General features: G+C 72.9%; 198 protein-coding genes, 2 tRNA genes, 1 pseudogene and 1 riboswitch (2 of these 202 only partly in view). Of the genes and pseudogenes, 115 read left to right on the top strand and 86 right to left on the bottom strand.

The window, feature by feature from the left end; all coding sequences use genetic code 11:
• The 3 genes from aspT to ACFY0I_RS13665 form a co-directional block, all read left to right on the top strand.
• Window positions 1-1359 carry the 3' portion of an aspartate-alanine antiporter gene (gene aspT, locus ACFY0I_RS13675; RefSeq protein WP_388894069.1) on the top strand. Its footprint begins 345 nt before the window's first position, so 1359 of the gene's 1704 nt are visible here — the last part of the coding sequence; the start codon falls outside the window, past its left edge; it ends in the stop codon at window positions 1357-1359.
• Between the two features lie 44 nt (window positions 1360-1403).
• Window positions 1404-3059 (top strand): bifunctional aspartate transaminase/aspartate 4-decarboxylase, encoded by a 1656-nt coding sequence (locus tag ACFY0I_RS13670; protein WP_388894066.1) that lies wholly within the window; start codon window positions 1404-1406, stop codon window positions 3057-3059.
• 158 nt (window positions 3060-3217) lie between these two features.
• Window positions 3218-3844, top strand: a complete 627-nt coding sequence (locus tag ACFY0I_RS13665; protein ID WP_388894063.1) for a hypothetical protein — start codon at window positions 3218-3220, stop codon at window positions 3842-3844.
• Between the two features lie 80 nt (window positions 3845-3924).
• Here ACFY0I_RS13665 and sph read toward each other — a convergent pair whose 3' ends face one another.
• On the bottom strand, window positions 3925-4914 hold the full coding sequence (sph, locus tag ACFY0I_RS13660) for a sphingomyelin phosphodiesterase (RefSeq protein WP_388894060.1): 990 nt from the start codon (window positions 4912-4914) through the stop codon (window positions 3925-3927).
• Window positions 4915-5054: 140 nt separating this feature from the next.
• On the opposite strand from sph, the gene ACFY0I_RS13655 reads away from it, so the two are divergent.
• The gene (locus ACFY0I_RS13655; RefSeq protein ID WP_388894057.1) at window positions 5055-5951 is read left to right on the top strand and encodes an oxygenase MpaB family protein; all 897 of its coding nucleotides are present in this window, start codon (window positions 5055-5057) and stop codon (window positions 5949-5951) included.
• A gap of 37 nt (window positions 5952-5988) precedes the next feature.
• Here the strand turns inward: ACFY0I_RS13655 and ACFY0I_RS13650 are convergent, their stop codons facing one another.
• Window positions 5989-7521 (bottom strand): M1 family metallopeptidase, encoded by a 1533-nt coding sequence (locus ACFY0I_RS13650; RefSeq protein ID WP_388894054.1) that lies wholly within the window; start codon window positions 7519-7521, stop codon window positions 5989-5991.
• A gap of 405 nt (window positions 7522-7926) precedes the next feature.
• Here ACFY0I_RS13650 and ACFY0I_RS13645 point away from each other — a divergent pair, with 405 nt between their 5' ends.
• The 5 genes from ACFY0I_RS13645 (at window position 7927) to ACFY0I_RS13625 (ending at window position 14128) form a co-directional block, all read left to right on the top strand.
• Window positions 7927-8790, top strand: a complete 864-nt coding sequence (locus ACFY0I_RS13645) for a hypothetical protein (protein WP_388894051.1) — start codon at window positions 7927-7929, stop codon at window positions 8788-8790.
• Window positions 8791-8868: 78 nt separating this feature from the next.
• A complete protein-coding gene (locus ACFY0I_RS13640; protein ID WP_388894049.1) occupies window positions 8869-11382 on the top strand; it encodes a Tex family protein in 2514 nt (837 codons plus the stop codon).
• A 295-nt stretch (window positions 11383-11677) separates the two neighbouring features.
• A complete protein-coding gene (locus tag ACFY0I_RS13635; protein WP_388894046.1) occupies window positions 11678-12130 on the top strand; it encodes a hypothetical protein in 453 nt (150 codons plus the stop codon).
• Window positions 12120-13334 carry an MAB_1171c family putative transporter gene (locus ACFY0I_RS13630; protein WP_388894043.1) on the top strand — a complete coding sequence of 405 codons (1215 nt, stop codon included), beginning with the start codon at window positions 12120-12122 and terminating at the stop codon, window positions 13332-13334. Before ACFY0I_RS13635 ends, ACFY0I_RS13630 begins: the two co-directional genes overlap by 11 nt.
• A gap of 14 nt (window positions 13335-13348) precedes the next feature.
• Window positions 13349-14128, top strand: a complete 780-nt coding sequence (locus tag ACFY0I_RS13625) for an SDR family NAD(P)-dependent oxidoreductase (RefSeq protein ID WP_388894041.1) — start codon at window positions 13349-13351, stop codon at window positions 14126-14128.
• A gap of 17 nt (window positions 14129-14145) precedes the next feature.
• Here the strand turns inward: ACFY0I_RS13625 and ACFY0I_RS13620 are convergent, their stop codons facing one another.
• Both ACFY0I_RS13620 and ACFY0I_RS13615 read right to left on the bottom strand, forming a co-directional pair.
• Window positions 14146-15783 (bottom strand): ABC-F family ATP-binding cassette domain-containing protein, encoded by a 1638-nt coding sequence (locus ACFY0I_RS13620; protein ID WP_388894038.1) that lies wholly within the window; start codon window positions 15781-15783, stop codon window positions 14146-14148.
• A gap of 33 nt (window positions 15784-15816) precedes the next feature.
• Window positions 15817-17079, bottom strand: coding sequence for an SLC13 family permease (locus ACFY0I_RS13615; protein WP_388894435.1), 1263 nt, complete (start codon window positions 17077-17079; stop codon window positions 15817-15819).
• Between the two features lie 144 nt (window positions 17080-17223).
• Between ACFY0I_RS13615 and ACFY0I_RS13610 the strand changes: the two genes are divergently transcribed.
• Both ACFY0I_RS13610 and ACFY0I_RS13605 read left to right on the top strand, forming a co-directional pair.
• Window positions 17224-18201 (top strand): GlxA family transcriptional regulator, encoded by a 978-nt coding sequence (locus ACFY0I_RS13610; protein ID WP_388894035.1) that lies wholly within the window; start codon window positions 17224-17226, stop codon window positions 18199-18201.
• Between the two features lie 149 nt (window positions 18202-18350).
• Window positions 18351-18986 (top strand): DJ-1/PfpI family protein, encoded by a 636-nt coding sequence (locus ACFY0I_RS13605; RefSeq protein ID WP_388894033.1) that lies wholly within the window; start codon window positions 18351-18353, stop codon window positions 18984-18986.
• On the opposite strand, the gene ACFY0I_RS13600 is transcribed toward ACFY0I_RS13605, so the two are convergent.
• Window positions 18983-19741 (bottom strand): enoyl-CoA hydratase/isomerase family protein, encoded by a 759-nt coding sequence (locus ACFY0I_RS13600; protein WP_388894031.1) that lies wholly within the window; start codon window positions 19739-19741, stop codon window positions 18983-18985. The genes ACFY0I_RS13605 and ACFY0I_RS13600 overlap by 4 nt on opposite strands.
• A 292-nt stretch (window positions 19742-20033) precedes the next feature.
• Here ACFY0I_RS13600 and ACFY0I_RS13595 point away from each other — a divergent pair, with 292 nt between their 5' ends.
• Window positions 20034-20531 (top strand): ATP-binding protein, encoded by a 498-nt coding sequence (locus tag ACFY0I_RS13595; RefSeq protein WP_388894028.1) that lies wholly within the window; start codon window positions 20034-20036, stop codon window positions 20529-20531.
• A 15-nt stretch (window positions 20532-20546) separates the two neighbouring features.
• Here the strand turns inward: ACFY0I_RS13595 and idi are convergent, their stop codons facing one another.
• Together idi and ACFY0I_RS13585 are read right to left on the bottom strand one after the other, a co-directional pair.
• Entirely contained in the window at window positions 20547-21146 is a 600-nt protein-coding gene (idi, locus tag ACFY0I_RS13590) for an isopentenyl-diphosphate Delta-isomerase (protein WP_388894025.1), read from the bottom strand.
• 140 nt (window positions 21147-21286) lie between these two features.
• Window positions 21287-22525, bottom strand: coding sequence for a GNAT family N-acetyltransferase (locus ACFY0I_RS13585; protein ID WP_388894432.1), 1239 nt, complete (start codon window positions 22523-22525; stop codon window positions 21287-21289).
• Between the two features lie 399 nt (window positions 22526-22924).
• On the opposite strand from ACFY0I_RS13585, the gene ACFY0I_RS13580 reads away from it, so the two are divergent.
• The 15 genes from ACFY0I_RS13580 (at window position 22925) to ACFY0I_RS13510 (ending at window position 40283) form a co-directional block, all read left to right on the top strand.
• On the top strand, window positions 22925-24703 hold the full coding sequence (locus tag ACFY0I_RS13580; protein WP_388894429.1) for a DUF5941 domain-containing protein: 1779 nt from the start codon (window positions 22925-22927) through the stop codon (window positions 24701-24703).
• Window positions 24700-25452: a sugar phosphate nucleotidyltransferase gene (locus ACFY0I_RS13575; RefSeq protein WP_388894023.1), complete on the top strand. Its 753-nt coding sequence runs from the start codon at window positions 24700-24702 to the stop codon at window positions 25450-25452. Before ACFY0I_RS13580 ends, ACFY0I_RS13575 begins: the two co-directional genes overlap by 4 nt.
• Window positions 25440-26501: an iron-containing alcohol dehydrogenase family protein gene (locus ACFY0I_RS13570; protein ID WP_362875699.1), complete on the top strand. Its 1062-nt coding sequence runs from the start codon at window positions 25440-25442 to the stop codon at window positions 26499-26501. Before ACFY0I_RS13575 ends, ACFY0I_RS13570 begins: the two co-directional genes overlap by 13 nt.
• Window positions 26479-27258: a CDP-alcohol phosphatidyltransferase family protein gene (locus tag ACFY0I_RS13565; RefSeq protein WP_388894019.1), complete on the top strand. Its 780-nt coding sequence runs from the start codon at window positions 26479-26481 to the stop codon at window positions 27256-27258. The genes ACFY0I_RS13570 and ACFY0I_RS13565 overlap by 23 nt, the downstream gene beginning before the upstream one ends.
• Before the next feature lie 35 nt (window positions 27259-27293).
• The gene (locus ACFY0I_RS13560; RefSeq protein ID WP_388894426.1) at window positions 27294-28148 is read left to right on the top strand and encodes a glycosyltransferase family 2 protein; all 855 of its coding nucleotides are present in this window, start codon (window positions 27294-27296) and stop codon (window positions 28146-28148) included.
• 96 nt (window positions 28149-28244) lie between these two features.
• Window positions 28245-29174: an ABC transporter permease gene (locus ACFY0I_RS13555; protein ID WP_388894016.1), complete on the top strand. Its 930-nt coding sequence runs from the start codon at window positions 28245-28247 to the stop codon at window positions 29172-29174.
• Window positions 29167-29949, top strand: coding sequence for an ABC transporter ATP-binding protein (locus ACFY0I_RS13550; protein ID WP_388894013.1), 783 nt, complete (start codon window positions 29167-29169; stop codon window positions 29947-29949). Before ACFY0I_RS13555 ends, ACFY0I_RS13550 begins: the two co-directional genes overlap by 8 nt.
• Window positions 29950-30328: 379 nt before the next feature.
• Window positions 30329-31279 (top strand): squalene synthase HpnC, encoded by a 951-nt coding sequence (gene hpnC, locus ACFY0I_RS13545; protein WP_388894011.1) that lies wholly within the window; start codon window positions 30329-30331, stop codon window positions 31277-31279.
• Window positions 31276-32238, top strand: coding sequence for a presqualene diphosphate synthase HpnD (gene hpnD, locus ACFY0I_RS13540; protein WP_388894008.1), 963 nt, complete (start codon window positions 31276-31278; stop codon window positions 32236-32238). The genes hpnC and hpnD overlap by 4 nt, the downstream gene beginning before the upstream one ends.
• 139 nt (window positions 32239-32377) lie before the next feature.
• Complete coding sequence (hpnE, locus tag ACFY0I_RS13535) at window positions 32378-33823, top strand: hydroxysqualene dehydroxylase HpnE (protein WP_388894005.1); 1446 nt, start codon at window positions 32378-32380, stop codon at window positions 33821-33823.
• Between the two features lie 62 nt (window positions 33824-33885).
• Complete coding sequence (locus ACFY0I_RS13530; RefSeq protein ID WP_388894002.1) at window positions 33886-34986, top strand: polyprenyl synthetase family protein; 1101 nt, start codon at window positions 33886-33888, stop codon at window positions 34984-34986.
• 122 nt (window positions 34987-35108) lie between these two features.
• On the top strand, window positions 35109-37181 hold the full coding sequence (shc, locus tag ACFY0I_RS13525; protein ID WP_388893999.1) for a squalene--hopene cyclase: 2073 nt from the start codon (window positions 35109-35111) through the stop codon (window positions 37179-37181).
• The gene (locus ACFY0I_RS13520; RefSeq protein ID WP_388893996.1) at window positions 37181-37846 is read left to right on the top strand and encodes a 1-hydroxy-2-methyl-2-butenyl 4-diphosphate reductase; all 666 of its coding nucleotides are present in this window, start codon (window positions 37181-37183) and stop codon (window positions 37844-37846) included. Before shc ends, ACFY0I_RS13520 begins: the two co-directional genes overlap by 1 nt.
• A 5-nt stretch (window positions 37847-37851) precedes the next feature.
• On the top strand, window positions 37852-38883 hold the full coding sequence (gene hpnH, locus ACFY0I_RS13515) for an adenosyl-hopene transferase HpnH (protein ID WP_388893993.1): 1032 nt from the start codon (window positions 37852-37854) through the stop codon (window positions 38881-38883).
• Window positions 38880-40283, top strand: coding sequence for an aspartate aminotransferase family protein (locus ACFY0I_RS13510; protein WP_388893990.1), 1404 nt, complete (start codon window positions 38880-38882; stop codon window positions 40281-40283). The genes hpnH and ACFY0I_RS13510 overlap by 4 nt, the downstream gene beginning before the upstream one ends.
• Before the next feature lie 25 nt (window positions 40284-40308).
• Here the strand turns inward: ACFY0I_RS13510 and ACFY0I_RS13505 are convergent, their stop codons facing one another.
• The gene (locus ACFY0I_RS13505) at window positions 40309-41118 is read right to left on the bottom strand and encodes a tyrosine-protein phosphatase (protein WP_388894423.1); all 810 of its coding nucleotides are present in this window, start codon (window positions 41116-41118) and stop codon (window positions 40309-40311) included.
• A gap of 330 nt (window positions 41119-41448) precedes the next feature.
• A riboswitch (cyclic di-AMP (ydaO/yuaA leader) is annotated at window positions 41449-41615 on the top strand.
• A 4-nt stretch (window positions 41616-41619) separates the two neighbouring features.
• Here ACFY0I_RS13505 and ACFY0I_RS13500 point away from each other — a divergent pair.
• The 10 genes from ACFY0I_RS13500 to ACFY0I_RS13455 all read left to right on the top strand — a co-directional run bounded on the left by ACFY0I_RS13500 (window position 41620) and on the right by ACFY0I_RS13455 (window position 50405).
• Window positions 41620-42669, top strand: a complete 1050-nt coding sequence (locus tag ACFY0I_RS13500) for a LysM peptidoglycan-binding domain-containing M23 family metallopeptidase (protein WP_388893987.1) — start codon at window positions 41620-41622, stop codon at window positions 42667-42669.
• A gap of 162 nt (window positions 42670-42831) precedes the next feature.
• On the top strand, window positions 42832-43617 hold the full coding sequence (locus tag ACFY0I_RS13495) for an SGNH/GDSL hydrolase family protein (protein ID WP_388893985.1): 786 nt from the start codon (window positions 42832-42834) through the stop codon (window positions 43615-43617).
• A gap of 138 nt (window positions 43618-43755) precedes the next feature.
• Window positions 43756-45009: an MBL fold metallo-hydrolase gene (locus ACFY0I_RS13490; protein WP_388893983.1), complete on the top strand. Its 1254-nt coding sequence runs from the start codon at window positions 43756-43758 to the stop codon at window positions 45007-45009.
• Window positions 45010-45216: 207 nt separating this feature from the next.
• Complete coding sequence (locus ACFY0I_RS13485; RefSeq protein WP_388893981.1) at window positions 45217-45882, top strand: HAD family hydrolase; 666 nt, start codon at window positions 45217-45219, stop codon at window positions 45880-45882.
• A gap of 227 nt (window positions 45883-46109) precedes the next feature.
• The gene (locus ACFY0I_RS13480; RefSeq protein ID WP_388893979.1) at window positions 46110-47834 is read left to right on the top strand and encodes an ATP-binding protein; all 1725 of its coding nucleotides are present in this window, start codon (window positions 46110-46112) and stop codon (window positions 47832-47834) included.
• A gap of 47 nt (window positions 47835-47881) precedes the next feature.
• Entirely contained in the window at window positions 47882-48313 is a 432-nt protein-coding gene (locus ACFY0I_RS13475) for a roadblock/LC7 domain-containing protein (RefSeq protein ID WP_388894420.1), read from the top strand.
• Complete coding sequence (locus ACFY0I_RS13470; protein ID WP_388893977.1) at window positions 48310-48732, top strand: DUF742 domain-containing protein; 423 nt, start codon at window positions 48310-48312, stop codon at window positions 48730-48732. Before ACFY0I_RS13475 ends, ACFY0I_RS13470 begins: the two co-directional genes overlap by 4 nt.
• Window positions 48710-49339 carry an ATP/GTP-binding protein gene (locus tag ACFY0I_RS13465; RefSeq protein WP_388893975.1) on the top strand — a complete coding sequence of 210 codons (630 nt, stop codon included), beginning with the start codon at window positions 48710-48712 and terminating at the stop codon, window positions 49337-49339. Before ACFY0I_RS13470 ends, ACFY0I_RS13465 begins: the two co-directional genes overlap by 23 nt.
• A 20-nt stretch (window positions 49340-49359) precedes the next feature.
• Window positions 49360-49902 (top strand): GAF domain-containing protein, encoded by a 543-nt coding sequence (locus tag ACFY0I_RS13460; RefSeq protein WP_388893974.1) that lies wholly within the window; start codon window positions 49360-49362, stop codon window positions 49900-49902.
• Between the two features lie 146 nt (window positions 49903-50048).
• Window positions 50049-50405, top strand: a complete 357-nt coding sequence (locus ACFY0I_RS13455) for an MmcQ/YjbR family DNA-binding protein (protein ID WP_388893972.1) — start codon at window positions 50049-50051, stop codon at window positions 50403-50405.
• 47 nt (window positions 50406-50452) lie between these two features.
• Here ACFY0I_RS13455 and ACFY0I_RS13450 read toward each other — a convergent pair whose 3' ends face one another.
• Both ACFY0I_RS13450 and ACFY0I_RS13445 read right to left on the bottom strand, forming a co-directional pair.
• Window positions 50453-51349 carry a transketolase family protein gene (locus tag ACFY0I_RS13450; protein WP_388893970.1) on the bottom strand — a complete coding sequence of 299 codons (897 nt, stop codon included), beginning with the start codon at window positions 51347-51349 and terminating at the stop codon, window positions 50453-50455.
• An 11-nt stretch (window positions 51350-51360) separates the two neighbouring features.
• Window positions 51361-52062 (bottom strand): transketolase, encoded by a 702-nt coding sequence (locus ACFY0I_RS13445; protein WP_388893968.1) that lies wholly within the window; start codon window positions 52060-52062, stop codon window positions 51361-51363.
• Window positions 52063-52221: 159 nt separating this feature from the next.
• On the opposite strand from ACFY0I_RS13445, the gene ACFY0I_RS13440 reads away from it, so the two are divergent.
• Window positions 52222-52295 (top strand) — tRNA-Pro (locus tag ACFY0I_RS13440).
• Between the two features lie 193 nt (window positions 52296-52488).
• Window positions 52489-53754, top strand: a complete 1266-nt coding sequence (locus ACFY0I_RS13435) for a DNA cytosine methyltransferase (protein WP_388893966.1) — start codon at window positions 52489-52491, stop codon at window positions 53752-53754.
• A 1-nt stretch (window position 53755) separates the two neighbouring features.
• Here ACFY0I_RS13435 and ACFY0I_RS13430 read toward each other — a convergent pair whose 3' ends face one another.
• The 3 genes from ACFY0I_RS13430 to ACFY0I_RS13420 are packed head-to-tail and all read right to left on the bottom strand — an operon-like array spanning window position 53756 to window position 57782.
• Window positions 53756-54640, bottom strand: a complete 885-nt coding sequence (locus ACFY0I_RS13430; RefSeq protein ID WP_388893964.1) for a DUF6339 family protein — start codon at window positions 54638-54640, stop codon at window positions 53756-53758.
• The gene (locus ACFY0I_RS13425; RefSeq protein ID WP_388893963.1) at window positions 54637-55641 is read right to left on the bottom strand and encodes a hypothetical protein; all 1005 of its coding nucleotides are present in this window, start codon (window positions 55639-55641) and stop codon (window positions 54637-54639) included. The genes ACFY0I_RS13430 and ACFY0I_RS13425 overlap by 4 nt, the downstream gene beginning before the upstream one ends.
• Entirely contained in the window at window positions 55638-57782 is a 2145-nt protein-coding gene (locus tag ACFY0I_RS13420) for a helix-turn-helix domain-containing protein (RefSeq protein WP_388893961.1), read from the bottom strand. The genes ACFY0I_RS13425 and ACFY0I_RS13420 overlap by 4 nt, the downstream gene beginning before the upstream one ends.
• A 473-nt stretch (window positions 57783-58255) precedes the next feature.
• Here ACFY0I_RS13420 and ACFY0I_RS13415 point away from each other — a divergent pair, with 473 nt between their 5' ends.
• The 4 genes from ACFY0I_RS13415 to drmB are packed head-to-tail and all read left to right on the top strand — an operon-like array spanning window position 58256 to window position 70132.
• On the top strand, window positions 58256-63022 hold the full coding sequence (locus tag ACFY0I_RS13415; protein WP_388893959.1) for a DEAD/DEAH box helicase: 4767 nt from the start codon (window positions 58256-58258) through the stop codon (window positions 63020-63022).
• Window positions 63019-64938 carry a UvrD-helicase domain-containing protein gene (locus ACFY0I_RS13410; protein WP_388893957.1) on the top strand — a complete coding sequence of 640 codons (1920 nt, stop codon included), beginning with the start codon at window positions 63019-63021 and terminating at the stop codon, window positions 64936-64938. The genes ACFY0I_RS13415 and ACFY0I_RS13410 overlap by 4 nt, the downstream gene beginning before the upstream one ends.
• Window positions 64935-68270, top strand: a complete 3336-nt coding sequence (locus tag ACFY0I_RS13405) for a helicase-related protein (protein WP_388893955.1) — start codon at window positions 64935-64937, stop codon at window positions 68268-68270. The genes ACFY0I_RS13410 and ACFY0I_RS13405 overlap by 4 nt, the downstream gene beginning before the upstream one ends.
• Complete coding sequence (gene drmB, locus ACFY0I_RS13400; RefSeq protein WP_388893953.1) at window positions 68267-70132, top strand: DrmB family protein; 1866 nt, start codon at window positions 68267-68269, stop codon at window positions 70130-70132. The genes ACFY0I_RS13405 and drmB overlap by 4 nt, the downstream gene beginning before the upstream one ends.
• Window positions 70133-70240: 108 nt before the next feature.
• Here drmB and ACFY0I_RS13395 read toward each other — a convergent pair whose 3' ends face one another.
• The 4 genes from ACFY0I_RS13395 to ACFY0I_RS13380 form a co-directional block, all read right to left on the bottom strand.
• Window positions 70241-70891, bottom strand: a complete 651-nt coding sequence (locus ACFY0I_RS13395) for a DUF305 domain-containing protein (RefSeq protein WP_388893951.1) — start codon at window positions 70889-70891, stop codon at window positions 70241-70243.
• Window positions 70892-71058: 167 nt separating this feature from the next.
• On the bottom strand, window positions 71059-71493 hold the full coding sequence (locus ACFY0I_RS13390) for a DUF6153 family protein (RefSeq protein ID WP_388893949.1): 435 nt from the start codon (window positions 71491-71493) through the stop codon (window positions 71059-71061).
• Window positions 71494-71554: 61 nt separating this feature from the next.
• On the bottom strand, window positions 71555-72637 hold the full coding sequence (locus ACFY0I_RS13385; RefSeq protein WP_388893947.1) for an NUDIX domain-containing protein: 1083 nt from the start codon (window positions 72635-72637) through the stop codon (window positions 71555-71557).
• Window positions 72638-72862: 225 nt separating this feature from the next.
• Window positions 72863-73489 (bottom strand): LysE/ArgO family amino acid transporter, encoded by a 627-nt coding sequence (locus tag ACFY0I_RS13380; protein ID WP_388893945.1) that lies wholly within the window; start codon window positions 73487-73489, stop codon window positions 72863-72865.
• A gap of 69 nt (window positions 73490-73558) precedes the next feature.
• Between ACFY0I_RS13380 and ACFY0I_RS13375 the strand changes: the two genes are divergently transcribed.
• From ACFY0I_RS13375 to corA, 3 genes are all read left to right on the top strand, one after another.
• A complete protein-coding gene (locus ACFY0I_RS13375) occupies window positions 73559-74527 on the top strand; it encodes a LysR family transcriptional regulator ArgP (RefSeq protein WP_388894417.1) in 969 nt (322 codons plus the stop codon).
• 99 nt (window positions 74528-74626) lie between these two features.
• Window positions 74627-75019: a molybdopterin-binding protein gene (locus ACFY0I_RS13370; protein WP_388893943.1), complete on the top strand. Its 393-nt coding sequence runs from the start codon at window positions 74627-74629 to the stop codon at window positions 75017-75019.
• Between the two features lie 162 nt (window positions 75020-75181).
• A complete protein-coding gene (gene corA / locus ACFY0I_RS13365; RefSeq protein WP_388893941.1) occupies window positions 75182-76264 on the top strand; it encodes a magnesium/cobalt transporter CorA in 1083 nt (360 codons plus the stop codon).
• Between the two features lie 234 nt (window positions 76265-76498).
• Here corA and ACFY0I_RS13360 read toward each other — a convergent pair whose 3' ends face one another.
• Window positions 76499-77218, bottom strand: coding sequence for an anti-sigma factor domain-containing protein (locus ACFY0I_RS13360; RefSeq protein ID WP_388893939.1), 720 nt, complete (start codon window positions 77216-77218; stop codon window positions 76499-76501).
• Window positions 77215-77802 carry a sigma-70 family RNA polymerase sigma factor gene (locus ACFY0I_RS13355; protein ID WP_388893937.1) on the bottom strand — a complete coding sequence of 196 codons (588 nt, stop codon included), beginning with the start codon at window positions 77800-77802 and terminating at the stop codon, window positions 77215-77217. The genes ACFY0I_RS13360 and ACFY0I_RS13355 overlap by 4 nt, the downstream gene beginning before the upstream one ends.
• A gap of 246 nt (window positions 77803-78048) precedes the next feature.
• Here ACFY0I_RS13355 and ACFY0I_RS13350 point away from each other — a divergent pair, with 246 nt between their 5' ends.
• The 4 genes from ACFY0I_RS13350 (at window position 78049) to ACFY0I_RS13335 (ending at window position 82535) form a co-directional block, all read left to right on the top strand.
• Window positions 78049-78870 carry a chitosanase gene (locus ACFY0I_RS13350; RefSeq protein ID WP_388894414.1) on the top strand — a complete coding sequence of 274 codons (822 nt, stop codon included), beginning with the start codon at window positions 78049-78051 and terminating at the stop codon, window positions 78868-78870.
• Between the two features lie 189 nt (window positions 78871-79059).
• The gene (locus tag ACFY0I_RS13345; protein ID WP_319190552.1) at window positions 79060-79413 is read left to right on the top strand and encodes a DUF805 domain-containing protein; all 354 of its coding nucleotides are present in this window, start codon (window positions 79060-79062) and stop codon (window positions 79411-79413) included.
• A gap of 216 nt (window positions 79414-79629) precedes the next feature.
• Window positions 79630-81849, top strand: coding sequence for an NADP-dependent isocitrate dehydrogenase (locus tag ACFY0I_RS13340; protein WP_388893935.1), 2220 nt, complete (start codon window positions 79630-79632; stop codon window positions 81847-81849).
• Window positions 81850-81989: 140 nt separating this feature from the next.
• Window positions 81990-82535 carry a GNAT family N-acetyltransferase gene (locus ACFY0I_RS13335; protein WP_388893933.1) on the top strand — a complete coding sequence of 182 codons (546 nt, stop codon included), beginning with the start codon at window positions 81990-81992 and terminating at the stop codon, window positions 82533-82535.
• Between the two features lie 116 nt (window positions 82536-82651).
• Here the strand turns inward: ACFY0I_RS13335 and ACFY0I_RS13330 are convergent, their stop codons facing one another.
• The 4 genes from ACFY0I_RS13330 to ACFY0I_RS13315 form a co-directional block, all read right to left on the bottom strand.
• Window positions 82652-83356 (bottom strand): DUF4937 domain-containing protein, encoded by a 705-nt coding sequence (locus ACFY0I_RS13330; RefSeq protein ID WP_388893931.1) that lies wholly within the window; start codon window positions 83354-83356, stop codon window positions 82652-82654.
• A gap of 104 nt (window positions 83357-83460) precedes the next feature.
• Window positions 83461-84381 carry a formylglycine-generating enzyme family protein gene (locus ACFY0I_RS13325; protein ID WP_388893929.1) on the bottom strand — a complete coding sequence of 307 codons (921 nt, stop codon included), beginning with the start codon at window positions 84379-84381 and terminating at the stop codon, window positions 83461-83463.
• Window positions 84382-84516: 135 nt separating this feature from the next.
• Complete coding sequence (locus ACFY0I_RS13320) at window positions 84517-85980, bottom strand: sulfatase (RefSeq protein WP_388893927.1); 1464 nt, start codon at window positions 85978-85980, stop codon at window positions 84517-84519.
• 298 nt (window positions 85981-86278) lie between these two features.
• Complete coding sequence (locus tag ACFY0I_RS13315; protein ID WP_388893925.1) at window positions 86279-86812, bottom strand: hypothetical protein; 534 nt, start codon at window positions 86810-86812, stop codon at window positions 86279-86281.
• Between the two features lie 544 nt (window positions 86813-87356).
• Between ACFY0I_RS13315 and ACFY0I_RS13310 the strand changes: the two genes are divergently transcribed.
• Both ACFY0I_RS13310 and ACFY0I_RS13305 read left to right on the top strand, forming a co-directional pair.
• Window positions 87357-89087, top strand: coding sequence for an endo-1,3-alpha-glucanase family glycosylhydrolase (locus ACFY0I_RS13310; protein WP_388893923.1), 1731 nt, complete (start codon window positions 87357-87359; stop codon window positions 89085-89087).
• 181 nt (window positions 89088-89268) lie between these two features.
• Entirely contained in the window at window positions 89269-90417 is a 1149-nt protein-coding gene (locus ACFY0I_RS13305; RefSeq protein WP_388893921.1) for an aminotransferase class V-fold PLP-dependent enzyme, read from the top strand.
• On the opposite strand, the gene cobF is transcribed toward ACFY0I_RS13305, so the two are convergent.
• Complete coding sequence (gene cobF, locus ACFY0I_RS13300) at window positions 90404-91156, bottom strand: precorrin-6A synthase (deacetylating) (protein ID WP_388893919.1); 753 nt, start codon at window positions 91154-91156, stop codon at window positions 90404-90406. The genes ACFY0I_RS13305 and cobF overlap by 14 nt on opposite strands.
• A gap of 18 nt (window positions 91157-91174) precedes the next feature.
• Here cobF and ACFY0I_RS13295 point away from each other — a divergent pair, with 18 nt between their 5' ends.
• From ACFY0I_RS13295 to ACFY0I_RS13280, 4 genes are read left to right on the top strand one after another with little or no spacing between them, the layout of a single operon-like run.
• Window positions 91175-91930 carry a (Fe-S)-binding protein gene (locus tag ACFY0I_RS13295; RefSeq protein WP_388893917.1) on the top strand — a complete coding sequence of 252 codons (756 nt, stop codon included), beginning with the start codon at window positions 91175-91177 and terminating at the stop codon, window positions 91928-91930.
• Entirely contained in the window at window positions 91927-93444 is a 1518-nt protein-coding gene (locus ACFY0I_RS13290; RefSeq protein ID WP_388893915.1) for a lactate utilization protein B, read from the top strand. The genes ACFY0I_RS13295 and ACFY0I_RS13290 overlap by 4 nt, the downstream gene beginning before the upstream one ends.
• Window positions 93441-94061, top strand: coding sequence for a lactate utilization protein C (locus ACFY0I_RS13285; protein ID WP_388893913.1), 621 nt, complete (start codon window positions 93441-93443; stop codon window positions 94059-94061). Before ACFY0I_RS13290 ends, ACFY0I_RS13285 begins: the two co-directional genes overlap by 4 nt.
• Window positions 94062-94066: 5 nt before the next feature.
• Entirely contained in the window at window positions 94067-94462 is a 396-nt protein-coding gene (locus tag ACFY0I_RS13280; RefSeq protein ID WP_281209101.1) for a VOC family protein, read from the top strand.
• On the opposite strand, the gene ACFY0I_RS13275 is transcribed toward ACFY0I_RS13280, so the two are convergent.
• Window positions 94439-94918 (bottom strand): DUF309 domain-containing protein, encoded by a 480-nt coding sequence (locus tag ACFY0I_RS13275; protein WP_388893911.1) that lies wholly within the window; start codon window positions 94916-94918, stop codon window positions 94439-94441. The genes ACFY0I_RS13280 and ACFY0I_RS13275 overlap by 24 nt on opposite strands.
• A 137-nt stretch (window positions 94919-95055) precedes the next feature.
• Here ACFY0I_RS13275 and ACFY0I_RS13270 point away from each other — a divergent pair.
• Together ACFY0I_RS13270 and ACFY0I_RS13265 are read left to right on the top strand one after the other, a co-directional pair.
• Window positions 95056-95129, top strand: a tRNA-Pro gene (locus ACFY0I_RS13270).
• A gap of 177 nt (window positions 95130-95306) precedes the next feature.
• A complete protein-coding gene (locus tag ACFY0I_RS13265; protein WP_388893909.1) occupies window positions 95307-96740 on the top strand; it encodes a phosphatase PAP2 family protein in 1434 nt (477 codons plus the stop codon).
• A gap of 1 nt (window position 96741) precedes the next feature.
• Here ACFY0I_RS13265 and ACFY0I_RS13260 read toward each other — a convergent pair whose 3' ends face one another.
• The 3 genes from ACFY0I_RS13260 to ACFY0I_RS13250 form a co-directional block, all read right to left on the bottom strand.
• On the bottom strand, window positions 96742-97647 hold the full coding sequence (locus ACFY0I_RS13260; RefSeq protein ID WP_388893907.1) for a DUF4436 domain-containing protein: 906 nt from the start codon (window positions 97645-97647) through the stop codon (window positions 96742-96744).
• 126 nt (window positions 97648-97773) lie between these two features.
• Window positions 97774-98943, bottom strand: coding sequence for an agmatine deiminase family protein (locus ACFY0I_RS13255; RefSeq protein ID WP_388893906.1), 1170 nt, complete (start codon window positions 98941-98943; stop codon window positions 97774-97776).
• A gap of 179 nt (window positions 98944-99122) precedes the next feature.
• Entirely contained in the window at window positions 99123-99737 is a 615-nt protein-coding gene (locus ACFY0I_RS13250) for a TetR/AcrR family transcriptional regulator (protein ID WP_388893905.1), read from the bottom strand.
• 114 nt (window positions 99738-99851) lie between these two features.
• Here ACFY0I_RS13250 and ACFY0I_RS13245 point away from each other — a divergent pair, with 114 nt between their 5' ends.
• The 9 genes from ACFY0I_RS13245 to ACFY0I_RS13205 all read left to right on the top strand — a co-directional run bounded on the left by ACFY0I_RS13245 (window position 99852) and on the right by ACFY0I_RS13205 (window position 110396).
• Window positions 99852-101534: a protein kinase gene (locus ACFY0I_RS13245; RefSeq protein WP_388893903.1), complete on the top strand. Its 1683-nt coding sequence runs from the start codon at window positions 99852-99854 to the stop codon at window positions 101532-101534.
• A gap of 125 nt (window positions 101535-101659) precedes the next feature.
• The gene (locus ACFY0I_RS13240) at window positions 101660-102832 is read left to right on the top strand and encodes an agmatine deiminase family protein (protein ID WP_388893901.1); all 1173 of its coding nucleotides are present in this window, start codon (window positions 101660-101662) and stop codon (window positions 102830-102832) included.
• A gap of 125 nt (window positions 102833-102957) precedes the next feature.
• On the top strand, window positions 102958-103539 hold the full coding sequence (locus ACFY0I_RS13235) for a TetR/AcrR family transcriptional regulator (protein ID WP_388893897.1): 582 nt from the start codon (window positions 102958-102960) through the stop codon (window positions 103537-103539).
• 488 nt (window positions 103540-104027) lie between these two features.
• A complete protein-coding gene (locus ACFY0I_RS13230) occupies window positions 104028-105041 on the top strand; it encodes an agmatine/peptidylarginine deiminase (RefSeq protein ID WP_388893891.1) in 1014 nt (337 codons plus the stop codon).
• An 86-nt stretch (window positions 105042-105127) separates the two neighbouring features.
• A complete protein-coding gene (locus tag ACFY0I_RS13225) occupies window positions 105128-106795 on the top strand; it encodes an ABC transporter substrate-binding protein (RefSeq protein WP_388893889.1) in 1668 nt (555 codons plus the stop codon).
• Window positions 106792-107748 carry an ABC transporter permease gene (locus tag ACFY0I_RS13220; RefSeq protein ID WP_388893887.1) on the top strand — a complete coding sequence of 319 codons (957 nt, stop codon included), beginning with the start codon at window positions 106792-106794 and terminating at the stop codon, window positions 107746-107748. The genes ACFY0I_RS13225 and ACFY0I_RS13220 overlap by 4 nt, the downstream gene beginning before the upstream one ends.
• Window positions 107745-108599 carry an ABC transporter permease gene (locus tag ACFY0I_RS13215; protein ID WP_388893885.1) on the top strand — a complete coding sequence of 285 codons (855 nt, stop codon included), beginning with the start codon at window positions 107745-107747 and terminating at the stop codon, window positions 108597-108599. The genes ACFY0I_RS13220 and ACFY0I_RS13215 overlap by 4 nt, the downstream gene beginning before the upstream one ends.
• A complete protein-coding gene (locus ACFY0I_RS13210; protein ID WP_388893883.1) occupies window positions 108596-109603 on the top strand; it encodes an ABC transporter ATP-binding protein in 1008 nt (335 codons plus the stop codon). Before ACFY0I_RS13215 ends, ACFY0I_RS13210 begins: the two co-directional genes overlap by 4 nt.
• Complete coding sequence (locus tag ACFY0I_RS13205; RefSeq protein ID WP_388893881.1) at window positions 109593-110396, top strand: ABC transporter ATP-binding protein; 804 nt, start codon at window positions 109593-109595, stop codon at window positions 110394-110396. Before ACFY0I_RS13210 ends, ACFY0I_RS13205 begins: the two co-directional genes overlap by 11 nt.
• A 42-nt stretch (window positions 110397-110438) precedes the next feature.
• On the opposite strand, the gene ACFY0I_RS13200 is transcribed toward ACFY0I_RS13205, so the two are convergent.
• Window positions 110439-111074, bottom strand: a complete 636-nt coding sequence (locus ACFY0I_RS13200; RefSeq protein ID WP_388893879.1) for a TetR/AcrR family transcriptional regulator — start codon at window positions 111072-111074, stop codon at window positions 110439-110441.
• A gap of 156 nt (window positions 111075-111230) precedes the next feature.
• Between ACFY0I_RS13200 and ACFY0I_RS13195 the strand changes: the two genes are divergently transcribed.
• The 5 genes from ACFY0I_RS13195 (at window position 111231) to ACFY0I_RS13175 (ending at window position 116820) form a co-directional block, all read left to right on the top strand.
• Window positions 111231-112388, top strand: coding sequence for an agmatine/peptidylarginine deiminase (locus ACFY0I_RS13195; RefSeq protein WP_388893877.1), 1158 nt, complete (start codon window positions 111231-111233; stop codon window positions 112386-112388).
• Window positions 112389-112604: 216 nt separating this feature from the next.
• Entirely contained in the window at window positions 112605-113801 is a 1197-nt protein-coding gene (locus ACFY0I_RS13190) for an MAB_1171c family putative transporter (protein ID WP_388893875.1), read from the top strand.
• Window positions 113802-114468: 667 nt separating this feature from the next.
• The gene (locus ACFY0I_RS13185) at window positions 114469-114831 is read left to right on the top strand and encodes an STAS domain-containing protein (RefSeq protein WP_388893873.1); all 363 of its coding nucleotides are present in this window, start codon (window positions 114469-114471) and stop codon (window positions 114829-114831) included.
• A gap of 77 nt (window positions 114832-114908) precedes the next feature.
• Complete coding sequence (locus ACFY0I_RS13180) at window positions 114909-115373, top strand: ATP-binding protein (protein WP_388893871.1); 465 nt, start codon at window positions 114909-114911, stop codon at window positions 115371-115373.
• A 364-nt stretch (window positions 115374-115737) separates the two neighbouring features.
• Complete coding sequence (locus ACFY0I_RS13175; protein ID WP_388893869.1) at window positions 115738-116820, top strand: enoyl-CoA hydratase/isomerase family protein; 1083 nt, start codon at window positions 115738-115740, stop codon at window positions 116818-116820.
• On the opposite strand, the gene ACFY0I_RS13170 is transcribed toward ACFY0I_RS13175, so the two are convergent.
• The gene (locus ACFY0I_RS13170; protein ID WP_388893867.1) at window positions 116807-117550 is read right to left on the bottom strand and encodes a TetR/AcrR family transcriptional regulator; all 744 of its coding nucleotides are present in this window, start codon (window positions 117548-117550) and stop codon (window positions 116807-116809) included. The two genes, ACFY0I_RS13175 and ACFY0I_RS13170, sit on opposite strands and share 14 nt — an antisense overlap.
• A 144-nt stretch (window positions 117551-117694) precedes the next feature.
• Window positions 117695-119962, bottom strand: coding sequence for an ATP-binding cassette domain-containing protein (locus tag ACFY0I_RS13165; RefSeq protein ID WP_388893865.1), 2268 nt, complete (start codon window positions 119960-119962; stop codon window positions 117695-117697).
• 96 nt (window positions 119963-120058) lie between these two features.
• On the opposite strand from ACFY0I_RS13165, the gene ACFY0I_RS13160 reads away from it, so the two are divergent.
• Entirely contained in the window at window positions 120059-120817 is a 759-nt protein-coding gene (locus ACFY0I_RS13160) for a TetR/AcrR family transcriptional regulator (RefSeq protein WP_388893863.1), read from the top strand.
• Window positions 120818-120859: 42 nt separating this feature from the next.
• On the opposite strand, the gene ACFY0I_RS13155 is transcribed toward ACFY0I_RS13160, so the two are convergent.
• On the bottom strand, window positions 120860-121783 hold the full coding sequence (locus ACFY0I_RS13155) for an SDR family oxidoreductase (RefSeq protein ID WP_388893861.1): 924 nt from the start codon (window positions 121781-121783) through the stop codon (window positions 120860-120862).
• Between the two features lie 140 nt (window positions 121784-121923).
• On the opposite strand from ACFY0I_RS13155, the gene ACFY0I_RS13150 reads away from it, so the two are divergent.
• Complete coding sequence (locus ACFY0I_RS13150) at window positions 121924-123168, top strand: cytochrome P450 (RefSeq protein WP_388894411.1); 1245 nt, start codon at window positions 121924-121926, stop codon at window positions 123166-123168.
• A gap of 40 nt (window positions 123169-123208) precedes the next feature.
• On the opposite strand, the gene ACFY0I_RS13145 is transcribed toward ACFY0I_RS13150, so the two are convergent.
• The 4 genes from ACFY0I_RS13145 to ACFY0I_RS13130 all read right to left on the bottom strand — a co-directional run bounded on the left by ACFY0I_RS13145 (window position 123209) and on the right by ACFY0I_RS13130 (window position 126771).
• On the bottom strand, window positions 123209-123979 hold the full coding sequence (locus ACFY0I_RS13145) for an anti-sigma factor domain-containing protein (protein WP_388893859.1): 771 nt from the start codon (window positions 123977-123979) through the stop codon (window positions 123209-123211).
• Entirely contained in the window at window positions 123979-124548 is a 570-nt protein-coding gene (gene sigK / locus ACFY0I_RS13140) for an ECF RNA polymerase sigma factor SigK (RefSeq protein WP_362875799.1), read from the bottom strand. The genes ACFY0I_RS13145 and sigK overlap by 1 nt, the downstream gene beginning before the upstream one ends.
• Window positions 124541-124789 (bottom strand): hypothetical protein, encoded by a 249-nt coding sequence (locus ACFY0I_RS13135; RefSeq protein WP_388893857.1) that lies wholly within the window; start codon window positions 124787-124789, stop codon window positions 124541-124543. Before ACFY0I_RS13135 ends, sigK begins: the two co-directional genes overlap by 8 nt.
• Window positions 124790-125064: 275 nt before the next feature.
• Window positions 125065-126771 (bottom strand): ricin-type beta-trefoil lectin domain protein, encoded by a 1707-nt coding sequence (locus ACFY0I_RS13130; protein WP_388893855.1) that lies wholly within the window; start codon window positions 126769-126771, stop codon window positions 125065-125067.
• A 181-nt stretch (window positions 126772-126952) separates the two neighbouring features.
• On the opposite strand from ACFY0I_RS13130, the gene ACFY0I_RS13125 reads away from it, so the two are divergent.
• Entirely contained in the window at window positions 126953-127684 is a 732-nt protein-coding gene (locus ACFY0I_RS13125; protein ID WP_388893853.1) for a TetR/AcrR family transcriptional regulator, read from the top strand.
• 50 nt (window positions 127685-127734) lie between these two features.
• Complete coding sequence (locus ACFY0I_RS13120; RefSeq protein ID WP_388893851.1) at window positions 127735-128679, top strand: serine/threonine dehydratase; 945 nt, start codon at window positions 127735-127737, stop codon at window positions 128677-128679.
• Between the two features lie 15 nt (window positions 128680-128694).
• Here the strand turns inward: ACFY0I_RS13120 and ACFY0I_RS13115 are convergent, their stop codons facing one another.
• The gene (locus ACFY0I_RS13115) at window positions 128695-129138 is read right to left on the bottom strand and encodes a universal stress protein (protein ID WP_388893849.1); all 444 of its coding nucleotides are present in this window, start codon (window positions 129136-129138) and stop codon (window positions 128695-128697) included.
• A gap of 201 nt (window positions 129139-129339) precedes the next feature.
• On the opposite strand from ACFY0I_RS13115, the gene ACFY0I_RS13110 reads away from it, so the two are divergent.
• A complete protein-coding gene (locus tag ACFY0I_RS13110; protein ID WP_388893847.1) occupies window positions 129340-129699 on the top strand; it encodes a hypothetical protein in 360 nt (119 codons plus the stop codon).
• A 57-nt stretch (window positions 129700-129756) separates the two neighbouring features.
• On the opposite strand, the gene ACFY0I_RS13105 is transcribed toward ACFY0I_RS13110, so the two are convergent.
• The 6 genes from ACFY0I_RS13105 to mdlC all read right to left on the bottom strand — a co-directional run bounded on the left by ACFY0I_RS13105 (window position 129757) and on the right by mdlC (window position 137823).
• Window positions 129757-130008, bottom strand: a complete 252-nt coding sequence (locus ACFY0I_RS13105) for a hypothetical protein (protein ID WP_388893845.1) — start codon at window positions 130006-130008, stop codon at window positions 129757-129759.
• Window positions 130005-131954 (bottom strand): peroxidase family protein, encoded by a 1950-nt coding sequence (locus ACFY0I_RS13100; RefSeq protein WP_388893843.1) that lies wholly within the window; start codon window positions 131952-131954, stop codon window positions 130005-130007. Before ACFY0I_RS13100 ends, ACFY0I_RS13105 begins: the two co-directional genes overlap by 4 nt.
• 9 nt (window positions 131955-131963) lie before the next feature.
• Window positions 131964-133313 (bottom strand): hypothetical protein, encoded by a 1350-nt coding sequence (locus ACFY0I_RS13095; protein ID WP_388893841.1) that lies wholly within the window; start codon window positions 133311-133313, stop codon window positions 131964-131966.
• A gap of 76 nt (window positions 133314-133389) precedes the next feature.
• The gene (locus ACFY0I_RS13090) at window positions 133390-134748 is read right to left on the bottom strand and encodes a cytochrome P450 (protein ID WP_388893839.1); all 1359 of its coding nucleotides are present in this window, start codon (window positions 134746-134748) and stop codon (window positions 133390-133392) included.
• The gene (locus ACFY0I_RS13085) at window positions 134745-136157 is read right to left on the bottom strand and encodes an FAD-binding oxidoreductase (protein ID WP_388893837.1); all 1413 of its coding nucleotides are present in this window, start codon (window positions 136155-136157) and stop codon (window positions 134745-134747) included. The genes ACFY0I_RS13090 and ACFY0I_RS13085 overlap by 4 nt, the downstream gene beginning before the upstream one ends.
• Before the next feature lie 55 nt (window positions 136158-136212).
• The gene (gene mdlC / locus ACFY0I_RS13080) at window positions 136213-137823 is read right to left on the bottom strand and encodes a benzoylformate decarboxylase (RefSeq protein ID WP_388893835.1); all 1611 of its coding nucleotides are present in this window, start codon (window positions 137821-137823) and stop codon (window positions 136213-136215) included.
• A gap of 568 nt (window positions 137824-138391) precedes the next feature.
• Between mdlC and ACFY0I_RS13075 the strand changes: the two genes are divergently transcribed.
• The 6 genes from ACFY0I_RS13075 (at window position 138392) to ACFY0I_RS13050 (ending at window position 147443) form a co-directional block, all read left to right on the top strand.
• The gene (locus tag ACFY0I_RS13075) at window positions 138392-139729 is read left to right on the top strand and encodes an ABC transporter substrate-binding protein (RefSeq protein WP_388893833.1); all 1338 of its coding nucleotides are present in this window, start codon (window positions 138392-138394) and stop codon (window positions 139727-139729) included.
• A 47-nt stretch (window positions 139730-139776) separates the two neighbouring features.
• Window positions 139777-140652, top strand: a complete 876-nt coding sequence (locus ACFY0I_RS13070; RefSeq protein WP_388894408.1) for a carbohydrate ABC transporter permease — start codon at window positions 139777-139779, stop codon at window positions 140650-140652.
• The gene (locus ACFY0I_RS13065) at window positions 140649-141560 is read left to right on the top strand and encodes a carbohydrate ABC transporter permease (protein WP_388893831.1); all 912 of its coding nucleotides are present in this window, start codon (window positions 140649-140651) and stop codon (window positions 141558-141560) included. Before ACFY0I_RS13070 ends, ACFY0I_RS13065 begins: the two co-directional genes overlap by 4 nt.
• A 67-nt stretch (window positions 141561-141627) precedes the next feature.
• Window positions 141628-144651 (top strand): alpha-mannosidase, encoded by a 3024-nt coding sequence (locus tag ACFY0I_RS13060; protein ID WP_388893829.1) that lies wholly within the window; start codon window positions 141628-141630, stop codon window positions 144649-144651.
• A 291-nt stretch (window positions 144652-144942) separates the two neighbouring features.
• The gene (locus tag ACFY0I_RS13055; protein ID WP_388893827.1) at window positions 144943-146967 is read left to right on the top strand and encodes an FAD-dependent oxidoreductase; all 2025 of its coding nucleotides are present in this window, start codon (window positions 144943-144945) and stop codon (window positions 146965-146967) included.
• A gap of 62 nt (window positions 146968-147029) precedes the next feature.
• On the top strand, window positions 147030-147443 hold the full coding sequence (locus ACFY0I_RS13050; protein ID WP_388893825.1) for a PaaI family thioesterase: 414 nt from the start codon (window positions 147030-147032) through the stop codon (window positions 147441-147443).
• Between the two features lie 42 nt (window positions 147444-147485).
• Here the strand turns inward: ACFY0I_RS13050 and ACFY0I_RS13045 are convergent, their stop codons facing one another.
• On the bottom strand, window positions 147486-148418 hold the full coding sequence (locus ACFY0I_RS13045) for an SDR family oxidoreductase (protein ID WP_388893823.1): 933 nt from the start codon (window positions 148416-148418) through the stop codon (window positions 147486-147488).
• Window positions 148419-148528: 110 nt separating this feature from the next.
• On the opposite strand from ACFY0I_RS13045, the gene ACFY0I_RS13040 reads away from it, so the two are divergent.
• Window positions 148529-149221, top strand: coding sequence for a TetR/AcrR family transcriptional regulator (locus ACFY0I_RS13040; RefSeq protein ID WP_388894406.1), 693 nt, complete (start codon window positions 148529-148531; stop codon window positions 149219-149221).
• Between the two features lie 74 nt (window positions 149222-149295).
• Window positions 149296-149751, top strand: a complete 456-nt coding sequence (locus ACFY0I_RS13035) for an SRPBCC family protein (protein WP_388893821.1) — start codon at window positions 149296-149298, stop codon at window positions 149749-149751.
• A 134-nt stretch (window positions 149752-149885) separates the two neighbouring features.
• Here ACFY0I_RS13035 and ACFY0I_RS13030 read toward each other — a convergent pair whose 3' ends face one another.
• From ACFY0I_RS13030 to ACFY0I_RS12935, 20 genes are all read right to left on the bottom strand, one after another.
• Window positions 149886-151517, bottom strand: a complete 1632-nt coding sequence (locus tag ACFY0I_RS13030) for an alpha/beta fold hydrolase (RefSeq protein ID WP_388893819.1) — start codon at window positions 151515-151517, stop codon at window positions 149886-149888.
• 238 nt (window positions 151518-151755) lie between these two features.
• The gene (locus ACFY0I_RS13025) at window positions 151756-152382 is read right to left on the bottom strand and encodes a GAP family protein (protein ID WP_388893817.1); all 627 of its coding nucleotides are present in this window, start codon (window positions 152380-152382) and stop codon (window positions 151756-151758) included.
• A 100-nt stretch (window positions 152383-152482) separates the two neighbouring features.
• Complete coding sequence (locus ACFY0I_RS13020) at window positions 152483-153547, bottom strand: Gfo/Idh/MocA family oxidoreductase (protein ID WP_388893815.1); 1065 nt, start codon at window positions 153545-153547, stop codon at window positions 152483-152485.
• Between the two features lie 68 nt (window positions 153548-153615).
• Window positions 153616-154731 (bottom strand): Gfo/Idh/MocA family oxidoreductase, encoded by a 1116-nt coding sequence (locus ACFY0I_RS13015; RefSeq protein WP_388893813.1) that lies wholly within the window; start codon window positions 154729-154731, stop codon window positions 153616-153618.
• A gap of 172 nt (window positions 154732-154903) precedes the next feature.
• Complete coding sequence (hypE, locus tag ACFY0I_RS13010; protein WP_388893811.1) at window positions 154904-156025, bottom strand: hydrogenase expression/formation protein HypE; 1122 nt, start codon at window positions 156023-156025, stop codon at window positions 154904-154906.
• Entirely contained in the window at window positions 156018-157160 is a 1143-nt protein-coding gene (gene hypD, locus ACFY0I_RS13005; RefSeq protein WP_388893809.1) for a hydrogenase formation protein HypD, read from the bottom strand. The genes hypE and hypD overlap by 8 nt, the downstream gene beginning before the upstream one ends.
• A complete protein-coding gene (locus ACFY0I_RS13000; RefSeq protein WP_388893807.1) occupies window positions 157157-157510 on the bottom strand; it encodes a HypC/HybG/HupF family hydrogenase formation chaperone in 354 nt (117 codons plus the stop codon). Before ACFY0I_RS13000 ends, hypD begins: the two co-directional genes overlap by 4 nt.
• Window positions 157479-159857: a carbamoyltransferase HypF gene (hypF, locus tag ACFY0I_RS12995; RefSeq protein ID WP_388893805.1), complete on the bottom strand. Its 2379-nt coding sequence runs from the start codon at window positions 159855-159857 to the stop codon at window positions 157479-157481. Before hypF ends, ACFY0I_RS13000 begins: the two co-directional genes overlap by 32 nt.
• Window positions 159857-160696, bottom strand: coding sequence for a hydrogenase nickel incorporation protein HypB (gene hypB / locus ACFY0I_RS12990; RefSeq protein WP_388893803.1), 840 nt, complete (start codon window positions 160694-160696; stop codon window positions 159857-159859). Before hypB ends, hypF begins: the two co-directional genes overlap by 1 nt.
• A gap of 3 nt (window positions 160697-160699) precedes the next feature.
• Window positions 160700-161101: a hydrogenase maturation nickel metallochaperone HypA gene (locus tag ACFY0I_RS12985; protein WP_388893801.1), complete on the bottom strand. Its 402-nt coding sequence runs from the start codon at window positions 161099-161101 to the stop codon at window positions 160700-160702.
• Window positions 161102-161230: 129 nt separating this feature from the next.
• Window positions 161231-161335, bottom strand: a complete 105-nt coding sequence (locus ACFY0I_RS12980) for a DUF6893 family small protein (RefSeq protein ID WP_388893799.1) — start codon at window positions 161333-161335, stop codon at window positions 161231-161233.
• Complete coding sequence (locus tag ACFY0I_RS12975) at window positions 161332-161886, bottom strand: hydrogenase maturation protease (RefSeq protein ID WP_388893797.1); 555 nt, start codon at window positions 161884-161886, stop codon at window positions 161332-161334. The genes ACFY0I_RS12980 and ACFY0I_RS12975 overlap by 4 nt, the downstream gene beginning before the upstream one ends.
• Window positions 161883-163328, bottom strand: coding sequence for a hypothetical protein (locus ACFY0I_RS12970; protein ID WP_388893795.1), 1446 nt, complete (start codon window positions 163326-163328; stop codon window positions 161883-161885). The genes ACFY0I_RS12975 and ACFY0I_RS12970 overlap by 4 nt, the downstream gene beginning before the upstream one ends.
• Window positions 163325-164047: a DUF6084 family protein gene (locus ACFY0I_RS12965; RefSeq protein ID WP_388893793.1), complete on the bottom strand. Its 723-nt coding sequence runs from the start codon at window positions 164045-164047 to the stop codon at window positions 163325-163327. The genes ACFY0I_RS12970 and ACFY0I_RS12965 overlap by 4 nt, the downstream gene beginning before the upstream one ends.
• Window positions 164044-164718 (bottom strand): DUF5947 family protein, encoded by a 675-nt coding sequence (locus ACFY0I_RS12960; RefSeq protein WP_388893791.1) that lies wholly within the window; start codon window positions 164716-164718, stop codon window positions 164044-164046. Before ACFY0I_RS12960 ends, ACFY0I_RS12965 begins: the two co-directional genes overlap by 4 nt.
• Complete coding sequence (locus ACFY0I_RS12955; RefSeq protein ID WP_388893789.1) at window positions 164715-165275, bottom strand: hypothetical protein; 561 nt, start codon at window positions 165273-165275, stop codon at window positions 164715-164717. Before ACFY0I_RS12955 ends, ACFY0I_RS12960 begins: the two co-directional genes overlap by 4 nt.
• A complete protein-coding gene (locus tag ACFY0I_RS12950) occupies window positions 165272-167056 on the bottom strand; it encodes a nickel-dependent hydrogenase large subunit (RefSeq protein WP_388893787.1) in 1785 nt (594 codons plus the stop codon). The genes ACFY0I_RS12955 and ACFY0I_RS12950 overlap by 4 nt, the downstream gene beginning before the upstream one ends.
• Window positions 167057-167119: 63 nt before the next feature.
• Window positions 167120-168175, bottom strand: coding sequence for a hydrogenase expression protein HypE (locus ACFY0I_RS12945; protein ID WP_388893785.1), 1056 nt, complete (start codon window positions 168173-168175; stop codon window positions 167120-167122).
• Window positions 168176-168259: 84 nt separating this feature from the next.
• Complete coding sequence (locus ACFY0I_RS12940; RefSeq protein WP_388893783.1) at window positions 168260-170071, bottom strand: hydrogenase maturation protein; 1812 nt, start codon at window positions 170069-170071, stop codon at window positions 168260-168262.
• A gap of 286 nt (window positions 170072-170357) precedes the next feature.
• On the bottom strand, window positions 170358-170729 hold the full coding sequence (locus ACFY0I_RS12935) for a hypothetical protein (protein WP_388893781.1): 372 nt from the start codon (window positions 170727-170729) through the stop codon (window positions 170358-170360).
• A gap of 100 nt (window positions 170730-170829) precedes the next feature.
• Here ACFY0I_RS12935 and ACFY0I_RS12930 point away from each other — a divergent pair, with 100 nt between their 5' ends.
• Complete coding sequence (locus ACFY0I_RS12930; RefSeq protein WP_388893779.1) at window positions 170830-171339, top strand: hypothetical protein; 510 nt, start codon at window positions 170830-170832, stop codon at window positions 171337-171339.
• Between the two features lie 111 nt (window positions 171340-171450).
• Here the strand turns inward: ACFY0I_RS12930 and ACFY0I_RS12925 are convergent, their stop codons facing one another.
• Window positions 171451-173205 carry a CATRA conflict system CASPASE/TPR repeat-associated protein gene (locus tag ACFY0I_RS12925; protein ID WP_388893777.1) on the bottom strand — a complete coding sequence of 585 codons (1755 nt, stop codon included), beginning with the start codon at window positions 173203-173205 and terminating at the stop codon, window positions 171451-171453.
• A complete protein-coding gene (locus tag ACFY0I_RS12920; RefSeq protein WP_388893775.1) occupies window positions 173198-174943 on the bottom strand; it encodes a CATRA system-associated protein in 1746 nt (581 codons plus the stop codon). Before ACFY0I_RS12920 ends, ACFY0I_RS12925 begins: the two co-directional genes overlap by 8 nt.
• Before the next feature lie 459 nt (window positions 174944-175402).
• On the opposite strand from ACFY0I_RS12920, the gene ACFY0I_RS12915 reads away from it, so the two are divergent.
• The 7 genes from ACFY0I_RS12915 (at window position 175403) to ACFY0I_RS12885 (ending at window position 182500) form a co-directional block, all read left to right on the top strand.
• Window positions 175403-176254: a hypothetical protein gene (locus ACFY0I_RS12915; RefSeq protein ID WP_388893773.1), complete on the top strand. Its 852-nt coding sequence runs from the start codon at window positions 175403-175405 to the stop codon at window positions 176252-176254.
• Window positions 176251-177393: a cyclophane-forming radical SAM/SPASM peptide maturase GrrM/OscB gene (gene grrM / locus ACFY0I_RS12910; RefSeq protein WP_388893771.1), complete on the top strand. Its 1143-nt coding sequence runs from the start codon at window positions 176251-176253 to the stop codon at window positions 177391-177393. The genes ACFY0I_RS12915 and grrM overlap by 4 nt, the downstream gene beginning before the upstream one ends.
• On the top strand, window positions 177390-178994 hold the full coding sequence (locus ACFY0I_RS12905; protein ID WP_388893769.1) for an asparagine synthase-related protein: 1605 nt from the start codon (window positions 177390-177392) through the stop codon (window positions 178992-178994). The genes grrM and ACFY0I_RS12905 overlap by 4 nt, the downstream gene beginning before the upstream one ends.
• Window positions 178995-179149: 155 nt before the next feature.
• On the top strand, window positions 179150-179569 hold the full coding sequence (panD, locus tag ACFY0I_RS12900; RefSeq protein WP_388893767.1) for an aspartate 1-decarboxylase: 420 nt from the start codon (window positions 179150-179152) through the stop codon (window positions 179567-179569).
• Window positions 179570-179583: 14 nt separating this feature from the next.
• The gene (locus ACFY0I_RS12895) at window positions 179584-179925 is read left to right on the top strand and encodes a GNAT family N-acetyltransferase (protein ID WP_388893765.1); all 342 of its coding nucleotides are present in this window, start codon (window positions 179584-179586) and stop codon (window positions 179923-179925) included.
• Window positions 179919-180536, top strand: a complete 618-nt coding sequence (locus ACFY0I_RS12890) for an aspartate/glutamate racemase family protein (RefSeq protein ID WP_388893763.1) — start codon at window positions 179919-179921, stop codon at window positions 180534-180536. The genes ACFY0I_RS12895 and ACFY0I_RS12890 overlap by 7 nt, the downstream gene beginning before the upstream one ends.
• 539 nt (window positions 180537-181075) lie before the next feature.
• Window positions 181076-182500 (top strand): transglycosylase family protein, encoded by a 1425-nt coding sequence (locus tag ACFY0I_RS12885; RefSeq protein ID WP_388893761.1) that lies wholly within the window; start codon window positions 181076-181078, stop codon window positions 182498-182500.
• A 102-nt stretch (window positions 182501-182602) separates the two neighbouring features.
• Here ACFY0I_RS12885 and ACFY0I_RS12880 read toward each other — a convergent pair.
• Both ACFY0I_RS12880 and ACFY0I_RS12875 read right to left on the bottom strand, forming a co-directional pair.
• Window positions 182603-183337, bottom strand: a pseudogene (locus ACFY0I_RS12880) (DMT family transporter); the annotation flags it as partial.
• A gap of 337 nt (window positions 183338-183674) precedes the next feature.
• Window positions 183675-183800 (bottom strand): hypothetical protein, encoded by a 126-nt coding sequence (locus ACFY0I_RS12875; protein ID WP_388893759.1) that lies wholly within the window; start codon window positions 183798-183800, stop codon window positions 183675-183677.
• A 146-nt stretch (window positions 183801-183946) separates the two neighbouring features.
• Between ACFY0I_RS12875 and ACFY0I_RS12870 the strand changes: the two genes are divergently transcribed.
• A complete protein-coding gene (locus ACFY0I_RS12870; RefSeq protein ID WP_388893757.1) occupies window positions 183947-185410 on the top strand; it encodes an SDR family NAD(P)-dependent oxidoreductase in 1464 nt (487 codons plus the stop codon).
• A gap of 63 nt (window positions 185411-185473) precedes the next feature.
• Here the strand turns inward: ACFY0I_RS12870 and ACFY0I_RS12865 are convergent, their stop codons facing one another.
• Entirely contained in the window at window positions 185474-185779 is a 306-nt protein-coding gene (locus tag ACFY0I_RS12865) for a hypothetical protein (protein WP_388894403.1), read from the bottom strand.
• A gap of 325 nt (window positions 185780-186104) precedes the next feature.
• On the opposite strand from ACFY0I_RS12865, the gene ACFY0I_RS12860 reads away from it, so the two are divergent.
• Together ACFY0I_RS12860 and ACFY0I_RS12855 are read left to right on the top strand one after the other, a co-directional pair.
• Window positions 186105-186275, top strand: a complete 171-nt coding sequence (locus ACFY0I_RS12860) for a hypothetical protein (RefSeq protein WP_362877147.1) — start codon at window positions 186105-186107, stop codon at window positions 186273-186275.
• A gap of 155 nt (window positions 186276-186430) precedes the next feature.
• On the top strand, window positions 186431-187414 hold the full coding sequence (locus tag ACFY0I_RS12855; protein WP_388893755.1) for an NAD-dependent epimerase/dehydratase family protein: 984 nt from the start codon (window positions 186431-186433) through the stop codon (window positions 187412-187414).
• On the opposite strand, the gene ACFY0I_RS12850 is transcribed toward ACFY0I_RS12855, so the two are convergent.
• Genes ACFY0I_RS12850 through ACFY0I_RS12840 form a run of 3 tightly spaced genes read right to left on the bottom strand, consistent with a single transcriptional unit; the run spans window position 187400 to window position 190315 of the window.
• Window positions 187400-188839 carry a lipase maturation factor family protein gene (locus ACFY0I_RS12850; protein WP_388893753.1) on the bottom strand — a complete coding sequence of 480 codons (1440 nt, stop codon included), beginning with the start codon at window positions 188837-188839 and terminating at the stop codon, window positions 187400-187402. The genes ACFY0I_RS12855 and ACFY0I_RS12850 overlap by 15 nt on opposite strands.
• 11 nt (window positions 188840-188850) lie before the next feature.
• The gene (locus ACFY0I_RS12845; RefSeq protein WP_388893751.1) at window positions 188851-189381 is read right to left on the bottom strand and encodes a DUF1990 family protein; all 531 of its coding nucleotides are present in this window, start codon (window positions 189379-189381) and stop codon (window positions 188851-188853) included.
• Window positions 189382-189409: 28 nt separating this feature from the next.
• Window positions 189410-190315, bottom strand: a complete 906-nt coding sequence (locus ACFY0I_RS12840; protein ID WP_388893749.1) for a YndJ family protein — start codon at window positions 190313-190315, stop codon at window positions 189410-189412.
• Between the two features lie 175 nt (window positions 190316-190490).
• On the opposite strand from ACFY0I_RS12840, the gene ACFY0I_RS12835 reads away from it, so the two are divergent.
• From ACFY0I_RS12835 to ACFY0I_RS12820, 4 genes are all read left to right on the top strand, one after another.
• Window positions 190491-192362, top strand: a complete 1872-nt coding sequence (locus ACFY0I_RS12835; RefSeq protein ID WP_388893747.1) for a DUF6777 domain-containing protein — start codon at window positions 190491-190493, stop codon at window positions 192360-192362.
• A complete protein-coding gene (locus ACFY0I_RS12830; protein ID WP_388893745.1) occupies window positions 192334-194433 on the top strand; it encodes a SpoIIE family protein phosphatase in 2100 nt (699 codons plus the stop codon). Before ACFY0I_RS12835 ends, ACFY0I_RS12830 begins: the two co-directional genes overlap by 29 nt.
• Window positions 194434-194569: 136 nt before the next feature.
• Window positions 194570-195430, top strand: coding sequence for an Fpg/Nei family DNA glycosylase (locus ACFY0I_RS12825; RefSeq protein WP_388893743.1), 861 nt, complete (start codon window positions 194570-194572; stop codon window positions 195428-195430).
• Between the two features lie 42 nt (window positions 195431-195472).
• The gene (locus ACFY0I_RS12820; protein ID WP_388893741.1) at window positions 195473-195853 is read left to right on the top strand and encodes a hypothetical protein; all 381 of its coding nucleotides are present in this window, start codon (window positions 195473-195475) and stop codon (window positions 195851-195853) included.
• A 58-nt stretch (window positions 195854-195911) separates the two neighbouring features.
• On the opposite strand, the gene ACFY0I_RS12815 is transcribed toward ACFY0I_RS12820, so the two are convergent.
• Together ACFY0I_RS12815 and ACFY0I_RS12810 are read right to left on the bottom strand one after the other, a co-directional pair.
• Window positions 195912-196376, bottom strand: coding sequence for a hypothetical protein (locus ACFY0I_RS12815; protein WP_388894400.1), 465 nt, complete (start codon window positions 196374-196376; stop codon window positions 195912-195914).
• 256 nt (window positions 196377-196632) lie between these two features.
• Window positions 196633-197166 (bottom strand): sigma-70 family RNA polymerase sigma factor, encoded by a 534-nt coding sequence (locus ACFY0I_RS12810; RefSeq protein WP_388893739.1) that lies wholly within the window; start codon window positions 197164-197166, stop codon window positions 196633-196635.
• Window positions 197167-197467: 301 nt separating this feature from the next.
• Between ACFY0I_RS12810 and ACFY0I_RS12805 the strand changes: the two genes are divergently transcribed.
• Entirely contained in the window at window positions 197468-198676 is a 1209-nt protein-coding gene (locus ACFY0I_RS12805) for a CapA family protein (protein WP_388893737.1), read from the top strand.
• Window positions 198677-198728: 52 nt separating this feature from the next.
• On the opposite strand, the gene ACFY0I_RS12800 is transcribed toward ACFY0I_RS12805, so the two are convergent.
• Entirely contained in the window at window positions 198729-199190 is a 462-nt protein-coding gene (locus ACFY0I_RS12800; RefSeq protein WP_388893735.1) for a universal stress protein, read from the bottom strand.
• Between the two features lie 61 nt (window positions 199191-199251).
• Here ACFY0I_RS12800 and lysX point away from each other — a divergent pair, with 61 nt between their 5' ends.
• Window positions 199252-202572 (top strand): bifunctional lysylphosphatidylglycerol synthetase/lysine--tRNA ligase LysX, encoded by a 3321-nt coding sequence (gene lysX / locus ACFY0I_RS12795; protein ID WP_388893733.1) that lies wholly within the window; start codon window positions 199252-199254, stop codon window positions 202570-202572.
• Between the two features lie 70 nt (window positions 202573-202642).
• Window positions 202643-203527 carry a polysaccharide deacetylase family protein gene (locus tag ACFY0I_RS12790; RefSeq protein WP_388893731.1) on the top strand — a complete coding sequence of 295 codons (885 nt, stop codon included), beginning with the start codon at window positions 202643-202645 and terminating at the stop codon, window positions 203525-203527.
• A gap of 90 nt (window positions 203528-203617) precedes the next feature.
• Here ACFY0I_RS12790 and ACFY0I_RS12785 read toward each other — a convergent pair whose 3' ends face one another.
• Window positions 203618-204283 (bottom strand): class F sortase, encoded by a 666-nt coding sequence (locus tag ACFY0I_RS12785; RefSeq protein ID WP_388893729.1) that lies wholly within the window; start codon window positions 204281-204283, stop codon window positions 203618-203620.
• 353 nt (window positions 204284-204636) lie between these two features.
• On the opposite strand from ACFY0I_RS12785, the gene ACFY0I_RS12780 reads away from it, so the two are divergent.
• Window positions 204637-205137, top strand: a complete 501-nt coding sequence (locus ACFY0I_RS12780) for a hypothetical protein (protein ID WP_388893727.1) — start codon at window positions 204637-204639, stop codon at window positions 205135-205137.
• A gap of 242 nt (window positions 205138-205379) precedes the next feature.
• Here ACFY0I_RS12780 and ACFY0I_RS12775 read toward each other — a convergent pair whose 3' ends face one another.
• Together ACFY0I_RS12775 and ACFY0I_RS12770 are read right to left on the bottom strand one after the other, a co-directional pair.
• Window positions 205380-206135: a hypothetical protein gene (locus ACFY0I_RS12775; RefSeq protein WP_388893725.1), complete on the bottom strand. Its 756-nt coding sequence runs from the start codon at window positions 206133-206135 to the stop codon at window positions 205380-205382.
• Between the two features lie 255 nt (window positions 206136-206390).
• Window positions 206391-207161 carry a hypothetical protein gene (locus ACFY0I_RS12770; protein ID WP_388893723.1) on the bottom strand — a complete coding sequence of 257 codons (771 nt, stop codon included), beginning with the start codon at window positions 207159-207161 and terminating at the stop codon, window positions 206391-206393.
• A gap of 1181 nt (window positions 207162-208342) precedes the next feature.
• Here ACFY0I_RS12770 and ACFY0I_RS12765 point away from each other — a divergent pair.
• Window positions 208343-209173 (top strand): SAM-dependent methyltransferase, encoded by an 831-nt coding sequence (locus tag ACFY0I_RS12765; protein WP_388893721.1) that lies wholly within the window; start codon window positions 208343-208345, stop codon window positions 209171-209173.
• A gap of 131 nt (window positions 209174-209304) precedes the next feature.
• Window positions 209305-211464, top strand: coding sequence for a putative bifunctional diguanylate cyclase/phosphodiesterase (locus ACFY0I_RS12760; RefSeq protein WP_388894397.1), 2160 nt, complete (start codon window positions 209305-209307; stop codon window positions 211462-211464).
• 197 nt (window positions 211465-211661) lie between these two features.
• Here ACFY0I_RS12760 and ACFY0I_RS12755 read toward each other — a convergent pair whose 3' ends face one another.
• Complete coding sequence (locus tag ACFY0I_RS12755; RefSeq protein ID WP_388893719.1) at window positions 211662-212738, bottom strand: FAD-dependent monooxygenase; 1077 nt, start codon at window positions 212736-212738, stop codon at window positions 211662-211664.
• Between the two features lie 106 nt (window positions 212739-212844).
• Between ACFY0I_RS12755 and ACFY0I_RS12750 the strand changes: the two genes are divergently transcribed.
• The gene (locus tag ACFY0I_RS12750; protein WP_388893717.1) at window positions 212845-213489 is read left to right on the top strand and encodes a TetR/AcrR family transcriptional regulator; all 645 of its coding nucleotides are present in this window, start codon (window positions 212845-212847) and stop codon (window positions 213487-213489) included.
• A gap of 84 nt (window positions 213490-213573) precedes the next feature.
• Here ACFY0I_RS12750 and ACFY0I_RS12745 read toward each other — a convergent pair whose 3' ends face one another.
• The gene (locus tag ACFY0I_RS12745) at window positions 213574-214452 is read right to left on the bottom strand and encodes a LysR family transcriptional regulator (protein ID WP_388893715.1); all 879 of its coding nucleotides are present in this window, start codon (window positions 214450-214452) and stop codon (window positions 213574-213576) included.
• Window positions 214453-214547: 95 nt separating this feature from the next.
• Between ACFY0I_RS12745 and ACFY0I_RS12740 the strand changes: the two genes are divergently transcribed.
• From ACFY0I_RS12740 to ACFY0I_RS12725, 4 genes are all read left to right on the top strand, one after another.
• Complete coding sequence (locus tag ACFY0I_RS12740) at window positions 214548-215252, top strand: succinate dehydrogenase (protein WP_388893713.1); 705 nt, start codon at window positions 214548-214550, stop codon at window positions 215250-215252.
• Between the two features lie 2 nt (window positions 215253-215254).
• On the top strand, window positions 215255-217285 hold the full coding sequence (locus ACFY0I_RS12735) for a fumarate reductase/succinate dehydrogenase flavoprotein subunit (RefSeq protein WP_388893711.1): 2031 nt from the start codon (window positions 215255-215257) through the stop codon (window positions 217283-217285).
• Window positions 217282-218022 (top strand): succinate dehydrogenase/fumarate reductase iron-sulfur subunit, encoded by a 741-nt coding sequence (locus ACFY0I_RS12730; protein WP_388893709.1) that lies wholly within the window; start codon window positions 217282-217284, stop codon window positions 218020-218022. The genes ACFY0I_RS12735 and ACFY0I_RS12730 overlap by 4 nt, the downstream gene beginning before the upstream one ends.
• Before the next feature lie 234 nt (window positions 218023-218256).
• Entirely contained in the window at window positions 218257-218907 is a 651-nt protein-coding gene (locus ACFY0I_RS12725; protein WP_388893707.1) for a hypothetical protein, read from the top strand.
• 35 nt (window positions 218908-218942) lie between these two features.
• Here ACFY0I_RS12725 and ACFY0I_RS12720 read toward each other — a convergent pair whose 3' ends face one another.
• Complete coding sequence (locus tag ACFY0I_RS12720) at window positions 218943-221348, bottom strand: ABC transporter (protein ID WP_388893705.1); 2406 nt, start codon at window positions 221346-221348, stop codon at window positions 218943-218945.
• Between the two features lie 10 nt (window positions 221349-221358).
• Window positions 221359-222348, bottom strand: coding sequence for an LLM class flavin-dependent oxidoreductase (locus ACFY0I_RS12715; protein WP_388893703.1), 990 nt, complete (start codon window positions 222346-222348; stop codon window positions 221359-221361).
• A gap of 137 nt (window positions 222349-222485) precedes the next feature.
• On the opposite strand from ACFY0I_RS12715, the gene ACFY0I_RS12710 reads away from it, so the two are divergent.
• Window positions 222486-222980, top strand: a complete 495-nt coding sequence (locus tag ACFY0I_RS12710) for a hypothetical protein (protein ID WP_388893701.1) — start codon at window positions 222486-222488, stop codon at window positions 222978-222980.
• Window positions 222981-223172: 192 nt separating this feature from the next.
• Here the strand turns inward: ACFY0I_RS12710 and ACFY0I_RS12705 are convergent, their stop codons facing one another.
• Entirely contained in the window at window positions 223173-223391 is a 219-nt protein-coding gene (locus ACFY0I_RS12705) for a dodecin (protein WP_388893699.1), read from the bottom strand.
• Between the two features lie 160 nt (window positions 223392-223551).
• On the opposite strand from ACFY0I_RS12705, the gene ACFY0I_RS12700 reads away from it, so the two are divergent.
• The 3 genes from ACFY0I_RS12700 to ACFY0I_RS12690 all read left to right on the top strand — a co-directional run bounded on the left by ACFY0I_RS12700 (window position 223552) and on the right by ACFY0I_RS12690 (window position 226842).
• Complete coding sequence (locus ACFY0I_RS12700; protein WP_388893697.1) at window positions 223552-224814, top strand: extracellular solute-binding protein; 1263 nt, start codon at window positions 223552-223554, stop codon at window positions 224812-224814.
• A gap of 145 nt (window positions 224815-224959) precedes the next feature.
• Window positions 224960-225736 (top strand): GNAT family N-acetyltransferase, encoded by a 777-nt coding sequence (locus ACFY0I_RS12695; protein ID WP_388893695.1) that lies wholly within the window; start codon window positions 224960-224962, stop codon window positions 225734-225736.
• Window positions 225733-226842 carry a 1-acyl-sn-glycerol-3-phosphate acyltransferase gene (locus ACFY0I_RS12690; RefSeq protein ID WP_388893693.1) on the top strand — a complete coding sequence of 370 codons (1110 nt, stop codon included), beginning with the start codon at window positions 225733-225735 and terminating at the stop codon, window positions 226840-226842. Before ACFY0I_RS12695 ends, ACFY0I_RS12690 begins: the two co-directional genes overlap by 4 nt.
• Here ACFY0I_RS12690 and egtD read toward each other — a convergent pair.
• The 3 genes in view from egtD to egtB are tightly spaced (each overlapping or abutting the next) and all read right to left on the bottom strand, a layout consistent with a single transcriptional unit that may run on beyond the window.
• Window positions 226725-227699, bottom strand: a complete 975-nt coding sequence (gene egtD, locus ACFY0I_RS12685) for an L-histidine N(alpha)-methyltransferase (RefSeq protein ID WP_388893691.1) — start codon at window positions 227697-227699, stop codon at window positions 226725-226727. The genes ACFY0I_RS12690 and egtD overlap by 118 nt on opposite strands.
• Window positions 227696-228454, bottom strand: coding sequence for an ergothioneine biosynthesis protein EgtC (gene egtC, locus ACFY0I_RS12680; protein ID WP_388893689.1), 759 nt, complete (start codon window positions 228452-228454; stop codon window positions 227696-227698). The genes egtD and egtC overlap by 4 nt, the downstream gene beginning before the upstream one ends.
• Window positions 228454-229420, bottom strand: the 3' portion of a protein-coding gene (gene egtB, locus ACFY0I_RS12675; protein ID WP_388893688.1) for an ergothioneine biosynthesis protein EgtB. Its footprint extends 401 nt past the window's final position; only the last 967 of its 1368 coding nucleotides appear in the window; the start codon falls outside the window, past its right edge — the gene reads right to left on this strand; its stop codon occupies window positions 228454-228456. Before egtB ends, egtC begins: the two co-directional genes overlap by 1 nt.

The following is a 229420-nucleotide window of genomic DNA, read 5'->3' as shown; positions in this document are numbered from 1 at the left end:
CTCGGCTACGGCCCCGGCCTCAGCGCGGGCCTGCTGGGCGGGGCGCTGACGCAGTCCGCCGTCATCGGTGTCGCCCAGGACGCCATCGGCAACCTGCCGGGCCTGTCCGCCGACCAGATCAAGGAGCAGGAGAACCTCGTCGCGGTCGGCTACGCGGTCACCTACCCGCTCGGCACCATCCTCTGCGCGCTCCTGCTGGCCTCGATCCTGCCCCGGATCTACCGCCGGGACCTGGCCGCCGAAAGCGCCCGGCTCGCCATCGAGATGGACGCGCCGGCCGACGACCCGGACCTGCACGCGGGGTACTACGAGGTCGTCCTGCGGGCGTACACCATCGTCCATCCGGACCTGGTGGGCCGCACCATCGAGGACTTCGAGCAGCAGCAGAAGGCGCTCGGCCGCCGCATCTACCTCACCCGGATCCGCCGCGACGGCGCGATCGTCGACCACACCCAACAGACCGCCCTGCGCGAGGGCGACGTGGTGGCCGTTTCCGCCCTGCGCGACTCCCTGGTGGCGTTCGACGCGCGCACCCACATCGGCCCCGAGGCCGACGACGTCGAACTGCTCGGGTACCAGACCGAAACCCTGCACGTGGTGATCTCGGAGAAGGCCCAACTGGGCAAGAGCATCGCGGAACTGCGCGCCGAACCGTTCATGGTCGGCGTGTACATCGACAAGCTGTACCGGGCGGGCGCCGAGTTCCCCTACCGGCTCAGCACCCCCGTCGAGCGCGGGGACACGGTGATCCTGTCGGGGCCCAAGCGGCTCGTCGACCCGGCCGGCGCGGCGCTCGGCAAGCCGGTGCCGACGAGCTTCGCCACCGACATGGTCTGGGTGGGCCTCGGCATCTTCCTCGGCGGCTGCCTGGGCATCCCCGCCCTCACCGCCGGTGGGGTGCCGATCTCGCTGTCCACCTCGGGCGGCGCGCTGATCATGGGCCTGGTCTTCGGCTGGATCCGGGGCAAGTACCCGACGTTCGGAAACGTGCCGCCCGGTGCCCAGTGGTTCATGGACACCCTGGGGCTCTGCCTCTTCGTCGCGGTCGTCGGCATCAACGCCGGGCCGAGCTTCACCAGCGGGCTGGCCTCGGCCGGTTGGGGCCTGCTGGTGTTCGGAGCCGTCGCCACGCTGATCCCGCTGCTCGTTGGCTTCCTCGTCGGCCACCACATCCAGAAGATCCGCTTCCCGATCCTGATGGGCGTCCTCGCCGGCGGTCAGACCACCACCGCCGCGATCGGCGCCGTGGTCGAACAGTCCAAGTCCCAGGTGCCGGTGCTCGGCTACACGATCCCGTACGCCATCAGCAACGTGCTGCTCACCATCTGGGGAGCCGTCATCGTCCTCCTCAACCACTGACCCGCGCCCCGCGCCGCCCCGCACCCTCTACGTAAGGAACCACCGTGCCGGAGACCAGCTTCAGCCGCGAGGAGATCCAGTCCTTCGCCCAGCTCAGCCCCTTCGAGCTCAAGGACAAGTTCATCCAGCTCGCCACGGCGGCGCAGGAGGACAAGCCCGGCCAGAAGGAGACCACTGCCCGCGCCATGCTCAACGCGGGTCGCGGCAACCCCAACTGGATCGCCACCGGGCCGCGCGAGGCGTTCTACGCACTCGGCTACTTCGCCCTCGACGAGTCCCGTCGCGTCTGGACCGCCGACAACCTCGGCGGGATGCCGGAGAAGAAGGGCATCGGCGGCCGGTTCGAGTCCTGGGTGCGCCGCCACCCCGAGCTCCCGGGCGTCGAGATGCTCTCCGCCTGCGTCCAGTACGCCCTGAAGCGCTGGCCGTTCGACCAGGACGCCTTCATCCACGAGCTGACCGACGCGATTACCGGCGACAACTACCCCGTCCCGGACCGGATGCTGACCCACGCGGAGCACATCGTGCGCGGCTACGTCTCCGACGAGATGTTCGACGAGCGGCCCCCGCACGACACCCTCTCGCTCTTCGCCACCGAGGGCGGCACGGCCGCCATGTGCTACATCTTCGACTCCCTGATGAAGAACGGGGTCCTCCACAAGGGCGACAAGATCGCCCTGCTGACTCCGGTGTTCACCCCGTACATCGAGATCCCCGAACTCGACACCTTCGAGTTCGAGGTGGTCAACGTGTCCGCGAGCCTGTTCGCCGAGACCGGGGTGCGCCAGTGGCGCTACCCGGAGGAGGAGGTGGCCAAGCTCGCCGACCCGGCCGTCAAGCTCGTCTGCCTGGTGAACCCCAGCAACCCGCCGTCGCTGGCGCTCAGCGACCGGGTCGCCGACCAGATCAAGGAGATCGTGGCGGGCCCCAACCCCAACCTGCTGATCGTCACCGACGACGTCTACGGCACCTTCGTCCCCGGCTTCCGCTCGCTCGCCGCCGAACTCCCGCGCAACACCCTGCTCGTGTACTCGTACTCCAAGCACTACGGCTGCACGGGCTGGCGCCTCGGCGTCATCGGCCTGCACGACGACAACGTCATCGACGAGATGATCGCCGCGTTCCCCCAGGACCAGAAGGACCGCCTCGCCAAGCGGTACGGGACCCTGACGCTCGATCCCGGCTCCATCCGGTTCATCGACCGGTTGGTCGCCGACTCCCGCTCCGTCGCCCTCAACCACACCGCCGGCCTGTCGCTGCCGCAGCAGACGATGATGGTGCTCTTCTCCCTCTTCGACATGCTCGACGAGGGCCAGGCCTACAAGGCCCGCATCCGACAGATCGTCCACCGGCGCCTGGACCTGCTGCTGGAGGGCGCCCAGATGAAGATCAGCGAGGACGACAAGCGGGCCGGCTACTACATCGAGCTGGACCTGCTCGCCGAGGCCGAGCGGGTCCACGGCAAGGACTTCGCCGACTTCCTGGAGAAGAACTACGAGCCGGTCGACCCGCTGTTCCGACTGGCCGAACAGACCTCCGTCGTCCTCCTCAACGGAGGAGGGTTCGACGGACCCGAGTGGTCGGTCCGGGTCTCCCTGGCCAACCTCGACGACCTCGACTACCTGAAGATCGGCCACCACCTGCGGGCGATCTTCAACGACTACGCCGACGAATGGCAGCGCTCCAAGGCCGCCGGCTGACTCCCACGGGTGCCCGCTCCCGGGCGGGCACCCGTACGGCGGAGGTGACGGACCCGGCCGCGCTCGGCGCCGTCCGCGCGCGGGGAGCTCCGGACCCGTGCCCCGGCCGCCCACGATCCGTCCGCACGGCCGGTTCGGTCCGCCGCTAGCCTGTCCCGATGGGACTGGACATCACCGTGCTCATGGTCGACTGGGAGCACCTGGCGCGGATACCGGCGGACGACAGGGTGGACGTGCTGCGTGACACCGCCCACCCCGACTTCTGCTGCGCGGCGTGCGAAGACGCCGACTACGCCGTGACGGGCGGTTGGGCGTGGCAGCGGCAGGTGTCCTGGTGCGCCGAGTACCGGTTCTACGGCACCACCGGTTCCTACGGCTGGCACTTCCGGTTGGCCAACGCCTGGGAGCACGCGCGGACCTCGGTCGCCCCCGAACTGCGGGACTCCCTGGACCACTTCCTGCGCGGCCTGTTCTGGGACGACCCCGACGACCACGCGTGGCGGGACCCCACGGCCGCCGCGCAGGACGAGCGGCCCGCCGCGCGAGGCTTCCCCGACGACCCCGCTCCGTGGCGCCCCCGGGTCCTCCTGCTCAGCGCCCCGGACGAGGTGCCGGAGCTGGTCCGCGCCTGGCAACCGGCCGCACCCCGACTGGAGGAACTCCGCGGGCCCTTCGCGGACTGGACCACCGACTTCGACGCCACCGCGGCACTGTTGCGCGAGTGGGGCGACCTGGCCACGGAAGCCGGAGCCCGCGGCTGGGGCCTGATCGGCCTCCCCTTCTAGGCGTCCCGTCCGGTGGTCGGGCCCCGCGCCTCGCGGCCGGTCACGTCCGGGCCGCGAGGCGGTTCTCGGGAAGGGACGGCTCAGCGGCCGATCACCGGGTAGTGGTCCGAGAGGTTGTCGTACGTGTAGGAAGTGCCCCAGCTGGAGACCGTCCACGGCGCCGACTGCTCCTTGACGACGTTGTTCTCCCAGCCCGCCGGGCGGGCGTTGCCCTTGCGGTACAGGACGTAGTCCAGGTCCTCGCGCGGGTCCGTCGGGTAGCGGTACTTCGCGATCGAGTTGAGCGCGGTGTCGAAGGAGTACGTGTGCCCCGTGCGGGTGTCCGCGCCGGCCAGGTCGGCGTCGGCCAGCATGGTGGCGTACTCGGGGGTCCGCGAGTCGACGTTCATGTCGCCCGCGACGATGACCTGCTCGGCCGCCGGGATGTTCTTCGCGTCCAGGAAGGCGTCGATCGCCTTGAACTGCCGGCTGCGCATCTGCGCCGCCTCGCCCGCGCCGCAACCCGGGTCGGTGGACTGGGCGTGCGTGCCGACGACGTGCACCTTCGCGCCGTTCACGTTCAGCACGGCGTACGCGAAGCCCTTGTTGGACCACCAGTCGGCGCCGCAGGCGTCCTTGTAGACCACCTGCTCCTTGCGGACGATCGGCCACTTGCTCAGGATCGTGACGCCGCCGTCCTCCGGCGTCGTCGCCGAGTAGGCGCCGCCCGTGGCGTCCCAGCCGCTCTTGCTGCGGCCCACGACCGGGGTCTGGTACGGGTACTTCGTCGCCGAGTTGGCCTTGAGCGCGTCCGACGCCGAGTTGTCGAAGGCCTCCTGGAGCACCACCACGTCGTGGCCCTGGTAGAAGGACGCCTTGGGGATCTCCGCGGCCCGGTGGTCCTGACCCCAGTTCGGGTACAGGTTCTTGCTCATCAGGAACACGTTGTACGACAGGACGCTGAGCCGCGGGGCCGCGGCGCCCTCCGCGGCGCCGGCGGTCGGCGCGGTGGTGACGGCCAGGGCGCCGGCGGCGACCGCCGCGACGGCCGTGGCGGCGGCGCGGCGCGAGCGGGGCGAGGTGTGCAGCATGAGGGTCTCCATCATTCCTGCGGGGGAAGTGCGGGGAAGATCGACGCCGTCATACAAGCAGCACCAGTTACCTCTGGGTAACACCCGTGCATCGACTTTCTGTCCGGAGCGCGACCGTTCGGGGCTCGCATACTTGTGTCATGGAGAAGCCGCACCACGCACCCCCCGCCGCACGTCCGGCCGGGCGCCGCCCCGACCCCGAGCCCCCCGCCCCCGGCGGGGTGCTGTGGACCATCGCCGGGGACGTCCGCGCCCTACTGATGCTGCCCGCCGCCTTCACCATGCAGGTCGCCCACCCCGCCATCGGGGCCGGCGTCGATGCCCACTCCGTGTTTCGCACCGACCCCTGGGGGCGCGGCGAGCGCTCGCTGCGCTCCGTCCAGCTGTGGGTGTACGGGGGCGCCGACGCGGCCGAGGAGGGCCGCCGGGTACGCCGCCTGCACAAGGAGATCCAGGGCACCGACACCCGGGGCCGTCGCTACCACTCGCTCGACCCCGCCTGCTACTCCTGGGTGCACGCCACCGGCTTCCCCGTCTACCTGTACGCGGGGCGCTACCTGCTGCGGCCCTTCACCCCGGCCCAGGAGCGGCAGCTCTACCGGGAATGGCTCCAGGTCGGCCGGATCCTCGGCATCCACGACCGGGACATGCCGCAGACCATCGAGGAGTACTGGCCCTACTACCGCCGGATGCTGGCGGAGGAGATCGAGCCGACCGCGGTGGCGCGGGAGCTGGTCGCCACCGACGTGGCCCTGCCCAGGCCCGAGACGGGTTCCGCGCCGGTCCGGCTGGTGCTGCGGCTCACCTGGCCGCTGCTGCGCAAGGCGTTCCTGCACCTGCGGGCCTTCGTCAGCGTCGGCTACATGCCGCCCGAGGCCCGGGAGGCCATCGGGCTCCGGTGGAGCCCGGCCCAGGAGCGCAGGCTGCGGCGGTTCAGCGCGGCCGTACGGATCCTCGTACCGCTGCTGCCGGAGCGCCTGCGCTACCTGCCGATCGCCCGCGCCGCCCGGGCGCGCCGGCGCGCCGGCGCCCACTGAGGGACGCCGGCGCGCACGGGGGAGCGGCGGGGTGGGATCAGTGGCCGTGCTTGCGGCCCTGCTCCTGGCCGTGGTCGTGGACCGTGTTCGTCGCGGCGATCTTCTTCCAGGACTTCGGCTCCGCGGCCGGCTTGGCAGGGGCCTGGAGGGAGCGGGCCCCGGCCTTGGCGGCCGGCGGGGCGAAGGCCGGCTTGCCCGGGGTGTAGAGCCAGGTCTCGAACAGCTGCGCCAGCGGCTTGTTGGAGACCTTCTCCGCGTAGCGGACGAAGTCGCCGACCTTGGCGTTTCCGTGGGCCCGCTCGGTCGGCCAGCCCTTGAGGATCTGGAAGAACCTCTCGTCGCCGATCTCGTTCCGCAGCGCCTGGAGCGCGATGGCGCCCCGGTCGTAGACCGCACCGTGGAACTGGTTCTCCGCACCCGGGTCACCGGGCTTGACCTGCCAGAACGGGTCCTCGGCGGGACGGGAGGCGTACGTCCAGTCGGCGAGCTCCTGCGCGGTGCCCTCGCCCTCCTTCTCCGACCACAGCCACTGGCTGTAGCGGGCGAAGCCCTCGTTGACCCAGATGTCCTTCCAGTTGTCGACGGAGACGCTGTCGCCGTACCACTGGTGGGCGATCTCGTGGACGACCACCGAGACGTTCGCGCCGTTCTGGAACTGGCGGGGACCGTAGAACGGCCGGGTCTGCGTCTCCAGCGCGTAGCCCGCGTTCACGTTGGGGACGTAGCCGCCCAGCGCGTTGAACGGGTACGGGCCGAAGACGCCCTCCAGCCACTCCGCTACCTCACCGGTCCGCTCCACGCTCGCGCGCGCCGCGCCCGCGTTGTCGCCGAGGTCCTTGCTGTAGGCGTTGAGGATCGGCAGGCCGCTCGCCGTCTTGTCGGTCGTGATGTCGAACTTGCCGATGGCCAGGGTGGCCAGGTAGGTGGCCTGCGGCTTGTTGGAGCGCCAGTTGAAGCGGGTCCAGCCCAGCTTCGAGCTCTGCGACTGGAGCACGCCGTTGCTGATCGCCTGGGTGCCGTCCGGGACGTTGACGGATACGTCGAAGGTGGCCTTGTCCAGCGGGTGGTCGTTGCTCGGGAACCACCAGATCGCCGAGTCCGGCTCCTGCGCCGCCACGCCGCCGTCCGGGGTCCGCTGCCAGGCCGTCCAGCCGTCGACCTTGAACTCGGAGGGCTTGCCCGCGTACTTGACGACCACCGAGGACTGCTTGCCCTTCAGGAGCGGCTGGGCGGGGGTCACCTCCAGTTCCTGGGTGCCGGTCGCGGCGAACTTCGCCTTGACCCCGTTGACCCGGACCTCGCTCACCTTGAGCCCGAAGTCGAGGTTGAAGCGGGACAGGTCCTGCTTGGCCGTCGTCAGCAGGGTGGCGGTGCCCTCCAGCAGGTCCGTCTTCGGCTGGTACTGCAGGCGCAGGTCGTAGTGGGAGACGTCGTAACCGCCGTTCCCGCTGGCCGGGTAGTAGGGATCGCCGATACCCGGTGCGCCCGGACCGGCACTGGCCGCCGACGCCGGGATCACCAGCAGGAGGGAGGCGGCCAGAACGCTCGGGGCGATGACTTTGCGGTGCACGAAGAGCTCCAAGTGGTAGGGGAGACAGATCGGTTCAAGGTCTCGTCCGTCGACCGTATTCACCCGTGCCGTGCCGCGTCATGTCCATGGCCCCTGCTGTCACACGATCGCCATTCGGCCGTCACACCCCGCTGAGCGGACACGTCGGTCGGTGAGCGCGGCCGGACGACCGCAGCCGCGGGCACCGCCACGGGCCGGGCAGGGCACGGCGCACCCGGGGCGCGGCGCCACGGGCGGGCGGCCCGCGCCCGTGCGGGCACCGGCCGCGCCGGTCTCCTCCGGCGCCAGGAGAAAGGCCGGAAAGGGTGGGCGCGGCGCGGGCGGCACGGCTGCCGGGAACCGCTGCCCGGGCCACCGGCACCCCCACCCCACCCGGCATACTGAGCAGTCGGTAACCTGCGGCGCATGACGCTTCCTCCGCACGCCGCCCGACGCTGCTGGCACACGGCCGTCAACCCGCTGCACTCCACGATCTACTTCTCGCCCGACCTCACCACCGAACTCGCCGCCCTCGGCGTCACCCATCGCGTCGCCGTCAACCTCGCGACCCGATCCGCCGCCATGGGCGCCGTCGGCCCCGGCGCGGTGACCGCCACCTTCTACAACTACCGCCACGACCTGGTCGCCGCGCACCTTCCCGCCGTCTGGGACGTCGCCACGCCCGAGCAGGTCCTCGCCGCCCGGCTGCGCGCCGCCGACACCACCCTGCGCCGCCTCCTGGGGCCCGCCGTCATCGACTCGGCCGAACTGTCCGAGGCCGCGGACCTGGCCATGCGCGCCACCGAGGGCTGCACCCGGCACGCCCGCACCCTCTACGCCGCCCACGCCGACCTGCCCGTACCGCAGGAGCCGCACCTGCGCCTGTGGCACGCCACCACCCTGCTGCGCGAGCACCGCGGCGACGGACACCTCGCAGCCCTCCTCCTCACCGGCCTCGACCCGCTGGAGGCCCTGGTCAGCCACACCGCCACCGGCCGCGGCATGACCCCGAAGTGGGTCAAGAGCATCCGCGGCTGGCAGCAGGACGACCTCGACGCCGCCGCCGCCCGACTGCGCGCCCGCGGCATCCTGGAGCCCGACGGCGAGCTCACCGACGAGGGCCGGGCCGTCCGCGAACGCCTGGAGACCGAGACCGACCGGCTCGACGCGGCCCCGTACGAACACCTCGGCGCGCAGGGCCTCGCCCGACTCGCCGAACTGGGCGGTGGATTCGTCCAGCGGGCCATCGCGGCCGGGGCCTTCCCCCGCGACCTCTTCGGCAAGGCCTGAGGGGTTCCCGCCGTCCGCCGCGGTCACCTGCCACAATTGGCAGCCTTCCACGCAAACGAAGGCAGGCGGGACCGCACAGTGACGATGTCCATCGAAGGCAGGATCGCCGAGGAGCTCGGCGTACGGGAACGGCAGGTCAAGTCCGCCGTCGAGCTGCTCGACGGCGGTTCCACCGTCCCGTTCATCGCGCGCTACCGCAAGGAAGCGACCGAGGAGCTCGACGACGCCCAGTTGCGCACCCTGGAGGAGCGGCTGCGGTACCTGCGCGAGCTGGAGGACCGGCGCGCGGCCATCCTCGAATCCGTACGGGAACAGGGCAAGCTCGACGACGCCCTGGAGGCCCGGATCAACGCGGCCGACACCAAGGCCCGGCTGGAGGACATCTACCTCCCGTTCAAGCCCAAGCGCCGCACCAAGGCCCAGATCGCCCGTGAGGCCGGCCTGGAACCCTTGGCCGAGGGCCTGCTGGCCGACCCCTCGGTCGAACCGGCCGTCGTCGCGGCCGCGTTCGTCGACGCGGACAAGGGCGTCGCCGATCCGGCCGCCGCGCTGGAGGGCGCCCGCGCCATCCTCACCGAGAAGTTCGCCGAGGACGCCGACCTGATCGGTGAGCTGCGCGAGCGCATGTGGGGCCGCGGCCGGCTCGCCGCCAAGGTCCGCGAGGGCAAGGAGGAGGCGGGCGCCAAGTTCGCCGACTACTTCGACTTCGCCGAGCCCTTCACGGACCTCCCCTCGCACCGCGTGCTCGCCATGCTGCGCGGCGAGAAGGAGGACGTCCTCGTCCTGGACCTGGAGCCGGAGGAGCCGTCCGAGGTTCCCGGGCCGTCCACCTACGAGGGCATGATCGCCCGGCGCTTCGGCATCGCGGCCCCCTCGGAGCACGCCCGTCCCGGCGACAAGTGGCTGACCGACACGGTCCGCTGGGCCTGGCGCACCAAGGTCCAGGTGCACCTCGGCATCGACCTGCGGTCCCGGCTGCGCGCCGCCGCCGAGGACGAGGCCGTACGCGTCTTCGCGGCGAACCTGCGCGACCTGCTGCTCGCCGCCCCCGCCGGCACCCGCTCCACGCTCGGCCTGGACCCTGGCTTCCGTACGGGCGTCAAGGTGGCCGTCGTGGACGCGACCGGCAAGGTCGTCGCCACGGACGTGATCCACCCGCACGTGCCCGCCAACCGGTGGGACGAGTCCCTCGCCAAGCTGGCCCGCCTCGCGAAGGAACACGCGGTCGAGCTCGTCGCCATCGGCAACGGCACGGCCTCCCGCGAGACGGACAAGCTCGCCGCGGACCTCATCACCCGCCACCCCGAACTGGGCCTGACGAAGGTGATGGTCTCGGAGGCGGGTGCCTCCGTGTACTCCGCGTCGGCCTTCGCCTCGCAGGAACTCCCGGGCATGGACGTGTCGTTGCGCGGCGCCGTCTCGATCGCCCGCAGGCTCCAGGACCCGCTGGCCGAGCTCGTCAAGATCGACCCGAAGTCGATCGGCGTCGGCCAGTACCAGCACGACCTGTCCGAGGTGAAGCTCTCCCGCTCCCTCGACGCGGTCGTCGAGGACTGCGTGAACGGCGTCGGCGTGGACGTCAACACCGCCTCCACGCCGCTGCTCTCGCGGGTGTCGGGCATCAGCGGCACCCTCGCCGAGAACATCGTCGCCCACCGCGACGCCAACGGCCCCTTCCGCAGCCGCAAGGGCCTCAAGGACGTGGCCCGCCTCGGCCCGAAGGCGTACGAGCAGTGCGCCGGCTTCCTGCGGATCCGCGACGGGGACGACCCGCTGGACGCCTCCGCCGTGCACCCCGAGACGTACCCGGTGGTCCGGGCGATGGGGAAGACCGCGGGCGGTGACGTCGCGGCGCTGATCGGCAACACGTCCGTCCTGCGCTCCCTGCGACCGGAGGAGTTCGTCACCGAGGCCTTCGGCCTGCCGACGGTCGGCGACATCCTGCGCGAGCTGGAGAAGCCGGGCCGCGACCCCCGCCCCGCCTTCAAGACGGCCACCTTCAAGGAGGGCGTGGAGAAGATCGGCGACCTGACCCCCGGCATGATCCTGGAGGGCGTCGTCACCAACGTGGCCGCCTTCGGCGCCTTCATCGACATCGGCGTCCACCAGGACGGCCTGGCGCACGTCTCGGCCCTGTCGAAGACCTTCGTCAAGGACCCGCGGGACGTGGTCAAGCCGGGCGACATCGTCCGCGTCAAGGTCATGGACGTGGACATCCCGCGCAAGCGGATCTCGCTGACCCTGCGGCTGGAGGACGAGGCCGGGGCCGAGCGCGGCGCCGGCGCGCCGAGGCAGCGCGAGGAGCGCCGGGGCGGCGGCCGACCCCCGCAGCAGCGCGGCGCGGCGAACCAGGGCGGCGGCCAGGGCGATGGCGCCCGACGCGGCGGCGGCCAGGGCGGCGCGGGTCAGGACCGCCGGGGCGGCCAGGGCGGCCAAGGGCAGCGCGGCGGATCGGGCGCGGGGCAACGGCAGGGGGGCGGCTCCGACGCGGGCAGGCGGGGCGGCGCCCCGGCACCCGCCAACAGTGCCATGGCCGACGCCCTGCGCAAGGCGGGTCTGACCGGTCCCGACGAGCGTCGCAAGCGGACCTGAGACCGGTCCGCCCCGGCTGTCGGGAATGGCCGGATAGGTACCCCGCCCCGGTGGGGGCCTTGCCAAGCCCCGAGCGGAATCGGTAGGCATGGTGGAACACCCGTTCGTCCCGTGCGGACGGGTGTTCCGTCGTACCCCTCCGGGACCGCCTTCCCGAGGCCGCCTCAAGGCACAGGACCTGATGTCGATGCCCCCGCACGCCTACCGACGCTGCCCGAGAAAGGGTTCGAAGAGGGACCACATGCCCCATGGGGATCTCAGCCTCCGCAAACGGTGCGAGTTCATTCTCGGCCATATGGATCTGCCCCATCCGTTCTCGCTCGACGGACTGTGCGCACGCGTCGCCGAACAGCGAGGCCGCCCCATCCGGTTGCACCCCCTGCCGCCCGAGGCCGCCGAATCCGGGGTCTGCGGCCTGTGGGTGGGTACCGCGAGCGTCGACCACGTCTTCTACGAAGCCCGCACCACCCCGCTGCACCGGGAGCACATCGTGCTCCACGAGCTCGGCCACATCCTCTTCGGCCACCACTCCCTCGACGGCGAGGAGGCCGACGGCCGGGCACCGGTGGTCCTGGGCCGCACCAACTACACCAGCCTCCAGGAACGGGAGGCGGAACTGCTCGCGAGCATGATCCGCACCCGTACCACCGGTCCCCGCCGCCCGCGGCCGGCCGGCGCGCCCCGGGGCGCCCTCGCCCGGCTGGAATCCGCGATGGGCTACGAGCGGGGTCCGCGCGATGGCGGCTGACCTCGCGGCCCTCGGGGACTGGCTCGCCGTGCCGAGCGTGGTGTGCCTGTGGGTGGCCGTGCTGCTGCGCGCCCCCGGCGCCCTGCGCTCGCCGCAGCAGCGCGGACTGTGGCTCGCCGTAGCCACCGCCGCCGCCGCGATGACCCTCAACCTGCCCGCGGTCGTCGCCCACGCCATGAGCCGCGACCCCGGCTACGCGCACACCGTCGGCCTCGTCCGCAACCTCATCGGCGTGCTGTCCGCCGGCGCCGTGCTCTACTTCGTCGCCGCCGCCACCGGCGGGCGCGCCCTCCAGCGCGCCGCCTGGGTCGGCACGCTGCTGTGGTCGGCCGCCCTGCTCACCCTGGACGCCACCGCGCCCGACCACGGCACCCACACCATCCCGCCCACCGGCGACCCGGCACCCTCCCTCGCCTACTGGCTCGTCCTGATCTCCGCCCACCTGATCGCCAACACCATCTGCGTCCGGGTCTGCCGGCGCTACAGCCGGCGTACGGAGAGCCGCGCCCTGGCCGCCGGGCTGCGACTGTTCGGCCTCGGCACCGCCCTCGCCGGGCTGTTCTGGTTCGCGTACCTCCTCAAGGCCCTGTTCGGCAGCACCTGGGCGATGCCCGCCCTCCCCCTGCTGATGAACCTGCACGGCCTGCTGCGGGCCGCCGCGATCCTGGTGCCGACCCTGTTCACGCTGCGCCGCACCACTTCCGACGTCACCACCGCCTGGCGGCTGTGGCCGCTGTGGCGGGACCTCGTCGAGGCCGTCCCGCACGTGGCGCTGACGCCGCCCCGGGCCGGCCGGGTGCTGGAGCTGTTGTGGCCGCCGCTGCCGCGCGGCCTGCTGGTCTACCGCAAGGTCATCGAGACCCGCGACGCGATCATGGTGCTCGGCGAGTACGTGGACCGGGGCGTGCCCGAGCTCGCCCGCAGCCACGTCGCCGGAAGCGGGATCCCCGAGCAGCGGCGGACGGCCGCCGCCCTGGCCTGCGTACTGAAACAGGCCCGACAGGCGAAGCTCGCCGGAGAGCCCGGCCGGCCCGGAACCGGAGCCCTGGAACTGCCCGCCGAGATCCGGACGTCCGCCGAGGGCGGGGACCTGGAGGGCGAGGCGGGGTTCCTGGTCGACGTGGCCCACGCCTGGGCCGCGCCCGACACCGCCGCCTTCACCGCGCCCCGGGCCGCCCGCTCGTCCGACAGCCCCAACCCGTAGGAAGTGCAACCGCCTTGACCACCGTTTTGATCACCGGCGCCGGCGCCGGCATCGGCGCGGCCTTCGCGCGCGGCTTCGCCGCCAAGGGCTGCGACCTGATCCTCGTCGCCCGCGACAAGGCCCGGCTGGAGTCCGTGGCCGCCGAACTCGGCCGCGAGTTCGGCGCCGACTGCGAGGTGCTGCCCGCCGACCTGCTGGACGCGCGGCAGTGCGCGGCCGTCGCCGAACGGCTCGCCGACCCGGCCCGGCCCGTCGACGTCCTCGTCAACAACGCCGGGTTCGGACTGCCCGCGCCCTTCCCGTACAACCCCGTCGAGGACGAGGAGCGGATGCTCGATCTCCTCGTGAAGGTCCCGCTGCGCCTCACGCACGCCCTGCTGCCCGGCCTGCGCGCCCGCCGCCGCGGCGCCGTGCTCAACGTGGCCTCGGTCGCCGGGCTGCTGCCGACCGGGACCTACGGGGCCGCCAAGGCCTGGGTGACCGCCTTCAGCGAATCGCTGCGGGTGGACATGGAACCGTACGGGGTCCGGGTGCTGGCCGTGGTGCCGGGCTTCACCCGCACCGAGTTCCAGGAGCGGGCCGGCATGGACGTCAGCGCGCTGCGCGACGCGGTCTGGCTGGAGCCCGAGGCCGTGGTGGCCAAGGCCCTGCGCGACCTGGCCCGGCGCCGACCGATCAGCATCACGGGCCGCCGCTACCAGGCGTACGCCCTCGCCGCCCGCCACCTGCCGCGCGACTTCGTCGCCCGCAGGATGGCCCGCACGCGCCGCCCGCCGACCGGATCCGAGGCGTGAGCGCGAGGCCGCCGCCGCTACAGCTCGGTGACCTTGCCGTCGACGACCTCCAGGCGCCGGGTCACGTGGACGGCGTCCAACATGCGGCGGTCGTGCGTGACCAGCAGCAGGGTGCCCTCGTAGGCGTCCAGGGCGGCCTCCAACTGCTCGATCGCCGGCAGGTCGAGGTGGTTCGTCGGCTCGTCGAGCACGAGGAGGTTCACCCCGCGCCCCTGGAGCAGCGCCAGCGCCGCCCGGGTGCGTTCGCCGGGGGAGAGGGTCGCCGCGGTCCGCAGGACGTGCGCCGCCTTCAGACCGAACTTGGCCAGCAGGGTGCGCACCTCGGCCGGTTCGGTGTCCGGAACCGCCGCGCAGAACGCCTCCAGCAGCGGCTCGTCCCCGAGGAACAGCCCGCGGGCCTGGTCCACCTCACCGACCAGGACGCCGGAGCCGAGGGTCGCCGCGCCGGAGTCCGGCGCGAGCCGGCCCAGTAGGACCGCGAGCAGAGTGGACTTGCCGGCCCCGTTGGCCCCGGTGATCGCCACCCGGTCCGCCCAGTCGATCTGCAGGCTCGCGGGACCGAAGCCGAAGTCCCCGCGCCGCACCGCCGCTTCGCGCAGGGTGGCCACCACCGAGCCGGAGCGCGGGGCCGCCGCGATCTCCATGCGCAGCTCCCACTCCTTGCGGGGCTCCTCGACGACGTCCAGCCGCTCGATCGCGCGCTGCGTCTGACGGGCCTTCGCGGCCTGCTTCTCGCTGGACTCGCCGCGCAGGTTCTTGCCGATCTTGTCGTTGTCGGAGGACTTGCGCCGGGCGTTGCGCACGCCCTTGTCCATCCAGTTGCGCTGCATCTGGGCCCGACCTTCGAGAGCGGCCTTCTTGCCCGCGTACTCGTCGAACTCCTCACGGGCATGGCCCCGGGCCCGCTCGCGCTCCTCCAGGTAGGAGTCGTAGCCGCCGCCGTAGAGGTTGATCTGCTGCTGCGCCAGGTCGAGTTCGAGGACCTTGGTGACGGTCCGCGTCAGGAACTCGCGGTCGTGGCTGATCACGACGGTGCCCGCGCGCAGCCCCTTGACGAACTGCTCCAACCGCTCCAGACCGGCCAGGTCCAGGTCGTTGGTCGGCTCGTCCAGCAGGAACACGTCGTACCGGGACAGCAGCAGCGAGGCCAGGCCGGCGCGGGCGGCCTGGCCACCGGACAGCGCGGTCATCGCCAGGTCCAGGCCGACGCCGAGGCCGAGCTCGCCGGCGACCTCCTCGGCCCGCTCGTCGAGGTCGGCGCCGCCGAGGTTCAGCCACCGGTCGAGGGCGTCCGCGTACGCGTCGTCCGCGCCCGGGGTGCCGTCCACGAGTCCCTGGGTGGCCGCGTCCAGCTCGGCCTGCGCGGCGGCGACACCGGTACGCCGGGCGAGGAAGTCCCGGACCGATTCGCCGGGGCGCCGCTCGGGCTCCTGCGGCAGGTGACCGACGGCCGCACCGGGCGGGGAGAGCCTCAGCTCACCGGTCTCCGGGGCGTCGATCCCGGCCAGGAGCCGCAGCAGGGTCGACTTCCCGGCGCCGTTGACGCCGACCAGTCCGATGACGTCGCCGGGCGCGACGACGAGGTCGAGATCGGCGAAGAGCGTGCGCTCACCGTGCGCTGCGGTGAGGTTCTTGGCGACGAGGGTTGCAGTCATGATGCCCCGATCCTATCCGCGCCCGCGGGAGCCTCAGGCGCCGATCAGCCGTAGCCCCGCCCACAGGGCCGCCACCGCCGCCACCAGGCCCGCTGGGGTGGTGAGCAGCCCCAGCCGGGTGAACTCCCCGAGCCCGACGCGTTCGCCGTGGCCGTGCAGGATCCGCCGCCACAGCAGCGTGGCCAGCGACCCCGCGTACGTGAGGTTCGGGCCGATGTTCACCCCGATCAGCACGGCCAGCACCGGCCCCGCCCCACCCGGCGCGGCCAGCGGCAGCAGCGCGAGCACGGCGGGCAGGTTGTTGATCAGGTTGGCGAGGACGGCGGCCACGCCGGCCACGGCGAGCAGCGCGGGCAGCGAGTCCCCGGCCGGCAGCACCCGCTCCAGCCCGTCGCCGAGGCCGTGGTCCACCACGGCCCGTACGACGACGCCCAGCGCGAGCACGAACACGCAGAAGGCGGGCGCGGCCGACGCCACCAGCCGGACCGGCGTGGTCTCGCGGCGCCGCAGGGCCCGTACGGCCAGCACCACCGCCCCGGCCAGCGCGGCCCAGGCGGGACTCGCCCCCGCGAAGGAGGCGACGGCGAAGCCGGCCAGGGTCAGGACCAGCACCGCGAGCGCGAAGCGCGGCATCGCCACCCGCTCCACGGTGTCCGGGGCGTGCTCGGGCGGGGCCGACAGATCGGCGCGGAAGAAGCGGCGGAACACCACGTACTCCACGCCGATCGCCACCACCCAGGGCAGCGCCATCAGCGCGGCGAACCGGGTGAAGGACAGCCCGCTCGCCGCGAAGGCGAGCAGGTTGGTCAGGTTCGACACGGGCAGCAGCAGCGAGGCCGAGTTCGCCAGGTGCGCGGTGGCGAAGACGTACGGTCGCGGTCGCGCTCCGAGGTGGGCGGCCGTCGCCAGGACCACCGGCGTCAGCAGCACCACGGTGGCGTCCAGGCTCAGCGCGGCGGTGACCAGCGAGGCCACCACGAACACCGGGCCCAGCAGCGTCCCCGGCTCCCGCCCCGCCGACCGCCGGGCCACGGCCGCCCCGACCGCGCGGAACAAGCCCTCGTCGGCGCACAACTGCGCGAGGACCAGGATCACCGCCAGGAACCCGACCACGGGCAGCAGCTCCCGCAGCTGCCCCCAGGCGTCGGCGGGGGAGACCACGCCGAGGGCGACGAGCAGGGCTGCGGCCGGAACCGCGGCCGCCGCCTCCGGCAGCCCCCGCGGGCGCAGCACGGCGAAGGCCAGCACCCCGAGGAGGGCGGCGACCGACAGGGACTCGGCGAGGACGGTGTTCAGGGAGGTCTCCGGGGCGGGGCGGCCGGGATCCGGGAGGGGACCTGCGGCGGGGGCGTTCCGGAAGGATCGCACGGTCGGGGGCATGGCCGGATAGGTGGGATGCCCGTCATTGCGGCCATCGGGGCGAGGTCACACCATGGAGGCATGACGCTGCGAAACGTGCTCGTCGTCCTCTACGACGGGGTCCAGAGCCTGGACGTGACCGGCCCGGTCGAGGTGTTCAGCGGCGTCGCCCGATGCCCCGGCGAGGGCGGCTACGCGATCACCACGGTGTCCCCGGGCGGCGCCCCGGTACGGACGAACAGCGGACTGACCCTGGTCCCGGACGGGGACCTGGAAAGCGCCCGCCCCGGCCCGGGAACCACCCTGCTGGTGCCCGGCGGGCAGTACTCGGCCCGGTGCGAACCCCGGGTCACCGACTGGCTCCGCGCGCACGGGGGACGCGCCGAACGGCTGGTGTCCGTGTGCACCGGCAGCCTGCTGCTCGCCGAGGCCGGGCTCCTCGACGGCCGGCGGGCCACCTCGCACTGGGACGTGTGCGCGCGGATGGCCCGGGACTACCCGGCGGTGACGGTGGACCCGGACCCCATCCACGTCCGCGACGGCTCCGTGGCCACCTCGGCGGGGGTGACCGCCGGGATCGACCTCGCGCTCGCCCTGGTGGAGGAGGACTTCGGGCGGGACGTGGCCCTGCTCATCGCCCGGCACCTCGTGGTGTTCCTGCGCCGACCCGGCAACCAGGCGCAGTTCAGCGCCCAGCTGGCCGCCCAGACGGCCCGCCGGGATCCGCTGCGGGACGTCCAGCAGTGGATCACCGAGCATCCGGGGGGCGACCTCGGCGTGGAGGCCCTCGCCGCCCGCGCCGCGCTCTCGCCGCGGCACTTCGCCCGGGCCTTCCGGGCGGAGACCGGGGTGACGCCGGGCCGGTACGTGGAGCGGGTCCGGGTGGAGCACGCCCGGCGGCTCCTGGAGGACGGCCGGGACGGGATAGCGCGCATATCCCGCGAGTGCGGCTACGGCACCCCCGAAGCGCTCCGCCGGGCGTTCGTCAGGGCGTTCGGGCAGTCCCCGGCCGAGTACCGCCGCCGCTTCGGCCCCCGACCCGTCGCGCCCGGGCCCTGACCGCGACGGAACACGGCGAACCGACGGATACGACGCAACACGCAGCGACCGACATCCGCACCCGACATCCCCACCCGCACCCGACGCCCGCACCCGACTACCGGACCAGGAACCGGTCCGGTCCGCCCGACCACAGCTCCGGAGGAGCCATGCAGATCGCCGTACTGCTCTACGACCGCTTCACCGCCCTCGACGCCATCGGCCCCTTCGACACCCTCGGCCGGCTCGACGGCGCGGAGACCGTCTTCGTGTCCGAGCGCCCCGGGCCGGTGCGGACCGACAACGGTTCGCTCGCCCTCGTCGCGGACCGGGCGCTGGGCGAGGTGACCCGCCCCGACATCGTCGTCGTGCCCGGCGGCCCGCACCCCGAGTTGGAGATGAAGAACCCCGTGGTCCTCGACTGGCTGCGCGGGGTCGACGCCACCACCACCTGGACCACCTCGGTCTGCACCGGTTCCCTGCTGCTGGCCGCCGCCGGGCTGCTCGACGGTCGCCGGGCCGCGAGCCACTGGCTCTACCTGGAGCAGCTGGTCCCCTTCGGCGCCGAGCCCACCGGCGAGCGGGTGGTGTACGACGGCAAGTACGTCACCGCCGCCGGGGTGTCGTCCGGCATCGACATGGGCCTCGGTCTGCTGGGTCGGATCGCCGGGGACACGTACGCGCAGACCGTGCAGCTGATGTGCGAGTACGATCCCCAGCCGCCGTACGACGCCGGTTCCCCGGACAAGGCCCCGGCCGACATCGTCGCCAGGCTGCGCGGCGCCGGGCCGAAGGCGACGGCCTAATCCGCGGTCGGCGGACCGAAGACCGGAGCCCGGCGCTCCAGGAACGCGGCGACGCCCTCCACGGCGTCGCCGCTCGCCGCGGCCCGCTGCGCCCAGTGGGCGTCACGGTCGGTGCGTCCTTCCACGAACTCCTTGGCCGCCGCCTGGGTCAGCCAGGAACGGGTGGTCAGGACGCGGGTGAACTCGGCCACCCGCTTGTCGAGTTCACCGGCGGGCAGCAGCTCGTTCAGGAACCCGGCCCGCAGGGCCTGCTCCGCGTCGATCAACTCGGCGGAGAACAGCAGGTACTTGGCCCAGGCCGGGCCGACGACCGAGGTCAGTCGCCGGGTGGAGGAGGCCGGATAGACGATGCCCAGCCTCGCCGGAGTCACCCCGAAGGTGGCCCCCTGCTCGGCGAAACGCAGGTCGCAGGCCGCCGCGAGCTGGCTCCCGCCGCCCACGCAGTGCCCGCGGATGGCGGCCAGGGTGGGCTTGGGGAACGCGGCGAGGGCCTCCTCCGCCGCCACGGACAGCGCCCGGGGGTCGTCGTCCCCGGTGAGCGAGGAGATGTCGGCGCCCGCGCAGAAGGTGCCACCGGCCCCGGTCAGCACCAGCACCCGTACGGCGGGATCGGCCGCGAGCCCCGGCAGCAGCGCGGGCAGCGCACGCCACATCGCGGCGGTCATGGCGCCCCGCTTGGCGGGGTGCGAGATGACGACGGTGGCCACCCCGTCGGCGACGGTGTGGGAGAGGGTTGCGTCCCGGGCTGCGTCCATGCGCCGGATGCTATCCGGGCCCGCCGATCCCATGACCAAGGGGGAGTCCCACCCCGGGGGGTCAGGGAGGACGAGGGAGCGGGCGGGCCGGACGCGGCGGACGGGGCGCGGGAGACCGTCCGCGAAGCACCCGGACCGGATCAGGAACCGTCCAACAACTGACTCTGTCATACGCCAGTGGTCAGAAAGTGTCCGATTGACGCTGACTTCTGGTCAGGGGTCCGGTCCGGACCAGGCTGTTCCCCACTCTTGACGCGTGGAGACGATCGAGCGCGAAGACGGGGGCCGGAAAATGACAGACAGCGGGAACGTCCCGCCAGCCGGGGGAGGTGAGGCGCCTGCTCCGGCGGACCCCCTCGCGTACGAGGGAGTGTGGCGCTTCACGGCGCCGGCGGTAGAAGAATCCGTTCCGCAGGCCCGCCGGGCGGTCCGTGACCTGCTCGGCCGACAGGGGGTGCCGGCCCATCAGGACCTGGTGTACTCCCTGTTGCTGATCGTTTCCGAACTGGTGACGAACTCCGTGCGGCACGCGGCCCTGCTCTCCCCGGAGGTGGCCGTCGAGGTCGCGGTGGGTCGCGATTGGGTACGGGTGGCCGTCGAGGACAACCACCCCTACCGCCCCAAGGCGCTGGAGGCCGACTTCGGCCAGACCGGCGGCCGGGGCCTGCTCCTCGTCCGCGAGGTGACGCTGGAGGCCGGTGGCGTCTGCGACGTCGAGCACACCTCGACGGGCGGCAAGGTGATCTGGGCCGCCCTGCCCCTGACCACCCCGCGCACCCCCACGGCCTGACCGGGCCGTGGCGCCCTACCAGCCCGCCGCGTCGCCGGTCAGCTCACGGATCGCGGGCCGCGCCGCGTCCAGCACGGTCATGAACCAGGCCGAGAACGGCAACTCGGCGTGCCGCTTCGCCAGTTCCCCGGCGGTGACGAACGCGGTGTCGCCGACCTCCTCCGGATCCGGCTTCGGCGCGGCCTGCGCGAGTCCCACGAACAGGTGGTTGTACTCCTGCTCGACCAGCCCGGACGCGGGGTCCGGATGGTTGTACCGCACGGTCCCGGCCTCCGCGAGCAGCGACGGGGACAGCCCCAGCTCCTCATGGGTGCGCCGGGCCGCCGCCGCGAACGGGGACTCGCCCGGGTAGGGGTGACCGCAACACGTGTTCGACCAGACGCCGGGGGAGTGGTACTTCCCGAGGGCGCGCTGCTGGAGCAGCAGTCGGCCCTGCTCGTCGAAGAGGAACACGGAGAACGCCCGGTGCAGCAGACCGGGGGCCTGGTGGGCGGACAACTTCTCCGCCGTGCCGATGGTGTTGCCGGCTTCGTCGACCAGTTCGAGCATGATCGCTTCCGGAGTGCCGGCGCCGGGGAACCCGCTCTGCGCGGCGGTGGCTGGTGTGGTCGGCATACCCATCCTTCGCTTCGGACTTCGACCTTCAGTCTGCCGTACAAAAGGGGCTCATCCCCACTTCGCGTGATCCACGCATGTCCGCCCCCCATCGCGTGATAGGCGATGGGGGGCGGAGCGTCAGCGGGTCACGCGAAGTGTCAGACGCCGAACGGCGCCGGGTAGCGGATGGTGCCCGTGGGGACGGGGACCCGGTCGTCCAGTACGAGCGCCATCATGGCCTCGTCCGGCACCTCGAAGGGTGCCCGGATCCCGAACCGCGACGCCGGCGTGAAGCCGAAGCGCGCGTAGTACTCGGGGTGTCCGAGCACCAGGACCAGTGCCTCACCCCGCTCCCGGGCCGCCGCGAGCAGGGCCCGTACGACGCTGCTCCCGGCCCCCGAACGCTGGTGCGCGGGGTCGGTGGCGACCGGGGCGAGCGCGAGCGCCGGCGTCCCGTCCACCTCGCAGCGGGTCAGCAGGGCGTGCGCCGCCACCGACCCGTCGGGCGCCTCGGCGACGTACGACAGCCCCGGCAGCCAGGACGCGTCGGCGCGCAGCGCGTCCACGAGGTCCGCCTCCGACGGGGTCTCGAAGGCCGCGAGGTTGACGGCGCGCACGCCGGCCGCGTCGGCCGGGGTCTCCGGCCGGGCCGGCCACCGCCCGTCGGCGCCGGCGGTCACCGGACCCAGGACGTAGCCCGTGTACCCGTACTCGTGCCCGTGCCGCACCCGTACGTCGAGTTCCTCGCGCACGGAGGCCAGGGCGACGCCCGCCGCGGCGGGCGTGGCGTCGGCGTCCCGGACGCGTTCGCCGAGCGGGCCGTAGTACTCGGCCCAGTCGGAGTCGGGTTGGGGGTGGACGCCCAGCACGCGGTACCCGGCCGCCTGTGCGGCGGCCAGGTTGCGGGCGGGTCGGCGCAGCGGGTACCGCGGGTCCCAGAAGGCCCGCGCCCCGGCGGAGGGTCGCGCCACGGTCCACTCGCACTCGCTCAGCACGAGCGTGCCGCCGGGCGCGAGCAGTCGCTTCCACTGCGCGAGCGCCCGGTCGAAGCCGATGACGTAGGCGGAGCCCTCCGCCCACACGAGGTCGAAGGAGCCGTCCTCGAAGGGGAGCGCGCCCATGTCCGCCCTGACGGCGCGCACGCGGTCGGTGAGCTCGCGGGCCGCGGCGGCGCCGCGGAGTTCGTCGAGGAACGGTTCGTACAGGTCGACGGCGGTCACCTCGGCGAGGCCCGCGCCGCCCGCCTCGGCGGCGAGCAGCAGGGCGCTGCGGCCGGGGCCGCAGCCGATGTCGAGGACGCGCGGCCGCTCGGGCAGCGGTCCGCACAGGGACAGCAGCCGGCGCGTGGACGCGTCGGAGCCCGGGGACTGGCGGGGCAGGCCCCGGTGCAGCTCCATGAAGGCCGCGAGGACGGCCTCGTCGGAGGCGTCGGAGGATGAACCGGTGGTGCTGGTGTGGTCGGTCAACGTGAACCCTTGAGAAGGGGGCTCCGGCCGACGGGGTCGATCGCTGGGATCAGACCCGGCCGGACGCCCGGAAGGAAGTGGTGAGGTCCCGGAGTTCGCCGCGCTTGGTCGCGACCACTACGACGGTCATCAACCCCACCTCTTTCCCGCTCGTGTGCCGACCCGATGTTCCGAGACGTGTTTACACAAGTCGAACACGTCTTCGTCCACCGTAACATCCGGCCGTAAACAGCTGATGAATGCCGGCTTCCATTCATCCGATAGCCTCTGCCGACGTGCCGCCACCCCTCGTGGCGGCCGTCCCGTACGCGCTGCAAGGAGTGAGTTCGTCTGCCGACCGTCATCCTCACCGGCCCGCCGGTACCCGGATCGCCGCTTTCGGACGAGCTGCTGTCGCTCGGGTTCGACGTCCGCCCGGTCACCGGTCCCGAAGACGCCGCCGCGGCCCTGGCCGACGTACCGGCCGACCAGCGCGTGGCCGTCGTCGACAGTGCCTTCGTCGGGCACGTCCACGCCCTGCGCCTCGCGCTGACCGACCCCCGCTTCGACGCCTGCGCCGTCACCGGCGCGCTCGCCGTACGGGGTGACGCCCGCGCCGCCCTCGACGAGGCCGTGGCCCTCGCGCCCGAGGCGCTCGGCGCCGGGCCCTACCCCGACCGGCTCGCGGCCGCCGTCGAAGGCTCCGGCACGACGGTCCAACGACCCGAACTCGGCACGCTCGTCGCCGCCGTGCCCGCCGGTGAGGCGGAGCGCGAGAGCGCCGTCGCCGCCGTCGCGGCCGTGGACGACGAGGCCGTCCGGCTGCGGACCGCGGTCAAGTCCCGCGACGGGTTCTTCACCACCTTCTTCATCAGCCCCTACTCCCGCTACATCGCCCGTTGGTGCGCGCGCCGCGGCCTCACCCCGAACCAGGTCACCACGGCCTCGCTGATCACCGCGTTGATCGCGGCGGGCTGCGCCGCCACCGGTGACCGCTGGGGTTACGTCGCGGCCGGTGTGCTGCTGCTCGTCTCCTTCGTCCTGGACTGCACCGACGGGCAGCTCGCCCGCTACTCGCTCCAGTACTCGACGATGGGCGCCTGGCTCGACGCGACCTTCGACCGGGCGAAGGAGTACTCCTTCTACGCGGGCCTCGCGCTCGGCGCGGCCAGGAACGGCGACGACGTCTGGGGCCTGGCCCTCGGCGCGATGATCCTCATGACCTGCCGGCACGTCGTCGACTTCTCCTTCAACGAGGCGAACCACGACGCGACCGCCAACACGAGTCCCACCGCCGCCCTGTCCGACCGGCTCGACAGCGTCGGCTGGACGGTCTGGGTCCGGCGGATGATCATCCTGCCGATCGGTGAGCGCTGGGCGATGATCGCGGTCCTGACCGCCGTCACCACCCCCCGCGTGGTCTTCTACGCGCTGCTCATCGGCTGCGCCTTCGGGGCCCTCTACACGACCGCCGGCCGCGTCCTGCGCTCCCTCACGCGCAAGGCGACCCGTACCGACCGGGCGGCGCAGGCCCTCGCGGACCTCGCCGACTCCGCGGTGCTCGCCTGGACCTCCGCCCGAACCGGCAAGCGGCCCGACCGGGCCGCGGTGTGGCTGGCGGGGCTCGCCTCGCTGCTGCTGACCGGCGCCGCCCTCACCCGCGACTTCGGCGACCCCTGGCTGATCGGGACGGCCCTGGTCTACGTCGTGATCTCCGGGGCGGCGGTCGAGCGGCCCCTCAAGGGCTCCCTCGACTGGCTGATCCCGCCGTTCTTCCGGTTCGCCGAGTACGTGACGGTCCTCGTCCTCGCCTGGAAGGCGGACGTGCCCGGAGCCCTTCCCGCCGCATTCGGACTGGTCGCGGCGGTCGCCTACCATCACTACGACACGGTCTACCGCATCCGTGGTGGCTCGGGCGCGCCCCCGCACTGGCTGGTGCGGGTGACCGGCGGCCACGAGGGCCGGGTCCTGCTGACCGTGGTCCTGGCCACCGTCCTCGCCCGTGACGCGTTCCCCGTCGCGCTCACGGCCATGGCCGTGTTCGTGGCACTGGTGGTGCTCGTGGAGAGCATCCGCTTCTGGGTCTCCTCCGGAGCACCCGCCGTACATGACGAAGGAGAACCAGCATGATCGGCCTTGTACTCGCTGCCGGTGCCGGACGCCGCCTGCGTCCCTACACCGACACCCTGCCCAAGGCCCTCGTGCCCGTCGGCCCCGAGGGCCAGGAGGAGAGCCTGACGGTCCTCGACCTGACCCTGGGCAACTTCGCGGAGGTCGGCCTCACCGAGGTCGCCGTCGTCGTCGGCTACCGCAAGGAAGCCGTGTACGAGCGCCGCGAGGCCCTGGAGGCCAAGTACGGCGTCACGATCACGCTGATCGACAACGACAAGGCCGAGGAGTGGAACAACGCCTACTCCCTGTGGTGCGCGCGTGACGTCATCAAGCAGGGCGTGATCCTCGCCAACGGCGACACCGTCCACCCCGTGTCGGTCGAGAAGACCCTGCTCGCCGCCCGCGGCGAGGGCCGGAAGATCATCCTCGCCCTCGACACGGTCAAGAGCCTGGCCGACGAGGAGATGAAGGTCGTCACCGCCGAGGGCCGGGGCGTGCGGAAGATCACCAAGCTGATGGACCCCGCCGACGCCACGGGCGAGTACATCGGCGTCACGCTCATCGAGCCCGAGGCCGCCGAGCAGCTGGCCGAGGCCCTGAAGACCACCTTCGAGCGCGACCCCGACCTCTACTACGAGGACGGCTACCAGCAGCTCGTGAACGACGGCTTCACCATCGACGTCGCTCCCATCGGTGACGTCAAGTGGGTCGAGATCGACAACCACGACGACCTCGCCAAGGGCCGGACGATCGCATGCCAGTACTGACGCGGCTGATCCCCTCGCCCGTTGTCGTCGACATCAGCCGGGGGGCGATGGACGACCTGGCCGGCCTGCTCGCCGACCAGCGCATCTCCGCGTCCGGCAAACTCGCCATCGCGATCAGCGGGGGCTCCGGTCAGGCGCTGCGCGCCAAGCTGGAACCCGTCCTGCCGCACGCCGACTGGTACCCGGTCGTCGACGGCACCATCGACTCCGCGGTCAAGCTGGCCGACGACATAAAGGGCCGCCGCTACGACGCCGTCGTGGGCCTGGGCGGCGGCAAGATCATCGACGTGGCGAAGTACGCCGCGGCGCGGGTCGGGCTGCCCATGGTGGCCGTCGCCACCAACCTGTCGCACGACGGGATCTGCTCCCCTGTGTCCATCCTGGACAACGACAACGGGCGCGGCTCCTACGGGGTGCCCACCCCGATCGCGATGGTCATCGACCTCGACGTGATCAAGGACGCCCCGGTGCGGTTCATCCGCGCGGGCATCGGCGACGCGATCTCCAACATCTCGGCCATCGCCGACTGGGAGCTCTCGCACGCGATCACCGGCGAGGCCGTCGACGGCCTCGCGGCCGCCATGGCCCGCACCGCCGGCGAGTCCGTGCTCCGCCACCCCGGCGGCTGCGGGGACGACGAGTTCCTCACCGTGCTCTCCGAGGCCCTCGTGCTGTCCGGCATCGCCATGTCGATCAGCGGCGACAGCAGGCCCTCCTCCGGCGCCTGCCACGAGATCAGCCACGCCTTCGACCTGCTCTACCCGGGCCGCTCCGCGCTGCACGGCGAGCAGGTCGGCATCGGCGCCGCCTTCGCCATGCACCTGCGCGGGGCCGCCGAGAAGGCCGGGCTCTTCGTCGAGGTGCTGCGCGGTCACGGACTGCCCGTGCTGCCCGAGGAGATCGGGTTCAGCGTCGAGGAGTTCGTCGCGGCCGTCGAGTACGCCCCCCAGACCCGTCCGGGACGCTTCACCATCCTGGAACACCTCAACCTGTCCGCCGCCGAGATCAGGGACGCTTACGCCGACTATGCCAAGACCATCCGTAGCTGAACTCCGGCCCGTCGTTCACCCGGCGGGCGTGAAGGACCGGCGCAGCGGGGAGCACTGGGGCGGCCGCCTGTACATGCGCGAGATCTCCCTGCGCATCACCCGCCTGCTGGTCACCACCAAGGTCACGCCCAACCAACTGACCTACGTGATGACCCTGGCCGGCGTCCTCGCCGCCCCGGCCCTGTTGGTGCCGGGCGTGTGGGGCGCCGTCCTCGGCGTGGTCATGGTCCAGCTGTACCTGCTGCTCGACTGCGTCGACGGCGAGGTTGCCCGCTGGAAGAAGCAGTTCTCGCTGTCCGGGGTCTACCTCGACCGCGTCGGCGCCTACCTGTGCGACGCGGCGGTCCTGGTCGGCTTCGGCCTGCGCGCCAGTGACCTGTGGGGGACAGGCCGCATCGACTGGCTGTGGGCCTTCCTGGGCACCCTGGCGGCGCTCGGCGCGATCCTGATCAAGGCCGAGACCGACCTGGTCGGTGTCGCCCGCCACCAGGTGGGCAAGCCGCCCGTCCAGGAGGCCGCCTCCGAGCCGCGTTCCTCCGGCATGGCGCTGGCCCGCCGGGCCGCGGCCGCGCTGAAGTTCCACCGCCTCGTCCTGGGCATCGAGGCCTCGCTGCTCATCCTGCTGCTGGCCGTGCTCGACCAGGTCCGGGGCGACCTGTTCTTCACCCGGCTCGGTGTCGCCGTCCTCGCCGGCATCGCCCTGCTGCAGACCGTGCTGCACCTGGTCTCCGTCCTCGCGTCGAGCAGGCTCCGGTGAGCGCCCCGCTGCGCGTCGGCGCGGTCGTCATCACCATGGGCAACCGCCCCGACGACCTCAAGGCCCTGATCGAGTCCGTCGCCCGGCAGGACGGCGACCCGGTCGAGGTCGTCGTCGTCGGCCAGGGCGTGGCGCTGACCCCGGAGACGGGTGTCCCCGAGGGCGTGCGCACCGTGGAGCTGCCCGAGAACCTGGGCATCCCCGGCGGCCGCAACGCGGGCATCGAGGCCTTCGGCCCCGGCGGCCGCGACGTCGACGTCCTGCTGTTCCTGGACGACGACGGCCTGCTGGAGCGCACCGACACCGCGGAGCTGTGCCGGCAGGCCTTCACCGAGGACCCGGCGCTCGGCATCGTCAGCTTCCGCATCGCCGACCCCGACACCGGCGCCACCCAGCGCCGGCACGTGCCCCGGCTGCGCGCCTCGGACCCGATGCGCTCCTCCCGCGTGACCACCTTCCTGGGCGGCGCGAACGCCGTCCGCACGAAGGTGTTCGAGCAGGTCGGAACGCTGCCGGGCGAATTCTTCTACGCCCACGAGGAAACCGACCTGGCCTGGCGGGCCCTCGACGCCGGGTGGTCGATCGACTACCGGGCGGACATGGTGCTGCTGCACCCGACGACCGCCCCCTCCCGGCACGCGGTCTACCACCGTATGGTGGCCCGTAACCGGGTGTGGCTCGCCCGTCGGAACCTGCCCGCCCCACTGGTGCCGGTCTACCTGGGCGTCTGGCTCGCGCTGACGCTCGTGCGCAAGCCGTCGGGACCTGCCCTCAAGGCCTGGTTCGGCGGCTTCAAGGAGGGCTGGACCACTCCCTGCGGTCCCAGACGTCCGATGAGGTGGCGTACCGTGTGGCGGCTGACCCGGCTCGGCCGACCGCCTGTCATCTGACAAGCCCGTGTCTGCGACGATGGGCCCCGGTCACGGGTCCGGCGTTGCAGCCCGATGCCCCTTCTGCCGCATCTTGAAGACGGAAAGTTTCGACTTGTGAGTGACACAACCCACGACGGCGCCATCGCCACGAGCAGGCCGGTGTCCGAAGACGCGGGACTGAGCCCCGAGGAGCTCGCCAGGAAGTACGGCCTGTCCGTGAGCGGGGCCCGCCCCGCTCTGGGCCCGTACGTCCGCCAGCTCTGGGGGCGGCGCCACTTCATCATGGCGTTCTCCCGGGCCAGGCTGGTCGCGCAGTACAGCCAGGCGAAGCTCGGCCAGGTCTGGCAGGTGGCGACCCCCCTGCTGAACGCGGCCGTCTACTGGCTGATCTTCGGCCTGATCCTCGGAGCGGGCAAGGAGATGCCCAAGGGCGTCTACGTGCCGTTCCTGATGATGGGCATCTTCGTCTTCACCTTCACGCAGAGCTCGGTGATGGCGGGTGTGCGGGCGATCTCCGGCAACCTCGGCCTGGTGCGCGCCCTGCACTTCCCGCGAGCCGCCCTGCCGGTGTCCTTCTCGTTGCAGCAGCTCCAGCAGTTGCTGTACTCGATGGTGGTCGTCTTCGTGATCGCCGTGAGCTTCGGCAACTACCCGCGGCTCTCCTGGCTGCTGGTGATCCCGACGCTGGCGCTGCAGTTCGTCTTCAACACCGGCCTCGCCATGATCTTCGCGCGGATGGGTTCCAAGACCCCCGACCTCGCGCAGCTGATGCCGTTCGTGATGCGCACCTGGATGTACGCCTCGGGCGTGATGTTCCCGATCGGCATCTACCTCAAGGACCAGCCGCAGTGGATCAGCGACGTGCTGCTGTGGAACCCCGTCGCGATCTACATGGACCTCATCCGGTTCGCGCTGATCGACGACTACGGTGCGAGCAACCTGCCCCCGCACGTATGGCTCTTCGCCGTGGGCTGGGCCGTGGTGATCGGCCTCGGCGGCTTCGTGTACTTCTGGAAGGCTGAGGAGCGTTACGGCCGTGGCTGACAAGACCGACGGACACGTCCCCACCGTGATCGCGAACGACGTCCACATCGTCTACCGCGTCAACACCGGCGGCGCCGGCAAGGGCGCGGCGACCGCCGCGCTGAGCAAGATCATCCGACGCCCCAAGGGCGAGGCCCCCGGCGTGCGCCGGGTGCACGCGGTGCGCGGCGTCTCCTTCACCGCGTACCGGGGTGAGGCCATCGGCCTGATCGGGTCGAACGGCTCCGGCAAGTCCACCCTGCTGCGCGCCATCGCCGGCCTCCTGCCGTGCGAGTCCGGCAAGGTCTACACCGACGGCCAGCCGTCCCTGCTCGGCGTCAACGCCGCTCTGATGAACGACCTGACGGGTGAGCGCAACGTCGTCCTCGGCGGACTCGCGATGGGCATGACCCGCGAGCAGATCAGGGAGCGGTACGAGGACATCGTCGACTTCTCGGGGATCAACGAGAAGGGGGACTTCATCTCCCTTCCGATGCGCACCTACTCCTCGGGAATGGCGGCGCGCCTGCGCTTCTCGATCGCGGCCGCCAAGGACCACGACGTCCTGATGATCGACGAGGCGCTCGCCACCGGTGACCGGAAGTTCCAGGTCCGCTCCGAGGCGCGCATCCGCGAACTGCGGGAGAAGGCCGGCACGGTCTTCCTCGTGAGCCACAACAACAAGTCCATCCGCGACACCTGTAGCCGGGTGCTGTGGCTGGAGAAGGGCGAACTCCTGATGGACGGGCCCACCGAGGAAGTCGTCTCGGCGTACGAGAAGGCCTCCGGCCACTGACCTGCGGATCCTCGCAGGTACCCGGGCCCCTGCCGCGTCCGCGGCGGGGGCCTCGCCGTGCGCCCGCGGGGCCCGGAGCGGGGAAGCGGGATGCGGGGTCGGCGCGGAATTCGGGACGGGGCGACATTCCGTGCTCCGGTGAATACCCGATAGGCCCCCGCGGCGTTGTACAGCGTAAGCTGGACCAGTTCTCCATCGCGCCAAGAGGGGACGAATCCCCGCAGCCGAAACTCCCCGGGTACCCCGGGTAAACTCCGGCGGCGTGTCCGAAATAGGATGACTTGGTTCGGCAGTGTAGAACGGGAGATGTGACGGCAATGGCTACGGGAATTCTCCGGCCCCCAGGCACAGTGGCCGTCCCCGCCCCGGGCGGCGGGCGGTGACCCCCGGGCAAGGCATCCGGCCCGGCGGCCCCGGAGCCCCCGACGGGACGCTGGACCCCCACGCCCGCGCCACCCTCGGCAAGGCCGCCGCCGAGAACTTCCCCGTCGCCCCCGCGTTCCTTCCCCGCGCCTGGCGCGCGGGCCTGATGGCGGTGTACGGGTACGCCCGACTCGTCGACGACATCGGCGACGGCGACCTCGCCCCCGGTGGCCGCGACGCGGTCCTCCTGGGCCTCGACCCCGCCGCCTCGGACGACCGCGACGCCATGCTCGACGCCCTCGAAGCCGACCTCATGCGGGTCTTCGGCGGTACGGACGGCCCCCCGCGCCACCCGCTGCTGCTGGCCCTCCCGCCCGTCGTCCGTGCCCACGACCTGACCCCGGAACCCTTCCTCGGGCTCATCGGGGCCAACCGCCAGGACCAGCGGGTCGCGCGCTACGAGACGTACGCGGACCTCCTGGCCTACTGCGAGCTCTCCGCCAACCCCGTGGGCCGCCTCGTGCTCTCCCTCACCGGAACGAGCACCCCCGAGCGGGTCCGCCTCTCCGACGCCGTCTGCACCGGCCTCCAGATCGCCGAGCACCTCCAGGACGTCGCCGAGGACCTCGGTCGCGACCGCGTCTACCTCCCCGCCGAGGACATGCGCCGCTTCCACGTCACCGAGGCCGACCTCAAGGCGCCGACCGCCGGCGCGTCCGTCCGCGCCCTGATCGCCTTCGAGGCCGAACGCGCACGCCGACTCCTGGACCAGGGCATCCCGCTCGTGGGCAGCGTCCACGGCAGGCTCCGACTGTTGCTCGCGGGCTTCGTGGGAGGAGGGCGCGCCGCCCTCCGAGCGGTCTCGGACGCCGGGTTCGACCCGCTTCCCGGACCGCCCAAGCCCACCCGGAGCGGCCTGCTCCGCGAGGTGGCCGCCGTCCTGCGCACAGCGCCGAGAAAGGGGTGAGCCCGAACGTGGAGGGCCCCACACACGCGTCCGTACCGTCCGCACCCGTCATCGCGGCCTACAGCTACTGCGAGGCCGTGACCGGGACGCAGGCACGCAACTTCGCCTACGGCATCAGGCTGTTGCCCACCGACAAGCGGCAGGCGATGTCCGCGCTGTACGCCTTCTCCCGGCGCGTCGACGACATCGGCGACGGCACGCTCCCGCCCGGGGCGAAGCTCGCCCGCCTGGAGGAGACCCGCGCGCTCCTCGGCCGCATCCGGGCCGAGGAGATCGACGAGGACGACACCGACCCGGTCGCCGTCGCCCTCGCGCACGCCGCGCGCCGCTTCCCGATCCCGCTCGGCGGACTCGACGAACTCATCGACGGGGTCCTGATGGACGTCCGCGGCCAGGAGTACGAGACCTGGGACGACCTGAAGGTCTACTGCCGCTGCGTCGCCGGAGCCATCGGTCGGCTCTCCCTCGGCGTGTTCGGCACCGTGCGGGGCACGGGCCCCGAGGCGGCCCGCGCCGACGAGTACGCCGACGTCCTCGGCCTCGCCCTGCAACTCACCAACATCCTGCGGGACGTCCGCGAGGACGCCGCCAACGGACGCACCTACCTGCCCGCCGAGGACCTCGCCAAGTTCGGCTGCTCCGAAGGCTTCCGCGGCGACCGGGCCCCTGCCGGTTCCGACTTCGCCGGACTCGTCCACCACGAAGTCCGGCGCGCCCGTGCCCTGTTCGTCGAGGGCTACCGGCTGCTGCCCCTGCTCGACCGGCGCAGCGGCGCCTGCGTCGCCGCCATGGCCGGGATCTACCGCCGCCTCCTCGACCGCATCGAGCGCGAGCCCGAGGCCGTCCTGCGCGGCCGCGTCTCGCTGCCACCGCACGAGAAGGCGTACGTCGCCGTACGCGGCCTGTCGGGCCTCGACGCGCGCACCATCTCGCGCCAGAGCACGCGGAGGCGGATCTGATGGACCGCACCACGGACCCCGGCGCCGCCGGCGACCGGGCAACCACCCGGGCCGCCGTCGCGTCCTTCCCGTCGGGCTCCGCCGGACGAGCCCCCGCGCCGGTGCGCCCGGCCGGGCACCGCGGCGCGGGGGAGGGTTCATGAGCGGCAGCGACCGGGGCGGCCTCGACCACGGTGGCCGGCCCGCCGACGACCGGCCCGTCGACGACCGCGCCATCGAGAACCGAGCCGTCGTCGTGGGCGGCGGACTCGCCGGAGTCACCGCCGCACTCGAACTCGCCGACGCCGGACTGCGGGTCACCCTGCTCGAAGGGCGCCCGCGCCTCGGCGGCCTCGCCTTCTCCTTCAAGCGCGGAGACCTGACCGTCGACAACGGCCAGCACGTCTACCTGCGCTGCTGCACCGCCTACCGGTGGTTCCTCGACCGCGTCGACGGCGCCGACCTCGCACCGCTCCAGGACCGGCTCGACGTCCCCGTCCTCGACGTCGCCCACCCGCGCGGCCCCCGCCTCGGCCGGCTGCGCCGCAGCGCCCTGCCCGTACCCCTGCACCTGGCCGGGGCGCTGGCCCGCTACCCGCACCTCTCCCTCGCCGAGCGGGCCTCCGTCGGGCGCGCGGCCCTCGCGCTGCGCCGCCTCGACCCCACCGACCCGGCCCTCGACGGACTCGACTTCGCCACCTGGCTGCGCCGCTACGGCCAGTCCCCCCGCACCATCGAGGCGCTGTGGGACCTCGTCGGCATCGCCACGCTCAACGCCACCGCCGAACAGTCCTCGCTCGGCCTGGCCGCCATGGTCTTCAGGACCGGCCTGCTCTCCGAGAACGGGGCGGCCGACATCGGCTGGGCCAAGGTCCCGCTCGGTGACCTCCACGACACCCTCGCCCGCAAGGCGCTCGACAGGGCCGGCGTGACGACCGCACTGCGCACCCGCGTCACCGCCCTCTCCCGCACCGGGGAGGGCGCCTGGCGGGTCGACACCGAGGACGGGGCCTTCGACGCGGGCACCGTCGTCCTCGCCGTCCCCCAGCGCGAGGCGCACGCCCTGCTGCCCGCCGGGGCCCTGCCCGACCCGGACAAGCTCCTGGACATCGGCACCGCCCCCATCCTCAACGTCCACGTCGTCTACGACCGCAAGGTGCTCAAGCGGCCCTTCTTCGCGGCCCTCGGCTCGCCCGTCCAGTGGGTCTTCGACCGCACCGACGCCTCCGGCATGACCGACGGCGGCCAGTACCTGGCCCTGTCGCAGTCGGTGGCCCAGGACGACATCGAGGAACCCGTCTCGGTCCTGCGCGCCAAGTACCTGCCCGAGCTGGAGCGACTGCTGCCGGCCGCCCGCGGAGCGAAGGTACGGGACTTCTTCGTCACCCGGGAACGGACCGCGACCTTCGCGCCCACGCCCGGAGTCGGCCGACTGCGCCCCGGTCCGCGGACCGACACGCCGGGGCTCTACCTCGCCGGAGCGTGGACCGCGACCGGTTGGCCCGCGACCATGGAGGGGGCCGTGCGCAGTGGCCTCGGCGCGGCACACACCGCACTCGAAGCGCTCGGGCGTCCCGGCGAACACCCGCTGCAGGAGGCGGTATGACGACCGGCACCAGCACCACAGGCACAGCACGAACAGCACGTACAGGAACCAGAGGAGAGCCAGTGAACCCGGGGAACCCGGCTGTCGAGAACACGGCTGCCAGTGTGGGCACGGCCGGAGGGGGCCTGGAGAAGGCGGACACGCTCGCGCTCCTGGAACGCGGCCGCACGCTGTCGACGCCCGTGCTCCGCGCCGCAGTGGACCGGCTCGCGGCGCCCATGGACACCGTCGCCGCCTACCACTTCGGTTGGATCGACGCCGACGGCAACGCGGCGGACGGCGACGGCGGCAAGGCCGTCCGCCCCGCCCTGGCCCTGCTCTCCGCCGAAGCCGCGGGCGCCGCGGCCGAGGTCGGGATCCCCGGCGCCGTGGCCGTGGAACTCGTCCACAACTTCTCGCTGCTGCACGACGACCTGATGGACGGCGACGAGCAGCGCCGCCACCGCGACACGGTGTGGAAGGTCCACGGCCCGGCCCTGGCCATCCTCGTCGGCGACGCCCTGTTCGCCCTCGCCAACGAGGTCCTGCTGGAACTGGGCACCGTCGAGGCGGGCCGCGCGGCCCGCCGCCTGACCACCGCCAGCCGCAAGCTGATCGACGGCCAGGCGCAGGACATCTCCTACGAGCACCGCGAGCGCGTCAGCGTCGAGGAGTGCCTGGAGATGGAGGGCAACAAGACGGGCGCCCTCCTCGCCTGCGCGGTCTCCATCGGAGCCGTCCTCGGCGGCGCCGACGACCGCACCGCCGACAAGCTGGAGGAGTACGGCTACCACCTGGGCCTCGCCTTCCAGGCCGTCGACGACCTCCTCGGCATCTGGGGCGACCCGGAGGCGACCGGCAAGCAGACCTGGAGCGACCTGCGCCAGCGCAAGAAGTCCCTGCCCGTCGTCGCCGCGCTCGCGGCCGGCGGACCCGCCTGCGAGGAGCTCGGCCGGCTCCTCGCCGCCGACGCCAAGAGCAACGACTTCGAGAACTTCTCCGAGGAGGAGTTCGCGGCCCGCGCCGCCCTCATCGAAGCCGCGGGCGGCCGCCAGTGGACCGCCGACGAGGCACGCCGCCAGCACGCGATCGCCATCCGCGCCCTGGACGACGTCGACATGCCGCAGCGGGTGCGCGACCAGCTCGTCGCCCTCGCCGACTTCGTCGTCGTACGCAAGAGGTGATCGCCACCCGACAGCGGATATCGCGCTAGTCGCCGGCCGACGCCGCACCTGCTGCGCGCACATCGGTCGACGGCAAACCCCAGCACAGCAGAGGACACTGCAGACTGCACGGAGGGGAAGCCATGACAGCGACGACCGACGGCGGCGGTGCGATGGCCGGCGGCGCTGATCCGCGAAACGACGGAGCCGAGGCCCCGGCGGACGCCGTGCGCGGCGCGGCCGGGCCGGCCGGGCCCGGCGCACCGCCCGGCCACCACACGCCCGAACTCCTGCGCGGGGTCCGGGACGCCACCGACCGGGCCACCCGCAACCTGCTGGAACGCCAGGACCCGGCGGGATGGTGGAAGGGCGACCTGGAGACCAACGTCACCATGGACGCCGAGGACCTGCTGCTGCGGCAGTTCCTCGGCATCCGGGACGAGGCCACGACGCGGGCGGCCGCCCTCTTCATCCGCGGCGAGCAGCGGGACGACGGCACCTGGGCCACCTTCCACGGCGGGCCCCCCGAACTCTCCGCCACCATCGAGGCGTACGTCGCCCTGCGCCTCGCCGGTGACGCGCCCGACGCCCCCCACATGTCGCGCGCCTCGGCCTGGATCCGCGCCCACGGCGGGATCGCCGCCGCCCGGGTCTTCACCCGGATCTGGCTGGCGCTCTTCGGCTGGTGGCAGTGGGAGAACCTGCCCGAACTCCCGCCCGAACTTTTGTTCCTGCCCTCCTGGGTGCCGCTCAACATCTACGACTTCGGCTGCTGGGCCCGCCAGACCATCGTCCCGCTCACCGTGGTCTCGGCGCTGCGTCCCGTCCGCCCGGCCCCCTTCGTCCTGGACGAACTCCACGCCGACGCCCGCAACCCCTGTCCCGCCGCCCCCACGGCCCCGCTGACCAGCTGGGACGGGGTCTTCCAGCGGATGGACAGGGCCCTGCACGTCTATCGCCGGTTCGCCCCGAAGGCCGTACGCAGGGCCGCGATGGCCAGCGCCGGCCGGTGGATCGTCGAACGGCAGGAGAACGACGGCTGCTGGGGCGGGATCCAGCCGCCCGCCGTGTACTCCGTCATCGCCCTGCACCTGCTCGGCTACGACCTCGGCCACCCGGTCATGCGGGCCGGTCTGGAGTCGCTCGACCGGTTCGCCGTGTGGCGCGAGGACGGCGCCCGGATGATCGAGGCCTGCCAGTCGCCGGTCTGGGACACCTGTCTGGCCGCGATCGCCCTCGCCGACGCGGGCGTGCGCCCCGACCACCCGGCGCTCGTCAAGGCCGCGGACTGGATGGTCGGCGAGGAGATCCGGCGCCCCGGCGACTGGGCCGTCCGCAGACCCGGACTGGCGCCCGGCGGTTGGGCGTTCGAGTTCCACAACGACAACTACCCCGACATCGACGACACCGCCGAGGTGGTGCTGGCGCTGCGCCGCATCGACCACCCCGACCCGATGAAGGTCGAGGCCGCCATCGCCCGCGGGGTGTCCTGGAACCTCGGCATGCAGTCGAGGAACGGGGCCTGGGGCGCCTTCGACGCCGACAACACCCGCACCCTCCCCAACCGGCTGCCGTTCTGCGACTTCGGCGAGGTCATCGATCCGCCGTCCGCCGACGTCACCGCCCACGTCGTGGAGATGCTGGCCGTCGAAGGCCGGGCCGCCGACCCGCGGACCCGACGCGGCATCGCCTGGTTGCTCGCCGAACAGGAGGCGGACGGCGGCTGGTTCGGCCGCTGGGGCACCAACTACGTGTACGGCACCGGATCGGTCCTGCCGGCCCTCACCGCCGCCGGCATCGCCACGTCCCACCCCGCCGTCCGGCGGGCCGTGCGCTGGCTGGAGTCCGTACAGAACGAGGACGGCGGCTGGGGCGAGGACCAGCGCTCCTACCAGGACCGCTCCTGGGCCGGGAAGGGGGCGTCCACCCCCTCGCAGACCGCCTGGGCGCTGATGGCCCTGCTGTCGGCCGGGGAACGCGACGGCAAGGCCGTCGAACGGGGCCTCGCCCACCTGGTCGGGACCCAGCGTCCCGACGGCACCTGGGACGAGCCGTACTTCACCGGCACCGGCTTCCCCTGGGACTTCTCGATCAACTACCACCTGTACCGGCAGGTGTTCCCGCTGACAGCCCTGGGCCGCTACCTGCACGGGGAACCCTTCGGTCCCGACGGACGCCGCCCCACCGCCGCCCCGGCCCTCTCCGAGGAGTGCTGATGGCCGGCCCCGGGGCACAGCCCCCGCCCGCACCGCTGCTGATCGCCTGCGCGCTGCGCATCGAGCGGGTGGCGCTGCGCAGCGCGGGACGTCCGGCGGGCGACACCGCCGCGGTGCTGCGCACGGGCATGGGGCCGCGCGCCGCCGAACGGGCCGTCGCCCGCGCGCTGGAGCGGCCGGGGATGGCGGGGGCGGCCGTCCTCGCCACCGGATTCTGCGCCGGACTGGTCCCCGGCATGCACCCCGGCGACCTGGTCGTCGCCGACGAGACCCGGGACCCGCGCGGGACCGTCGCGTGCACCGGCACCCGACTGCTCGCCGAGGCCCTGGCCCGGGCCCTCCCGGACCGGACCGTGCACACCGGCGCGCTGTCCGGATCCGACCACGTCGTCCGCGGCCAGGAGCGGGCCCGGCTGGGCGCCACCGGGTCCGTGGCGGTCGACATGGAGTCGGCGGCCACCTTGTGGACCGCCACCCGGGCCGTCCGTACCCCGACGGGGGAGGGACGCCCCGTTGCGGCCGTCCGGGTGATCGTGGACGCTCCTGAGCACGAGCTCGTCCGCATCGGCACCGTCCGCGGTGGAATATCGGCGTTCCGTGTACTGCGTGCCCTACTGCCCGCGTTCCATGAATGGCACCGTTCTTCGCTGCTCCCCAGGAGGTGAGCCAGATGGCCATGCCACTGCGCCAGTCCATCAGGGTCGGGACCTATCTTCTCGAACAGAAGCTCCGCAAGCGGGAGAAGTTCCCGCTGATCGTGGAACTGGAGCCGCTCTACGCCTGCAACCTGGCCTGCGAGGGGTGCGGAAAGATCCAGCACCCGGCCGGGGTCCTCAAGCAGCGCATGCCGGTGGCCCAGGCCGTCGGCGCCGTGCTGGAATCCGGCGCGCCGATGGTGTCCATCGCGGGCGGTGAGCCCCTGATGCACCCCCAGATCGACGAGATCGTCCGGCAACTGGTGGCCAAGCGGAAGTACGTCTTCCTCTGCACCAACGCGATGCTGCTCCGCAAGAAGATCGAGAAATTCACCCCGTCCCCCTATTTCGCCTTCGCCGTCCACATCGACGGGCTGCGCGAACGGCACGACGAATCGGTCGCCAAGGAAGGCGTCTTCGACGAGGCCGTCGCGGCCATCAAGGAGGCGAAGCGGCGCGGTTTCCGGGTGACGACGAACTCCACCTTCTTCAACACCGACACCCCGCAGACCATCATCGAGGTGCTCAACTACCTCAATGACGACCTCCAGGTCGACGAGATGATGATCTCGCCCGCCTACGCCTACGAAAAGGCCCCTGACCAGGAACACTTCCTGGGCGTCGAACAGACCCGCGAGCTCTTCAAGAAGGCCTTCGCGGGCGGGAACCGGCGCCGCTGGCGGCTCAACCACTCCCCGCTCTTCCTCGATTTCCTGGAAGGGAAAGCGGATTTCCCCTGCACCGCCTGGGCCATTCCCAATTACTCCCTCTTCGGCTGGCAGCGCCCCTGCTACCTGATGAGCGACGGCTACGTGCCCACGTACCGCGAGCTCATCGAGGACACCGACTGGAGCAAGTACGGCCGCGGCAAGGACCCGCGCTGCGCGAACTGCATGGCGCACTGCGGCTACGAGCCCACCGCCGTCCTCGCCACCATGGGCTCCCTCAAGGAATCCCTGCGAGCGGCCCGGGAGACCATCGGCAGCAACCGGGCCGGCTCGTCATGACCGTCGGCCAGGGGGGCGGCAAGGGCTTCGACCTCGCCGCCCTGCTCGCCGAGCGCGGGGACGAGCGCTACGAGCTCCACTCCCGCCACCTCAACCACCAACTGCCCCGCATGCTGCACACCATCGGCTTCGACAAGGTCTACGTACGGGCCGAGGGCGCCCACTTCTGGGACGCCGAGGGCAACGACCACCTCGACATGCTGGCCGGCTTCGGAGTCATGGGCCTCGGCCGCCACCACCCCGTCGTCCGCAAGGCGCTGCACGACGTCCTGGACGCCCAGCTCGCCGACCTGACCCGCTTCGACTGCCAGCCGTTGCCGGGACTGCTCGCCGAGAAGCTGCTCTCGTACAGCCCCCACCTGGACCGGGTCTTCTTCGGCAACAGCGGCACCGAGGCGGTGGAGACGGCCCTGAAGTTCGCCCGGTACGCCACCGGCCGGCCCAGGATCCTCTACTGCGACCACGCCTTCCACGGGCTCACCACCGGCTCGCTGTCGGTCAACGGCGAAGCCGCCTTCCGGGACGGCTTCGCGCCGCTGCTCCCCGACACGGCGATCGCCCTCGGAGACCTGGACGCCCTGGAACGCGAACTGCGCCGGGGCGACGTGGCCGCCCTGATCGTGGAGCCGATCCAGGGCAAGGGGGTGCTCGCCGCGCCTCCCGGATTCCTGCGCGCGGCGCAGGAGCTCCTCCACCGGCACAAGGCCCTGCTGATCGCCGACGAGGTGCAGACGGGCCTCGGACGCACCGGTGATTTCTACGCGTACCAGCATGAACCCGGCGTCGAGCCGGACCTGGTGTGCGTGGCCAAGGCCCTGTCGGGCGGCTACGTACCGGTCGGCGCGACCCTGGGCAAGGACTGGATCTTCCAGCGCGTGTACTCCTCCATGGACCGCGTGCTCGTCCACTCGGCGAGCTTCGGCTCCAACGCGCAGGCGATGGCCGCCGGCCTGGCGGTGCTGAGCGTCATGGAGGACGAGGAGGTGACGGCGAACGCCCGCGCCATGGGCGACCTGCTGCGGGGCAGGCTCGCCGCCCTCGTGGACGAGTACGAGCTGCTGCACGAGGTGCGGGGGCGCGGGCTGATGATCGGCATCGAGTTCGGCCGGCCGTCCTCGCTGGGCCTGCGCAGCCGTTGGGCGATGCTCCAGGCCGCCCGCAAGGGGCTGTTCGCCCAGATGGTCGTGGTGCCGCTGCTGCGCAAGCACCGGATCCTCACCCAGGTGTCCGGGGACCACCTGGAGGTCATCAAGCTCATCCCGCCGCTGATCGTGGACGAACGCGACGTGGACCGGTTCGTCGGCGCCTTCCGGGAGGTCATGGACGAGGCGCACGGCGGGGGATCGCTGATGTGGGACTTCGGTCGGACGCTGGTGAAGCAGGCCGTCGGCAACCGCTGACGGCCTGCCGGCCGGGGAAGCGCCCCTACGGTTCCAGCAGTCCGTCCCGTAGCCGGACCAGGGTCTCGGGCGCCAGCCCGAGACCCTCGGCGAGGTACCGGTCCACCCCGCCCCACTCCTCGTCGATGGTCTCGTACGCCGCCTCCAGATACGCGGCGCGCGCGTCGAAGAGCGGCGCCAGCAGTTCCGCCACCTCGGCCGGGCGGGGCGGGGCGGCATCCGCGCCGCGCCGCATCCGGTAGCGGCGGTGCGGGGCGTTCGACTCCAGGTAGTCCGCCGCGATCGCCTCCCGCTCGACGCCGAGCGCCAGCAGCGTGACGGCGATCGACAGACCGGCCCGGTCCTTGCCCGCGGCGCAGTGCATCAGCGCCGGCACGCTGTCCTCGGCCAGCGCGTGCACGACCCGACTGTGTTCGGCGGTCCGGGTGCGGATCATCGTGCGGTACGAGGTGGTCATGCGCTCGACCGCCCGACCCTCCCCGAGGACGGTGCGCAACTGGGCGAGGTCGCCGTCGCGCACGATCTTCCAGAACTCCTTCCCGGCGGCCGGGTCGGACAGCGGGATGTTCACGTAGCGCACGCCCGGCAGCTCCACGTCCGGCCCTTCCAGGGCGTGGTCGGCGCGGTTGCGGAAGTCGAAGACCGTGTGCAGACCGAGCGACGCGAGGAACTGTGTTCCCGTTTCGGTGGCATGCGCCAGATGTCCGCTTCTGAACAGTCGTCCCGACCTGACCCTCCGTCCGTCGACGGTCGGCAGGCCGCCCACGTCACGGAAATTGCGGACTCCCGTCAGCTCCGGTTCAGGTTCGGGCCGCGCCGGGAGGGGTGGTGGTATCCGATGGGTCACGAGGGGTCCTCCGCATCGTCCTGAGGTGTCCGAATTACGCCGGTTGGGAGCAACTTGCCATATGTGGAGGCGAGATCGCGCCAGGCTCCGTGAGCCAGATCATACGGTGACCGTGTGTGCCCGATCGCGAAATCCGAATTCCCACGCCAGGGCGGTTGTTGCTGGTGCGGAATGGACGCAGGGTGACCGGAATTCCGTCGCTCCCCCATACCTGTGATTGCGTCAGGGAATGTGCGGCTTGTTGCCCGTGGACCCGCTCGATTACCTTCACGACCGATCCGGGTGGACAGCCTAATCCTGCCGCCGCCCGGGAACCGCACCCGACTATCGACGCGCGCGGCAGGAGCGGGGGAACCAGGTAAGCCGCCGGACCGGAGCATCCTCCGGGCCGGCTAGGGGTGAAGCCGTACGCGTCCTCGACGTGCGCGGCCGGACATCTCCAGTCCGAACCCGACAGCTCACCTCGCAGGCGACGGAGAGGAATTCGCCATGCCCGGTAAGGGTAAGCATCGCCGACCGAAGTCCCGTTCCATATCCCGCGGTCTGACCGTGGCCGGCACCGGCGGCGCCGCCCTCGCGCTGCCGCTGATCGGGGCCACCGGCGCCCACGCCGCCGCCCCCGCGGCGACCCCGGCCACGGCACCCGCGCAGGCGCCGCAGGCCCCGGCGGCCCTTCAGGCCGCTGCCGCCGCCACGCCCACCGCTACGCCGACCGCCGCTCCCGCCGCGGTCTACACGGTCGTCGCCGGCGACTACCTCTCGAAGATCGCCGCCGAGCGCCGGCTCACGGGCGGCTGGGAGCAGCTCTACGCCGACAACCGCGACGCCGTCGGCAGCGACCCCTCCCTCATCCACCCGGGCCTCAAGCTGACCCTCGGCGCTCCGGGCTCGGCCGCGGCCGCACCGGCCCCCGCCGCTCCGGCCCCGACCAAGAAGCAGTCGGCGCCCGCGACCCCGGACTCCGCCTCCGAGTCGGGCTCCGGCGCCCGCTCCGACCGCTCCGAGCGCTCCTCCAGCCGCCCTGAGGCGTCCGACGAGCGGACCTCCGCCCCGAAGGCGGCGCCCAGGAAGGCCGCGCCCGCGCAGAAGCCCGCCGGCTCGGGTCAGGCGGCGCCCTCGACTCCGTCGACCTCCGGCGGATTCGTGGCCCCGGTCGCCGGTGGCGTCTCCACCGCGTACCGCATGGGCGGCAGCATGTGGTCCTCCGGTTACCACACCGGCGTCGACTTCATGGCGAGCACCGGAACCACCGTCAAGGCCGTCGGCGCGGGCACCGTGGTCTCCGCCGGATGGGGCGGCTCGTACGGCAACGAGGTCGTCATCAAGCACGCGGACGGCAAGTACTCCCAGTACGCGCACCTCTCCTCGCTGTCCGTCTCGGCCGGCCAGAGCGTCACCGGCGGCCAGCGCATCGGCCTCTCCGGCGCCACCGGCAACGTGACCGGCCCGCACCTCCACTTCGAGATCCGCACGGGCCCGTCCTACGGCTCGGACATCGACCCGCTGGGCTACCTCCGCTCCAAGGGCGTCAGCGTCTGACGGCACCGGCCGTCGGACACGGACACGCGTGAGGCCGGGACCCGAGGGGGGTCCCGGCCTCACGTGTACTTATTCCTTATCCCCCGCGTGGTACAGATCACGGTCCGTCAACCCCTCATTACGTTGGCGTAGGTTGGTTGCGACGGTGAAGGATGTGTTCCCGTGGCAGCGACGACGACGACACTCAAGACCATCGGCTCGTACGCGGCGATCGGGGACAGCTTCACCGAAGGCGTGGGAGACCCGGGACCCGGGGATTCCTATCTCGGCTGGGCGGACCGCCTCGCCGTGCTTCTCGCCGATCAGCGCGACGAACACGACTTTCGGTACGCGAATCTGGCCGTGCGGGGGAAGCTCCTCGACCAGATCGTGGCCGACCAGGTCCCGAGGGCCCGGGCCCTCGCACCGGACCTGGTGACCTTCTGCGCGGGCGGGAACGACATCATCCGCCCCGGCAGCGACCCGGACGACGTGGCGGAGCGGTTCGAGGCGGCCGTGGCCGACCTCACCGAAGCCGTCGGCCTCGTCATGATCACCACCGGCTTCGACACGCGGGGCGTACCGGTCCTGAGGCACCTCCGGGGCAAGGTCGCCACGTACAGCGCGCACGTCCGCTCCATCGCCGACCGGTACGACTGCCCGGTGCTCGACCTGTGGTCGCTGCGCTCCGTGCAGGACCGGCGGGCCTGGGACGGCGACCGGCTGCACCTCTCGCCCGAGGGCCACACCCGCGTCGCGCTGCGCGCCGCGCAGGTCCTGGGCTACGGGATCCCGGCCGACCCCGACCAGCCGTGGCCGCCCACGCCGCCGCGCGGGTCGGTGGACGTGACCCGCGACAACATCCAGTGGGCGCGCGAACACCTCGTGCCGTGGATCGGACGCAGGCTGCGGGGCGAGTCCTCCGGCGACCACGTCGCGGCGAAGCGCCCCGACCTGCTGCCGCTCTAGGGCGCCCGGGGAGCCGGACACGCCCGATTCCGTCCGGCGGGTTCCCGCCGGGCGGAATCCTCACGGGCCGGTACGCGTTGGGATGGTCGTGCATGTACTACCGTGCCACCTCGAACCGCACCCTCTTGAGGAGGCGCCTTGACCGGCTCCCTTCCCCTGCGTCCCAGGCTGCGCGCCCTGCGCGCCGAAGCCTTCGGGGCGGACTCCTCCGGCGCCCGGCTGGAGCGGATCCAACGCTCGCCGAACTTCGCCGACGGCGCCTTCCAGAACCCGGTGAAGGGCAGGACCAGGCCCTCCGGGTCGATGGCCGAGTTCGCCCGGGTCTACTTCCACAAGGAACAGCGCGTCCGGCGCAGTCCCGCCGCGCCGATCCCCGTCTACCCGACCACCCTGGCCGAACTGGCGAAACCGCCGGTCAGCGGCCTGCGCGTGACGTGGATGGGCCATTCCAGCGTGCTCGTGGAGATCGACGGCCGCCGGGTCCTCTTCGACCCCGTGTGGGGACAGCGCTGCTCTCCCTATTCCTTCGCCGGGCCCAAGCGCCTGCACCCGGTCCCGGTGCCGCTGGCCTCCCTGGGCGAGGTCGACGTCGTGGTGATCTCCCACGACCACTACGACCACCTCGACCTGCCCACGATCAAGGCGCTGGCCGGCACGGACACCGTCTTCGCCGTCCCGCTGGGCGTCGGCGCGCACCTGGAACGCTGGGGCGTACCGGCCGGGCGGCTGCGCGAGCTGGACTGGAACGAGGCCACCGAGGTCGCCGGGCTCACCCTCACCGCCACCCCGGCACAGCACTTCTGCGGGCGCGGCCTGCGCAACCAGCAGACCACCCTGTGGGCCTCCTGGGTCGTCGCGGGCGAGCAGCACCGGGTGTTCCACAGCGGTGATACGGGCTACTTCCCCGGGTTCAAGGACATCGGCGCCGCGCACGGCCCCTTCGACGCCACGATGATCCAGATCGGCGCCTACTCGGAGTACTGGCCGACGAACCACGAGGACCGGACCCCGGACCCCGGGCCGTGGCCCGACATCCACATGACCCCGGACGAGGGCATCCGCGCGCAGCTCGACCTCCAGGGCGGCGCCGCGCACGGCGTCCTGCTGCCCATCCACTGGGGCACCTTCAACCTCGCCCCGCACCCGTGGTCCGACCCGGCCGAGCGCACCATGATCGCCGCCCGGAACGTGGGGCAGGCCGTGGCCATGCCCAAGCCGGGCGAGCCCTTCGAGCCCGCCGGCAAGGTCCCCGTCGACCCGTGGTGGCGGCCCATCGCGGCCCCCGGATTCGCCTGGGAGCGGTGGGTCAACTACCGCGAGGAGCCGGGCAGGCCCGGCGGGCGCAGGACGGTCGAACCCGACGCCGGGCTCGACCTGGTCGGGGAGGCCTGACCGGCCCGGTCGGGCGCAGACCCGAGGGACCGCCTGCGTGCGGTCCCCGGGGGCTACCGGCCGGGTGCGGGGGCGCGGGGCGGCCCCGCGCCGGCGGCCCCGTACGCCCGTGGCCGCCGCGGAGGGAGTGCGGAGGAGGGCGGTGGGTAGGCGCCCCTCACATCCGTCCCCGAGGGACGCCCTCGCGTCCGTCCGCAGGAGGTGCGCATGAACCGGGCCGCCCTGTTCGATGTCGACGGGACCCTCGTCGACACCAACCACCTGCACGTCGTCTGCTGGTGGGAGGCCCTGCGGCAGGCGGGGCACGACGTGGCGACGCACGACATCCACCGGGCCGTCGGCCTGCCGGGCGAGGACCTGCTCGCGCGCCTGTTGGGCGAGGGCCGCGACCCGGCGCGGGACGAAGTGCTCAGCGCTGCCCACGCGACCCTCTACGCCACGTACTTCGATCGGCTGCCCGCCCTGGACTCGGCGGCGGAACTACTGCGCGAACTGGACCGCCGGGGCCGCCGGGTCGTGCTCGTGACCTCCGCGAAGGACCACGAACTGGAGGCGCTCAGGCAGGCCCTGGACGCCGATGACGCCATCACCGCGACGGCGAGCTCCGACGACGTGAGCGAGGGCAAGCCCGCACCCGAGCCGGTCCGACACGCCCTCTCCCTCGCCGGGGCGCCCGCCCGGGGCTCCGTGTTCGTCGGGGACACCGTCTGGGACATGCTGGCCGGCACGCGGGCCGGCGTCACGTGCGTGGGCCTGCTGTGCGGTGGCATCCCGCGCGCCGACCTGGAGGAGGCGGGCGCCCGCGCCGTCTACCGCGACCCCGCCGATCTGCTGGCACACCTCGACACCAGCCCCTTCGCCGACACGCCCTGAGGCGCAACCACCGGGGCCGGGCACGCCCCCCCCGGGGCACACGCGTGCGCGCCACCGGCGCATTCGGGCTGTCGTGCGAGCGCTCCATCGGGAGCGGGAAGCACCCCCGCCAAGTTCCCCAACTCGGCGTCCCGGGTGGGAGCGTGCGGTCTAGCGTGGGTATCCGGTGATCAACACCGGGCCCCGGGAACCGACTGGGGGCCGGGCCCCACGTACCGAGGACGCCGATGTTCGGACTCCGCGCCGCCCGCCAATCCCCGTCGAGACACGCCGCCGCCGGTCCCCGCCGGCAGACCCGCCCCCAGCTGATCCGCGCCGCCGTGCTGCCCACCCTCGCCGCCGCGCTCAGCGGCGCCGCGGCGGTGCTCTTCACCCTCCAGCTCGGCGGTGGCGCCGGTGACCGGGACCCCCGGCTGTGGCCGGTGCTCGCGGGCTGCGCCCTGCTCGTCGTCGGGGCGCTGGCCGCCGCGCTGCTCGGAGCCCAACGCGCCGCGAAGGCCGTACGGGACCGCTGCGAGGCATTGCGGCGTTCCAGCGTGCGCGGCCGTCAGGAGCTGCGTACGGACGCCGAGCGCCTGGAACGGGGAGAGACACCGCCCCGCCCGGTGCGCGGCGGCCCGAGCGGACCACCCGCGGCTCCGGATCCGGCCGGCGTCGACGAGTTCTGGCTGCTGGCCCAGGAACTGCGCGGGGCCCGGGAACAGGCCCGCACCACCCTCGTACGGCTCGCCACCCCGGCCGCGCCGACCGACAGCGACCGCAAGGTCGAGGTCTTCGTCAACCTCGCGCGCCGGCTCCAGTCGTTGGTGCACCGCGAGATCTCCCTGCTCGACGGCCTGGAGGACACCGTCGAGGACCCGGACCTGCTGCGGGAGCTCTTCCACGTCGACCACCTGGCCACCCGGATCCGCCGGCACGCCGAGAACCTCGCCGTACTCGGCGGGGCCGCCTCGAGGCGCCAGTGGACCCGACCGATCGAGCTGAGCGAGGTGCTGCGCTCCTCCGTCGCGGAGGTCGAGCAGTACACCCGGGTCAAGGTGGTGCCCCCGGCGGGCGGCACCGTCCGCGGCCACGCCGTCGCCGACGTGGTCCACCTGCTGGCCGAACTCGTCGAGAACGCCACGGTGTTCTCCGCCCCCGACACCGACGTGGTCGTCCGGGCCGAGCGGGTCACCTCCGGGATCGCGGTCGAGGTCGAGGACCGCGGACTGGGCATGCCCCCCGAGGAACAGCACCGGATGAACGCCCTGCTGGGCGACCCCGACCAGGTCAGCGTCAGGCACCTGCTGGCGGACGGACGGATCGGCCTGTTCGTGGTCTCGGCGCTGGCCCGGCGGCACGGGATCGCCGTGGAGCTCAAGTCCAACATCTACGGCGGAGTGCTCGCCGTGCTGGTACTGCCCCAGGGGCTGCTGGGGGCGCAGGCCCCGAACGCCGCCGACCTCGCGGCCGGCTCGCGGGCCACCTCGTGGGGCACCGGCGCGGGCGGCGCCCCGCCGCTGGAGCCCGTACGGGTCACCGTGCCGGACCCCTGGCAGCCGGAACGCCCGTCGGACGACGCGGAGCGGACCTGGACGCCCGCGCAGCGGGTGCCGGGGGAGTGGCCGGTCCGGGCGGAGCGGCCGGAACCCGAGCAGGAGCCGGGGTACGAACAGGATCCCCGGAACCCCGCCGACCGGGCCGGAGCGCACGCGGGGACCTTCCCGGGCGCCGGTCCCGACGCCGCGGCGCCCGTACCGGAGCCCCTCGTACCCGCCGCCCGCGAGGAGACGGACCGGCCGTCCCTGCCCCGCCGCCGCGCGCAGCAGCACCTGGTGCCCCAGCTGCGCGAAGCCCCCGACCCCCGGCCGGCCGCGCGGCCCGAGCAACCCCTGCACGATCCGGGCCTGATGGCCGCCTTCCAACGGGGCTTCGGCCTCGCCCGGTCGGAGCCCGCGGAGCGGCAGGCATGAGCCCCTCCCCGTCCCGGACCCCCCACCACAGCGAGGAGCGCACCCCCATGGGCGGCGAAGCGGCGACGACGAGCAGCGGCCTTTCGGACCTCGGCTGGCTGCTCGGCGGCCTGGTGCAACGGGTCCCGTACACGCGCAGCGCGGTACTGCTCACCGCGGACGGGCTCGCCGGCTGCGCGCACGGCCTCGACGCCGACAGCGCCGACCACATGGCCGCGCTGGCCTCCGGCCTGTACTCGCTGGGCCGCAGCGCCGGATCCCGGTTCGCGGACGGTGCGGAGGTCCGGCAGGTGGTGGTCGAACTGGACACGGCCCTGATCTTCGTCTCGGCGGCCGGATCCGGCACCTGCCTGGCCGTCCTCGCGGACCGCGAAGCCGACGCGGGCGTCCTCGGCTACGAGATGGCGATGCTGGTCAAGAGCGTACGGCCGTACCTGGCCGCCCCGCCGCGCCGGCCCGTCGCCGAGCCGGAGCGATGAGGGCCGCGGCACAGGGGTCGTACGCGGCCGGAACGCCGTGGGACACCCCCTGGCTGGACGACTCCGCGGGCCGGGTGACGCGGCCGTACACCGCGAGCGGGGGCCGCACCCGGCCGGCCGTACCGCTCGACCTGCTGTCCCTGGTCACCGCGACCGGTGTACGGCCCGGGGCCCCGCTCGGGCCGGAACACGCCCTCGCCCTGCGGATCTGCGCGGGCGCGGCGGCGGTGACGGTGGCCGAGGTGGCCGGGCAACTGCGGCTGCCGGCCGTGGTGGTGAAGGTACTGCTGTCCGACCTGGTGGAACACGGGGCCGTCAGCACGCGGGCGCCCCGCTTCCCGGGAGTCGACCCCGCATGGGCGGCCGACGAACAGACCCTGCTGAGGGCGGTGCTCGATGGTTTGCGCCGGCGGCTCTGACCGCCGCGACGGGGCCCGTCCGGCGACCTTGAAGATCCTGGTCGCGGGCGGGTTCGGGGCGGGCAAGACCACGTTCGTGGGCGCGGTCAGCGAGATCGAGCCGCTCCGCACGGAGGAACTGCTGAGCGGGCTCGGCGGGGCGGCCGAGCAGCCCGCGGGCGCGGCGGGAGCCGCCGCGAAGGAGTCGACGACGGTCGCCCTCGACTTCGGACGGATCACCCTGGACGACGGCCACGTCCTGTACCTCTTCGGCACGCCCGGACAGCAGCGCTTCTGGTTCCTGTGGGAGGAACTGTGCGCGGGAGCCCTCGGGGCGGTGGTGATCGCCGACACCCGCCGCCTCGCGGACTGCTTCCCCGCCGTGGACTTCTTCGAGAAGCGCGGACTCCGCTTCGTCGTCGCGGTCAACGCGTTCGACGGTGCGCACGCGTACCCGGTGGCGGAGGTCCGCGAGGCGGTGGGGCTCGCGCCGCAGGTGCCGGTCGTCCGGTGCGACGCGCGGCTGACCGGCTCGGCGACCGCGGTACTGGCCGCTCTCGTCCACCACCTGCTGACCACGGCGAGGACGGGCGGCCAGGAGCACGCGCCGGCCTCGTCCGCCATGTAACCGGACCCGGGGGAACCACCATGACGTACTACGAATCGACCGGCCACCTGCTGCTCACCCCGGTGGACCGGGAGGCACCCGCGCGTGCCGTCCGGCTCCGTGAGCTGGGTCTGGGAGAGCGGGCCGACACGGAACTCGACGCCTTCGCCCGACACGTCGCGCGGACCCTGGAGGCCCCCCACGCCGGGGTCAACTTCGTCGGGGAGGAACGGCAGTTCTTCGCCGGACTCCACCACGACCCGCACGCCGCCGCCGGCTACCCGGCGCGGGTGCTCGCCCGGGACCACGGCTACTGCCCGCACGTGGTGGTGCGGCGCCGGGCGCTGGTCCTGGAGGACGTACGGGACTTCGCGCGCTTCGCGGGCAACGCCGTCGTCGACGGGAGCGGGGTGCGGTCCTACCTCGGCGCACCCCTCACGGACCGGCAGGGCATCGTGCTCGGCACGGTCTGCGCGGTGGACCAGGTGCCGCGCCGGTGGGGCACCCAGGGCCTGGCCACGGTGAAGGCCCTGGCCGCGGAACTGTTGGACGTGCTGCACGCCAGGGAGGACCGCCGGGCCTGACGCGCGCCGACACGGATGGTCGGTGCCGGCGTCTACCGTCGAAAGGGCGGACCGCCGGGCACGCGGACCGCCGGGCGCACGGACCACCGCGGGCCCGCGAGGCTTCGAGGGACGAACCGGGTACACCCGAGGGAAGGGGCGCCGCCATGGCCACGACCGCGCAGGACGTCAGGACGATCGCGTTGTCGCTGCCCGACAGCAGCGAGAAGCTCGCCTGGGGCATGCCGACCTTCCGGGTGGGCGGGAAGATCTTCGTCTCCCTCGCGGACGACGACACCTCGATCGGCGTGAAGTGCCCCAAGGAGGACCGGGCCGAGCTCATCGCCGCGGAGCCGGAGAAGTTCTTCCTGCGCGAGGGCCACGACGACAACTACGCCTGGCTGAGGGTCCGGCTCGCCGCGGTGGCGGACGCCGGGGAACTGCGCGGGATCCTGGTCGATTCCTGGCGGCAGGCGGCCCCGAAGAGACTCGCCGCCGCCCATCCGGAACTGGGCGGCGGCTGACGGCGGCGGCTGACGGCGGCGGCTGACCGGGCGTCGACCCGGGACGCTCAGCGCAGGAATCCGGTGATCCGCTGCCGCAGCGAGCCGGCGTCCAGTCCGTGCGCGGCGACGTGCTCGTCCATCGTCCCGTACCGGCGGAGCTCGGCGCGCCCGACCCCGAGGGGGAGGATCCGGTGCGGGACGTCGACGAGGGCGGCTCCGGCCGCCGTCGCCGAGGTGCCCGCCAGGTACGGCTCGACGAGGACCACGTCCGACCCCGCGCGCCCGACGGCGGCGCGCAGGGTCGCATCGTCGAAGGGCCGGACCGTGGTCGCGTACAGCACGGTGACGTCCAGCCCCTCGGTCGCGGCGAGGACGTTGTCCAGGAGCGGGCCGACGGCGACGACGACTCCGGCCCGGCCCTCGCGTACGGTCCGCAGGCCCGGGCCGGCCGGCGGGCGCGGGGCCGTGTTCGACTGCTGGGACAGCCGGACGTACACCTTGTCGTCCCCGGCGGCGCTCGCGTGCCGCAGCAGCGCCTCGGCCTCGTCCGGATGTCCGGGCACGTGCACGGTCCAGCCGTCGAGGGTGTCCAGCAGGGCCACGTCCCCCGGCGCCATGTGGGTGAACCCGCCGGCCGGCCAGTCGTAGCTGCCGGAGGAACTGACCAGTACGCCGCCCGTGCCCTGGTGCCCGAAGTCCAGCTTGACCTGCTCGAAGGGCCGCTCCACGAGGAAACTGGCGAAGGTGTGCACGACGGGCCGCAGCCCCGTGAGGGCCAGCCCACCGCCCACCCCGATCAACAGCTGCTCCCGGATGCCGACGTTGATCACCCGGTCGGGGTGTCGCCGTTGCGCCGGACGGAACCCGTCCATGGTGATCTCGGCGAGTACGAGCGCGAGCCGGGGGTCCTCCTCCAGCAGCTGCGACGTGACCGAGATGAACCGTTCCCGCATGGTGTCCATGACGTGCCCCCTCAGAACTTCTTCTCGACGCGGGCGACGACGGCGTGCGGCCGGCCCGGATGCGGTGCGGTGAAGGCGGCGTGCAGCGCCTCGTGGTCCCGCCCGTCGACGGTCACCGCCGACCAGCCCGCCGCCTCGAAGCGGGAGGCGATCCCGCCGCGCCAGCCGTGGGTCGCCGAGTCGTTGTCGATCACCACCGTGTGCAGCCGCTCCAGCCCGGCCGAGCCGGCGTACGCGATGGCCTCGTGGTTGCTGCCCTCGTCGAGTTCGGCGTCCCCGATCAGCACCCACACGGCCGGGTCGTCCAGCCCCTGTGCCCGGAGCCCGAGCGCGCTCCCGACGGCCAGCGGCAGGCCGTGGCCCAGCGAGCCGCTGCCGATCTCCACACCGGGGATCAGGGTCCGGTCCGGATGGTGCCCCAGCGGCGACTCGTAGGACCCGAAACCGCTCAGCCAGTCGACGGGGAAGAACCCCTTGGCGGCGAGTACGGCGTAGTAGGCCATCGGCCCGTGTCCCTTGGAGAGCAGGAACCGGTCGCGCCCCGGGTCCTCGGCCCGGGCGGGTCCGACGCGCAGGACCCGGTCGTGGAGCACCCACAACACGTCGAGCGTGGAGGTGGCGGCGGGGCCGTGCTTCTCGGCCCCCGTCATGAGCGCGATGAGCGCGCCCAGGTCTTCGTGGCGGAACCCCGTGTCCGCAGTTGCCTGTGTCATACAGGAACCGTCCTACCTCAACCATGGTTGAGGTCAAGGGTGCCCGGCCCGATCCGCCGGATCCGGCTCCGTCGCACAAGGTGCGCGCGAACACCCCGAGAAGTGCGGTATTGTTCTCCTGCCAGTTCAACCAGGGGAAACCCCCAGGTCAACGGGCATCGGGACGTGGCGCAGCTTGGTAGCGCACTTGACTGGGGGTCAAGGGGTCGCAGGTTCAAATCCTGTCGTCCCGACAGTGATGTCGGAGATTTCCGAAGCTCAGGGCCATCTGATGATGGCCCTGACGCATTTCCGGGCCCGGTGGGTCGAGTGGTGCGCGTGGGGGAGCGGTTCGATCCCAAGTCGTCCTCGGTGGCGGTTCAGTGGTTCGGTGGTCCTGTGGATCGCGTCGGGCGCACGGGTGGCCTCAGGCTAAACTTTCGCCACATGACCAGCACGGACGCAGCCGCCAGATTCCTTGAGAATCCGTACATTCTGGACCTTTTCGCCGGTCCGGGTGGCCTCGACGTAGCCGCGCACATGCTGGACGTGCCCTCGCTCGGGATCGAGTGGGACAAGGACGCCTGTGAGACGCGGTACCGCGCCGGGCTCCGGACCTGGCACGCGGACGTCAGCGCGGTGCGTCGGGAGAGGTTCGAGGACCTCCCCGCAGAGCTGAACGTGCTGGCCGGCGGGCCGCCGTGCCAGACCTACTCGGTGGCCGGCAGCGGCGCGGGGCGCAAGGCGCTGGACGAGGTCAAGCAGGTCATCCACGCCCTGGTGAGCGGCGTTTGCGAGGAGGAGATCGACGGCCGGCTGCACGAGCTGGGCGACGACCCCAGGACCGCGCTGGTCCTGGAGCCCCTCCGGTACGCGATCGCGGCCCTCGGTTCCCCGAACCGGGAGGGGCGACCGTTCGACGTGATCGTCCTGGAGCAGGTGCCGGCGGTCAAGGCCCTGTGGCAGGTCTACCGGGAAGCCCTGGAAGCGGGCCTGCCCCACCCGGACGGGACGAAGGTCCTCTACAAGGTGGCCGAGGTCGAGACCCTGCGCACCGAGGCGTACGGGGTCCCCCAGACCCGCCGCCGCACCATCCTGATCGCCCGGCTCGACCGGCACGGGACCCCTCCGCTGCCCCGGGCCACCCATCACACCTACAACCCGCAGAAGCCGCGGCGCGGTGGCCCCGAGGACGGGACGGCGGTGGCGACCGCGGGAGCCGAGGGTCCGCTGCGGCCCTGGGTTCCGATGGGTGAGGTCCTCAAGGCGGGGAAGGGTCGCACCGCGGGCCGCAGGCCGCCCTTCGAGATCGTGTCGAACTACGGCAGTGGCGGTGACCCGAAGAAGCGCGGCATCCGCACGGACCGGCAGCCGTCGTTCACCGTGACGGGGAAGGTCTCCCGCAACGCCGTGCGCCACCCGAACGGCACCCCGCACTCGCCCGACCGGCTGCGCATCGCCGAGGCCGGCGTCCTCCAGACCTTCCCGCCCAACTACCCCTGGTCGGGCGGCGACAAATCGCAGCAGGTCGGCAACGCCGTGCCGCCCCTCTTCGGCATGCACGTGCTCGCGGCCGCCCTGGCCCTGCCGCTCCCGCCGGAGGAGAGGCTGCGGGAGGACTGGCCCGAGGCGGCCGACGAGGATCGTGCGACCCTCCGCAAGGAGGGCTGCGGGGCTCCGGACGGCTGCGGTCCCAACTGCCCGACCCCGTAGGTCAGTCCTCCTGGTCGACCGCCTCCGCCGGAGCGTCCGCGAAGAGGTCGCAGAAGTAGTCGACCAGGGTGCTGACGGAGAGTTCGGGCGCCGGCTCCTCGGCGGGGCCGGCCGGGAGCTCGTTGCGTGACACCTGGCGGGCGTCCTGCGCCTCCTCGATCCAGTCGAGCAGCGGACGGGCCTCCCGCTCGGCGTCGGGGGCGATCACCTCGTACATCAGGGTCGCGGCGGAGGCGTTGACGGCTCCGGCCAGGGCGTTGACCTCGCGACCCGTGGTGATCACGCCCTTCGCGACCAGGCGGACGATCGCCTGTGCGGTGGGCCGGTGGTTGACCACGGCCATCCGCAGGGCGGTGTTGAAGATGTCCTGGTTCCCGCAGGCCGTCACCACGGGCGCGTAGTCCCCGCCGTCGCGGAAGAGCTCGGCCGCCCACCAGAGGCGGGCGAAGGCCTGCTTGTGGTACTGGCCGCGGAAGCGCTCCGTCGCCACCTTGGCGACCTTGCCGTCCTTGGGTTCCGCCAGGTGCCGCCAGACCACGTAGTCGGGGGCGACCCCGAGGGCGAGGTAGTTCCAGAAGCCGGGATCGGCCGCCTCCCGGCGGGTGATCCGCAGGGCGGCGTGCAGGCGGGGCGCGAGCCAGGCGTCGGCCTGGGTGGCCTTGAGCCCCCGGCCCCGGCAGTAGGCCATGGCGTCCTCGGCCAGGTCCCGGACGGGGAGCAGCTCGCCGCGCCGGTCGGCGTGCGGCAGCGGCTCGGTGACCTGGTTGAGCTTGATGCTCGGGACGTCCTCGCGGCCGGTGAGCAGGCCTTCGGTGAGGAACTCGGCGGCCTCGGCGTTGGGGAGCAGCGCGAGTCGCTCCGGGAAGAAGCTGGGCCGGTCGGTCATGCGTCGTCCCCCTGAGTGAGTCGTTCCAGGTCGCGGATGGTGGTGGAGAGCGTCCGGGGGAGGCCCGCGCGGCGCGAGGCGGCGAACTGGATCCGGGCCTGGAGTTCGCCCCAACTCGTCGCGGAGGCGCCCGTGCGGGCCGCGTGGACCTCGCGCAGGGCGTGCTCCGGGGAACGGTCGGCGTACACGTCGGGCAGCATGTCCCGGAGGACCTCGCCCTGCCAGCCGTGCGGGAGGAGCGGGGTCCCGTCCTCCTCGACCTCCAGGTCGCCGACCGCGGAGTGGAAGACGGCGGTCCACACGTCGGAGCACATCTGGGCGAGGAGGAGTTCCCGGACGGTCTTCTCCGCCCCGTTGCCGCCGTCCGCGCCGATCAGGTCGCCGAGACCGTCGAAGTCGGTGTTGACGCGCACGACGGGGATCCGGCCGGTCGTGTCGATGAGCCAGGGGGAGTCCTTGTACCGCTGGAGCCGGCCGGTTCCCGAGGCGAACCCGACCATCCTGACGTCCAGTTCGCGGGCCAGGGACGGCGCCGCCTCGATGACGTCGACGAACCATTCCGTCTCGGAGGTGGCGATGACCCGGCCGCGGACACCGTCCACGGTGGCGACGACGTGGACGTCGAGGGAGGCGCGGTCGAGCAGGTCGCAGCGGTGCAGGTACAGCTCGGCGCCGTGCTCGCGGCCGTCGTCGGAGACCGGGGAGAACTCCACGGCCGTACGGGTGTTGGTGGCGCGCTCGGTGAGTACGGCGACGACCTTGACGTCCTGCCACGGCCCGACCGGGTCCACGGCCTTGGCGGGGAGGGCGACGGAGAGGCGGAGCCTGGCCCGGGTCCACTCGGGGCGGTCCTCGTCGGGCCCCAGGGCCACGACGCGTTCGACGGTGGAGACGTACTTGCTCTCGACCTCCTCCCAGGGTTCGCCCTCGGCCTTGATCGCGGCGCTGTCGACGCGCCAGGACACGTTGCCGGTGAGCCGCCGGTAGGGGTAGACCTTCACGCCTGCTCCCCCTTTCCGGTGCGCAGTTCGACGATGAGTCCGGTGAGTTGGGCCCGGACGGGGTGGCGGGACGCGTCGGTCACGCCCCGGAAGACCGCCTTGCGGCTGCCGGGGGTCAGGTGCAGGGACCCGTCGACCACCTCGCAACCGCTGACGGCGACGAGGTCCTTCCAGGGCGCGCCGGGACGCGGTCCGGAACGGACGTCGAACTTGGCGACCGGAGTGACGGGACGGTCCGTGTCGACGGCTGCCGACACCCGCAGGTCGACGGTGACCGACCAGGCTCCGCTCTCGTCGATCAGCGCGTCCACGTGGTCGAGTTCGGGCAGCACGGCGGCCCCGGTGGGGCGGGCCTTCTTCGCGCCGCCGCCCACCTTGAGCCGGCCGGCGATCTTGGCCTCGCCGCCGCTGCGGCGCTTGGCCCGGGGTACGGCGACCAGCTCGCGCACCGAATGGTTGGCCGCCGCGGTCAGGGCGGTGATGCGGCGGTGGGCGGAGGGCGAGTAGGCGAGCCGGAGCTCCTCGGTCTGCCCCCACTTGTTGTGCTCGGGCGGTTCGGAGGCGCGGAGGAACTCCTCGGCGTGCTCGGCTCCGGGGGAATCCTGTCCCGCCGCGCGGCCGGTGAGGAGCACGGCCTGGAAGGCGTTGGTGCCGATCGGGATGTTGGTGACGGCGCTGTCCTTGACGGTCATGCGGTTGCCCCGCATGGAGACCAGCCGGTTGGGGCGGCCGTCGGCGTCCTCGGCGTGGGTGACCAGCAGCACCGCCTCGTGGGGCACGCCGCCGCGGACCTGGCCGCCGTGCAGGGGCACGTTCAACCGCACGGTGGCGCGGGCGACCTGACCGGGGGCGGTGAGGCGGTCGACGGTGGTGCCCTCCAGGAAGGCGCGCAGCGCGCGGGTGCGGGAGGGCTGGGTGACGACCGGGTCCACGCGCTCCTCGGCGATGACGACCTCGCCGTTGCGACAGCTGCGGACGGACGCCTCCAGGTGCGGCTTGTGGTCGCCGCTGCCGGTCATGGCGGCCCAGAAGTTGCGGCCGAGGGCCTCGACGAGGCGGGCGTGCATGCGGTGCAGGGAGTCGTCGTCCTCGGTGCTCTCCTCGTCGTCGGAGGCGCCGGTGACGGGTGCCAGGCTGGCGACGTCGTGGGCGCCGACGATGAGGAAGGACGTGCCGGGGGCGGCGCTCTCCCGGGTGAGGTGGAGCTTCTCGACGGTCTCCTCGTCGGCCCACCACGAGCGCGCCACGTCGGCGGCCCTGGCGTCCGGGTCCGGACGGCCGAACCAGGCCGGGCCCGCGAACTCCTCGCCCCCGACCTCGCGCCAGGGGAGGTCGAGCCGGCCGATCACGCGGCGCTCGGTGCGACCCTCGTGCGGTTCGCAGAGGGTGGAGTTGATCAGTACGAGGCCGAGGCGACTGGTGGCCCAGAGGGTCGCCTTGCCCAGGCCGTACGACCCACCCGCTCCGGTGTCCTTCTTGTGGCTGTCGAGCTGTCGGCGCACGACGGCGGCGAAGAGGCCGTTGTCGTAGTCGCCGCCGGTCAGTCCGGTGGCGTTGTAGTCGTCGACGCGCAGCAGCAGCAGGCGGTCGTGCTGGTACATGTCGCGCAGTCCCGCCGAGACCGTGCGGGAGACCTTGCCCTGCTTGACGCGGTCGCCGGTCAGCGCCTCGTAGTGGGGATGCAGCCGTTCCCAGTCGATGGCCTCGCGGAACCGGGCGAGGGCCTCGCCGGTCAGTTCGTGCAGGGTGTAGCGGACGCGGACGGGCTCGGAGGGGTCGAGGCGCGCGTCGAGGCTGTTCTGGGTGGCCTCGCGGGCCAGGACCGATACGTCGGCCTCGAAGGCGAAGGCCGCGGCGTTGCCGTACTCGCGGCCACCGTCGCGGTGACCGGGCCGGTGGTACCAGGAGACGGGCAACCCGGCCTGGGCATCGGTGCTGCGGGTGTGGATGGTCTCCAGGTCGGTCCGCAGGATCTCGGCGATGCGACGGATGGCGTCGTCCCGCGGGACGGAACGGCCGACGATCCAGGCGGAGACGGCGGCCCGGGTCATGCCGAGCTCATCGGCCAGTTCGGTCTGGCTCTTCCTGGCGTTCTTGAGCTGGCGTGCCAGCCAGGGACCGAACTCCTCAGCCGCCCTCACGTGCCACCTGCTTCCGCTTGATCCACTGGGGTGAGAACCACCGTACCGCAAGGCTGTTGACGTCGAGATGGCTTGTCAATTTCTCATTGACAAGGCGGGCGGTCGGCAGGGGCGGGCCATCGGGTCGGTAGGAAAACAAGGGTGGAGCGCTGTCCTGTTGGTGAGGGAACGAGGCGAAAGCTCGCGGCTTCGCGGGTGGTGTCGCCGGGTGAACAACCCCTTGCTCAACGTCATCGGCCCGTGATTGAGTTGATCTCGGTCACCCCGCGAACACCGGGATCAACCACCGCCCTCCCGGGCACGGTTGTGCCCTCCGTCCCACCCGCCCGTGGCCCGCACCCCGGCGGCGCCGGATCGGAACCGGACCGGCCGCCAGCGCGTCGCCCCCCATGGGCCTGCGGCGCACTTCGGCCGTTGACACCACCGATCGTCGTCCTCCCCGTCCACCCCTTCGTCCTGAAGTGGAATCATTCGTGGCCGATTCGCAGTCCCCCGTGATCCGCACCGTCACCGAACAGTCCCTTCGCGTTCTGGAGACCTACCGTGTCGATCCGGGTCTGATTCCCGAACACGCCAACGGCGAGCGCCGCATCACCCAGGGCGGGTACGGCGACCGGCAGCTGTTCGAGCTGGTCCAGAACGCCGCCGACGAGATCCGTGACGAGCCCGGCGGCCGGATCCACGTCGTCCTCACCGACACGCACCTCTACTGCGCCAACCAGGGAAACCCGGTGACCGCCGAGGGCGCCGAGACCATCCTGCGCATGAGCATGTCCCGCAAGCGCGGCGGTCAGATCGGCCGGTTCGGAGTGGGTGTGAAGTCGGTCCTGGTGGTGACCGACACCCCCGAGTTCTTCAGCCGCACCGGCAGCTTCGGTTTCGACCGGACCTGGTCGTACGCGCAGATCCACGACGTGCCCGGAGTGCGCGAGCAGTTGGGCGGGGCGTTCGAGGCGCCGGTGCTGCGCATGGCCCGCGCGCTGGACATGGAGGCCGAGCGCCTGCACGACCCGGTGCTCGACGAACTCCTGGAGTGGGCCACCACGGTGGTCCGGTTGCCGCTGCTGGACGGCGCGGCCGACCGCCTCGGCAAGGACATACACGGCCACCGGGCCAAGGTGAGCCACGAGGCCCGGGAGGAGTTCCCGGCCGGCTTCCACCTGTTCTCCCCGCACGTCGGCCAGGTCACCCTGGAGGACCGCCGACCCCGCCCGATCGCCCGTCGTACCCTGCGCGGCGAGCAGGACGGGAGCCGGCGCGGGATCCACGAGGAGCGCACCGGAAAGCCGCCCGTCGACTCCAAGTGGCGCGTCTTCACCCGGACCCACGAGCCGACCGCCGTGGCCCGCCGCGACGCCGGCGAACTGCACGACCGGCTCTCCATCGACGTGGCCTGGGCGGTACCCGCGTACCGGAAGGACGAGCGCACCGGACTGTTCGGCGCACCCGACGCCCGGGGCCGCGGCCGGTTCTGGTCCTTCTTCCCGACGAAGTACGAGATGACCCTCAGCGGCATCCTCAACGGCGCGTGGAAGACCAACGAGGACCGGCAGAACCTGCTGGACTCCTCGCCCTTCAACGTCGAGATGATCCAGGTCGCGGCCCGGCTGGTGGTCGCCTCCCTGCCGGAACTGGCCCCCGCCGAGGACCCCGGCGCGTACCTCCCGCTGCTGCCGGGGCGCACCAAGGGCGCCGAGGTGATCAGCTGGGCCGACCGGTTGCTCACCGAGCAGATCTGGGCCGCCGCGGCCGTCAACCCGTCCTTGCCGGACCAGGACGGAGTGCTGCGCACACCAGGCGAGTTGAACGTCCACCCCGACCTGGGACCGGACACCACCTCGCAGAACCGCCGGCTGCGCGACTGGCACGCCTACCCCGGGCGCCCCCGGGACTGGGTGCACCCCTCGGTCGAGGCCACCGACCTGCGATCGGGCAAGGTCGGGCACATCCTCGGTACGACCGGACAGCAGCGGGCGACGGTCCGCCAATGGCTCGAAGCCCTGGTGTCCGACGGCTCCGCCGAGGCGTCGGAGACCGCGATCCGGATCGTCGCCGACATGGTCGAGTCGAAGGCCTCCTGCGCCGCCGAGGCGTGCACGGCCAAAATCGTGCTCACCGAGGAGGAGGGCCTCGTCGCCCCGATCCGCGGCAAGGTGTTCCGTCGCACCGAGGAGGACGGCCTGCCGGAATCCCTCGTCTACGTGGACCGCGCACTGTCCGAGAACCCGTCGCTGTCGTCCGCGCTGACCGTCCTCGGCATCCAGGAGGCCGACGTCCGGGGCCGCTTCCTGAGCGTCCTGGACCAGGGCCTCGGCTCGTACGGGCCGCAGGAATGGAAGCGGTTCTGGGACCTGTTCCACCAGGCGGGCACCCTCGTCGTGGGACACGAGGTGATCAGCCGGGTGCCCGACGCGCCGAGCACCCTCATGGTGCGCACCGCGGACGGCCGGTTCCACACGATGCGCGACTGCATGCTGCCCGGCGCCGTCGTCACCGCGCAGAGCGACCCCGCGATCGCGGTGGACATGTTCTTCCACTCCGACGACACGGGCTTCTTCCGCGAGGTGGGTCTGCGGGAACGCCCGAGCGCCGGCCACCGGCCGGAGGGCGAGGACTGGTTCGAGGAGTACCGGGAAGCCATGCACGCGGCGTACTGCCGCCGGCTCGACGACCGGGCGAGCCGCCCGACCCTGGCCCGCACCAAGATCGAGGGGGCGGCCGTCGGCGGCCCCCTGCACCTCCTTCCCCGGCTCTCCGAGCCGGCCCGCGCCGCGTTCCTGCGCGTGCTCCCGGACGACGGGATGATGGAGAACTGGACGCTGCAGATCGGCGCGCAGATCGCCACCCGCCAGCAGGCCCCGTCCCCGATCCGCTGGATGCTGTCCCGGCACGGCCGGGTCGAGACCTCACAGGGCGTCAAGTCCCTCAAGGAAGCCGTCGGTCCGCAGCTCTCCGCCTACCGCGACGTGCTCCCGGTCGCCTCGCTCAGCGTCGAGAAGGCGCGCAAGCTGCGCCTCGCGGACAGCGTGGAGAAGGTCCGCTCCGAGCAGTGGGAGCAGCTCCTGGGCAAGCTTCAGGCCAGCGAGGACGACGGGTTCGTCGGCTCCACCTACGCCCTGCTGACCCGCCTGGAGATCGACTTCCCCGAAGGCTCCCTGACCCGCTGCCGGATCGGCGACGCCTGGGACACCCGGGAGGACGGCGAGATCGCCGTCGCCGCGAACCCGGAGGAGTACCGCTCGCTGCGGGCCGAGCGGGTGCCCGCACTGCTGATGCCGGACGAGGGCTCCGCCGACCTGATGGTCGAGCAGTGGGGCATGCTCCGCCACGACGACGTCGTCAGCCGCGAGACCCGTCACGAGTCGAGCGCGGGGGCGGTCCCGCTGTCCGAGGAGTTCCCGACGCTGCGCCGGCGGATGGGCGCCTCCGTCGGCACGTACTCGCTGCTGCGCTGCTCCACCCTGGAGGAGGTCGTCCGTACCCCGAACGGCGCCCGACCGAGGTCCCTGGAGAGTGCCCGACAGGGCAACGTGATCAAGGTTCTGGACGCACTGGACCGACTCGGCACGCTCCGGGCGGTGGACCGTGAGGTCGGCCTGCGGTTGGGCGAGGCCGGCTGCCGCGCCGTGCTGGAGGCGCAGGTCCGCCAGGATCAGGACGAGCAGGTGCGGTCCGCGTTCAAGGCGATCCGCGAGGCCACCGACGTGACGGCCAAACTGGAGCTGCTGATCGGGGCGGAGGCCCTGCGCGATCGGCTGCCGGCCGGGTTGATGGAGGCCGAGACCCAGGAGCTGGGCGGGCGGGAACCCACGGGGCGCCGGACCGCGCAGCTGGCGTTCAACGCGCACGGCGACACCGTCCTCAAGACCCACGCCCGAGACATCCAGGAACGCTTCCCGACCGCCCCGTCGTCCTACTCCGGCGGCTCGGCGGCCGTCTCCTTCGTCGCCGACCTCGGCCTGCCGGTGCCGTTCGCCGGCCACCGGGCGCCGACCCTCGACCAGAGCCTGACGGTGGACGGTCCCCGCGACTTCCCGCGCCTGCACGACTACCAGGAACGACTCGCCCTCAACATCTTCGAGATGCTGGACCGGCTGGCACCGCAGCGGGCCATGCTGTCGCTGCCCACCGGCGCCGGCAAGACGCGCGTTACCGCCGAGGCCGTCATCCGGTGGGTGAAGCAGGCGGGCGACCTCGCGGGGCCGATCCTGTGGATCGCGCAGACCGAGGAACTGTGCGAACAGGCCGTGCAGAGCTGGCAGTTCGTCTGGAGCAAGGCCGGAGCGCGCACCCGACTGACGATCAACCGGCTCTGGACCTCGAACGAGGCGGCCCCGGTCACCGACGGACCGCAGCTCGTCGTGGCCACCGACGCCAAGCTCCAGGCCTGCCTGGACAACGACCGGTACGGCTGGCTGCGGGCCGCCGCGCTGGTCGTCGTGGACGAGGCGCACGTGGCGACCAGCCCGCGCTACACCGAGATCCTGACCCTGCTCGGCCTGACCCAGCACCGGACGGAGCGGCACCTGCTCGGGCTCACCGCCACCCCGTTCCGCGGCCACAACGAGGAGGAGACCGGCCGGCTGGTCAACCGGTTCGGCGCGCGCCGGCTGGACGAGGGCGTCTTCCCCTCCGGGGACCCCTACCGGCACCTCCAGGAGCTGGGCGTCCTCGCGCAGGTCGAGCACCGGGAACTGACCGGCGGCACCATTGAGTTGAGCCGGGAGGAACGGCAGAGCGCCGAACAGTTCAGCCTGCTGTCCAAAGCCGCCGAACAGCGGCTGGCCGACGACCACGACCGCAGCCGCCGCATCGTCTCCGAGATCGCGGACATGCCCGCGGACTGGCCGGTACTGGTGTTCGCCACCTCGGTGGAGCACGCCAAGTACCTGGCGGCCCGGCTGAAGGACCGGGGGATCTCCGCGTCCTCCGTCGACTCCACCACCTCCGACAACGACCGCCGGGCCCGGGTCCGGGAGTTCCGCGACGGCAGCGTGCGGGTCCTCACCAACTACGGGGTCCTCACCCAGGGATTCGACGCCCCCGCCACCCGCGCGGTGGTCGTCGCCCGCCCCGTCTACAGCCCGAACGTCTACCAGCAGATGATCGGACGCGGCCTGCGCGGCCCCCGCAACGGCGGCAAGGACACCTGCCTGATCCTCAACGTCCGCGACAACATCCGGAACTTCGACACCACCCTCGCCTTCACCAAGTTCGAGCACCTGTGGAGCAAGAAGTGACCACCCTCCCTTCCGAGGACGGTCCGGTCCTCACTCCGGAGCAGCGGGCCGTCGTGGAGCAGCCCTGGGACACCCGTCTGCTGGTCACCGCCGGAGCGGGCGCCGGCAAGACCCACACCCTGGTGCGCCGCATGGAAGCCCTCGTCGGGCACATCGACCCGGACGAGGCCCTCGACGCCTGCGACCTGCTGGTCCTCAGTTTCTCCCGGGCGGCGGTCCGTGAACTGCGCGACCGGATCGCCCGGCACGGCGAGCACGCCCGACGGGTGCGGGCGCAGACCTTCGACTCCTGGGCCTACTCCCTGCTCGTCCGGACCGTCCCGGACGGGGCGTGGTCGGCGCTCTCCTTCGACGAGCGGATCCGGGCGGCCACCGACGCGATCGAGAAGGGAGCCCTGGAGGCCCTGGAGGCCGGTCCGCCCGCGCACGTGATCATCGACGAGGTGCAGGACCTGGTGGGAGCGCGCAGGGAACTGGTGGAGTCGCTCCTCGACCGCCTCCAGGAATCCTGCGGGTTCACCCTGGTCGGCGACAGCGCCCAGGCGATCTACGACTTCCAGATCGAGGACCCCGAGGAGTACGCCGACCGCGCCGATCTCTTCCTGCGCTGGGTGCGGGCCTCGTACGCCGAGGACCTGGTCGAGCTTCGGCTGACGCGCAACTTCCGGGCCGTCACCCCCGAAGCCCGCACCGCGCTCCCGCTCGGCCACGCCCTGCAGGGCATCGGCAGCGCCCCCGAGGGCGCCGACGCGGCCGCCGAACGGCTCCACGGGGAGCTGCGAGGGCTGCTGCTCGACCTGCCCGACCTGGGCCCGCTCGACGACCCCTTCACCCTGGAAACGCTGCGGTCCTACCCCGGCACCTGCGCGATCCTGACCCGCGACAACCGGCAGGCCCTGCTCGTCTCGGAGTCCTTGCACACCCGGGACGTACCGCACGCCCTGCGCCGCTCGCTCCAGGACCGGCCCGTCCCGTACTGGGCCGCCGAACTCCTGCGGCGCACGGCGGCCGCGACCCTCACCGAAACGCAGCTGCGCGCGTTGTTGGGCGGGATGCCGCTGCCCGAGGGCACCGACCCGGACCGGGTGTGGCGGGCGCTGCGCGCCGCGGCGCGCGGTACCGGTCGGGGCACGCTCGACGTGGCGCGGCTGCGCGGGCTGGTGGTGGAGCGCCGCTTCCCGGACGAGCTGGCCGACCCGGAACCGGCCCGACTGGTCGTCTCCACGGTGCACCGGTCCAAGGGCCTGGAGTTCGACCGGGTGGTGCTGCTCACCCCGCCGGCCGTGGCCGAACTGCGTCGCCGTACCGCAGACCTCGACGTGCCCGCCGAGACGCGCGCCCTCTACGTGGCGATGACCCGGGCCCGGGAGGACCTGTACCGGGTCGCCGGGCCGGAGACGGTGACGGTCCTCAAGCACAAGCCGACCGGCCGCTGGTACCGGGGCGTCCCCAACCGGCACCACCGGTGGCGGCGCGACGGCGTCGAGGTGCGGGCCGCGGACGTGTGCGCCCTGGAGCCGGCCGACGCGCAGAACGACGCCGCGGGCGCCCAGCGGTACCTGCTGGAGCGGGTCAGGCCCGGCGACGCGGTCACGTTCCGGCTGCGCGACGACCTTCCGATGGGGCCCTTCCAGAGCCCCCGGTACGCGCTGCTGCACGAGGGACGGGAGATCGGGGACGCCTCCGAAGTCTTTCGGAGCGACCTGTACGCGACCTTGAAGGTCGGCGCGAGCCGGCAGATCAGCTGGCCGACGGAGGTCGTCGGCCTGCGGGTCGACTGCCTGGAGTCGGTCGCGGGCAGCGCCGCCGCCGGGGCCAACGCCGGTCTGGGCGCCCACGGGGTGTGGATCGCACCGCGCATCAGTGGAATCGGACGGTTCCGGCGTTCCGCCGGAGCCCAGGAGGAGCAGCAATGAGCATCCACGCCGGTCGGCACGCCGCGCACTACGAGGTCCGCGAGGACCTGGTGGCCCGGCTCCGCCGGGAGCTCCTGGGACCCGACGGCCACGAAGGCCCCGACGGTCAAGAAGGCGCCGACGGTCAAGAAGGACCCGACGGCCCCGGGCATGCCGACGGCCACGAAGGCGCCCGGGGCCGCGCCGAGGTGCTGGAGCAGGACGCCCCGCTCACCCGCTACCCCATGGGCGTGCTCTTCCCCCGCCCGGCGGACGCCGCGGCCGGCCTGCGCCTCCAGGAGGACGCCGCCGAGGAGGAGGGCCTGGACGAGGAGCCCGTGAGCGGGGCGGACCGCCTCGACGAGTCCGCGCCGGCCCTCGAGCGCCCCAACGCCGGTGACCGGCGGCCGTCCACGCTGGGGCTGACCTTCGCGGTCGACCTCGCCGTGTGCCGGGAGATCGTGATCTCGGCCCGGGCCGCCGTCTACGCACCGCAGGACGCCGAGGGCCGTCCGGTGTCGGCCCGCCGCAGTGAGGCCCGTACCACCTCCGACCAGCGAGAACACTGGCGCCGGGTGGAGCTGGACCTGCCCGACACCACCGTCGACGTGACGTACCCGGGGCGCGGGGCCTCGCGGGACCTGGTGGACGGTACGGCCCGGCTCGAAGTGCTCGTGCGCCGAGCTGCGCGGCAGACCGGCACCGTCACCGTCACGGTCACCCTCGTCAACGTCCAGCAGGTGGGTGAGCGGGAACTCCAGGACGCCTTCGCCCTGTTCCAGACCGGGCTGAACGTCCGCGCCGGCAACGGGTCGAGCGCCTTCGTGGAGCGCCCCGTCACCCTGTCCGCCGTCGACCCCGAGCTGGAGACCAGCCGGTTGCTGCACCGGCACGCGCCCACCTTCGCCGCCGGCCACGGCTGCGCGGCGGTGTGGGACTGGACCCCGCCCCCGGTCGGCGTCACCGACGTGGAGCGTGCCGGGGTGAGCGAGGTGCGCACCGAGTTCGTCCCCACCCACGAGGTGCTGCTCACCGACTCCAACCCGGAGATCGACGACCGTGCCCTCACCATGCTCGGCCTCGCCGATGCCCCCGACAGCGAGGTGATCGCCGCCCTGGAAGGGCTGGCCGCCGGATACGAGCTCTGGATCGCGCGCAAGCGGGCCGAAGCGGCGGCGTTGACCGGAACCTCGTACGAAGAGGCCGCCTCCGCCCAGGTCACGGCCTGCGCGGGAGCCCTCGAACGGCTCCGGGAGGGCATCGCGCTGCTGCGCGACAAGCCCGACCTCATGCGGGCGTTCCGACTCGCCAACCGGGCGATGGCGACCCAGCGGGCCCGCAGCGCCTGGGTCAAGGAAGGCCGGGCCGGCGAGCCCGACCTGACCTCGGCGCGCTGGCGCCCGTTCCAGATCGCCTTCGTCCTGCTGTGCCTGGCCGGGGTGGACGACCCGAACCACCCGGACCGGGGGGTCTCGGACCTGCTGTGGTTCCCCACCGGTGGTGGCAAGACCGAGGCGTACCTGGGCCTGATCGCCCTGACCACCTTCCTGCGCCGGATGCGCCTCGGGGCGGCCGGCGCGGGCGTCACCGTCCTGATGCGGTACACGCTGAGGCTGCTCACCCTCCAACAGTTCGAGCGCGCCGCGATCCTCATCTGCGCCATGGAGCGGATGCGCCGCGAGAACCCCGGGGAACTGGGCCACGAGGAGATCTCCGTCGGCATGTGGGTGGGGCGCTCCGCCACCCCCAACACCCTCGAGGTCGCCGAACGACAGCTCGGGGCGGCCCGCTCCGGCAAGGTGCTCCAGAAGGAGAACCCGGTCCAACTGCACGCCTGCCCCTGGTGCGGGTCCGCCCTCGACGCCCACCACTACTCCGTCGACCGCGAGGCCGTCCGGATGGACGTGCGCTGCCCCGGCGCGGGTTGCGCGTTCGCCGACGGCCTGCCCGTACACCTCGTCGACGAGACCGTGTACCGGGCCAGGCCCACCCTGGTGATCGCCACCGTCGACAAGTTCGCCTCGATGCCGTGGCGTGCGCTGACCGCCGCCCTCTTCAACCGCGACCGCGAGGACGCCACCCCGCCCCCGGAGCTGATCGTCCAGGACGAACTGCACCTGATCTCGGGCCCGTTGGGCACCCTGACCGGACTGTACGAGACGGCCGTCGACCTGCTCGCCGACCGGCCCAAGGTGATCGCCTCGACCGCGACCATCCGCCGCGCCGCCGAACAGGGCAGGGCCCTGTTCTCCCGCGAGGTGCGACAGTTCCCGCCCGCCGGCCTGGACTCCCGCGACTCATGGTTCGCCGTGGAGACCTCCGCGCGCGACAAGGCGTCCCGCCGCTACGTCGGTCTGCTCGCCCCCGGCACCAGCCAGTCCACCCTGCTGATCCGCACTTACGCGACCCTGCTCCACCAGGCGATGCGGGCCGACACGACCGAGGAGGTGCGGGACGCGTACTGGACGCTGGTCGGCTACTTCAACAGCCTGCGCCTGCTGTCCGCCGCCGAACTCCAGGTCCACGACGACGTCGTGGCCCACCTGGAACACCTTGCCGACCGCGACGGGTGCGCGGTCCGCGCCGTGGGCAACCACTCCGAGCTGACCAGCCGGGTCGACGCCAGCGACATCCCGGCCCGCCTCAAGCAGATCGAGCGGCGGCTCCCCGGCCCCGACGTGGTGGACGTGCTCCTGGCCACCAACATGATCGCCGTCGGCGTGGACGTGGACAGGCTCGGCCTGATGGCCGTCATGGGCCAGCCGCAGACCACCGCCGAGTACATCCAGGCCACCAGTCGCGTCGGCCGCGCGCACCCCGGCCTGGTGGCCGTGATGCTCAACGCGGGCCGTTCCCGCGACCGTTCCCACTACGAGAACTTCCAGCACTTCCACTCCGCCCTCTACCGCGAGGTCGAGTCCACCTCGGTGACGCCCTTCTCGGCCCGCGCCCGTGACCGCGGCCTGCACGCGGTGATCGTCGCGCTGGCCCGCATCCTGATTCCCGCGGCCCGGGCCGACGACGCCGCCGGGAACATCGACCTCTTCGTGGACGAACTGAGGAACGAGATCCGCCCGAGGATCCTCGAACGGGTCGAGCGGGTCTCCCCGCCGCGGACCGCCGCCCAGGAGGTGGCCCACGTGGCCGCCGCCTTCGACGAGTTCATCGACTGGTGGTACACCGAGGCGGAGGCCCACGGAGGCCTCCACTACGAGCCGAAGCGCGGCCGTACCGTCCCCTCGCTGCTCAAGCCCTACAACGACGCCATGGAGGGCGTGGAGGCGTGGGAGACCCTGTGGTCCCTGCGCGACGTCGACGCCGAGTCCGCACTGTTCATGGAGGCATCCCGATGACCCCGCCCCCCTCACGCGGTCGGCGCCGGGCCGACGGCTCCGCCGCACCGGCCCGCAGCCTGCCCCGTCGGGGCGCCATCCGCCGGGCCCAGGCCATCACCACCTACGGGGTCGGATCGCTGATCGCGGTCGAGCAGGAGTCGTTCATCGTCTCCGGCATCGACTCCGCCGAGGAACACTGGCCCCGCGACGAGGCCCCCGTGATCCACGAGCCCCGCCTCGCCCGGGTGTTGGGCGTGCGCCGGTTCCGCCTCCCGCCAGCCTCCGGCGACGACAGCCGCGACGGCGTCCGGGTGCGCCGGTTCCCGCTGTGGCACCACTGTCCCGAGTGCCACGCCCTGGACCACGTACGGAAGTTCAACTCACCCCCCGGGCGCAACGAGTGCGCCGAGTGCGCGGAGGCCCTCGTACCGTCCCGCTTCGTGGTGGCCTGCGAGGACGGGCACCTCGCCGACTTCCCGTACTGGAAGTGGCTGCACCGGGGGCGACGCGGCGACGGCCAGGCCGGTTTCTGCGGAGGCCGGATGACCCTCGCCTCCTCGGGCCGCACCTCCTCGCTCCGCTCGGTCGTGCTCTCCTGCTCCTGCGGCGTGCCGGAGGTGTCGATGGAGGGCTCCTTCCGGCGCGGCGCCCTCAAGGACCTGAACATCCGCTGCGAGGGCAAACGGCCCTGGCTGAAGGACGCGCCGGACAAGCCCTGCGCCCGGACGCCCCGGACCCTCCAGCGCGGTTCCTCCTCGGTGTGGCAGCCGGTGCTCCGCTCGGCCCTGTCCATCCCGCCGTGGAGCGACACCCGGGCGCACGCCCTGGACAAGCACTGGGACAAGCTCCGCGGCTGCTCCTCCCTCGCCGAGATCGAGATCCACCTGAAGTACGTCTTCGACGGGACCCCGCCCCCGGTGACGCCCGAGGAGGTCATGGAACTGCTCGCGGCGATGCAGGCCGAGGACACCACCGGGGACGAAGGCCGCGACGTCGACCAGGAGCAGCGCTACCGGGCCCTGCGCGACATGGAGTACGCCCGGCTCTGCGCGGGCCACCCGGAGGGATCCGGCCACCGCACCGAGCAGTTCGTCTGCGAGCGTCCGACCGGCGACGCGAAGCCGCTGATCGGCCTGGGCCTGGGCACCCCGATGCTGGTGAAGAAGCTCCGCGAGGTCCGTGCGCTCAAGGCCTTCACCCGGGTCATCGACCCCGAGACCTCCTCCGAGGGACACGAGGCGGCGCTCTCCCTGACCCCCACCGACTGGCTGCCCGCCATGGAGGTGCACGGCGAGGGCGTCTTCCTCCGCCTCGACGAGGACCGGATCGACGCCTGGGCCGAACTGCCCGCCGTCGCCGAGCGCGTGGACGGGATGCGGCAACGGCACCAGCGGGTCCTCGCCGAACGGGCCTCCGACCCCACCCGCGTCCCGCTCTCGCCGGCGAGCCCGCGCATGGCCCTGCTGCACACCTTCGCGCACGTGATGATCGACGAGTGGAGCCTGGACTCCGGCTACCCCTCCGCCTCGCTCCGCGAGCGCGTCTACTCGGGCGACGACATGGCCGGCGTACTGATCTACACGGCCACCAGCGACTCCGCCGGCAGCCTCGGCGGCCTCGTCGCCCAGGGCGAGACCGACCGCCTCGCCCGGGCGGTGCGCGCGGCCGTCCACCGCGCCGAGTGGTGCTCCGCCGACCCGCTCTGCGTCGAGACCGGGACCTCCGGGGCGGGCGGCACCAACCTGGCCGCCTGCCACGCCTGCGTGATGCTCCCGGAGACCAGTTGCGAGTACAACAACGGCCTGCTCGACCGGGCGCTCCTCATCGGCACCCCGGAGGACCCCTCCATCGGATTCTTCGCCCACCTGCTCGACCGGTGAGCACGCCGACGCCGTGGGACGGGGCGGGCGTCGCCGCGCGCGAGGCGGTGCTGGACGGGGGACGCGGCCGGTCCGCGGACCGGCCGCGTCCCCCGTCGACCGGGCCGGTCAGCCGGTGCCGAGGAGCGACTTCATCCGGGCGATCTCGGCGCTCTGGGCAGCGACGACGGCCCCGGCCAGCTCCTTGGCCGGCCCGTGGGCGCCGCCGGCCTGCTCGGTCCGGGCCATGGCCACGGCGCCCTCGTGGTGCTTGACCATCAGCTCCAGGAACGCCTTGTCGAAGGCGGCTCCGGAACTCTTCGTCAGGCCGTCCATCTCCTCGGCCGTCATCATGCCTGCCATGTCGTGCCCGCCGTGCCCGGAGCCCTCGGCGGGCACCTGCTCGCCCCAGGCGACGAGCCACCCCGACAGGGTCTCGATCTCGGGGCCCTGGGCCCTCTCGATCTCTTCGGCGAGCTTCTTCACCTCGGCCGAACCGGCGCGGGTCGGTGCGAGGCGGGCCATCTCCAGGGCCTGCCGGTGGTGGGGGATCATCCCGAGGGCGAAGGCCGTGTCGGCGGCGTTGTTCCCGCCCTTGCGGACGGTGGAGCCGGCGTCGGCGGAGGCGGAGGGCTTCGCGGAGCCCGTCGGGGTGGAGTCGTGGCCGCCGTGGGTGGCGCCGCCGTCCTCGCCACTGCCGCAGGCGGCGAGGACGAGGGCCGCGGCCGAGGCCGCTACGACGGTGGTCGTACGGCGGAAAAGGGAACGCTGAACGGTCATGGTGGTGCTGCTCCTGTGCTGCGGCACGCGAAAGGGCGTGCTGGGGATGGGGGCTCGCGGGCAACGGCACCGGCCACCGGGGGTTCGTCAGGACGACGGGCGTCGTCGTGGACGAAGGGCGCCGTCCGGGGACGACGCGGCCCGGGTCCGGGCATGCCGGGGCAGCCCTATACGCGCAGGAGTTGGAGTTCGCTCAGGGAGGGAGGGGCGCGCCCGCAGGCCGTCGCCCCGGTGAGGACGCCGTACGGGCCCGCCGGGGCCGGAGCGAGCGCGCCCGGCGCGATCGCGGGCTCGGGCAGGACGGGCGGGCCGCTGGTGCCGGGAGCGGCGCAGGTGGCGTCCGCGTGCTCGGCGTGACCGCCGGGGCCGCCTCGCGGATCACCGGCGTGGACGCACGCGCACGGGTCGGCCCCCGGGTCCGCCGTCGGGGTGTCGTGCCCGGAACCCGCCGGGGCTCCGTGCGCCGGGGCGTGGGCGGCCACCGAGAGGGGGGCCGGCCCCAGGCCGTGCATGGCGACGAGGCCGGTCAGCACCGCGAGGACGAGCAGCAGGCAGGCGCGCGGGCCGAAGGCCCCCTCCGCTCGCCCCGCCCACGTACGCATGTCGGCATCGTAGGCGGCGCCCCGGCTCGGTGCGACGCCGGGGCGGGGCGCCGGCGGTCCGTCACCGCGGGTGGACGCGCCGCCCGTCGTGCAGTTCCAGCGGCCCGGCGCCGTCCGCGAGGGTGTCGAGGCAGGCCTTGATCTGGCGGCGCAGGGAGCCCTTGACGAGGCCGCGCAGCTCCTTGCGGCGTGCGGTCCGCCAGCTCACGAGCTCGTCGGGCGGCAGCCGGATCGCGGCGAGTTCGTCGGGGCCGAGGACGCCGCCGTCGTAGAGGAACCGGACCCGGGCGGGGTAGCCGGGGCGGTGGGACCAGTTGACGCCGAGGAGCCGGCCCGGGGCGCGGTCCAGGCCGGTCTCCTCGCGGACCTCCCGCGCGGCGGCCTCCCGGGGGGTTTCCCCGAGGTCGCTGTCGACGCCGCCGCCGGGGAGCAGCCAACGGCCGGGGGCTCCGTAGCCGGGCTGGACGAGCAGGATGCGCCCCTCCCCGTCGGTGAACACGACGTTCGCCGCGGTGAGGGCCTTGGGGCGGGACGCGCGGTGCCCGGCCGCGTCGAAGCGGCCGGCGTGTTCCAGGGCGGCGCGGTCGGCCGGGGCGAGTCCGGCGGGGGAGCCCGGCTGGGGGACGCCGTCGGCCAGGTGCGCGAGGGAACCGGAGTACAGGGCGGCCAGCGCGGCGCGCAGCCGGGGCGCGGTCCGGGCGGGGAGCCGGGCGGCGGCCTCCTCCGGGGCGAGCCAGTCCGCCCGGGTGACCTCGCCGTCCGGGAAGGCGAGCGCGTCGGCCTCGGCGTCGCTGAGGGGGCCGACCAGGTGCACGTGCGCGACGAGGGAGCGGCCCAGGGTGCCCGGCGGACAGGAATCGACGGCCAGCAGTCGGCCGACCGGGACGCCGAGGCCCAGTTCCTCCTTCAGTTCCCGGGCCAGCCCCTGTTCCGGGGTCTCGGTGTCCTCGACGGCGCCGCCGGGCAGTTTCAGGTCCGCCTTGGGGGAAGGGGCCAGTACGAGGACCCTCCCGCGGCCGTCCAGCACGACGCCGGTGGCGTCCACGAGGGGGGAGGCGAGGTCGGCGGGGGAGTCGCGGACGGACTCGGGTGAGCGCCGGGGCGCCGGGGAGGGGGCCGGGTTCGCGGGTGGGCGCTCGGGCACGGCGGTGGCTCCTGGGATCGCGTGGGGCGCGGCGGTTGCGCGCATCGGTACGGCACCAGACCTACCGCATCCGTGGCGCGCGACCGCCGGCGGCATGCCACGAGCCGCGAATCTGCCCGAACCGGCTCCCGTCCTGCGAATCTGCCCGAACCGGCTCCACGCGGCGAATCCGCCCGAACCGGCTTCGCCCCGCGGTGTCGGCCGCGCGGGATGTCGGAGCGGAGCTCAGGCCCGGACGAGCAGCATCCCGCCCATCGTGACCATCGTCGCGGCGACCAAGCCGTCCAGCACCCGCCAGGCCCGGGGCCTCGAGAGCGTACGGCTGAGGAGGCGCGAGCCGTAGCCGAGCGCCCCGAACCAGGTCAGGCTGGCCAGCACGGCCCCCGTGCCGAAGGCCCAGCGCAGGTCACCGCGTTCGGCGGCCAGGGAGCCGACCAGCAGGACGGTGTCCAGGTAGACGTGCGGGTTGAGCCAGGTCATGGCCAGACAGGTCAGCACGGCCGCGCGGGCCGACCCGGTGGCGGCGCCGCCGGCCGTGCCGAGGGCCGCCTCCGGGTCGGGGCGCAGCACCCGGCGCGCGGCCAGCAGTCCGTAGCAGATCAGGAAGGCGCCGCCGGCGATCCCGACGGCCGTCAGGGCGGCCGGCCAGGCGGTGACGAACGCCCCGACCCCGGCCACGCCCAGGGTGATCAGGAGGGCGTCCGACACGGCGCAGATGGCGACGACGGGGAACACGGCCTGTCGGCGCGCGCCTTGGCGCAGGACGAAGGCGTTCTGCGCGCCGATGGCGACGATCAGGGAGAGGCCGGTGCCGAAGCCGGCCAGGGCTGCTGTGGTGATGCCGTGGTTCATGTGGTCGACGGTAGGCAGCGGCGTGGCGTCAGTACAGCTAAAGATTTTTACGTACCCTTAGCGTTCGTGATGGACGAACTTCCCCTCGAACAGGTACGGACGCTCCTCGCGGTGGTCGACGAGGGCACCTTCGACGCGGCGGCGACGGCCCTGCACGTCACGCCGTCCGCCGTCAGCCAACGCGTGAAGGCCCTGGAACAGCGCACCGGACGGGTGCTCCTCATGCGGACGAAGCCCGTGCGGCCCACGGAGTCCGGGGAAGTGGTCATCCGCTTCGCCCGCCAGTTGGCCCGGCTGGAACGGGACGCCCGCGTCGAGCTGGGGATGGGGATGGCCGACGGGCTGGGCCCGGTCCGGCTGCCGATCGCGGTCAACGCGGACTCGCTCGCCACCTGGTTCCTGCCCGCGCTGACCCGGGTGCCGCAGGATCCGCCGGTCTGCTTCGAGCTGTACCGGGAGGACGAGGGGCACACGACGGCGCTGCTGCGGGAGGGGCAGGTGATGGCCGCGGTCACCTCCTCGCCCGACCCGGTCGCGGGCTGCACGGTGCGGGCCCTGGGCATGGCCCGCTACCTGCCCGTGGCGAGCCCCGCCTTCGTCGCCCGGCACCTGACGGGGACGCGGGCGCGGGACCTCAGGGAGGCGCCGGTGATCGTCTTCGACCGGCGCGACGAACTCCAGGACGGCTACGTGCGCGCCCTGACCGGAGGGGTAGCCGGAGCCGCGGTCGCGCGGCACCAGGTCCCGACCTCGGAGGGGTTCCGCGACGCGGTCGCCGCCGGACTCGGCTGGGGCCTGGTCCCCGAGTCGCAGGCCCTGCCGCTGCTGGAGGCGGGCGCGCTGGTGCCGCTGGATCCCGCGCCGCCGTTGGACGTCCCGCTGTACTGGCAGCAGTGGAAGCTGGACTCCCCGGCCCTGGCCACGGTCGCGGGGGTCGTCGCCCAGGCCGCCATGGAATCCCTGCTCCCGCCGGACGTCCTCCCCGGCCGCCGGACAGTGGCCATCGGCCGCTCCCGGCTCGGGCACGGCCCTGCCTGAGGGCGCGGCGGGCGCGCCGGCGGGGCGGCGCGCCCGCGCATGACCCGAAACGGCCGGCCTCGCCGCCGTCGGCCCGTCGACACCGCCTACGCTTCCGGCATGGAGTCCTACACGATCGGCCAGGCCGCCCGGCTGCTGGGCGTCAGCGTCGACACCGCACGACGGTGGGCCGACGCCGACCGCTTCCCCACCCGCCGCGAGGGAACCCGGCGCATGGTGGACGGGCCGGACCTGGCCGCGTTCTGCGTGGAAGCCGCGCAGGACGGCACGGACGGCGAGGAGGCCGCGTCCACCTCGGTGCGCAATTCCTTCCCCGGCATCGTCACCGGTGTCCTGCTCGGTACCGTCGACGCCCAGGTCGAGATCCAGGCAGGTCCGCACCGGATCGTGTCCCTCCTCACCCGCGAGGCGGTCGAGGAACTCGGCCTGGAGGTGGGCGCGCGGGCGACCGCCCGGGTGAAGTCCACCAGCGTTTTCGTGGACCGCGCCTGACGGCCGCCCCGACGGCCACCGCACGGGCCGCCCCACCGGCCGGCGCACCGCACCGCGAGCGCAGGCCCCGAAGCGGGGCGCCCGACGCGGGGCGGAGGTACGGCCGGCCGTGACGGTGGCAGACTGGCCGCTGATCCGCCGAAGGGGAGTACGCCGTTGTCCATGTTCAGCAGCCTGCGCCGGGCCGTGCGCCGCGGCTACCGGCGGGCCGTCGACCTCAGTCACCCCGCCCGCTCCCCGCTCGGCAGCGCCGTCGTCAACTGCGTGGTCTACCTCGACGGCGTCCGCCAGGACGGCTGCGGGGAGGCCGAGGAAGCCCTGCGGCGGGTCCGCAAGGCGGGCGACGGCTTCGTGTGGATCGGCCTGCACGAGCCCTCGCAGGAGGAGCTCGCCGGGCTGGCCGCCCTCTTCGGCCTGCACCCGCTCGCCGTCGAGGACGCCGTCAACGCCCACCAGCGGCCCAAGGTGGAGCGCTACGACGACACCCTCTTCGCCGTCTTCAAGACCGTCCGCTACGTCGAGCACGAGGAGCTGACCGCGACCAGCGAGGTCGTCGAGACCGGCGAGATGATGGCCTTCGTCGGAACGGACTTCGTCATCACCATTCGGCACGGCGGCCGCGGCACCCTCGGCCCCGTCCGCGAGGCGCTCGAAGCCGAGCCGGAGCAACTGGCGAAGGGGCCGGCGGCGGTCCTGCACGCCATGGCGGACCACGTCGTCGACGACTACGTCGCCGTCACGGACGCCGTGCAGAGCGACATGGACGCCGTGGAAACGGCCGTGTTCAGCGAGCACGGCGGCCGGGGCGACGCGGGGCGGATCTACCAGCTCAAGCGGGAACTCCTCGAACTGCGACGGGCGGTGGCGCCGCTGGGCCGGCCGCTCGAACAGCTGGCCACGCAGCCGATACCGGTCATCCCGCCGGAGATCCGCGCGTACTTCCGTGACGTGGCCGACCACCTGACGCGCGCCACCGAGCAGATCGGCGCCTACGACGGCCTCCTGGACTCCATCCTCCAGGCACACCTCGCGCAGGTGACCGTCGCCCAGAACGAGGACATGCGCAAGATCACCGCGTGGGCGGCGATCGTCGCCGTCCCCACCATGGTCTGCGGGGTCTACGGCATGAACTTCGACCACATGCCCGAACTGCGCTGGACCTACGGCTATCCGCTCGTCCTCGGGGTCATGGCGGTCGCCTGCTTCGTCATCCACCGCGGATTCCGGCGCAACGGCTGGCTCTGACCGGCCGCCCGGACCGCCTGACCGGCGACGGGCGCGTCCGCGGCGCGGTGATCCACGCGCCGGCCCGCCCCGACCGGCCGGAGGCGAAGCGGGCCTGGAGGCCCGCCCCGCGGCAGGGGAGGGGCGGGGGCTCCGAGACCCGTACGACCGGGGGCCGGAGCCGGGTTGCCGTCCTGGAGCCGGCCGTCCCGGAGCCGGCCGTCCCGGGGCCGGCCGTCCCGGAGCCGGCCGGGGTCAGCCGCCCAGGGCCAGCAGCATGAGCGGTGCGCCGGTCGGCTGCCGCGAGCCGCCCGACGGCTCCAGGGTCAGACCGACCGCCGTCGCCTGCCCCACGGAGCCCGTCAGCACGGTCGCGCCGTCCGAGCGGACCAGCCCGGCCGGCCGCATCACCGACCCATCGGCGAACCACAGCTGGTACGTCCGACCCGCCGGAGCGGCGGGCAGCCCGGAACTGACGAAGGCCGCCCGGTCGCGCGAGGCGGACACCACCACCTTGCCCGCCGCGCCGGACCCCGGTCGGGTGGTCACCGTACGGGCGTCCGGGGCCGAGAGCACCGCCGTCAGGTCCTGGAGGGCGATCGCCGTCCGCTGCGCCTGCTCGTGCTCGCGCAGCGCCGCCCCACCGAGGGCCAGCGCCCCCGCCAGGCAGGCCGCGAGGGCCAGCGGCAGGGCCCGGCGGCGCAGGGCCACGATGCTCCGCCGCGCCGGGGGCTGTTGACGCACCCCGTCGATCCGGGCGAGAACCGTGCGCCGCATCCCGGGCGGGGCGGGCAGGGCGACGGCGGAACCGAGCCGGGCCGCCGTCGCGGAGAATTCCCGTACGTCCTGGGTGCACAGGGCGCAGCGCTCCAGGTGCCGTTCGAAGGCGTCCCGTTCGCCCGGGTCGAGCGCGTTCAGGGCGTAGGCCCCGGAGAGCGCGTGGAGCTGGTCGGTGTCGGTGCTGGTGCGGCTCATGCCGTGACCCCCATGCAGTCGCGCAGCCGGATCAGTCCGTCGCGCAGCCGCGTCTTGACCGTGGGCAGCGGGGTGTTCAGCGTTTCGGCGACCTCGCGGTAGGTCAGGCCGCCGTAGTAGGCGAGGTTGACGGCCTGCCGCTGGAGGTCGGTCAGCCCGCGCACGCAGCGACGTACCTGCTCGCTCTCGAGGCGGGTCTCCACCTGCTCGCTCACCTCGTCGTACGGGCGGGCGTGCTCGCGCGAGGCGCTGTCCTGTTCGCGGGCGGTCGCGGCCTGCGCGGAGCGCACCCGGTCCACGGCGCGGCGGTGCGCGATCGTCAGCACCCAGGTCATGACGCCGCCCTTGTCCGGGCGGTAGCGCGGGGCCTGCCGCCAGACCTCGATCAACACCTCCTGGGCGACCTCCTCGGACTGCGCCCGGTCCCGCAGCACCTTGACGACGATGCCGTGCACCGGGCCCGCGATCACGTCGTACAGCGAAGCGAAGGCGTCCTGGTCACCGCGCGCGACGAGCTCCATCAGGGCCGGGAGATCGGGGGCGGACCGTTCCTGCGGGGCCCCGAAGGGGATCGGCTGCCTCACGCGCCTCGCCTCCGCCCGTGCCGTGCGGGGCGCGGTCGCGTACGGGTCATGGCAGGTCCTCCGGGTGGTCGACGGCGGCGGTCATGGAGGACTTCGGAGCCGGCGCCCTTACGGATTGGTTTCTTCCGCAGATGACCCGCGAGGGGTGGTCCCACCCCGCAGCATCTGGTAGGAAAGTTTCCTAACGGAATCGGAAAGCCTCAACCACCGTACGGAGGCCCTGTGTTCACCCCTCAGCGCAAGACGATGGCGATCGGCACCCTGCTCGGCGCGGCCCTGCTCGCCGCCCCGCTCCCGGCGCACGCCACGGCGGCCCCGGCCCCGGCTCCCGCTTCCGCGACGGCCGTCGCGGCCGCCGCCACGGGACTCGACGACCCGGCGAAGAAGGACATCGCCATGCAGATCGTCTCCAGCGCGGAGAACTCCTCGCTGGACTGGAAGGCGCAGTACAAGTACATCGAGGACATAGGCGACGGACGCGGCTACACCGCCGGGATCATCGGCTTCTGCTCCGGGACCGGGGACATGCTCGAACTCGTCGAGTACTACACCCAGGTCAAGCCGGGCAACGTGCTCGCCAAGTACCTGCCGGCCCTGCGTGCCGTCGACGGCAGCGACTCGCACGCGGGCCTCGACCCGAACTTCACCAAGGACTGGGCCAAGGCGGCCCAGGACGCCGAGTTCAAGAAGGCCCAGGACCACGAGCGGGACCGGGTCTACTTCAACCCGTCCGTCAAACAGGGCAAGACGGACGGCGTCGGCACCCTCGGTCAGTTCGTCTACTACGACGCCATCGTCATGCACGGCGACGGCACCGACTCCACCAGCTTCCGCAACATCCGCAAGCGGGCCCTCGCCAAGGCCAAGCCCCCGGCCCAGGGCGGCAACGAGACGACCTGGCTCAACGCCTTCCTCGACGCCCGCGTGTGGGCGATGAAGCAGGAGGAGGCGCACAGCGACACCAGCCGCGTCGACACCGCCCAGCGGGTCTTCCTGAAGAAGGGCAACCTGAACCTCAACACCCCGCTCGACTGGAAGGTCTACGGGGACTCCTTCCACATCGGCTGACCGGCACCGCAGTCACCCCCGCATCAAGGGCCCCGGCCATCGACCGGCGCCCCAACTCCCTTCAAAATCACGGGTGGTGGCCAATTCTTGCTCCCGTGAAATGGCTTGAGCACCTCGGGCCGAGGGCATAAATCCGGCCCGGCCCCTTCCGGTGGGCCGGGCCGTCGATGCCGTCCTTAGGGGGGACTCGTGAACTACTACGTCGACGTCATCAAGCGCTACGCGGACTTCAACGGCCGATCGCGCCGCCAGGAATACTGGATGTTCGTCCTGTGCACCATCCCCGTCGTCATCGTCCTGATGGTCATCGACTTCGCGCTGGGGAGCTACCCGGTCATCACCTGGATCTACACCCTGGCCGTCTTCCTTCCGACGCTGGGCCTCAGCGTCCGGCGGCTGCACGACACCGGCAAGTCCGGATGGTGGTACCTGGTGGGCCTGATCCCGTTCGTCGGATGGATCTGGATGATCGTCCTCATGGCCACCGAGGGCGACGCCGGCCCGAACGCGTACGGCGCGAGCCCCAAGCAGATCCACGCCTGAACGACCCGCTCTCCCGGCGCCGCCGCCGACTGGTCACAGTCGACGGCGGCGCCTTCGTCGTTCCCGCCACGTCGTTCCCGCGCCGGTCCGCCCGAAGGTGACACGCGTCTCGTTCGACTTGGGGCAGGGGGCTGTCCAGGCCGGCCCGATCACGAGATATCTTGATGTCGAGCAATGTTGCAGACGAGAGACGCAGACTGTGGAGCGGAGCATCCGGTGACTGACTCGACCATCATCTACACGCACACTGACGAGGCCCCGGCCCTCGCGACGTATTCGTTCCTGCCTGTGATCCAGGCGTACGCGTCGACGGCCGGTGTGAATGTCGAGACCCGTGACATCTCCCTGGCCGGTCGGATCATCGCCAGCTTCCCCGAGCACCTCGAGGAGAGCCAGCGGATCGCCGACGCCCTCGCCGAGCTCGGCGAACTGGCGAAGACCCCCGAAGCCAACATCATCAAGCTTCCCAACATCTCGGCCTCGATCCCGCAGCTGAAGGCCGCGGTCGCCGAGCTCCAGGCCCAGGGCTACGCCCTCCCGGCCTACCCGGACGACCCGAAGACCGACGAGGAGCGCGAGATCCGCGCCCGCTACGACAAGGTCAAGGGCAGCGCCGTCAACCCGGTCCTGCGCGAGGGCAACTCCGACCGCCGCGCCCCCGCCTCGGTGAAGAACTACGCCAAGGCGCACCCGCACCGCATGGGCGCCTGGACCTCCGAGTCGAAGACGAACGTCGCCACGATGGGCGAGAACGACTTCCGCTCCACCGAGAAGTCCACCGTGATCGCCGAGGCCGGCACCCTGCGCATCGAGCACGTCGCCGCCGACGGCACCACCACCGTGCTGCGCGAGTCCGTACCGGTCCTCGCCGGTGAGGTCGTGGACGCGTCCGTCCTGCACGTCGACGCCCTGCGCACCTTCCTCAACGACCAGATCGAGCGTGCCAAGGCCGAGGACGTCCTGTTCTCCGTGCACCTCAAGGCCACGATGATGAAGGTCTCCGACCCGATCATCTTCGGCCACGTGGTCCGCGCCTTCCTCCCGAAGACCTTCGCGCGCTACGGCGAGACCCTCGCCGCCGCCGGCCTCTCCCCGAACGACGGCCTCGGCGCCGTCCTGAACGGCCTGGCCGCGCTGCCCGACGGTGACGCGATCAAGGCCTCGATCGACGCCGAGATCGCCGAGGGTCCGGCCCTCGCCATGGTCGACTCGGACAAGGGCATCACCAACCTGCACGTCCCGTCCGACGTCATCGTCGACGCCTCGATGCCGGCCATGATCCGCACCTCCGGCCACATGTGGGGCCCGGACGGCGCCGAGGCCGACACCCTCGCGGTCCTGCCGGACAGTAGCTACGCCGGTGTCTACCAGGCCGTCGTCGACGACTGCCGCGCCCACGGCGCCTACGACCCGTCCACGATGGGCTCGGTGCCGAACGTCGGCCTCATGGCCCAGAAGGCCGAGGAGTACGGCAGCCACGACAAGACCTTCGAGCTCGCCGCCGCGGGCACCGTCCGTCTCGTCGACGCCGCGGGCAACACGGTCCTGGAGCAGGAGGTCGCCAAGGGCGACATCTTCCGCGCCTGCCAGACCAAGGACGCGCCGATCCAGGACTGGGTCAAGCTCGCCGTCACCCGCGCCCGCGCCACCGGCGTCCCGGCCGTGTTCTGGCTGGACGAGGGCCGCGCGCACGACGCGCAGCTGATCGCCAAGGTCAAGACGTACCTCGCCGACCACGACACCGACGGTCTCACCATCGAGATCCTCTCCCCGGTCGAGGCCACCGCGTACTCCCTGGAGCGCATCCGCCGCGGCGAGGACACCATCTCCGTCACCGGCAACGTGCTGCGCGACTACCTGACCGACCTCTTCCCGATCCTGGAGCTGGGCACCAGCGCCAAGATGCTGTCGGTCGTCCCGCTGATGAACGGCGGCGGCCTCTTCGAGACCGGCGCCGGCGGCTCCGCCCCGAAGCACGTCCAGCAGCTCGTCAAGGAGAACTACCTGCGCTGGGACTCCCTCGGTGAGTTCCTCGCGCTGGCCGTCTCCTTCGAGCACCTCGCGACCACCACCGGCAACGCCCGCGCCCAGGTGCTGGCCGACACCCTGGACCGCGCCACCGGCACCTTCCTCAACGAGGACAAGTCGCCGAGCCGCAAGCTGGGCGGCATCGACAACCGCGGCAGCCACTTCTACCTCGCCCTGTACTGGGCGCAGGAGCTGGCCAAGCAGACCGACGACGCCGAGCTGGCCGCCGCGTTCGGCGCCCTCGCCAAGACGCTGGCCGAGCAGGAGCAGACCATCGTCGACGAGCTCATCGCCGTCCAGGGCTCCCCGGCCGACATCGGCGGGTACTTCCAGCCCGACGCGGCCAAGGCCGCGGCGATCATGCGGCCGTCCGAGACGCTGAAGCAGGCGCTCGCGATCCTGGGCTGAGCCCGGAACCCGGCTCGCCCCGGGACCACCGCACACGGGTCCGCCCCGGCCGGCACCACGCCCGGCCGGGGCGGCCCCGTACCCGGAGCTTCGCGGAAACCCGGTTGTGGACGGGCGGGCGCTGCGGCTAGGAAGGCCGGGTGATCCGAGGAAAGCTGACCGGGCTGCGCGCCCGGCTCCCCGAAGACGTACCCGTGCTCCACACCGAGCTGTACGACGACGTCGCGACCCGCTCGCGCGCCGACTCCCGACCCTGGCGCCCGCTGAGCGCCGGCGGCGGGCACTCCCCGTACGAGCCGGCCGCCCCCACCGGCGACGCGGTGGTGTTCTCGGCCGTCGACCTGACCTCCGGCGAACTGGCGGGAGAGGCCCTCCTGTGGGGCATCGACACCCACAACCGCGGCGCTCACCTCGGCATCTCGCTGCGCCCGGGCAGCCGCGGCCGGGGCTTCGGCGCCGAGGTCGTGCAACTGCTCTGCCAGTACGGGTTCACCGTGCGCGGACTGCACCGGCTCCAGGTGGACACCCTCGCCGACAACGCGGCGATGATCGGCGCCGCCCTGCGGGCCGGCTTCACCCTGGAGGGGACGCTACGACGCTCCGCGTGGGTGAGCGGGGCCTTCGTCGACGAGGTGATCCTCGGGCTGCCCGCTGCGGAATGGCAGCCCGAACACTGGCAACGCTGACTCCGATCAAGCGCGTCGGTGCGCCCGCGCCCCGGGGCGGGCGCCCGCGACACCTGCCCGGGCCCGCGTCACGTCGGCCCGCGTACCGTCAAGCCGTCACGTCAAGCCTCGTCGCGTCAGCACACGTCTGCGCCGGCCGGCGCCGCGATTGCGGACGCCTCCGCAGTGGGTCGGAGGCGGGCGCCGGCCACGACGCACCACTCCCGCTCCAGGGGTATGAGGTGACCCGTCGTCGAGCGGAGGTCATCCGGGAGCCCGGCGCGGTCGAGCAGGGCCGGGAAGTGCTCCGTGCGGTACCGGTCGTGAGCGGCACGGCCCGACCAGAGGGTGGTGACCAGGTAGCGATCCGGCGCGAGCCGGGTGACCACTCCCGCCCGCATCCCGCTCGCCGCCGCCATGCCGGGCCCCCAGACGCGGCGCTGCACGTCGAGGAAGTGCTCCGCACGGCCCGGCAGCACGCGGCAATCGGCGACCCGGAGCAGCTCCGAGCCCTTCAGACCCGCCAAGGCCCCGGGGAGGTCCGCCACCTCGCCCGCCATGTCGAGGACGGTCCCACCAACTGCTGTGTCGATCGCGGTGAAGGAGCCCTTCTGGCCGCTCAGGGCGAACACCTCGTCGTGACGCTCACGCATGAAGCGGCCGTAGGACTCGGAGCCGCTCCACAGCCCCAGGAGCTTGGCGCGTCCGGTCTCCCGGTCCCACCCACCCACCTGCCCCACCAGCCCCTCGGCGTCACCGATCGCCGCCCAGGCCCGCTGACCGGACCCGAACCGCTCCCGCGACGCCACCGGCACCGTGCAGCCGATCCATTTCCCCCACATGCGCAACCGCCCCCTCCGTGGTCGAGCCGACCCCACGATCATCGCGCTCGACCCCTGGCAGGCGTCAATCGGTCCGAGGTATCAAGGCGCCCCCTACCTGCGACTTAGGCCGTCAGGGAGGCCGCCACCCGGAAGCCGATGTTGCCGGAGGAACTGTCGGGGGTGTTGCGGGTGCGGGCCGCGACGCGGTAGCGGTTGCAGTACGAGTCGTGGCACATGTGCGAACCGCCGCGCATCGACCGCTCCGGGCCCGCTGGTGCGAACCGGTCGGCGCACCACTCCCACACGTTCCCGACCGTGTTGTAGAGCCCGTACCCGTTGGGCCGGAAGGACTTGGCGGGCGCGGTGCCCGCGTAGCCGTCCACCCGGGTGTTGTGCCCGGGGAAGTCGCCGTTCCAAATGTTGCACATGTACCGTCCGTCCGGCCGGAGTTCATCCCCCCAGGGATAGCGGCGCCGCTCCAGACCGCCACGTGCCGCGTACTCCCACTCGGTCTCGGTGGGCAGCCGGGTCCCGGACCAGGCGCAGTACGCCTGCGCGTCGTTCCAGGACACGTGCGTCACGGGGTGGTCCTGGCGGGCTGCGAAGGACGTGCCGGGTCCCTCGGGCCGGCGCCAGTCGGCGCCGGACACCGCCCGCCACCAGGGAGTTCCCGCCACCGCCGGGGACACCGTGGCGAGTTCGGCGTCGAGGAAGCCCGCGAAGACGAAGCTGAAGCCGAACGACTCGGCCTCGGTGACGTGCCCGGTCGCCTTGACGAACGAGGCGAACTGCGCGTTGGTGACGGTGGTCGGGGCGATGCGGAACGCCCCGACCACCGCCTCCCGGACGGGCCCCTCGCCGTCCGCGGGGAACCCGTCCGGGTCCTCGGCCCCCATCAGGAAGCGGCCGCCCGGCAGGTCGAGGAGACCCCGCGCGGCCCGTCCGGCCGCCGGATCCGCGTGCGGCCGCGGCGGGGACGGGACCGGCGCCGAGTCGGTGGCGGCGGCTTCCCGGGCGGGGGTGCAGCAGGGCTTCGGCGGCATGGGGTCGGGTCTCTCCTGGGTGGGGCGTACGGGGGATCAGTGGGACCGGGCGGCGTCCGGTCGGGCGTCACCGGCGTCACCGGCGTCCGCGCGGGCGCCGCCGCCGGACACCGGTGACGTCCGGCCCGCCCGCCCTCAGCTCGCGCGGTCGGCGGCCAGCCGGGCCGCCAAGGCCGGGATGCCGAGGGCCTGTTCCTGCTGCGGGGTGGCCTGGTGGAGCAGGTTCCGCAGCTGGTGGGGGTCGGCGGCCAGGTCGTAGTACTCGCGGAAGGCGACCTGGCCGGTGCCGGAGACCGCCCCGGTGGCGTCGGTGTGCAGGTCGTAGTACTCGGTGTACTGCTTGTCCTTCGCCACGTACGAGGCCCAGGTCTTCGGCCCGGTCCCGCCCGTGCCCTGCTTCCACCACTGGACCAGCAGGTGGTCGCGGGAAGCGGTGCCGAGCAGGGACTGGCCGTCCTGGCCGGCGGGCCGCGCGACCCCGGCCGCGTCGAGGATCGTCGGCGCGATGTCGATGTTGGCGACGATCCGGCCGTCGGTGGTCCCGGAGTCGAGGCCGCCGGCCGGCCACGACAGGTAGAACGGCACCTCGTGGGCGGGGGAGTAGGGCACGGACTTCTTCAGCCAGCCGTGGTCGGCCCAGGTGTAGCCGTTGTCCCCGGTGAAGATGACGAGCGTGTTCGCCAGCTGCCCGGTCGCCGCCAGCCGGTCACGGATCGCCTGCACGGCGTCGTCCACCGACAGCAGGCTGCGCAACTGGCGCGTGCGCAGCTCCCGCGCGTCGTCGAGGGTGCCGGTCGCGTTGCGGATGTACGCCGGCTTGTCGGAACGGTCCGCCTCCGGGACGGAGGGACGACCGTTCCACGCGGGCACGGGCGTCTGCGCGTACTTGGGCGCCGGGACGTTCGGCGCGTGCGAGGCGTACGGGGTCACGTACGCGAACCACGGGCGGGAGTCGTCGGCCGCCTTGTCGATGAAGTCGAGGGTCTTGTTCCGGACGATGTTGGTGGTGTAGCCCTCGATCTGTTGCACGGCGCCGTCGACGTTCCAGCGGGCGTCGTTGTAACCGGGTTGGAGCAGGGCCCACTCCTCGAAGTGCGGCGGGTTGTCGGCCAGTGCCCAGGAGTTGAGGTACTTGCCGAACAACCCCGTGCGGTAGCCCGCCTGTTTCAGGTGGCGCTGCACGGTGGTGGACTGGTCGAGGCTGTGCGAGGCCGCGTTGTTGCGGACGCCGTGGTGGTGGGCGTGCTTGCCGGAGAACACGGACGAACGCGACGGCGCGCACAGCGGGGTCGCCGAGTGGCCGTGGGTGAAGGTGACGCCCTGGCCGCCGAGCCAGGCGATGGTCTTCGGGAGCGCCCACTCGGTGTGCTTGGGATGGTCGTCGGTGACGATCAGCAGGATGTTCGGCCGGGCGGCGGACGTCCCGGAGCCGGCCGGAGCGGCCTGTGCGAGGCCGGCCGGGGCCGCTGCGGAGGCGGCGACGGCGGCCGCGCCGGCGATGAAGCCGCGCCTTCCGACCGCGCCGGCGCGGGGCGTGCCGGCGCGGGGGGTGTCGGCGCGGGGCGTGCCGGCGTCGGGCGTGCTGGGGTGCTCGCTCACGAGGGTCTCCTGTACGTGCGGGGCAGGGTGACGTACGTACCGGGCTCGGGGCAGGCCGCAGCCGCCCCCCGAAACCCGCAGGTCAGACCCTAGGAGTCGGCCCCGCCGCACTCAATGGACCCCGCATGTCAGTGCCGTGGCAGTGCTGTGGCGGCAGTGTGGCGCGGGTGTGCCGCACGTGTGGCGCGCGTGTGGCCCCGGACGGGCCGAGGCCGGCCGGTCGCCCGCCACCGCGTCCCGAGGGCACGCCGTCGTCGCGGCCGGGTGCCGGGCCGGCCGGCTGGTCGGCGCGCTCCCGTCAGAGCCGGTGCACCCGGCCCTGGCCGACGGCGAGCGGGTTCCGTCCGGCGGCCAGTACGCGCAGTCCGGGCGCGACGGCAAGGAGCGCCCGCAGCCACTCCAGCGTCCGCGGGGCCAGCCGGTCGCAGTCGTCCAGGACGAGGAGCATGTCGCGTTCGGCGAGCCACGAGGTGGCGTTCGCCGTGCCGCAGGGGAGGAAGGGAATGCCGGGCAGGCAGCCGAGGGCGTCCACCAGTTCGCGGACGCTGCCGTCGTGCCGGACGGCGATGACGGCGGATCCGTCGCAGAAGTTCGAGGCGAGCCTGCGGGCGATGTCCCGGACCAGCAGGCTCCGCGGTTCGCGGAAGCGGCCCGTGACGGTGAGGACCCGGCCCCGTCGCACGGCGGTGAGCAGCACGGACAGCTCGGCGGACGTGGTCGGCAGTGTTCCGGCTGATCCGGCCGCGCCGGACGCCCTGGATTCCCCCATCGGCACGATGCCCCCCATTGCATGCGTGACCAGGCGCGGCAACAGGGATGCTTCGAGCCGCATGTCGACGATTATGCGCCAATTCCCCGGCGTCGCCAGGGGAATTGCGCATTCCGTCGAAGGTATGTACGGAGGCTCGCGGGGGCCCGGCGCAGGCCCGGGCCCGCACGCGCGGGCCCCCCGGCCGCAGCTGCCCCCGTCACCGTGACGCCCCGGTCTCGGTACGTGCCCCCGGTCGGCCGGATGGTGGAGTCCGGGTAGACGCCCGCCGGTGGCCCTCCCGTCGCCGCGCGGGCGACGCGCCCGGAAGGTCCGGACCACCGCGCCGACCACCCGCGCGACCCCCGCCCGGCCGGTCGGCTCCTCGCGGTGCAAAGCGTTGCGGATGCGTGCGCGCGACCCGACCCGTACGCCATCGCTCCGGCGTACCAAGGCCACCGGAATCGGGCGTGCATGAGCCACGGCAAAGCGGTCGGCGTAGTTCCTGTGGTCCCGGTGACGTACGTACCGGGCCCGGGCCCGTGGGGAACGGTTGTCCGGACGACGGGAATCGGCTCTACTGCTGTGCAGCCCCGTCGGCGGGGCATATTCCAGGGAGGGGCCCACCATGAGAGCGGACCGGCGAGCGGACCGGCGCAAGGACGGGCGGGCGCGACCCTTAGGGCACCGGCGGCGCCACGGTCGGCGGGGCCTCAAGGCCCTGCTGGCCCTCCTGCTGTCCGCCTTCTTCCTGGTCGGCGTCTGCGCCGCCACCGGCATCGCCTGGGACCCCTTCGCGGCGGGCGCCACCGAGCGGAGCGCGGCGCCCGACATCAACGTGCCCTGGTCCACCGGGCCCGGCGGCCCGGCCGACCCCGAGGCCTCCACCACGCCGGAGCCCGAACGGAGCCAACCCCAGGACGACGGCGGCACCCGGGCGGCCACGCCGCCCGGCAGCACCGGGGGACAGGCCGGCGCGGGCGCGGCGCGTCCCCCCGGCGCGCTCCCCTTCGACCTGCCGCAGCCCGCCGCCCTGCGCACCGGAGCCGCCGGCCGCAAGTTGGTGTTCGCCCACTACTTCACCCCCTACCCGCTCTCCCTGGACAACGCGAGCGCCGACGCCGACTACTACACCCGCAACTACCTGAACCCGGACGGCGAGAGCGGCAAGCACGAGCGCTACGGCGGCCTGCTGCGCGACCGCCCGCTCCCCGTCCAACCCAAGGAAGGCAACTGGGAGCTGACCAACCTCCGGCAGGAAGTGCGCACCGCCCGGGACGCCGGCATCGACGGATTCACCCTCGACATGCTCTCCCTGAGCGGAAAGAACTGGGAGCGGTCCAACCTCCTGATGGAGGCGGCCCGTTCGGTGGACCCCGCCTTCAAGATCATGCTGATGCCGGACATGACCTCGCTGAAGACCGACGACCCCGCCGTCCTCGCCGACGCCGTCGCCGCCCTCGGCAAGTCGCCCGCCGCGCACCGCCTCGGCGACGGCCGGCTCGTCGTCTCCCCGTTCAAGGCGGAGGCCAAGGACGTGGGTTGGTGGACCCGGGTCATCGACACCCTGCGCACCAAGCACGGCATCCGCACCGCCTTCGTCCCGCTCTTCCTCGACTTCGGCGCGCACAACGGCGCGTTCGCCCCGATCAGCTACGGCTTCTCCGAGTGGGGCAGTCGCTCGTACGTCGGCCAGGAGAGCTCCACCCGGGACGTCGACCGCGCCCACGGCCTGGGCAAGATCTGGATGCAGCCCGTGTCGGTGCAGGACGCCCGTCCCAACCAGGGCATCTACGACGAGGCCGGCAACACGGCCACCCTGCGCTCCACCTGGACCCGAGCCATCGAGGACGGCGCCGACTGGGTGCAGCTCACCACCTGGAACGACTACTCCGAGGGCAGCCAGTTCGCCCCGTCCCTGCACAACGGCCACACCTACCTGGACCTGACCTCGTACTACCTGACCCGGTTCAAGACGGGCGGTTGGCCCCAGGTGGTCCGCGACACCCTGTACATGACCTCCCGCATCCAGTTCGCCTCCGCCGACCCGACCGGCGACCAGTCGCTCGTGATGAACCTGCGCAAGGGCAGCGCCGCCCCCCGGGACGCGGTGGAGGTGCTCAGCTTCCTGAAGGAGCCGGCGACGGTCCGCACCACGGTCGGTTCCGCCCGGGACGAGCACCGGGCCCCGGCCGGCGTCCACGCGGAGCTGCTGCCGCTGAAACCGGGCATCAGCTCGGCGGAGGTCACCCGGGGCGGCCGGTCCGTGACGGAGGCCGAGCTGCCCTACCCGGTCGAGCACAAGGTGGACGTGCAGGACCTCCAGTACTACGCGGCGACCAGCGGCCGGGGGACGTAACCGGGCAGCCGGGGCGGGACTCCCGTACCGGACCGCCCGCCGGGACTCCCGGACCGGACCGCCCGCCCCGGCCGACGGCGCAGGCCACCTTGCCGGTATTGGCCTTTCGCGGGCGGGCGGATCCCCTGCATGATCCGGATGCCGCGCACGCCGCGCGCGCCGCACCCGACCGGAGGTACCCGTGACCGAGCCGTCCGCCCCGCCCGCCTTCCCCGACGGCCCGGCCCTCTTCCGGCTCGACCCCGCCGTCGCCCACCTCAACCACGGCTCGTTCGGCGCGGTCCCGATCCCCGTACTGGACGCGCAGGAGGCCCTGCGCGCCGAGGCCCACGCCGACCCCGACGCGTTCTTCGCCTCCGTCCCCGACCGGCTGGACGCGGCCCGGGCCCGCATCGCGGCGCACCTCGGGGCGGAACCCACGGGCATCGCCTTCATCTCCAACGCCACCGAGGGCGCCAACCTCGCCCTCGACGCGATCCCGCTCGCCGACGGCGACGAGATCCTGGTCACCGACCACGGCTACGGCACCGTCGTCGCGGCCGCCGCCCGCCGGGCCCCCGTCACCACCGTGACCCTGGACCCGTTCCTGCCCGACGAGGACGCCGTCCGCGAGACCGTGCTGGCCGCCCTGACGCCCCGGACGAAAGTGGCCCTGCTCGACCACGTCAGCTCGCCCACCGCCCGCCTGATCGCCGGCCCCCGGCTGCTCGCCGACCTCGCCGCCCGCGGCGTCACCACCGTCGTCGACGGCGCCCACACCCCGGGCATGCTGGCCCGACCGATCGCCACCGGCGCCGATTTCTGGTTCGGGAACCTCCACAAGTGGGGGTACGCCCCCTCGGGCAGCGCGATCCTCGCCGTCGCCCCGGCCCACCGGGCGCGGGTCCGCTCCCTCACCCCGTCCTGGGAGGACCACCGGGGCTTCCCGCTGTCCGTCGAGTACCGGGCCACCGCCGACTACACCGGCTGGCTCGCCGCCCCCGAGGGCCTCGACCTGCTGGAACGCCTCGGAGCGGCCGGCGTCCGCGCCCACAACCACGCCCTGGCCGCCTACGGCGCCGCCCTGCTCGCCGAGGTGCCCGGGCTCACCCCGCTCCCGTGGACCGAGGGCCTGCCGCTGCGCTCGTTGCTGCTGCCGCCCGGCACCGCCGAGACCCAGGACGGGGCCCGGGCGATGCGCGAGGAACTCGCCGCGAAGCTCCGTACGCGGGTCCTGGTCTGGCCCCGCCGGGGTGGCGGCGGGCTGCGCGTATGCGGCCAGATCTACAACCGCGCCGAGGAGTACGAGCGCCTCGCCCGGGCCCTGCCCGGTTACCTCAGAGGCGCCTGAGCAGGTAGGTGTCCATGATCCAGCCCTTGCGGGCGCGGGCCTCGGTCCGCAGCTCCTCGATCCGCCCGGCCACCTCGGCCAGCTTCCCCGAGACCAGGATCTCGTCCGGGGTGCCGACATAGGCGCCCCAGTAGATGAACAGGTCCTGGTCGAGGTGGGCGGTGAACGCGTGCCGGGCGTCCAGCATCACCACCACGTCGTCCACGTCCTGCGGCCAGCCCTCCGCGAGCCGCCGGCCCGTGGTGATCTGCACCGGACGCCCGACCCGGTTCAGGTTCGTCCGGTGTCGGGCCAGCAGCGCCGACACGCTGCTGATGCCGGGCACCACCTCGTGCTCGAACGCCACCCGCCCGTGCTCCAGGACCTCGTCGAGGATCGCGAGGGTGGAGTCGTACAGCGAGGGGTCGCCCCACACGAGGAACGCCCCCGTCTCGCCCTCCGCCAGGTCCTCGGCGATGAACCGCTCGAAGATCTCGGCCCGCGCGCTGCGCCAGCCGTCCACGGTCGGGGTGTAGTCGGAGGGGGTCCGGTCGCGGTCGGGATCGCGACCCTCGACGAGCCGGTGCCCCGGACGGGCGTGCGCGTCCAGCATCGCGCGCCGCAGCCCCGTCAGGTCCGACTTCTCCTCCCCCTTCTCCAGGATGAGGAACGCGTCCGCTGCGCCGATCGCCCGGACCGCCTGAAGGGTCAGGTGGTCCGGGTCGCCCGCGCCGATGCCGATCACTGAGAACTTCTTCACCCGGCTATTCTGCCCGTCATGCGTGCCGCCCTGTTCGTCACCTGCGTCAACGACGCTCTGTACCCCCGGACCGGCATCGCCGTCGTCCGTCTCCTGGAGCGCCTCGGCGTCGAGGTGGACTTCCCCGCGGCCCAGAGTTGCTGCGGGCAACCGCAGTACAACACCGGCTACCGGTGGGAGAGCGAACCGCTGCTGCGCCGCACCGCCGAGGCCTTCGCCGGTCACGAGTACGTGGTCACCCCCTCCGGCTCCTGCGCCGCGATGATCCGCGAGCACTACCCGCGCATCGGCCGCAAGGCGGCCCAGGAGGGCCGGGGCGACGCCCTGGCGGAGCTCGCCGCCGGGCTCGTACCGCACGTCTACGAACTCACCGAGTTCCTGGTGGACGTCCTCGGCGTCACCGACGTCGGCGCCCACTTCCCGCACACCGTCACCTACCACCCCTCCTGTCACGGCCTGCGGACCCTCGGCCTGGGCGAGCGCCCCCGCCGGCTGTTGAGCGCCGTCAAGGGCCTGGAACTCCGCGAACTGCCCGGCGCCGAGGAATGCTGCGGCTTCGGCGGCACCTTCGCCGTCAAGAACGCCGACGTCTCCGCCGCCATGGGCGCCGACAAGATCCGCAACGCCCGCGCCACCGGCGCCGAGGTGCTCTGCGGCGCCGACAACTCCTGCCTCGCCCACCTCGACGGCACCCTCCGCCGCGCCGGTGCCCCGCTGCGCGCCCTGCACCTGGCCGAGATCCTGGCCTCGACCGAGGAGGAACCACTGCGATGACCCGCCCCCCGGTCACCCACCTCGGCATGCCGGCCCTCCCCACCGCCTTCCCCGCCTTCCCCACGGCCGCCCGCGAGGCCGTGCGCGACGAGGTGCTGCGCGGCAACCTCCGGCACGCCACCCACACGATCCGCGACAAACGCGCCCGAGCCGTCGCCGAACTGTCCGACTGGGACCGGCTGCGCGCCGCCGGGAAGGCCGTCAAGGACCACACGCTGCGCCGGCTCGACCAGTACCTGCTGCAACTGGAGGCCGCCGTCACCGCCGCGGGCGGCACCGTCCACTGGGCCGTCGACGCCGACGAGGCGAACCGGATCGTGACCGACCTCGTCCTCGCCACCGGCGAGCGGGAAGTCGTCAAGGTCAAGTCGATGGCCACCCAGGAGATCGGCCTCAACGAAGCCCTGGAAGCCGCCGGGATCGCCGCCTACGAGACGGACCTCGCCGAACTCATCGTCCAGCTGGGCAACGACCGGCCCTCCCACATCCTGGTCCCCGCCATCCACCGCAACCGGGGCGAGATCCGCGACATCTTCCGCACCGAGATGGGCCGCCTGGGCCGCCCGGCACCGGAGGGCCTCGGCGACGACCCGCGCGAACTCGCCGAAGCCGCCCGCCTGCACCTGCGCGAGAAGTTCCTGCGCGCCAAGGTGGCCGTCTCCGGGGCCAACTTCATGGTCGCCGAGACCGGGACGATGGTCGTCCTCGAATCCGAGGGCAACGGCCGCATGTGCCTCACCCTCCCCGACACCCTCATCTCGGTCGTCGGCATCGAGAAGGTCGTCCCCACCTTCCGCGACCTGGAGATCTTCCTCCAGACCCTGCCGCGCTCCTCCACCGCCGAACGCATGAACCCGTACACGACCATGTGGACCGGACTCGGCCCGTCGAAGGGCGCCGACGGCGACGGCCCCTCCGCCTTCCACCTCGTCCTGCTCGACAACGGCCGCACCGACACCCTCGCCGACGAAACCGGCCGCCAGGCCCTGCGCTGCATCCGCTGCTCCGCCTGCCTCAACGTCTGCCCGGTCTACGAACGCGCCGGCGGCCACGCCTACGGCTCCGTCTACCCCGGCCCGATCGGCGCCATCCTCAGCCCCCAACTCCGCGGCACCGGCAGCGACATCGACGCCAGCCTGCCCTACGCCTCCACCCTGTGCGGCGCCTGCTACGACGTCTGCCCGGTCGCCATCGACATCCCCGAGGTCCTCGTCCACCTCCGCGAACGCGTCGCCCAGGGCGGCCCCGTCACCCGGGACGGCGTCCGCGTACGCATCCGCCCCGTCCGCGGCCACACCGCGCAGCGGGCCGCCCTGCGCGCCGCCCGCCTCCTCCTCGACCGCCCCGGCGCCCTGCGTGCGGGGGAGCGGCTGCTGTCCCGGGCCCGCCGGCTGCGCCCGCGCCGGCTCCCCGGACCCGGCCGCGCCTGGACCGACACCCGCGAACTGCCCGACGTCCCCGCGGAGTCCTTCCGCGACTGGTGGACCCGCGAACGGGAGACCCCGAAGCCGTGAGCAGCAAGGACCGCATCCTCGCCCGCATCCGCCGGGCCGCCTCCGGCCCCGACCCCACCGTCCCCCGGGACTACCTGCGCGCCCACGGCGTCCGCACTCCCGCCGAAACCGCCGACCTGCTCGCAGCGAACCTCACCGAGTACCGCGCCACGGTCCACCGCACCGACGCGGCCGGCCTGCCGCCGCTGCTGACCCGGCTCCTCGCGGGCGCCCGTACGGTCCTCGTACCGCCCGCCCTGCCCCCGCACTGGCTGCCCGCCGCGGGCCCGGACCTGATCGCCGACCGCGCCGAGTCCACGCTGCGGGAGCTGGACCGCGTCGACGCCGTCGTCACCGGCTGCGCCCTGGCCATCGCCGAGACCGGCACGATCGTCCTCGACGGGGGCCCCGACCAGGGCCGGCGCCGCATCACGCTGATCCCCGACCACCACGTCTGCGTGATCCGCGTCCCCGACCAGGTGGTGGACTCCGTCCCGCAGGCCCTCGAACTGCTCGACCCCACCCGCCCGCTGACCTGGATCTCCGGCCCCTCCGCCACCAGCGACATCGAACTCGACCGGGTGGAGGGCGTGCACGGCCCCCGCACCCTGGACGTCGTCCTCCTCGGCGCACAATAGGGCCCATGCCCTCCCACATCGCCCTCACCGCCCTCGTGGTCCACGACTACGACGAGGCCATCGACTTCTACACCCGGGCCCTCGGCTTCGACCTGGCCGAGGACACGGCGCGCCCCGACGGCTCCCGCTGGGTCGTCGTCCGCCCGCCGGGCGCCGAGGAGAGCGCGCTCCTGCTGGCCCGCGCCAAGGACGACGCGCAGCGCTCCCGCGTCGGTGACCAGACCGGCGGCCGCGTGGGCTTCTTCCTGTACACCGACGACTTCGCGCGCGACCACGCCCGGATGACCGCCGAGGGCGTCCGCTTCCTGGAGGAGCCGCGGCACGAGGCGTACGGTTCCGTCGCGGTCTTCGAGGACCTCTACGGCAACCGCTGGGACCTACTGCAGCCCGCCGCCGCGTAGCCGCGGGGCCTCCCGCGCGGCGTCCACGACGGCCCCGCCGGCCACCCGGTGGGCCAACTCCCCGGCCCACCGGACCAGCCCCGGCAGGTCCAACCCGTACTCCTGCGGCACACCGTCGAGGGACGCCGCGCCCCGCCGCAGCAACCGGGCCCCGCCGAGCGCGTTCCCCCGGGCCGCGTGCGTCAGCCCCACCGCCAGCTGCGCCATCGCCCGCCACAACGGGGCGGCGTCGGCGGGACCCGACTTCCAGGCGTCCTCGAACACCTCGTGCGCGTGGAAGGGCATCCCGGCGTCCAACAGCCGCTGCGCCTCGGCGACCGTCGCCGCGGGGGAGCGCACCACCCCCTCCGGCTGCCGCTCCACCCCGGCCGCTCCGTAGGGCAGTGGCCGCCCCAGTCCGTCCCTCGGCCGCGCACTGCGCGCCCGCCCCTCACCGTCCCGGTCCCTTGCGTTCACCCGACCATCCTCCCCCTCGCCGATTACCCGTGCACGCACACCCCTCAGCGTGGGGTAATGTTCTGCATGTGCCCGCCGCACGGGGGAAAACCCCAGGTGGAAGGCACAGTGGAAGCTGGAAGGATCAGCGGAAGCAACGGGACGTGGCGCAGCTTGGTAGCGCACTTGACTGGGGGTCAAGGGGTCGCAGGTTCAAATCCTGTCGTCCCGACAGTGCATGAAGCACGTCGGAGGTCGTTCTCTCAATACGAGAGAACGACCTTTCGTGCGTTACGGCTCCAGCAGTGGCCCGTGCGGGTGGCGGAGACCGGCCGGCGGCCCGGCCGGTTCGGGCCATCCCCTGGGTGCGTCGCACCCGTGACCGATGCGGCGCGGTCGCTCCGTTAACATGTTCGAGCCAACGGTAGGTGGCGGGCATGCTGACATCGGACAAAGCGGCTGGAAATTGATATCTAAGGTGTCGCGACTTCTCGCGCGAACAGAAGGCGGCACCGACTCCGCCGCGTGGCGTCGGCCGCAGGTCCTGCTGTGGTCCGGCGTCGGTGTGGTGGGCCTCGGTTTCCTCATCGCGCTGGAGATGGCCGCCCGGGGGTACGGCAAGCCCGGGCCGATCACCGTCCAGTGGCGCGAGGTGATCTTCGCCCCGCAGTCGGGGACCGTGCTGTACGCGGCCATGACCCTGATGCTGGTGGTGCTGACCTGGCGGCAGCGGTTCATCGCCGTCGGAGCCGCGATCGGCATCGACCTCGTGTTCTGGCTCGTGCGGTGGCTCGTCGGCGCCCCCATGATGTTCGGCAGCGGCGCGTTGTGGGTGACGCTCGCCTGCGGCGTCATCGCCCTCACGCGCCGAACCGGTCGTGAACGCCGCCTGCTCTTGCAGGGCGTCGGACTGGCCCTGCTGCTCGTGACCGGCCGCAAGACCGGCTACACCTGGCTGTTGATCACCTCCAAGACCCAGCCGATGGTGCTCGACCAGTACGTCGCGACCGCCGACCACGCGCTGGGCAACCCCTCGTGGGTGGTGGGCCGGATCGTCGAGGCGACCGGAGCGATCGGCGCCAACGTCCTCGAATGGGTCTACATCCAGCTCGCGGTGGGCGCGGTCCTCGTCGCGCTGTACCAGCTGCGCCACGTCGCGGCCGAGCGCCGCTTCCCCGGCCATCACCTGGTGCGCACGTTCCTGGTCATCGGCCTGCTCGGGCCCGGCATCTACATGATCTTCCCGGTCGTCGGCCCGATCTTCGCCTACGGCGCCGAGGGCGGGCGGTGGGCGTTGGCCGATCTGTGGCCCCACACGGCGCCGTCGTTCGGCACGCCCGTCCCCATGCCGTTCGACGAGTTCACCCCGCGCAACTGCATGCCCAGTCTGCACACGGCGTGGGCCACCGCGATCTTCATCCATTCCCGCAAGGGCCCGCGCGCCCTGCGCTACCTGGGCACCTTCTGGCTGATCGCCACCCTCGGAGCCACGCTCGGCTTCGGCTACCACTACGGCGCCGACATCATCTCCGGCATCGTGTTCACCCTCACGATCGAGGCGGCGCTGCGCGCCCAGGCCCGTGGTTGGGACCGGTCGGCGAGCCTGGTGGTCGTCCACGGGACCGTGGTGTTCGTCGCGATGCTGACGTCGTACCGCTACCTGCCGGTGCGGATGGCCGAGACCCCGTGGCTGTTCGGGCCGCTGCTGGTGCTGGCGACCGCTTCGGTGATCCTCGCCTACGTACGGACCACCCGGCGGTGGGACCGGGAGGCGGCCGTGGCCGTCGCCCCCGTACACCTGCCCGAGCAGCGGCGCGAGCAGCAGCCCGAGCTCGTCGGCTGACTCAGGGCGCGGGGGAGTCGCCGGCGGCGGGTGCGTCCGCCGCCGTGGGTACGGGCGGCTCGGCGCGGATGCCCGCGATGACCACCGTGATGAGGCAGAACGCGATGACCGTCTCCGCCCACAGGAAGGCGATGTAGTCCAGCAGGCAGCCGATCGGCGGGGCGCCGGGGGCGGTGTTGCGGAAGGCCGCCAGGGCGAACAGGGTGGCCGCCATCCAGCCCAGCGCGGGCCAGGTCAGGCCCTTGCGGCGGGTGACCAGGTACCAGCCGCCGATCAACACCGAGACGGCCAGCGCCCACATCGCGATCATCATGAACACCGCGAAGACGAGCACGCTGTTGGACCGGGCCAAGCCGATGTCGAGGACGGCGACGTCCTGCGCGGTCGAGGCGTCGACCGCCGCCGAGAAGAGGACGTCGTTGTTGGAGAGCGTGACGCGGACCGGCACCTTCTCCCCGCCGGCGGTCGCCCCGAACTCGACGGCCGCCTCGTAGGCGTCGAACGGATAGTCCGTGATCGAGCCGCCCGTCAGGGCGACCGGCACGTCCGTGGTCGCGATCCGCTGGTGCGCCTTGAACGCCAGGTCGCCCCGGGTGGCCGCCGAGGTCTGGACCGTGAGGTCCTCGGCGGGGGAGATCCCGCCCGCCTCTGCCAGGGCCCCCCGGGGCGTGACCAGCACCCGCAGCACCATTTCCCGGCCGGCGGCGTCGACGCGTTGGATGGTGGCGCTGATGTCGACGCGGTCCGGATCGTCGCGGCCCGCCGTGTGGACGGTGTCCAGCGCCTGCCGCTCCCCGAACTGGAGCCACGCCCCCACGGCGACCGCCGCCACGATGGCCATCACGACCAGGGCGGGCAGCAGCTTGAGGCGACGCGCGGACGGTGACGGACGAGGGGACTCGGTCACGGTGGCTCCGGGGTCCGGGGGTGCGGGGTGCGGGCTCGTGGGGCCCGGCCGACGGCTGCGGGCCGGGGGCCGGGGCCGTGCGGGATGCGAGGGCCGGTCAGGCCGGTTGCGCGGTGCGCGGTCCGATCAGGCGGCGGGCTTGCCCGGCTGGTCGTGGGTCGAACAGTGGATCCCGCCGCCGCCCGAGGCGATGGTGTCGATCTTCACCGGGACGACCTCCCGCTTGGGGAAGTGCTCCCGCAGGATGCCGCGGGCCCGGTCGTCCGCCTTGCGGTCCCCGAACTGGGGCATGAAGACCGAGTCGTTGGCGACGTAGAAGTTGGCGTAGGTGGAGACGAAGTCGTCACCCTCGCCCGTGATCCGGTTCAGGTCGGGCTGCGGCAGGTCGACGACCTCGAAGCGGCGGCCCCGGGCGTCCGTCGCCTTCGACAGGACGGACTTCGCCTGGTCGGCCGAGCGGGACCAGGAGTCCGCCGGCGTGCTCGGGTGCGCGCGGTCCAGCAGCACCACACCGGGCGCGGTGAACCGTACGAGGCTGTCGACGTGCGCGTCGGTGATGTCCTCGCCGCGCACCCCGGCCAGCCAGATGACCTTCTCCACGCCCAGGGTCTGCTTGAGCTCGGCCTCGATCGTGTCCCGGGACTTGCCCCGGTTGCGGTTGTCGTTGACGATCGAGCTCTCGGTGATCAGCAGGGTGCCCTCGCCGTCGGGCTCGAAGGAGCCGCCCTCGGCGACGAGCGGGGCCTGCACCCGGGGGATGCCGTACTTCTGGAGCAGGAGACGGCCGACCTGACCGTCGTTCTTGTGTTCCTGCTTGTTGCCCCAGCCGTTGAAGTTGAAGTCGACGCCGATGACCTTGCCGCCCTCCTCGACGAACACGGGGACGGTGTCGCGGGCCCACAGGTCGTCGACGGCCAACGGGATGACCTCGACCTGCGAGCCGCAGGCGCGCTGGGCCGCGTCGACCTGGTCGGGCCGGGCCATCATGACCACCGCCTCGAACTCGCCGACGGCCCGCGCGATCCGCGCGATGTCCTCCCGTACGTAGGGCAGGTCCCGCTCCCAGACCGAGGTGAGGGCGGGCCAGGACATGAAGGTGCGGGTGTGGCTCTCCCACTCGGCGCCGAGCCGCCGCTTCGCGGCGTGGCCGGGCGACCCGGAGGGCCGGGCGGAGCCGGTGGCGCCGGACTGCGCCCCGGATTCGGCGGGACCGCAGGCCGCCGCTCCGAAAACGGCGGCGCCCAGACCGGCGAGGGTCTGGAGGACGCTCCGGCGGGTGGGGGGAGTGAACGACACGGGGGGACTCCGATCGTGTGCTGGCTGAGCAAGAACGTTCGGCCAGGACGGGCACGGGAGGCGCGGCTGGGGCCGGCACGCCGGGCCCTACGACAAGGGTGCACGCTTTGCACCAAGAACGGCCTGTACGCACGGAATGTGGTGCGGCCGGTTCGTCCACTCTGACACTGACTGGAAATTCAGTCAATTTGCGAAATCGGGGAACCGAGCAGGCCGATTTCGACTCCGATCGCGCCGCGCATGAGGTCACGGGCGTGCCCGGCGGGCAGTAGTCCGCTCAGCCAGCGGCCGCTCAGACCCTCCAGGAGAGCGGTCAGGCGCTCGGCGGCGGCGGTGACGGCATCGGCGGGCGCCGCGGGGTGCAGGGCGCCGAGCAGTCCGGCGACCTCCTCCACCCAGGCGGTACCCGCCGCGGCCAGTTCCTCGCGCAGCTCGGGGTCGAAGATCGCGTGGGCCCGCAGCTCTCCCCAGGCGGTGCTGTTCTCGCGTACCTCGGGAAGGTCCTGGAATTCGAGCAACAGGGTGCGCTCCAGGAGTCCGCCCGGGTCCTCGGCAGCCGGTTCCGCCGCACCCCCGCGGGTGGCGGAACCGGTTCCGGTGTAGCGGTCGGCGCGGTCCCCGATGAAGGCCAGGGCGTGCCGCAGGATGCCGGTCCGGTCCTTGAAGTGGTAGTAGATCAAGGCGGTCGACACGCCGGCCTCGGCCGCGAGCTCGCCCACGCGGAGCCCGCGGACCCCGCGCCGCGCGATGACCCGGGCGGCGGCCTCCAGGATGGCCCGTCTGCGATCCGACACTGGGTGATCCTCCTCCTGGCGATGTGCGTCTCGCATTGTCACACATTGACTGAAAGTTTAGTTAGCGGCACGATGCGCCCCAGGTCATTGCCGCATCGTTGAAAGAGCCACCGCATGTTCGCTCAGCCTCCCGGCGTACAGCCCGCCCACACGGCCCTGTCCGCCGACGACCCCCACGAGATCGGCGGCTACCGCCTCCACGCCCGGCTCGGAGCCGGTGGCATGGGGGTGGTCTACCTGGCGTACACGCCGGGAGGCCGGCCCATCGCGCTGAAGGCGGTCCGCAGGGAGTTCGCGGCGGACCCCGAGTTCCGCGAGCGCTTCGCCCAGGAGGTGGCCAGCGCCCGCCGGATCCACGGCCTCTTCACGGCGCAGGTGGTCGACTCCGGGGAGGACGACCTGACGCCGTGGCTCGCCACGGCCTACGTGCCCGGCCCCACCCTGCACCAGGTCGTGCGACGGCACGGCCCGCTGCCGGTCCGTACGGTCCTGCTGCTCGTCGCGGGGATCGCCGAGGCGCTCCAGGCGATCCACCGGGCGGGCGTGGTGCACCGCGACCTCAAGCCGGCGAACGTGTTGATCGCCGGTGACGGGCCGCGGGTGATCGACTTCGGTATCGCGAGGGCCGCCGACGCCGCCGCCCTGACGGGCACCGGCCTGCGCATCGGCACCGCCGCGTTCATGGCCCCGGAGCAGGCGCTGGGTCGGCCGGTGACCGCCGCGACCGACGTCTTCGCCCTCGGGGCGCTCGCCGGGTTCGTGGCGTCAGGGGCCCCGCCCTTCGGGAACGGGCCGGAGTCCGGAGCCCTGTACCGAGTCGTCCACGAGCACCCGGACCTCGCCCCGGTCCCCTCCGAGCTCCACGACCTGCTGTCGTGGTGCCTCGCCAAACGCCCCGAGGACCGCCCCACGACGGGTGAGCTGATCGCCGCCGTCCACGGGCACCCCCTGGTGGGGTCCCGGCCCGGTTTCACGGACGGCTGGCTGCCCAGGCCGGTCCTCGCCGAGGTCGGCGGCCCCGCGGACGCCGGGACGCCGCCCCCGACGGGACCGTCCGGCGGCCCGGACCACTTCCGGCCCACCGTGGCGGCGACGGCGTACTCCGCTCCCGGCGCCGTCGTGCACACCCCCGGTGGCCCGTACCCGGCCGGTCCAGCGGAACCGGAGCCGGCCCGCGCCGCCGCCCGCGCCGCGGACCGGGGTGAGCGGCGGCGGCGGCGATCGCCGGTGGTCGGCGCCGCCGTCGTGGCCGTGCTGGCCTGCGGGGGCGCCGCGTACTGGTACGGCTTCCCCGAGGATCCGGCGGCCGGTTCCGGCCCGGGCCCCGCCGTCACGGGCTCCGTCACCGACCCCGGCGCGTCCACGACGAGCCCCGGCCCCTCCGGCGCGAACCCCGGCACGGATCCGCCCCGGCCGACGGGGGCCCCGTACGCGCCCGGCTACGCGCGGGCCCGGCTCACCGCGCCGGACTCCGGTTACGAGTTCGACCTGCGGGCCGGGAAGGTGGTTCCCGCCGAGACGGCCCCCTGGTACCTGGCGCGCGGAACCGACGCGTTCCTGCTGTCCGAGGAGTCGGATGCCTTCGTCCCGGACGGAAACGGATCACTCACCCCGGAGGACTGCGCGCGCGGGATCGAGACGCGGCCGGTGACGACCCTGCCGTTCAAAGCGCTCGCCAAGGAGCGCCCGTTCTGCGTGCGAAGCCCTGACCAGCGGGAAATCGTGATCGTGCGGCTCGTCGAAGCGGTCGCGGATGGGCCCGTCACCATCGTGGCCGACCACTTCCGGCGCAGCTGAGCGTCGGCCGATCGTCGAAGCGGAATCGGGTCGGCGGGTGCGGTGGACACGCCGGGAAGGTTGACTGAATTTTCAGTTAGGGGAAGGATGCCGTGCATCCCGCCCCTCCTCATCAGGGAGTCACCATGGATACCACCCCCCGCACCTCCCGCCGCCAAGTGCTCCGGTACGGCGCGGCGGCCGTGCCGCTGGCCGCCCTCGGCGCCGCCCTCCCGCCCCTGACGCAGGCCGCCTCGGCCGCGCCGTACGGCGCCGGCACGCTCCGCATGCCCGCCGAGACGGACCGGCACGTCCGTACGTACATGGCCTGGCCGGCACTCGCCTCGGTGTGGGACGGCAAGCTCGCAGCGGTGCGCCGGGACATCGCCGAGGTGGCGCACGTGATATCGCGCTACGAGCCGGTCGTCGTGCTGGCCCGCCCCGGTCAGGTCGCCGAGGCGCGCCACCAGTGCGGATTGGGCGCCTACTACGGCATCCAGGTCATCGACATCCCCAACGACGACCTCTGGATCCGTGACTTCGGCCCCACGTTCGTCGTCGCCCCCGGAGCGGTCGCCGGCGTGGACACCAACTTCAACGGGTGGGGCAAGACCGGCACCTCGTACGCCCAGCCCTTCGTGAACGACGCGGCGGCCGCCCGCACGCTCCTCGCCGAGTACGAGGTGAACCGGATCCGGGCCGGCTTCGTCGGCGAGGGCGGTTCGTTGGAGACCGACGGCGAGGGCACGCTGCTGGTCACGGTCAGCTCGATGGTGAACGCCAACCGGAACCCGGGCATGAGCCAGGGCCAGGTCGAGCAGGCCATGAAGTCGGCGCTCGGCATCGACAAGGTCATCTGGGTGCCCGGCCTCGCCGGGCAGGACATCACCGACTGCCACATCGACTGTCTGGCCCGGTTCGTCTCCCCGGGCAAGGTCATCCTCGACAAGCCCGGTCCCGGCGCGGACAAGAAGTGGGTGGCCGTCTACGAGGAGACCAAGCGCGTCCTGCGGGGCGCCACCGACGCTCAGGGGCGGTCCCTGGCCATCACCGAGCTGCCCGGACCGGACCGGCGGGAGATCAGCGGTCGCGGCGCCGAGTTCCTCTCCAGCTACACCAACTACTACACGGTGAACGGCGCCGTGATCGCGCCCCGGTTCGGCGACGGATACGCCGACGGCGTCGCCTACGCCATCCTCCAGGCCGCCTACCCAGGCCACCGCGTCGAGCAGCTCGCCATCGACGGCATCGCCTCGGGCGGCGGCGGCATCCATTGCGCCACCCAGTCGCACCCGGCCGTGCCCCCGGCCACCCGATGAACCGGCCGCCCCGGCCGGGCCCACCGACCGGGGCGGCCCCCGCGCAGCCCGTTCCCGCCGCCGCCGGTACTCCTGGTGACGGGCTGCGTACCGGCGCACCGGATCACCCGGGTAGGGTGCGGACCATGGCGTCTCGTAGTACTCAGATCCTCGAAGCCGCCGCCCGGGTGATCGCCCGGCGCGGCGTGCGTGGGCTGCGCGTGGAGGAACTCGCGGCCGAGGCCGGCGTGTCCACCGCCCTGATCTACTACCACTTCAAGGACCGTACGGGCGTCCTGCGGCAGACGCTGGAGTTCATCAACGACCGCGCCGAGCGCTACACCACCGACCGGGACCCGGACGACCCGCCGCTGACCCCGCGCGAGGAGCTGGAGGAGACCCTCCTGCTGGAACTCCAGGACACCGTCGACGTCCGGGAGAACAGCTCGGCCTGGGGCGAGCTGCGCGCGAGCGCGGTCTTCGACGAGGTACTGCGCGAGGACCTCGCCCGGGCCACCCTGGTCTGGGTCCAGGAGGTGGCGGCGCTGCTGGGTCAGGTCCGGCCGATGGCGCCCGCCTCCACGCTGGCCGCCGCCGCGGAGCGGCTCACGGCCCTCCTGGAGGGCCTGAGCATGCGCTGGCTGAGCGGCGGCATCCGAATCGGCCATGCCCGCGACCTGATGCGGGGCGCCGTCGAAGCCGAGCTCGCGGGGCTCGCGCGGGGCTGACGCCCGCCCGACCGGGGCCCGGCGCGGCCCCGGCCCCGTCCCTTCTCGCCGCTGCTTCCCCGCGCCGTCCCACCCGCGCCTTCCGGGGCGCCGTCACCCGGACGAACTCGCCCGTTTCCCTCGGCGACCAGCGGTGTTCACCCTCTTGACTGAATTTTCAGTCAATGCCAGAGTGAAGCTCCGAGAGCAGGGCGGAGCGCCGGCCTCCCGCACCGTCGGGCCGTCGATCGGACATGTCACCCCACACGTCCACGACCTCGCCCGACTCGCGCACCCGGATCGACGTCCCTTCCGAACGCACCCGCCGTGCCACCGGCCCCCGCCGTCGGCCCCGCGCGCGACCCATCCGAACGGACGGCGACGCCCGGGCCACCCTCGCCCGTCCGCCCAGGCGCCCCGTCCGATCCGGCTCCACATAACGACTTCGCTCTTGACTGAATTTTCAGTCGAGTGGAAGACTCCACCCCACGCAAGAAATGAGACACCTGATGACTGATTACCGTATGCCCGCAGAGTGGTCCGCCCACGAGGGCTGCCTGATGGCCTGGCCCACTCGCGTGGAGCTGTGGGGCAGTGTGCTCGCCGACGTGAAGGAGGAGTACGCCCAGGTCGCCCGCGCCATCGCCGCCTTCGAGCCCGTCACGATGGTCGCCCCGCCCGGCTTCGGCGACGACGCCCGCGCGCTGTGCGGCGACGGCGTCACCGTCATCGAGCTGCCGCTCGACGACTCCTGGTTCCGGGACTCCGCGCCCCTCTTCGTGCTGGACGGTGACGGCAACCGGGCCGGCGTGGACTTCCGCTTCAACGCCTGGGGCGGCAAGCACCACCCGTACGACGCCGACGACCGGGTCAGCGCCCTGCTGTTGGAGCACCTCGGGGTCGACCGCATCGCCTCCGACATGATCCTCGAAGGCGGGGCGATCACCGTCGACGGCGAGGGCACCCTGATCACCACCGAGCAGTGTCTCCTGCACCCCAACCGCAACCCGGGCATGACCCGCGACGAGATCGAGGCCGAGCTGAAGTCCCGCCTCGGGGTCACCAAGGTGGTGTGGCTCCCGTACGGCGGCTTCCTCGACACCGAGACCGACGGGCACGTGGACGGTGTCTGCGCCTTCGCCGCCCCGGGCACGGTCGTCATCTCCCTGCCCGACGACCCGGCCCACCCCGACCACGCCCGGATGCGCGCCAACCGGGCCGTCCTGGAGGCGACCACCGACGCCCAGGGCCGGCGCCTGGAGATCATCGAGGTCCCGCAGACGGCCTTCGCCGACCTGGCCGACGGCGAGATCGAGGTGTCCTACCTCAACTACTACGTCGCCAACGGCGGCGTCGTGGTCCCGGTGGCCGGTGTGCCCCAGGACGAGGAGGCCCTCGCGGTGATCGCGGCGGCCTACCCGGGCCGCAAGGTCGTCGGGGTGCGGGCGCTGGCCATCGCCTTCGGTGGCGGCGGGGTCCACTGCATCACCCAGCAGGTGCCCGCCGTGCCCACCGCCGTCTGACCCGGGAAACCGGCCGCTCCCGGCGGTCCGCCCCGGCGGACCGCCCGCTCCTCCACCGCATCCCTCACGGAACAGAGAGCGCGACGATGACCACCTCCCCACCCCGCACCCGCAGAGCCCTGCGCACCCGGCTCGCCTGCCGGGCCGCGATGGCGACCGCCGTCCTGACCTCGTGCGCCCTCCTCGCGGCCTGCTCCGGGCCGCCGAAGGACGGGTCCGGCGGCGGCGTCACCGACGTCAAGCTGGCGGCCACCACCCCCGAGGCCCGTGGCGAGATCGACTCCTTCACCTGGGCCGTCTACGCGGAGCCGCCCACCCTCGACTACACGGTGGCCTTCGACTACCCGCAGAACACCGTGCTGTCCAACGTGTGCGAGAGCCTCATGCGCTGGACCCCGGGCCTCACCACCGAGCCCGGTCTCGCCCGGCAAGCCTCCAACCCGGACCCCACCACCTGGGTCTACGACCTGCGCCCCGGCGTGCGCTTCCACGACGGCAAGGAGATGACCGCCGACGACGTGGTCTTCAGCCTCGGCCGGCAGACGGACCCCGACAACGCCGCCGCCTGGGCGCAGGTGTTCCAGAACGTCACGTCGATCACCAAGAGCGGCCCGCTCCAGGTCACCGTCAAACTGAAGAAGCCGGACTCGCAGTTCCCCCAGTACATGGCGACCGCCGCCGGAGTCGTCGCCTCCAAGGCGGCCGTCGAGGCAGCGGGCAAGGACTACGGCACCACCGGCGGCCTCGGCTGCAGCGGCCCCTTCAAGCTCGGCACCTGGAACAAGGGCCAGTCGATCGAGCTGGAGCGGTTCGACGGCTACTGGGGTACGAAGGCCAAGTCGAAGAAGGCCGTCTTCCGCATCCTGACGGACCCCTCGGCGCGGACGAACGCCCTGCTCAGCGGCGAGGCCGACGGCGGATACCTGATCCCCACCGAGAGCTACGCCCGGCTGCGCGGGAGCGGCGCGGGCACCCTCTACTTCGGCGAGGGCCTCAGCACCGTCAACGTCAACATCACCAACATGCAGGGCCCGCTCGGCGACCTACGGGTCCGCCAGGCCCTGTCCCTGGCCCTGGACCGCGCCGGGTTCGTCAAGGCGGGACTGGGCGGGGCCGGTACCGTCACCAACTCCCTGACCACCCGAGCCGCCTGGGCCGCGGCCCCCGAGCGGACCCTGAAGACCGCCTTCGACGGTCTGCCGCCCACGGGGCAGGACATCGAGAAGGCCAAGGCCCTGATCAAGGAGGCCGGCGCCTCGGGCAAGACCCTGACCGTCGCCACCAGTTCCATCGGCCAGGACGTCTCCCTCCTCGCCACCGCCGTGCAGGCGGCGGGAACGCAGATCGGCCTGGACATCCAGCTGAAGACGATCGCCCCGAACGCCTTCACCGCGCTGTTCACCGACCCGCAGGCGCGCGAGGGCATCGACATGTTCCCGCTCACCTACTACGACTCGATCACCGACCCGCTCGACCTGCTGACGAACTTCAAGACCGGCGCCTACCTGAACTTCGCCGGCCACAGCGACCCGGAGTACGACCGGCTCGTCGACGAGGCCGCCGCCGTCTACCCGACGGAACAGCGCATGGACATCGAGGCGAAGCTGCAGAACCACGCCTCCGGGCGGCTGCTGTGGATCCCCGTCGCCGAGTGGCCCACCGCCCTCTTCATGAACAAGCGGATCACCGGCGCCCCCACCACCATCTCGTACATGTACTACCCGTGGGCCGCGGACGTGGGGGCCGCTCAGTGAGTTTCGTCAGATTCGCCGTACGACGGGTGGCGGAGATGGCCGCCACCCTGCTGGCCGCGTCCTTCGTGGTCTTCGGCGCCATGTACCTGGCGCCCGGCAGCCCGGCGAGCTTCCTGCTCGCCGGCCGCTCGGCCTCCCCGGAGGCCCTCGCCTCGATCAACGCCCAGTACCACCTGAACGACCCGTTCCTCGTCCGCTACCTCCGGTGGCTGGGCGACGTGGTCCAGGGCGACTTCGGCCGGTCCATCACCTACCGCACCGACGTCTCCCGCCTGCTGGCCGACCGCCTGCCCACCACGTTGATGCTCATCGTGATGTCGCTCGCCGTGGTCGTCGCCGTCGGCCTCCTGCTCGGCCGGATCGCCGCCGTGCGCGGCGGTGCCACCGACTCCGCCATCCTCGTCACCACGACGTTCGCCGTCGGCACCCCGTCCTTCGTCGCCGCCGTCCTCCTCCAAGGACTGTTCGCCGTCAACCTCGGCTGGTTCCCCAGCAGCGGTGCCGGGGACGGGTTCGCGGACAAGGTCTGGCACCTGACCCTCCCCTCCGTCGCCCTCGCGCTCTACCTGATCGGCATGCTCGCCCGAGTGACCCGCTCCGCCATGCTCGAAGCCCTCGACAGTGACCACGTCACCGTCGCCCGCAGCCGCGGCGTCCCCGAACGCCAGGTCATCAGGCGGCACGTCTTTCGCAACTCGCTCGGCACCGTCCTGACGACCGGCGGCCTCATCGTCTCCACCCTGCTGGTCTGCACGATCCTCGTCGAGACCGCCTTCAGCATCGGCGGCATCGGCCAGCTCCTCGAACTGTCCACCACCACCAAGGACTTCCCGACCGTCCAGGCGATCTCCCTGATCATCGTCGCCCTCTTCATGATCGTGAACCTGATCGTGGACCTTTTGCTGCCCCTGGTCGACCCCCGGGTGACCCTCGGAACGAGGAGCACCGCATGAGCGCCGTCCTCACCCGCCGGCCCGGCCTCTCCCGGATCCGGGCGGCCGGATCCCCGCTCCACCTGGTCTGCCTGGCCCTCGTCGCCCTCGTCGTCATCGCCGCCCTGTTCGCACCCTGGCTCGTACCGCACGACCCCAACGCCGTCGATCTCGGCAACGCCCTCGCCGCGCCCTCCGCCGCGCATCCCCTCGGCGTGGACGCGGCCGGCCGGGACACCCTCTCCCGGCTGCTGCTCGGCGCCCGCACCTCGCTGCTCGGACCGCTCGGCGTCGTCGTCTTCTCCACCGTCGCCGGCATCGCCGTCGGCATGACGGCGGCCTGGCGCGGCGGCTGGCTCGACTCCGTCCTGTCCCGCAGCACCGAGCTCGTGTTCGCCTTCCCCGGCATGCTGCTCGCCATCCTGATCATCTCGGTGTACGGCGAAGGGCTGATCGCCCCGGTCATCGCCCTCTCCGTGGCCTACCTGCCCTACGTCAGCCGCCTCACCCGCGCCCTGGTCCTCGCCGAACGGGCCCGCCCGTACGTCAGCGCCTACCAGGTCCAGGGGCATTCGGCGGCGCAGATCTGCCTGCGCCACATCCTGCCCAACATCGCCCCCGTCGTCCTCGCCCAGTCCACCATCAACTTCGGCTACGCCCTGATGGACCTCGCCGGGCTGTCCTTCCTCGGACTCGGGGTACCCGCCCTCACCCCCGACTGGGGCCGCATGGTCTTCGACGGCCAGACCGCGATCCAGCACGGCTACCCGCTGTCCGCGATCCTGCCCTGCGTGTTCATCGTGCTGACCGTGGTCGCCTTCAACGTGGTCGGGGAACGCTGGGCCGACCGTGTCGCCAGGAGAGACCGATGAGACCACCGAACCCCACGCAACCGGTACCCACCCTCGACATCGAGGGCTTGCGGATCACCCTGCCCGGTACCGCCCGGCCCGTCCTCGACGGCATCGACCTGACCGTCGCCGCCGGTGAGACCGTCGCCCTCGTCGGCGAGTCCGGATCCGGCAAGAGCATCACCTCGCGCAGCGCCCTGCGGCTGTTGCCGCCCGGCGCCGTCACCGAGGGCAGCGTCAAGGTCGCCGGTGAGGACGTCCTGACCATGAACGCCGACCAGCTGCGCACCGTCCGCGCCGGCACGGTGGCCATGGTCTTCCAGGACCCCCGCGCCTCCGTCAACCCGCTGCGCCGCATCGGGGACTTCCTCACCGAGAGCGTCACCCTCACCAAGGCGATGACCCCGGTCGAGGCGACCGCACGGGCCGGCGAACTCCTGCGGGCCGTGGGCCTGGACGAATCCGTGCTGCGCAAGTATCCCGGGCAGGTGTCCGGCGGCATGCTCCAGCGCGTCGTCATCGCGGCGGCCCTCATGGGGGACCCCGCGCTCCTGCTGGCCGACGAGCCCACCACGGCGCTCGACGTCACCTCCCAGGCCGAGGTCATCGCCCTGCTCGCCGGACTGCGCGCCCGTTTCGGCACCGGCCTGTTGTTCGTCACCCACGACCTCGACCTGGCGGCGGCCATCAGCGACCGCGTCTACGTCATGTACGCCGGCCGGATCGCCGAGAGCGGGCCCGCCGAGGCCCTGTTCGCGCACCCCCGCCACCCCTACACGGCCGCCCTGCTCGCCTCCACCCCGCGCATGGACGGCCCTCGCGGCCGGCTGGCCGCCATCGAGGGGCAGCCGCCGGACCTGCGTCAGGAACTGCACGGCTGCGCCTTCGCGGCCCGTTGCCCGCTCGCCACCGAGGTCTGCGACCGACAGGTCCCGCTGCCGGTGGCCGCCCCGGCCCGGCCGGGCCACCTGGCCGCCTGCCATCACAGCGACCGGCTCGAAGGGAGTGCCGTCGATGCCCGATAACGCACTGGAGGTCGTGGGCCTGCACCGTTCCTACGGGGCCGTCCGCGCCGTCGACGACGTGTCCTTCGTCCTTCCCGAGGGCGGTTCGCTCGGAATCGTGGGGGAGTCCGGCTCCGGCAAGACCACCACCGCCCGGATCATCGTCGGTCTGGAACGGGCCGACGAGGGAGAGGTCCTGGTCGGCGGCCGGGACCGGACCGGGCGCGGCGCGGGCCGCGGCCGGGCCCGCCGGTTGGCCCGTGCCCGCGAGGTCCAGATGGTCTTCCAGGACCCGTACCTCTCCCTCGATCCGCGCACCAGCGTCGAAGCGGCCCTGCGCGAGACCCTGCGCCTGCACTTCCCCGGCCGGGACCACACCGCCCGCGTACGGGAACTGCTCGACCAGGTCGGCCTCGGCGGCCGGGCCGCCGACGCCCTGCCGCGCCGGCTCTCCGGGGGGCAGCGCCAGCGCGTCGCCATCGCCCGGGCGCTGGCCGTCGAGCCGTCCGTCCTGGTCCTGGACGAGGCGGTGGCCGCGCTCGACGTCTCCGTACAGGCCCAGATCCTCAACCTGCTCGCCGACATCCGGGAACAGACCGGCATCGCGTACCTCTTCATCACCCACGACCTGGGCGTCGTCCGGTGCGTCACCGACGAGATCGTCGTCATGCGGCACGGCCGGATCGTCGAGGCGGGCGCCACGGCCGGGGTGCTCGCCGCGCCGCAGCACGCCTACACGCGGCTGCTGTTGGAGTCGGTACCTCGCCCGGGCTGGGATCCGGAGGCCATCGCCGCCGCCCGCCGGGCGTTGTAGCGGGGGAGGAGCGCCGCCCGGCGCGGATCCCGCGCGACCGGCTCAGGCCCCGGCGGCGAGCGTGTGGACCAGGGTCCGCAGCACGGGCTCCGTACCGGCGCCGGTGCCCAGGGAGTCCATGGCCGCCAGCCCGTCGACGGCCGCGGCCACCGCCAGTCCGAGCGGGCGGGGGTCGAGGCCACCGCCGCGCTCGTCGGCCAGGACCTGGAAGAGGGCGACGAAGCAGGCGTGCCAGCGGCGGTACTCCGCTTCCAGGCTCTCCCGCACCCGGGCGTCGTTCAACGCCTGCCAGTGCAGGGCGGCGTGGAGGTGGGAGAGCTCGGCGCCCTCGGGCCGTCCGAGCAGGCCGATCACCCGGTCGGCGCGCTCGGCGAAGGAGCCGGGGGCGGACACCGCCGTCTCCAGCGGCGCGATCCACTCGGGGCGGATGTCCGCGATGACCGCCAGGACCAGGTCGGTCCGGTCCTGGAAGTGGTAGTGGCACATCCCGTGCGAAACGCCGCACAGCGCCGCGACGTTGCGGGTCGTGAAGCGTTCCGCCTGCTCGCCCGCGAGGAGGGTCCGGGCGGCGGCGATCAGCCGTGACCGGGTCTGCTCGCCCTTCGCCGAGGCCCGTGGCCGGCCGGCCCGGGCAGGGGGGACGGGGGCGTCCCCGGAATCCTTCGCGGAAGCTGCCATGGCGTCACTTTAGTCAGACGCCGGCGTGTCACCTGCGGTTTCTCGCGATCCGACGGAACGACCCCGTCCAAACTATTGACCGAGCGCTTGGTCAGTTTTAGCTTTCCGGCCAACCCCGTTGTTCCGGCGGGGCATTGGAGCATCGAAGGGAACCCCATGAACGATCACGTGGTGAACCGGCCCGCAGACGGTGGCATGGGCAGACGACGGTTCCTGGCGGCGGCGGGACTCACCGCCGCGGCGGCCGCGATCGCGGCGACGGAGGGACGGGCCCGCGCCGCGTCCCTGCCCGCCCCGGCGGCGGCCGGCGCGTTCCGCGTACCGATCGAGGACGTCCGCCACACCCGCACCTGGATGGCCTGGCCGGACAGCACCTCCATCTGGGGGAACCAGCTCGGCGGCGTGCAGTCGGACATCGCGCTCATCGCCCGCACCATCGCCAAGTACGAGCCGGTGTTCCTCTGCGCCAACTCGGGCAGCGCGGCCAAGGCCCGCTCGATGTGCGGGTCCACCGTCACCGTCGTCAGCACCATCCCCGTCGACGACTGCTGGATGCGCGACACCGGTCCCGTCTTCCGCACCGACGGATCCGGGGCCCTGGACGCCGTCGGCCTGAACTTCAACGGCTGGGGCAAGAAGCAGGCCCACGCCCGGGACAACCTGGTCGCCGGGCGGATCGCCTCCTACGTCGGCGTCCCGTTCACCTCCGCCGCGCTGGTGGGCGAGGGCGGCGCGATCGAGCAGGACGGCGCGGGCACCCTGATGGCCACCCGCAGCAGCCTCATCAACAGGAACCGCAACCCCAACAAGTCGCAGGCGCAGATCGAGGCCGCGATGCTGGCCGCCTACGGCGCCTCCAAGGTCATCTGGTTCGACGGCGTCGTCGGCCAGGACATCACCGACGACCACGTGGACGCGACCTCGCGCTTCCTCGCCCCGGGCCGTGCCCTCGTCCAGATGCCCCTGGCCTCGGACAACGACGTCTACGCCAAGGACGCGCGCAAGCAGTACCAGGTGCTGTCCGCGGCCACCACCGCGGGTGGCGCGCGCATGGTCGTCGACCAGCTCCAGGGCCCCGACTACAACAAGATCCGCTCCACCAACCCGGACTTCCTCGCCTCCTACGCCAACTACTACGTCTGCAACGGCGCCATCATCAGCGCCCACTTCGGCGACACCCGCCCCGACACCGCGGCGAAGACCGCGCTGGCCCGTCTCTACCCGGGCCGCACCATCGAGCAGCTCAACATCGACCGGCTCGGCGCCGGCGGCGGCGGGATCCACTGCGTCACCCAGCAACAGCCCGTCGCGTAACGCGAAGCCACCTCCAGGGGCGGGACGGCGTGGGCGGGGAGGCCCGCGCCGGCCCGGGCGACCCGTGCGGACCGCGACGTCCGCACGGGCCGCCCGGTGCGGGGCCCGAAAAGGTCGGCGGGTACGGTTCCGCATGAACGCGGCGCGTCGGCCCCCGGCCGGACAGGCCGGCTGAACCGTTCGCGGCACCCGCGGCACCGGTAGGAAAGCATCACCGTGAACACCATCAGGACCCTGTGCTTCGTCATCGCGGCGCTCTCGTCGTACGCCGCACTCGCCTACCGGCTCGGACAGGGGCGGCGCAGTTGGCGTGACGGGTCCTACCGGACGCTGATCACGACCCTGTTCTTCCAATGCCTCACCTTCACCATGGGCGCCGTCGCCATGCGCAGCGAGAGCTTCCTGGGCGTGGACAACCTCGCGATCCTCGTCATGCACCTGGCGGCGGTCGCCTTCTGCGTCAGCGCGCAGGTCATCTTCCTGTGCTGGGCGGCCGAAGGTGAGGAGGCGGCCCGCAAGACCCGGTTCTGGGTGGCCACCGGGCTCCTCCTCGACGTGCTCCTGACCGCCCTCTTCTTCCTGGCCGACGGACCCGCCCGGTGCGGGACGGAGTTCGACGGCAGCGGGGACCCGCTGCTGCTCACGTACCTGCTGGCCTTCATCACCTCGCAGGCCGTGCCCTGCGTCACGATCGTCCGAAGGTGCGGCCCCTACGCCCGGATGACCGACAACGCGCCGCTGCGGCAGGGGCTGCGGATGATGTTCCTCGGCGCGGTCGTCCTGCTCGTGTACGCCCTGGTGCGGATCGCCAACGTCCTCAGCATCGCGGCCGGGGTGCAGATCGGGCCGTGGCGGGAGGCCCTCGCCTCCGTCCTCGACGTGTTCGGCATCGTCGCCCTCTCCCTCAGCCTGACCACGTCCCTCTGGACGCCGTCGGCGGGCAGGTTCCTCGACTGGACCCGCACCTACCGGGCGTACCGCGCGCTGTACCCGCTCTGGCGGGACCTGTACGAGTCCTTCCCGGACATCGCCCTGGAACCGCCGGGCACCTCGGTCCGCGACCTCGACTACCGGCTCCACCGGCGGGTGGTGGAGATACGGGACGGGTGGCGCGACCTGCGCCCGTACATCGAGCGCACGACGGGCGGCGGCGCCGCTGTTCCGGCCGGGTCGAAGGCCGGCGAGGAGACCGGTGAGGAGGTCGGTGCGGACGCCGGCACGGAGTCCCGACAGGCCTTCACCGAAGCGGCGCAGATCAGGCAGGCCCTGCGCGCCAAACGGGCCGGCACCATCCCCCGCGACAACAAGGACGCGGGCGACTTCGAGGACCGTGACACGGACAACTTCCGTGCGGAAGTCGCCTGGCTCACGAAAGTCGCGGCCGCCTACAGTAGGCTCCGCAAGGCGAGTTGAGAACTCCCGCCCGGTTTGCATCCCCCGTCAAACCGGGCGGGTAACTCCCGTCCCCCGTTTCCCCCCGGACCCCGATGTCCGTCGGGTGGGGCGGGTGGCTCCCGTCCCGACCCTCCGACCGCGCCCCCCGAGGGTTGGTCGACCCCCTGCGCGACCGGCAACCGACCGGATGACCCCCGTGCATCCGGTGAGCCGACAGCTATCGGCGGGTCCCCACGGTGGCCGAATCCAGGCTGTTTGTCAACTGACCGCTATTATCGTGGCCCTCCCGCATAGCCAATGGCTATTTCGGCCCGACTTTCCTGGTGGCCCTCTCCCGCCCGCGCGCTCCGGCGGTTCGGGGTCCGGGCCGTGGTGATCCGGGCGGCCGGCACGGGCGGGGCCGACCTCCGTGCCGTCACCGACCTCATGGACCGATACCGGCAGGTGCGGGGCCTTCCGCCGGTCACGGAGCCGTCCGACCCCGAACGGGGGAGCGGCGCGGTGCGGGCTCCCGCGGTGGATGTGCCGTACACCTGGGCTGGGGCGGTACCGTCGCGGGCGTGGCGGAGCTGTCCGGTGGCGTGTGACCGGCGGGCCGGGACGCCGCGGGTGGCCGGAAAACGCGCATATCCCGCGATGACGCGGGCATGCGCAGCACGAGCAGGACGAAAAAGGGTGATGCCGGATGGTGCTGGGAACGGACAACGGGCGCTTCACCGTCGCGGTAAGGCCGGTCGACGGTGCGGTCCTCCTCACACTCGCCGGGGAGCTGGACCACGATACGGCGGCGCCCCTGCGGGACGCGCTGGAGGAAGCCGCCGCGGGCGGCGGGCGGCTGCTCGTCGACATGGCGGGGCTGGAGTTCTGTGACTCCACCGGATTGAACGCGTTGCTGCACAGCCGCATCACGGTGCAGGAGGCGGGCGGCACCCTGGAACTGGCCGGCCTCACCGGACCGGTCGCCCGGATGTTCCGCATCACCGGCGCGGACGGGGTCTTCCCGGTCCACACCGATGTGGCGCGGGCGCTGGAGCAGTCCTCGGGGTGACGGCGCGACCGGGCGGCGCGCGGCCGCGGGCCGGCCCGAGTGGACGAGGACGGAACGGCAGAAGGGATCGTAGGGCCATGGAGCAGCGAGCGCCGAGGGATCGGAACTGGCTCCTGGTCCTCGACGGTCTTCCCGACCCGGTGTCCCGCAGCCGTGACTTCGCCCGCAGGGCGCTGACCGCCTGGCACTGGCTGCCGACCGAACGACAGGCCGTGCGCGACGCCGCCGAGGACGTACTGCTCCTGGTGTCGGAGGTGGTGGCCAACGCCTGTCTGCACGGCGGGGGCCCCGGGGCCCTCGTACTGGACTGCACGGACGAGCGGCTGCGGATAGAAGTGACGGACGCGAATCCGCACCCGCCCGTGGCGGCGCCCACCGCCTCGGCCGATCCGGGCCGGCCCGGCGGGCACGGGTTGCTGATCGTGGACCGGCTGGCCCGCTCCTGGGGCTCGCGGCCCGGCGCGTCCGGCAAATGCGTCTGGCTGGAGGTGCCCTGCCCCCCGGGGGGCCTCGGCGCGCCGGCCCGGGCCTCCGGGGCCTGACCGGGCGCGATTTCTCGTATGCCGGTGGAGTGCGGGTGGAACGGATCCGTGCCGCGCGAGCGGGTGTCGCTCGGCATGTCCGGCCGGATCCGGGCGAACCAGACGGCCGCCGCGGGCGCGCGCGGGAGGGTGGCGGCGGGCGGGGTCGGCGGCCTCCCGGACGTCCGTCATCAGCGGGTGCGCGACGCGAGCGGTTCGGCATCGCCCCGTGGCCCGCGGCGGGTCCGCCGCGATGTCGGCCCGGTACCGCTCCGACGGGCGCCGGCCGGAATTCCCGATCGGGCCCGGCGAACATGCCCGCGGGGGACACCGGGGACAAAAGAACGATCTTGCGCACCGGTACAGAAGCTCCATACTGACCGGTGTGAATGCCGAAAAAGACACCGTTCTGACCGAGGTCCGAGGCTGTACGGGGGTGATCACCCTCAACCGCCCCGCCGCCCTGAACGCCCTCACCCACTCCATGGTGCTGGCGGTCACCGAGGCCCTCGGGGCCTGGGAGCACGATCCCCTCGTGCGGCAGGTCCTGGTCCGCGGTGCCGGCGAACGGGGCCTGTGCGCGGGCGGTGACATCCGCGCCATCCACGCCGACGCGTCCACCGGGGGCACGGCCTCGCTGGACTTCTGGCGCGACGAGTACCGGTTGAACGCGCGCATCGCCCGCTATCCCAAACCGTACGTGGCCTACATGGACGGCATCGTGATGGGTGGCGGCGTCGGGATCTCCGCCCACGGCAGCGTACGGATCGTCACCGAACGCTCCCGCGTCGCGATGCCCGAGACCGGCATCGGCTTCGTCCCCGACGTCGGCGGCACCTACCTCCTGTCGAGGGCTCCGGGAGAGCTCGGCACCCATCTCGCGCTCACCGGGGTCGCGGTGGGCGCCGCGGACGCCCTGCTGTGCGGGCTCGCCGACCACTACGTCCCCTCCGCCCACTTGGAGGAGCTCACCCACGGCCTCGCCGGATCCCCCGCGCGGGAGATCCTTGCCCCGTACGCGCGGGGCACCGTACCCGGCGGCGAACTCGCCGCCGAGCGGGAGTGGATCGACCGCTGCTACGCCGCCGACACCGTAGAGGAGATCCACTCCCGGCTGCTCGGCAGCGGCTTGGCGGCGGCCCGCGAGGCCTCCGAAGTGCTGCGGACCAAGTCGCCCACCGCCCTCAAGGTGACCCTGGCCGCGCTCCGCCGCGCCCGTGAACTCGCCTCCCTGGAAGCGGTGTTGGAGCAGGAGTACCGGGTCTCCGGCGCCGCGCTGACCACCCCCGACCTGGTGGAGGGCATCCGCGCCCAGGTCATCGACAAGGACCGGACGCCGCGTTGGTCGCCGCCCGCCCTGGTCCAGGTCCGACAGGCGCAGGTGGAGCGGTTCTTCGCCCCGACCGACGCCGCCGCCGGGCCGGTCTTCCCTCAGGAGTCTCCGCGGGGCGACGTCAGTCCCGCGTGATCCGGGTCGCCAGGCCGTCCAGGACCCGCTGGAGTCCGTAGTCGAAGTTCTCCTCGCGCACGCGCGCCGGGTCCTCGTGCGGGATCGCGGTGTGGCCCTGCGTCAGGGGGTGTTCGGCGAGCGTGCTCCGGTCCGCCGGTGCCAGGGAGCGCAGCCACTCCGCTTCGCTCCGTCCGCTGCGGGCGAGCAGCGAGAGGTAGGAGGCCTCGCTGGTCGTGGCGCCGCTGACGTACGAGATGACCGCCTTGATCGCGAGGTCCGCCTCACCGGGCGGGAACCCGGCGCCCAGGGTCAGCTCCAGCATCCGCTCCGACATGCGCATCAGGTTCGGGCCGAGGTGGGCCAGGCCGACCTGGCCGAGGACCGAGGCCACCCACGGGTGGCGCAGGATCATCGCGCGCAGGCTGTGGCCGCTGCGGGACAGGGCGGTGCGCCAGCCCTCGGGGCCGCCGGCCACCGGAAGTTCCAATTCGCCGTAGACCTCGTCCACGACGAGTTCGATCAGCTCGTCCTTGTTGGCGACGTGCCGGTAGAGCGAGGTGGCCGCCGTGCCCATCTCCGTCCCGAGCTTGCGCATGCTCAGCGCCTCGATGCCTTCGGCGTCGAGCAGTCGCACGGCCGCCGCGACGATCTGTTCCTGGCTGAGCGCCGGCTGTTCCTTCCGGCGGCGGGGCCTGGTCCAGACGGACGGTACGGCGGGGTCGGGGCTCTGCTGATCGGGTGAGGACATGCCCCCACCCTAACGGCATGCGCACGGTGTACGCAGGATGCGTACGGGCGGGCCGGCCGCGCTCGTGGGCGCCCGCACGCGCGTCCGGAGCGCGTCGACGGGCCGCCGGCCGGAAACCGGGCCGGTGACCCGCCCGCGCCCCGCTCACGCTCCGACGTACTCCCGCAAATGGCGGGCCGTCAGGGTGTCGCCCTCGGACACCAGTTGGGCCGGGGTGCCCTCGAAGACCGCCCGGCCCCCGTCGTGGCCACCACCGGGACCGATGTCGATCAGCCAGTCGGCGTGGGCCATCACCGCCTGATGGTGCTCGATCACGATCACCGAGTTCCCGTCGTCGACGAGCCGGTCCAGCAGGGCGAGCAGCTTGTCCACGTCAGCGAGGTGCAGGCCGGTCGTCGGCTCGTCCAGGATGTACGTCGAGGACTTCTCCGCCATGCTGATGGCCAGCTTGAGCCGTTGCCGCTCGCCGCCCGACAGCGTGCTCAGCGGTTGCCCGAGCCGTACGTAGCCCAGCCCCACGTCCGCCAGCCGGCCCAGGATGGCGCGCGCCTGACCGGTGGTGAAGAACTCGTACGCCTCCGCCACCGGCATGTCGAGGACCTCGCTGATGTTCTTCCCGTTCAGCCGGTAGGTGAGCACCTCCGGCGTGAACCGCCGCCCCTCGCACTCCTCGCAGACCGAGGCCACCGTCGCCATCATCGCCAGGTCCGTGTAGACCATCCCCAAGCCGTTGCACTTCGGGCAGGCGCCCTCCGAATTGGCGCTGAACAGGGCGGCCTTGACCCCGTTGGCCTTGGCGAAGGCGGTCCGGACCGGGTTGAGGAGACCGGTGTACGTGGCCGGGTTGGAGCGCCGCGAACCGCGGATCGGCGACTGGTCGGCCACCACCACGCCCTCCCGCCCAGCCAGGTAGCCGTGGATCAGCGAACTCTTCCCGGAGCCCGCCACACCCGTCACGACGGCCAGCACCCCGAGGGGAACGTCCACGCTGACGTCCTTCAGGTTGTGCAGGTTCGCGTCCTTCACCGACAGGTGCCCGCGCGGCGTGCGCACCGTCTCGCGCAGCCGCGCCCGGTGGCCCAGGTGGCGGCCGGTGAGGGTGTCGGAGGTGCGCAGCCCCGCCACGTCGCCGGTGTAGCAGAGCCGTCCGCCCCCGGTGCCCGCGCCCGGACCGAGGTCCACGACGTGGTCGGCGATCGCGATGACCTCCGGTTTGTGCTCGACGACCAGCACCGTGTTGCCCTTGTCGCGCAGCCGCACCAGCAGGTCGTTCATCCGCTGGATGTCGTGCGGGTGCAGGCCGGTGCTCGGCTCGTCGAAGACGTACGTGATGTCCGTCAGGGAGGATCCGAGGTGGCGCACCATCTTCACCCGCTGCGCCTCGCCGCCCGACAGGGTGCCGGACGGCCGGTCCAGGCTCAGGTAGCCCAGGCCGATCTCGATGAGGGAGTGCAGCAGCTCGCGCAGGCCCGTCAACATCGGCGCCACGCCCGGGTCGTCGATCCGGGCGATGACCGTGGCGAGGTCGCTGATCTGCATCGCCGAGCACTCCGCGATGTTCAGCCCGTCGATGCGCGAGGACAGCGCGGCCGCCGCCAGCCGGGTGCCGCCGCAGTCCGGACAGTCGGCGAAGACCACGGCCCGGTCCACGAACGCCCGGATGTGGGACTGCATCGACTCGCGGTCCTTGCCGAGGACGGTCCGGCCGATCTTCGTGATCAGCCCCTCGTAGGTGAAGTTGTTCGATCCGACCTTCACCTTCAGCGCGGGCTTGTGCAGGAAGTCCGCCCACTCCTGCTCGGTGAAGTCCTTGAGCTTGGTGTCGGGGGAGTAGAAGCCGGAGTTGGCCATGATCTGCCAGTACCAGGAGTCGACCGCGAAACCGGGGACCGTGATCGCGCCCTCGTTGAGGGACAGTTCACGGTCGACGAGCTGGTCGACGTCGACGTCGGACACCTGGCCCATCCCCTCGCAGCGGGGGCACATGCCGTCCGGGGTGTTGAAGCTGAAGGCGGAGGAGGTGCCGACGTGCGGCACGCCGAGCCGGGAGAAGATGATCCGCAGCATCGTGGAGGCGTCCGTGGCGGTGCCCACCGTCGAGCGCGATCCGGTTCCCATCCGCTCCTGGTCGACGACGATGGCCGCGCTCAGGTTGTGCAGCGCGTCCACGTCGGGGCGGCTCGGGCTCGCCATGAACGACTGGAGGAAGGCGGTGTACGTCTCGTTGATCATGCGCTGCGACTCGGCGGCGATGGTGCCGAACACGAGCGAGGACTTGCCCGAGCCGGACACGCCGGTGAAGACGGTCAGTCTGCGCTTGGGGATGTCCAGGGAGATGTCCGCGAGGTTGTTCTCGCGGGCTCCGCGGACCTGGATGTCCTGGTGGCCGTCTGCGGGGCGGGCCGGATTCACGCGTGTTCCCCCTGGGTGTCGATGTCGTTTCCGAGTTACTCTATACGCTGTACTCTGTACGGTGTAGCGAATTGATGGACGGGCGGAAGGGCGGAGATGGCGAAGGAACGCAGCGGCGCGGGCGACCCCGTCCGCACGCTGGAACTCCTGTGGCGCGAGCCCGGACAGGGGTCGGCCGGCGGGCGCCGCGGTCCGCGCCAGGGGCTCACCGTGGACGCCGTCGTCGCGGCCGCGATCGCCCTCGCCGACGAGGAGGGGGCGGCCGCGCTGACCATGCGGGCCCTCGCCCAACGCCTCGGGGTCACCCCGATGAGCGTGTACACGTACGTACCCGGGAAGGCCGAGCTGCTCGACCTGATGCTGGACGAGACCTACCGGAGGATGCGCCGCCGCGAGCCGTCCGGCCGGGAACCCTGGCAACTGAAGGTCACCCGGATCGCCGACGACAACCGGGACCTGCTCGAACGCCACCCGTGGATCGCGGACCTGGCCGGCACCCGCCCGCCCCTGGGTCCCGGAGTGATCGGCAAGTACGAGCACGAACTCGCCGCCTTCGACGGCATCGGCCTTTCGGACGCCGAGATGGACGCCGCCCTCACCCACCTCCTGGGCTTCGTCCAGACCAACGCCCTGGCCGCCGCCGATGTGGCCGAGCACCAGCGCCACCGGAGCGACGACGAGTGGTGGGCGCTGGTCGGACCCCTGCTGGAACGGGTCATGGACCCGGAGCGCCATCCGCTCGCCGGCCGCGTCGGAGCCGCCGTCGGCGCCTTCGACCCGCAGGCCGTCTGGGACTTCGGCCTGCGCTGCGTACTCGACGGCCTCGCCCGCCGGATCGGGACGGACTCCCCGTGAAACGCGCCACCTGCGTTTCGGGTCACGTCTCCTGACGTCTCGTCAGCGGTATCCGGTCGCGTCCGCCGGCCTGCCCGGATCCTGGACCTCGACCATGTACCGCCACGCGTCCGGACGGCTGCCGTCCAGGTCCGTGAAGCCGTAGACCCCGGCGAGCCCGCCGCTGGACAGCGACCGACCGTTCCAACGGGACACCTCGGGGTCGGCGGCCAGCGCCGCGACCGCCCGGCCGACGTAGGCGGGGGTCTCGGAGATCGCGAAGTGCGGCACCTTCTCCAGCGCGTCGCGCCAGTTCGCCTCCGTCACACCGAAGGCCTCCAGCATCATCTCCGAACGCAGCCACCCCGGAGTGAGCGCCACCGCGGTCGCACCGCGCGGCCCCAGCTCGTGCCCGAGCGCGAACGCCATCCGCAGCACGGCCGACTTGGCGATGTCGTAGAAGAACGACACGCGGTAGCGGTCCGTGTTGTAGTCGACGGTGCCGTCGGTCATCTCCACGACCAGCCCGCCCGGAGTGCGCAGCAGCAGCGGCAACGCGTGGTGACTGGTGATGGCGTGGGTCTCCACCGCGAGCCGCAGCAGCCGCAACCCGTTGTCCAGATCGTGCTCCCAGACCGTGCTGTCCCACTCGAAGAGCCGCTCACCGCCCCAGATGTCGTTCACCAACACGTCGAGACGGCCCTGCTCGGCGTCGATCCGCGCGACGAGCGCCTCCACCTGCGCGGGCACCAGGTGGTCGGCGACCACGGCCACACCCCGCCCACCGGCCGCCGTGACCAGCTCGGCCGTCTCCTCGATCGTCTCCGGCCGGTCGTACTCCGACCGGCCGGAGACGCTGCTGCGCCCCGACACGTACACCGTCGCGCCGCACGCGCCCAGCTGGACGGCGATGCCCCGGCCCGCGCCCCGCGTCGCACCCGCCACCAGGGCGACCCTGCCTTCCAGGTTCCGCTCGGATTCCGACATGGCCCGACCCTACGTCGCGCCCGTGGCGGCAGGTCTTGTACAACACGCCCCGCAAGCCCCACTGTTGACCGGACTTCTTCCACCAGGTCAGGAGAGCCGGCGTGTCGTCCCCCCAGCCGTCCGTACCGCCCGCGCAGCCCGTGTCACCCCTCGACGAAGCCCCGTACGTCATCGATCCGGCCGGAGGCTGCCCGCACGCCCTCAACGCCCGGCTGCGCGCCCGGGGCGCCGTCGCCGAGGTCGTCCTGCCCGGCGGGGTGCCCGGCGCGATCGTCCTCGGCCACGAGGCGCTCAAGGAGTTCCTCGCCCATCCCGACGCGGCCAAGGACCCCCGGCACTTCCCCGGGCTGCACGACGGCACCATCCCCGCCGACTGGCCGCTGCGGGTCTTCGCCAACGCCCAGGGCATGCACACCGCCGACGGCGCCGACCACCGCCGCCTGCGCTCCCTCGTCGGCAACGCCTTCACCGCCCGCCAGGTGGAACGGCTGCGCCCGCGCGTCGAGGAACTGACCGACACCCTGCTCGACGACCTCGGCCGGGCCGCCGACGCCTCGCCCGACGGCGTCGCCGACCTGCTCACCCACTTCGCCCTGCCGCTCCCGATGGGCGTCATCTGCGAGCTGCTCGGTGTGGACCCCGAGCACCGGGGCCGGCTGCACCGGCTGTCCCACACGGTGATCGTCTCGACCGACAGCACCCCGGCGCAGAAGCTGGCCGCCGTACGCGAACTCGTCGAGCTGATGGGCACCATCGCCGCCACCCGACGCCGGGACCCGGGCGACGACCTCACCAGCGCCCTGATCGCCGCACGCGACGGGGACGGCGACCGGCTCAGCGAGGCCGAACTCATCGGCACCCTGCGGCTGGTGCTCGTCGCCGGACACGAGACCACGCTGAACCTGATCAGCAACGCCGTCCGCGCCCTGTGCACGCACCGGGACCAGCTCGCCCTCGTCCTGTCGGGCAAGGTCGGCTGGTCGGAAGTCGTGGACGAGACCCTGCGCTGGGACTCCCCGGTCAGCTGGTTCCCGTTCCGCTACCCGGCCCGGGACCTGAGCATCGAGGGCACCGTGATCCCGCGGGGCACCCCCGTCCTCGCCGGGTACACGGCCGCGGGACGGGACGCCTCCTTCCACGGCGCGGACGCCGACCGCTTCGACGTGACCCGCCCCGGCGCCGCCCGCCACCTCGCCTTCGGGCACGGCGCCCACTACTGCGTGGGAGCACCGCTCGCCAGGCTGGAGGCCGGCGTCGCCCTGGAACGGCTCTTCGCCCGCTTCCCCGGCCTCGACCTCGCCGTTCCCGAGGCCGACCTCGCGCGGCAGCGCAGCTTCATCGGCAACGGCGTCGAGGCCCTCCCGGTGCGCCTCTCCCGGGAGTAGGTCGCCGCGCGGGCCGGTGGCGGCCCCCGGCCTTCCCGGCCTACGCCGGGAGGGCCAGTACCACCAAGGGGTCCGATGTCGGCGCCGGGGAGCCGCCCGCCGGTTCCAGCGTGACGCCGATCCCGGTCGCTCCGCCCACCGGTCCCGCCAGCAGCGCCGGGGCGTCGGGTCGTGCCGGGTCCATCAGTCCCGCCGGGCGCATGCCCTTGCCGGGGTCGGCGAACCACAGCTGGTACACCCGCCCCGGCGGCGGGGCCGTCATCCCGGAGGGCACGAACACGGCGCGGTTCCGGTCCCGGGAGACCACCACCGTGCCCGTTCCGCCGTCCGCGATCCGGCCGCTCGTCAGCCGGGCGTCGGGGGCCGACAGCACCTGCGTCAGCGACGTCGCCCGGGCCTCGGCCCGACGCGCCTCCTGCCGGGCGCCCTCGGCCTCCTGGAACTGCCACACGGCGACCCCGCCGAGCCCGGCGGCCGCCGCCACGCACGCCGCGAGGGCCCACCGTGCCCACGGCCGGCCGTCCCGGGCCGCATGTCGGGCCGCCGGCCCCGGGGCCGCGTCCGGGGCACGGTTCTCGTCGGCCCCGGCCGGCGCCTCCCGGATCCGGCGCAGCACCTCGTCCCGCAGTCCCGGCGGCGGCTCCACCGCCACGGCCGCGCCGAGGAGCGCCGCCGTCGCCGCGAATTCCCGTACCTCCCGGGCGCAGTCCGGGCAGGTGGCCAGATGCTCCTCGAACGCGGCGCGCTCGGCCGGTGGCAGGGCGTCCAGGACGTAGGCGCCCGTCTCCTCGTGCATGCTTTCCGTACTCATCAGCCGCTCACCCCGAGACAGTCACGCAGCCGCAGCAGGCCGTCCCGCAGGCGGGTCTTCACGGTGCCCAGCGGCACGGACAGCGCCTCGGACACCTCCCGGCAGGTCAGGCCCCGGTAGTAGGCCAGGGTCACCGACTGGCGTTGGATCCCGGTCAGTGAGCCCAGGCAGCGGCGCACTCGTGCCGCCTCGTCGCGCTCCAACGCCGCCTCGCTGACCTCGTCGAACTCGGGCAGGGCCGAGTCCAGCCGGGCGGCCCGTCGTTCCCGGTCGGTCGATGCCTGGGCCGACCGGACCCGGTCCACCGCCCTGCGGTGGGCCATGGTCAGCACCCAGGTCCGTACGCTGCCCCGGTCGCTGCGGTAGCGCCCGGCGGTGCGCCACACCTCGACGAACACCTCCTGGGTCACCTCCTCGGCCTGGGCCCGGTCGCGCAGGACCGCGAGCGTCACGCCCAGCACGCGCCCGCACACCGCTTCGTACACCGAGCCGAAGGCCGTCTCGTCACCCTCGGCGACCCGCCCGAGCAGGACGGCCAGGCCTTCGTCGGCCCGTGTCGCGTCATTCACGGACCGATCCTCCGGGATCCGCACCCATTCCCTCGCATCCACAGGTCTCAATGGCGATTCGGAGCCGATGGGCCGCCGGATTGGCCCCGTCGGGGCCGTCCGCCCGGCCCGACGGCCGCCGCTTGCGCAATTCCACCACGCCGTCGGCGAGCCGGTCCCACGGATCGCCCACCCGGGCCGGCGGCGCGCCGGCTCCGGACTGCTCCGGGCCGGTCTCGGACACCTCGGGCACGTCGCTCACGTCGGTGCGCTCCTGTCGGCCGGTCGGCTTCGCGGCCCGTTGACGTCGGAAAGGGGCGGGCACCGGATCGCTCCGGTGCCCGCCCCTGACCATGGCCGGGCCAGTGAACCCAGTGCCCCCGCGGCGCGGGCGGCCGTTCGCTCAAGGCTCCCCCTCACGGGGAACGTGATTCCCCCGGAAGGGTGATCAGGACCCGACGGGCGGGCCGGCGGACATCGGGTCGTGTACGGGCGGGGCGCGGCGGGTGGGCCCCGGTCGCACCCGCCCCTCGACCGTCAGACGGGCAGGGACCAGGCCTGGTCGGGCCGGTGGTCGCCGCAGTCGGCCAGCAGCAGCCGCTCGGCCGGCGCGTCGGGGGTCGCGACGGCCGGCGGAGCCGTCAGGCACAGCCCACTCGCGCCGTGGACCAGGGCCCCGTCGCGCCGGTGGTTCCAGCGCTGCTCCGAGCGGGGGCCGTCCCCGCACCCGGCCAGCTCGACGAGGCCGTTCCCGTCGGCCGTCAGGCATTCACCGGCCAGCAGCAGCCGGCCGTGCTCCCCGAGGCTCCAGCGCTGGTCGGCGCCGGCGGTGCAACCGGCCAGGACGAGCGAGCCGACGCCGGTGGTGTTGGCCCCGTCGACGCACTTGGAACCGGTTCCGACGACCTGGCCGGTCGGTACGGCGTCGCCGCAGCCGCGCGGGGTGAGCCGCCAGACGACGGTGTCGTGGGCGGCGAGGCGACCGGTCAGCGAGGTCGAGACCTCGGTGCTCTCCCCGTCCCACAGGTTCTTCGCGTCCACCGTGCAGGCGTGCAGACCGACATCGGCCAGCGGTACGGAGACGTCCCGGTCGGTGGCGGACCGGTTGAGCACCGCCACCGCGCGGTCACCGTTCGCCAGCGTCCGGGCCAGTACCTCGAAGGTGGCGTTGGAGGAGACCACCGCGCCCTGCCGGCCGAGCCGGTCCTGGTCCAGGGCGATCAGATCGGTGTTGCCGAGCGCGGCCAGCCCGGCCGGGGTGAGCTCCGAGACCTCGGAGGACAGGATGAAGGGGGCCGCCATCATGGCCCACAGCCCGACCTGGCTGCGGCTCTCCGCCTCGGTCAGCCCGGGGGCGCCCGCGATCAGGAAGTCGGGGTCGTTCCAGTTGCCGGGGCCGGAGTACCGGCCGAGCCAACGGTTGTAGCCGTAGTTGCCGAGGACCGAACTCCACCGCGAGGTGTCGGGGGCGGCGGGGTTGTAGACCTTGATGTCCCGGCCCTCACGCCACAACTGGCCCGTCCCGCCGACCCAGTCGAGCACCTTGTGCCAGTCGGAGCCGCCCCATTCGCCCTGCTGGAAGTAGGCGGGCGCGGAGGCCGAGAGCACCATGGGTCGGCCGCTGTCGCGCAGTGCCTTCGCGACGGCGTTGTACGCGTCCCGGTAGGCCTCCTCCTTGGTCTTGCCCGGCGGCACCCACAGGTTGCAGCCGTCCATCTTCACGTAGTCCACGTTCCAGGACGCGAACAGCCGTGCGTCGCGGGCGTAGTTGTCCTCGCCGCCACCGTTCGGGGTGCCGCTTCCCGGGTACTTCTCGCACGTCAGGTAGCCGGCGTCCTCGTAGATCCCGAACTTCAGCCCCTTGGCGTGCAGGTACTCGCCCAACCAGGCCATGCCGTGGGGGAACTTCTCCGTGTCGACGACCAGATCGCCCTGCGCGTCACGGCTCTTGAGCATCCAGCAGTCGTCGATGGTGACGGTGTCGTACCCCTTGGCGGCGAGCCCGCTCGACACGAGCGCGTCGGCGTTCGCGACGACCGTCGCCTCGTCGATGTCGCACATGTGGTGCGCCCAGTTGTTCCATCCCATGGGCGGGGTGAGTGCCAGCGGGGTGTCCGAGGTCGCGGTGGGGTCCGCCGGGGCGGTGGCGGCCGTCGAGGCGGAGGCCGGGGCGGGGCACAGGCACAGGGCGAGCAGGGCGGCCGCGGTCAGACAGGGGAGCGACGCACGCAGGCGAGGCGGCACGGGGTCTCCTTGACGTGGGGGACGTACCGACGGGCAGTCGTGCGCCCAGTGCAGCGAGGTGACTACACGCTGTCAATGCAAGTCGAGGCATATCGCGGGATGACCAGCAATATGGCCGCAGTCGCCATCACGCGAAAGAGGTGATACCGCGTATGTGACGACGGCTGATACGGTGTATCCCATGCCGAGAAGATCAGCCTCCCTCGACCGCGCGACCCCCGGGGCCATCGCCGTGGCCGCCCTGCGGATCCTCGACGAGGAAGGTCCCGGGCAGCTGAGCTTCCGCGCCCTCGCCGCCCGGCTCGACGTCTCCCACGCCACCGTCCAGCGCCGCTGCGTCGACCTCGCAGGCCTGCTGGACCTCTGCACCGAGCACCTCGCCGCCCAACTGCCCGACGTTCCCGCCGGTACCGGCTGGGCCGAGGCCACCGAACTGCGCTTCGGCGCCCTGTACCGGCTGCTCACCGCCCACCCCGGGCTGCTCGTCCTGCGCGGTGGCCGCCCCTGGCTCGGCCGGCAGCTACTGGCCCGGCTCGTCGAGCCCGCCCTCGCCGACAGCGTCGCCGCCGGGATGAGCCCCGCCGAGGCGATGACCGTCTACCGCCGCATGTACCTGCTGACGCTGGGCAGCGCGGCCTTCGTGGATCACCGAGACCCGGCCGCCGCCGTCGCGGCCTCCCGGACCGCGCTGGCGGCGCTGGATCCGGCGCAGTTCCCGGTGCTGGCGGGTGCGACGGCCGACGTACTGCCCCCGCTGACCGACCACGAGGTGTTCTACGGCGCCCTGCGCCAACTCATCGCGGCGGCCGAGCCGACCGCATCGACGGCGCCGATCGAACCCGGCGCGCCGACCGAACCCGAGGCACCGACCGAACCCGGCGCGTCGAGCGCACCGGCCGCAGCGACCCGCTGAGGGAAGGCGCCCGCGCGCCCCGGAACCCGTCATCAGAAAGGCAGTCAGCCATGGAACAGCAGCTCGACCACGCCGCCGTCCGCGCCGCCGCCGACCGGCTGGCCGGCGTCGTCCGGCCCGTAGCCGTCGTGCCCGCCGCCGAAGGCGTCTGGTACGCGCTGGAGTACCTCCAGCACACCGGCTCCTTCAAGGCCCGCGGCGCCCACAACTTCCTCGCCGCGCACCGCGCGGCCGGGACCCTGCCCGCCGCCGGCGTGACGATAGCCTCCGGAGGCAACGCTGGCATCGCCTGCGCATGGGCGGCCCGCGCCCAGGGCGTGCCCGCGACCGTGTTCCTGCCGGTCAACGCCCGGCCCGTCAAGGTGGCACGGCTGCGCGGCTACGGCGCCGACGTACGCCTCGTCGGCGACCGGTACTCCGAAGCGCTCGCCGCGAGCCAGGAGTTCGCGGCCGACCGCGGCGCCCTGGCCAGCCACGCCTACGACCATCCGTTGATCGCCGCCGGCGCCGGGACGCTGCTGGACGAGATCCGCGACGCCCTGCCCGGCCTGGACGCGGTCGTCGTCGCGGTCGGCGGGGGCGGACTCTTCGCGGGCGTCGCCACGGCCGCGCGCGAGCACGGAGTCCACGTCACCGCCGCCGAACCCGAGAACTGCCGGGCTCTGAACGCCGCCCTGGAGGCGGGCCGGCCGGTCGACGTCCCGGTCGAGTCCGTGGCCGCCGACTCCCTCGGCGCCACCAGGGTCTCGGCCGACGCGCTGGCCGCCGCACGACGCGGCGGCGTCGACTCGGTGCTCGTCACCGACGCGCAGATCATCGCTGCCCGGCGGGAACTGTGGGAGGAGCACCGGATCGTGGTCGAGGCCGGCGCCGCCACCGCGCTCGCCGCGCTGCGCACCGCACCCCGGCCGCCGGGCAAGCGGGTCGCCGTCATCCTGTGCGGCGCCAACACCGACCCCGCCGACCTGACGGCTCCCGTACCCGGGCAGGCGTAGGCGGCCGACGGCCGGTCAGGGGCGGTGACGGACCACGACGACACTGCCGGCCGCGTACTGGACGACCTGCTGGCTCACCGAACCCAGCAGCGCGCCCTTGATCCCGCCGTACCCGCGCGTGCCCACCACCGTCAGTTCCGCCTCCTGCGAGGCCTCCACCAACACCTGGCCCGGCGCGCCCCGCTCGACCCGTCGGAACACCGGCACGCCGGGCGAGGTGCCGACCGCCTCGGCGACGGTGTCCGAGAGCTTCTGCCGCGCCGCCTCCTCGGCGTGCACCAGATCGGCCTGCTCGGCGGTGCCCACCGCGAACGGATTCGTGTTCCACTCCCAGCTCATGACGGCGTGTACGCGGCCGCCGGTCGCCTTCGCCTGCGCGACGCCCCAGCGCAGCGCTTCCTTCGAATGGTTCGAACCGTCCACACCGACGACGATCAGAGGCTCGACAAGCTCACTCACAGGGGTTCCTCTCGTTTCGTCCGGATCGTCCTTCTCCTCCTGTATACACGCCCCCGGGAGCCCGACCGCGAACGGCGTCGACGAACGACGATCGTTGCGGCGGCCCGAGACTTTCGGGGACAGCCCGCCGACGCCACCGGCTGCGAAGGTCGGTACGTCACGGTGAAGGGCACCGGACACGGCGGACTCGGAGGAACGGGCGTGGCTCAGCGCAAGGGTTGTCTGATCGGTTGCGGCGTGGCGTTGGTGGTGGGCATCGGCCTCGTCGTGGCGGTCCTCTTCGGCGCCGGGAAGCTCCTCGACATCGCCGACAAGACCCTGCTCGACCCGAAGGTCTACGAGGCCGTGCGGATCGGCGACCCCGAGGCCGAGGTCCGCGCCAAGCTCCCGTCGGGCGACAGCTTCGTCAAGGACGCCCTCAAGGACGGCGGCCCGGCCGAGCCCGCCGGCAGCACCTGCGCCTGGTACCTCTCCAGCACCGACAAGAGCAGCTCCGACGTACTGCGCCTGTGCTTCAAGGACGGCAAGCTCGCCGACAAGGCCGCCTACCGCATGAAGTAGCCGGCGAAGGGGACGGGCCGAGGGACCACCGCTCGCGGCGGTGGTCCCCTCCGGTTGTCACGACGTCACGGGGCGGGCGCCTTCGTCGAACCGGGCCGCCGAGCGGTTCAGGCCGTCGGCGGCCGTGGCGCACCGCAGGGCCAGCTCCTCCACGCGGGCGCGGAAGGCGTCCGCCTGGGGGCCCTTCCAGTCCAGCCCGTCGCAGGCCCCGCGCAGCCGCTCCGCGCGCTCGCGCAGCGCCTCGGCGTGAACGCGCAGGCCTTCGGCCGGGCCGGCGGGACGCCGCCGGGCCGCGGGGACGGCGCTCAAGAGCGCTCCTTCCACGGGGCGAAGGCGTTGGAGACGCCGTCGAGGGCCGGTGCGAGCTCGGGATGGTGCCGCAGCAGCACCGTGACCATCGAGTTGCGGTCGACCCAGCGCAGCCCCTCCGCGGTGTACACCTCCGGCCGGTAGTCGGTGGTGAAGAAGCGGTCGCTCTTCAGTCGCCGGCTGGCCATCAGGATGAAGATGCGGAAGAGGGTGTCGCTGAACCCGAACCCCGCCGGGCGGGGTTCGGCGAGGTTCCCGACGAGCGTGTCGACCCGGTCCAGCCGGCCGTCGTACAGCTCCCGCAGCAGCGGGGTGTCGCCCGGGTGTCCGCCGGTGAGTTCCTCGAAGGAGGTCACCGGGCGCTTGCGCAGCATCTGCCGGTAGGCGTTGTAGCGCGGGATGCCGCGCTCGCGGTCGCGCAGGATGTCCACGGTCCCGAGGTCGATGCGCTCGCCCGACAGCCGGGTGAGGTTGCGCAGCGCGTCGGGGTGGTTGTGCAGGACCAGGGCGCCGGGGTGCGATACGCCGAAGGTGTACAGCAGGTCGCTCGCGCCGTACTCGTCGAGGGAGGTACGGGTCGTGGCGCCCTGCATGTCGTCGAAGCCGACGGCCTTGCGGACGCCGCCGCGCAGGTGGTCCCGGACGGTGATCTCGTCGGGGATCAGCGGGTGCAGCCGGTACGCCGAGACGAACTCCTCCGTCATCGAGAACGGCGCCGCGTGGTGGTCGGTGCGGGAGCCGAGGATCCCGCTGAGTGCCTCGCCGCCGATCCGCCCGAACCGGCGCGTCACCCAACGCGGCAGCAATCCGTGCCAGTTGGCGTTCATCGAGGCCTGGAGCAGGGGGGTGTCCAGGATGCCCGGGGTCCACTCCACGGTGTGGATCTTCGCCATCAGGGCGGTGTTCACCAGTCGCGCGGTGTGGAAGAGCCGCTCGTCGTCCCAGGTGGGACGGTGCGAGCGGAGCAGGTCGCAGATCGCGTTGTGCTCCTTGGCGAACAGCGTGTGCAGCAGGGACAGGCCGGCCCAGTAGTCGCTGTTCATGCCGGTCGCGTCGAGGCACTCCATCCCGGGGCGCGGGTCGGCGGGCAGCCTGCCGTCCGTCAGAATCAACTTGCCGTGCTCGCCCGTGCGCAGGGAGCGGCAGCGGGCCTCGTCCGATCCGTAGATCTGCGAACCGTCCCACCAGTGCGTGACGGTGTTCTCGTACGTGGGCGGCGCGTCCGGCGAGGTGTGCGCCACCGGGTCGGGGCGGGTCCGGTTCACCCGCATCGGACAGCCGCCGCCCTGCTCGGCCCAGTTGTCGTCGGCGGCGAGCGGGACGGTGAAGGGCTCCGCCTCCTCGTTGTCCCCGTGGTTGGCCCAGCCGTGGTTCTGGAACTGGATCCACGCCGCCGCCAGCAGGTTGAGGGTCGGCGCCGGCACGAAGCCGCGCCGGGCCAGCAACTGCCGACTGACCTCGCGCGGACTGGGCGCCATCAGGGACTCGTCATCGGGGAACGCCATGTGCAGCGGGGCGTTGCGGTCCAGCCGGGTGCCGACCCGCCCCATGTCCACGTCGCACGGGTCGTAGCCCGAGCCGTCGTACGAACGGTACGGGGCCGGCCGGACCGTCGGCCTGCGGTCGCGCTCGCCGCCCGCGCCGAAGGTGTCGTGCAGGTTGTGCCGGCGCAGGTCCTCGCGGAGCACGGCCAGGTTCAACAGACCAATGGGACCCGGCAGTTCGTGCCACTCGCGGACGCGGTTGATCCGCGCGAAGGCCGCCGACTCCAGCCGCTCCAGCAACCCCGCAGGGCCGTACGCGGCGGGCGGCGCGGGCGGCGGGCCGACGCGGCGCGCCTGAGGGGGCAGCAGCCGTTCACCCCCGGAGGCGTCCGGTTCGGACGGGGCGCCGGAAGGAGCCGGTGGGGGAGTCGACGGGGCAGTCGACGGGGCGATGTCGGTCATACGGGGTCCTCAGCGGTCGTGGAGGGTGAACAGGTGCGTACCGGTGACCCGGCCGCGGAAGGCCGCGAGCTCGGAATCGACGTGCTCGCGGGCGTGCGGCACGTCGTGTTCGAGGTTGTGCGCGTACCGCTCTGCGGCATGGCACAGCGGGAAGGCATGGGTGTCGTCGGTCCAGGCGAACTCGGTGAACCGCTCCGGGAGGGCGTACGGGGACACCGTCGAACGACCCTCCAACGTGGGCACGATGTCGTGCTCGTTGACGAGGGAGACCACCTTCGTCCGGGGATCCGCGGCCCGCTTGTGATCGATGGGCGAACCGATCGCGACGACGTGCGTCACCGTGTACAGGGCGTTGAAGTCCGCGCTCGCCGCCAGGTTCATCGCGGTGATCCCGCCCTGGCTGTGCCCGACCAGCGCCACCTCCGCGCCGGAGGGCACCAGGCGGCGCAGCGCCCGGCCCACCGCCCGGGTGTACGCGGTCTCGGTGGTGCCCACCGCGTTGAAGGCGCCCACCAGGTCCTGCGGGCCCTCCTCGTTGAACCCCTTGCCCATGCCGGCCAGTTGGATGACGAACCGGCGCGCGTCGTCAGGACCGTCGACCTGCTGCACCAGCATCAGGCCGCGGGTCCCGATCAGCCCGATGTTGCGGACGTACCCGACGATGGATCCCGAGGCGTCCAGGCCGCCCAGCAGTTCCGCCGGCGCCTCGTGGGGCTCGGCGCGACCGCGTCCCCGGTCGAGGAAGGCCCAGAAGCTGCCGCTGAGACCCGTCAGGAAGTCCGAGGTCAGCGCCTGGTTGGTGGCGACCTGCCAGCCCGCGTTGTCGTTGAAGGGGTTCTCGTCCGTCAACGCGTTCCAGGCCATGATGTCGGCGAACGACGGCGCGAGCAGGGCCAGGGCGTACTCGGCGCCCTTCTCCGTCAACAGCCCCTTGAAGACCCGGACGGCCTCGGCCTGTCGGTCCTCGTCGATGGCCCGCAGCACCCGCGACGTGGTCGGGTTCTCCAGGAGTTCCGGATGGCGTACCGAAGCGGCCCGGATCCGCGCCTTCAGACCCTCCACGGCCAGACTCACCGCCAGGCTCTCCCGGCTGGTCAGTACTCCGGCCAGCCAGACGGCGCCCGCCAGCGGCCCGCGCCCGTGCGCCGCCCAGCCGAATCCCCGCGGATCCATCAGCGTGGCCAGCAGCGCCCGTCGGGCGCCCCGCGCCCGGCGGGACCCCGGGGCCGGAGCCGGAAACCGGGAGCCCAGCGCGACCCGTGAGGCGTAACGCGTCGCCTCGCGCACGGCGTCGGCCGCCTCGGCCAGCTCACGGCAGACGTGGTGCAGGGAGGCGACGTCCGGTTCGGTGACGGACACGAGGGGTCCTTCCTCTCGGGGTTTCTCGGGGGTGCGCGGTGGGTGTCGGGGCTTCCCGGGAGCCACCGGTGCCCGGCTAGTCGGCCTGCGGCCGCAGGCGCAGCCGGATGCCGGCGGTGTCCAGGACGCCGGGCAGCGGACGGCCCACGTCGAGGACGGGACGGGCTCCGGTGATGCGATGGCTCCGCAGCACCTCGGCGCAGACCTGCGAGGTCAGCAGCAGGGCGACGTGTTCGCCGGGGCAGCGGGCGCCGCCGTGGCTGAAGGGGGCGATCCGGGTGTCGTCGTGCGCTCCGGGGACCAGCCAGCGGCCCGGGGCGAAGAGGTGCCCGCCGTCGACCCGGTCGGGATCGCGCTGGTGGAAGCCCATCGGAACCAGGACGTCCGTACCCGCCGGGTAGCGCACGCCGCGCCACTCGGTCTCGGTACGGGTCACCCGTACCAGGTCCGGGACGATCGGGTACAGCCGCGCCGACTCCTCCAGGCAGGCGCGCATGCGGGGCAGACCCGGGGCGGGGCTCGCCGCCTCCGTACGGGCCGCCTCCTGCTCGGCCGGATGGTGGGCCAGCAGCAGCAGGGTGCGGGCCACGACCGGGGCGGCCAGGTCGATGCCCAGCAGCCAGTGGTGGGTCTGGCCGAGCGGATCCGTGCCCTCGGGGGAGGGCTCGGCCAGCGCGCGGGCCGCGAGGGCGTGCGCCGGGGCGTCGGCCGCGTACCCGGCGATCCGGGCGGCGGCCTTCGCGTACAGGGCCCTGGTGGCCTCCGGCTTGCTCCGGCCCATCCAGTTGCCCTGACCGCGCAGGGTGACGAGCCAGTCCGACAGCTCCTGGTCGTCGGCCGCCCGGTCGCCGAGGACCACGCGCCGTGAGATGCGCGTCATCGTCTTCCAGAGCAGCGGGAAGTCGACGACGGGCCGCGCGGTGAGCCGCCGGCACTCCTCCTCGACGACCGTGCGGAACTCCGCGCACGACGGGTGCACGGGCTGATCGGAGGCCAGCGCCCGGTCGTTGACCCGCCGCCGGTCCTCGCGGACGGCGCCGTGGGAGCAGATCACCCCGGTGGGCTCGAACACGGACAGGCTGCGGTACTTGTCCGGGGCGTCCATCGCGAGGACCTCCACGGGCTCCGCGAAGAACCGGCGGATGTCCTCCTCGTCGAACAGCACGAGCATGTCGCCGGACAGGGCCCGGACCTGTACGGGCGCTCCGCCGTGGCGGGCCTTCAGCGCGCGCAGGGTCGCGTTCGACCAGCCCGGCTGGTTGATCCGCGCGTACGCCGCCATGACCCCGAAGCGGGGGTTGGCGACGCCCCGGACGAAGACGGGCAGCGTGTGGGTGGCGACGAAGCGCAGGGTCTCCGCCAGCCCGGCCCGGACCGGCGGCGGGCCGTACACCCGGCCGTCGAGGGCCTGCGGCGTCTCGGTGAACTGGCTCACGCGGTCACGACCTTCCCGGGGTTGAGGAGGTTCTTCGGGTCGAAGAGCCGTTTGAGGCCGCGCTGGAGTTCCAGGGACACCGGGCCCAACTCGCGCTCCAGCCACTCCCGCTTGAGGGTGCCGATGCCGTGTTCCCCGGTGGTCGTGCCGCCCAGTTCGAGGCCGGCCGCCATGATGTCGTCGTAGGCGGTGCGGGCGCGCTCCACCTCGTGCGGGTCGGCGGGGTCGAAGACGACGGTGGGGTGCAGGTTGCCGTCCCCGGCGTGGCCCAGCGTGAAGATCCTCAGCCGGTGCCGGGCGGCGATCTCCTCGATGAGGCCGACCAGGGTGGGCAGCGCCGAACGGGGTACCGCCACGTCCTCGATGAAGGCGGTCAACCCGCCGCCGTGGGAGGCCATGTAAGCGGCGATGCCCGTACTGACCAGGCGCCGGGCCTCGATGATCTCGCGGGCCTCCTCGCTGGTCGCCGAGGTCGCGATGTGGTCGGAGCCCGCCTCCTTGCAGAGCAGCTCCATGGCGCTGAGGTCCGCCGACGGGTTCGCGCTGTCGCTCTCGACGATCAGGGTGGCGGCGCTGCCGGCACGCAGCAGGGGGTGCCGGCCGAGGTCGACGACGGCCTCGGTGGTGGCGCGGTCGAGGAGTTCGAGCGCGGACGGGGTGTGGCCGGCCGCGGTGATCGCCGCCACGGCGTCCCCGGCGGCCGCCAGCGTGGGGAACTGGGCGAGGAGCGACAGCGCCGGCGGCCGCGCGGGCCGCAGGGCGAGGGTGGCTCCGACGACGACGGCGAGGGTGCCCTCGGATCCGACGACCAGGCGGGTCAGGTCGTATCCGGCGACGCCCTTGGCGGTGTCGCGGCCGGTGCGCACGCGGCGGCCGTCGGGGAGGACGAGGTCGAGACCGAGCACGTAGTCCGCGGTGACCCCGTACTTCACGCAGCAGATGCCGCCGGCGCCGGTGGCGATGTTCCCGCCGATGGTGCAGTGCTCCCACGAGGCCGGGTCCGGCGGGTACGTCAGCCCGTGCTCGGCGACCGCCTCGGCCAGCCGGCGGGTGGTGACCCCGGGTTCGCAGCGGACCAGCCGGTTGGCCGGGTCGACGGACAGGATCCGGTTCATCGCGGTGGTCGACAGCACGACGCAGCCGTCGACGGCGTTGGCGGCGCCCGCCAGTCCGGTCCGGGCGCCCTGCGGCACGACGGGCACGTCCAGCGCGTACGCGGTCCGCATGACGTGCTCGACCTGCTCGGCGGTGCGGGGTACGACGACCACCGCCGGGATGCCGCAGTCGGAGAAGGGCGCCGAGTCCCGGGAGTGCGCGGCGAGGGAGGCGGGGTCGGTCAGCAGGGCTTCGGCGGGCAGCGCGGTGCGGAGCGCGCGCAGCAGGGGGGTGTCGGTGGTGGTGGGGGGCATGCCGGCCTTCCGGGACGGTGCGGTGCGGGCGCGGGAGGGTCTGGAGCGGGAGGGTCTACAGGGAGGGGAGTTCGGTGGTGACGGGGACGTCGATGAGCACCGGTCCGTCCTGCTGGAGCGCCGACTCCCGCACCAGCTTCGTCAGTTCGCCGAATCCGGTGGCCCGGTGGGCGGGTACGCCGTAGCCGGTGGCGATCGCGGTGATGTCGAGGCCGGGGATGTCCAGGCCCGGAGCGCCCTGGGCGCGTTCCACCTGGGCGAACCACTGGAGGATCGCGTAGCGCTGGTTGCTGAGGACGACGAAGGTGACCGGGACCTTGTAGACCGCCGCGGTCCACAGGGCCTGGACGGCGTAGTGCGTGGAGCCGTCGCCGATGACGCAGACCACGGGCCGGTCGGGGGCGCCGAGCTGGGCGCCGACGGCCGCGGCGAGCCCGAAGCCGAGGCCGCCGCCGGCGGTGAACAGGAACGAGCCGGGCGTGGAGATCCGGGTCGTGTCGTGGAACTGCCCCAGGTTGGAAGGGGATTCGTTGATCCAGAGGGTGTTCTCGGGCGCGCCCTTGGCGACGGCCGTCATCGCGGCGAGCGGGGTGAGGACCCCGTCGAGGGTCTCGGTGGACTCCGTCGGCGCGATCCGGTCCGCCGCGACGGGGGCCTCCCGGCCGGGCAGCTCGGCGAGCAACGCCCTTACGGTCAGGGTGAGATCGGCGACGATCGCGTCGCCGACGGGGGCGCGGGCCGCCTCGTCGGCGTCGCGGGTCAGCTGCACCAGCTCCGTACCGTCGGGCAGGTAGGCGCCCGGGAGGTAGGGGTAGTAGCAGAACACCGGGGCGCCGATCACGAGGACCAGGTCGTGGCCCTCCAGGCAGCGGGACAGCGGCGCGATGGCCGGGGGCAGCATGCCCCGGTACCGGGGGTGCGACTTCGGGAAGGCGACCCGGCCCTCGGTCGGCGCCGACCACACGGGCAGCCCCGTCCGCTCGGCGAGCGCGACGACCGCGTCCCAGGCGCCGGCGGCGTCCACGTCGTTGCCGACGACCAGGACGGCGCTGCGGGCACCCGCCAGTCGTGCGGCGAGTTCGCGCACCGCCTCGCCGGAGGGGACGGCCGCGTGGGTGACCGTACGGGCGGCCGTCCGCTGCGCCGCCGCGTCCTCGGACGGGTCGAGGACCACGTCGAAGTCGTCCATCGGCAGGGACACGAACACCGGCCCCTGCGGCGGGGTTTCGGCGATCTGCGCCGCCCGGGCCAGGGCCGGCGCCACGTCCGCCGGGCGCGGGGGCTCGTACGCCCACTTCACCGCGGGCTGGGGGAGCAGCGTCGACTGGGGGTTGGTGAGGAGGGCCTCCATGGTGAGCATGGCCCGCACCTGTTGGCCCGCGGTGACCACCATGGGCGTGCGGTTGGCCCGTGCGTTGAGGATCGCCCCCATCGCGTTCCCGGTGCCGGGCGCGGTGTGCAGGTTGACCAGCGCGGTGGTGCCGGAGGCGAGGGCGAAGCCGTCCGCCATGCCGACGACCACGGCCTCCTGGAGCCCCAGGACGTAGCGGAAGTCGTCCGGGAACTCCTTGAGCATGGGCAGTTCGGTCGAACCGGGGTTGCCGAACACGGTGGTCATCCCGCGTGTCCGCAGGACGTCCAGAACAGACTCTCGGACCGTGCGCATGGAAGATCCTCCGGGAAGCCGATGGGAACGGTGCGTGATCAATGCATCACACCGTGTCGATCGGGATCAAATTCCATGATCCGTTCGTGTCGGCCTGCGGAGGGGGGTGGCGGACCGGCCCTATGGCGTGCTACCGCCCCGGCTCGGCCGGGTCCGTGACGCACGCGCGTACGAAGTCCGATGTCGTGCGCGTCCGGTTGACGTCGCGCCGAGGGTGCGGCCGGCCGGGATCCGCACGAGGAGCCGGCGGGTATGCGGGCGCCCCCGATAAACCGCATTAGTCCGGCTGCTTCCGGACCGTCGACAAGAGGTCAAACCGCGCCCGCAATTCACCCCGGTGAGCAAAACGCGGCAGGGCCGGGAAAGATCGGAACTAAAGCGCATCAGTCCAGGTGGATGGGGATCCGTGCGCGGGCCCGGGCCGGCTCGTGGCGCAGCCGGAGGGATAAGGGAAGCGCACCCCGTCGGCCAACGGGACTTCGGGCACATTGACGGACTTCGGGATTGCGGACAGCGTGGGCACCGCCCTCCGGCTGCGAGGCCGGAACTTCCCCTGAAGGCGGCGGAGATGAATCGTTCCCAGGCGGTGCGCACGGCCCTCACGACCCTGCTCGCGGGCGGCCTCCTCTCGCTGTCCGCGTGCGGGCTGGGCGACGGGGGAACGGCGGACGGCAAGGACGCGCGGCGGACGGGGACCGTGTCCGGTGGGATCACGTTCCGCACCCTCCAGCTGAAGCCGAAGTTCACCGGCTACGTCCAGGGCGTCATCGACTCCTTCGAGCAGCGGTACCCCGACGTCACGGTGAAGTGGGAGGACGTTCCCGGCGACGGCTACAACGAGAAGCTCGTCGCCGACGCCCGCGCCGGCGCCCTCCCCGACGTGGTGAACCTCTCCACCGACTCCTTCCAACTGCTCGGCGATCGCGGCATGCTCGCCGACGTCTCCCTCCTGGACGCCGAGGTCGCCCAGGAGTACGTGCCCGGCGCCTGGGAGCAGTTCGGACTTCCCGGTAGGGGCGACGGCGTGTACGCCTACCCCTGGTACGTGACCCCGGAGATCCTCACCTTCAACACGGACCTCTTCGAGAAGGCCGGTCTCGACCCCGCCCAACCGCCGACCAGCGTCGAGCAGTTCTTCGACCAGGCCGAGCGGATCGCCGCCCGCTCCGGCGGCCGGTACGCCGCCTTCATGGCCGACCCCAAGAGCCGGCTGCCCGGGGACTGGCAGAAGATGGGCGTTCCGATCCTCAACGAGCGGCGGGACCGCTTCACCTTCGACACGGACAAGGCCGTCGAGTGGGTCGACCGGATGAAGGACCTGTACGCCAAGGGCGCCATGCCGAAGGAGTCCCTGCTCAAGTCCGACGACATCAACCAGCTCTACGGCGCCGGCAAGCTCGTCTTCGGCCCCGGCTCCCCGGGCTTCGTCAAGGACATCCGGCAGAACGCCCCGCAGGTCTACGAGCGCACCCGGGTCGCCGGCGCCGTCACCGGCCGGCTCGGCCACATCGGCATCTACGCCCAGGCCCTCGGTATCCGCAAGGACACGGAACACCCGGACGCGGCGGCCGAGTTCGCGAAATGGGTGACCAACGGGCCCAATCAGGTGGAGTTCTCCCGCAAGGCCACCATCTATCCGTCCAACGCCCGGGGCCTGGCGGACCCGTACTTCTCCGACCGAGGCGACGGCAAGGACGCCGAGACGGTGGCCCGGGCCGTCGGGGCCGAACAGCTGAGGAGCGCCGGGCTCGACGCCAACACGCCCGTCCAGTGGACCAGTCAGGTCGGCGACGCGGTGGTGCGCGAGATGCAGAAGGCCATCCTGGGGGAGCAGGACCCGAGGACGGCGGTGCGCAGGGCCCAGGAGGAGGCCAACGCGCTCCTGTCGGCCGCGGCCCGCCCGTGACCGTCCGGGGGACCGCCACGGGACGGGACGCGGGAGGTGACGCCGGCCTGCCCCACCGAACCTGGTGGGCGCCCTACCTCTTCCTCGCCCCCGGGCTGGTCATGGTGGCCCTGTTCAGCGTCTGGCCGTTCGTCAACACCGTGATCCTGTCCTTCACCGACGCCCGGATCCTGCGCGGCGGCGGCTTCGTCGGCCTCGACAACTACACCCGCGCCCTCGGCGACCCGGACTTCTGGGTCGCCACCGGCAACAGCGTGCTCTACCTGGCCGTCGTCGTCCCCTGCCTGGTCCTGCTGCCGCTGGCCCTCGCGGTCCTCGTCCGCGCGCGGCTCCCCGGCATCGGGCTGTTCCGCTCCGCCTTCTACACGCCCGTGATCGCCTCCGCCGTCGTCGTCGGCCTGATCTGGCAGTGGGTGCTGCGCAGCGACGGGCTCGTCAACACGGTGTTCCGCGGGCTCGGTGTCGTCTCGGAGCCGGTGCCGTTCCTGACGGACAGCGCCATGCTGCTGGTCTCGGCGATGATCGTGACGGTGTGGAAGGGCCTCGGCTACTACATGGTGTTCTACCTGGCGGCCCTCGGGAACGTCCCCGGCTCCCTCCACGAGGCCGCCGCGCTCGACGGCGCCGGGCCCGTACGCCGCTTCTTCAGCATCACCGTCCCCCAGGTCAAACCCATGATGCTGCTGGTCGGCACCCTCTCCGCGATCTCGGCGCTGCGCGTCTTCACCGAGATCTACATCCTCGGCGGCGAGAGCGGCGGTCCCGGAGGCGGCGCCCGTACGCTGCCGTTCCTGATCCGTCAGGTGGGCCTCGGGTTCTCCGGCGAGACCGGCTACGCCTCGGCCATCTCCCTGCTGCTGTTCCTGCTGACCCTGGTCTTCAGCCTGCTGGGCCACCGCCTGTCGAAGGGGGACGAGGAGTGAGCGCCCCCACCGACCGCGCCCCGGCCGGCACCCCGGCGCCCGCGGCCCCCCGCCGCCCGCCGACGGACCCGCGCGTCCGCGCCGACCTGCGCCGCCGCCTCCTGGGCCGCACCGCCCGGTACGTGACGCTGCTGCTCATGCTCGTGGTCATGCTCGGCCCGATCGTCTGGCAGTTCCTGACCTCGATCCGCGGCCGCACCGAGAACGTGTACGACGGCCTGCTGCCCTCCCGGCCCACTTTCGACAACTACGTCCTGGTCGCCGAGTCCTTCCCCCTGCTCCAGTACGTCGGCAACACGCTGATCGTGGCGGCCCTGTCCGTCACCTCCAACCTGCTGTTCGCCGCCATGGGCGGCTACGCCCTCTCGCGGGCCGGTTGGAAGGGCCGCAGGAGCGTCTTCACCGTCCTGGTGGCGACCCTGATGTTCCCCTTCGAGTCCGTGATGATCTCGATGTTCCTGACGGTGCGGGGGATGGGCCTCGTCGACACCCTCATCGGGGTCTGGCTGCCCGGAGCCGTCTCCGTCCTCAACATCATGATCATGCGGGCGGCCTTCCTGTCCGTCCCCAGGGAGATCGAGGAGGCCGCGGTCCTCGACGGGGCGGGCGAATGGACCCGCTTCACCCGCGTCTTCCTGCCCTCCGCCAAGGGCGCCCTCGCCGTCGTCTGCATCACCAGCTTCATGGGCGCCTGGGACGACTTCCTGTGGCCGCTGCTCGTCCTCACCGACAGCGAGCACTACACCCTCCAGCTCGGCCTGAAGACCCTCGCGGGCGCCACGACCACCAGCGACCAGCGGACCATCGCCGCCGGCGCCATGGCCGCGCTGATCCCGATGATGCTCCTCTTCTTCGCCCTCCAGCGTTACTTCTTCAAGGGCGTGGCCGAGGGGGCCGTCAAGACCTGACGCCGCCCGCCGCCGCCCCCCGTCCCGCCGCCCCGCCCGTCCGACCAGCCCTCCTGGAGCCGCCGACATGCACGACGACCGCAGCATCGCCGAACACCGCCTGCGCCGCGTCCTCGCGGAGCGGATCAAACCCGCCGTCCGCTCCCGCTCGGTACCGCTCACCGTCGAGCGCTGGGAGGCCCCCGGCGAACCGGTGCCCGTCGCCGAGGGCCTGGCCGCCCCGTACGGGCCCTGCGCGGCCGGTGACGCGTGGGGCCCGGCCTGGGGCACCACCTGGTTCAAGGTCACCGGCTCCGTACCCGCCGACTGGGCGGGCCGCACCGTCGAGGCCGTGCTAGACCTCGGCTTCGACCGGATGATGCCCGGCTTCCAGTGCGAGGGCCTGGTCCACCGGGCGGACGGCAGCGAGGTCAAGGGGCTCAACCCGTACAACGACTGGGTCCGTGTCGCCGATCGGGCGACGGGCGGCGAGCGCGTCGAGTGGTACGTCGAAGCCGCGTCCAACCCGGTCCTGGTCAGCCACTCGCCCACCTACGAGGGTGACCGGCCGACCAGCGGGGAGCAGCCCCTCTACCGGCTCGCCCGGATGGACCTCACCGTCTTCGAGACCGAGGTCTGGGAACTCGTACAGGACCTCGAAGTCCTGCACGAGCTGATGACGCAGCTCGACGGGGCCGACGCCCGCCGGCACGCGATCCTGCGGGCCGTCGACTCCGCGCTGGACGAAGTGGACCTCACCGACGTCCCCGGTACGGCCGCCGCCGCCCGCGCGCTCCTCGCGCCGGTCCTCGCCGTACCGGCCACCGCGTCGGCGCACCGGATCAGCACGGTCGGTCACGCGCACATCGACTCGGCCTGGTTGTGGCCGCTGCGCGAAACCGTCCGCAAGGTGTCCCGGACCACCTCCAACGTGCTCGCGCTGATGGACGAGCACCCGGAGTTCGTCTTCGCCATGTCCCAGGCCCAACAACTGGACTGGATCAAGACCTACCGTCCCGAGCTCTTCGAACGGATCAAGAAGAAGGTCGCCGACGGCCGGTTCGTGCCGGTGGGCGGCATGTGGGTGGAGTCCGACACCAACATGGTCGGCGGCGAGGCCATGGCCCGCCAGTTCCTCCACGGCAAGAAGTTCTTCCTCGACGAGTTCGGGATCGAGACGAGGAACGTGTGGCTGCCCGACTCCTTCGGCTACACCGCCGCCATGCCGCAGATCGTGAAGCTCTCCGGCTCGCACTGGTTCCTGACGCAGAAGATCTCCTGGTCCCAGGTCAACAAGTTCCCGCACCACACCTTCTGGTGGGAGGGCATCGACGGCACCCGCGTCTTCACGCACTTCCCGCCCGTCGACACCTACAACAGCGACCTGGGCGGCGCCCAACTCGCCCACGCCGCCCGCAACTACCAGGAGAAGGGCCGGGGTTCGCGCTCGCTGGTGCCCTTCGGCTGGGGTGACGGCGGAGGCGGACCCACCCGCGAACACCTGGCCCGCGCCCGGCGCCAGCGCGACCTCGAAGGCTCCCCGCGCGTGGAGGTCGAGCGGCCCGACGCCTTCTTCGAGAAGGCGCACGCCGAGTACCAGGACGCGCCCGTCTGGGCGGGGGAGCTCTACCTGGAGCTCCACCGCGGCACCTACACCTCCCAGGCCAGGACCAAGCAGGGCAACCGGCGCAGCGAATCCCTGCTCCGGGAGGCCGAGTTGTGGGCCGCGACGGCCGCCGTGCGCGTCCCCGGCTTCGACTACCCGTACGAGGACCTGGAGCGGCTCTGGAAGACCGTACTGTTCCACCAGTTCCACGACATCCTGCCCGGCTCCTCCATCGCCTGGGTGCACCGCGAGGCCCGGGCGACGCACGCGGCCGTGCGCGAGGAGCTCCTCGCGATCACCGGGGCGGCGCAGTCGGCCCTGGCGGGGGAGGGAGCCGAGGAGCTCGTCTTCAACTGCGCCCCGCACACCCGGCGCGGCATCCCCGCGGGCGGCGCGGGTCGACCGCAGGACGTGGCGCAGCCCGTCACCGTCGAGGAGCGGCACGGCGGCGGGCACGTGCTGGCGAACGGCCGACTGCTGGTGGAGGTCGACGGGCGGGGTCTGCTCGTCTCCGCCTACGACCTGGAAGGGGGGCGCGAGTCCCTCGCCCCGGGGAGCGCGGCGAACCAGCTCCAGATCCATCCCGACTTCCCGAACATGTGGGACGCGTGGGACATCGACGCGTTCTACCGCAACAAGGTCACCGACCTCGTCGCCCTGGACACGATGGAGGTCACCGAGGACGGGCCGGACGCCGCGACCGTCACCGTCACCCGCTCCTTCGGTTCGTCCACGGCGGTGCAGACGATCACCTTGCGGGCGGGAGCCCGGACCGTCGACCTCGTCACGGACGTGGAGTGGCACGAGAGCGAGAAGTTCCTCAAGGCCGCCTTCCCCCTCGACGTCGCGGCCGAACGATCCGCCGCCGAAACCCAGTTCGGCCACGTCCACCGCGCCACCCACACCAACACCTCCTGGGAGGCCGCCAAGTTCGAGATCTGCGCCCACCGTTGGATCCAGGTGGAGGAGCCCGGCTGGGGCGTGGCCCTGCTCAACGACTCCACCTACGGGCACGACGTCACCCGGGACGTGCGTCCCGACGGCGGCCGGACCACGACGGTCCGGCTGTCCCTGCTGCGCGCGCCCCGCTACCCCGACCCGGAGACCGACCAGGGCCGGCACACCCTGCGGTTCTCCCTGGCACCCGGCGCGACGATCGGGGACGCCGTCCGGGAGGGCCACGCCCTGAACCTGCCCGAGCGGGCCGTGACCGGAGCGGGCCCGGTCGAGCCGCTGCTGGTGGTGGACGAGGACGCGGTCGTGGTCGAGGCGGTCAAACTCGCCGAGGACCGCAGCGGCGACGTGGTCGTCCGCCTGTACGAGTCCCGCGGCGGCCGGGCCACGGCGAACCTGACCCCCGGGTTCGCGATCACCGCCGCCGTCGAGAGCGACCTCCTGGAGCGGCCCCTGGCGGGTTCCGCCGTCGCCGCGCCGACCGCGGCCGGCCGCATCGCCCTGACGCTGCGGCCGTTCCAGATCGTCACCGTACGGCTGCGCCGCGCCTGACGGGCCGCGCGGCCCCGGTTCGCTCCGGGGCCGCGTCCCGCGCCCCGGGCACCGCCCGGGGGCCCGGACACCTCGTACCCGAGCGGCACCCCGTCCACCGTCGCCGTGCGCGGTTCCGTCGTGGCGGAGAGGCATCCGGGCCGTGAACTGCGCCACAGGGCGGGGCGGGCCGGGCCGGTGGGAGAGGGGGCGGCTGTCCGAACCGCCCCCATCTGGTTATGCACCTAGTTGCAAAAGCGCCCGACCCTCGCTAGAACATGTTCATCACCCCCGCGCGAGGAGGCGCCCCCCATGAGTTCCCAGAGCCGCTACCCGCACCTGATGAGCCCCCTGGACCTCGGCTTCACCACCTTGCCGAACCGGGTGATCATGGGCTCGATGCACACCGGCCTGGAGGAGCACGAGGGCGGCTTCGAACGCCTCGCCGCCTTCTACGCCGAGCGCGCCCGCGGCGGCGTCGGCCTCATCGTCACCGGCGGCATCGCCCCCAACGACGCCGGACGCCCCTTCGAGGGCGGCTCCCGCCTCACCACCGAGGAGGAGGCCGCCGAGCACCGGGTGATCACCGACGCGGTGCACGCGGAGGGCGGGAAGATCGCGATGCAGATCCTCCACTTCGGCCGCTACGCCTACCACAAGGACCTCGTCGCCCCCAGCGCCCTCCAGGCCCCGATCAGCCCGTTCGTACCGAACGAGCTCTCCGACATAGAGGTCGAGCGCACCGTCGAGGACTTCGTGCGGGCGGCCCGCCTCGCCAAGCTCGCCGGCTACGACGGCGTCGAGATCATGGGCTCCGAGGGCTACCTGATCAACGAGTTCATCGCGGCCGCGACGAACAAGCGCACCGACCGTTGGGGCGGCGCCTACGAGAACCGCACGCGCTTCCCGCTGGAGATCGTCCGCCGCACCCGACAGGCCGTCGGCGAGGAGTTCATCCTCGTCTACCGCCTGTCCATGCTCGACCTGATCCCCGGCGGCTCCACCCTGGAGGAGGTCGTCCGCCTCGCCAAGGAGGTCGAGGCCGCGGGCGCCACCATCATCAACACCGGCATCGGCTGGCACGAGGCGCGCATCCCCACCATCGCCACCTCCGTGCCCCGCGGCGCCTACACCTGGGTCACGAAGCGGCTGATGGGCGCGGTGAGCGTGCCGCTCGTCACGAGCAACCGGATCAACACGCCTGAGATCGCCGAGGAGTTGCTCGCCGACGGCCGCGCCGACCTGGTCTCCCTCGCGCGACCCTTCCTGGCGGACGCCGACTTCGTCGCGAAGGCCGCGGCGGGCCGGTCCGAGACCATCAACACCTGCATCGGCTGCAACCAGGCCTGCCTCGACCACACCTTCAGCGGCAAGATCACCAGCTGCCTCGTCAACCCCCGGGCCTGCCACGAGACCGAGCTCGTCCTCGCGCCCACCCGGCTCAAGAAGAGCGTCGCCGTCGTCGGCGCCGGCCCCGCCGGTCTGGCCTGCGCCGTCTCCGCCGCCGGCCGCGGCCACGACGTCACCCTCTACGAGGCCTCCGGCCACATCGGCGGCCAGCTCGACGTCGCCCGCCGCATCCCCGGCAAGGAGGAGTTCGAGGAGACCATCCGCTACTTCGGCACCCAGCTCGTCGACAGCGGCGTCGAGGTCCGCCTGAACACCAGGGCCGACGTGGAGGCCCTGCGCGGCTACGACGAGGTCGTCGTCGCCACCGGCGTCACCCCCCGCACCCCCGCCATCGAGGGCGTGGACCGGGACAACGTCCTCAGCTACCTCGACGTGCTGCGCGACGGGGCCCCCGTCGGTGAGCGCGTCGCCGTCGTCGGCGCGGGCGGCATCGGCTTCGACGTCGCCGAGTTCCTGACGGACAGCGGAGAGGGCGCGGCCCAGGACCCCGAGGTCTGGTTCCGGCACTGGGGCGTCGACACCTCCTACGCCGGCCCGGGCGGCCTGACCTCCCCCGAACGGCCCGTTCCGCCGCGCCGGGTGCACCTGCTCCAGCGCAAGACCACCAAGGTCGGCAGCGGCCTCGGCACCACCACCGGCTGGATCCACCGTGCGGAGCTCAAGCACCGCGGCGTGGTCTCGGTCGCCGGGGCGACGTACGAGCGGATCGACGACGAGGGCCTGCACATCACCGTCGACGGCGAGGCGCGCCTGGTCCCCGCCGACACGGTCGTCCTGTGCACCGGCCAGGAGCCCCGCCGCGACCTGTACGAGGAGCTCCGCGCGGCCGGCGTCGAGGCGCACCTCATCGGCGGCGCCGACGTGGCGGCCGAACTCGACGCCAAGCGCGCCATCCGGCAGGGCACCGAGCTGGCCGCCGGGCTCTGACCGAAAGCCCCTTCGCCGCAGCGGTGTTGTGGCGGCCCGGTCCGGGCCGCCACAATCCTCGGGTGACGCTGACACCGGCAGAAGCCGACAAGATCCTGGCCGACAACTTCGCGCCCTGGGTGCTGGCCCTGGGCCTCACCGTCGAGGAGACGGGCACCCGGCACGCCGTCCTGCGGCTGCCCTGGTCCGACGGCCTGGCCCGGGACGGCGGCGGGCTGAGCGGCCAGGCCCTGATGGCCGCCGCCGACACCGCGACCGTCGTGGCGATCTCCGCCGCCCGCGGCGGGTACGGGCCGATGACCACGGTCCAGCAGTCCACGAGCTTCCAGCGGCCCGTGATCGCCGCGGACGTGCTGATCGCCGTGAGCGTCACCAAGCTCGGCAAGCGGATGGCCTTCGCCGACGTCACCATGACCGCGGACGGCGCCGACGAGCCCGCCGCCAAGGCCTCGACGGTCTACGCCCTCCTCGGCTGACCCCCGACCGCGGGGTCGCCCCACGGGGCGACCCCGCGGCGGTCAGTGGTCCGCGGTGACGGCCCGGACGCCCGTGAGGCGTTCGGCGGCGTCCCAGAGTCGGGCGTTGGTCGCGCGGTCCATGGCCCGGCGGGTGACGCGGGCCGCGGTGACCGGGCCGACCAGTTCGAACGTCCCGCTCGGGCCGTAGTAACCGCCCGCGACCGCGTCCGGGCTGGTGGCGGCGTACAGGAGGGGCTCGGTGCCCGGGCCGACCTCCTGCTTCGGGAGGAAGTCGACGGAGCTCACGAGCCGGTGCAGGCGCGACGGCTTGCCGCGGCCCAGACTGGCTCCCGCGGTCTGCAGGTTCGTCTTCGTGTAGCCGGGGTGGGCGGCGGTGCTCCGCAGCGGCCACCCCTGGGCGGCGGCGAGCTCGTCCAGGTGCCGGGCCATCATCAGGTCGGCCAGCTTGGACTGGGCGTACGACAGCATCGGGTGGTAGCGGCGGCGCTCGTACTGGAGGTCGGCGAGGTCCAGCCTGCCGAAGTTGGCGGTGCCGCTGCTCATGGTGGTCACGCGCGGGGCCGGGGCGGCCAGCAGGGCGGGCAGCAGCCGTACCGTCAGGGCCAGCGGGCCGAGGAAATTGCTGCCGAACTGGAGCTCGAAGCCGTCGGCCGTGGTCATCCGGGTGGGCGGGGCCATCACGCCCGCGTTGTTCACCAGCAGGTCGAGCGGGGCGCCGTCGGCCAGGATCCCGTCGGCGAAGGCGGCCACCGAGGCGAGGTCGGCCAGGTCGATGCGGCGCACCTCCACCTGCGCGTGGGGGTGGCGGGTCAGGATCTCGGCGCGCGCCCGCTCGCCCTTGGTCGGCGTACGGACGGCCAGCACGACGCGGGCGCCCGCCTCGGCGAGTCGGCGCGCGGCCTCCTTGCCGGTGCCGCTGTTGGCGCCGGTGACGACGACGGTCTTGCCGGACTGGTCGGGGACGGCGTACATGACGGCTCCTTGGGGCGGCGACAACAGACCGACGGTCTACTGCTGTCGAAGTTAGCAGACCGCCGGTCTGATAACAACAGACCGCAGGTCTGTACGCTGGGCGCGTGTCCATTCCCAGTAAGTTCCAGCGGGCCCGCAGCGAGGAACAGCGTGCCGCCCGCCGCCGGGCGATCCTCGACACCGCGGCCGGCATGCTCGCCGAGATGCCCGTCTCCCAGGTCACCTTGAACGAGCTCAGTCGCCGGGTGGGCCTCGCCAAGTCGAACGTGCTGCGCTACTTCGAATCCCGCGAGGACGTCCTGCTGGAACTGCTGGCCACCGCCTCGGGCGAACTCGTCGACCATCTGGAGCAGACCCTCACCGACGCCCTGGACGCCGTCCCGCCCGCCGAGCGCCCCGACCGGCTCGCCGACCGCCTCGCCCGCGCCCTGGCCGAACGACCCGTCCTGTGCGACCTGATCAGCGCCCAGTCCGCCGTGCTGGAACGCAACGTCTCCCCGCAGGTCGCCGCCCAGTACAAGCGCGCCGCCATCGCCCACGCGAGCGCCCTGGCGACCCTGGTCGCGGCCCGGCTGCCCGCCCTGGGGGAGTCGGACGCCTTCCGGTTCGTCGCCGGCGCGCTCATGGTCACCGGCGCGGTGTGGACCCACGCCCACCCCTCCGCCGCCATGGTCGCGGCCTACGAGGCCGACCCGGCGCTGGCCGTGCTGCGCCTCGACTTCGCGGACACCCTGCGCGAGACGCTGGAGGTCCTGCTGTCGGGCCTGCTGGCGCGCGCGGGCGGGTCCGGTCTGGGATCGTGACCGCGTAGGAGAGTGATCGCGCAGGATCGCGATCACCTGGCGGACGAGGCGGACGCACGGCGAAGGAGTCTCACATGGGTGGACGGTTCGAGGCGACGGTCGAGATCGACCGGCCGGTCGAGGCGGTGTTCGCCTATCTGGCCGACGGCCGCAACGACCCCGAGTTCAGCCCGCGCGTCCAGCGGATCACGAAGGTCCCGGAGGGACCCACGGCCGTCGGCACGGTCTTCCGGAGCACCGTCAAGGACGCCGGGATGAAGACGGGTCGGGAGTTCCGCATCACGGCGATCGAGCCGCCGGGCCTGATCCGCTGGAGCGAGCAGAGCAAGAACCTCGTGACGGCCGAGGGCGGTTACGACCTGGAATCCCTGCCCGGCGGCCGCACCCGGGTCCGCGTCTTCAACACCCTCGAAGGGCACGGCGTCGGCAAGCTCCTCGTCGGCCTGGCGCTGAGCGCCGCCCGCAAGGACGCCCCCGCGTTCGGCGCCCGGATCAAAGCGGCGGTCGAGGCGTCGTCCCGCACGGTCTGAGGCGTCGTCCCGCACGGTCCGCGCCGTTGATCCGTACGGTCGTGCCGGAACCCCGTGCCGGAACCCCGTGCCGGAACCCGGTGCCGGGCACCGCCCGCGAGATCGCGGACGGTGCCCGGCGCGGCTGCGGCGGCTCAGAAGCGCCGCGGACCGTCCGGGAACGGGGACGGCGCGGGCAGTACCTCGCGGCGTTCCGTCGCGGGCGCCGGCTCGGTCCGGCAGGTGATGTCCCGCCCGGGCAGTCGGCCCGAGGCCAGGTAGGCGCTGACCGGGGCCTCCACACAGGAACCGCGCTCGACCAGGTACACGGAGTGCCCCTCGCCACCCTGCGCGAGGACCATCCGCGAGCCCTTCAGCGCGCGGTGCAGGCCCTGGCCGCTGACGAGCGGGGTCTGCGAGTCCCACTCGTTCTGCACGGTCAGGACCTTCGCCCGCTTCGTCATGGGGGTGGCTGCCTCCAGGGGCCGCTGCCAGAAGGCGCACGGCTTGATGTTGGAGGCCATGTCCCCGTACAGCGGGTACTTCGCCTTGTCCCGGGCCGCGTCGCGGGCGTACTGCCCGGGGTCGCGCGGCCAGGCGTCGGTGTCCCCGCAGAGCACCGCCCAGAAGACGGCGGTGCCGTTGTCCGTGGGAGGTTCGGGCGCGCTCGTACGACCGGTCGAAGCGGGCGCGACGGCGGGTGGGGCGGGCGCGGCGGCCTTGAGCCGGTCCGTGCCGAACACCCTCCCCGGGTCGGGTACGGCCGCCCCCCGCGGAAGGGGACGACCCTCGGCGGCGGCCTTCACCGCGGCGACCAGCGGCGCGGCCTGCGAGGGGGTGAAGAACACCGGCCGTGCGGAGCGGATGTCATCGCCCGTCAGTTTCAGGCCCGCGAACTCGATGGGCTCGCGATCGGCCCGCGCCACCAGGTCCCAGAAGGACGCCGACACCGCGGCCGGGGTGGTGCCGAGTCCGAACTCGGCGTCGCGTTCGGCCGTCCACCGCGTCCAGCGCGCGAAGGCCGGCTCGGCCTCGGTGGCCCACACCTGGAGCATGCCGCGCCAGGCCCGTCCGGGGTCGACCCCGCTGTCGAGCACGAAGCGGTCGGCGCGGTCCGGGTACATCTGCGCGTACACCGACCCGAGGTAGGTCCCGTACGAGTACCCCAGGTAGGAGATCTTCCGCTCGCCCAGGGCGGCGCGGATGACGTCCATGTCCCGGGCCGTGTTGCGGGTGGTGATGTGGGGGAGGACCGCACCGGCCTTCTCCCGGCACTTGTCGGCGATCGTCCGCGCCCACGCGATGTCCGAGGGGAAGGTCTCGGGGCGGTACGGTCGGTCGAAGTTCTGTTCGGCGTCGGTCATGCCACAGGTGATCGGGCTACTGGCACCGGCCCCTCGCGGGTCGAAGCCGATGAGGTCGTACTTCTCCCTGACCTTCTTGGGGAAGGCCGCGTCCATGTCCAGGGGCAGGCTGAGCCCGGGCCCGCCCGGACCGCCGGGATTCAGCAGCAGGACCCCGTGCCGCTTGGCCGGGTTCGCGCTCTTGATCCGGGATATCGCGAGGTCGATCGTGCGCCCCCGAGGACGCTGGTGGTCGAGCGGGACCTTGATGGTCGCGCACTCGTACGAGGCCGGCTGGTCGGGGCTGCACCGGTGCCAAGTCGGCTTCTGCGCACCGGGGGCCGGGGCGGGGGCGGCCGCCGCACCGGTGGTGGTGAGCAGGGGCAGGGCGGTGGCGAGGAGTCCGGCGGAGACGAGCAGGGGTGCGATGCGGTTCGTGCGCACGAAGAGCCGATCCTTTCGATGAGGAACGCGGTTCCCTGCACACCTTGGGGCAAGCGGCGGCCGGGCGAATCATCCCTCAGGGCGCCTCTTGTGCTCCTCGCGAACGAGCGGAATTCCGGACAACTGGCCGACACGCCACGCGGGTTGGTCGGTCGACGCGGAAGCGGGACGTGTCGCGCACGAGGACGGCCACGGGGGCGGGGCCGTCCCGCGGCGCCACCCGCCCGCGAGGAGTGGGCTACACCGCTCCGGCCAGGCCCTCCGCCAGCAGGAGCACGCCGATGGCAACGATCACCCAGGCCATCACCGCCGCCGCATGCGTCTCCAGCCACTCCTTGACCCGCGCCAGCGGCCCCAGGACGCGCGGACCGCCCACGGTGTGCAGCAGGACCGGCAGGGCGACCGTACTGGCCGCGACGGCCGTGAAGACGGCCAGCCCCGCGACCGCGCCCGCCGCCGACGGCCCGGCGGAACCCACGGCCAGCCCGGCCGCCGCCGACAGCAGGAAGATCTTCGGGTTGGCCAACGCCAGGACCACCCCGAGCCGAAGCGCCCGGCCCGGCCCCGCCTCACTGAGCAGCCGCATCCAACGCGGAGCGGGTTTGCCGTGCCTGACCAGCCACTGCCGGATCCCCAGCGCGACGAGGCACACCCCCAGCACGATCCGCGCCCAGTCCGTCCACGGCCGGTCCCGCTCGGCCAACGGGACCATGGAGGTCAGCACCGCGCACAGCACCGCGGGCACCGCCACACCGATGACCCACCCGGCCAGGAACGAGCCGCTGGTGACCTTGGCCCGCGGCGTGAACTGCATGAACACGGCCGGGATCACCGTGAACGGCGAGACGGCGATCACCACTGCCATCGGCAGGACCTCGCCGATCACCGCTGCCCCCGGCGCCGAGCCGGTTCCGGAGCGCGCATGGCCGCGTACCCTCTCCTCGTCCTGACCCCTGCCTCCATGTCTACCGGCCCCCGAGCGTCGCCGCGCCCCGTGTCCGCCCGCCGTCGGACGCGAGCAGGGCCGCCTCGTAGACCTCCATGACCTCGCGGGCGAACTCCAGCGTGCCGAGGCGCGCGGGCCGCCCCTCCAGGACGCACCGGCAGAAGTGGCTCAGTTCCGCGTGGACGCCCTGCACGAAGGGGGACTGGTTCTCCAGCGAGGACCTGCTGTGCTGCGGCTCCCAGCTGAGCATCCCGCCGTCCGTGCCCTCCGGCGCGAAACCGGTCGTCACGCCGTACTCGTAGGGAATGCCCCGCTGGAAGGTGACGCGACTGCCGTTGAGGATCTCGGCCGTGCCGTGCTCGGCGACGAAGGTGTACTGCTCGAACGGCTGCGACATGGAGAGGTTCTCGCTCATCTGGAGCACGCCGAGCGCCCCGCTCGCGAAGTGCAGGACGCACGCGCAGTCGCCCCGACCACCGCGGTGGACGTCGACCTCCGCGACCGGGCCGCCCGCCGCCAGCAGCAGGGACAGCGGATGGCAGCCCTCGGCCAGCCAGTGACTGGCCGCGCGCCGCTCCAGCAGCGCGCCGCCGTCCTCGGGGACGGAGAGCGCGTACCGGGCGTACAGGCTCGTCAGGCGTCCGGTACCGGGCCGCGCGAGGAGTTCGAGCGCCTTGCGCGCCGCGGGCATGAACACCTTCTTCAGGCCGACGACGACCACCCGGTCACCGCGTGCGGCGATGACGGGGTCCAGATCCGCGGCGCGCGCCGCGGGCGGCTTCTCCATCCACACGTGCACCCCCCGCTCCAGGGCCTCGATCGCCAACCGGGGGTGTTCCCGCGGGGGCACCGCGAGCAGGACGGCGTCGAGCGCGTGCTCCGCGAGCATGTCGGTCTGCGCGGTGCAGGGGACGGCGCCGTACTGGCGGGCCGTGCGCTCCGCCCGGTCGGCGTCGAGGTCGCACACGGCCACCAGGCGCACGGGCAGGGTGGTGAGCGCCGGCAGCAGCGTCCGGTAGCCGTGTCCGCCCAGCCCGACCACGCCCACGCGCAGCCGTCGTTCGTAGTCACGCTGACATGCCATCGTCTCGTCCTCTCATCGGGTCGTACGGGCGCGGCGGGCCCATCGGGGTCACCGGGTTCGGGGGTTCCTCACGCCGCGGTACGCGCCGCGCGGATCGGCTCCGGGCGTGCCGCGCGCACCCAGGCGTCCAGCAGCGCCACGTGGTCGATGCCCTGCCCGGCCGGGGCCGGGTTCGCCGCCCGCCCGTCGAAGTACCGCAGGATCCGGCCCAGGTGCCGGCCGAGGGGATCGTCGTGCACCGTGCGGGTCGGCCCGAGCGGGTGCCCGTCGCGCAGGACGGCCACTGTGCCCTCGTTGCGGAGCCGACCCGCCACCGGTTCGAAGGCGCCGGTGACGAGCCGACGCCGGCCCCGCCGGTCCACGGCCTCCACCTCGATCACCCGGTGGCGCAGATCGGACCCGTACGCGATCGCCCGCGGCCCCGGCGCCTGCCGGCGCGGGCGGCCCACCAACGAGGTGTACAGGACGACGTCGCACCCGGCAGCGGTGCGGTAGCGGACCTCGGCCCCCTCCTGGGGCGCAGCGCCGTCCGCGCCCCACGTCCCGTGGAACGAGGCCGCGACCGGGCCGCCCGGACGCAGGGGGACGCCGAGCCGTTGCCCGAGGGCGTCGAGGACGCCGAGCAGGTGCGGCCCCTCGTACCCGAGGGCGCCCAGCGCCCGGTCCTCGAACCGTCCGCCGTCCGCGTCCCGCCCGCGGTGCTTGGTCATCTCCACGGCGACGCGGGTCACGGTGAGCGCCCGCGCCGACAACACCCGCGCCACCTCCGCCAGCACGATGGAGGCCCCGTAGTGCTCGTCCACGGCGACGCGCCCGTGGTGGTCCGCCAGCAGACGGGCCATGCCGGGCAGGGCGGACGGCGCGCACACCGGCTTCTCGATGATCACGTCCGCCTCCGGTGCCAGTCGGCTGATCCGCCGGAACACCGGGGCGTGGGCGACCGTGGGCACGCAGATGCTCCAGAGGTCCACGGCACGGGGATCCGGCACCTGGTCGAGCGTGGCCACGACCCGCGCCCCGCACGGCAGGACCCGGCCCGCGGCGCGGGGGTCCACCACGGCCACGGTCCGTACGCCCAGCTCGGCGAGCTTCGCCCGGTGCATCCGCCCCATGACGCCGTAGCCGGCGATGGCGCAGGTCAGCGCGGGGGCGGGTCGGCGGCCCGCCGCAGTCCGGTCGTCCACGACCGCCACCCCTCTCGTCCGCGTGGCGTTGTCCCCGCCACCGTAGGGGCGGGAGCGGCGGCGGCCTGTCGTCCGATCGGCGGGGGTGGGGGAGGAGAGCGGAACCGTCGCGGTCGTCGGACCGTACGGGGCTCCGCCGCCCGCGCGGAGCCCCGCAACGGCTTCGCCGGATTCAGCAGATGCGCGGCAGCTGCTCCCCGATCGGCAGGTCCACCACGCGCGTGCCGCCGAGGCCGGTCCGCGCCACGACGAGCCCGGGATGCGCCTCGACGGCCTCCCCGATCACTGCGGCGTGGCGGCCCAACGGGTGGGCGCGCATGGCGTCGAGCACGGCCTCGGCGTGCTCCCGGGGCACGAAGGCGACCAGCTTGCCCTCGTTGGCCACGTACAGCGGGTCGAGGCCGAGGATCGCGCACGCGTTGGCGACGGCCGGGGGTACCGGGACCCGCGACTCGTGCAGGACGACGCCGGTGCCGGAGGCGGCCGCGATCTCGTTCAGGGAGGCCGCCAGACCGCCCCGCGTCGGATCGCGCAGGACGTGCAGGTCCGGGGTGACCGCGAGCATGCTCCGCACGAGACCGCCGAGAGCGGCGCAGTCGCTCACGACGTCCACCCCGAACTCCAGGCCCTCGCGCACGCTCATGATCGCGACCCCGTGCAGTCCGATCTCACCGCTGACGATCACCACGTCGCCGGGGACCACGCGCTGCGGACGCAGGTCCACGCCCGTCGGCACGAGCCCGATGCCGGAGGTGTTGATGTAGATGCCGTCGCCGTGCCCGGCCTCCACCACCTTCGTGTCGCCGGTGGCGACCTCGACCCCGGCCGAGCGTGCGGCGGCGCCCATGGCCTCGGCCACCCGCGCGACCGTCGAGATCTCGACGCCCTCCTCCAGGATGAACCCGCAGGACAGGTAGGCCGCCGTGGCCCCGCTCATGGCCAGGTCGTTCACCGTGCCGTTGACGGCCAGGTCCCCGATGCTTCCGCCCGGGAAGAACAACGGGCGCACCACGTACGAGTCGGTGGAGAACGCGAGCCGGACCCCACCGAGCCGGACGGCCGCGGAGTCCCCGAGCTGCGCCAGCACCTCACCGCCGAACGCCGGTGCGAAGAGGTGCTCGACGAGCTCGGCGGAGAGCGCGCCGCCGCCGCCGTGGCCCATCACCACCCGGGGGCGGTCGCGCAGCGGCGCCGGGCAGGTCCAACCCGCGACGTCGAGCACGGCCTCGGGCCGTACGCCGTCGGGTCGTGCGGTGTCGGGTCGTGCGGTGCCGGATGGTGCGGTCTCAGGCAACGGGGCTCGCCTCCAACGGGGCGGTCGGGGCGGCCGGTGCCGTCGGGAGGTCCAGCCGCCGGTACAGGTAGTACGCAGCGCACGCGCCCTCGCTCGACACCATCGTGGCGCCCAGCGGATTGCGCGGGGTGCACAGCGTGCCGAACGCCTCGCACTCGTGCGGCTTCAGCAGTCCCTGGAGCACCTCGCCGCTGCGGCACTCGGCCGGCTCCAGGGTGGTGATGCCGGTCACCGAGAAGCGGTGCTCGGCGTCGTACTCCCGGTACCGCGGCGACAGCCGCCAGCCGCTGTCCGGGATCACCCCGATGCCGCGCCACGCCCGGTCGGTGACCTCGAAGACGTCCTGGAGCATCGCGAGCGCCGCCGGGTTGCCCTCGGGGCGGACGGCGCGCGCGTAGGCGTTGTCCACGGTGTGCTCGCCGCGTTCCAGCTGCCGCACGGCGCGCCGTACGCCCTCCAGGATGTCCAGCGGCTCGAAGCCCGTCACCACGATCGGCACCCGATGGCGCTCGGCCAACTCGGGGTATTCGCCCGTCCCCATCACGCTGCACACGTGCCCGGCGGCCAGGAAGCCCTGCACCCGGCAGCTCGGCGAGCGCATGATCGCCTCGATCGCCGGAGGGACCCGGACGTGCGACACCAGCAGGCTGAAGTTGCGGATGCCGTGCTTCTTCGCCTGGTACACCGTCATGGCGTTCGGCGGCGCCGTGGTCTCGAAGCCGATGCCGAAGAACACCACCTCGCGCTCCGGGTTCTGCTGAGCGACCTTCAGCGCGTCGAGCGGGGAGTACACCACCCGTACGTCGCCGCCCTCGCTGCGCACCTGGAAGAGGTCCCGGCCCGTCCCGGGTACGCGGAGCATGTCCCCGAAGGAGCAGAAGATGACGCCGGGACGGGAGGCGATCTCCAGCGCCTTGTCGATGACCTCCAGCGGGGTCACACACACGGGGCAGCCCGGACCGTGAATCAACTCAACCTGTTCCGGAAGGAGTTGGTCGATCCCGTGGCGGATGATGGTGTGGGTCTGGCCGCCGCACACCTCCATCAGCGCCCAGGGGCGGGTCACGGTGGCGTGGATGTCGTCGAGCAGTTTGCGGGCGAGTTCCGGGTCCTGGAACTCCTCGATGTACTTCACTGGGGGATCTCCTCCTGCCGGGCCGCGCCGGCCGCCGCGTCCGTCGCCGGCTCGTCGTCGGTGAAGGGCCACGGAGCGCCGCCCGCCTCCGCCGCCATCTCCCAGGGGTCGCCGAACTCCTCCTGGAGCATGCCGAGTTGCTCGAAGAGCTCCAGGGTCTGCCGGGCCGATTCCTCGTCCAGGCGCTGGAGCGCGAACCCGACGTGGACGATGGCGTACTCCCCGACCCGGAGGTCCGGCAGGTACTCCAGGCACACCTCCTTCTGCACCCCGCCGAAGTCGACGGTGGCCATGCGGGTGCCGTCCTTCTCCGCGATCTCAAGCACTCTGCCGGGTACCGCGAGGCACATGGGCTTCTCCTTGCTGTGGGTGGTCCGTGGCGCGGGCGGCCCCCGCCACCACGAGCTGGCCGAGGGCCAGGCCGCCGTCGTTCGGCGGGACGCGGTGGTGCCGCAGGACGGTGAAGCCGCGCCCGCGCAGGTCATGGGCGCAGGCCGCGGAGAGCAGGGTGTTGGCGAAGACCCCGCCGGTCAGGGCGACCGTGTCCAGGTCGTGCCGGTCGCGGGCGAGCCCGCACAGCGTGCCGACGATGGCGGCGACCCCGGCGTGGAAACGGGCGGCGATCACGGGCCCGGCGGTGCCCGCCCGTACGTCGGCCACCACCGCGGCCAGCACGGGTGCGGGGTCGGCCACCACGGGGCCGTCGCCGCCCGCCGCGGGCGGGCGCAACCCGAAGGAGTAGCCGCGGCCGTAGGCCGTCCCCGCCTCCAGGGCGGCTCCCTCGAGCTCGATCGCGGCCTGCGCCTCGTACCCGGCGAGGTGGCAGACGCCGGCCAGGGAGGAGACGGCGTCGAAGAGCCGGCCCATGCTGGAGGTCGGTACGCAGTTCAGCTCCCGCTCCAACTGCCGCTCCAATAGGCGGAGTTCATCGGGCGGGCAGGCGGCCGTGCAAGGCAGGTCCGGGGCCCGCTCCAACCCGGCCGCCCGCAGGTGGGACAACGCCATCCGGTAGGGCCGCCGCACGGCGGCGTCGCCGCCCGGCAGCGGGACGTACGCCAGGTGCGCGAACCGGCTGAACCCGGCGTAGTCGGCGAGCAGGACCTCCCCGCCCCAGACCGCGCCGTCGTCCCCGTACCCGGTTCCGTCGAAGGCGACGCCGATCACCCGCCGGCGACCGTCGAGACCGTGCTCGGCCATCGCCGAGGCGACGTGGGCGTGGTGGTGCTGGACGAGCACCAAGGCGCGCCCGTCCGCGTGCTCCCGCGCCCACCGGCCCGAGCGGTAGCCGGGGTGCCGGTCGGCGGCGAACAGGACGGGACGTACTCCGGTGACGGACTCCAACTGCCGCTGCGCGCCCGCGAACGCGTACTGGGTGGCGAGGTCGTCCATGTCGCCGATGTGCGCGGACAACCAGGCCCGGCGGCCCTCGCCCAGGCAGAACGCGTTCTTCAGGTCACCACCCACGGCGAGGCTCGCCGGCACCTCGACCGGCAGCGTCACGGGCAGCGGGGCGTAGCCGCGCGAGCGTCGTACGGTCAGCTGCTCGCCCTCGCAGACGCGCACCACGGAGTCGTCGCACGGCACGTGGATGGGTCGGTCGTGCGTGAGCCAGGCGTCGGCGAGTCCGGCGAGCCGCTCCAGCGCCTCGGCGTCGTCCGTGACGATGGGCTCGCCGGACAGGTTGCCGCTGGTCATCACCAGCAGTCGGGGGCCCGCCGGGTCACCGGGCAGGCCGAGCAGCAGGTGGTGCAGGGGCGTGTACGGGAGCATCACGCCGAGGTCGGGGCTGCCCGGCGCGACCCCCTCCGCCACGCCCGCCGCTCCCGGCCGGCGGCGCAGCAGGGCGATGGGCCGGACCGCGCCGGTGAGCAGGCTCCGCTCCTCGGGGCCGACGTGCGCGAGTCGCTCGACGTCGGCGAGCTCCCGGGCCATCAGGGCGAACGGCTTGCCGCCCCGGTCCTTGCGCCGGCGCAGTTCGGCGACGGCCCCCGCGTTGCCGGCGTCGCAGGCCAGGTGGTAGCCGCCGAGCCCCTTCACCGCGAGGACCGCCCCCTCCATCAGCAGCCGGCGGGCCCCCGTGACGGGATCGGCGCCGGTGACCTCCTGGGCGGGCCTGCCGGACAGCAGCCGCAGGCGGGGCCCGCAGGCCGGGCAGGCCACCGGCTGGGCGTGGAAACGCCGGTCGGCCGGGTCGGCGTACTCGCGGGCGCAGTCGGGGCACATCGGGAAGCCGGCCATGGTGGTGTGGGCCCGGTCGTAGGGGAGCCCGGTGACGATGGTGAAGCGGGGCCCGCAGTGCGTGCAGGTGATGAAGGGGTGGCGGTGACGCCGGTCGGCGGGGTCGGCGAGCTCGGAGAGGCAGTCGGCGCAGGTGGCGACGTCGGGGGAGACGAGCGTGCGGGCAGGCCCCCCGGTGAGCGAGGCGACGATGGTGAACCCCGAGCCACCCGCGAGCGGCACGGCGCAGTGGTCCACGGCGTCCACGACGGCCAGCGGCGGCGCGTCCGCCGCGAGCCGTTCGCAGAACCGCAGCACCGCCTCCGCCGCGCCCTCGACCTCGGCGACGACGCCCTCGGGCGTGTTGGTGACGTGCCCGGCGAGGCCGAGCCCGGTGGCGCGGGTGTACACGTACGGGCGGAAGCCGACGCCCTGGACCACGCCCCGGACGGTGATCCGGCGGCGCTGCACGGCCTCCATCAGCGGGTCTGCGCCACGGAGTCGTGGGCGTGCGGGTGGACGTGCGGGTGGACGTGCCCGTCGGGACCGTGGAGGTGGTCCGCGTCCCCGTCGTGGTCGTGGTCGTGGTCGTGCGCGTGACCGTCCTCGTGGACGTGTCCGTGTCCGTGCTGCGTCCGGGCCATGACCGGTGTGTGCGGCGCCGTTCCCGTACCGACGGCCAGGGCCCGTTCCAGCAGGAGGCCCGCGCCCGTGCCCGCGCGGGCCGAGGTGAGCACCACCTCCACCCCCGGGTTGACCTGCTGGACGTTGCGGCGGAAGGCCGCCTCGTCGAACTCGACGGCCTCCGCGATGTCCGTCTTGGTGACGACCACCAGCTGGGCCAGCCCGAACGCCGTCGGGTACTTGAGCGGCTTGTCCTCGCCCTCGGTCACCGAGGCGAGCACCACCCGCAGGTTCTCCCCGAGGTCGTAGGAGGCCGGGCAGACCAGGTTGCCCACGTTCTCCACGAACAGCAGCCGGGTCTCCTCGGGCAGCCAGCCGTCCAGGTGCCGGCCCATCATCGCGGCCTCCAGGTGACACAACCCGTCGGTGAGCACCTGCTTGACCGGTACGCCGGAACGCGCCAGCCGCACCGCGTCGTTCTCGGTGGCCAGGTCGGCCGTCAGCGCGGCGACGGCCAGGCCCCGCTCCCGGGCCAGCAGCAGCTCGTGTTCCAGCAGCGCGGTCTTCCCGCTGCCCGGACTGGACAGCAGGTTCACCACGGTCGTTCCGCGGGCGGTGAGTTCGGCGCGCAGCACCTGGGCCGCCAGATCGTTCTTGGCGAGCACCGCCTGTTGCAGGTCCACCACTCGGCACATGGTTCAGGCCTCCTCGGAGATCGGTTCACGGGTACGGCCCGGGCCGCCGTCCGGGCCGTCCTCCCAGTTCACGCTGAGGATCCGCAGTTCGCGGCCCGCCACCAGCTCGACGCCGGCGGCCCGGCCGCACCCCGGGCAGCACAGCCGCGGCGGCATGCCGACCGCCCATTCGTCCGTACAGTCCGCGCAGTGGGCGCGGGCCGCCTCGGACACGGTGACCAGCTCGGCGCCTTCGAGGACGGTGCCGGCGCAGGCCAGTTCGAAGCAGAAGGCGAGGGCGTCCGGCACCACGCCGGCCAACTCTCCGACCTGGAGCCGGACCAGGGTGACGGCGCTCGCCCCACCCGCCTCGGCGGCCTCTTCCACCTGGCCCACGACGGCCATGGCGATCGACATCTCGTGCATCGGGACTCCGTCCTGCCGGGGCTCATTACAGCGCCAGGAGTCGGGAGCCGCCGTCGGGCACGCCGACGCCCCGCACGCCCCGTACGCCGTTCGGGTGCGCCGGGGCGGCCGGCCGGAAGGCGGTTGACGTCACATCCTGCGCAGCCGCAGGTAGCGCCGGATGTCGGGCAGCAGCTGGGTCAGCACGGCGACGAGCGCGGCGGCGGCAGCTCCGCCGACGAAGGCCTTCTTCATGGGGTCCTCCTCAGTTCGCGCGCGGAGTGCGCGGTGGTCTGCGCGTCCGGGTCCGCCCCGGGACGCGGGGCGTCCCGCACGAGCTCCAGGACCGTCCGTACGGCCTCCGGTACGGCGGCGGCCACCGGGGCGCTCAGCCCGATGCCCTCCTCGACCGAGGCGGGTTCGCAGCCGACGACCAGGGTGCGCCGCGGCGGGGTGGAGCCGGTGCCCGCGCACAGCGTGCCCAGCAGGGCCAGCACCGCGTCGGGCGACATGTGATGGCCGTCGAGCACGGCGCCGCCGCCGGGCGGGCCGGCGCCCGCTTCCCCGGCGTCGATCAGGTACACGGTGCCGGGGGCCCCGCCACGGGCGGTGGCGTCGATCAGGACGAGCGTGTCGTAGCCGTCCAGCAGTTGGTAGGCCAGGTGGACCCCGCGCACCCCGAAGTCCACCACCTCGACGTGGTCGGGCAACGGGTGCGCCGAGAGAGAGCGCACGACCTCGACGCCGAAGCCGTCGTCGCCGAGGAACACGTTCCCGATGCCCGCGACCAGCACGCCGCCGCTCACGCGTCCTCCAGGGGGCTGACCTCGTCGGGCTGGAAGTACAGGAACCGGCCCTGTTCGCGCCGGATGTCGGCGCCCGGGTCGCCCTCCACCGTGACGGCGAGGTGCACTCCGCCGTCCACGTCGTGCAGGACGGCCTCGACCAGGGCGGGCCGGTCCCGCAGGAACAGGTCCTGCGCGTCGGTGGGCCGCAGCCCGGGGCGCAGCAGCACCCGACTGCCGACACCCACCGTGACGCCGTCGATCGTGATCCGCTCCGGAACCGGGTCGAGGGCGTCCGGCCGGGCCGGGTCCCACCACGGGGTGTCCGGGCGGAACACCGCTTCCTCGGGCGGGAGTTCGCGGATCTCCGGTGGGCCTTCGCCGGTGACCTCCCGGAGCGCGCGGACGGCGCCGTGCAGCCGCTCCAGGACCTCGGGCGGCATGGACTCCGCGAGGTCGATCACCGCGGCCGCGCGCGGATCGGTGCCGCGGGCCTCGCGCTTCTCCTGGTCGGTGAGGGCCGCCGTGCGCAGGGTGAGGATCTCGTCGATCTCCAGGGCGTCGTACATGGCCCCGGCGCTCTCCGGCGCGATGGCCGGGTGGTCCTCCAGGATGATCGGCGAGGAGAGCGCCACGTCGGCGCGGCCCCCCTCGCCCGCGAGGACGGGCCAGGTGTGCTCGTTGACGCAGTCGGCGACGGCGCCCTTGGCCCATTCCGGCGGGTCGGTCATCGACAGGAAGGATCCGGCGTCGAGCCCCAGCAGGAGGTGCGCGGCGACGAGCGAGCGGGGCAGGGCGGCCTCGCGCGCGTCACGTTCACCGTCCGGGGCCCACGGGCTCGTGTTCTCCACGACCGCGGTGAGCCGCGACACCCGGTAGGGGCCGTCGAGCTCCGTGGTCCGGACGCGTACGAGACCACTGACGCGCTCGGTGCGCCGCACCAGCCGGCCCACCGTCCGGCCGTCGGCGTCCAGCACCTCCTCGGTGTCCTCGCGGGCCGGCCGTGAGAAGGGCAACACGAGTCCTTCTCCGGCGAGTTCGGCGACGGGGACCTCATGGACGACGCGTTCCTCCGTGCCCTCGTCCCACGGCACCAGCACCCGGTCCGCCAGGTGCAGTTCGTCGGTGTCGGTGAACGAGCCGTCGACCTGCGCCCGCTGGACGGTGCGTCGCTGCGCGTGCAGGAACCGCAGCTCCAGCCGGAGGGTGGCCGCGCCGCGCGGCTCCATCAGCATCTCGGTCCGCTGGAAGCAGTGTTCCTCGTGCGCCGGGGCCCAGGCCGGGGGCACGAGAACGCCGAACTGCCAGCGCATCCGGTTCTTCGCCGCCGACGCCCGGTACGGGTAGAGGACGTAGCCCTCGAACAGGACGGCGTCGGCCACCTGCCGGGCGGTGGCGAAGCGCCCTTCCCCGGCGGTGGCGCCGCCGTTCGCCGTCGTCGTGAGCGGGGTCGTCGTGGTCACGGGGCGGTCCTCTCCGTGGTGCGCGGGAGGATCGCGCCGGCCCAGGCGGGCCGGTCGGGCGCGCGCCCGACCGGCGGGGGAGCGTCGGCGGCCGCGTCGAGCAGTGCCCGTACGGTCGCCTCCCAGGAGGACAGCGCGTGCCGCGAACGGTAGGCGAGCAACTCGTCCATGACGTCACGCGGCAGCCGCAGCCAGCCACAGCCCGGGAAGTGCTGCTCGACCATCTCCCGCCACACCGCGACGGGCATCCGGTACGAGGCCTCCCGGTCCCAGGGCACCGGCTCGACCCGGAACCCGCCGTCGCCCGTGAAGGCGGTTCCGGAGAACAGCATCAGCAGCGGGGCCTCGCCGTCCTCCAGGGCGTTGAAGTAGCGGGTCGCCGCGATGTCCATGTCGTACGTGCAGGGCACCACCAGGTCGATCTCGGTCTCCCCGGTGAAGCTGGGCACCATCACCGGCACCTGCGCGAACTGCACGGGCTGGAGGGTGCTGCCCCACCGGGAGCGGGTGCCGAACAGGTCCGCCAGTCCCTCGGCCTCGCCGCTCGCGTACCCGCGACGGGCCGGCTCGATCCGCAGTTGGCAGCGCAGGGCCAGGGCGTGCACCCGAACCCCGGGACCGGCCGTGATGGCGAGCCGGAAGACGAGCGTGGGCCCGGCGGCGTAGCCGTCGGCCCGCACTCCCTTGCACGTGAAGGAGAAGTCCGTCGTCGCCGTCATGACCGCGACGCCCCTTCCCCGGCGGCCCCGGCCGGGACCTTCGCCCGCCGGGCGACCTGCGCGAAGAAGGCCTCCAACGCGGCCCGGGCCTCGGCCCCGCCGTCGAATCCCTGCCACAGCAGCCGCATCCGCCCCACCAGCTCGTAGCAGATGTCGATCGGCACCAGATGGCATTCGGTGCGCCCCTCGGAGCGGCGCAACAGCAGCGCCTCCACGTCCGGTTCGAGCAGCGCGGCCAGCCGACTGGAGCCGAGTACGGTCTGCCAGGTCTCCGGGTCCAGTTCGCTCTCGGTGGCTCCGGCCGGGCTCGGGTACAGGGCGACCAGCCGGTCGAGCGCGGCGTTGCGGAAGAAGAACGCGACGCCCACCGGGATCTGCAACAACTCCCAGGCGTTGTCGTCGAGCCGGTGCCCGGGATCGGTCAGGTAGCGGTCCGGGACGGCCCGGAACCGCCCGGTCACGGCGCCCGGACGGTCGAACAGCAGGGCGCAGCCGGTGCAGGCGCAGACCAGCGCCCGTCGCTCGGTCTCCACCAGGTGGCGGTGACCGTCCTCGGGCACCACCACCCCGCACAGTTCGCAGGTCTCGGGGCGGGGCGGACGGGGCCCGGCGAACCGGCGCAGGCCGCGCGGGGCGACCTGCGCCGGGCCGGCCGCGGTGGGCCCGCTCACGGGACCCGCGCCGGGGCCGGCGGGCGGGTGGAGATCTGGAGCAGGGCCGGCTGCGGCGCGGCGGCCGCCTCCGACTCCACCCGGGTCACCTCGGGCGCGAAGCAGGCGAGGGTGTCCTCGACCGTCCGCTGCGCCGCGCCGCCGGCCCCGGAGGAGCACCCGCAGCCGGAGTCCGCGGCCGCGGGGCGAAGCCGCAGGACCCCGGTGCCCTCGTCGAAGCCGATCAGCTCCACCGGGTCGCCCGCGTGGTCCAGGGCCCGCGCGATGCGGGTGTGCACGTCCTCCGGGTGCAGGTCGTGCAGGGTCAGCAGGCTCGCCACGAGCTCGTCGTCGAGCAGTTCGGCCGGCAGCCCGCCCGGCGACCCTCCCGCCTCGGCGCCGCCCGCGGTGCCGAGGCGTTCCACGATCCGGGCGAGCCCGGCCCCGTAGAAGTCCATGAGGACGCGCACCAGTTCCTCGGCCGCCGCGCACGCCTCCCGGTCCCCGGACCCGGCGAGCCGGTCGAGCACCTCGTCCACCCGCTGTCCCGCCTGCCGGGCGTCGGTCGGGGCGCTCATCCGCCCAGTCCGCTCAGGCCGGTGGGGACGTGCATCGTCTTGACGGTCTTGCCGCCGCCCACGTACATGTGGACCCCGCACGGCAGACAGGGGTCGAAGCTGCGCACGGCCCGCATGATGTCGATGCCCTTGAAGTTCTCCGGGGTGTTCTCCTCGAAGATCGGGGTGTTCTGCACCGCGTCCTCGTACGGCCCGGGCGTGCCGAAGGTGTCGCGGGTGCTCGCGTTCCACGGGGTCGGCGGGTACGGGTGGTAGTTCGCGATCTTGCCGTCGCGGATCACCATGTGGTGCGACAGGACGCCGCGCACGGCCTCGGTGAAGCCGACGCCCAGCCCCTCGTCCGGCACCTCGAACTTCTCCCAGGTCTGGGTGCGCCCGGCGCGGACCTCGGCCAGCCCCTTCTCCGCGCAGTGCAGCGCGATCGCGGCGGCGTACGCCTGGAAGTACGTACGGGCGCGGTTGCGCTCCAGCGCGTTGCTCCACTTCGGGATCTTCCACTCGAAGCGGGTCTCCGGCTTGGTCATCGTCCGGGGCAGGGTGATGACCACGCTGTGGCCGGTGGCCTGCACGTAGTCGGTGTGCACCAGCCCGGACAGGGCCGTGGACCACAGCCGGGCGAGGGGGCCGCCGCCGGTGTCCAGGGCGAGGTGGTCCTTGCCGTCGAACCAGCGGGGCGACATCACCCAGCTGTACTTGTCGTCGAAGTTCCGCTTCTGCGGCGCCGGGATGGTGTGCTGGTTCCACGGGTGGCGCGGGTCGACCGGATTGCCGAGCGGGTCGTGGGTGACGAACTGCTCCTGGCCCTCCCAGTCGTCGTAGTACGAGCTGCCCAGCAGGATCCGGATGCCGAGGTTGATCTCGGTGAGGTCGTTGGTGACCAGCTTGCCGTCCACCACCACGCCCGGGGTGACGAACATCTTCCGTCCCCAGTCGGTCATGTTGGCGTACGTGAAGTCGCAGTGCTCGGGGTCGTTGAGCGCGCCCCAACAGCCCAGCAGCACCCGGCGCCGGCCGACCTCCTCGTAGCCCGGCAGGGCCTCGTAGAAGAAGTCGAACAGGTCGTCGTGCAGCGGCACGACGCGCTTCATGAACTCGCAGTACCGCATGAGGCGGCTCATGTAGTCCGTGAACAGCTGGACCGAGGCGATCGTGCCGACACCGCCCGGGTAGAGGGTGGAGGGGTGCACGTGGCGGCCCTCCATCAGGCAGAACATCTCCCGCGTGTACCGGCTGACCTGCAGCGCCTCGCGGTAGAACTCACCCTCGATGGGGTTGAGGGAACGCATGATGTCGGCGATGGTCTTGAAGCCGTGTTCCCCGGCGTGCGGAGCGGGCGTGCGCTCGGCCAGCTCCAGGACGCCGGGGTTGGTCTCACGGACCATCTTCTCGCAGTAGTCGACCCCGACCAGGTTCTCCTGGAAGATGTTGTGGTCGAACATGTACTCCGCGGACTCGCCCAGGTTGATGATCCACTCGGCGAGGTGGGGCGGCTTCACCCCGTAGGCCATGTTCTGCGCGTACACCGAGCAGGTCGCGTGGTTGTCCCCGCAGATCCCGCAGATGCGGCTGGTGATGAAGTGCGCGTCACGGGGGTCCTTGCCGCGCATGAAGACGCTGTACCCGCGGAAGACCGAGGAGGTGCTGTAGCACTCGGCGACCCGCTTCTGCTTGAAGTCGATCTTCGTGTGGATGCCGAGACTGCCCACGATCCGGGTGATCGGATCCCAGGCCATCTCCACCAGACCGCTGCCGTCCGCGGCTGCCTTCGTCTTCGGTGCCATCGTCTCTGCCGTGACCCTTCTTCGGTGCGGAGTTCCTGAACGGGATGGGGAGTTGCCGGGTCGTCACCAGGATGGGCGATAGCCCGTGGTCAACTTCGCGCCGGTGTGGCGCCACTTCGGTTCCTGATCCACGGTGTGCGCCGTGATCGCCCGCAGCCTGCGCACGACCGCCCCGTACGCGCCGCTCGCCTTGCTGGAGACCTTCGCGCCGGGAGGCTCGTCCATGAACGGCATGAACTTGTCGGGGAAGCCGGGCATCGTGCAGGCGATGCAGATGCCGCCGACGTTCGGACAGCCGCCGATCCCGTTCATCCAGCCGCGCTTGGGCACGTTGCACTTCACGACCGGGCCCCAACAGCCGAGCTTCACCAGGCACTTGGGAGAGTCGTAGGTGTGCGCGAACTGTCCCTGCTCGTAGTAGCCGGCCCGGTCGCAGCCCTCGTGGACGGTCGCCCCGAACAGCCAGGTGGGGCGCAGCTTGTCGTCCAGCGGGATCATCGGCGCGGAGCCGGCCGCCTGGTACAGCAGGTAGGTCAGCGTCTCCGAGAAGTTGTCCGGCTGGATCGGGCAGCCCGGTACGCACACGATCGGGATGCCGGCCTTCGACTTCCAGTCCCAACCCAGGTAGTCGGGCACGCCCATGGCGCCGGTCGGATTGCCCTCCATCGCGTGGATGCCGCCGTAGGTGGCGCAGGTGCCGATGGCGACGACCGCGAGGGCCTTGGGCGCCAGCCGGTCGAGCCACTCGCTGGTGGTGATGGGCTGACCGGTCTCCGGGTTGTCACCGAACCCGCACCAGTACCCCTCGGGCTTGATGCTCTCGTTCGGGATCGAACCCTCCACGACGAGCACGAACGGATCGATCTCGCCGCGCTCGGCCTTGAAGAACCACTCGATGAACGTGTCGGCGCCGCCGACGGGACCGCACTCGAAGTCGATCAGGGGCCAGTGCACGGCGATCTTGGGCAGACCGGGCAGCACCCCCATCACGATCTCCTCGATGCTCGGCTGCATCGCCGCCGTGAGCGACACGGAGTCGCCGTCACAGCTCAGCCCCGCGTTGATCCAGAGGATGTGGATCGGGGGGTCCTCAACCGGGTCCTGCGTTGCTGCATCCACGGGGATGCCTCCTTGGGGCTCCTTGGGGAGAAGATCGGGGAGGGGGAGCGGAGGGTCCGGCCTCTCCGGATCCCACCTTTCTTGCTAACAGCCCGCCGGTCCGGGTGCTCCGTCTTGTTCGGCCAGTCCAGTGACGCGGGCGGCGCCGCGGAAGCCGGCAGCGCCGGTTCCGGCATCCGGCCGCGCGGGAGGCGTCGTGACGTGCCGGTCCGGTACGGGCCGTACGAGGTGCTCGGGCGTGGCCGCCGGGGTCTCCTTGCGCACGAAGGCCCGCCGCAGCGCGTGGTACGGCGCCGCCGGGTCGAAGAAGGTCCGGCGCATCACGGACAGCTCCGCCTCCCGGTACGCCGCCAGCGGCCGGGCCGCCTCGTCCCGCTCGCGCCGGCCCTTCTTCGCCGCGATCCTGGACTGGGTGGAGGGCAACGCGGCGAGCCGCGCCGCCAGCCGGGCCGTCTCGCCCGCGAAGGCCGCCGGGGCGCAGGGGAGCGTACGGTCCACCAGCCCGAGCCGGGCTGCCGCGTCCGCGCTCAGCGGGAGCGCCTGCGAGGTGAGCCGCTCCGCGACGGCCGCGCCGACGCGACGGGGCAGGGTGTACGTCCAGTACTCCGAACCGTGCAGCCCCATCAGGCGGTAGTGCGGGTTCAGCACGACCCCCGAACGGCACCACACCTCGTCGGCGGCGAGCGCCAGCATCGCCCCTCCGGCGGCCGCGTTGCCGCCGATCGCGGCGACGACCAGCCGGTCGGTGGTCGTCAGGACGGCCTCCACCAGGTCGTCCATGGCGTTGATGTTGGCCCAGGACTCCTCGGCCGGGTCCGGCGCCGCCTCGATCACGCCCAGGTGGATGCCGTTGGAGAAGAAGTCCCGCCCGCCGCCCAGGACCAACACGGAGGTGGGACGGGTGCAGGCCGTCCGGTACGCCGCCAGTAGCCGCCGGCACCGGTCCGTGCTCATGGCCCCGCCGGGGAACGAGAAGGACAGGAACCCCGTCTGCCCCTCCTCCCGGTAACCGATGTCGGACCACGTGCGCCGGCCCGGGTTGGTGTGCAGCGGCGCCGGGCGTTCGCGCAGCGCGGGCAGCCGGTCGGCCAGCGCGACGGTGGCGGGCAGCTTGACCTGCGCCGGGCCGCCGGGCGGCCGGACGGCCCGCAGCTCCGGGATCCACACCGCACCGTCCGTCGTGGCCCGGCACACCGCCCCCGACCGGGTCGCGAGCAACTCCCCGGGCCGGCCGTGCAGCCTGTCCTCCGGGTGGCCGCCGTGCAGGTACCACTCGGCGCCGAGGAGCTCGTCCCGTACGCCCGGCTGGGAATCGGCGGCCCGCAGCATGCGCAGCACGCGCTCGGTGGAGTCCACCGCCCAGTCGATGCGCCGGCGCTCCTGTCGCAGGTGGGGCCGGGTCCGGGCGGTCGCCGGGTCCTGCGGCAGCGGGGTGTGGGTACCGCAGGCGAAGCGGTCCACCGCCAGCAGGACGGCCTTCATGGCGGCGTCGGCGATCTCACCCCGGTACAGGTCGCTCTTGCCGACCGGCGGCACGGCGCACTCCACCGAGGCCCACACGTCACCGGCGTCCATCTCGGCCCCCGCCTGCAGGACGGTGACGCCCCAGCGGACCACCTGCTCCTGCACGGCCCGGTCCAGGGACGAGGGCCCCCGGTCACCGACCGGCCCCGGATGGACGATCAGACAGGTGTGGGACGCCCACACCTCCTCGGGCAGCGCCGTCCTGAGCATCGGCGCGATCACCAGGTCGGGCGCGTGGCGGCGCACCGCGTCCGTCAGCCGGACGTCGGGCAGGGCCAGCTCGACCGCCACCCGGTGGCCGTGGTCCCGCAGCTCGGCGTGGACGCGCTGCGTGAGGCTGTTGAACGAACTCGCGACGAGCAGGACGTACACGTGATCTCCCAGCGGCGGACCGACGCCGGGACGGCATGACGCCCGGCCTGATTCACGGTTCGTGACCGGAACATGACCGGCCGCCTGAGATGGTCGGGTACGGACCCGGCGCGGCGCCCGCAGCCGTGCGGGCGCTGTCACCCGAAAGCGCGCCCTCAAGGGGCCGCTCGGCCGCAGGGCGGGAGAACGCGGATCGCCAGGGGGCGGGGGCGGGAGGACGTGGATCGCCCGGGGGCGGAGCCGCAGTCGGGGCGAGCTCTCCTGCTCCGCTACTCCCGCTCCTCCACTACTCCCGCTCCTCCACGCGGATGGCCTGTCGCAGGTCCTCGTGCGCCTGGCCGCCCTTGCCCTCCTGCTGCTCCAGCAGCGCCGCGGCGATGGCGTCGAGCTTCTGCTGGATCGCGTGCTCGGCCCGGCGCTCGGAATTCTTCAACAGCGACAGCAGCAGCAAGGACACCGCCGCCATGGCGTCCCCCACCAAGTGCTGCCAGATCACCGGCAGGTGGAGGGCGTGGACGACGAGGAACGCCACCACCAGTCCGACGCAGAGCACGGAGAAGCCGGCTGAGCTGGTGAAGTTGGAGGCCAGCTCGGCCAGCTTCTCGAAACGGCCGAGCCTGCCTCTGCCGCCCTTTTCGGAGGGGTGTTCGAAGGTCATGGCGGGCGCCTGCCCAGACGCGGGCGCCCCAACCCTGCCCGGTGCGGGGCCGCCGGCGTGGTTCCCCCGCTCCGCCGGGGGCGCGCCGTACGGTGACCCCGTGGCGCAACGCACGGCAGACGAGGTGGACCCGAGCACGGCAGCGGCCCACCTCAAGGAACGGCTCTACGCGACGATCACCATGATCTCCGTCGTCGTCGGGCTCGCGGGCAGCGGCCACGTGGACGCCCTCGGCGCCGCCCTGACGGTGATCACGGCCTCGGCCGGCCTGTGGCTGGCCTCGCTCGTCGCCGACCAGCAGGCCCACCGGGTGACGCACGGCGCCCTCGCCCGGGGCCGGGAGCTGCGCACCATGCTCTTCGTCAGCAGCCCGCTCCTGCTGTCCGCGGTCGGACCGCTGATCCTGATCGGCCTCGCGGCCCTCGACGTGATGCACGTCGAGACGGCCCTCCTCACCGCGGCCGGGGTCAACGTCGCCACCCTCTTCGCCTGGGGCTGCTACGGCGGCATCCGCATGGGCGGCGGCACCGCCTTCGCCCTCCTGGCCGGCGGCATCGACGCCGCGATCGGCACGGCGGTCGCGGCGGTCAAGGTCGCCGCCGGCCACTGACCCCGCGCGGGCGCCGCACACCGTCCCCGCGGATCGGGGCCCGGCGCACGCGCACCCGGTGGTCGACCTTCGTCCACAGCGATCCCTGACCGGCCCGGGACACCGTCGGTCTCAGGGCGCCGGGATCCGGACGGGTGACGGTTCGGGGGCGGACAGCACGCCCTCGGTCAGCCAGTCCTGACCCCTGTCGTCGACGAGGGCCCCGGCCACCCGCAGCCGTTGGGCGATCTTGCGGCGGCACGCGGCGGTGTCCGCCAGCTGGATGAAGTTGCGGCCCGCCAGGTCGGCGATGGGACGGTGCGCGCCGACCCGGACGATCACCGTGCGCTCGGGGGCGTGGGCGAGGGCCATGCCCAGTTCGAGCAGGACGTTGGGGCGTGCCTGCATGCCGATCGAGGTCTCCTCCGGAGGATCGCCGGGGTCGCACAGCCCGGGGTGGAGCTGGACCACGTCCTCCGGCGTCAGCAGCACCACGACAGCGGCGGCCCGGCGGATGCCCTGCGCGACCACTTCCCCGAGGAAGGGGCTGCCGCCGCCGGTGGACTCCACGACGCTCTCCCATTCGAGCGGGTTCAGACCGAGGGAGCGCAGGAAGGCGAACATTCCGGCGCGCACCACGGACTCGCGTCCGTGGACGACGAACACGTTGCGGCGCGTTTCGTGCGGGTCGGGGCAGCCGGGGCTCCGCGGGGCGGCGGCCCCGACCCGGGGCGCCGGGCCGGGCTCGGGTGCCGTCTCCGGGACGCGGGGCAGTGGCACCGCCCCCGGCCCCGCTCCGGGCGTGGCCTCCCAGCGGTCCATGGCGTCCGTCAGGTAGCCCGTCTCGTCGTCGAGCGCCGCGAGCAGCCGATTCGCGAGCGCGTGGTCGTCGGCGAGGAAGCCCGCGTACGGTGGCGTACCGCCCAGGGACCGGGCCATGTTGTCGGCGGCGATGTCCACGGTACGGCGCAACGAGCGCAACCTCGGCAGGAGTTGGCGGGCCTCGGCGATCAGCAGGGCGGGGTCGCCCACCTCACCGCATCCCGACCGCCCCGCGGCGGCGCGTTCGGTGGCCTCCTCGATGAGCTCGCGCAGCAGCCCCGCCCGGCCGTCCCGGCGCCAGACGCGCAACTGGTAGCGCAGTTTGGCCGCGTGCAGGAGGTACCGGGCGAGCGGGGGCGCGCCGGTGCCGCCCGACGACCAGGCCCAGGCACTGGCCGGAGCCTCGTCGTCCGCTCCGGCCACCAGCAGGATGTCCCGTCGGGGGCGTTCGTCGGCGCCCGGATCGGGCTCCCACATGAACAACCGCTCGCGGACGACGGCCCCGCGCCGCTGCCACGCCGGATCGCGCGGGGGTTCGGGCAGCCGGGCGGCCGGCCCGGCCACGACCGCGACGGGATCCGCCGCGACCGCGCCGTCCTGGGTGACGGGCCGCGCGAGTCGGGCGAGCCGGACCCGGGTCTCCCCGATCAGCGGGGCGGTCCTGCCGTGGGAGACCGCGTTCCACTGACGTTCGAGCAGCCGCCACCCGGGCCGTTCCGTGCGCGGCGCCAGCGCCACGGAGAGGGACAGGACGTCGTGATGGCGGCGCAGTACGGCCTGGTAGTCGTCATCGGGCCGTTCCTGGGCGGCCACCGTACGGGTGCCCGCCGTGCCGGGTTCGGCCGGGGGCAGCTCGGCGGCCGTCGCGGGAAGGTCGCGGGGCAGCCCCGTGCCCGGGAGGGGCGAATCCATCGCGAACAGGTGCCGACAGGCCGTCCAGATGTCGGCCACCGCGCGGTAGGCCGCGGCGGCGTGCGGACCGTCGAGCGGGGCGAAGAGGTGCAGGACGAGGTGCTCGTCGAGGAGCTCCTCGGCTCCCGCCCCCGGGCGCACGCCCTCAGGCACCGACGGATCCGCCGGGACCGGGAGTCGACGGCCCGTCCGCCGGGTGCTGCGCGGCGCGGTGGACGAGGTCGTGCAGGAGCATGGTGACGCGCTCGTGCAGGTCCGGATCGGCGCCCTCCTCCTCGGGCGCCGATCCGGACCTGATCACCCGGGACGGCGCCGCGTCCTCCAGAGCGGTCGTGGCGTCCCTCAAGTCCTCGTCGGACCCGTCACGAAGGGCGCTCGCCAAGGCCTCCACGGCCCGCCGCACCACTGACCAATCCGCCCCGGGCAGCCGCCACTTGAGACAGCCGGCCAGCACCTCGATGGCGTCGGCGTAATCCTTCGATCCGCCCTGCGCCGCGGAGAGTTCGTCATCTGAGGACATCGTGCGGGGTCCCTCCCGTCCGTCCGGCCGAAGGCCTTCGATTCTCGCACCATCGGACTGCGCGCGGAGGAAATCCGCGATGGCGGCGGGCTCGATCCGTGCGATGTCGCCGGGCCGCACCACGAGGCGAAGTTCCGGACAGATCACGCCTCTTCGCGCGCGCGCCAAGAAGGAGCGCACCACCAACGTCAGGAGCTCCGGGGGCGTCGTGCCGTCGATGCGCGCCAGCCCGGATCCCACCAGGCCCATCGCCAGGGGACGACGCCGGCCGTGCCGGGCCGCGTGGTTCCACAGGCGGTCGAGGCTCGACCCCAGGTCCTCGAGGGACGAGGTGGCGACCAGGTCGTTGCCCATCCGGCTGTAGGCGACGCCGAAGACCTGCCGATCACCGGCCCACAGCGGGACGACCGTCCCGATCGGGTACCGGGTGAGCTTGCCGACCCTCTTGCGCGACCTCGGTTCCACCGAGACCCGGGGCAGGTGGCGCAGCCCGCGCCGCAGCTCGCCGTCGAGCCGGGTCCGGTCGTCGTCGAACAGGGCGTGCAGCAACTGGCCCTGGAGACTGTCCCGGTTGATCACCCGGTCGTCGGTGGCCGTGTCGAAGGTGTCGCTGAACCCGATCACGAGGTCGGCGTCCGACTGGTCGAACAGGTCGCCCGCGACCAGCGCCACCGCGGTTCTGAGGAGTGGGAACTCCCGCCGCAGCACGGCCTCGCCGGCCCCACCCGCCTCCCGCACCCGGTCGCGGAGGGCGGACAGCGTACGGCCCAGTTCGGCGTCCCCGGCGACGCTCTCGGCCAGCTCCTCGCCGACGGACAGGGCGGCCGAATCGTCCCCCACCTTCATGTAGGCCCTGAGCAGGTCCCGTTGGGCGGACTCCCGCAGGGACCGCAGGTGCCCCACCGGCTTCCGGGCGAAGTCGTACCCCTCGACGTCCTGGAGGGGGCGGCCCCGCCACAGGGCGAGGGCGTTCGCGAGGACGCTGACGGCCGAGGCGGCGGGCAGCCGTCGGCCCTCCGCGACCAGGGCCTGGAACTCCCACAGGTCGAGCTGTTCCGTCCGCAGGACCAACCGGTACGCGCTGGGCCGCCCCGGCTCGGTGACGATCACCTCGTCGCCGCGACCGCCGCAGCCGGGCCCGAGGAGTCGGCGCAGGGCGAGGACGTGCTTCTGCACGGCCACCCGGTCACCGCGCCGCGTCGGCACGTCGACGCCCCACACGTCGTGGGCGATCTCGTCCACCGACACCGGCTCGCCCCGCCCGAGGGCGAGCCGGGCCAGGACGGCGGTGGTCAGCGGGGGTGGCGCGATCCGGTCCTCCCCGAGGCGGACCCGGGCCCGTCCGAACAGTGTCAGTCGGAGATTCTCCACGTGGCCCTCGCCGCCATCCGTCCCAACTCCCTTGAACCTCACGCCAGTTTAACGAGCGGTCGGTGGCGGGGCGGGTGGAAGCGCGGAGGAAGCGGAGAGGAAGCGCCTCGGGTGCGGGACGGTCCTTGTGGGGGAAGCGCGCCGACGGGTCGAATCGTGGGGTCGACACACCCACCTCACCAAGGAGTCGAAGATGCCGGCGACTGAACGGCGAACCGAACTGGCTTCACACCTGCAGACCTTGACCGAATTCGCGGACGGCCCCGTCTCGGTGTCGGTCGCCACCGGGGAAGTCAGGTCCGTCGCGGACCGTGTGGAACGCATCCGTGCCGCACACCCGTCCGCGAGCCGCGGATCCTGCCAGTCGGTCTACTCGACCTGGGGCGACTGACAACCACCCGACCGCTGTCCCGGGACCGCGCCCCGAGCGGTCCCGGGACCCCCAGAACTGGAGTCCGCATGCTGACGACCGGGATCACCCTGTCCAACCGTTCCGCAGCGTTCCGTCCGTCGGACGTCATGATCAGTTCGGGTACGCGGCGGCTGGCCGGCCTCCCCGGCGTGGCGGCGGACCCGACGGCCGTCGTCCCGAGGGACGACTGGCGCCCCCTCGACAGCCGCGAGCGGGAGCTGCTCCGCGCCCGCCCCGGCACCCCGCTCAACCGGATGCTGACCGTACTGGGCCTCGACGCACAGTCCCTGATGCACTGTCAGAACCAGTTGCTGCCGCTGCTCGCGGCGGCCGGTCGGGGCGGGCCGGACGTGGGGAGCGAGCACCGCAGCACCGTCCTGGGGGAGGTCCGGGAGCGGATCCTCGGCGCCGTACTGCGCGATGTGGGGGCCGCCGGCACCCGGCAGGGGGCCGCCGACAGCGTCGTGCACCGGCCCGGCCTGGTCTCGACCGCGTACAACTACGAGCAGCGGACCTTCATGGGCCTGCACCTCGACAACCACGAGGATCACGCGCTGACCGAGCGGCACCGCTCGCTCCTGCTGACGGTGACCAACCTCGGCACCGCCGACCGCTGGGTCCACTTCGTCAACCTCCGCGCGGTCGACCTGATGAGGATGCTCGCCGACGCGGGCCGGGAGGTCCCGGACACCGGCCACGCCCTGAAGAACGCGTTCTTCGCCGCCTTCCCCTCCCAGCCGGTGCTGCGCGTGCGGCTCAGGCCCGGGCAGGCGTACCTCGTCAACACCCAGGACGTGCTGCACGACGGCGCCACGAACACCGAGGGCGCGGCGGACGTCTCCTTCCTGACGGCCAACAGGCTGTCCACCGCACTCGTGGGCGCAGGGGGCACACCGTGACGACGTCGGAGCCCGCCACCACCGCGCCGCCGGTCGGACCCATCCGTCAAGTGGTCCTCCAGGCCACGGGCTTCTGCAACATCGACTGCTCCTACTGCTACCTGCCCGACCGCCTCACACGGACCGTGATGCCCCTGGCCACCGTGCGGGCCACCGCACGCGCCCTCGCCCGGAGCGGGCTGCTCGCCGAGGAGGTCGAGGTCCGCTGGCACGCCGGCGAACCGCTCACCGCGCCGCGCCCGTTCTACGCCGAGGCGCACGCCGTACTGCGCCGCGAACTGGAGGGACGGACCCGGCTGAGCTTCTCCCTCCAGACCAACGGCCTCCTCCTCGACCACGCCTGGGTCGAGTTCCTCCGTACCGAACGGGTCCGGGTCGGCGTCAGCCTGGACGGGCCCGAGGAGGTCCACGACGCCTACCGGCGCACCCGCGCCGGACGGGGCACGCTGGCCCGGGCGCTCAAGGGGGTGGCCCACCTCACCGAGGCGGGGCTGCCCTACGACGTGATCTCCGTGATCACCCCGGTCACCCTCTCCCGGACCCGCGCGTACCTGGACTTCATGGCGGAGCTGGCCCCCCGCTCGCTCGGGCTGAACCCCGAGGAGACCGAAGGGGGCAACGCGTCCACCCTGCACCGGTCCGCCGGATTCGAGGAGGAATACCGGGCGTTCCTGCGCGAGGTCGCCGCATGGTCCGGGCGGACCGGCATCGACGTGCGCGAGCTCGTCCACATGCGGCGTCACGTCCTGGAGAACGACCTGCCCGTCCGCAACACCCAGAACGAACCCCTGTCCATCGTCACCGTGGGCGTCGACGGCAGGGTGTCCTCGTTCTCCCCCGAACTCTTCGGCTGGACCAGCGAGACCTACGGGGACTTCGTGGCCGGCCGGGTGACCGACCCGGGCTTCCGCTTCGACCACTGGCCCGACCCCTTCCGGCGGATGGCCTCCGACGTCGAGCGCGGCCGCGCGAACTGCGAACGGACCTGCCCCTACTACGCCTTGTGCGGAGGAGGCGCCCCGGCGAACAAGTGGGCCGAGACCGGAGACCTGGCCGCCACCCGGACCCGGTTCTGCTCCCTCGGGGTGATGGCCGTCGCCGACGTCGTCCTGGAGTCGCTGGAACCGGCGCCGCGGTGAACGACCGGTCGACCGGCGGCCCCCGGATCACGGTCCGCGGCCACTGCCCCCGGGGTTCCGAGGCGACCGTCCGCGCCGCGCTGGCCGGCGCACCGGCCGACGCCGCGTCCGTCGCGGCCCTGGCGGACCTGCCGGGGCACTTCGCGGTGACCGCCGAGTACCCCGACCGGGACCTCGTCCTCGTGTCCCGGTCGGGAGCCGTCGCCCACTTCTACGACACCCGCGCACCCCGTGCCCAGGGGGCCTGCCTGGCCGACGTACTGGCCGCAGCGGGGCGGGAACCGCGCTGGAACGCCGAGGCCGTCGCCGACCACCTGGTGCACGGGCACCCGCTCGGCGACGCCACCCTCGACGCCGATGTCCGCCGGGTCCCGGCCGGAGCCGTCGTGACCCTCCCGCACGACGCCCCCGCCCTGCTCACCCCACCGGCCGCGACCCGCCCGGCCGACGCCCCGGCGTCGCCCACCGACACCGCCCACCTCGCCCTGACCGCGCTGCGCACCGCCGTCCGCGCCGCGGCCGACGTCCCGTGCGCCCTGTCGATGTCGGGCGGCCTCGACGCCCGCCTGCTGCTCGCCGCCCTGCTCGCCGACGGCATCCGGCCGCGCCTGCTCATCTCGGGCGTGCCGGGCTCCTTCGACCGCACGGTCGCCCTCGCCATCGCCCGCGACTTCGGCCTGCCCCACCAGGTGCACACCGTCGCCCCGGGCCCGCTCGTGGCCGGGGCCGAGCGTACGGCGAGGGCGACGGACGGACTCCTGCCCCTGAGCAACTGGGCGGGCATGGCCCACGTGGCCGAGGACGCCGGCACCGAGCCGGTCCTCTTCGGCTACCACGGAGAGCTGGCCCGGGCCCATCACCTGCCCGCCATCGGCCGACGGGCCTGGCCCCTGTCCGTACGCCCGGCCCCGGAGGCGCCCCGATACCTGCTCGCGGCCGGCGGGGGCGACCCGTTCCTGCCCACCGAACACCACCGCCTCGCGGACGACCTCCGCGAAGCACTCCGTCCGCAGGCCCTGGAGGAGCGCATCCGATCGGCCATCTCCCGGGCCGTGGACCCCGATCCGGACTCCGACGCCGGGCGCGGAACACTGCTCGCCGCCACCGAGGCGTTCTTCCGCACGCAGTACGGCCAGCGCAAGATCGCCGTCAACCTGGCGGCCATCGGCACCTGCGCCCGCTGGCGGGTCCCGCTGCTCGACCCCCACTGGAGCGACGCCGTCCAGCGACTGCCCCGCCACTGGAAACTGGGCGACCGCTGGCACCGCTGGGCCACCGACCGCCTCCACCCGGCGCTCCTGCGCTACCCCGAGGAACGCTACGGCCCCACCACCTCCCGCCGGCCGCCGCCCCGCTACTGGCTGCGCGGACCGTGCCCGCCGGACACCCCGTTCTACGCGGACCAGGTGCCGCTCCGCACCGAAAGCCCACTCATGGCGGAGCTGGCCCGGGTCGATGCCGGGGGACTGGCCCCGTTCATCGACCCCTCACTGGTCGGGCAGTTGATCCGCGAGCAGGCCCGGTCCTCGGCGCGCCCCCACCTGTCCTTCGCCCTGGCCGCCCTGGCCGGCTGGTGCCGGAACCCGACCCGTACGGGTTGAGGACGTGAGGCGCCGCCGCGCGCGGCGGGCCCGACAGGGGGCCTGCCCCCGAACTCCCGGGGAGCTGACCGGGACGGGCGACTCGTTGTAGGCTGCGGAGACCGCCCTTGACCTGCGGAAAGCGGGCAGGGAGCAGACAATCCGGGAGTTTCCGCATGCTTCGTACCATGTTCAAGTCCAAGATCCACCGGGCCACGGTGACCCAGGCCGACCTGCACTACGTCGGGTCCGTCACCATCGACGCCGATCTGCTCGACGCGGCCGATCTGCTGCCCGGGGAACTCGTGCACATCGTGGACATCACCAACGGGGCGCGGCTGGAGACGTACGTCATCGAGGGTGAGCGCGGCTCGGGCGTCATCGGGATCAACGGGGCCGCCGCCCACCTGGTGCACCCCGGAGACCTGGTCATCCTGATCAGTTACGCGCAGGTCGAGGACGCCGAGGCGCGGGCGCTCGTGCCGCGCGTCGTTCACGTCGACGCCGACAACAGGATCATCGAGCTGGGCGCGGACCCGTCCGCCCCGGTACCGGGTACGGAGCAGCGGCGCAGCCCGCACGCAGTGGCCGGCTGAGGGAGCGGGGAACGATGACGATCGAACTGCGGGACGAGCGCGCGGCGGGACGGCTGCTGGCCGTCGAGGGCGGCGGGACGGTCGGGCACATCGCCTACTTCGTGCTGGCCGACGCGCCCCACGCCCTGGTGGCGGTGCACACCGTGGTCGAGGCGGGCCACGAGGGCAAGGGCATCGCCGGGCAGCTGGTGCGGCACTTCTACGGGACGGCCGCCGCCGAGGGCGTTCCGGTCGTGCCGCTGTGCCCCTACGCGGCGAGCTGGGCGGCCAAACACCCCGACGAGGCGCCCGAAGCCCCCGCCGAGGTCGTCGCGGCAGCCAAGGCGCAGCTGAAGGGTGACCCCGAACTGTGGTGAAACGGCTGACACTGCTGCACACCTCACCGGTCCACGTCCCGGTCTTCGACGCCCTGCGCGAGCAGGACCATCCGGAGGCCGCGCTGCGGCACCTGGTGGCCCCGGAACTCCTCGACCGGGCCCGGGCGCACGGTCCCGGGGCGGTGGTCGAGGACCTCCTGGCGCGGCTCCGGGGCGCCGACGGGCCGGTGTTGGTGACCTGTTCGACGATCGGGGCGGTCGCGGAGTCCCTCGCCCCCGCGCTCGGCGTCCCGGTGCTGCGCGTGGACCGTCCGATGGCCGCCGAGGCCGTCCGGATCGGCCCGCGCGTCGCCGTACTGGCCACCGTGGAGTCGACGCTCGCCCCGACGGCGGAGCTGCTGGCCGAGGTCGCGGCCGGCCGGCCGGTGTCCGTCCGCACGCACCTCGTCGACGGGGCCTGGGCGCTGTTCGAGGCCGGCGACGACGCCGGTTCCGCCGCCGCCGTCGCGGCGGCGGCGGACTCCGTCACCGATGCGGACGTCATCGTCCTGGCCCAGGCCTCCATGGTCGGGGCCGTGCCCCTGGTACGCACCCGGCTGCCCGTGCTCACCAGCCCGCGCCGAGGCCTCGCCGCCGGTATGAGCCTGTAGGTCGCGCCGAAACTCCGGCGGATTCCCCCGTTCGGGTGAACGTGGACGGGGGATCCGGTCGGGGCCGCGTCGACCGCGCCGGTTCGCCGCGGATTCGGGGGGCGTGCCTCGCCGGATCGGGGGAAGGTGGGACTCATGGTGCGCAACGCAGAGCAGACCCAGCCCCCCGTACCCGGCCCCGACCCGGTCCCCGTGCCGAGCCCGCCGGTCCCCGGCCCCCCGCCGATGCCGCGCCCGGCACCCCCCGTGCCGGGGCCGGTCCCCGAGCCCGACCCGGTGCCCCCGCCGCCCGGGCCCGCGCCGATCCCGCAGCCCGGTCCCTTGAGCTAAGCGGCCGGAGCGGCCGGCCGCGACGCGCCGCGACGCGCACGGCCGGTCGGAGGTCGGTCGGAGGTCGGCCGGAAGACGTACGGACGAAAGCCGGACGGAGCCGGAGGTAGCGGTCAACTTCCCCTTGAGGGCGGCCGGTTGTGGCCCTTGTCAGGAATGTGGCACGCCGTTAGGTTGTGCGGTTCCTGATGTCTTCGAGGGGGCTCCCCATGGGTGTACGGGGCCGGCACCGCCGGTATCAGCCGAGCAGCATCAACCGGGCCTCGCTCGCCGTCACCGCCGGTGGCGCCGGGATCGCCCTACCGCTGATCGGCGCCGGAGTCGCGAACGCGGCCTCCGTGGACACGTGGAACAAGGTCGCCCACTGCGAGTCGACCAACAACTGGAAGATCAACACCGGGAACGGCTACTACGGCGGGCTCCAGTTCAGCCAGAGCACCTGGCGGGAGTTCGGCGGCACGGTCTTCGCGCCGCGCGCCGACCTCGCCACCCGGGAGCAGCAGATCGCGGTCGCCGAGAAGGTCCTCAAGGGCCAGGGGCCCAAGGCCTGGCCGGCATGCGGCCCGCAGGCGGGACTCAGCCGCAGCGGCCCCGCGCCCGTCCTCGGCTCGACGGCCACGCCGCAAAAGCCCGTCGCACAGAAGCCCGTCGCACAGAAGCCCGCCGCACAGAAGCCCGCTCCGCCGAAGGCGCAGCAGTCGCAGGCCCCCGAGTCCCAGGCGCCCAAGGACCGGATCCAGGCGACCAAGGCCACCACGGGCCCGCCGGTCGCCCTGCCCCGCCCGACCGGGACGTCCGTCCTGCCGAACCCGTACGTCGTCGCGCCCGGCGACTCGTTGTCGGCCATCGCCACCGACCAGCGCGTCGAGGGCGGCTGGCAGGCCCTGTACGAGACCAACCGGGCCACCGTCGGGGGCAACCCCAACCTGATCTTCCCCGGGCAGCGGCTCACCCTGCGGATCACCACCGCCCCGCCCGTCCAGAACCCGGAGAAGCCGCCGCGCACCGCGGAGCCCGTCAAGCCCGTGGAGCCGGCAGCGCCCGCTCCGGAGCAGAGCAGGCCCGCGGCCAAGCCGGCGCCGAAGCCGACCCCCGAGCAGAGCAAGCCCGCGGAGAAGCCGAAGCCCACCGAGAAGCCGAAGCCCACCGAGCAGGCCAAGCCCGCCGAGAAGCCCAAGCCGGAGCCCGTCTCCAAGCCGGCCGCGAAGCCGGTCCAGCAGCCGGCCGCCGGTGGATTCTCCGCGCCGGTCGACGCCGGCCTCGGCACCGCCTACCGGGTCGCCGGATCGTCGTGGTCCAGCGGCTACCACACGGGCGTCGACTTCCCGGTGCCGACCGGCACCACCGTCAAGTCAGTGGGTCCCGGCACGGTCCTGTCGGCGGGCTGGGCCGGCGCCTACGGCTACCAGGTCGTCATCAAGCACTCCGACGGCCGGTACTCCCAGTACGCCCACCTCTCCGCGCTCGGTGTGAAGGCCGGGCAGCAGGTCTCCGGTGGCCAGCGCATCGGCCGCTCCGGTTCGACGGGCAACAGCAGCGGCCCCCACCTGCACTTCGAGATGCGTACGGCTCCCGGGTACGGCTCCGACATCGACCCGTTGAAGTACCTGCGCGGGCACGGAGTCCGCATCTGACCCCCGCACGTGCGGCGGCACGGCCGTGAGCAGGATCAGGCCGGCCGTCGCCAGCACACCGCTGGCCGCCGCGGCCAGCACGCCGGCGGCCCCGTAGCGGAAGCCCTCGTCGAACAGGGAGATCCCGACCGCCGCCGCGACCACCGGATTGACGACCGTCACGGTGGCCAGCGGCGCGGTCAGCCCGGCGCCCCGGTACGCCGCCTGGGACAGCAGCAGTCCGCACGCCGCCAGCAGGGCGATCGCCGCCAGGTCCGGCCACAGCACGGCCAGGGCGTCCGGAGCGAAGCCCTCCGCCACCGACTTGGTGAACACCGATCCCATCCCGAAGGCCGTACCGGCCGCCGCGGCCAGCAACACGCTGCGCAGCACCGGCCGGACCACCCGGTGCGCGGCCACGAACAGCGCCGCGACCGCGGTCCCCGTCACCATCAGCAGCAGAAGCCGTTCCCCACCGACGAAGGCCTGCCGACCGGCGCCGTCCCCACCCGTCAGGGCGAGCAGCCCGGCCAGGCCCGCCGTCGCCATGACCGCGCCCCGCCACGCCGCCGCACCCGCCCGGCGGCGTACGAACACGGCCGCCATCGGCAGCGCGAAGACGATCGTCAGCGCGCCGAGGGGCTGGACCAGGCTCAGCGGGCCGTACGCCAGGGCCATCACGTGCAGCAGCGCGCCGAGACCGTTCAGCCCGACCGCCACCCACCACCCGGCCCGGCGCAGGGGCGCGTAACCACGGCCCGGCGAGGTCGCCGCGACACGTTCCTGGACGATCGCGCCGCCCGCGTACGCGACGGCCGACACCAGGCAGAGCAGAACCGACAAGGCCAAGGCACTCATGAGATCCACCATGCCTCAGCCCGACGGCCCGTTCATCCGCCCAGAGGTGTCATGATCGCCGTCCGAGTCATCCTCCGGGTATACACCAGGAGGAGTACGCCGAGTCATCGCTCATACGCGAGCAGTACGTACACGGGCTCCCGCACGCCCCCGCCTCACGGCCGGAACGCGACCTCCCGGTGTCCGGGTCGAACCGGGCCCCGACCACCAGGGCCGGCCCGAGGGGCCGGTCCGCGTGCGGCGCCCGGCGCACCCGGTCCAAGTGCGCGGCGACCGTGTTGTCCACCCGGTCACCCTCGGGGGCGCGCCACCTGCGCCGCGGGCGCCAACTCGTCGATCATCCGCGCCAGGTCGCCGTGCACGACCTTCCCGCCGCGCACCCCTCGGCGCCGGGCGAGAAGCCGCCCCGAGGCAGGGCGCGCGCGTGGTCGCGCTCGACGACGCGGGGGATGCGGAGCGTCATGAAACCATCCATATCGTGACGCTCCGCTCGCGGTGCGTGAGGCGCACGGGCGCGGGTTTGGTTCCCGGCGCGTCGGCTCCGTACAGTGGCGGTTTTGGGGACTTCCGCAGCACGCGGACGCGGACGAACGAGGAACGGCAGCGGCCATGACGGTGACCGAAGACAACCACGCATACGGGCCGGGCATCGACCCCGAGCGGCTTGCCCTCTGCCTCGGCGTGATCGACGAGCTGGACAAGCTGGACGTCGACCACCCGGACGCCATCACCGTACGCCGCGCCACCGCCGGCCTCTACCGCACGGTCAAGCAGCGCCGCCGCCAGGAGCGCCGCGCCGCCAAGACCGCCAACGACAAGGCCGTCACCGAGTCGACCGCGACCGGTTCCGCCGAACGGATCGACGACGAGACCCAGGGCAACGCCCTGACGACCGCCACCAAGGGCCCGATCGCCGGAATACTCCAGCGACCGCGGTCCTGCTACATCTGCAAGACCCGCTACGTCGAGGTCGACGCGTTCTACCACCAGCTCTGCCAGGACTGCGCCGCCTTCAACCACGCGCGCCGCGACGCCCGCACCGACCTGACCGGCCGGCGTGCCCTGCTCACCGGTGGCCGCGCCAAGATCGGCATGTACATCGCGCTGCGGCTGCTGCGCGACGGCGCGCACACCACGATCACCACGCGCTTCCCCAACGACGCGATCCGCCGCTTCAAGGCGATGCCCGACAGCTCCGAATGGCTGCACCGCCTGAAGATCGTCGGCATCGACCTGCGCGACCCGGCCCAGGTCGTCGCGCTCGCCGACTCCGTCGCCGCCGAGGGCCCGCTCGACATCCTGATCAACAACGCGGCCCAGACCGTACGCCGTTCCCCCGGCGCCTACAGCGAGCTGGTCGCGGCGGAGAACGCGCCGCTCCCGGCGGGCGAACTGCCCTCCGCCGAGGTCATCGGCACCTTCGGCAGCGGCACCGTCGACCGGGTGGCCGCCCTGACGTCCGGCTCCGGCGAGAAGCTCAGCGCCCAGGACGTCACCGAGCTCGCGCTGGTCTCCGGCTCGGCCTCCCTGGAGCGGATCGCGGCGGGCACCGCCATCGACGCGGGCGGCCTCGTCCCCGACCTGCACGACACGAACAGCTGGATCCAGACGGTGTCCGAGGTCGACCCCGTCGAGCTCCTCGAAGTGCAGCTCTGCAACTCCACCGCGCCGTTCATCCTCATCAGCAGGCTCCGGCCGGCGATGGCCGCGGCCGAGGCGGGGCGACGCTACGTGGTCAACGTGTCCGCCATGGAGGGGGTGTTCAGCCGCGGCTACAAGGGCGCCGGTCACCCGCACACCAACATGGCGAAGGCCGCGCTGAACATGCTGACGCGCACCAGCGCGCAGGAGATGTTCCAGAAGGACCAGATCCTGATGACCGCCGTCGACACGGGCTGGATCACGGACGAGCGCCCGCACCCGGACAAGATCCGTCTGGCGGAGGAGGGCTTCCACGCCCCCCTGGACCTGGTCGACGGCGCCGCCCGCGTCTACGACCCGATCGTCCGCGGCGAGCTCGGCGAGGACCTGTTCGGCGTATTCCTCAAGGACTATTCCCCCGCCAACTGGTAGACCGACCGGACCTGTGGGGCCCGCCGTCCGGCGGGCCCCACAGGCGTCTCCCGAGGTGCGTGGTCAGCCCGTCCCGCGCACGCGCGCGGCGAGCAGTTCGATGACCGGACGCCAGTCGTCCATCACCCCCGCGTCGAGGCCCGCGGTCGCCGCGTTCTCCGAGGCCTGGCGCAGGGTCTCCACGTCCGGGGCCGGGCGCAGCCGGGCGAGGCCCGCCACGCGGGCGCCCAGCAGCGGCCGTACCTCACCGGCCAGGCCGTGCAGCAGTCCGGCCACCTGGAGTTCCTTGTCGGACGGGTGCGAGCGCCGCAGCAGCGCCGCCGTCCGCAGCCCGTGATCGCGGCCCCGGTGCGTGTCCAGCAGCTCCATCAGCTCGTCGACACTGCCGATCTCCGGCACGTCCGCCACCGTCACCGCCGCTCCTTCCGTCGTTCCCGCGCCCGCCGTCGAGCAGATCGGTCCGGGGCGACTCGCCGGCGTACGACTCACTGAACTTTGGGCGAAAACATGCGGTCCAGCGTGGATTTTACCCTTCCATCGAGCGGGGCCCCGCTCATATGTGTAACCTAATCCGCAAGGAGCCCCACCCGGGCACCGCTCCACCAAGGCGCCACCGCGTCCGGAAACTCTTATATTTCCCTATCTCCGGCGTGCGGTAGTGCTCGCCGGGTTACGCGACACAAGGGAGTGCGCGGTGACTGAGACGAAGAAGCCCGAACAGACCATGGAGCGAACGGGTCGGGGGGCGCACACGAAGTCCGACGAACTCGGCAGCCTCGAGGTGTGGGCACGCTCCGCGCCGATCAGGCTGGCGGGCTACGAGGACGACCTGGCCGAACCCCACATCCTGCCCGGCATCGACTAGATCGCCCCCGACCGGGGCACCGGTCCGCGCCCCCGCGCCGATGAGCGACGGGGGCGCGGCGCGAGTGGAGTTCCCGTTCCGCGTCCGCCCTGGGCGTGATCGCTGATGGCGATCACCACTTCCCCGGCCGACCTTCGCCCGTGCAGTCTCGATCCATGAAACTGCTGATGCTGGGTGGTACCGAATTCGTCGGGCGTGCGATCGTCGAGGACGCCCTCGACCGGGGTTGGGACGTGACCGTCTTCCACCGCGGTCAGCACGCCGCTCCGCCGCGCACGACCGCGCTCCACGGGGACCGTACGACCCCCGACGGGCTCGCCGCCCTCGCCGAGGGCGAGTGGGACCTGGTCGTCGACACCTGGAGCGGCGCCCCCACCGCGGTGCGCGACAGTGCCCGCCTGCTGGCCGGCCGGGCCGGGCAGTACACGTACATCTCGAGCCGTTCGGTGTACGTCTACCCCTCGCCCGCCGGACTCGGTGAGGCCGGCCCGGTCGTCGAGGGATCCGCGGACGCGGACGCCATCGCCTACGCCGAGGACAAGCGCGGCGGCGAACTGGCCGCCGAGGCCGCCTTCGGGGACCGTGCGCTGCTGGTCCGGGCGGGCCTGATCATCGGCCCGTACGAGAACGTCGGCCGGCTGCCCTGGTGGCTGAACCGGGTGGCCCGCGGCGGCCCGCTGCTGGCCCCCGGCCGCCCCGATCTGCCGCTCCAGTACATCGACGTCCGCGACCTCGCGCGCTGGACCCTGGACGCCGCGGCGGCCGGTCGCGCCGGTGCCTACGACCTGGTGTCCCCGAGGGGCCATGCCACCATGGGCGGCCTCATCGCGGCGTGCGCCGCCGCCACCGGCGGTACGGTCGAGCCTCGCTGGACGGCGGACGCCGTGATCGAGAAGGCCGGCATCGAGCCCTGGACGGAGCTGCCGATCTGGCTTCCCGAGGGCGAGCTGCACGACTTCATGTTCGGCGGGGACGTCACCAAGGCGCTCGACGCGGGCCTGACGTGCCGACCCGTCGAGGAGACGGCCGCGGACACCTGGGCCTGGCTGCGGAGCATCGGCGGCGTCGCCCCGCACCGGCCCGACCGCCCGAACAAGGGCATATCCGCCGAGCGGGAGGCGGCCCTACTCGGGCTCTGAGAGGGCTGCGTCCGTGAGCCGGGTCGGTGGCAGGTACTCGCGCACCAGCGTGCGGTGCCACCACGCGCCCGTCTCGTGGAGCTCGCGCCGGGTGGTGAACCGGTAGCGGTACAGCCGGGCCCGCACGAAACGGGGCGGGGCGTCCGGGAAGGGATTGTGGCGCAGCAGCCGCAGCGTGTCCCGGTCGCCCGCGAGCAGCCGCTCGACGAACGGCCCGAACCAGTCCCGCGCGTAGCCGGGGGAGAGCGCCGCGAACCACATGAGCCAGTCGAGGCGCAGGTGGTAGGGGGCGAACTGGCCGGGGATCCGCCGGAGTTCACCCGGCTTGCCCTTGAAGCCGTATTCCCGCCACGCGCCGTCCTCGCGGGGCGTCCGGTCGTCGGTGCCCTCCACCACGACCTCCTCGCGGATCCGGCTGACCGAGCCGAAGGCCCCGTAGGTGTTGACCAGGTGGAGTCCGTCGTAGGAGCGGTTCATCACCTGGCGGCGCGAGATCATGTTGGCGACCGGGTGCCGACTCAGCACCAGGACCAGCACGGTCACCACGCACACCAGGACCACGTACCAGATCGGCGCTCCGCGCGAGGCGGCGGCGGGCGGCGCTCCGGTGATCCGGGTGAAGTCGAGAGCCGACAGGGCCAGCGTGATCGTCAGCCAGTTCAGCCAGGCGAAGTTGCCGGACAGCACCAGCCACAGCTGGGTGGCGATCATCACGGCAGCGGCGTACGAGGCCACCGGCCGGGGTGTGAAGAGCAGGAACGGGACGACGAGTTGGGTCACGTGGTTCGCGGCGCACTCCACCCGGTGCAGCGGCTTCGGCAGGTGGTGGAAGAACCAGCTGAGCGGGCCCGGCATGGGCTGCGTCTCGTGATGGTGGTAGAGGCAGGTGAGCTTGCGCCAGCAGGCGTCGCCCCGCATCTTGATCAACCCTGCACCGAACTCCACCCGGAACAGCACCCACCACAGCAGCCACAGCACCAGGACGGGCGGCCCGGTCCGGGTGTTGCCCAGGAAGACGGCGAGGAAGCCCACCTCCAGCAACAGCGACTCCCAGCCGAAGGAGTACCAGGTCTGCCCCACGTTGACGATGGACAGGTACAGCAGCCACAGGACGGCCCACATCGCCATGGCCGCGCCCAGCGGGACCCTGTCCCCGGCCCCCGCCGCGAGCGCCGCCGCGAGGAGCGCGCCGGCCCAGGCACAGCCGGCGAAGAGAGCGTCCGAGTAGCGGAGTTGGAACAGGCTCGGCGCGTGGCGGAAGGGCACGTACCGCACGTATTGCGGGACGGGCAGCATGCCGTGGGCCCCGATCAGCGCCCGGAACTGCAGGGCGGCCCCGACGAAGGCGAGGACGTAGACGCCGGCGAGGGCCCGTTGGAAGACGATCCGGGCCGGCCAGTATTCGGGAGCGGTGAACCAGTCCATCCCCTCCAGTATCAGCCGGTCGCGGCCAGCCTGCGCAGGTGGCGGGTCAGCAGCCGGGCGTAGCCGCGCTGGAGGACGGGGACGAGCCGGCCCGCGAGGCGGGTGTACCAGAGGGCCGGTCGGCTGAAGGCGGTGACCTCGAACCAGACGCTGCCGTCCTCGGCGAGTTCCACCAGGAACGATTCCTCGCCGCTCTCGGGGTGCCCGGTCCGGGTGCCGTAGGCGAATCCGGCCCGGTCCGGGGCGTCCGGTACCCAGATCACCTCGCAGGGCACGGTGATGCGCAGCGGGCCGACGCCGACCCCGATCTCCACGCGCACCCCGGGGGCGGCGGGTCCGTCCGTCCTGACGCGGGCCCCGGTCGCCCGGTGCATCGCGAACTCCGACACCGCCCGGCCGGCCGCCTCGAACACCTCGCGACCGTGCCCGATGCGGGCCCGGTGGTGCAGGTGGTGGTAACCGGCGGGCAGGGGGCGGCGCAGGGTGGCGCCGCGGTCGGGGTAGTTGAGGGCGTCCCGGCCGGTGCTGATGAGGCGGGTCATGGCGTGGTCTCCGTTCGGTGGTCGGCGGTCAGCGGGTCGCGGCCCGGGAGGGCGGGGTCGCCGCGGGGCCGCTCGGGATGGGTGCGATGGTCGGAGCGGTCGGAGCGGTCGGGGCGGTCGGGATCGCGGTCAGGCGGCGCCAGGCGAGCAGCGAGCAGAGGGCGAAGCCGAGCGCGTTGCCGAGGCCGTGCGTCGCGGCCATCCAGGTCAGGGTGGGGTGCGCGATCCCGGTGGCCTCGCCGACCGCCCACCACAGGGCGAGCAGCATCGTGGCGACGAGTACGGCCGCCGATACCGCCAGCAGGGCGCCGGTGGTCCGGTCGCCGGCGGCCGGTCGCAGATCGCGCCAGGTCACCAGGGCCACCGCCCACATCCCGGCCGTCAGCACCACCGCCCCCAGCAGTTCGGCCCAGTCGTCCACGAAGTATCCGAGGAGCACGAGCAGCGTGCCGGCGGGCACGCTGTACGCCGCCCAGCGCGCCCACCGCCGCGCACCCGCCGACCGGCACACCAGCCCGGCGACCAGCGCCGCCGTGAACCCGGCGAAGTGGAAGTGGGGGACGGTCAGGGCCAGGATGTCGAGGTCGAAGCCGAAGAGCCGGTACCCGGCCCGCTCGGCGACCAGGGCGGTCCCGGCCACCGAGGGCGAGACCAGCGCCGTGAGCGCGGCCACCTCGGCGGGGGCGAGCGAGCGGGTCCGGAGCAGTCGGGCCGGTGCGTGGGCCGCCAGGGCCAGCGTCGCCACGGCGTACAGCGCGGCGAGAGCCGTGGCTGCCGCGCCGCGCGGCAGCCACAGGCACAGCGCCCCGGGGAGGGCCGCGAGCGGCCACAGCCGGGCGGCGGTGCGCAGCCGGGCGGGGTCGATGAGGAGCAGGCCCACGGGGACGACGTAGAACATGCCCAGGGTGACGATCAGGTTGACGAGTACCGTCACGGCCCACTCCTTTGAACGCGTTCAAGTTACGGTCGTGACCCTACGGGGTCTATTGAACATGTTCAAGGTGGCGTGGAGTGCGGGCGCCCGCACCCACTCGCGGCGCTCCACTTGCGGGGCCCCGGAACATGCGGCAGACAAGAGGTGACAACTCGGGGCGAACAGGGAGATCAGCGTGAAAGACGTGAACGACGCAGCCGCACCGATGACACCCCGTCATACGTCGCGCCGTCACCTACCGACCTGCACAACCCTCTTCGCCCTCGTCGGACTGCTCGCCGCAGGATGCACGGGCTCGCCGCCCGAGGTGACGAAGGGTCCGGCCGCGGAGAGCAAGGAGGTCCAGCTCCAGCCCGTCGGCGCCGCCGGCACCGCGCCCTTCACCGCGTCGTTCGCCACCCGGGAGTCGGCTCCGGTGCAACCCCCGCTGCCGAACCGCAGCGGCCGGGGCATCCGTACGATCGGTGCGGCCACGCCCGGCCTGTACGGCGGCACCCAGCGGTTCGGCAGCTGCGACGTGGAACGACAGGTCGGCTACCTCGTCGCCGACGAGGCCAGGGGCCGCGCCTTCGCCTCGGTCGCCGGAGTCGAACAGGCGAAGCTCCCCGAGTTCCTGCGCGGGCTCACCCCGGTGGTGCTCCGCGCCGACACCCGGGTCACCAGCCACGGCTACAAGGAGGGCCACCCCGAGGACTTCCAGGCCGTCCTCCAGGCAGGCACGGCCGTGCTCGTCGACGAACACGGCATGCCGAGGGTCCGCTGCGGCTGCGGCAACCCGCTCGTCGCACCGCGCTCCGCGAACGGCAGCCCGGTCACCAAGGGCGACCCCTGGCAGGGCTACCAGGCCAACCAGGTCGTCGTCGTCGAACCGAGCGCCCGGCCCCTGGACAACCTGCTCATCGTCAACGTGGCCGACAACACCTGGATCGAGCGAAGGACCGGGGACGACGGCGCCCAGGACAAGACCCCGCGGGTGCTGCCGCCCTACGACCCGGCGGACGGGATCCCCGACGGGCCCGCCATCCCGCCCGGGACCGCCTCCGATCCCTGCACCGCGGCCGACCCGAACAGCCTGGAGCGCACCAAGCCGCCGGTGTCCCCGACGGCGCCGCCGGCCGGGCCCCCTTCCGACGTCACGGGGGGCCTGCCGGGGGACGGCCCGTACGACGCGCCGTCCGACGTGCCGTACGACGTCACCGGGGAGGCCCCGGGGAGCCTGCCGTCCGACCCGGCGGCCGGGGCCGTTCCCGGGCAGGCCCCGCTCGACCCGTCGACCGGTACGCCTCAGGCCGGACCCGACGAGCTCGCCGGCGGCTTCGCGGACGACTTCGCCGAGGACTTCGACGCCGGCCCGACCGGCGGCCCGATCGGTGGTGCGGCCGGCGGGTCGACCGCGGGCTCGACCGGCGGCCTCGTCGACGGCTTCACGGCGGACCCCGGTGCCGGCACGGGCACCGGCACCCGTCTCGGGGACGTCGACGACCTCACCGGCGACCTGTCCGGCGGCGCGCCGCTCGACCTGCCGTCGGCCTCCGCTCCGGGGGCTCCGGGAGCCCCCGGAGCCCCCGGCCCCCTTGCCGAGGGCCCTTCCGGCGCCCCGGGCAGTACCCCCGGCGGCGTCCCCGGTGAGGCGGCGGCCGGAGTGCCCGCCGACCCGTTCACCGACCCGTTCACCGACCCGTCCGCCGGCCTCCCCCTGGCGGGCCCGCAGGCGCAGCTGCCCGGGGCGGGCACCGCACCCCCGTGCCCGCCGGCCGCGGACACCCTGCCCGGCAAGCCCGCGCAGCCACCCGTGACCCCGCAGTCGCCCGGGACGCCGACCCCGGCCCGGCCCGCGGACCCCGCGCCGAACGCGCCCACCGACGTACCCGGCGACGTACCGTCCGAGCCGTCCGGGCAGAACCCGCTCGACCCGGCCCTGCCCGGCGACCCGGAGGACGACGCCCTGCAGGACATGCTCGACCCGTTCCTGCCCGACGTCCCCTACGACGTCCCGGACCCGCTGACCGAGGCGTCCGATGAGGCCCAGTACCTGGAGAGCGCCTGACCCCCGGCTGTGTCATGGTGGACCGGTGCCGAGCACCACATCGCTGCCGGACGATTGGCCCGCACACGCGGACCGGTCGCTGTCACTGAACCGGATGGGCAGTTTCGACTGGGACCTGGTCACCGGGCTCATGCACCTGGACTCAGCCGCCCTCGAAGTCTTCGACACCACCCCCGACGCCTACGACGGACGGCCCGAATCCCTCGCCCCGCGCGTCCCGCCGGCCGAGTCCACCCGGCTGGACGCGCTGGTCTCCAGCGCCCTCAAGAGCGGCGTCGACAGCTACGGCGCCTACTTCCGGATCCGCTGCCGCGACGGCGAACTGCGCTGGACCCACACCCAGGGCCGCGTCATGCGGGACACCGACGGACGCCCGTACCGGATCATCGGCATCGTCCGCGACGCCACCGAGGAACTCAGCCATTCCGCCGAACGCCTCGGTCTGGACGACGAACGCCGCCGCCAGACCTCCGTGGTCGAGAGCACCACGGCGGCGCTCGCGCACGCCCGGACCGTGAAGGACGTGATCGACGCCCTCGGTGATGCCCACGGCCTGGAACGGCTGGGCTCGATGGGCATGGTCATGGGCCTGGTCGAGGCCGGCCGCATCCACCTCGTGGCCGAAGGGCCCCAGGGCAGTTTCGTGCCCGGTACCCGCTACACCCGCATCGACGAGCCGTACCCGATGAGCGAGGTCGTCCGCTCGCTCCAGCCGCGCTTCCTCGACTCGGCGGAGGAGTTCGCCCACGGCTACCCCGGGCTCTGGGCGAAGATCTCTCCCATGCGGATCTCCGCCGCCGCCTACCTCCCGCTGATCGCGCAGGCCCGCCCGATCGGCGCCATCGGACTCCTCTACCAGGACAAGGACGGCTTCACCCAGGACGAACGGAACCTGCTGGTCGCCCTCGGCAGCAGCATCGCGCAGAGCCTGCAACGGGCCATGCTGCTGGAGCAGGAGCACGACCTCGCCGAGGGCCTCCAGCAGGCCATGCTGCCCCGGCGCATCCCGGCCGTCCCCGGCGCCCGGATCGCGGTCCGCTACCGGTCCGCGCGGATGGGGCAGGACATCGGCGGCGACTGGTACGACGTCATCCCGCTGCCGGGCGGCCGGGTGGGAGCCGTCATCGGCGACGTCCAGGGCCACGACACGCACGCGGCCGCCGTGATGGGGCAGCTGAGGATCGTCCTGCGCGCGTACGCCGCCGAGGGGCACTCGCCGGCCACGGTGATGGCCAGGGCCTCCGTCTTCCTGCACGAACTGGACACCGACCGGTTCGCGACCTGCACCTACGTGGAGGCGGACCTCGCCACCGGGGTCCTGCAACTGGTGCGCGCCGGCCACCTCGACCCGCTGCTGCGCACCCGCGACGGGGACTGCCGCCGGCTGCCGGTGGAAGGCGGGATGCCGCTCGGGCTGTCGGCCGAGTTCGGCCGCCTGGAGTACGCGGTCACCACCGTGGAACTGGATCCGGGAGAAACGCTCCTGCTGTGCACCGACGGGCTGGTGGAACAGCCCGGAGCCGACCTCGACGACGGCATCCAGTTCCTCACCGCCCTGGTCCGCAACGGGCCGGCCGACCTCCAGCTCCTGGCCGACCGGCTGTGCGAGGTCGTCGACGACCGGGGCGGTGACGACGACATGGCGCTGCTCCTGCTGCGCCGGCTGGGCGAGGAGGCCCCGCAGGGCGGCGGCCGGCTCCAGCAGCACGTCGCCCCGGGGGACCCCGAAGCCCTCGTCGCGGCCCGGCACATGATCGGCGCGGCGGTCCGTGCGTGGGGTGCGCGCAACCGGGCCGACGAGATCGAACTCGTCGCGGACGAACTCATCGTGAACGCCCTCATGCACACCGACGGCCCCGCCATCGTGACCCTGCGCGTGCTGACCGGCCCCGAGCGGCGGCTGCGCGTGGAGGTGGAGGACCGCTCCAGCGCCCTCCCCAGGCGCCGCGAGGCGGGCGAGTCCGGCGTCTCGGGCCGCGGCCTGATGCTCGTCGACCGACTCGCGGACGTCTGGGGCGTGGAGCCGAGGGGCAGCGGCAAATGCGTCTGGTGCGAGTTCGTCATGTCCTGACCCCGGCGTTCCACCGGCCGGACGGCCGGTGGAACGACCCGGCGAACGGCACGGCGGTGATCCTCGCCGGCGGCGCCCCCGGGGCGGGCACGGGGGCCGGGTCGCGGTTCGGGTGGGGTGGCGGCAGGCTGGGAGGATGCCTGAGCTGCCCGAGGTCGAGGCCCTGCGGGAGTTCCTCGACGAGCACCTCGCCGGGCGGGTGGTCGAACGTGTCCTCCCGCTCGCGGTCAGCGTGCTGAAGACGTACGACCCGCCCCTGACCGCCCTGGAGGGGCTGACGGCCGGGCCCACCGCGCGCCACGGCAAGTTCCTCGCCCTGCGGATCGGCGACCTCCACCTCGTCACCCACCTGGCCCGCGCCGGCTGGCTGCACTGGCGGGACGCGTTCCCCGCACAGCCGCCGGGTCCGGGGAAGGGGCCCCTCGCGCTGCGCGTCGTACTGGAGGAGGGCGGCGGCTTCGACCTCACCGAGGCGGGCACCCAAAAACGCCTCGCGGTGTACGTCGTGCGCGACCCCCAGGAGGTTCCGGGCATCGCCCGGCTCGGCCCCGACCCGCTGGCGGAGGGCTTCGACCGGGACGCCTTCGCCGCGCTGCTGGTGGGGGAGCGCCGGCAGATCAAGGGAGTGCTGCGTGATCAGGGTGTGATCGCCGGGATCGGAAACGCGTACAGCGACGAAATCCTGCACGCGGCCCGGGTTTCGCCGTTCAAGCTGGCGGCCTCCTTCGACGAGGCCCAGGTCACGCACCTCCACGAGGCCGTTCAGGACACGCTGCGCGGCGCCGTCGAGCGTGCTCACGGCGTGGCGGCGGGGAAGCTCAAGGCCGAGAAGAAGAGCGGACTGCGGGTCCACGGCCGGACGGGCGAACCCTGCCCGGTGTGCGGGGACACGGTCCGCTCCGTGTCCTTCGCGGACTCCTCGCTCCAGTACTGCCCCACCTGCCAGACGGGCGGCAAGCCCCTCGCGGACCGCCGGCTCTCCCGCCTCCTCAAGTAGCGGGGCTCCGCGAGGAGCGGGCTCCGCGTAGACTCCGCCGCCATGGCCGAGCCGCAACACCCGCCCCGGCGCGAGACCGTCACCGGCGTGCCCCGGGGCACCCGCCGGCGGCCGCCCGCGCACGCCCCGGCCTGCTCCGAGATCTCCGAGCACACCACCCTCGGCACGACCTACGTACGGGCCCTGATGCGCAGCCAGCTGCGTGCCGGCCTGGGCGCGCTGGCGGTGCTCGCGCTGCTGCTGGTCCTGCTGCCGCTGGCGTTCCTGCTCCCGCGGTCGACGGCCGGCCCGCTGGTCTGGATCGCGCTGGGCCTGGCCGCGTACCCGGCGATGTGGCTCATCGCCCGCTGGTACGTGACCCGGGCCGAGCGCAACGAGGCCGACTTCACCGGCCTGGTGACCGACCCGGCCGACACCGCGTAGGCGCCGAGCCGCCCACGGCGCTGCCCGCGCCCGGAACAGCCCGCGGCGCTGCCCGCGCCTAGAACAGGTGCATCGCCAGGTGCCCCAGGGGGAGGCCGAGTTGCCAGGCGGGTGTCCAGACGCGGGCGTTCTCGTCCAGGGCGGGCGGGGTGTCGGTGTGGTCGTGGCGGCCCGGGTCGAGGTTGGTGGCGAACAGCTCGGTGTGGTCGAGCCAGCGCCAGGCCGCCCGCGCCAGTTCGAGGTCGGGGTCCTCCGCGTCGCCGCGTTCGCGGGCCTCCTCGCCCAACGCGAGGAAACGGGTGTGGACCCAGTCGCGCCAAGGGTGCCCGTAGGCCGTCAGGGAAAGCCACTCGTCGAGCTGCGAGACCACCCGGATGCCGGAGAGCTCGCCCGCCGCGTCCGAGAGGTAGATCGTCAGCGCGAGCGTGTCGCGTCCGGCGCGGAACTCCAGGGTGCTGACCGGGATCAGCCGGCCCGTGCGCAGCAGCTCGTCGGCGATGTACTCCGCGTAGAGCCACGCCATGGGCACTGCCAGTCCGCCGTCACTGGTGCCGTTCGAACCCTCGGGCTGCACCGTTCCACCTCTCCCGCGCGTCAAGCTTCCCGTCGTCACCCCCGAGCCTTCACCGCACGACTCGTGGAGCGGGGGATGTTTACTCAACTTGAACGCTCTGATGCCGCAATCGATGCGCTCGCTGTCCGGTTCGTGCGCATGCCGGGCGATCCTTGAGAGTTTCGCCGGCACCGTTCGAGGGCGGCGGGCGCGTGCGGTCCGGCTGTCAGGCGCCGAGGCCGTACCCCTGGAGGTCCTTCCGCAGGGCGCGAAGGGCGTAGTACGTCCGTGATTTGACCGTTCCGGCCGGGATGCCGAGCTCTGCGGCGGCTTCGGCCACCGAGCGGTCCTGGAAGTAGACCTGGACCAGCACGTCCCGGTGTTCCTGCCCGAGGCCGCGGACGGCCCGCCTGATGTCGATCGCGGTGACCGAGCCCGCCACCGCGTCCTGGGGCTCGGGCGCGTGTTCCAGGCCGTTCGGCTCCACCTCCAGCGGGCGGGCCAGGCGGGCCCGGCGGGCGTCGATCGCCAGCCGCCGCGCGACCGTGAACAGCCACGGCCGCATCGACTCGTGACTGCTGCTCAGTACTTCCGGATGCTGCCAGGCCCGTACGAGGGTCTCCTGGACGAGGTCCTCGGCGCGCTGGGCATCCCCTGCGGTGAGGCCGACCAGGAAACCGAACAGGGCCCGTGCGTGGTCGCGCTGGAGTTCGGCGAGGGCCTCGGGTTCCGTGTGCTGGAGGGTGGGGGAGGGCGGCACGGGTGGCTCCTTCCGGGGGGCCGCTGGGGTCTCGGATCCCGCGTGGGGGATCGACTCGCTCACCCTGACCTGCACGGAGCTCTCCCGGAACCGTCCGGCGCCGCTGTTGCGCCCAAGCATCCGCGTCGTCCGGTGGGCGGCCGAGCCGGACGACGAACGGTCGAACGGCGCGACGAACGGACGGGGGGCCGTCGGAGTGGGACGGCTCGGGCGGACGGCACCGTTCCTTGACTTCGCGCGTCTTCTCCTATGGATTGCGGATCAGATGATCCGATAGTCATACAAAAAGGAGCCGGCGCAGATGAGCACACGTACCCGACGGGCACTCGCACTCCTCTCCGCCCTCCTGCTGCCGGTGGTCGCCGCCGGCTGCTCCGGCGGCGGACCCGCCCCGGCCCGGCTCGGCGCCGCCGGCCCGTCGTCCGCCACGCCCGCCCCGACCGGAACCGCGGCACCCGGCGCCGCCGAGAGGGGTTTCACCCTGGTGGCCAGTGGCGACGTACTGCCGCACACCTCGGTCATCAAACGGGCGGCGGCGGACGCCGGGGGCGACGGGTGGGACTTCCGCCCCATGTTCGCCGCGGTGAAGCCGGTGGTCTCGGCGGCCGATCTCGCGCTCTGCCACATGGAGACCATCTACGGCGAGGACGGCGGACCGTTCAGCGGCTATCCGGCCTTCGTCTCCCCGCCCGAGGTCGCCGACGGGCTGAAGGCCGCCGGGTACGACGGATGCTCCACCGCCTCCAACCACACCCTCGACGACGGGGCGGACGGCATCCGACGCACCCTCGACAGGTTCGACAAGGCCGGGCTGGGCCACGCGGGCTCCGCGCGCACGGCCGCCGAGGCGGCCCGGACGACGATGTACAAGGCGGGCCCCGCCAAGGTCGCGCACCTCGCCTACACCTACGACACCAACGGCTACCCGATGCCGGAGGGCCAACCGTGGGCGGTCAACGAGATGAAGCAGGACCGGATCGTCGCGGACGCCCGGGCGGCCCGCAAGGCCGGCGCGGACGTCGTCCTGGTCAGCCTGCACTGGGGCACGGAGTGGGAGACCGATCCCGACGCGACGCAGGTCTCGTTGGGGAAGGCACTGACCGCCTCGCAGACCGACGGCAGACCCGACATCGACATGATCCTGGGCACGCACGCGCACGTCCCGCAGGCCTACGAGAAGGTCAACGGCACCTGGATCGTCTACGGGATGGGCGATCAGGTCGCCGGCGAGATGTTCAACCACTCGGGCGCGCGCGACCTGCGCGGCAACTACGGCTCGATCGGCCGCTTCACCTTCGCCCCGCCGGCCGCGCCCGGGCAGCGCTGGCAGGTGACGAAGGCCGAGTTCATCCCGCAGATGATGGACCTCGGCCCGGGCCGGGTGGTCAACCTTCCGGCGGCCCTCGCCGAGGACCCCGGCCGGGGCGACTACGAGGAGGCCCAGGAGGCCGTGACGGAGGCCGTCCTCAGCCGCGGCGCCGCCAAGGACGGCCTGAAAGCCGCCCGCTGACGTTCCCGGTCACCGGCCACGGCTCGGGGCACGGCCACCGCCGGGGTCGCGGCTACGGCACCACCGTCACCGGCCAGCGGCCCGCCTTGACCAGGCGGACGGCGACCGAGCCCACGATCCGGTGACCCGCCCGCTCGGACGCGCCGACGACGACGGCGTCCGCCGTCAGCTCCTCGGCGGCGCTCACGAGCCCGGCGTACGGGTCCCCGCGGAAGGTGTGGAACTGCCAGCGGACGTCGAAGACGCCCTTCAGGCGTTCCGCGGCGTCGCGGATCTCGGCGACGATGCCCTCCGCGATCTCCCCGGTGGTGTCGGCGACGGGCGCGCCCATCGAGGCGCCCGCCGGGATGACGGGCTGGACGTACACGAGGGCGAGGAGTGCGTTCTGGCGGCGGGCGAGACCGGCGGCGTACGCGGCGGCCCGCAGGGAGGAATCGGATCCGTCAACTCCGGCGAGGATGACCTTCGGTCCGTCGGTGCCGCGCTCGAATCCCGTGTTCACGTGCTCTGTCACCCTCCCGAGGGTATGCCGTCTCGCCGCGCGGACCGGCGCGGCCCTCCTTACAGTGCGAACCATGAGTGCCACAGTGGAGGAGACCGGTGGGACCCGTGGGAGCCGTGCGACCCACCGCCGGTTCCTGAGCCGGGTCCCGGACGCCTTCGGCGCGTTCTTCGGAACGCTCGGGCTGCTGTGCGCCCTGCTGGCCCTCTCCCCGACGCTGAGACGGCTGCTGAGGCCCATCGTCCGCTTCCTGGACCAGTTCGTGGTGCCCGTCAGCGAGAACCTCGCCTACGCCGTGTTCCTCTTCCTGCTGGCAGCCGCCCTCGGCACCCGGAAGAAGATCGCGTGGTGGATCGTCGTCACCTATCTGGCCCTGCTGATCCTGGTCGACGTCCTGATCATCGCCGACGGGGACTACTGGATCGGCGGCCCGTCCATGGCCGTCGCCGTCGCCGCGATGATCGTCCTGATCGCGGCGCGCGGCGAGTTCTACGCCGCCTCCCGGCACGGGGCCGTCTGGCGCGCCATGCTCGTGCTCGGCCTCGGACTGCTCGCCGCGGTCCTCCTCGGGTGGGGGCTCGTCGCACTGTTCCCGGGGACCCTGCCCAAGGGGCAGTGGCTCGACTGGGCCGCGAAGCAGGTGTTCGGCGGGCTCTTCTCCGCCCGGCAGTTCGACGGGCGCCCGCCCCGCCCGCTGTACTTCCTCCTCGGTCTCTTCGGCGCCCTCGCCCTGCTGAACGCGGCCACGACCCTGTTCCGTTCCCAACGACTGACCGCCGCCCTGCACGGGGACGAGGAGCCCCGCATCCGGGCGCTCCTCGGGGCGTACGGACGCAACGACTCCCTCGGATACTTCGCGACCCGCCGCGACAAGGCCGTGGTCTTCGCCCCGAACGGCAAGGCGGGCGTGACGTACCGGGTGGAGGCCGGGGTGTGCCTGGCGAGCGGCGACCCGGTGGGCGATCCCGCCGCCTGGACGCCCGCCGTCGACGCCTGGCTGGCCGTCGCCCGCCGCTACGGCTGGCAGCCTGCCGTCATGGGCGCCTCCGAGGACGGCGCGACCGCCTACGCCCGGTCCGGACTCAGCGCGCTCCAGCTCGGCGACGAGGCGATCCTGCAGGTCGCCCACTTCGACCTCGACGGCCGCGACATGAGGGTCACCCGACAGGCCGTGAACCGGGTCCGGCGGACGGGGGCCACCACCCTCATCCGCCGCCACTCGGCGCTGTCCGAGGACGAGATGCAGATGATCGTCGACCGGGCCGACCGCTGGCGCGACACCGAGACGGAACGCGGCTTCTCCATGGCCCTCGACCGGCTGGGGGACCGCGCCGACGGCGACTGCCTGCTGGTCGAGGCCTTCGACGAGAAGGGCGAGCTGATCGCCCTGCTGTCCTTCGTCCCCTGGGGCAAGGACGGCATCTCCCTCGACCTGATGCGCCGGGACCGCTCCGCCCCGAACGGCGTCATGGAGTTCATGGTCGCGCAGCTGTGCGCCGCCGCCCCGGGCCTGGGCGTACGCCGGATCTCCCTGAACTTCGCGGTGTTCCGCTCCGCCTTCGAGGAGGGCGGCCGGATCGGCGCCGGACCGGTCCTGAAGCTGTGGCGCAAGCTGCTGCTGTTCTTCTCCCGCTGGTGGCAGCTGGAGGCGCTGTACCGCTCGAACGTCAAGTACGGCCCTGAGTGGTACCCCCGGTTCCTCTGCTATCAGGACGCCGGGTCACTCGCCCGGGTCAGCCTCGCCTCCGGCATCGCGGAGGGCTTCGTCTCCGTACCGAGCCTGCGCACCCTGTGGGGCAACGGCCACCCCAGGGGCCTCACCAACCCCGCCACCACCGAGGGCCTGCCGTCCATCGACTCCATGGGCCTGGACCTCGTGGGCGAGGACGGGGAACGGGCGCGGGCCGAGCGGCTGCCCGACCAGGTCCGGGTCCGGCACGCCAAGATGGAACGGATCCGGGCGAGCGGTACCGACCCCTACCCCGTCGGGATCCGGCAGCGCACCCACACCGTCGCCCAGCTGAAGGCCGCCCACCCCGGCTACCCGCCGGGCGCCCGCACCGGCGAACAGGTCACCCTCGCCGGCCGGGTGATGGTCGTGCGCGACCTCGGCGGCGTGGTCTTCGCCGTGCTCCGCGACTGGACCGGCGACACCCAACTGATGTTCACCCGGGACGAGGCCGGTCCCGGCGCGCTGGAGTCCTTCACCACACAGGTCGACTTCGGCGACCACGTGGTGGCGAGCGGCGAGGTCGGCACCAGCAGGTCGGGCGCGCTGTCCGTGGTCGTCTCCGACTGGCAGCTCACCGGCAAGTGCCTGCGGCCCCTCCCGGACAAGCGCAAGGGTCTCGCCGACCCGGAGGCCCGGGTCCGACGTCGCTACCTCGACCTGGTCGCGAGCCCCGACGCGCGCGACGTCGTCCGGGCCCGCTCCAGCGCCGTGCAGGCCCTGCGCCAAGGGCTGCTGGACCGCGGCTACCTGGAGGTCGAGACGCCGATGCTCCAGCAGATCCACGGCGGCGCGAACGCCAGGCCGTTCCGTACGCACATCAACGCCTACGACCTCGACCTGTACCTGCGCATCGCACCCGAGCTGTACCTCAAGCGGCTGTGCGTCGGAGGCATGGAGAAGGTCTTCGAGATGGGCCGCACCTTCCGCAACGAGGGCGTCTCCTACAAGCACAACCCCGAGTTCACGATGCTGGAGGCCTACCAGGCCTTCGCCGACTACGACGTGATGCTCGACCTCACCCGCGAACTCATCCAGGGCGCCGCGACCGCCGCCTACGGCTCGCCGATTGCCCACAAGGCGGGTCCCGACGGCAAGCTCGTCGTCCACGACATCTCCGGCTCGTGGCCCGTCAAGACCATGTACGGGGCGATCAGCGAAGCCCTGGGCGAGGAGGTCGACGCGGACACCGAGGAGGACGTGCTGCGCCGGCTCTGCGACCGGGCGAAGGTCCCGCACGCGCCGGAGGACACCCGCGGCGACGTCGTCCTGGAGATGTACGAACGACTGGTCGAGGAGCGGACCAAGCTGCCCACCTTCTACAAGGACTTCCCGACCGACGTCTCCCCGCTCACCCGCCAGCACCGCAAGGACCCGCGCCTGGCCGAACGTTGGGACCTGGTGGCCTTCGGCACCGAACTGGGCACCGCCTACTCGGAGCTGACCGATCCCGTCGAGCAGCGCCGCCGCCTCACCGCGCAGTCCCTGCTCGCGGCGGGCGGCGACCCGGAGGCGATGGAGCTCGACAACGACTTCCTGGACGCCCTGGAGTACGCCATGCCGCCGACCGGCGGCCTGGGCATCGGAGTCGACCGGCTGGTCATGTTCCTGACCGGCCTGACGATCCGTGAGACGCTCCCGTTCCCGTTGGTGAGGCGCGGCTGAACGAGTGAGCGAACGGGGGCGCGTCCGCGCCTCTCGACATCTGCCGGGATGTCGTTGATACGTAGTAATAATGAAAAATGACGAGCCGACAGTAGGGCGACGCGTGCTCCTGCGTACCGCCGTCTTCCTCGGAATCGCCGCCGCGTCCACCCTGGTCACCGCGGGCGAGTCACAGACCCCCGTCCCCGGCGCCGCCGGTCCCGCCCCGGCCGGCGGACCGCCGCCCGCCGGGGCCGCCGGAGCCCCCGGCCTGCGGCCCGCGGGCCCGCCCGAAAAGTCCTACCGACTCCGGCCGATGACCGCCGAGGCGCCCCTACGGCCGCCCCTCGTCAAGCCCGCGGTCCGGGCCCGGCCCATCCTCGGACTCCCCGACGACGCCGCCCACGCCAGCGCCATGGCCCTCACCTTCGACGACGGCCCCGACCCCCGCTACACCCCCGCCATCCTCGACACCCTCGCCCGGTACCAGGTCCGAGCCACGTTCTTCGTCTGCGGGGAGATGGCCACCGACCACCGCGACCTGCTGCGCCGGATGGTCACCGAAGGGCACGTCATCGGCAACCACACCTGGACGCACCCGCTCATCCCCAAGCTCGGCCGACCCGCCCTGCTCTCCGAGATCGGCCGCACCAGCGAGGTCGTCCAGCAGACCATCGGCGAGGCGCCCCAGTGGTTCAGGGCCCCGTACGGCGCCTGGAACCGGGCCGCCTTCGAGATCGGCGCCGACCTGGGCATGGAGCCCCTCGCCTGGACCCTGGACACCCTCGACTGGAAGGAGCCCGGGACCGCCGCCATCGTCTCCCGCGTGCAGGCGGGCGCCGGGCCGGGGGTGATCGTGCTCAACCACGACGCGGGCGGCAACCGGGCGCAGAGCGTCCAGGCCCTCGCCACCTACCTGCCCCAACTCCTGGCGCGCGGCTACCGGATGACCCTGCCCACGCTGCCGCCCCGCTGAGGAGAACTCCCTCGGCGGGGCGGCGGTGGGTCGGACGTCGTGCTGTCGGCGGGGCGGCCGGCGGCCTCTGGGCGACCGGCCGCGGCTCCGTCAGCGGGAGGCCACCATCCGGGCGAAGACGACCACGTTGCCGTCGTAGCCCTTGTCCTTCGAGTAGCCGCCGCCACAGGTGATCACCCGCAGCTCCGGGTGCCCGGTGTCCCCGTACACGCGGGCACCGGGGAAGGACTCCTTGGAGAACACCTCCACGCCGTACACCTCGAACACGGCCGTGCGCCCGTCGTACCGCTCCACCTCGATCCGGCTGCCCGGCTTCGTCGACCCGAGGCCGTAGAAGACGGCCGGACCCTGCGCGTTGTCCACGTGACCCACGATCACCGACGATCCCTGCTGGCCCGGCGAGATGCCGTTGAGGTACCAGCCGGCGAGGTTGCGGTCCTGCGGCGGAGGGGCGTCGATCCACCCCTGCGCGTCCAGCCCGACCGTCATCACCGGCGCGTCCACGCTGATCGACGGAATCCGGATGCGCTGCACCGACGAGTGGTCCAGCACCTCCATGTCCGACGGCGGCGTCGGCGGGTTCGCCGTCAGCTGGTCCGGGCGCACGGCGACCGCCGCGGCCGCGGTGGGCTGCGGCGGCCCGTCCTCGATGTTCGCACCGTTGCGCATCATGGCGAGGCCGCTGAGCATGACCAGCGCGAGCACGCCCCAGGGGGAACGTCTCCTCGGCCGCTGCTCACTCTCGTCCTCGGTCATGGCTCTCCCTTCCCGACGCGGGGGTCCCGACCCGCGTTCCAGTCCCACCCCTGTACGCCCTACTTCACGCACGCTAAGGGCGCTCGGTCGGGACGGCGATCGGGGAAGGGCGAACGGGTGGTGGGGCCGGAAGGGGTGCGCCCATCCAGGTAATCGTCACATAAATGCCTGACGCCCCGTGACCTGCGGATCCGTCAGATTCATTTCGCGATCTTCGGCGTGTCGATCAACCGGCCGGCCCAAAGGTGGACATGCGCTGGTTGCGGACCGGCCCGAGGGTTCGTGATGGGAGGCGTTCTCGTCGATCTGCCCGGAGCCACCGCCCCGGGGCGCTTTCCGCTGGAGGTTCCACCATGCGTGTTTTCCGCGCTCTCACCGTGACCGCGGCTGCTTGCGCCGCGATCGGTCTCAGTGTCACGTCCGCTCAAGCGAACCCGCAGGGCGGGGGCACCGGTCCCAGCAACGTCACGGTCAACCCGTACTCCGTCCACCAGGGCGCCTCGATGCAGGTCAGCGCGGCCGGCTGCCGCAACGGCGGCACCGTCTGGTCGCACGGCAACTTTCCGCAGACGAACCTTTCGTCGGGCCCCATCGGCTTCGCGACCGTCCGGATCTTCAACCACGCCTCGCCGGGCCACCACACGCTGTCGGTCAAGTGCCACGACAACAACCTGGTCGCCACGCACCGCTTCACCATCCTTCCGGGCCGCGGCGCCCAGGGCGGCATCGGCGGGTCCTTCGGCCCGTCCACCGCCGAGACGGCCATGGGCGCGGGTCTGATCGGTGCCGCGGCACTCGGCGCGGGCGTGCACGTGATGCGCCGCCGTCGTCCCGTCCCGGCGGGCCGGGCCTGACCGGGCCCGCCGAGCGGGCCGGTAGCCCGCCCTGACGATCCGCCGGTCGCCCCGGGCCCGCACGGGCCCCGGGGCGACCGGCGGTTTCGCGGGTGGGACGGGGAGCGTCGGTCGGGTGCGTGGGCGCGGCGGGCCGCAGTCCTTGCGGGGTGTGGTGTGTGGGGGCCGTCGGGTCGTGGGAACGGACGGGGCCGGCCCTACGGGGCCGGGGGCCCCGGCTGCCCGCGGCACGGTCCGTCGGGTCAGTGCCCGTTGGCCGACCGGCGTCGGTACAGGGCGTACGCGGTGCCGCCGGAGGCGAGCAGGAAGAGGCCCGCGCCCGCGCCGAGTTCGAGCGCGTCCATCCCGGCGACGCTGCCGCCGAGCCCGCCCCGGACGCCGAGGGTGGCAACCGCCGAGGCCGTGGGGTTGCCCGTCACGGTGCCCGTCGTGGTGCGCGGCGTCGGCGGCGACGTCGTGCGGGGCGCCGCGGGTGCGGTGGTGGTGCGCGGGGGGACGACGGCGGCCGTCGTACGCGGCGGGGCCACCGCGGCGGCGGAGGTGGGCGCCGCGGGGGAGACGGGGGCGGCGGTGGACGTCGCGGGGGAGGCGCTCGTGCGGGGGCCCGTGGTCGAGCTCGTGGTGGGGGTGCTCGTGGCGCCCGCGACCGTCACGTCGGCCGAGCCGGTCTCACCGTTGCAGGTGAAGGAGACGGAGTACTGGGCTCCGCGGCGGGCGTCGCGGTCCACCGTGACCCGAACGGTCTGGCCGCGCGCGATGCTCACGGTGTCGAAGATCCCGGAGGAGGCGGTGGCGAAGGCGGCGTCGCAGCCGGTGACGGAGAGCACGGTCTGCCCGCCGGGGGCCACCGTCGAGGGGGTGATGGCGAAACCGAACGAGGTGATGGGCGCCGCCTCCACCGCGAGGGCGACGGGCGCGCCCAGGGCGCCGAGTACGAGGGCCGCGCCCGTGGCGCCGGTGCTGAACAGGGTGGTGACGGAGCTGCGTATCGCACCCATGGCTGGTTCTCCGGATCCCCGAGGAGCAGCCGCGCAGCGTTTCCGCACGTGAGGGGTCGTGCACCTCGATGTCCGCCACGCTAGGTGCGGGACCGGTGACCCGCGATCAGGAACGGGCGAATGGGGCACACCGGTAGGCCGAACCGGGGACGTACGGCCCGTCGCCGGTTTGTGCCCGGCTCGTCGCGGGCTTGTCCGGCGGGGCGCCGTCGCCCGCGCCGGGCGCCCGTTCCTCCGGGCGCCCGGCGCGGACGTTCAGTCCCCCAGTCCCAGATGGGGGAACTGCGCGAGGAAGGGTTCGGCGGTCGCCGAGATGCCCCGCCCGAAGGGCGCGTCGAAGTCCCAGATCAGGAACAACAAGAAGGCGATCAACGCGCTGAACAGGCCGGCGAGCAGCATTTCGCGGAACGATCGCCGGATCTGCAGGGTGAAGATCAGCCCCACCGTCACCAGCGCTCCCGCGATCAGCCCGAACCACACCACCCCGGGCATGGTGGCCCCGGCGCTCTGCCCGCGTGAGTTGCGGGCGTCGTCCACCATCGCCGCCTGGTCGACCAGCGGCTGGTAGGCCTGACCCTCATGGTCGGTCTGCGGTTCGTAGTCCGTCACGTCACGGCGGATACGTTCCAGCAGCTCGCCGCCGCGGTCGGTCAGTTCGCCGTTCTCGGCCATCTCCTTCCACTCCGTGTCCACCACGTACGTCACGTACGCGTCGACGTCCGAGCGGATCTTCTTGCGGACCTCGGCCGGGTAGACCTCGGAGCGGACACTGATCTCGTGCAGGGCCTGGGCCTCCTGGCGGACGTATTCCTGGGCGGCCCCTCTGCCTTCCCAGACGCCGGCGATGGCGAGACCGAGCACGATGGCGTAGATCACCCCGATCATCATCGTCATGTACTCGATGACGTCCGGGGTTTCGTTCGGATCGTCGTCCTCGCCGATCCTGCGGTGGTTGAAGAAGGCGATGGAAAGGACCACGGCGCATGCCGCGGCCATCGCGAGGGACAGGACGAGCCATTCCGACAAGATGACTCCCAATCGGTGATCACAGGGGAAGAGGAAGAAAGTGCGCGCGGCTGCTCCGGTGAACCGCCGTTCCGGCGCGCGGGCGTGCCCGGGGCGGTCGGTCGGCTTCGCGCGGTCAGCGCGGGCGCAGCGCGACGATCGCGAGCACGGCGGGAGCCGCGGTCATGAGCGTGAAGGTGACTGGCGAAATGTGACGCTCGGCCGGTTTGCGGGCCGGCGCGTGGTAGCTGGGGCGTGCCACCGGCTTGGGGGCGGGAGGCGGCGGGGTCACCACCGGGGGAGGCGTCGGCTTCGGCGCGGGCCTGGGAGGCGGCGGAGCGGGCGCCTGGTACACCCGGGGCGGCGGAGGCGCCGCCACGGGCGGTTTCGGCACCGGTACGGGAGCAGGCTTCGGCGGAGCGGGGGCCGGCTTCGGGGGTGGGGTCGGCTTGGGCTTCGGTGGTGGCGGGGTGGGCGTCGGGGTCGGAGGCTTCGGGGTCGGTGTGGGCGTGGGCGTGGGCGTCGGGGTGGGTGTGGGCGTGGGCGTGGGAGTCGGCTTCGGTGGTGTCGGGGTCGGTTTCGGTGGGCACGGCGGGGGAGGCGGCGGGCAGTGGTGTCCACCGTGTCCGCCGTGGTGCCCTCCGCCGTGGTGTCCGCCGCGGTCCTTGCAGTGCCCCTTGCCGTGATGTCCGCCACCTCGAATGGCCACGCTCGCGCCGCCGCCGGCGGTCGCGAACACCGTGAGGCTCGCTCCGCCGTCGCCGGCTTCGATCGTCGCGTATGCGCGGCTATCGGCCACGGCCGGCGTGACGGCCAACGCCGCCCACAGCAGGACCGGGACCGCCAGCAGGCGCCTGGCACAGGCTCTGTTCACCCGGGGAGCATGGGCCCGCGCGCGCCCGCGCACGTGGGGGACGAGCTCGGTTCGCCTGAACGGGCGGAGTTGGGACCGTAGAGGTTTGAGCCAGTCGATGACCGTGTCCGATCAGTGGCTGTGCAATTCCCAAAAGGTATTTGTCGGATTCCGAGCCTCCCCTGTTCGGACCCGGTCGGCCCTTTGGTGTGTGACCAAGAACGGACCGCCAATTTCCGCTTTTACTCGCTCGGTTGGGCAATGATCAGTACATTCGGCTCGGACAGGAGTCCGACCCCCGTCCCGCCCCCCGGACGGACCACGACACGACTACGGCTTGGAGACCCCGATGGAGCGCCCCGCCTGGGCCCCGGCAGGCATCGACATATCGGTGCCCAGCGTGTCCCGCATCTACGATTACTACCTGGGCGGCTCCCACAATTTCGAGGTCGACCGCCAGGCGGCCCGCCGCGCCATGGAATTCATGCCGGGACTCCCCAAGGTCATGCAGGCCAACCGGGCATTCATGCGCCGCGCCGTCCGGCACGCCGTCGCCGAGGGCATCACGCAGTTCCTCGACATCGGCTCCGGCATCCCGACCTTCGGCAACGTCCACGAGATCGCCCAGGCGGCGAGCACCGAAGCGAGCGTCGTCTACGTCGACCACGACCCGGTGGCCGTCGCGCACAGCCGAGCCGTCCTCGACGGCGACGAACGCACCGGCGTCGTCGCGGCCGACCTGCGCAAGCCGCAGGAGATCCTCGCCGCCCCCGAGGTCGGCCGACTGCTGGACCTGAACCGCCCCGTCGCACTGCTGCTCGTCGCGGTCCTGCACTTCATCGAGGACGCGGACCAGCCGTACGCCGCCGTCGCCGAACTGCGCGACGCGCTGGCACCGGGGAGCCTGCTCGTCCTCACGCACGCCTCGTACGAGGGCATCCCGCTCACCCAGGAGGTGGCGGGCGGCGTCGTCACCGTCTACCGGGACATCCGCAACCCCCTCGTCATGCGCACCCGGGAACAGGTGGGCGGCTTCTTCGACGGCTTCGACCTACTCGAACCCGGTCTCGTGTCCATGCCGGACTGGCGCCCGGACCGCACCGAGGCGCTTGCCGAAGGCGACGAGCCGGAGGACCCGTACGCCTTCTCGGGCTTCGGCGGCGTGGGACGCAAGGCGTGAGACTTCCCGCTCCCACACCGCCGCCCGCCCCTCCCGGCCGGGCCTTCCCGGAGGCCGTCGCCTTCGGGACCGCCCCGGACCAGGCCGGTGCCTCCACGCAACAGACCGGCCCCGTCCCGGGGCGGGAGCAGTTGCGCGAGCTGCGCAGCGGGCTGGAGGACCGGATCGCGCGCTTCGCGACCATCTGGGGGCGGGCGATCTTCCCCGTCACGGCCACGTCACTGACCCGGCCCGAGTTCGAACAGCACCTCGTCCCCCTCACCCGCACCCTCACCGAGGCCCTGCACGCCCGACCCTTCGACGCCTCGGTCGCCCAGCGGGTGGGCGCCGATCTCGTCGCCGTGCACTGCACCGACCCCGAAGCCCTGGCCGGCACCCTCGGCGTGGTCGAGTCCTACCTCGTGCTCTACTGCGGACCCGACGGCTCCGGTACGGAGGGCACCGAGGAGTACCGGTCCCGCTGCGCCCGCCTCCAGCACGGCATCGCGGCCGGATTCGCCCGCGCGCTGCGCGAGCGGACCCTGAAGGAGCAGGAGGCCATCGCCCGCTCCGCGCTCACGGCCCGCAGCGACGCCCAACAGGCGCTCCACGCCAGCGAGGAACGCTTCCGGGCGGTCTTCGAGGGCGCCGCCATCGGGATCGGCATCGCCGACCTGGAAGGCAACGTCCTGGAGGTCAACGACACCCTGCTGCAGATGTTCGGCGGCCTGGAGGGGCACGTCCGGGGCCGCAACGTCAGCGAGTGGGGACACCCCGACGACACCCCGCACGTGTGGCGCATGTACGGGGAACTGGTGCGCGGGGAGCGCGAGCACTACCGGGTGGAGAAGCCGTACTACCGGCACGACGGCACCGTCCTGTGGACCAACCTGACGGTGTCCCTGCTGCGTGACACCGACGGCACCCCGCAGTACCAGCTGGCCCTGATGGAGGACACCACCGAACGCCGGCTGCTGAACCTGCGGCTGCGCTACGAGGCGACCCACGACGCGCTGACCGGACTGCCCAACCGGACGCTGTTCTTCGAGCGGCTGGAGAAGGCCCTGAGCGCGGGCGGAGCAAGCCGCTTCGGCCTGTGCTACCTCGATCTCGACGGCTTCAAGGCGGTCAACGACAGCCTGGGTCACTCGGCGGGCGACCGACTCCTGGTGGAGGTCGCCGACCGGCTGCAGAGCTGCGCGACCGGACCGGGCGAGGTGGTGGCCCGGCTGGGCGGTGACGAGTTCGTGGCCCTGACCACCGGCCCCGCCGCCGAGAACGAGGAGAAGGTGACGGACCTGGCGGTTCGGATCCTGTCCGCCCTGTCCACGCCGATCCGGCTGGAGGGCCGGGAGCTGACCGTGCGGGGCAGCATCGGCATCGTCGAGGGCCGGGCCGGCGAACGGACCGCGGCGGAGGTGCTGCGCAGCGCCGACATCACCATGTACCGGGCCAAGGCGGCGGGCGGGAACCGCTTCGAGTTCGCCGACGAGGAGGCCGACGCCCGCGCCATCACCCGGCACGGCCTGACCAACGCGCTGCCCGCAGCGCTGGAACGCGGTGAGTTCTTCATCGAGTACCAGCCGCTGGTGCACATGCACGACGGCAGTGTGCGCGGTGCGGAGGCGCTGGTGCGTTGGTCGCACCCGCAGTACGGGGTCCTCGGCCCCGACCGCTTCATCCCGCTCGCCGAACGGACCGGCCTCATCGTGCCGCTCGGCCGGTGGGTCCTGGAGGAGTCCGTCCGGCAGGCCCGGAGCTGGCAGCTCCAGTACGGCGGCTCCAGCCTGCGCGTCAACGTCAACCTCTCCCCGACCCAGCTCCACCATCCCGGCCTGGTCGCCGACACGGTACGGGTCCTGGAGAGCTCGGGCCTGGCCCCGGGTTCCCTGTGCCTGGAAGTCACCGAGTCGGCGTTGATAGGGGCCGACGACGAGCTCCTCGAACCGTTGCGGCGGCTCGCCGCCCTGGGCGTGGACATCGCCCTCGACGACTTCGGCACCGGCTATTCGAACCTCGCCAACCTGCGCCGCCTGCCCGTCAGCGTCCTGAAGCTGGACCGCTCCTTCACGCAGGGGATGCAACAGCAGCCGGCCAACCCCGTCGACGTCAAGATCGTGGAGGGCATCGTCGCGCTGGCCCACAGCCTCGAACTCGCCGTGACGGTTGAGGGAGTGGAGACCGGCGTCCAGGCGGCCCAGCTCCGCGACCTCGGCTGCGACACCGCCCAGGGCTGGTACTACGCCCGTCCCGGTTCCCCGGACCGCATCCATACCCTCTCCCTCTCCGACGCGGTTCCGACCCCCACCTGATCGACTCCGAGCCGGCTGGGGCCGGCGCGGATCCGGTGAACCGCCGTCCCCGGGCGGCCGGGGGGCGGCGTCGGCGTGGTCGGTTGGCAGGTGTCGAAGTTGCCGGTGAGGGCGGGGCCCACGGAGAGGGCGGCCGTCGGGATGGCGGGTGAGGGCCGTCGGTGAAGGCGCCCGTCGGGATGGTCGGTCGGTGTCGGTCAGCGCAGGCCGGCCTCCGTTCCGCGGCCCGGCTCGCGCACCGCCGCGAGGACCCGCTCCAACCGCTGCGTCGTGTCGGCCAGCAGCTCGGCGGCAGCCGGCAGCCGCTCCGTCTCGTACCGGGCGAGCAACTCCTCCCGGGTGGGTCCGGACGGCGCGCTCAGGGCGCTGGTCAGGGCCCGGCCGAGGACGGCCGCGTCCGTTATCCCGGTGTTCATGCCCCGTCCACCGGCGATGGGCTGGACGTGGGCCGCGTCCCCGGCGAGGAAGACGCGCCCCTCCCGCAGCCGAGCAGCCATGCGGACGTTGACCCTCCAGGTCGACATCCAGGTGGGATCCGCCAGTTCGATCCCCGGCATCCTGGCATGCCGGTCGAACAGCCGCTGGAAGCTTTCGAGGGAGGGCGGCAGCGGCTCCCCGTCGGCGTCCAGCTCGCGCGAGGCCTGGAGCTGGAAGGAGTCGGTCCCCGGTATCGGACAGAGCAGCATGGCCGCCCCGTCCGAGGTGAACCACTGGTGCCAGAATTCGCGGCTCAATCCGGGAGCGCTCACGTCACCGAGGACCATCATCGACCGCTCCTCGGTGCTCCCCTCGAAGGGGATGCCGAGCAGCTTGCGCGTCGCGCTGCCTCCGCCGTCGCACCCCGCGAGGTAGCGGCTCCGGATGGCCGGGCCGGCAGCGGGCTGCGCCGTCACCGCGTCCGCTTCCTGATGGATCCCGGTGATCCGGGTCCCGTACTCGACCCGCACGCCGAGCTCCGCGAGCCGCTCCCGCAGCACTTCCTCGATCTGCCACTGACCCATGAACAAGACGTCGGTGAAGGGTGTGTCGCTGATGTGGGCGCCGTCGAAGTACTTGCGGAACACCAGGTCCGCGTTGCCGAGGGCCGTCATCCTCGCGGCGACCCCCAGCTGTTCGAGGACCCGCAGGCTGCTCGAACTGAGGCTCTTCCCCCGGGACTCGCGGTGCGGGCCGGGGCGTTGGTCGACGATGCGCACGTCAACGCCGTGGAGGGCCAGCCCGCAAGCCAGGGTGAGCCCCGTCGGGCCGGAGCCCACGATCAGTACGTCGGTCATCGGAAGTCCTCTCGTTGTCGCCGGGTTCCAGGAAAGCGCGTCCACGAAGAAAAAGCAACCGAGTCAGAAAAGTTACTGGGTCATGATTGCGTGGTACGGTGTGGGCATGGAAAACACGACGGGTCTGCGCGAGAGCAAAAAGCTGCGCACGCGCCGCCAGCTGGCGGCCACGGCGCTGGAACTCTTCCTGGAGCGGGGCTTCGACGCGGTATCGGTGGCCGATGTCGCCGCGGCGGCGGAGGTGTCCAAACCCACCCTGTTCCGGTACTTCCCCAGCAAGGAGGACCTGGTCCTCGACCGGTTCGCCGACCATCAGGACGAGGCGGCACGGATCGTGCGCGAACGGCCCGCCGGTCGAAGCCCGGTCGGGGCGGTTCACGACCACTTCCTGGCCGCCCTAGGCGAGCGGGACCCGATCACGGGGCTGTGCGACCACCCGAACGTTCTCGCTTTCCAGGGGCTCCTGTACGCCACTCCCAGCCTGGAGTCCCGGCTGGCGCACTACTCGGACCGAGAGGTGGAACTCCTGGCCGCCGTCCTGGAGGCGGAGTCCGCGGCGCCGCTCACCGCGCGGCTGGCGGCGATCCACCTGGTGGCGGTGCGTCACGAACTGGGTCGGGAGAACTGGCGTCGGATCGCCGCCGGTCAGAGTGCCGACGAGGCGTACCCGGCCGCGGTGACCGACGCCGACCGCGCCTTCGCGATGCTCGCCGAAGGCCTCGACGCCGCTTTGCCGATACGACCGGCCTGACGGGGTACCGCGGGAGCGCCGGGGGGAGGTGCTGCGAGGCCGGGTGTCCCGGATGGCCCCGGTGGCCGCTCCCGCCGGGGTGGGTCAGGCCAGGAGGAGGCGTTTCAGTTCGCGGGCCGCGCGTGGGGGTGCGACGTCCGTGCGGTGGGCGAGGGCGATCGTGCGGCGCAGGGGGGAGCCGGCGAGGCGGGTCGCGCGCAAGCCCGGGCCGCCGTGTTCGACGACCATGGCCGGGACCACCGCGATCCCGAGCCCGGCGCGGACGAAGCCGAGGATCGCGTCCATCTCGCCGCCCTCCACCGTGAACGTCGGCTCGAAGCCCGCCGCCCGGCAGGCGCCCACGGTGAGGTCCCGCAGGTCATAACCGTGGCGGAACATCACCATCGGCTCGTCCCGCAGGTCCGCGATGCTCAGCTCGCCCCCGCCCGCCGGGGGCGGGAGGTCCGCGGACGAGACCACCAGAAGGTCCTCGGTGAGCAGCTCCACGGTGGTCAGGGCGGGTGCCGACGGCGGCAGGGGCAGTGTGATCAGGGCCAGGTCCAGGAGCCCGCGCGCGAGCTCCCGTACGAGGTCCAGCGAGCCGCTCTCCTCGATCAGCAGCTCGATGCCGGGGTGCGCGGCGTGGAAGGCGCGCAGCACGGCCGGCAGCATGCCCGTGCACACGCTCGGGGTGGCCCCCAATCGGACCCGTCCGCGTCGCAGCTGCGCGAGCTCCTGCACCTCCAGCCGCGCCGTGTCCGCGTCGGCCAGGATCCGGCGGGCCAGCGGAAGCAGGGCCTCGCCCGCGTCGGTCAGGGCGATGTTGCCCCGCACGCGGCTGAAGAGTTCGGCCCCCAGCTCCCGTTCCAGGGCCTTGATCTGCTGCGACAGGGAGGGCTGGGCCACGTGCTCCCGTTCGGCGGCCCGGGTGAAGTGCCGGGTCTCGGCGACGGCCACGAAGTACACGAGCTGCTGGAACTGCATGCCGCCAGACTAGACCCGTCGATAGGGAACGCCTATCGCGATCAGCTCGACCATGTCTTGGACCTTTCGGGACCTAAGTCCTTACCGTCGACGTCATGGCTCTGGCAACGCGGACGGATCGACGGCCGTCCATCACGCGCACGCTCTGGGACTCCACCGTCGGCAAGAAGTCCGTGATGGCGGCATCGGGCCTGATCATGCTCGGCTACCTCGTCGTGCACATGCTCGGCAACCTCAAGATCTTCTTCGGGGCGGACGAGTTCAACGGGTACGCCCACTGGCTCCGCACCCTCGGATCCCCCTTCCTGCACCACGAGTGGGCCCTGTGGATCGTCCGCGTCGTGCTGGTCGCCGCGGTCGTCGCCCACGCCGTCTGCGCGTACCAGCTCAGCCGTCGCGACATCAAGGCGCGCCCGGTGAAGTACGCCCACAAGCGTCGGCGGGCGAGCTACGCCACCCGCACCATGCGCTGGGGCGGCATCATCCTGGCGCTCTTCATCGTCTGGCACCTCCTCGACCTGACCACGCTCACGGTCAACGAGCGCGCCTGGGCCGGCCACCCGTACGAGAACGTCCTCGCCACCTTCTCCACCTGGTACGGCAACACGATCTACCTGGTCGCGATGGCCGCGCTCGGGCTGCACGTCCGCCACGGCTTCTGGAGCGCCGCGCAGACCCTCGGCGCCGGCAACGCCCGGCGCGACCGGACCCTGAAGTTCCTGGCCAACGCCCTGGCCCTCGTCCTCTTCGCGGGCTTCGTGTCCGTCCCCGTCGCCGTCATGACCGGAGTGGTGAGCTGACCATGAGCGCACACGAGACCCCCGCGCACACCGGGGCCCACGAGTCCTACGACTCCCAGGACACCCACGACACCCACGACACCCACACGTCGTACGCGGACTACGTCACGGGCGATCCGATCGTCGACACCAAGGCCCCCGAGGGCCCCATCGCCGAGCGCTGGGACCGGCGCCGCTTCGAGGCGAAGCTGGTCAACCCGGCGAACCGGCGCAAGCACCGGATCATCGTCGTCGGCACCGGCCTGGCCGGCGGCGCGGCCGGCGCGACGCTCGCCGAGCAGGGTTACCACGTCGTCCAGTTCTGCTTCTCCGACTCCCCGCGCCGCGCCCACTCCATCGCCGCGCAGGGCGGCATCAACGCCGCGAAGAACTACCGCAACGACGGCGACTCCGTACACCGCCTCTTCTACGACACCGTCAAGGGCGGCGACTTCCGCGCCCGCGAGTCCAACGTCCACCGCCTCGCACAGATCTCCGTCGAGATCATCGACCAGTGCGTGGCCCAGGGCGTGCCCTTCGCCCGCGAGTACGGGGGCCTCCTCGACACCCGGTCCTTCGGCGGCGTCCAGGTCTCCCGCACCTTCTACGCCCGAGGCCAGACCGGTCAGCAGCTCCTGCTCGGCGCCTACCAGGCCCTGTCCCGGCAGATCGCCGCGGGCAACGTGGAGATGCACGCCCGCACCGAGATGCTCGACCTGATCACGGTGGACGGCGTCGCCCGCGGCATCGTGGCCCGCGACCTGATCACCGGGAAGATCTCCACGTACTACGCGGACGCGGTGGTCCTCGCGAGTGGCGGCTACGGCAACGTCTTCTACCTCTCCACCAACGCCATGAACTCCAACGCGACCGCCATCTGGCGGGCGCACCGGCGCGGTGCCCACTTCGCCAACCCCTGCTTCACCCAGATCCACCCCACCTGTATCCCTCGCACGGGTGAGCACCAGTCCAAGCTCACGCTGATGAGCGAGTCCCTCCGCAACGACGGCCGGATCTGGGTTCCCAAGGCCCGGGGCGACACCCGCCCCGCCGTCGAGATCCCCGAGGCGGAGCGCGACTACTACCTGGAGCGGATCTACCCCTCCTTCGGCAACCTCGTCCCCCGCGACATCGCCTCCCGCGCCGCGAAGAACGTCTGCGACGAGGGCCGCGGCGTCGGACCGGGCGGCCAGGGCGTGTACCTGGACTTCGCCGACGCCATCCGCCGCATGGGCAAGGACAAGGTGGCGGAGAAGTACGGCAACCTCTTCGAGATGTACGAGCGGATCACCGCGGAGAACCCGTACGAGGTCCCCATGCGGATCTACCCGGCCGTCCACTACACGATGGGCGGACTGTGGGTCGACTACGACCTCCAGACCACCGTCCCGGGCCTGTTCGCGATCGGCGAGGCCAACTTCTCCGACCACGGCGCCAACCGCCTCGGCGCCTCCGCCCTCATGCAGGGCCTCGGTGACGGCTACTTCGTGCTGCCGTCCACCATCAACGACTACCTGGCCCGGAACCCGCACCACGACGAGGTCGACGACGCTCACCCGGAGGCGGCGGCGGCTGTCCGCGAAACCCGCGACTGCCTCGCCAAGCTGCTCGCCGTCGACGGCGACCGCACCCCCGACTCCTTCCACCGCGAGATCGGTGAACTCATGTGGGAGTACTGCGGTATGGCCCGTACGGAGGAGGGCCTGCGCAAGGCCCTCGCCCGGATCCCCGAGATCCGCGAGGAGTTCTGGCGGCGCATCAAGGTCCCCGGGAGCGGCGAGGAGTTCAACCAGTCGCTGGAGAAGGCCAACCGGGTCGTCGACTACCTGGAACTCGCCGAGCTGATGTGTCTCGACGCCCTCCACCGCGCCGAATCCTGCGGCGGTCACTTCCGCGTCGAGTCCCAGACCCCGGACGGTGAAGCGGCCCGCCGCGACGAGGAGTTCGGCTACGCGGCCGCCTGGGAGTACCGGGGCACCGGAGCCGCACCCGTCCTGCACAAGGAAGACCTCGTCTTCGAGTACGTCCACCCCACACAGCGGAGCTACGCATGAAGCTCACCCTGCGCGTCTGGCGCCAGCGCAACGCCGGCGCCCCCGGCGCGATGGCCTCCTACGAGGTCGACGGCATCTCGAAGGACATGTCCTTCCTGGAGATGCTCGACACCCTCAACGAGGAACTCATCCTGCGCGGTGAGGACCCGGTCGCCTTCGACCACGACTGCCGCGAGGGCATCTGCGGCGCGTGCAGCCTCGTCATCAACGGTGACGCCCACGGCCCGGAGCGCACCACCACCTGCCAGCTCCACATGCGGTCCTTCGCCGACGGGGACACCATCGACGTCGAGCCGTGGCGGGCCTCCGCCTTCCCGGTGGTCAAGGACCTCGTCGTCGACCGCAGCGCCTTCGACCGCATCATCCAGGCCGGCGGCTACATCACGGCGCCGACCGGCGCGGCCCCCGAGGCGCACGCCACCGCCGTGCCCAAGCCCGACGCCGACTTCGCCTTCGAGCACGCCGAGTGCATCGGCTGCGGAGCCTGTGTGGCGGCCTGCCCCAACGGGTCCGCGATGCTGTTCACCTCCGCCAAGGTCAACCACCTCAACGTGCTCCCGCAGGGCTCGCCGGAGCGCGAGACCCGGGTGCTGGACATGGTGGGCAGGATGGACGACGAGGGCTTCGGCGGCTGCACGCTGACCGGCGAATGCGCCACGGCCTGCCCCAAGGGCATCCCGCTGCCGTCGATCGCCGCGATGAACAAGGAGTGGCTCCGGGCGGTCCGCAAGAGCTGACCGCCCCCTCCGCCCCCGCGGCCTCCACCCCCGCCGCCTCCGGCTGCGCGCGGCCCCGCGCCGGGTGCCCCACCCCGGCGGGCCCGACGCGGCCGGCGCCCCACGCCCCCGTACGGGCACCCGGACCCCCGTTCTGGGCCGATCGGCCGAGTCGATCGCCCGACCGGGCGCTCGTACGGGCCGTACGACGCGCCGCGCCGCGGCCCCGCCCGGGCGGTCGGCGACAGTGGCCCCATGCCACAAGCCCCCGCCGGGACCGGACCGCGCCGCCGCACCGTACTGGCCGCCGCCCTCGCCCCCCTCGCGGTGGCCGGCTGCTCCGGGCGGGAGGAGCCGACCCCGCCGGCCCCCGGTCCGCCGTCCCCCGCGAAGGACGCCCTCGTCATGGTGATCCGGCACGCGGAGAAGCCGTACGCCGGGGACATCGGCGAGGACGACGAGGGCAACGAGGACCCCGGCTTCCTCGCCGTCCGCGGCCGGCGCCGCGCCGAGGAACTGCCCCGCCTCTTCGCGCCCGCCCGCAGGGCCTCGCTGCCCCGGCCCGCCGCCCTGTTCGCCACCGGCGGCCCGGCGACCGCGCCCGCCCGCTGCCGTCAGACCCTCGCGCCGCTGGCCACCGCCCTGAAGACCCCCGTACGCTCCGGGTTCGCACTCGGCGCGGAACCGGCCCTGGCACAGGCCGCGTTGGCCGCCCCCATGCCGGTGCTCATCTGCTGGGAACACACCGGACTGCCCGCCCTGATCCGCGCCCTCGGCGCGCAGCACGTCATCGGTGTTCCCGCGACCTGGCCCGACCGCTACGACCTGGTCTGGACGTTCACCCGCAGCCGCGGCGCCTGGTCCTTCCGCGAGCACCCGCAACACCTGCTGCCGGGCGACGTGTAGGGCGCGCCCACGGGCGTCTCCGTCAGCCGGACGCCCTACCGGCCCAGCGCGCGGGCCAGGTAGGGGGCCGTCCTCCCGGTGGGGGAGTCGGCCACCTCCGACGGGGTGCCCGCGGCGACGATCCGGCCGCCCTCCGCGCCGCCGCCCGGACCCAGGTCGACGACCCAGTCCGCGCCCGCCACCACCTCCATGTCGTGCTCCACGACCACCACCGAGTGCCCGGCGTCCACCAGCCCGTGCAACTGCCGCAACAGCACCCGCACATCGGCCGGATGCAGCCCCGTCGTCGGTTCGTCCAGCAGGTAGAGCGTGTGGTCGCGACGCACCCGCTGGAGCTCCGTGGCCAGTTTGATGCGCTGCGCCTCGCCGCCCGACAGTTCCGTCGCGGGCTGACCCAACCTCAGGTACCCCAGCCCGATGTCCTCCAAGGCCCGCAGGGCGCGCGCCGCCGCGGGAACCTCCGCGAAGAAGACGCCCGCCGACTCCACGGTCAGGCCCAACACCTCGGCGATGTTCAGACCGTCGTAACGGACCTCCAGCGTCTCGGCTTTGTAGCGGGCGCCCGCGCACTGCGGACACGGGGCGTACGTGCTGGGCAGGAACAGCAGCTCCACCGATACGAAGCCCTCGCCCTGGCAGGTCTCGCAGCGACCGCCGGACACGTTGAAGGAGAACCGGCCCGCCTTCCAGCCCCGCGCCCTCGCCCCGGGGGTGGCGGTGAACAACTTGCGCACCACGTCGAACAGACCCGTGTACGTGGCCAGGTTGGACCGCGGCGTGCGCCCGATCGGCTTCTGGTCCACCTCCACCAGCCGCCGAACCGGGAAGTCCGGCTCCGTCAGTCGCCCGGCGACCTCCTCGGCCAGTGCCCGTCCGACCAGCGTCGACTTCCCCGAACCGGACACCCCGGTCACCGCGGTGAAGACGCCGAGCGGGAACTCCGCGTCCACCCCCCGCAGGTTGTGCCGGTCCACGCCCGTCAGTCGTACGGACCCGGTCGCCGCCCGTACCGGTCGGGGCTCGGCGGTCCCGCGTTCGGCGAACAGGTGCCGGGCCGTCGCCGAGTCGCCGACTCCGGCCAGATCCCGGGGCGGGCCGCTGTACAGCACCCGCCCGCCGTGTTCCCCGGCGAGCGGGCCGACGTCCACCAGCCAGTCCGCGTGCCGCACCACGTCCATGCTGTGCTCCACGACGAAGACGGTGTTCCCGGCCGCCTTGAGCCGGTCCAGCACGGTCAGCAGCGCCTCGGTGTCGGCCGGGTGCAGCCCCGCCGACGGCTCGTCCAGGACGTACACCACCCCGAACAGCCCCGACCGCAGTTGCGTGGCGAGCCGCAGCCGCTGGAGCTCGCCCGCCGAGAGCGAGGGCGCGGTGCGGTCCAGGCTCAGGTAGCCGAGCCCGAGTTCGGTGACCGGGGCGATGCGCGAGCGCAGGTCCTCGGCGAGCACCCGGGCCGCCTCGTCGCGCAGATCGGCGTCGGCCAGTACGCCGTCCAGCTCGGTCAGTGCCAGCGCCGCCAGCTCCGCGATCGTACGGCCCGCGAACGTCACCGCCAACGCCTCCGGCCGCAACCGGCGGCCCGCGCACACCGGGCACGGCGCATGGGTGAGGAACTTCTCGGCGCGCGCCCGCAGGGTGGCGCTCTTGGTGTCGGAGAAGGTCCGCATCACGTACCGGTGGGCACTCATGTACGTGCCCTGGTAGGGCCGTTGGATCCGTTCGGCGTCCCGCACCGGGTGCACGGTGACCACCGGCTGTTCCTCGGTGAACAGGATCCACTCGCGGGCTTGCGCCGACAGCTCCCGCCACGGCGCGTCCACGTCGTATCCGAGCGCTTCCAGGATGTCCCGCAGGTTCTTGCCCTGCCAGGCGCCGGGCCACGCGGCGATCGCCCCCTGACGGATCGACAGCTCGGGCTCGGGTACGAGGAGTTCCGCGCTGGTGCGATGGATCCGACCGAGGCCCTGGCAGGAGGGGCAGGCCCCGGCGGCCGTGTTGGGGGAGAAGGAGTCGGAGTCGAGCCGCTCCGCCCCCGGTGGATAGCTGCCCGCCCGTGAGTACAGCATCCGCAGGGAGTTCGACAGCAGGGTCACCGTCCCCACCGAGGAACGCGACCCCGGTGAGGATCGCCGCTGCTCCAGCGAGACTGCGGGCGGCAGCCCGGTCACGGAGTCCACCTTCGGGGCGCCGATCTGGTGGATCAGCCGCCGCGCGTACGGGGCCACGGACTCGAAGTACCGACGCTGCGCCTCCGCGTACAGGGTGCCGAAGGCCAGCGAACTCTTCCCGGAGCCGGAAACGCCGGTGAAGACGGTCAGGGTGTCGCGCGGGATGTCCACGTCGACCCCGCGCAGGTTGTGCTCACGGGCACCCCGCACCCGTACACAGGGGTCGGGCGCGTCCGGCGTCGTACGGGTCTCGGGACCGGGGGACTGGTGCATTCGCCCCAGTTTAGAGGCCCGCGATCCGGGCCAGCCTCTCGAAGGTGTCCAGCAGGGCGGTGCGGTCGTGGGTGGAGGTGGTGACCAGCAGCTCGTCGGCGCCGGTCTCCTCGGCGACCCGGGCCAGCTCGGCGGCGACCTGCTCCTCCGTGCCTGCGATGTGCCCCGCGAGGGCGCCCTCGTACAGCTCCCGCTCCTTCGGGGTCATCTCCAGCGCCTCCACCTCCTCCGCGGGCCGCAGGGGCGGAAAACTGCCACGGGTGCGCGAATGGGCCGCGGCCCACGCCTCCGGGAGCAGCACGCGCCGCGCGGCCTCCTCGGTGGCGGCGACCGCCACCGTCCCGGAGACCACGACGTACGGCTCGCCGCCCGGTGCGGACGGCCGGAACTCCTCGCGGTACCGCTCGACGCTCTCCACGAGCCGGCCACGGCCGCGCAGGTCACCCACGACCATCGGCAGCCCGGCCCGGGCGGCGATGCCGGCGCCCTCACCGGTGGCCAGGACGAAGGCCGGGATCCGCAACCCCTCGGCCGGTCGGGCGTGCACCTCGGGGTGCGCCCGCTGCGTGCCGTCGATCCAGCCGAGCAGCTCGGCCAACTGTTCCTCGAAGCGGTCGGCGTCGGCGGTGTCGCGGCCCAGGGCCCGGCGGATCCCGTTGGTGAAGCCCACCGAACGGCCGAGGCCCATGTCGATCCGACCGGGGAACAGGGCTTCCAGCACCCCGAACTGCTCGGCGACCACCAAGGGCTGGTGGTTGGGCAGCATGACCCCGCCGGTGCCGACCCGGATGCGCCGGGTGGAGGCGGCCACGGCGGCGGCCAGGACGGTGGGCGCGGAGCCCGCCACCCCGGGCACGCTGTGGTGCTCGGACACCCAGAACCGGTGGTAGCCGAGCCGCTCCGCGGTGCGGGCCAGCTCCACCGTGTCGCGCAGGGCCTGCGGGGCCGGGTGTCCCTCGCGGGTGCGGGACCGGTCGAGTATCGAGATTCTTGGGATCACACAGGTCTCAACACCGGGCGGCGGTCAGGATTCCCCGCCCGCCCGCCCGCCCGCCCGCCCGCCCGCCCCGGCCCGCTCAGCCCCCGGTCGTCGCCGGAGGCCTCCGAGCTGTCGTGGGGGAGGCCTAGGCTGCGGCCATGACCGAGAACGCGTCCCACCGCCCGCTGGCCGTCTTCGACCTCGACAACACCCTCGCCGACACCGCGCACCGGCAGCACTTCCTGGAGGGCCGGCCCCGGAACTGGGACGGGTTCTTCGGCGCTGCCCCGGCCGACCCGCCGCTCGCGCGCGGGGTGGCGCTGGCCGTGGAGAGCGCGACCGACTGCGAGGTCGTGTACCTGACGGGCCGGCCGGAGCGGTGCCGGGCCGACACCGTCGCGTGGCTGGCCCGACACGGGCTGCCCGAGGGTCGGTTGTGGATGCGCGGGAACCAGGACCGCCGCCCGGCGCGGCAGACCAAGCTGGAGGTGCTGAAGCGGATGGCCCGCGGCCGCGAGGTGCGGATGCTGGTCGACGACGACGAGTTGGTCTGCCAGGCGGCGCGCGCCGCGGGTTTCCGGGTCGTCCTGGCGAACTGGGCGGCGGACGCGCCGGAGCTGAAGGCCGCCCAGGAGGGCGAGGGCCGCACCTGAGCGGGCCCGGTACCGCCGCCCGCACCCGAGCGGCCGGGCACAGCCGCGTCCGTCCGCCCGCCCGCCCGGCCGCCCGCGTCACCCTGCCCCGGCCGCTCCGTCAGCCTGCCCCTGCCGGTCCGCCCGCCGATCCCGACGCCCGCCGGCAGACGTCCGCCCGCCCCGGCCGCCGGACCCGCCTTCCTCGCGCCCTCACGCCTCCTCGTCGTCGAGGCGGAAGCCGACCTTCAGGCCGACCTGGTAGTGCGCCACCTCGCCGTTCTCGATGTGCCCGCGCATCTGCGTGACCTCGAACCAGTCGAGGTGGCGCAGCGTCCGGCCGGCGCGCGAGACGCCGTTGCGGATGGCCTGATCGATGCCCTCGGTGGAGGTGCCGACGATTTCGGTCACCCGGTAGGTGTGGTTGGACATGGGTTCTCCCGCCAGTCGTCTGTTGCCTTGTTCCAAGGTGCCCCAGTAAGGGCGGGTCCGCGAACTTTGTGTGAACAATCCCGGGCGAAAGGCTCTTGACCCACCCATTGGTCTATGCCAATTTCAAGCCATCTGAGAACAATCCCCAGAAGGTGACCCCTTGAAGATGCGCTTCCTTGCCGTGTGCACCGCCCTCGCGGCCGCGACCGCCCTCACCGGCTGCAGTTTGGTGGGCGGATCGGCCGAAGGGTCCGAGAAGGTGACGCTCTGGCTGATGAAGGGCAGCGCCTCGGAGGACTTCGTCACGAAGTTCACCGCCGATTTCGAGAAGGGGCATCCCGGCATCGACCTGGAAGTGAAGATCCAGGAGTGGACCGGGATCGGCGACAAGGTCAACGCCGTGCTCGCCGGCAAGGGCAAGGAGAGCGCCGACGTCATCGAGGTCGGCAACACCCAGGTCGCCCAGTACGTCGAGACCGGCGGCCTCTCCGAGCTGACCCTCGAAGGCCTGCGCGAATGGGGCAGCAAGGACTGGCTCAAGGGACTCTCCGACCCGGGCAGCGTCAACGGCGCCCAGTACGGGGTGCCCTGGTACGCGGCGAACCGGGTGGTGATCTACAACAAGGACCTCTTCGCGAACGCGGGGATCAAGGCCACCCCCAAGAACCGGCAGGAGTGGATCTCGGCCACCCAGAAGCTCGACAAGGGCGAGCAGCAGGGCATCTACCTGCCCGGCCAGAACTGGTACGTCCTCGCCGGCTTTATCTGGGACGAGGGCGGCGAGCTCGCCGTCGAGACCAGCGGCCAATGGGTCGGCGCCCTCGACGACGACAAGGCCCTCGCCGGAATGGAGTTCTACAAGCAGCTCCAAGGACTCGGCGACGGCCCCAAGGACGCCGACGAGGAGACGCCCCCGCAGTCCGACGTCTTCGCCCGCGGCCAGGTGGCCCAGATCATCGGCCCGCCCGGGCAGGCCGCCCGCATCGAAGCCGCCAACCCGGAGCTCAAGGGCAAGCTCGGCTTCTTCCCGATACCCGGCAAGACCTCCGAGAAGGCAGGCGCGGTCTTCACCGGCGGCTCCGACCTGATCATCCCGGAGCGGACGAAGAACCGCACCCGGGCCGTGGACCTGATCACCGCCCTGGTCAGCGAGAAGTGGCAGACCGAGCTCGCCCGCAGCATGAGCTACGTACCGAACAAGACCACCCTCGCGCACGTCGTCGAGGGCAACGAGGGTGCGACCAACATGGCCCCCGGCGCCGCCCAGGGCCGGGCCACCCCCAAGTCCGCCCGGTGGGCCGAGATCGAGGCCAAGAACCCGATCAAGCCGTACATGACGGCCGTGCTCACCGGCCAGGACCCCAAGGAGGCTGCCAGGGCCGCCTCGGACACGATCAGCCAGGTGCTCAGCTCCGACCGCTGATCGCCGCCGGTGAGCGCTGAGTTCAGCGTCCGCACATCCAAGGGCCGCTGAGCGGTCATGTCGAATCCAGCCGGTCACGGAAGAAGTAAAGGAGCCGGGTCCGCCACCTGCGGCCCGGCACCCCGTGCCCGGATCAGGAGCAGCCATGACCATCGCCCCCCTGTCCCCGTCCCCCCTCGCACCGACCGTCGACGCCCCGCGCTACACCGTCCGCCTCGCCCGCGACGAGGACGAGGTGCGCGCCGCCCAGCGGCTTCGCCACCTGGTCTTCGCCGGAGAGCTCGGCGCCCGCCTGGACGGGCCCGAGCCCGGCCTGGACTCCGACGCCTTCGACGCCTACTGCGACCACCTCCTCGTCCTCGACGAGGAGAGGGAGCAGGTCGTCGGCACCTACCGGATGCTGCCCCCGGAACGCGCCGCCGTCGCGGGCCGCCTCTACTCCGAGGGCGAGTTCGACCTCTCGGCGCTCGCCCCGATCCGCCCCGACCTGGTCGAGGTCGGCCGGTCCTGCGTCCACCCCGACCACCGCAACGGCGCCGTCATCGCCCTCGTCTGGGCCGGGCTCGCCCGCTACATGGACCGCGCCGGCCACAACTGGCTCGCCGGCTGCTGCTCGGTCCCGCTCTCCGACGGCGGAGTGCTGGCCGCCGCGACCCGGGAGACCGTCCTCGCCCGCAACCTCGCCCCCGAGGAATACCGGGTCACCCCGCACCTGCCCTGGACCCCCGAGGGAGTCACCGTCCCCGGCCGGATGGAACTGCCGCCGCTGCTGCGCGGCTACCTGCGCCTCGGTGCCTGGGTCTGCGGCGAGCCGGCCCTCGACACCAACTTCGGCTGCGCCGACCTGTACGTCCTGCTCTCCCTGCGCCGGACGAACCCGCGCTACCTGAACCACTTCCTCTCGCTCGCCCCGGGCGCATGAGCGTCTGGCTGCCCACCGGGCCCTGTACCCCCGCTGCCTGCGCCGCCCACACCGGGGCGGCCGCGGGCGTGCCGCGCGCGGTGCTGCGGCTGGCCGCCGCCCTCGCCCTGCTGGTGCTCGGCGTCCTGACGGCCCCGCCGGTACGGCTGCTCCCGGCCCGCTCGCGCCACGCGCTGGTCCGCGCCTGGGCGACCGTCCTGCTCCGGTCCCTGGGCGTACGGATCACCGTGCACGGGGCTCCCGGGCCGGACGGGGGCCGGCTGATCGTCGCCAACCACATCTCCTGGCTCGACATCCCGCTCGTCGCCGCCGTCCTGCCCTCCCGGATGCTCGCCAAGAGCGACATCCGCGGCTGGCCGGTGATCGGCGGGCTCGCCGCCCGGGCCGGCACCCTGTTCATCGAACGCGACCGGATCCGGGCCCTGCCCGCAACCGTCGACACCCTCACCCGGGTCCTGCTGGGCGGGGACCGGGTCACCGTCTTCCCCGAGGGATCCACCTGGTGCGGGCGCGCCCAGGGCCCCTTCCGGCGGGCCGCGTTCCAGTCGGCGCTGGACGCGCGGGTTCCCGTACAGCCCGTACGGATCGGGTACCTGCTGGCGGACGGGGAGCTCGCCGGGGCGCCCGCCTTCGTCGGCGACGACCCGCTGACCGCCTCGCTCTGGCGGATCGCCCGGGCCCGCGGCGTGCGGGCCGAGGTGTGGCTGCTGCCGCGGATCCCGGCGGGCCGGTACGCCGACCGCCGGGACCTCGCGGCGGCCGCCCGGCTCGCCGTCCTCGCCGGGACGCCGCAGCGGGCCGGGGAGCCCGTCCTCGCGGACGCGCCGGTCCCGCGCGCGGTCCCGGTGGAGCGGCCGGCGCCGACGCCCCTCCCGCAGGACCTGTCCCCAGCTCCGGAGTCGCCGCCGAACCGGCCGCCGCTGCCCGGGATCCCCGCACAGCCGCGGCCGGCCGGCCGCTCACCCGGTGGGCCGCCCCACCGGACGGATCAGCCCGCGATGCCGTCCACCACCGACAGGGACAGCGCGAAACGTCCCTCCGCGTCCGTCCACCACTGCGTCAACTCGAGCCCCGCCGCGGAGAGTTCCTTGCGGACCCCCTCCTGACGGAACTTCGCCGACACCTCCGTCAGGATCTCCTCGCCCTCCTCGAACGGCACCACCAGGTCCAGGGCCCGGATCTTCACCGTCACCGCCGACCGGGCGCGCAGCCGCATCTCGATCCACTCCTGCTCCCGGTTCCACACCGCCACGTGCGCGAAGTCGGCGGTGTGGAAGTCCGCGCCCAACTCCCGGTCGATCACGGCCAGCACGTTCTTGTTGAACTCCGCCGTCACCCCCTGGGCGTCGTCGTACGCCGCCACCAGCACGGCCTCGTCCTTCACCAGGTCCGTGCCCATCAGCAGCGCGTCCCCGGGCGACAGCATCGCCCGGACGGACGCCAGGAACGCGGCCCGCTCCGCCGGCCGCAGGTTGCCGACCGTCCCGCCGAGGAACACCACCAGCCGCGGGCCCTGCGACTGCGGAAGCCGCAGCGGCCGCGTGAAGTCCGCCAGCAGCGCGTGCACGTCCAGGCCCGGATGCTCGGCCAGGAGCGCCTCGGCCGCCCCGGCCAGCGCGCTCTCGCTCACGTCCACCGGTACGTAGGTCCGCAGCGCGGGCATCGCCTCGATCAGGTGCCGGGTCTTCTCCGAGGAACCGGAACCCAGCTCCACCAGCGTGCGCGCCCCGCTCGCCGACGCGATCTCCTGGGCCCGCTCCAGCAGGATCTCCCGCTCCGCACGCGTCGGGTAGTACTCGGGCAGGCGGGTGATCTCCTCGAACAGCTCACTGCCCCGGGCGTCGTAGAACCACTTGGGCGGCAGCTCCTTGGGGGACGCGGTCAGCCCCCGCAGGACGTCCGTGCGCAGCGCCGACTCGGCGGCGTTCTCGTCGAGGGTCCGGGTCAACTGGAAGTCGCTCACGGGGTGGTCTCCTTGAGTGGGGTCAGGGCGACCCTCGTACGGGTGGCGGTCAGCAGGGTCCGGTCGGGCACTTCGCACCACCGGGGATCGTCGTCGTACGGCTCGGACGCCACGACCGTGCGGCCGCCCGGCGGATCGGACAGGTACCAGAGGGAATCGCCCCAGGCGGTCGCCGCGATGGTCGTCCCGTCGGTCAACAGCAGGTTCAGCCGGGAACCCGGAGCGGCCGAGGACACCTCGCGCACCGCCTCGGCGAGGGCCGTGCCCAGGTCGTCGCCCTGCCGCAGCCGGTGCAGGACCAGCGCCCACACCAGCGCGGAATCGGTGCGGGCGGCCAGCTGGAGCAGCTCGCGGGGCGGCAGCGCCGCGGCGAGCGCGGCCACGGAGTCGGGATGGTCGCGGACGGCTCCGTTGTGGCTGAACAGCCAGGGCCCCGAGGCGAACGGCGCCGCCGCGGCCTCCCCGTCCGCGCCCGGGAACGTCGCGTCGCGTACGGCGGCCAGCACCGCACCGCTGCGCACGACGCGGGCCAGGTCGGCGAAGGTCAGGTCGCCCCAGACGGGCCCGGCGCGCCGGTAGCGCGCCGGTACCGGGTCGCCCGGCGCGTACCAGCCGACGCCGAACCCGTCGGCGTTGACCGTGCCGTACCGCTGGCGGCGCGGCGCCCAGGACTGCCGTACGAGGGAGTGCTCGGGCTCGTCGAGCAGCCGGCCCAGGGCCACCTCCGGCCCCAGGTATGCGAGGTGACGGCACATCAGGCGTCCCTCGCGGTCCGGAAGCCGGAGAAGATCTGCCGGCGCACCGGCAGGTCCCAGTTGCGGAAGGTGCCCCGGCAGGCGACCGCGTCCACGGCGAAGGAGCCGCCGCGCAGCACCTTGTGCTCCGGGCCGAAGAACACCTCGGAGTACTCCCGGTAGGGGAAGGCGCTGAAGCCCGGGTAGGGCAGGAAGTCCGACGCCGTCCACTCCCACACGTCGCCGATCAGCTGGCGCACGCCCAGCGGGGACTCCCCGGCCGGGTAGGCGCCCGCCGGCGCCGGGCGCAGGTGACGCTGGCCCAGGTTGGCGTGCGCGGGCGTCGGATCGGCGTCGCCCCACGGATACCGGCGGGACCGCCCGCCGGCGGGGTCGTGCCGGGCGGCCTTCTCCCACTCGGCCTCGGTGGGCAACCGACGCCCCGCCCAGCGGGCGTACGCGTCCGCCTCGTACCAACTGACGTGCAGCACCGGCTCGTCACCGGGGACGGGCTCGGTCACCCCGAACCGGCGGCGCAGCCACTGGCCGCCCTCCCGGTGCCAGAACAGCGGCGCCACGATGTCGTGGGCGCGGATCTGCTCCCAGCCCTCGGGAGCCCACCAGCGGGGCTCCCGGTAGCCGCCGTCCGCGATGAAGGCCTGGTACGCGGCGTTGGTCACCGGAGTCGTGTCGATCAGGAACGCGGAGACGTCGCGGACGTGCGCGGGGCGTTCGTTGTCCAGCGACCAGGGCTCCGTGGACGTTCCCATGGTGAACGGCCCGGCAGGTACGAGGACTTCGACCGCGCCCGGGGGCGGGCCCTGCGGCGGGTCCGGCTCCGGGGCCGTCAACACCGGGGCGCCCGCTCTGAGCTGGTGGGTGATCAACATCGTTTCGTCGTGCTGCTGTTCATGCTGGGCGATCATGCCGAAGACGTAGCCGTCGGTCAGGAGCCCGGTGCCCTCCAACGGGACGTTCTCCAGCAGG

Source organism: Streptomyces sp. NPDC001568 (assembly GCF_042893755.1).
Classification (GTDB): domain Bacteria; phylum Actinomycetota; class Actinomycetes; order Streptomycetales; family Streptomycetaceae; genus Streptomyces.
This window is presented reverse-complemented; position numbering and strand designations above follow the sequence as displayed.

Bases quoted from the DNA above. Each gene is read 5' to 3' on its own strand.
- ACFY0I_RS13180 (WP_388893871.1), top strand. From the start codon at position 114,909: ATGGAGCAGCGAGCGCCGAGGGATCGGAACTGGCTCCTGGTCCTCGAC.
- ACFY0I_RS12845 (WP_388893751.1), bottom strand. From the start codon at position 189,381: ATGACCCGCCTCATCAGCACCGGCCGGGACGCCCTCAACTACCCCGAC.
- ACFY0I_RS13125 (WP_388893853.1), top strand. From the start codon at position 126,953: ATGCCGAGAAGATCAGCCTCCCTCGACCGCGCGACCCCCGGGGCCATC.
- ACFY0I_RS13215 (WP_388893885.1), top strand. From the start codon at position 107,745: ATGAGCGCCGTCCTCACCCGCCGGCCCGGCCTCTCCCGGATCCGGGCG.
- ACFY0I_RS12825 (WP_388893743.1), top strand. From the start codon at position 194,570: ATGCCTGAGCTGCCCGAGGTCGAGGCCCTGCGGGAGTTCCTCGACGAG.
- ACFY0I_RS12915 (WP_388893773.1), top strand. From the start codon at position 175,403: ATGCTGACGACCGGGATCACCCTGTCCAACCGTTCCGCAGCGTTCCGT.
- ACFY0I_RS12780 (WP_388893727.1), top strand. From the start codon at position 204,637: ATGCGTGTTTTCCGCGCTCTCACCGTGACCGCGGCTGCTTGCGCCGCG.
- ACFY0I_RS13390 (WP_388893949.1), bottom strand. From the start codon at position 71,493: ATGCGTACGTGGGCGGGGCGAGCGGAGGGGGCCTTCGGCCCGCGCGCC.
- ACFY0I_RS13160 (WP_388893863.1), top strand. From the start codon at position 120,059: ATGGCGAAGGAACGCAGCGGCGCGGGCGACCCCGTCCGCACGCTGGAA.
- ACFY0I_RS13055 (WP_388893827.1), top strand. From the start codon at position 144,943: ATGAGTTCCCAGAGCCGCTACCCGCACCTGATGAGCCCCCTGGACCTC.
- ACFY0I_RS13460 (WP_388893974.1), top strand. From the start codon at position 49,360: ATGACGTACTACGAATCGACCGGCCACCTGCTGCTCACCCCGGTGGAC.
- ACFY0I_RS13330 (WP_388893931.1), bottom strand. From the start codon at position 83,356: ATGTGGGGGAAATGGATCGGCTGCACGGTGCCGGTGGCGTCGCGGGAG.
- ACFY0I_RS12695 (WP_388893695.1), top strand. From the start codon at position 224,960: ATGACCATCGCCCCCCTGTCCCCGTCCCCCCTCGCACCGACCGTCGAC.
- ACFY0I_RS13500 (WP_388893987.1), top strand. From the start codon at position 41,620: ATGCCCGGTAAGGGTAAGCATCGCCGACCGAAGTCCCGTTCCATATCC.
- ACFY0I_RS12950 (WP_388893787.1), bottom strand. From the start codon at position 167,056: ATGGCACCGAAGACGAAGGCAGCCGCGGACGGCAGCGGTCTGGTGGAG.
- hpnH (WP_388893993.1), top strand. From the start codon at position 37,852: ATGGCCATGCCACTGCGCCAGTCCATCAGGGTCGGGACCTATCTTCTC.
- ACFY0I_RS13085 (WP_388893837.1), bottom strand. From the start codon at position 136,157: ATGCCCCCCACCACCACCGACACCCCCCTGCTGCGCGCGCTCCGCACC.
- egtC (WP_388893689.1), bottom strand. From the start codon at position 228,454: ATGTGCCGTCACCTCGCATACCTGGGGCCGGAGGTGGCCCTGGGCCGG.
- hypB (WP_388893803.1), bottom strand. From the start codon at position 160,696: ATGTGCCGAGTGGTGGACCTGCAACAGGCGGTGCTCGCCAAGAACGAT.
- ACFY0I_RS12730 (WP_388893709.1), top strand. From the start codon at position 217,282: ATGAAGCTCACCCTGCGCGTCTGGCGCCAGCGCAACGCCGGCGCCCCC.
- ACFY0I_RS12865 (WP_388894403.1), bottom strand. From the start codon at position 185,779: ATGGAGCTGCTGGACACGCACCGGGGCCGCGATCACGGGCTGCGGACG.
- ACFY0I_RS12935 (WP_388893781.1), bottom strand. From the start codon at position 170,729: ATGACCTTCGAACACCCCTCCGAAAAGGGCGGCAGAGGCAGGCTCGGC.
- ACFY0I_RS13605 (WP_388894033.1), top strand. From the start codon at position 18,351: ATGCAGATCGCCGTACTGCTCTACGACCGCTTCACCGCCCTCGACGCC.
- ACFY0I_RS13035 (WP_388893821.1), top strand. From the start codon at position 149,296: ATGGGTGGACGGTTCGAGGCGACGGTCGAGATCGACCGGCCGGTCGAG.
- ACFY0I_RS13360 (WP_388893939.1), bottom strand. From the start codon at position 77,218: ATGAGCCGCACCAGCACCGACACCGACCAGCTCCACGCGCTCTCCGGG.
- ACFY0I_RS12765 (WP_388893721.1), top strand. From the start codon at position 208,343: ATGGAGCGCCCCGCCTGGGCCCCGGCAGGCATCGACATATCGGTGCCC.
- ACFY0I_RS13375 (WP_388894417.1), top strand. From the start codon at position 73,559: ATGGACGAACTTCCCCTCGAACAGGTACGGACGCTCCTCGCGGTGGTC.
- ACFY0I_RS12805 (WP_388893737.1), top strand. From the start codon at position 197,468: ATGAGCACACGTACCCGACGGGCACTCGCACTCCTCTCCGCCCTCCTG.
- ACFY0I_RS13020 (WP_388893815.1), bottom strand. From the start codon at position 153,547: ATGGCATGTCAGCGTGACTACGAACGACGGCTGCGCGTGGGCGTGGTC.
- ACFY0I_RS13435 (WP_388893966.1), top strand. From the start codon at position 52,489: ATGACCAGCACGGACGCAGCCGCCAGATTCCTTGAGAATCCGTACATT.
- ACFY0I_RS13060 (WP_388893829.1), top strand. From the start codon at position 141,628: ATGCACGACGACCGCAGCATCGCCGAACACCGCCTGCGCCGCGTCCTC.
- ACFY0I_RS13235 (WP_388893897.1), top strand. From the start codon at position 102,958: ATGGCGTCTCGTAGTACTCAGATCCTCGAAGCCGCCGCCCGGGTGATC.
- ACFY0I_RS12775 (WP_388893725.1), bottom strand. From the start codon at position 206,135: ATGGGTGCGATACGCAGCTCCGTCACCACCCTGTTCAGCACCGGCGCC.
- ACFY0I_RS12720 (WP_388893705.1), bottom strand. From the start codon at position 221,348: ATGCACCAGTCCCCCGGTCCCGAGACCCGTACGACGCCGGACGCGCCC.
- ACFY0I_RS13405 (WP_388893955.1), top strand. From the start codon at position 64,935: ATGAGCATCCACGCCGGTCGGCACGCCGCGCACTACGAGGTCCGCGAG.
- ACFY0I_RS13380 (WP_388893945.1), bottom strand. From the start codon at position 73,489: ATGAACCACGGCATCACCACAGCAGCCCTGGCCGGCTTCGGCACCGGC.
- ACFY0I_RS13000 (WP_388893807.1), bottom strand. From the start codon at position 157,510: ATGTGCCTCGCGGTACCCGGCAGAGTGCTTGAGATCGCGGAGAAGGAC.
- ACFY0I_RS13280 (WP_281209101.1), top strand. From the start codon at position 94,067: ATGCCCTCCCACATCGCCCTCACCGCCCTCGTGGTCCACGACTACGAC.
- ACFY0I_RS13395 (WP_388893951.1), bottom strand. From the start codon at position 70,891: ATGACCGTTCAGCGTTCCCTTTTCCGCCGTACGACCACCGTCGTAGCG.
- ACFY0I_RS12785 (WP_388893729.1), bottom strand. From the start codon at position 204,283: ATGACCGAGGACGAGAGTGAGCAGCGGCCGAGGAGACGTTCCCCCTGG.
- ACFY0I_RS13610 (WP_388894035.1), top strand. From the start codon at position 17,224: ATGACGCTGCGAAACGTGCTCGTCGTCCTCTACGACGGGGTCCAGAGC.
- ACFY0I_RS12985 (WP_388893801.1), bottom strand. From the start codon at position 161,101: ATGCACGAGATGTCGATCGCCATGGCCGTCGTGGGCCAGGTGGAAGAG.
- ACFY0I_RS13585 (WP_388894432.1), bottom strand. From the start codon at position 22,525: ATGGAGCTGCACCGGGGCCTGCCCCGCCAGTCCCCGGGCTCCGACGCG.
- ACFY0I_RS13155 (WP_388893861.1), bottom strand. From the start codon at position 121,783: ATGTCGGAATCCGAGCGGAACCTGGAAGGCAGGGTCGCCCTGGTGGCG.
- hypF (WP_388893805.1), bottom strand. From the start codon at position 159,857: ATGGAGGCCGTGCAGCGCCGCCGGATCACCGTCCGGGGCGTGGTCCAG.
- ACFY0I_RS12870 (WP_388893757.1), top strand. From the start codon at position 183,947: ATGACGGTGACCGAAGACAACCACGCATACGGGCCGGGCATCGACCCC.
- ACFY0I_RS13245 (WP_388893903.1), top strand. From the start codon at position 99,852: ATGTTCGCTCAGCCTCCCGGCGTACAGCCCGCCCACACGGCCCTGTCC.
- panD (WP_388893767.1), top strand. From the start codon at position 179,150: ATGCTTCGTACCATGTTCAAGTCCAAGATCCACCGGGCCACGGTGACC.
- ACFY0I_RS13635 (WP_388894046.1), top strand. From the start codon at position 11,678: ATGGATCTGCCCCATCCGTTCTCGCTCGACGGACTGTGCGCACGCGTC.
- ACFY0I_RS12815 (WP_388894400.1), bottom strand. From the start codon at position 196,376: ATGGCGTGGCTCTACGCGGAGTACATCGCCGACGAGCTGCTGCGCACG.
- ACFY0I_RS12710 (WP_388893701.1), top strand. From the start codon at position 222,486: ATGACCGAGAACGCGTCCCACCGCCCGCTGGCCGTCTTCGACCTCGAC.
- ACFY0I_RS12755 (WP_388893719.1), bottom strand. From the start codon at position 212,738: ATGACCGACGTACTGATCGTGGGCTCCGGCCCGACGGGGCTCACCCTG.
- ACFY0I_RS13655 (WP_388894057.1), top strand. From the start codon at position 5,055: ATGGAGAAGCCGCACCACGCACCCCCCGCCGCACGTCCGGCCGGGCGC.
- ACFY0I_RS13470 (WP_388893977.1), top strand. From the start codon at position 48,310: ATGAGGGCCGCGGCACAGGGGTCGTACGCGGCCGGAACGCCGTGGGAC.
- ACFY0I_RS13455 (WP_388893972.1), top strand. From the start codon at position 50,049: ATGGCCACGACCGCGCAGGACGTCAGGACGATCGCGTTGTCGCTGCCC.
- ACFY0I_RS13045 (WP_388893823.1), bottom strand. From the start codon at position 148,418: ATGTACGCCGTCCCCGACCAGTCCGGCAAGACCGTCGTCGTCACCGGC.
- ACFY0I_RS13510 (WP_388893990.1), top strand. From the start codon at position 38,880: ATGACCGTCGGCCAGGGGGGCGGCAAGGGCTTCGACCTCGCCGCCCTG.
- ACFY0I_RS12690 (WP_388893693.1), top strand. From the start codon at position 225,733: ATGAGCGTCTGGCTGCCCACCGGGCCCTGTACCCCCGCTGCCTGCGCC.
- ACFY0I_RS12980 (WP_388893799.1), bottom strand. From the start codon at position 161,335: ATGAAGAAGGCCTTCGTCGGCGGAGCTGCCGCCGCCGCGCTCGTCGCC.
- ACFY0I_RS13450 (WP_388893970.1), bottom strand. From the start codon at position 51,349: ATGGACACCATGCGGGAACGGTTCATCTCGGTCACGTCGCAGCTGCTG.
- ACFY0I_RS12885 (WP_388893761.1), top strand. From the start codon at position 181,076: ATGGGTGTACGGGGCCGGCACCGCCGGTATCAGCCGAGCAGCATCAAC.
- ACFY0I_RS12750 (WP_388893717.1), top strand. From the start codon at position 212,845: ATGGAAAACACGACGGGTCTGCGCGAGAGCAAAAAGCTGCGCACGCGC.
- ACFY0I_RS13430 (WP_388893964.1), bottom strand. From the start codon at position 54,640: ATGACCGACCGGCCCAGCTTCTTCCCGGAGCGACTCGCGCTGCTCCCC.
- ACFY0I_RS13570 (WP_362875699.1), top strand. From the start codon at position 25,440: ATGCCAGTACTGACGCGGCTGATCCCCTCGCCCGTTGTCGTCGACATC.
- ACFY0I_RS12855 (WP_388893755.1), top strand. From the start codon at position 186,431: ATGAAACTGCTGATGCTGGGTGGTACCGAATTCGTCGGGCGTGCGATC.
- ACFY0I_RS13465 (WP_388893975.1), top strand. From the start codon at position 48,710: ATGGTTTGCGCCGGCGGCTCTGACCGCCGCGACGGGGCCCGTCCGGCG.
- ACFY0I_RS13315 (WP_388893925.1), bottom strand. From the start codon at position 86,812: ATGCGGCTCGAAGCATCCCTGTTGCCGCGCCTGGTCACGCATGCAATG.
- ACFY0I_RS13200 (WP_388893879.1), bottom strand. From the start codon at position 111,074: ATGGCAGCTTCCGCGAAGGATTCCGGGGACGCCCCCGTCCCCCCTGCC.
- ACFY0I_RS13560 (WP_388894426.1), top strand. From the start codon at position 27,294: ATGGGCAACCGCCCCGACGACCTCAAGGCCCTGATCGAGTCCGTCGCC.
- ACFY0I_RS12790 (WP_388893731.1), top strand. From the start codon at position 202,643: ATGAAAAATGACGAGCCGACAGTAGGGCGACGCGTGCTCCTGCGTACC.
- drmB (WP_388893953.1), top strand. From the start codon at position 68,267: ATGACCCCGCCCCCCTCACGCGGTCGGCGCCGGGCCGACGGCTCCGCC.
- ACFY0I_RS13370 (WP_388893943.1), top strand. From the start codon at position 74,627: ATGGAGTCCTACACGATCGGCCAGGCCGCCCGGCTGCTGGGCGTCAGC.
- ACFY0I_RS13210 (WP_388893883.1), top strand. From the start codon at position 108,596: ATGAGACCACCGAACCCCACGCAACCGGTACCCACCCTCGACATCGAG.
- ACFY0I_RS13100 (WP_388893843.1), bottom strand. From the start codon at position 131,954: ATGACCGACATCGCCCCGTCGACTGCCCCGTCGACTCCCCCACCGGCT.
- ACFY0I_RS13565 (WP_388894019.1), top strand. From the start codon at position 26,479: ATGCCAAGACCATCCGTAGCTGAACTCCGGCCCGTCGTTCACCCGGCG.
- ACFY0I_RS13595 (WP_388894028.1), top strand. From the start codon at position 20,034: ATGACAGACAGCGGGAACGTCCCGCCAGCCGGGGGAGGTGAGGCGCCT.
- ACFY0I_RS13230 (WP_388893891.1), top strand. From the start codon at position 104,028: ATGACTGATTACCGTATGCCCGCAGAGTGGTCCGCCCACGAGGGCTGC.
- ACFY0I_RS13645 (WP_388894051.1), top strand. From the start codon at position 7,927: ATGACGCTTCCTCCGCACGCCGCCCGACGCTGCTGGCACACGGCCGTC.
- ACFY0I_RS13295 (WP_388893917.1), top strand. From the start codon at position 91,175: ATGCGTGCCGCCCTGTTCGTCACCTGCGTCAACGACGCTCTGTACCCC.
- ACFY0I_RS12895 (WP_388893765.1), top strand. From the start codon at position 179,584: ATGACGATCGAACTGCGGGACGAGCGCGCGGCGGGACGGCTGCTGGCC.
- ACFY0I_RS13225 (WP_388893889.1), top strand. From the start codon at position 105,128: ATGACCACCTCCCCACCCCGCACCCGCAGAGCCCTGCGCACCCGGCTC.
- ACFY0I_RS13170 (WP_388893867.1), bottom strand. From the start codon at position 117,550: ATGTCCTCACCCGATCAGCAGAGCCCCGACCCCGCCGTACCGTCCGTC.
- ACFY0I_RS12955 (WP_388893789.1), bottom strand. From the start codon at position 165,275: ATGAGCGCCCCGACCGACGCCCGGCAGGCGGGACAGCGGGTGGACGAG.
- ACFY0I_RS13120 (WP_388893851.1), top strand. From the start codon at position 127,735: ATGGAACAGCAGCTCGACCACGCCGCCGTCCGCGCCGCCGCCGACCGG.
- ACFY0I_RS13185 (WP_388893873.1), top strand. From the start codon at position 114,469: ATGGTGCTGGGAACGGACAACGGGCGCTTCACCGTCGCGGTAAGGCCG.
- shc (WP_388893999.1), top strand. From the start codon at position 35,109: ATGACAGCGACGACCGACGGCGGCGGTGCGATGGCCGGCGGCGCTGAT.
- ACFY0I_RS12725 (WP_388893707.1), top strand. From the start codon at position 218,257: ATGCCACAAGCCCCCGCCGGGACCGGACCGCGCCGCCGCACCGTACTG.
- ACFY0I_RS13195 (WP_388893877.1), top strand. From the start codon at position 111,231: ATGAACGATCACGTGGTGAACCGGCCCGCAGACGGTGGCATGGGCAGA.
- ACFY0I_RS12875 (WP_388893759.1), bottom strand. From the start codon at position 183,800: ATGACGCTCCGCATCCCCCGCGTCGTCGAGCGCGACCACGCGCGCGCC.
- ACFY0I_RS13350 (WP_388894414.1), top strand. From the start codon at position 78,049: ATGGCGATCGGCACCCTGCTCGGCGCGGCCCTGCTCGCCGCCCCGCTC.
- ACFY0I_RS13520 (WP_388893996.1), top strand. From the start codon at position 37,181: ATGGCCGGCCCCGGGGCACAGCCCCCGCCCGCACCGCTGCTGATCGCC.
- ACFY0I_RS12850 (WP_388893753.1), bottom strand. From the start codon at position 188,839: ATGGACTGGTTCACCGCTCCCGAATACTGGCCGGCCCGGATCGTCTTC.
- mdlC (WP_388893835.1), bottom strand. From the start codon at position 137,823: ATGCGCACGGTCCGAGAGTCTGTTCTGGACGTCCTGCGGACACGCGGG.
- ACFY0I_RS12735 (WP_388893711.1), top strand. From the start codon at position 215,255: ATGAGCGCACACGAGACCCCCGCGCACACCGGGGCCCACGAGTCCTAC.
- ACFY0I_RS13600 (WP_388894031.1), bottom strand. From the start codon at position 19,741: ATGGACGCAGCCCGGGACGCAACCCTCTCCCACACCGTCGCCGACGGG.
- ACFY0I_RS12745 (WP_388893715.1), bottom strand. From the start codon at position 214,452: ATGCAGTTCCAGCAGCTCGTGTACTTCGTGGCCGTCGCCGAGACCCGG.
- ACFY0I_RS12965 (WP_388893793.1), bottom strand. From the start codon at position 164,047: ATGACGGCGACGACGGACTTCTCCTTCACGTGCAAGGGAGTGCGGGCC.
- ACFY0I_RS13480 (WP_388893979.1), top strand. From the start codon at position 46,110: ATGTTCGGACTCCGCGCCGCCCGCCAATCCCCGTCGAGACACGCCGCC.
- ACFY0I_RS13310 (WP_388893923.1), top strand. From the start codon at position 87,357: ATGAGAGCGGACCGGCGAGCGGACCGGCGCAAGGACGGGCGGGCGCGA.
- ACFY0I_RS13630 (WP_388894043.1), top strand. From the start codon at position 12,120: ATGGCGGCTGACCTCGCGGCCCTCGGGGACTGGCTCGCCGTGCCGAGC.
- ACFY0I_RS13665 (WP_388894063.1), top strand. From the start codon at position 3,218: ATGGGACTGGACATCACCGTGCTCATGGTCGACTGGGAGCACCTGGCG.
- ACFY0I_RS13240 (WP_388893901.1), top strand. From the start codon at position 101,660: ATGGATACCACCCCCCGCACCTCCCGCCGCCAAGTGCTCCGGTACGGC.
- ACFY0I_RS13205 (WP_388893881.1), top strand. From the start codon at position 109,593: ATGCCCGATAACGCACTGGAGGTCGTGGGCCTGCACCGTTCCTACGGG.
- idi (WP_388894025.1), bottom strand. From the start codon at position 21,146: ATGCCGACCACACCAGCCACCGCCGCGCAGAGCGGGTTCCCCGGCGCC.
- corA (WP_388893941.1), top strand. From the start codon at position 75,182: ATGTTCAGCAGCCTGCGCCGGGCCGTGCGCCGCGGCTACCGGCGGGCC.
- hpnE (WP_388894005.1), top strand. From the start codon at position 32,378: ATGAGCGGCAGCGACCGGGGCGGCCTCGACCACGGTGGCCGGCCCGCC.
- ACFY0I_RS13325 (WP_388893929.1), bottom strand. From the start codon at position 84,381: ATGCCGCCGAAGCCCTGCTGCACCCCCGCCCGGGAAGCCGCCGCCACC.
- ACFY0I_RS13620 (WP_388894038.1), bottom strand. From the start codon at position 15,783: ATGACTGCAACCCTCGTCGCCAAGAACCTCACCGCAGCGCACGGTGAG.
- ACFY0I_RS12705 (WP_388893699.1), bottom strand. From the start codon at position 223,391: ATGTCCAACCACACCTACCGGGTGACCGAAATCGTCGGCACCTCCACC.
- sph (WP_388894060.1), bottom strand. From the start codon at position 4,914: ATGCTGCACACCTCGCCCCGCTCGCGCCGCGCCGCCGCCACGGCCGTC.
- lysX (WP_388893733.1), top strand. From the start codon at position 199,252: ATGAGTGCCACAGTGGAGGAGACCGGTGGGACCCGTGGGAGCCGTGCG.
- ACFY0I_RS12820 (WP_388893741.1), top strand. From the start codon at position 195,473: ATGGCCGAGCCGCAACACCCGCCCCGGCGCGAGACCGTCACCGGCGTG.
- ACFY0I_RS13485 (WP_388893981.1), top strand. From the start codon at position 45,217: ATGAACCGGGCCGCCCTGTTCGATGTCGACGGGACCCTCGTCGACACC.
- ACFY0I_RS12740 (WP_388893713.1), top strand. From the start codon at position 214,548: ATGGCTCTGGCAACGCGGACGGATCGACGGCCGTCCATCACGCGCACG.
- ACFY0I_RS13290 (WP_388893915.1), top strand. From the start codon at position 91,927: ATGACCCGCCCCCCGGTCACCCACCTCGGCATGCCGGCCCTCCCCACC.
- ACFY0I_RS13025 (WP_388893817.1), bottom strand. From the start codon at position 152,382: ATGGCAGTGGTGATCGCCGTCTCGCCGTTCACGGTGATCCCGGCCGTG.
- ACFY0I_RS13145 (WP_388893859.1), bottom strand. From the start codon at position 123,979: ATGAGTACGGAAAGCATGCACGAGGAGACGGGCGCCTACGTCCTGGAC.
- ACFY0I_RS13265 (WP_388893909.1), top strand. From the start codon at position 95,307: ATGTTCGAGCCAACGGTAGGTGGCGGGCATGCTGACATCGGACAAAGC.
- ACFY0I_RS12830 (WP_388893745.1), top strand. From the start codon at position 192,334: ATGAGGCCCAGTACCTGGAGAGCGCCTGACCCCCGGCTGTGTCATGGT.
- ACFY0I_RS13475 (WP_388894420.1), top strand. From the start codon at position 47,882: ATGGGCGGCGAAGCGGCGACGACGAGCAGCGGCCTTTCGGACCTCGGC.
- ACFY0I_RS13575 (WP_388894023.1), top strand. From the start codon at position 24,700: ATGATCGGCCTTGTACTCGCTGCCGGTGCCGGACGCCGCCTGCGTCCC.
- ACFY0I_RS13075 (WP_388893833.1), top strand. From the start codon at position 138,392: ATGAATCGTTCCCAGGCGGTGCGCACGGCCCTCACGACCCTGCTCGCG.
- ACFY0I_RS13445 (WP_388893968.1), bottom strand. From the start codon at position 52,062: ATGACACAGGCAACTGCGGACACGGGGTTCCGCCACGAAGACCTGGGC.